This window comes from Leptospira terpstrae serovar Hualin str. LT 11-33 = ATCC 700639 (genome assembly GCF_000332495.1).
GTDB classification, from domain to species: domain Bacteria; phylum Spirochaetota; class Leptospiria; order Leptospirales; family Leptospiraceae; genus Leptospira_A; species Leptospira_A terpstrae.
The window spans coordinates 2,501-233,186 of the sequence record NZ_AOGW02000018.1; the positions used below are offsets into that span (position 1 = coordinate 2,501).

The 230,686-nt window shown below is 37.4% G+C and carries 195 protein-coding genes, 1 tRNA gene and 2 pseudogenes (2 of these 198 cut by a window edge); 113 read left to right on the forward strand and 85 right to left on the reverse strand.

Translation table 11 applies throughout. The annotated features are described in order from the left end of the window. The 10 genes from LEP1GSC203_RS16285 to LEP1GSC203_RS16325 form a co-directional block, all read right to left on the reverse strand. Positions 1-351: the 5' portion of a DoxX family protein gene (locus LEP1GSC203_RS16285; RefSeq protein WP_002975452.1), read on the reverse strand. 12 nt of this gene lie to the left of the window's left edge; the window shows 351 of its 363 coding nt (coding positions 1-351); the start codon lies at positions 349-351; its stop codon lies off the left edge, out of view. Between the two features lie 328 nt (positions 352-679). After that, positions 680-1,204: a hypothetical protein gene (locus tag LEP1GSC203_RS16290; RefSeq protein ID WP_002975384.1), complete on the reverse strand. Its 525-nt coding sequence runs from the start codon at positions 1,202-1,204 to the stop codon at positions 680-682. A 244-nt stretch (positions 1,205-1,448) separates the two neighbouring features. Continuing rightward, the gene (locus LEP1GSC203_RS20105; RefSeq protein WP_332248534.1) at positions 1,449-1,787 is read right to left on the reverse strand and encodes an adenylate/guanylate cyclase domain-containing protein; all 339 of its coding nucleotides are present in this window, start codon (positions 1,785-1,787) and stop codon (positions 1,449-1,451) included. A 58-nt stretch (positions 1,788-1,845) separates the two neighbouring features. After that, entirely contained in the window at positions 1,846-2,079 is a 234-nt protein-coding gene (locus LEP1GSC203_RS20125) for an adenylate/guanylate cyclase domain-containing protein (RefSeq protein WP_332248535.1), read from the reverse strand. Positions 2,080-2,115: 36 nt separating this feature from the next. Beyond that, complete coding sequence (locus LEP1GSC203_RS16300; protein WP_039938276.1) at positions 2,116-2,304, reverse strand: hypothetical protein; 189 nt, start codon at positions 2,302-2,304, stop codon at positions 2,116-2,118. A gap of 109 nt (positions 2,305-2,413) precedes the next feature. Continuing rightward, positions 2,414-4,957: an ATP-binding protein gene (locus tag LEP1GSC203_RS16305; RefSeq protein ID WP_002975238.1), complete on the reverse strand. Its 2,544-nt coding sequence runs from the start codon at positions 4,955-4,957 to the stop codon at positions 2,414-2,416. 187 nt (positions 4,958-5,144) lie between these two features. Further along, positions 5,145-5,849 (reverse strand): hypothetical protein, encoded by a 705-nt coding sequence (locus LEP1GSC203_RS16310; RefSeq protein WP_002975210.1) that lies wholly within the window; start codon positions 5,847-5,849, stop codon positions 5,145-5,147. Positions 5,850-6,092: 243 nt separating this feature from the next. Continuing rightward, positions 6,093-6,818, reverse strand: coding sequence for a siderophore-interacting protein (locus LEP1GSC203_RS16315; protein WP_002975404.1), 726 nt, complete (start codon positions 6,816-6,818; stop codon positions 6,093-6,095). A 149-nt stretch (positions 6,819-6,967) separates the two neighbouring features. Further along, entirely contained in the window at positions 6,968-7,303 is a 336-nt protein-coding gene (locus LEP1GSC203_RS16320) for a hypothetical protein (protein WP_002975426.1), read from the reverse strand. Positions 7,304-7,434: 131 nt separating this feature from the next. Beyond that, complete coding sequence (locus tag LEP1GSC203_RS16325) at positions 7,435-7,998, reverse strand: LA_0442/LA_0875 N-terminal domain-containing protein (protein WP_039938365.1); 564 nt, start codon at positions 7,996-7,998, stop codon at positions 7,435-7,437. 3 nt (positions 7,999-8,001) lie between these two features. Here LEP1GSC203_RS16325 and LEP1GSC203_RS19805 point away from each other — a divergent pair, with 3 nt between their 5' ends. Further along, entirely contained in the window at positions 8,002-8,160 is a 159-nt protein-coding gene (locus tag LEP1GSC203_RS19805) for a hypothetical protein (RefSeq protein WP_156808608.1), read from the forward strand. A gap of 112 nt (positions 8,161-8,272) precedes the next feature. Continuing rightward, a complete protein-coding gene (locus LEP1GSC203_RS16330; protein ID WP_156808609.1) occupies positions 8,273-8,974 on the forward strand; it encodes an Lcl C-terminal domain-containing protein in 702 nt (233 codons plus the stop codon). Positions 8,975-9,089: 115 nt separating this feature from the next. Here LEP1GSC203_RS16330 and LEP1GSC203_RS16335 read toward each other — a convergent pair whose 3' ends face one another. Beyond that, positions 9,090-9,353, reverse strand: coding sequence for an RNA recognition motif domain-containing protein (locus tag LEP1GSC203_RS16335; protein WP_039938281.1), 264 nt, complete (start codon positions 9,351-9,353; stop codon positions 9,090-9,092). 537 nt (positions 9,354-9,890) lie between these two features. Here LEP1GSC203_RS16335 and LEP1GSC203_RS16340 point away from each other — a divergent pair. The 3 genes from LEP1GSC203_RS16340 to LEP1GSC203_RS19465 all read left to right on the forward strand — a co-directional run bounded on the left by LEP1GSC203_RS16340 (position 9,891) and on the right by LEP1GSC203_RS19465 (position 12,726). Further along, positions 9,891-10,436, forward strand: a complete 546-nt coding sequence (locus LEP1GSC203_RS16340; RefSeq protein WP_039938283.1) for a hypothetical protein — start codon at positions 9,891-9,893, stop codon at positions 10,434-10,436. Between the two features lie 239 nt (positions 10,437-10,675). Continuing rightward, positions 10,676-11,662 carry a DUF5692 family protein gene (locus LEP1GSC203_RS16345; protein ID WP_002975391.1) on the forward strand — a complete coding sequence of 329 codons (987 nt, stop codon included), beginning with the start codon at positions 10,676-10,678 and terminating at the stop codon, positions 11,660-11,662. Positions 11,663-12,000: 338 nt separating this feature from the next. After that, a complete protein-coding gene (locus tag LEP1GSC203_RS19465; protein WP_002975479.1) occupies positions 12,001-12,726 on the forward strand; it encodes a DUF1554 domain-containing protein in 726 nt (241 codons plus the stop codon). Positions 12,727-12,855: 129 nt separating this feature from the next. On the opposite strand, the gene LEP1GSC203_RS16355 is transcribed toward LEP1GSC203_RS19465, so the two are convergent. Next, the gene (locus LEP1GSC203_RS16355; protein ID WP_002975521.1) at positions 12,856-13,431 is read right to left on the reverse strand and encodes an LIC12231 family lipoprotein; all 576 of its coding nucleotides are present in this window, start codon (positions 13,429-13,431) and stop codon (positions 12,856-12,858) included. A gap of 287 nt (positions 13,432-13,718) precedes the next feature. Here LEP1GSC203_RS16355 and LEP1GSC203_RS16360 point away from each other — a divergent pair, with 287 nt between their 5' ends. The 5 genes from LEP1GSC203_RS16360 (at position 13,719) to LEP1GSC203_RS16380 (ending at position 19,687) form a co-directional block, all read left to right on the forward strand. Continuing rightward, positions 13,719-14,522, forward strand: a complete 804-nt coding sequence (locus LEP1GSC203_RS16360) for a hypothetical protein (RefSeq protein ID WP_002975226.1) — start codon at positions 13,719-13,721, stop codon at positions 14,520-14,522. 175 nt (positions 14,523-14,697) lie between these two features. Beyond that, a complete protein-coding gene (locus LEP1GSC203_RS16365; RefSeq protein WP_002975317.1) occupies positions 14,698-15,936 on the forward strand; it encodes a cytochrome-c peroxidase in 1,239 nt (412 codons plus the stop codon). Then, positions 15,936-17,456 (forward strand): parallel beta-helix domain-containing protein, encoded by a 1,521-nt coding sequence (locus LEP1GSC203_RS16370; protein ID WP_002975217.1) that lies wholly within the window; start codon positions 15,936-15,938, stop codon positions 17,454-17,456. The genes LEP1GSC203_RS16365 and LEP1GSC203_RS16370 overlap by 1 nt, the downstream gene beginning before the upstream one ends. A gap of 1 nt (position 17,457) precedes the next feature. After that, a complete protein-coding gene (locus tag LEP1GSC203_RS16375; RefSeq protein WP_002975486.1) occupies positions 17,458-18,738 on the forward strand; it encodes an ankyrin repeat domain-containing protein in 1,281 nt (426 codons plus the stop codon). Between the two features lie 70 nt (positions 18,739-18,808). Beyond that, positions 18,809-19,687: a tyrosine-type recombinase/integrase gene (locus LEP1GSC203_RS16380; protein WP_002975390.1), complete on the forward strand. Its 879-nt coding sequence runs from the start codon at positions 18,809-18,811 to the stop codon at positions 19,685-19,687. 33 nt (positions 19,688-19,720) lie between these two features. Here LEP1GSC203_RS16380 and LEP1GSC203_RS16385 read toward each other — a convergent pair whose 3' ends face one another. The 4 genes from LEP1GSC203_RS16385 to LEP1GSC203_RS19470 form a co-directional block, all read right to left on the reverse strand. Continuing rightward, positions 19,721-20,068: a hypothetical protein gene (locus LEP1GSC203_RS16385; protein WP_002975283.1), complete on the reverse strand. Its 348-nt coding sequence runs from the start codon at positions 20,066-20,068 to the stop codon at positions 19,721-19,723. 5 nt (positions 20,069-20,073) lie between these two features. Next, complete coding sequence (locus tag LEP1GSC203_RS16390) at positions 20,074-20,874, reverse strand: alpha/beta fold hydrolase (protein WP_002975496.1); 801 nt, start codon at positions 20,872-20,874, stop codon at positions 20,074-20,076. Between the two features lie 159 nt (positions 20,875-21,033). Beyond that, a complete protein-coding gene (locus LEP1GSC203_RS16395; RefSeq protein ID WP_039938286.1) occupies positions 21,034-24,750 on the reverse strand; it encodes a LamG-like jellyroll fold domain-containing protein in 3,717 nt (1,238 codons plus the stop codon). Between the two features lie 135 nt (positions 24,751-24,885). Continuing rightward, a complete protein-coding gene (locus LEP1GSC203_RS19470) occupies positions 24,886-25,395 on the reverse strand; it encodes a DUF1554 domain-containing protein (protein WP_051064189.1) in 510 nt (169 codons plus the stop codon). A 560-nt stretch (positions 25,396-25,955) separates the two neighbouring features. On the opposite strand from LEP1GSC203_RS19470, the gene LEP1GSC203_RS19665 reads away from it, so the two are divergent. Beyond that, a complete protein-coding gene (locus LEP1GSC203_RS19665; RefSeq protein ID WP_084765017.1) occupies positions 25,956-26,831 on the forward strand; it encodes a LamG domain-containing protein in 876 nt (291 codons plus the stop codon). Positions 26,832-26,947: 116 nt separating this feature from the next. Then, on the forward strand, positions 26,948-28,045 hold the full coding sequence (locus LEP1GSC203_RS16415) for a LamG-like jellyroll fold domain-containing protein (protein ID WP_002975337.1): 1,098 nt from the start codon (positions 26,948-26,950) through the stop codon (positions 28,043-28,045). Positions 28,046-28,051: 6 nt separating this feature from the next. On the opposite strand, the gene LEP1GSC203_RS16420 is transcribed toward LEP1GSC203_RS16415, so the two are convergent. The 4 genes from LEP1GSC203_RS16420 to LEP1GSC203_RS16440 form a co-directional block, all read right to left on the reverse strand. Next, positions 28,052-29,635, reverse strand: a complete 1,584-nt coding sequence (locus LEP1GSC203_RS16420) for a 7TM diverse intracellular signaling domain-containing protein (protein WP_002975236.1) — start codon at positions 29,633-29,635, stop codon at positions 28,052-28,054. A 183-nt stretch (positions 29,636-29,818) separates the two neighbouring features. Next, positions 29,819-31,876 (reverse strand): sensor histidine kinase, encoded by a 2,058-nt coding sequence (locus LEP1GSC203_RS16425; RefSeq protein WP_232225924.1) that lies wholly within the window; start codon positions 31,874-31,876, stop codon positions 29,819-29,821. Between the two features lie 500 nt (positions 31,877-32,376). Further along, complete coding sequence (locus LEP1GSC203_RS16435) at positions 32,377-33,954, reverse strand: C1 family peptidase (RefSeq protein ID WP_002975247.1); 1,578 nt, start codon at positions 33,952-33,954, stop codon at positions 32,377-32,379. Positions 33,955-33,962: 8 nt separating this feature from the next. Beyond that, entirely contained in the window at positions 33,963-34,538 is a 576-nt protein-coding gene (locus tag LEP1GSC203_RS16440) for a WG repeat-containing protein (protein WP_002975358.1), read from the reverse strand. A 162-nt stretch (positions 34,539-34,700) separates the two neighbouring features. Between LEP1GSC203_RS16440 and LEP1GSC203_RS16445 the strand changes: the two genes are divergently transcribed. The 3 genes and pseudogenes from LEP1GSC203_RS16445 to LEP1GSC203_RS20155 form a co-directional block, all read left to right on the forward strand. Further along, positions 34,701-36,575: an AMP-binding protein gene (locus LEP1GSC203_RS16445; RefSeq protein ID WP_002975269.1), complete on the forward strand. Its 1,875-nt coding sequence runs from the start codon at positions 34,701-34,703 to the stop codon at positions 36,573-36,575. 60 nt (positions 36,576-36,635) lie between these two features. Continuing rightward, positions 36,636-38,072: a RecQ family ATP-dependent DNA helicase gene (locus tag LEP1GSC203_RS16450; RefSeq protein WP_002975333.1), complete on the forward strand. Its 1,437-nt coding sequence runs from the start codon at positions 36,636-36,638 to the stop codon at positions 38,070-38,072. A 367-nt stretch (positions 38,073-38,439) separates the two neighbouring features. Beyond that, positions 38,440-38,655 (forward strand): annotated as a pseudogene (locus LEP1GSC203_RS20155) (LIC11213 family lipoprotein); the annotation flags it as partial. A gap of 545 nt (positions 38,656-39,200) precedes the next feature. Here LEP1GSC203_RS20155 and LEP1GSC203_RS16460 read toward each other — a convergent pair. Next, a complete protein-coding gene (locus LEP1GSC203_RS16460) occupies positions 39,201-39,959 on the reverse strand; it encodes a response regulator transcription factor (RefSeq protein ID WP_002975431.1) in 759 nt (252 codons plus the stop codon). 1 nt (position 39,960) lies between these two features. Next, positions 39,961-41,760, reverse strand: coding sequence for a sensor histidine kinase (locus LEP1GSC203_RS16465; protein ID WP_002975371.1), 1,800 nt, complete (start codon positions 41,758-41,760; stop codon positions 39,961-39,963). Between the two features lie 223 nt (positions 41,761-41,983). Between LEP1GSC203_RS16465 and LEP1GSC203_RS16470 the strand changes: the two genes are divergently transcribed. The 4 genes and pseudogenes from LEP1GSC203_RS16470 to LEP1GSC203_RS16485 all read left to right on the forward strand — a co-directional run bounded on the left by LEP1GSC203_RS16470 (position 41,984) and on the right by LEP1GSC203_RS16485 (position 45,071). Beyond that, positions 41,984-43,435: a lactonase family protein gene (locus tag LEP1GSC203_RS16470; protein ID WP_002975250.1), complete on the forward strand. Its 1,452-nt coding sequence runs from the start codon at positions 41,984-41,986 to the stop codon at positions 43,433-43,435. Between the two features lie 50 nt (positions 43,436-43,485). Continuing rightward, complete coding sequence (locus tag LEP1GSC203_RS16475) at positions 43,486-44,331, forward strand: helix-turn-helix domain-containing protein (protein ID WP_002975493.1); 846 nt, start codon at positions 43,486-43,488, stop codon at positions 44,329-44,331. A gap of 15 nt (positions 44,332-44,346) precedes the next feature. Next, positions 44,347-44,769 (forward strand): annotated as a pseudogene (locus LEP1GSC203_RS20030) (DUF6157 family protein). After that, complete coding sequence (locus tag LEP1GSC203_RS16485; RefSeq protein WP_002975392.1) at positions 44,766-45,071, forward strand: DUF1761 domain-containing protein; 306 nt, start codon at positions 44,766-44,768, stop codon at positions 45,069-45,071. Before LEP1GSC203_RS20030 ends, LEP1GSC203_RS16485 begins: the two are co-directional and overlap by 4 nt. Here the strand turns inward: LEP1GSC203_RS16485 and LEP1GSC203_RS16490 are convergent. Then, positions 45,034-45,567: a DUF4442 domain-containing protein gene (locus LEP1GSC203_RS16490; RefSeq protein WP_002975309.1), complete on the reverse strand. Its 534-nt coding sequence runs from the start codon at positions 45,565-45,567 to the stop codon at positions 45,034-45,036. The genes LEP1GSC203_RS16485 and LEP1GSC203_RS16490 overlap by 38 nt on opposite strands. Before the next feature lie 190 nt (positions 45,568-45,757). Between LEP1GSC203_RS16490 and LEP1GSC203_RS16495 the strand changes: the two genes are divergently transcribed. Next, the gene (locus LEP1GSC203_RS16495; RefSeq protein WP_002975473.1) at positions 45,758-46,330 is read left to right on the forward strand and encodes a TetR/AcrR family transcriptional regulator; all 573 of its coding nucleotides are present in this window, start codon (positions 45,758-45,760) and stop codon (positions 46,328-46,330) included. 37 nt (positions 46,331-46,367) lie between these two features. Here the strand turns inward: LEP1GSC203_RS16495 and LEP1GSC203_RS16500 are convergent, their stop codons facing one another. After that, the gene (locus LEP1GSC203_RS16500; RefSeq protein ID WP_002975209.1) at positions 46,368-47,765 is read right to left on the reverse strand and encodes an Lcl domain-containing protein; all 1,398 of its coding nucleotides are present in this window, start codon (positions 47,763-47,765) and stop codon (positions 46,368-46,370) included. 231 nt (positions 47,766-47,996) lie between these two features. Between LEP1GSC203_RS16500 and LEP1GSC203_RS19890 the strand changes: the two genes are divergently transcribed. Next, positions 47,997-48,503: a hypothetical protein gene (locus LEP1GSC203_RS19890; RefSeq protein WP_002975329.1), complete on the forward strand. Its 507-nt coding sequence runs from the start codon at positions 47,997-47,999 to the stop codon at positions 48,501-48,503. Between the two features lie 118 nt (positions 48,504-48,621). On the opposite strand, the gene LEP1GSC203_RS16510 is transcribed toward LEP1GSC203_RS19890, so the two are convergent. The 3 genes from LEP1GSC203_RS16510 to LEP1GSC203_RS19810 form a co-directional block, all read right to left on the reverse strand. After that, a complete protein-coding gene (locus LEP1GSC203_RS16510; RefSeq protein ID WP_002975524.1) occupies positions 48,622-48,996 on the reverse strand; it encodes a high-potential iron-sulfur protein in 375 nt (124 codons plus the stop codon). Between the two features lie 10 nt (positions 48,997-49,006). Further along, entirely contained in the window at positions 49,007-51,238 is a 2,232-nt protein-coding gene (gene katG / locus LEP1GSC203_RS16515; protein ID WP_002975339.1) for a catalase/peroxidase HPI, read from the reverse strand. A 400-nt stretch (positions 51,239-51,638) separates the two neighbouring features. Next, positions 51,639-51,794, reverse strand: coding sequence for a hypothetical protein (locus LEP1GSC203_RS19810; protein ID WP_156808610.1), 156 nt, complete (start codon positions 51,792-51,794; stop codon positions 51,639-51,641). 273 nt (positions 51,795-52,067) lie between these two features. Here LEP1GSC203_RS19810 and LEP1GSC203_RS16520 point away from each other — a divergent pair, with 273 nt between their 5' ends. The 5 genes from LEP1GSC203_RS16520 (at position 52,068) to LEP1GSC203_RS16540 (ending at position 57,034) form a co-directional block, all read left to right on the forward strand. Next, complete coding sequence (locus LEP1GSC203_RS16520) at positions 52,068-53,453, forward strand: ethanolamine ammonia-lyase subunit EutB (protein ID WP_002975435.1); 1,386 nt, start codon at positions 52,068-52,070, stop codon at positions 53,451-53,453. A 5-nt stretch (positions 53,454-53,458) separates the two neighbouring features. Continuing rightward, positions 53,459-54,235, forward strand: coding sequence for an ethanolamine ammonia-lyase subunit EutC (eutC, locus tag LEP1GSC203_RS16525; protein ID WP_002975189.1), 777 nt, complete (start codon positions 53,459-53,461; stop codon positions 54,233-54,235). A gap of 329 nt (positions 54,236-54,564) precedes the next feature. Next, a complete protein-coding gene (locus LEP1GSC203_RS16530) occupies positions 54,565-54,840 on the forward strand; it encodes a cysteine-rich CWC family protein (RefSeq protein ID WP_039938296.1) in 276 nt (91 codons plus the stop codon). Positions 54,841-54,876: 36 nt separating this feature from the next. After that, positions 54,877-55,815 (forward strand): proline dehydrogenase family protein, encoded by a 939-nt coding sequence (locus LEP1GSC203_RS16535; RefSeq protein WP_002975411.1) that lies wholly within the window; start codon positions 54,877-54,879, stop codon positions 55,813-55,815. A 115-nt stretch (positions 55,816-55,930) separates the two neighbouring features. Continuing rightward, a complete protein-coding gene (locus LEP1GSC203_RS16540) occupies positions 55,931-57,034 on the forward strand; it encodes a helix-turn-helix transcriptional regulator (protein ID WP_039938298.1) in 1,104 nt (367 codons plus the stop codon). Between the two features lie 28 nt (positions 57,035-57,062). Here LEP1GSC203_RS16540 and LEP1GSC203_RS16545 read toward each other — a convergent pair whose 3' ends face one another. Beyond that, complete coding sequence (locus LEP1GSC203_RS16545) at positions 57,063-58,028, reverse strand: DUF1554 domain-containing protein (RefSeq protein ID WP_002975508.1); 966 nt, start codon at positions 58,026-58,028, stop codon at positions 57,063-57,065. Between the two features lie 110 nt (positions 58,029-58,138). Further along, the gene (locus tag LEP1GSC203_RS16550) at positions 58,139-59,101 is read right to left on the reverse strand and encodes a hypothetical protein (RefSeq protein WP_002975444.1); all 963 of its coding nucleotides are present in this window, start codon (positions 59,099-59,101) and stop codon (positions 58,139-58,141) included. A 248-nt stretch (positions 59,102-59,349) separates the two neighbouring features. On the opposite strand from LEP1GSC203_RS16550, the gene LEP1GSC203_RS16555 reads away from it, so the two are divergent. The 3 genes from LEP1GSC203_RS16555 to LEP1GSC203_RS16565 are packed head-to-tail and all read left to right on the forward strand — an operon-like array spanning position 59,350 to position 60,930. Continuing rightward, positions 59,350-60,057: a glutathione S-transferase family protein gene (locus tag LEP1GSC203_RS16555; protein WP_039938300.1), complete on the forward strand. Its 708-nt coding sequence runs from the start codon at positions 59,350-59,352 to the stop codon at positions 60,055-60,057. A gap of 40 nt (positions 60,058-60,097) precedes the next feature. Further along, positions 60,098-60,445 (forward strand): ArsR/SmtB family transcription factor, encoded by a 348-nt coding sequence (locus tag LEP1GSC203_RS16560; protein WP_039938302.1) that lies wholly within the window; start codon positions 60,098-60,100, stop codon positions 60,443-60,445. Positions 60,446-60,447: 2 nt separating this feature from the next. Beyond that, positions 60,448-60,930, forward strand: a complete 483-nt coding sequence (locus LEP1GSC203_RS16565; RefSeq protein WP_002975227.1) for an SRPBCC family protein — start codon at positions 60,448-60,450, stop codon at positions 60,928-60,930. A gap of 61 nt (positions 60,931-60,991) precedes the next feature. Here the strand turns inward: LEP1GSC203_RS16565 and LEP1GSC203_RS16570 are convergent, their stop codons facing one another. Beyond that, positions 60,992-61,366 (reverse strand): hypothetical protein, encoded by a 375-nt coding sequence (locus LEP1GSC203_RS16570; RefSeq protein WP_002975321.1) that lies wholly within the window; start codon positions 61,364-61,366, stop codon positions 60,992-60,994. A 333-nt stretch (positions 61,367-61,699) separates the two neighbouring features. Here LEP1GSC203_RS16570 and LEP1GSC203_RS16575 point away from each other — a divergent pair, with 333 nt between their 5' ends. Then, positions 61,700-63,490, forward strand: a complete 1,791-nt coding sequence (locus tag LEP1GSC203_RS16575) for a methyl-accepting chemotaxis protein (RefSeq protein WP_002975315.1) — start codon at positions 61,700-61,702, stop codon at positions 63,488-63,490. A gap of 40 nt (positions 63,491-63,530) precedes the next feature. Here LEP1GSC203_RS16575 and LEP1GSC203_RS16580 read toward each other — a convergent pair whose 3' ends face one another. Both LEP1GSC203_RS16580 and LEP1GSC203_RS16585 read right to left on the reverse strand, forming a co-directional pair. After that, positions 63,531-64,532 carry an NADP-dependent oxidoreductase gene (locus LEP1GSC203_RS16580; protein WP_002975386.1) on the reverse strand — a complete coding sequence of 334 codons (1,002 nt, stop codon included), beginning with the start codon at positions 64,530-64,532 and terminating at the stop codon, positions 63,531-63,533. Between the two features lie 26 nt (positions 64,533-64,558). Beyond that, positions 64,559-65,362, reverse strand: a complete 804-nt coding sequence (locus LEP1GSC203_RS16585) for an SDR family NAD(P)-dependent oxidoreductase (protein WP_002975478.1) — start codon at positions 65,360-65,362, stop codon at positions 64,559-64,561. A 180-nt stretch (positions 65,363-65,542) separates the two neighbouring features. Between LEP1GSC203_RS16585 and LEP1GSC203_RS16590 the strand changes: the two genes are divergently transcribed. Further along, positions 65,543-65,962 carry a winged helix-turn-helix transcriptional regulator gene (locus LEP1GSC203_RS16590; RefSeq protein ID WP_002975414.1) on the forward strand — a complete coding sequence of 140 codons (420 nt, stop codon included), beginning with the start codon at positions 65,543-65,545 and terminating at the stop codon, positions 65,960-65,962. Positions 65,963-66,032: 70 nt separating this feature from the next. Here LEP1GSC203_RS16590 and LEP1GSC203_RS16595 read toward each other — a convergent pair whose 3' ends face one another. The 6 genes from LEP1GSC203_RS16595 to LEP1GSC203_RS16620 form a co-directional block, all read right to left on the reverse strand. After that, complete coding sequence (locus LEP1GSC203_RS16595) at positions 66,033-66,713, reverse strand: nucleoside 2-deoxyribosyltransferase (protein ID WP_039938304.1); 681 nt, start codon at positions 66,711-66,713, stop codon at positions 66,033-66,035. A 124-nt stretch (positions 66,714-66,837) separates the two neighbouring features. Then, entirely contained in the window at positions 66,838-70,011 is a 3,174-nt protein-coding gene (locus LEP1GSC203_RS16600) for a chemotaxis protein CheB (protein WP_002975379.1), read from the reverse strand. Positions 70,012-70,111: 100 nt separating this feature from the next. Continuing rightward, positions 70,112-71,578 (reverse strand): glycoside hydrolase family 130 protein, encoded by a 1,467-nt coding sequence (locus LEP1GSC203_RS16605; RefSeq protein WP_002975470.1) that lies wholly within the window; start codon positions 71,576-71,578, stop codon positions 70,112-70,114. Beyond that, the gene (locus LEP1GSC203_RS16610) at positions 71,579-72,517 is read right to left on the reverse strand and encodes a glycoside hydrolase family 130 protein (RefSeq protein WP_002975310.1); all 939 of its coding nucleotides are present in this window, start codon (positions 72,515-72,517) and stop codon (positions 71,579-71,581) included. It abuts the gene before it with no gap. Next, positions 72,514-74,766, reverse strand: coding sequence for a glycosyltransferase family 4 protein (locus LEP1GSC203_RS16615; protein WP_002975407.1), 2,253 nt, complete (start codon positions 74,764-74,766; stop codon positions 72,514-72,516). The genes LEP1GSC203_RS16610 and LEP1GSC203_RS16615 overlap by 4 nt, the downstream gene beginning before the upstream one ends. A 348-nt stretch (positions 74,767-75,114) precedes the next feature. Continuing rightward, a complete protein-coding gene (locus LEP1GSC203_RS16620; protein ID WP_002975430.1) occupies positions 75,115-78,336 on the reverse strand; it encodes a SpoIIE family protein phosphatase in 3,222 nt (1,073 codons plus the stop codon). 240 nt (positions 78,337-78,576) lie between these two features. Here LEP1GSC203_RS16620 and LEP1GSC203_RS16630 point away from each other — a divergent pair, with 240 nt between their 5' ends. After that, positions 78,577-79,863, forward strand: coding sequence for an alanine racemase (locus LEP1GSC203_RS16630; protein WP_039938311.1), 1,287 nt, complete (start codon positions 78,577-78,579; stop codon positions 79,861-79,863). A gap of 35 nt (positions 79,864-79,898) precedes the next feature. On the opposite strand, the gene LEP1GSC203_RS16635 is transcribed toward LEP1GSC203_RS16630, so the two are convergent. Continuing rightward, positions 79,899-80,927: an extracellular catalytic domain type 1 short-chain-length polyhydroxyalkanoate depolymerase gene (locus LEP1GSC203_RS16635; protein ID WP_002975402.1), complete on the reverse strand. Its 1,029-nt coding sequence runs from the start codon at positions 80,925-80,927 to the stop codon at positions 79,899-79,901. Between the two features lie 120 nt (positions 80,928-81,047). Further along, on the reverse strand, positions 81,048-82,034 hold the full coding sequence (locus tag LEP1GSC203_RS16640; protein WP_002975192.1) for an LLM class flavin-dependent oxidoreductase: 987 nt from the start codon (positions 82,032-82,034) through the stop codon (positions 81,048-81,050). Between the two features lie 228 nt (positions 82,035-82,262). Here LEP1GSC203_RS16640 and LEP1GSC203_RS16645 point away from each other — a divergent pair, with 228 nt between their 5' ends. Both LEP1GSC203_RS16645 and LEP1GSC203_RS16650 read left to right on the forward strand, forming a co-directional pair. Then, positions 82,263-83,036, forward strand: a complete 774-nt coding sequence (locus LEP1GSC203_RS16645; RefSeq protein WP_002975281.1) for a helix-turn-helix domain-containing protein — start codon at positions 82,263-82,265, stop codon at positions 83,034-83,036. Positions 83,037-83,090: 54 nt separating this feature from the next. Continuing rightward, complete coding sequence (locus LEP1GSC203_RS16650) at positions 83,091-83,927, forward strand: SDR family oxidoreductase (protein ID WP_002975354.1); 837 nt, start codon at positions 83,091-83,093, stop codon at positions 83,925-83,927. Here LEP1GSC203_RS16650 and LEP1GSC203_RS16655 read toward each other — a convergent pair whose 3' ends face one another. After that, a complete protein-coding gene (locus LEP1GSC203_RS16655) occupies positions 83,928-86,033 on the reverse strand; it encodes a glycoside hydrolase family 5 protein (RefSeq protein WP_039938392.1) in 2,106 nt (701 codons plus the stop codon). 413 nt (positions 86,034-86,446) lie between these two features. Here LEP1GSC203_RS16655 and LEP1GSC203_RS16665 point away from each other — a divergent pair, with 413 nt between their 5' ends. Both LEP1GSC203_RS16665 and LEP1GSC203_RS16670 read left to right on the forward strand, forming a co-directional pair. Next, positions 86,447-88,600, forward strand: coding sequence for a neutral/alkaline ceramidase (locus LEP1GSC203_RS16665; RefSeq protein ID WP_039938314.1), 2,154 nt, complete (start codon positions 86,447-86,449; stop codon positions 88,598-88,600). Positions 88,601-88,695: 95 nt separating this feature from the next. Next, complete coding sequence (locus LEP1GSC203_RS16670; RefSeq protein ID WP_002975397.1) at positions 88,696-89,355, forward strand: TetR/AcrR family transcriptional regulator; 660 nt, start codon at positions 88,696-88,698, stop codon at positions 89,353-89,355. A 3-nt stretch (positions 89,356-89,358) separates the two neighbouring features. On the opposite strand, the gene LEP1GSC203_RS16675 is transcribed toward LEP1GSC203_RS16670, so the two are convergent. Both LEP1GSC203_RS16675 and LEP1GSC203_RS16680 read right to left on the reverse strand, forming a co-directional pair. Next, complete coding sequence (locus tag LEP1GSC203_RS16675; protein WP_002975509.1) at positions 89,359-90,843, reverse strand: hypothetical protein; 1,485 nt, start codon at positions 90,841-90,843, stop codon at positions 89,359-89,361. A gap of 130 nt (positions 90,844-90,973) precedes the next feature. After that, on the reverse strand, positions 90,974-91,621 hold the full coding sequence (locus LEP1GSC203_RS16680; RefSeq protein ID WP_002975259.1) for a TetR/AcrR family transcriptional regulator: 648 nt from the start codon (positions 91,619-91,621) through the stop codon (positions 90,974-90,976). Positions 91,622-91,746: 125 nt separating this feature from the next. Between LEP1GSC203_RS16680 and LEP1GSC203_RS16685 the strand changes: the two genes are divergently transcribed. Both LEP1GSC203_RS16685 and LEP1GSC203_RS16690 read left to right on the forward strand, forming a co-directional pair. After that, positions 91,747-93,744: an oxidoreductase gene (locus tag LEP1GSC203_RS16685; protein ID WP_002975340.1), complete on the forward strand. Its 1,998-nt coding sequence runs from the start codon at positions 91,747-91,749 to the stop codon at positions 93,742-93,744. An 11-nt stretch (positions 93,745-93,755) separates the two neighbouring features. Beyond that, a complete protein-coding gene (locus LEP1GSC203_RS16690; RefSeq protein ID WP_002975415.1) occupies positions 93,756-95,504 on the forward strand; it encodes an acyl-CoA dehydrogenase family protein in 1,749 nt (582 codons plus the stop codon). An 83-nt stretch (positions 95,505-95,587) separates the two neighbouring features. On the opposite strand, the gene LEP1GSC203_RS16695 is transcribed toward LEP1GSC203_RS16690, so the two are convergent. Continuing rightward, positions 95,588-96,769 (reverse strand): serine hydrolase domain-containing protein, encoded by a 1,182-nt coding sequence (locus LEP1GSC203_RS16695; protein WP_002975282.1) that lies wholly within the window; start codon positions 96,767-96,769, stop codon positions 95,588-95,590. Between the two features lie 228 nt (positions 96,770-96,997). On the opposite strand from LEP1GSC203_RS16695, the gene LEP1GSC203_RS16700 reads away from it, so the two are divergent. Then, the gene (locus tag LEP1GSC203_RS16700) at positions 96,998-97,336 is read left to right on the forward strand and encodes an EF-hand domain-containing protein (RefSeq protein WP_002975523.1); all 339 of its coding nucleotides are present in this window, start codon (positions 96,998-97,000) and stop codon (positions 97,334-97,336) included. 130 nt (positions 97,337-97,466) lie between these two features. Here LEP1GSC203_RS16700 and mgtA read toward each other — a convergent pair whose 3' ends face one another. After that, positions 97,467-100,013, reverse strand: a complete 2,547-nt coding sequence (gene mgtA / locus LEP1GSC203_RS16705; RefSeq protein WP_002975410.1) for a magnesium-translocating P-type ATPase — start codon at positions 100,011-100,013, stop codon at positions 97,467-97,469. A 135-nt stretch (positions 100,014-100,148) separates the two neighbouring features. On the opposite strand from mgtA, the gene trhA reads away from it, so the two are divergent. Both trhA and LEP1GSC203_RS16715 read left to right on the forward strand, forming a co-directional pair. Further along, entirely contained in the window at positions 100,149-100,976 is an 828-nt protein-coding gene (gene trhA / locus LEP1GSC203_RS16710; protein ID WP_002975351.1) for a PAQR family membrane homeostasis protein TrhA, read from the forward strand. A gap of 80 nt (positions 100,977-101,056) precedes the next feature. Continuing rightward, the gene (locus LEP1GSC203_RS16715; protein WP_002975375.1) at positions 101,057-101,344 is read left to right on the forward strand and encodes a hypothetical protein; all 288 of its coding nucleotides are present in this window, start codon (positions 101,057-101,059) and stop codon (positions 101,342-101,344) included. Positions 101,345-101,409: 65 nt separating this feature from the next. Here LEP1GSC203_RS16715 and LEP1GSC203_RS16720 read toward each other — a convergent pair whose 3' ends face one another. After that, entirely contained in the window at positions 101,410-102,369 is a 960-nt protein-coding gene (locus LEP1GSC203_RS16720) for an NAD(P)-dependent alcohol dehydrogenase (RefSeq protein ID WP_002975446.1), read from the reverse strand. Positions 102,370-102,498: 129 nt separating this feature from the next. Here LEP1GSC203_RS16720 and LEP1GSC203_RS16725 point away from each other — a divergent pair, with 129 nt between their 5' ends. Further along, positions 102,499-103,197 (forward strand): TetR/AcrR family transcriptional regulator, encoded by a 699-nt coding sequence (locus tag LEP1GSC203_RS16725; RefSeq protein WP_039938317.1) that lies wholly within the window; start codon positions 102,499-102,501, stop codon positions 103,195-103,197. Between the two features lies 1 nt (position 103,198). Here the strand turns inward: LEP1GSC203_RS16725 and LEP1GSC203_RS16730 are convergent, their stop codons facing one another. Further along, positions 103,199-105,037 (reverse strand): alginate export family protein, encoded by a 1,839-nt coding sequence (locus tag LEP1GSC203_RS16730; protein WP_002975512.1) that lies wholly within the window; start codon positions 105,035-105,037, stop codon positions 103,199-103,201. 112 nt (positions 105,038-105,149) lie between these two features. After that, positions 105,150-105,728: a DUF1415 domain-containing protein gene (locus tag LEP1GSC203_RS16735; RefSeq protein ID WP_002975204.1), complete on the reverse strand. Its 579-nt coding sequence runs from the start codon at positions 105,726-105,728 to the stop codon at positions 105,150-105,152. A 203-nt stretch (positions 105,729-105,931) separates the two neighbouring features. On the opposite strand from LEP1GSC203_RS16735, the gene LEP1GSC203_RS16740 reads away from it, so the two are divergent. The 9 genes from LEP1GSC203_RS16740 to LEP1GSC203_RS16780 all read left to right on the forward strand — a co-directional run bounded on the left by LEP1GSC203_RS16740 (position 105,932) and on the right by LEP1GSC203_RS16780 (position 114,681). Then, the gene (locus LEP1GSC203_RS16740; protein WP_039938397.1) at positions 105,932-106,786 is read left to right on the forward strand and encodes an EboA domain-containing protein; all 855 of its coding nucleotides are present in this window, start codon (positions 105,932-105,934) and stop codon (positions 106,784-106,786) included. 7 nt (positions 106,787-106,793) lie between these two features. Further along, positions 106,794-107,819 (forward strand): TatD family hydrolase, encoded by a 1,026-nt coding sequence (locus LEP1GSC203_RS16745; RefSeq protein WP_002975348.1) that lies wholly within the window; start codon positions 106,794-106,796, stop codon positions 107,817-107,819. Further along, a complete protein-coding gene (eboC, locus tag LEP1GSC203_RS16750) occupies positions 107,820-108,686 on the forward strand; it encodes a UbiA-like protein EboC (protein WP_002975474.1) in 867 nt (288 codons plus the stop codon). Positions 108,687-108,695: 9 nt separating this feature from the next. Continuing rightward, complete coding sequence (locus tag LEP1GSC203_RS16755) at positions 108,696-109,859, forward strand: 3-dehydroquinate synthase (RefSeq protein WP_002975266.1); 1,164 nt, start codon at positions 108,696-108,698, stop codon at positions 109,857-109,859. Next, positions 109,856-111,055 (forward strand): metabolite traffic protein EboE, encoded by a 1,200-nt coding sequence (eboE, locus tag LEP1GSC203_RS16760; RefSeq protein WP_002975341.1) that lies wholly within the window; start codon positions 109,856-109,858, stop codon positions 111,053-111,055. Before LEP1GSC203_RS16755 ends, eboE begins: the two co-directional genes overlap by 4 nt. A 20-nt stretch (positions 111,056-111,075) precedes the next feature. Then, complete coding sequence (locus LEP1GSC203_RS16765) at positions 111,076-112,473, forward strand: alkaline phosphatase family protein (protein WP_002975377.1); 1,398 nt, start codon at positions 111,076-111,078, stop codon at positions 112,471-112,473. A 41-nt stretch (positions 112,474-112,514) separates the two neighbouring features. Beyond that, entirely contained in the window at positions 112,515-113,723 is a 1,209-nt protein-coding gene (locus tag LEP1GSC203_RS16770; protein WP_002975513.1) for a Crp/Fnr family transcriptional regulator, read from the forward strand. A gap of 112 nt (positions 113,724-113,835) precedes the next feature. Next, on the forward strand, positions 113,836-114,219 hold the full coding sequence (locus tag LEP1GSC203_RS16775; RefSeq protein WP_002975408.1) for a DoxX family protein: 384 nt from the start codon (positions 113,836-113,838) through the stop codon (positions 114,217-114,219). Between the two features lie 147 nt (positions 114,220-114,366). After that, entirely contained in the window at positions 114,367-114,681 is a 315-nt protein-coding gene (locus LEP1GSC203_RS16780; RefSeq protein ID WP_002975516.1) for a winged helix-turn-helix transcriptional regulator, read from the forward strand. A gap of 14 nt (positions 114,682-114,695) precedes the next feature. Here LEP1GSC203_RS16780 and LEP1GSC203_RS16785 read toward each other — a convergent pair whose 3' ends face one another. Both LEP1GSC203_RS16785 and perRA read right to left on the reverse strand, forming a co-directional pair. Then, a complete protein-coding gene (locus LEP1GSC203_RS16785) occupies positions 114,696-115,679 on the reverse strand; it encodes a ketopantoate reductase family protein (RefSeq protein ID WP_002975491.1) in 984 nt (327 codons plus the stop codon). 44 nt (positions 115,680-115,723) lie between these two features. Next, positions 115,724-116,152 (reverse strand): peroxide-responsive transcriptional repressor PerRA, encoded by a 429-nt coding sequence (gene perRA, locus LEP1GSC203_RS16790; RefSeq protein ID WP_002975423.1) that lies wholly within the window; start codon positions 116,150-116,152, stop codon positions 115,724-115,726. 677 nt (positions 116,153-116,829) lie between these two features. Here perRA and LEP1GSC203_RS16795 point away from each other — a divergent pair. The 4 genes from LEP1GSC203_RS16795 to LEP1GSC203_RS16810 are packed head-to-tail and all read left to right on the forward strand — an operon-like array spanning position 116,830 to position 123,511. Next, entirely contained in the window at positions 116,830-118,716 is a 1,887-nt protein-coding gene (locus LEP1GSC203_RS16795; RefSeq protein WP_002975249.1) for a PP2C family protein-serine/threonine phosphatase, read from the forward strand. Next, complete coding sequence (locus tag LEP1GSC203_RS16800; protein WP_002975290.1) at positions 118,713-120,017, forward strand: sensor histidine kinase; 1,305 nt, start codon at positions 118,713-118,715, stop codon at positions 120,015-120,017. Before LEP1GSC203_RS16795 ends, LEP1GSC203_RS16800 begins: the two co-directional genes overlap by 4 nt. 41 nt (positions 120,018-120,058) lie before the next feature. Then, a complete protein-coding gene (locus tag LEP1GSC203_RS16805) occupies positions 120,059-122,320 on the forward strand; it encodes an NAD(P)-binding domain-containing protein (protein ID WP_002975231.1) in 2,262 nt (753 codons plus the stop codon). A 3-nt stretch (positions 122,321-122,323) separates the two neighbouring features. After that, positions 122,324-123,511, forward strand: coding sequence for a glycerate kinase type-2 family protein (locus tag LEP1GSC203_RS16810; RefSeq protein ID WP_002975439.1), 1,188 nt, complete (start codon positions 122,324-122,326; stop codon positions 123,509-123,511). Here the strand turns inward: LEP1GSC203_RS16810 and LEP1GSC203_RS16815 are convergent. Further along, entirely contained in the window at positions 123,491-124,837 is a 1,347-nt protein-coding gene (locus tag LEP1GSC203_RS16815; protein WP_002975394.1) for a C69 family dipeptidase, read from the reverse strand. The genes LEP1GSC203_RS16810 and LEP1GSC203_RS16815 overlap by 21 nt on opposite strands. A gap of 54 nt (positions 124,838-124,891) precedes the next feature. Here LEP1GSC203_RS16815 and LEP1GSC203_RS16820 point away from each other — a divergent pair, with 54 nt between their 5' ends. The 4 genes from LEP1GSC203_RS16820 to LEP1GSC203_RS16835 all read left to right on the forward strand — a co-directional run bounded on the left by LEP1GSC203_RS16820 (position 124,892) and on the right by LEP1GSC203_RS16835 (position 132,459). Continuing rightward, positions 124,892-127,402 (forward strand): cation-translocating P-type ATPase, encoded by a 2,511-nt coding sequence (locus LEP1GSC203_RS16820; protein WP_002975381.1) that lies wholly within the window; start codon positions 124,892-124,894, stop codon positions 127,400-127,402. 37 nt (positions 127,403-127,439) lie between these two features. Beyond that, positions 127,440-128,306, forward strand: a complete 867-nt coding sequence (locus LEP1GSC203_RS16825) for a patatin-like phospholipase family protein (protein WP_039938320.1) — start codon at positions 127,440-127,442, stop codon at positions 128,304-128,306. Between the two features lie 8 nt (positions 128,307-128,314). After that, positions 128,315-130,240 (forward strand): hybrid sensor histidine kinase/response regulator, encoded by a 1,926-nt coding sequence (locus LEP1GSC203_RS16830; RefSeq protein WP_002975500.1) that lies wholly within the window; start codon positions 128,315-128,317, stop codon positions 130,238-130,240. 161 nt (positions 130,241-130,401) lie between these two features. Beyond that, positions 130,402-132,459, forward strand: a complete 2,058-nt coding sequence (locus tag LEP1GSC203_RS16835; protein WP_232225927.1) for an ATP-binding protein — start codon at positions 130,402-130,404, stop codon at positions 132,457-132,459. Here the strand turns inward: LEP1GSC203_RS16835 and LEP1GSC203_RS16840 are convergent. Next, positions 132,456-134,489, reverse strand: coding sequence for a SpoIIE family protein phosphatase (locus tag LEP1GSC203_RS16840; protein ID WP_002975242.1), 2,034 nt, complete (start codon positions 134,487-134,489; stop codon positions 132,456-132,458). The two genes, LEP1GSC203_RS16835 and LEP1GSC203_RS16840, sit on opposite strands and share 4 nt — an antisense overlap. 115 nt (positions 134,490-134,604) lie before the next feature. Here LEP1GSC203_RS16840 and LEP1GSC203_RS16845 point away from each other — a divergent pair, with 115 nt between their 5' ends. Further along, positions 134,605-136,992, forward strand: a complete 2,388-nt coding sequence (locus LEP1GSC203_RS16845; RefSeq protein WP_002975276.1) for an ATP-dependent Clp protease ATP-binding subunit — start codon at positions 134,605-134,607, stop codon at positions 136,990-136,992. A 76-nt stretch (positions 136,993-137,068) separates the two neighbouring features. Continuing rightward, the gene (locus LEP1GSC203_RS16850; RefSeq protein WP_002975378.1) at positions 137,069-137,896 is read left to right on the forward strand and encodes an aldo/keto reductase; all 828 of its coding nucleotides are present in this window, start codon (positions 137,069-137,071) and stop codon (positions 137,894-137,896) included. 20 nt (positions 137,897-137,916) lie between these two features. On the opposite strand, the gene LEP1GSC203_RS16855 is transcribed toward LEP1GSC203_RS16850, so the two are convergent. After that, positions 137,917-138,960: a hypothetical protein gene (locus LEP1GSC203_RS16855; protein WP_002975467.1), complete on the reverse strand. Its 1,044-nt coding sequence runs from the start codon at positions 138,958-138,960 to the stop codon at positions 137,917-137,919. A 156-nt stretch (positions 138,961-139,116) separates the two neighbouring features. Continuing rightward, entirely contained in the window at positions 139,117-140,280 is a 1,164-nt protein-coding gene (gene recA / locus LEP1GSC203_RS16860) for a recombinase RecA (protein WP_002975489.1), read from the reverse strand. Positions 140,281-140,581: 301 nt separating this feature from the next. Between recA and xerA the strand changes: the two genes are divergently transcribed. The 5 genes from xerA to LEP1GSC203_RS16885 all read left to right on the forward strand — a co-directional run bounded on the left by xerA (position 140,582) and on the right by LEP1GSC203_RS16885 (position 147,077). Next, positions 140,582-141,517: a site-specific tyrosine recombinase/integron integrase gene (gene xerA, locus LEP1GSC203_RS16865; RefSeq protein WP_002975241.1), complete on the forward strand. Its 936-nt coding sequence runs from the start codon at positions 140,582-140,584 to the stop codon at positions 141,515-141,517. 214 nt (positions 141,518-141,731) lie between these two features. Beyond that, positions 141,732-142,421, forward strand: coding sequence for a TetR/AcrR family transcriptional regulator (locus tag LEP1GSC203_RS16870; RefSeq protein WP_002975362.1), 690 nt, complete (start codon positions 141,732-141,734; stop codon positions 142,419-142,421). A 43-nt stretch (positions 142,422-142,464) separates the two neighbouring features. After that, positions 142,465-143,901 (forward strand): nitrilase-related carbon-nitrogen hydrolase, encoded by a 1,437-nt coding sequence (locus LEP1GSC203_RS16875; protein ID WP_002975451.1) that lies wholly within the window; start codon positions 142,465-142,467, stop codon positions 143,899-143,901. Between the two features lie 146 nt (positions 143,902-144,047). Further along, positions 144,048-146,204, forward strand: a complete 2,157-nt coding sequence (locus LEP1GSC203_RS16880) for a PAS domain S-box protein (protein ID WP_002975211.1) — start codon at positions 144,048-144,050, stop codon at positions 146,202-146,204. Positions 146,205-146,297: 93 nt separating this feature from the next. Beyond that, positions 146,298-147,077 (forward strand): lysophospholipid acyltransferase family protein, encoded by a 780-nt coding sequence (locus tag LEP1GSC203_RS16885; protein ID WP_002975271.1) that lies wholly within the window; start codon positions 146,298-146,300, stop codon positions 147,075-147,077. 24 nt (positions 147,078-147,101) lie between these two features. Here the strand turns inward: LEP1GSC203_RS16885 and LEP1GSC203_RS16890 are convergent, their stop codons facing one another. Further along, positions 147,102-147,590, reverse strand: a complete 489-nt coding sequence (locus LEP1GSC203_RS16890; protein WP_002975198.1) for an SRPBCC family protein — start codon at positions 147,588-147,590, stop codon at positions 147,102-147,104. Next, entirely contained in the window at positions 147,587-147,925 is a 339-nt protein-coding gene (locus tag LEP1GSC203_RS16895) for an ArsR/SmtB family transcription factor (protein ID WP_039938321.1), read from the reverse strand. Before LEP1GSC203_RS16895 ends, LEP1GSC203_RS16890 begins: the two co-directional genes overlap by 4 nt. A 116-nt stretch (positions 147,926-148,041) precedes the next feature. On the opposite strand from LEP1GSC203_RS16895, the gene LEP1GSC203_RS16900 reads away from it, so the two are divergent. The 3 genes from LEP1GSC203_RS16900 (at position 148,042) to LEP1GSC203_RS16910 (ending at position 153,204) form a co-directional block, all read left to right on the forward strand. Next, positions 148,042-149,337, forward strand: coding sequence for a chloride channel protein (locus LEP1GSC203_RS16900; RefSeq protein ID WP_002975316.1), 1,296 nt, complete (start codon positions 148,042-148,044; stop codon positions 149,335-149,337). A 275-nt stretch (positions 149,338-149,612) separates the two neighbouring features. Beyond that, on the forward strand, positions 149,613-150,746 hold the full coding sequence (locus LEP1GSC203_RS16905) for a FecR family protein (RefSeq protein WP_039938400.1): 1,134 nt from the start codon (positions 149,613-149,615) through the stop codon (positions 150,744-150,746). A 385-nt stretch (positions 150,747-151,131) separates the two neighbouring features. Beyond that, positions 151,132-153,204 (forward strand): methyl-accepting chemotaxis protein, encoded by a 2,073-nt coding sequence (locus LEP1GSC203_RS16910; protein WP_002975338.1) that lies wholly within the window; start codon positions 151,132-151,134, stop codon positions 153,202-153,204. A gap of 62 nt (positions 153,205-153,266) precedes the next feature. On the opposite strand, the gene LEP1GSC203_RS16915 is transcribed toward LEP1GSC203_RS16910, so the two are convergent. Then, positions 153,267-155,081: an alginate export family protein gene (locus tag LEP1GSC203_RS16915; RefSeq protein ID WP_002975284.1), complete on the reverse strand. Its 1,815-nt coding sequence runs from the start codon at positions 155,079-155,081 to the stop codon at positions 153,267-153,269. 305 nt (positions 155,082-155,386) lie between these two features. Then, the gene (locus LEP1GSC203_RS16920; RefSeq protein WP_002975205.1) at positions 155,387-156,379 is read right to left on the reverse strand and encodes an HpcH/HpaI aldolase/citrate lyase family protein; all 993 of its coding nucleotides are present in this window, start codon (positions 156,377-156,379) and stop codon (positions 155,387-155,389) included. 262 nt (positions 156,380-156,641) lie between these two features. Between LEP1GSC203_RS16920 and LEP1GSC203_RS16925 the strand changes: the two genes are divergently transcribed. Both LEP1GSC203_RS16925 and LEP1GSC203_RS16930 read left to right on the forward strand, forming a co-directional pair. Beyond that, the gene (locus LEP1GSC203_RS16925; RefSeq protein ID WP_002975233.1) at positions 156,642-157,085 is read left to right on the forward strand and encodes a globin domain-containing protein; all 444 of its coding nucleotides are present in this window, start codon (positions 156,642-156,644) and stop codon (positions 157,083-157,085) included. A 123-nt stretch (positions 157,086-157,208) separates the two neighbouring features. Beyond that, a complete protein-coding gene (locus LEP1GSC203_RS16930) occupies positions 157,209-157,934 on the forward strand; it encodes a hypothetical protein (protein WP_002975347.1) in 726 nt (241 codons plus the stop codon). 54 nt (positions 157,935-157,988) lie between these two features. On the opposite strand, the gene LEP1GSC203_RS16935 is transcribed toward LEP1GSC203_RS16930, so the two are convergent. Together LEP1GSC203_RS16935 and LEP1GSC203_RS16940 are read right to left on the reverse strand one after the other, a co-directional pair. Next, positions 157,989-158,921 (reverse strand): ornithine carbamoyltransferase, encoded by a 933-nt coding sequence (locus LEP1GSC203_RS16935; RefSeq protein WP_002975373.1) that lies wholly within the window; start codon positions 158,919-158,921, stop codon positions 157,989-157,991. 87 nt (positions 158,922-159,008) lie between these two features. Beyond that, a complete protein-coding gene (locus LEP1GSC203_RS16940; RefSeq protein ID WP_002975447.1) occupies positions 159,009-159,356 on the reverse strand; it encodes an LEPBI_I2431 family sigma-54 regulated protein in 348 nt (115 codons plus the stop codon). Between the two features lie 280 nt (positions 159,357-159,636). Between LEP1GSC203_RS16940 and LEP1GSC203_RS16945 the strand changes: the two genes are divergently transcribed. After that, a complete protein-coding gene (locus tag LEP1GSC203_RS16945; RefSeq protein ID WP_002975492.1) occupies positions 159,637-160,623 on the forward strand; it encodes a cytochrome-c peroxidase in 987 nt (328 codons plus the stop codon). Position 160,624: 1 nt separating this feature from the next. Here LEP1GSC203_RS16945 and LEP1GSC203_RS16950 read toward each other — a convergent pair whose 3' ends face one another. After that, positions 160,625-161,203 carry a TetR/AcrR family transcriptional regulator gene (locus LEP1GSC203_RS16950; protein WP_002975482.1) on the reverse strand — a complete coding sequence of 193 codons (579 nt, stop codon included), beginning with the start codon at positions 161,201-161,203 and terminating at the stop codon, positions 160,625-160,627. A gap of 324 nt (positions 161,204-161,527) precedes the next feature. Here LEP1GSC203_RS16950 and pyrE point away from each other — a divergent pair, with 324 nt between their 5' ends. Both pyrE and LEP1GSC203_RS16960 read left to right on the forward strand, forming a co-directional pair. Further along, positions 161,528-162,085 (forward strand): orotate phosphoribosyltransferase, encoded by a 558-nt coding sequence (gene pyrE / locus LEP1GSC203_RS16955; protein WP_002975253.1) that lies wholly within the window; start codon positions 161,528-161,530, stop codon positions 162,083-162,085. Next, a complete protein-coding gene (locus LEP1GSC203_RS16960) occupies positions 162,085-162,837 on the forward strand; it encodes a hypothetical protein (protein ID WP_039938325.1) in 753 nt (250 codons plus the stop codon). The genes pyrE and LEP1GSC203_RS16960 overlap by 1 nt, the downstream gene beginning before the upstream one ends. 2 nt (positions 162,838-162,839) lie before the next feature. On the opposite strand, the gene LEP1GSC203_RS16965 is transcribed toward LEP1GSC203_RS16960, so the two are convergent. Genes LEP1GSC203_RS16965 through LEP1GSC203_RS16975 form a run of 3 tightly spaced genes read right to left on the reverse strand, consistent with a single transcriptional unit; the run spans position 162,840 to position 166,946 of the window. Next, a complete protein-coding gene (locus LEP1GSC203_RS16965; protein WP_002975359.1) occupies positions 162,840-163,748 on the reverse strand; it encodes a hypothetical protein in 909 nt (302 codons plus the stop codon). A 37-nt stretch (positions 163,749-163,785) separates the two neighbouring features. After that, positions 163,786-166,245, reverse strand: coding sequence for an ABC transporter permease (locus tag LEP1GSC203_RS16970; protein ID WP_002975436.1), 2,460 nt, complete (start codon positions 166,243-166,245; stop codon positions 163,786-163,788). Continuing rightward, complete coding sequence (locus LEP1GSC203_RS16975; protein ID WP_002975265.1) at positions 166,242-166,946, reverse strand: ABC transporter ATP-binding protein; 705 nt, start codon at positions 166,944-166,946, stop codon at positions 166,242-166,244. The genes LEP1GSC203_RS16970 and LEP1GSC203_RS16975 overlap by 4 nt, the downstream gene beginning before the upstream one ends. A gap of 381 nt (positions 166,947-167,327) precedes the next feature. On the opposite strand from LEP1GSC203_RS16975, the gene LEP1GSC203_RS20035 reads away from it, so the two are divergent. The 8 genes from LEP1GSC203_RS20035 to LEP1GSC203_RS17015 are packed head-to-tail and all read left to right on the forward strand — an operon-like array spanning position 167,328 to position 175,257. After that, complete coding sequence (locus LEP1GSC203_RS20035) at positions 167,328-167,717, forward strand: hypothetical protein (RefSeq protein ID WP_232225930.1); 390 nt, start codon at positions 167,328-167,330, stop codon at positions 167,715-167,717. A gap of 21 nt (positions 167,718-167,738) precedes the next feature. Beyond that, positions 167,739-169,073, forward strand: coding sequence for a proton-conducting transporter transmembrane domain-containing protein (locus LEP1GSC203_RS16985; RefSeq protein ID WP_002975480.1), 1,335 nt, complete (start codon positions 167,739-167,741; stop codon positions 169,071-169,073). Continuing rightward, positions 169,074-169,952: an NADH-quinone oxidoreductase subunit H gene (locus LEP1GSC203_RS16990; protein WP_002975406.1), complete on the forward strand. Its 879-nt coding sequence runs from the start codon at positions 169,074-169,076 to the stop codon at positions 169,950-169,952. Positions 169,953-169,960: 8 nt separating this feature from the next. Beyond that, entirely contained in the window at positions 169,961-170,572 is a 612-nt protein-coding gene (locus LEP1GSC203_RS16995; protein ID WP_002975507.1) for a hypothetical protein, read from the forward strand. Next, positions 170,569-171,786 carry a proton-conducting transporter transmembrane domain-containing protein gene (locus LEP1GSC203_RS17000; RefSeq protein ID WP_002975256.1) on the forward strand — a complete coding sequence of 406 codons (1,218 nt, stop codon included), beginning with the start codon at positions 170,569-170,571 and terminating at the stop codon, positions 171,784-171,786. Before LEP1GSC203_RS16995 ends, LEP1GSC203_RS17000 begins: the two co-directional genes overlap by 4 nt. Beyond that, positions 171,774-173,204: a hydrogenase large subunit gene (locus LEP1GSC203_RS17005; RefSeq protein ID WP_002975440.1), complete on the forward strand. Its 1,431-nt coding sequence runs from the start codon at positions 171,774-171,776 to the stop codon at positions 173,202-173,204. The genes LEP1GSC203_RS17000 and LEP1GSC203_RS17005 overlap by 13 nt, the downstream gene beginning before the upstream one ends. After that, positions 173,201-174,019 carry an NADH-quinone oxidoreductase subunit B family protein gene (locus LEP1GSC203_RS17010; RefSeq protein WP_002975387.1) on the forward strand — a complete coding sequence of 273 codons (819 nt, stop codon included), beginning with the start codon at positions 173,201-173,203 and terminating at the stop codon, positions 174,017-174,019. The genes LEP1GSC203_RS17005 and LEP1GSC203_RS17010 overlap by 4 nt, the downstream gene beginning before the upstream one ends. 5 nt (positions 174,020-174,024) lie before the next feature. Next, positions 174,025-175,257, forward strand: a complete 1,233-nt coding sequence (locus LEP1GSC203_RS17015) for an adenylate/guanylate cyclase domain-containing response regulator (protein WP_002975305.1) — start codon at positions 174,025-174,027, stop codon at positions 175,255-175,257. Between the two features lie 19 nt (positions 175,258-175,276). Here the strand turns inward: LEP1GSC203_RS17015 and LEP1GSC203_RS17020 are convergent, their stop codons facing one another. The 3 genes from LEP1GSC203_RS17020 to LEP1GSC203_RS17030 all read right to left on the reverse strand — a co-directional run bounded on the left by LEP1GSC203_RS17020 (position 175,277) and on the right by LEP1GSC203_RS17030 (position 178,678). Further along, the gene (locus tag LEP1GSC203_RS17020; protein WP_002975398.1) at positions 175,277-176,119 is read right to left on the reverse strand and encodes an HDOD domain-containing protein; all 843 of its coding nucleotides are present in this window, start codon (positions 176,117-176,119) and stop codon (positions 175,277-175,279) included. A 62-nt stretch (positions 176,120-176,181) separates the two neighbouring features. Continuing rightward, on the reverse strand, positions 176,182-177,309 hold the full coding sequence (locus tag LEP1GSC203_RS17025; RefSeq protein ID WP_002975296.1) for a SpoIID/LytB domain-containing protein: 1,128 nt from the start codon (positions 177,307-177,309) through the stop codon (positions 176,182-176,184). Positions 177,310-177,358: 49 nt separating this feature from the next. Continuing rightward, a complete protein-coding gene (locus tag LEP1GSC203_RS17030; RefSeq protein ID WP_002975367.1) occupies positions 177,359-178,678 on the reverse strand; it encodes a class I SAM-dependent RNA methyltransferase in 1,320 nt (439 codons plus the stop codon). 46 nt (positions 178,679-178,724) lie between these two features. Here LEP1GSC203_RS17030 and LEP1GSC203_RS17035 point away from each other — a divergent pair, with 46 nt between their 5' ends. Further along, positions 178,725-180,785 (forward strand): adenylate/guanylate cyclase domain-containing protein, encoded by a 2,061-nt coding sequence (locus LEP1GSC203_RS17035; RefSeq protein ID WP_002975262.1) that lies wholly within the window; start codon positions 178,725-178,727, stop codon positions 180,783-180,785. On the opposite strand, the gene LEP1GSC203_RS17040 is transcribed toward LEP1GSC203_RS17035, so the two are convergent. From LEP1GSC203_RS17040 to LEP1GSC203_RS17050, 3 genes are read right to left on the reverse strand one after another with little or no spacing between them, the layout of a single operon-like run. Then, positions 180,782-181,507 carry a DNA alkylation repair protein gene (locus tag LEP1GSC203_RS17040; protein WP_002975469.1) on the reverse strand — a complete coding sequence of 242 codons (726 nt, stop codon included), beginning with the start codon at positions 181,505-181,507 and terminating at the stop codon, positions 180,782-180,784. The genes LEP1GSC203_RS17035 and LEP1GSC203_RS17040 overlap by 4 nt on opposite strands. Then, the gene (locus LEP1GSC203_RS17045) at positions 181,504-181,788 is read right to left on the reverse strand and encodes an ATP-dependent Clp protease adaptor ClpS (protein WP_002975352.1); all 285 of its coding nucleotides are present in this window, start codon (positions 181,786-181,788) and stop codon (positions 181,504-181,506) included. Before LEP1GSC203_RS17045 ends, LEP1GSC203_RS17040 begins: the two co-directional genes overlap by 4 nt. Next, positions 181,785-183,203: a deoxyribodipyrimidine photo-lyase gene (locus LEP1GSC203_RS17050; RefSeq protein WP_039938405.1), complete on the reverse strand. Its 1,419-nt coding sequence runs from the start codon at positions 183,201-183,203 to the stop codon at positions 181,785-181,787. Before LEP1GSC203_RS17050 ends, LEP1GSC203_RS17045 begins: the two co-directional genes overlap by 4 nt. A 367-nt stretch (positions 183,204-183,570) precedes the next feature. Here LEP1GSC203_RS17050 and LEP1GSC203_RS17055 point away from each other — a divergent pair, with 367 nt between their 5' ends. Both LEP1GSC203_RS17055 and LEP1GSC203_RS17060 read left to right on the forward strand, forming a co-directional pair. Continuing rightward, positions 183,571-184,959, forward strand: a complete 1,389-nt coding sequence (locus LEP1GSC203_RS17055) for an ammonium transporter (protein WP_002975287.1) — start codon at positions 183,571-183,573, stop codon at positions 184,957-184,959. 20 nt (positions 184,960-184,979) lie between these two features. Beyond that, positions 184,980-185,324, forward strand: a complete 345-nt coding sequence (locus LEP1GSC203_RS17060; RefSeq protein ID WP_002975525.1) for a P-II family nitrogen regulator — start codon at positions 184,980-184,982, stop codon at positions 185,322-185,324. Positions 185,325-185,388: 64 nt separating this feature from the next. Here the strand turns inward: LEP1GSC203_RS17060 and LEP1GSC203_RS17065 are convergent, their stop codons facing one another. The 3 genes from LEP1GSC203_RS17065 to LEP1GSC203_RS17075 are packed head-to-tail and all read right to left on the reverse strand — an operon-like array spanning position 185,389 to position 191,800. Further along, positions 185,389-188,688 carry a GH36-type glycosyl hydrolase domain-containing protein gene (locus LEP1GSC203_RS17065; protein ID WP_002975357.1) on the reverse strand — a complete coding sequence of 1,100 codons (3,300 nt, stop codon included), beginning with the start codon at positions 188,686-188,688 and terminating at the stop codon, positions 185,389-185,391. After that, positions 188,685-190,391, reverse strand: coding sequence for an ABC transporter ATP-binding protein/permease (locus LEP1GSC203_RS17070; protein ID WP_002975443.1), 1,707 nt, complete (start codon positions 190,389-190,391; stop codon positions 188,685-188,687). Before LEP1GSC203_RS17070 ends, LEP1GSC203_RS17065 begins: the two co-directional genes overlap by 4 nt. Before the next feature lie 50 nt (positions 190,392-190,441). Beyond that, positions 190,442-191,800 carry an adenylate/guanylate cyclase domain-containing protein gene (locus LEP1GSC203_RS17075; protein WP_002975203.1) on the reverse strand — a complete coding sequence of 453 codons (1,359 nt, stop codon included), beginning with the start codon at positions 191,798-191,800 and terminating at the stop codon, positions 190,442-190,444. A gap of 153 nt (positions 191,801-191,953) precedes the next feature. On the opposite strand from LEP1GSC203_RS17075, the gene LEP1GSC203_RS17080 reads away from it, so the two are divergent. The 20 genes from LEP1GSC203_RS17080 to LEP1GSC203_RS17175 all read left to right on the forward strand — a co-directional run bounded on the left by LEP1GSC203_RS17080 (position 191,954) and on the right by LEP1GSC203_RS17175 (position 209,490). Continuing rightward, positions 191,954-192,844 carry an alpha/beta fold hydrolase gene (locus LEP1GSC203_RS17080; protein WP_002975274.1) on the forward strand — a complete coding sequence of 297 codons (891 nt, stop codon included), beginning with the start codon at positions 191,954-191,956 and terminating at the stop codon, positions 192,842-192,844. Then, positions 192,829-193,422: a TetR/AcrR family transcriptional regulator gene (locus tag LEP1GSC203_RS17085; RefSeq protein WP_002975389.1), complete on the forward strand. Its 594-nt coding sequence runs from the start codon at positions 192,829-192,831 to the stop codon at positions 193,420-193,422. The genes LEP1GSC203_RS17080 and LEP1GSC203_RS17085 overlap by 16 nt, the downstream gene beginning before the upstream one ends. A 49-nt stretch (positions 193,423-193,471) precedes the next feature. Beyond that, the gene (gene thrS, locus LEP1GSC203_RS17090; RefSeq protein WP_002975433.1) at positions 193,472-195,385 is read left to right on the forward strand and encodes a threonine--tRNA ligase; all 1,914 of its coding nucleotides are present in this window, start codon (positions 193,472-193,474) and stop codon (positions 195,383-195,385) included. Positions 195,386-195,434: 49 nt separating this feature from the next. After that, positions 195,435-196,316: a hypothetical protein gene (locus LEP1GSC203_RS17095; RefSeq protein ID WP_039938330.1), complete on the forward strand. Its 882-nt coding sequence runs from the start codon at positions 195,435-195,437 to the stop codon at positions 196,314-196,316. Between the two features lie 90 nt (positions 196,317-196,406). Then, complete coding sequence (gene infC / locus LEP1GSC203_RS17100) at positions 196,407-196,970, forward strand: translation initiation factor IF-3 (protein WP_002975194.1); 564 nt, start codon at positions 196,407-196,409, stop codon at positions 196,968-196,970. An 8-nt stretch (positions 196,971-196,978) separates the two neighbouring features. Continuing rightward, complete coding sequence (rpmI, locus tag LEP1GSC203_RS17105) at positions 196,979-197,179, forward strand: 50S ribosomal protein L35 (protein WP_002975302.1); 201 nt, start codon at positions 196,979-196,981, stop codon at positions 197,177-197,179. A 3-nt stretch (positions 197,180-197,182) separates the two neighbouring features. After that, positions 197,183-197,536: a 50S ribosomal protein L20 gene (rplT, locus tag LEP1GSC203_RS17110; RefSeq protein WP_002975326.1), complete on the forward strand. Its 354-nt coding sequence runs from the start codon at positions 197,183-197,185 to the stop codon at positions 197,534-197,536. 57 nt (positions 197,537-197,593) lie between these two features. Beyond that, complete coding sequence (locus LEP1GSC203_RS17115) at positions 197,594-198,232, forward strand: hypothetical protein (RefSeq protein ID WP_002975441.1); 639 nt, start codon at positions 197,594-197,596, stop codon at positions 198,230-198,232. A 5-nt stretch (positions 198,233-198,237) separates the two neighbouring features. After that, positions 198,238-198,555: a cell division protein ZapA gene (locus LEP1GSC203_RS17120; RefSeq protein WP_002975200.1), complete on the forward strand. Its 318-nt coding sequence runs from the start codon at positions 198,238-198,240 to the stop codon at positions 198,553-198,555. After that, entirely contained in the window at positions 198,552-199,136 is a 585-nt protein-coding gene (locus LEP1GSC203_RS17125; RefSeq protein ID WP_002975345.1) for a 5-formyltetrahydrofolate cyclo-ligase, read from the forward strand. Before LEP1GSC203_RS17120 ends, LEP1GSC203_RS17125 begins: the two co-directional genes overlap by 4 nt. A 36-nt stretch (positions 199,137-199,172) precedes the next feature. After that, complete coding sequence (locus LEP1GSC203_RS17130; protein ID WP_002975301.1) at positions 199,173-199,676, forward strand: chemotaxis protein CheW; 504 nt, start codon at positions 199,173-199,175, stop codon at positions 199,674-199,676. An 18-nt stretch (positions 199,677-199,694) separates the two neighbouring features. Then, entirely contained in the window at positions 199,695-202,898 is a 3,204-nt protein-coding gene (locus LEP1GSC203_RS17135; protein ID WP_002975506.1) for a chemotaxis protein CheW, read from the forward strand. Beyond that, a complete protein-coding gene (locus LEP1GSC203_RS17140; protein WP_002975246.1) occupies positions 202,895-203,962 on the forward strand; it encodes a protein-glutamate methylesterase/protein-glutamine glutaminase in 1,068 nt (355 codons plus the stop codon). Before LEP1GSC203_RS17135 ends, LEP1GSC203_RS17140 begins: the two co-directional genes overlap by 4 nt. Before the next feature lies 1 nt (position 203,963). Then, on the forward strand, positions 203,964-204,326 hold the full coding sequence (locus LEP1GSC203_RS17145; protein ID WP_002975323.1) for a response regulator: 363 nt from the start codon (positions 203,964-203,966) through the stop codon (positions 204,324-204,326). Between the two features lie 3 nt (positions 204,327-204,329). Further along, the gene (locus LEP1GSC203_RS17150; protein ID WP_039938334.1) at positions 204,330-205,073 is read left to right on the forward strand and encodes a segregation and condensation protein A; all 744 of its coding nucleotides are present in this window, start codon (positions 204,330-204,332) and stop codon (positions 205,071-205,073) included. Between the two features lie 6 nt (positions 205,074-205,079). Beyond that, a complete protein-coding gene (gene scpB, locus LEP1GSC203_RS17155; protein ID WP_002975366.1) occupies positions 205,080-205,709 on the forward strand; it encodes an SMC-Scp complex subunit ScpB in 630 nt (209 codons plus the stop codon). Further along, positions 205,710-206,801: a prephenate dehydratase gene (gene pheA, locus LEP1GSC203_RS17160; protein ID WP_002975260.1), complete on the forward strand. Its 1,092-nt coding sequence runs from the start codon at positions 205,710-205,712 to the stop codon at positions 206,799-206,801. Beyond that, the gene (locus LEP1GSC203_RS17165) at positions 206,798-207,691 is read left to right on the forward strand and encodes a prephenate dehydrogenase (RefSeq protein ID WP_002975219.1); all 894 of its coding nucleotides are present in this window, start codon (positions 206,798-206,800) and stop codon (positions 207,689-207,691) included. The genes pheA and LEP1GSC203_RS17165 overlap by 4 nt, the downstream gene beginning before the upstream one ends. Then, complete coding sequence (locus tag LEP1GSC203_RS17170; RefSeq protein ID WP_002975471.1) at positions 207,688-208,845, forward strand: DUF1343 domain-containing protein; 1,158 nt, start codon at positions 207,688-207,690, stop codon at positions 208,843-208,845. The genes LEP1GSC203_RS17165 and LEP1GSC203_RS17170 overlap by 4 nt, the downstream gene beginning before the upstream one ends. 54 nt (positions 208,846-208,899) lie before the next feature. Continuing rightward, entirely contained in the window at positions 208,900-209,490 is a 591-nt protein-coding gene (locus LEP1GSC203_RS17175; RefSeq protein ID WP_002975372.1) for a LemA family protein, read from the forward strand. Positions 209,491-209,623: 133 nt separating this feature from the next. On the opposite strand, the gene LEP1GSC203_RS17180 is transcribed toward LEP1GSC203_RS17175, so the two are convergent. From LEP1GSC203_RS17180 to LEP1GSC203_RS17210, 7 genes are all read right to left on the reverse strand, one after another. Continuing rightward, positions 209,624-211,054 (reverse strand): MBOAT family O-acyltransferase, encoded by a 1,431-nt coding sequence (locus LEP1GSC203_RS17180; RefSeq protein ID WP_002975420.1) that lies wholly within the window; start codon positions 211,052-211,054, stop codon positions 209,624-209,626. A 1-nt stretch (position 211,055) separates the two neighbouring features. Continuing rightward, entirely contained in the window at positions 211,056-212,294 is a 1,239-nt protein-coding gene (locus tag LEP1GSC203_RS17185; protein ID WP_002975258.1) for an LA_2490 family SGNH/GDSL-type esterase, read from the reverse strand. Positions 212,295-212,336: 42 nt separating this feature from the next. Then, entirely contained in the window at positions 212,337-213,287 is a 951-nt protein-coding gene (locus tag LEP1GSC203_RS17190; protein ID WP_002975526.1) for an LA_2486 family SGNH/GDSL-type esterase, read from the reverse strand. Further along, entirely contained in the window at positions 213,271-213,951 is a 681-nt protein-coding gene (locus LEP1GSC203_RS17195; protein ID WP_002975363.1) for a DUF6989 domain-containing protein, read from the reverse strand. The genes LEP1GSC203_RS17190 and LEP1GSC203_RS17195 overlap by 17 nt, the downstream gene beginning before the upstream one ends. Positions 213,952-214,042: 91 nt before the next feature. Further along, positions 214,043-214,116: transfer RNA gene (locus LEP1GSC203_RS17200), tRNA-Val, on the reverse strand. A 14-nt stretch (positions 214,117-214,130) separates the two neighbouring features. After that, positions 214,131-215,414, reverse strand: coding sequence for a UvrD-helicase domain-containing protein (locus LEP1GSC203_RS17205; RefSeq protein WP_002975288.1), 1,284 nt, complete (start codon positions 215,412-215,414; stop codon positions 214,131-214,133). Between the two features lie 46 nt (positions 215,415-215,460). After that, on the reverse strand, positions 215,461-216,120 hold the full coding sequence (locus tag LEP1GSC203_RS17210) for a class I SAM-dependent methyltransferase (RefSeq protein ID WP_002975395.1): 660 nt from the start codon (positions 216,118-216,120) through the stop codon (positions 215,461-215,463). 80 nt (positions 216,121-216,200) lie between these two features. Here LEP1GSC203_RS17210 and LEP1GSC203_RS17215 point away from each other — a divergent pair, with 80 nt between their 5' ends. After that, positions 216,201-217,886, forward strand: a complete 1,686-nt coding sequence (locus tag LEP1GSC203_RS17215; RefSeq protein WP_051064192.1) for a hypothetical protein — start codon at positions 216,201-216,203, stop codon at positions 217,884-217,886. Then, positions 217,883-219,052: a tetratricopeptide repeat protein gene (locus tag LEP1GSC203_RS17220; protein ID WP_002975232.1), complete on the forward strand. Its 1,170-nt coding sequence runs from the start codon at positions 217,883-217,885 to the stop codon at positions 219,050-219,052. Before LEP1GSC203_RS17215 ends, LEP1GSC203_RS17220 begins: the two co-directional genes overlap by 4 nt. On the opposite strand, the gene LEP1GSC203_RS17225 is transcribed toward LEP1GSC203_RS17220, so the two are convergent. Beyond that, positions 219,049-220,023 (reverse strand): alkaline phosphatase family protein, encoded by a 975-nt coding sequence (locus LEP1GSC203_RS17225; RefSeq protein WP_002975501.1) that lies wholly within the window; start codon positions 220,021-220,023, stop codon positions 219,049-219,051. The genes LEP1GSC203_RS17220 and LEP1GSC203_RS17225 overlap by 4 nt on opposite strands. Positions 220,024-220,073: 50 nt before the next feature. On the opposite strand from LEP1GSC203_RS17225, the gene LEP1GSC203_RS17230 reads away from it, so the two are divergent. The 4 genes from LEP1GSC203_RS17230 to LEP1GSC203_RS17245 are packed head-to-tail and all read left to right on the forward strand — an operon-like array spanning position 220,074 to position 223,999. Next, the gene (locus LEP1GSC203_RS17230; protein ID WP_002975438.1) at positions 220,074-222,842 is read left to right on the forward strand and encodes a hypothetical protein; all 2,769 of its coding nucleotides are present in this window, start codon (positions 220,074-220,076) and stop codon (positions 222,840-222,842) included. Beyond that, entirely contained in the window at positions 222,814-223,422 is a 609-nt protein-coding gene (locus LEP1GSC203_RS17235) for a tetratricopeptide repeat protein (protein ID WP_002975188.1), read from the forward strand. Before LEP1GSC203_RS17230 ends, LEP1GSC203_RS17235 begins: the two co-directional genes overlap by 29 nt. Next, positions 223,422-223,613 carry a CopG family transcriptional regulator gene (locus LEP1GSC203_RS17240; RefSeq protein WP_002975230.1) on the forward strand — a complete coding sequence of 64 codons (192 nt, stop codon included), beginning with the start codon at positions 223,422-223,424 and terminating at the stop codon, positions 223,611-223,613. The genes LEP1GSC203_RS17235 and LEP1GSC203_RS17240 overlap by 1 nt, the downstream gene beginning before the upstream one ends. Further along, positions 223,610-223,999: a hypothetical protein gene (locus LEP1GSC203_RS17245; protein WP_002975419.1), complete on the forward strand. Its 390-nt coding sequence runs from the start codon at positions 223,610-223,612 to the stop codon at positions 223,997-223,999. The genes LEP1GSC203_RS17240 and LEP1GSC203_RS17245 overlap by 4 nt, the downstream gene beginning before the upstream one ends. On the opposite strand, the gene LEP1GSC203_RS17250 is transcribed toward LEP1GSC203_RS17245, so the two are convergent. From LEP1GSC203_RS17250 to serC, 4 genes are read right to left on the reverse strand one after another with little or no spacing between them, the layout of a single operon-like run. Then, positions 223,967-225,691, reverse strand: a complete 1,725-nt coding sequence (locus LEP1GSC203_RS17250) for a concanavalin A-like lectin/glucanase (RefSeq protein ID WP_232225932.1) — start codon at positions 225,689-225,691, stop codon at positions 223,967-223,969. The two genes, LEP1GSC203_RS17245 and LEP1GSC203_RS17250, sit on opposite strands and share 33 nt — an antisense overlap. Beyond that, entirely contained in the window at positions 225,622-226,059 is a 438-nt protein-coding gene (gene rpiB, locus LEP1GSC203_RS17255) for a ribose 5-phosphate isomerase B (RefSeq protein WP_002975248.1), read from the reverse strand. Before rpiB ends, LEP1GSC203_RS17250 begins: the two co-directional genes overlap by 70 nt. Further along, positions 226,056-226,712, reverse strand: coding sequence for a hypothetical protein (locus tag LEP1GSC203_RS17260; RefSeq protein WP_002975518.1), 657 nt, complete (start codon positions 226,710-226,712; stop codon positions 226,056-226,058). Before LEP1GSC203_RS17260 ends, rpiB begins: the two co-directional genes overlap by 4 nt. Further along, positions 226,705-227,802, reverse strand: coding sequence for a 3-phosphoserine/phosphohydroxythreonine transaminase (gene serC, locus LEP1GSC203_RS17265; RefSeq protein ID WP_084765019.1), 1,098 nt, complete (start codon positions 227,800-227,802; stop codon positions 226,705-226,707). Before serC ends, LEP1GSC203_RS17260 begins: the two co-directional genes overlap by 8 nt. Before the next feature lie 124 nt (positions 227,803-227,926). Here serC and LEP1GSC203_RS17270 point away from each other — a divergent pair, with 124 nt between their 5' ends. Both LEP1GSC203_RS17270 and LEP1GSC203_RS17275 read left to right on the forward strand, forming a co-directional pair. Next, the gene (locus LEP1GSC203_RS17270; RefSeq protein WP_002975295.1) at positions 227,927-229,594 is read left to right on the forward strand and encodes a P83/100 family protein; all 1,668 of its coding nucleotides are present in this window, start codon (positions 227,927-227,929) and stop codon (positions 229,592-229,594) included. Positions 229,595-229,614: 20 nt separating this feature from the next. Then, positions 229,615-230,686: the 5' portion of an MFS transporter gene (locus LEP1GSC203_RS17275; RefSeq protein WP_002975490.1), read on the forward strand. It continues 116 nt past the right edge of the window; only the first 1,072 of its 1,188 coding nucleotides appear in the window; the start codon lies at positions 229,615-229,617; the stop codon falls past the right edge of the window.

Consider the following 230,686-nt stretch of genomic DNA (forward strand, 5'->3'; position numbering starts at 1 on the left):
TTTATGCCATAAAAAATAGGAGGCAAAAATTGCAGAAAGGGGGAAGATCATGAATAGAAGTCTCGGATCGAGAGGACCTACCATGAGTGCTGAATAAATGGCACCGATGATATCGAAAACAAGACCAGCATAGGCCCATTCCTTCAGCCGTCTCAGATTGGGCATCGCGATAACAATACATCCAGATATCTTTGCGACACCCAAAAAAGGTAATAAATAAGAAGGGTAACCAAGTTGTTTGAATACTTCAAGCCAATCCTCGGTCTGCATTATATTCATAACTGATCCTGGTAATAAAAAAAATAAGACAAGGCCAGTAGCGATCCAATAATAAACATTTACTTTTCTCATGTATTCTACTCTATTATTAAAGTTACAAACTAACAAAAATCAATTGCTTTTTCGCTTCATCTTTTTGCTTGGTCCAGTTGAATTACAAAATTTTTATTCGCACTTACAATTGTCCTGCTTTAGATTCGTTCTTATGCTTTTCACCTATTTTTGCAATGTAGAAGGGTTTGGTCCTAAGGATGAAAACGATAACACAATCCAAAGTAGAAAGGACTTGAATCAATAATTCGATTCAACTGATCCACTTCGGAATTCAGTTACTGAATTAAATAAAATGCCAGACTGAACAAGTGGTTCAGCTGGCAATAGTAAGGAAAGGGTATTATTTTTACTCTACGGGATAACCTAATTGCTGTAAGGTCAATTGAGTGATTTTTTCATAAAAATGTTCCGCTCTTGTCTCATTTGGCCCACCTACAAATCCACCTAATCCATAGGCTACCGTGATATTGTGTTGATCGATAATATTTCCTTTTGCATCTTTGATGGTTAAAACTAAATCCATAGAATCTGCACCCGCAATGGATCCAATCCATATTGCAACACCTTCTGATCTAAATCGAACATCATTGATCTTTATCTCGATCGTTTCCTTTGCTTTATCAGAAAAAACACCTTTTTCCTTTAGCTTTGTTTTATAAACACGTAAAAAGTTTTCTTCTTTGAAGACTTCGCTGTCTTTAACTTCTGCGTTAGCTTCAGGTGTATACGTTAATACAACCTTTTCGTTGAGTTTCGTAGTAGAATAGTTAGGTGCCTTATAGTCACCTAAACGTTTTGCAGACGAGCTGCAATTCACTGCAAAAACCAATACCAACGCCAATACAGCATATACGCTTTTTTTAAAGTTCATCAAATAAACTCCTTTGTAATCTAATATTAAAAAATTAATAGCATTTGAATGAAATCAGGTGTTTACAACAAGACCCAAAAAAAATAGAACGAAAAATTCTTTGAAGTCAAAACTACGCCAAATCTAACTTAAGAGCATCGACTAAGGGTTGTAATTCTAGATTTCGATAAAATGCCATCAATAGTTCTGACTAGATTTAAGATCCGAAAATATTTTTGCAATATTTTATTGTAAAATCCAAAATTTATAAACAAACAATTTCATAAATGGTGATGGGTTTTAATTTTCCTTCGACAATGACTTGGTCCATCTCAAGTAAGAGGAAGCTGGCCTGAACCGAATAATTACCTTCTAATTGTTTAAATGTAGCCAAAGAAACAAAAATTGGGCAATGATAATGTTGGGTTAGACCTTCGATTCTGGAAGCAAAGTTCACATTGTCTCCGATGACATTATATTCCAACCTTCGGTCGGAACCTATTTTGCCAACTATGGCTTCGCCAGTATGAATCCCAATTCTTACCTGTAGTTTGACATAACTTGGATTATTAATTCTATTCCACGAATCATGATAAATGCTGATTGAACGACACGAAGAGCATCGTCATCTCATTTGAAAGGGGCGCCAAATATGATCATAATTACATTACTGATAAATTTATCAATGTCCCATATAATTTAAACCTATCATTAGTTAAACGAGACAAATAATGGTTTAAGAATTCTACAACTTCTTGGGTTGAACTTTGCTCTGAAAATTTTGTAAACGATCGAATATCAGAAAAAAGGATGGTGGCTTCCTTGTTTTCGCCACCTGGTTCTAGTTGTGCTTTATTTTGGTAAAACTTAATAGCAAATTGTGAGGGAAATGTAATACAAAAATCAAAACAAAGCGACTATTTTTTCGTTTTTCATATCCCTTTCGATAAAATATTATCAACAAACGATATATTATTTTTTAATCCATTTTTAAAAGTAAGAGTTAAGGTTCCGATATCAAATGGAAAAATGAGGATATGGTTTTGATTTGATTTGGAATGAGTTGGGATTGAATTAGTTTGGTTTGCGTAAGGGATACGAAGGGCTTGGTCACCTGCCATCGTTAGATGGCGGGGGACGGAAGCGAATGCGCACCCCGGAGTAGCCCGACCCGTAAACTTTCAATCAATGATATACAAATCCCATCGGGAACGCCCAAAACTGTAACTTTTATAGCCTTGTTTTTCTCTCAATCAGCCATTCATATAATGCTTGTTCTATTTCTCTTTTTTGGAACGGTTTCGGCAAAAACGAAGACATTCCTGCGCGAATGCATTTGTCTTGATCATCCTGGAAGGCATCCGCAGTAACTGCAATGATGATTGGTTTGGGAAAAATCCGTTCGTCTTTCAAAATCTCTTCCGATGCCCCGATACCATCCAGATTGGGCATATTGATGTCCATAAAAATCAAATGGAATTCGTTTGTTTGGGCCTTTGTTACCGCTTCCCTGCCGTCTTTCGCCATATCATGGCGGATTTTTAATTTTTTCAAAAAACTGGAAAGTAGAAACAGGTTGGTAGGATCATCTTCCGCAATCAGCACATTTGTATTAGACGGTAATTTAGAGAGATCCACCGAATCAACGGATCGCAAAACTCTGGACATTTGGTTGGGAAGAAGTCTGAGTTCAATTTCAAAACAGGAACCGTTGGGAAAATTGCTTTTAACTTTCAATTCTCCTCCCATCACATCCATTAGTTTTTTAGAGATGGCGAGACCGAGTCCCGTTCCTCCGTACTTACGGGAAATGCTTGAATCCAACTGTGTGAATCTTTGAAACAAGGAACCCATTTTCTCTTCCGGGATTCCTATTCCTGTATCCGTTATCGATACTTTGTATTGAATCCAGTTTCCTACTTCTTCCTTTTTGGAAGAGAGAAGGATTTTGATTTCTCCAGATTCCGTAAATTTGACCGCATTGGAGATTAGATTAAATAACACTTGTTTGATTCTATTTTCGTCGCCATGTGCTAAAAATATAAAATCTGGATCAAAGCTGACTTCAAATCGAACTTGTTTCTGTTCCGCTTGGTGCTTAAAAATTCCTTCCGCAAGTTCGAGCAGAATTTTCCAGGAAAAATCGGATTCTAATAATTCTATTTTTCCCGCTTCCAGTTTGGAATAATCCAAAATGTCGTTCAATATAGTCAAAAGAGATTGTCCGCTGTCCTGAATCATTTTCAGATATTGTGCTTGATCCTCCGAAACCTTTGTCATTTTCAAAAGTTCCGTGATTCCCAAAATTCCATTCATGGGAGTTCTGATTTCGTGACTCATTGTTGCTAAAAATTGAGACTTTGCTTTGTTCGCGGTTTCTGCTAGTTGTTTGGCGATCTCGTATTCTTCCGTGCGGAGTTTTACCTGCAATTCCAATTCGTATTTTTGGTATTCTTTCAGATTCAAGAGTTCCGTATGGGTTCTGTTTTTTTCTTCCAAAGTTTCACCGAGTTTTTGAACTAATTTTTCTTCCTCTTGCAATGCCTTTGTTATTTTTTTTGATAATAGAATCGCTTGGATGAAGATAAATAACAAAACCCCCAAATGGGAGAGATAACCTGTATGAATCAATCCGAAATTGAATAATATATCGTTAAGTAGGGTAACCGCTGTAATGGAGTAGGCAATGAGCATAAGTCCCGCACCTTCCCTTTTTCTAAAATAAGCTCTGATGAATAAAGGTACATACAGTATGAGTGCAATCATTGCAGAACCGAAGAGATACGATGCGTAATGTGTGAAAATGGAAACCGGCAAAAACAAAGTTAGTAAAAAACTAAAGAAAACCAACCTGAGAACTTTTGTGATTAATTTGGGGATGTCCTTCGGAAATAAAAGATCGTAGAGTGTTACCATGGAAACCCCGATCATATAAATCACTCCGAACAAAAGCCGGATATATGAATCAAAATCCAGATTGGGAAATAGATAATAAAACGTATGCGTTTCAAAATTCAATTGGCGAATTCCCATAATCATACAGAAAATACCGAACATCAGATATTCTTTGGAACGGAATCTTGACAGATAAATAATCAGATGGTATAAGCCGATGATGATGATTGCAGAAGAACTCGCAATGTCCCGTATAATAAGATTGAGGTGCTGTCTTTCTATGGATTTCCAATCTCCGAAATAAAGAGGTTCCCAAAATCCGTGATTTTCATGATTGAAGTTGGATACCCAAACGACGATTGTTACTTCATCGGAAAGATTACCCAGATAGGACGTGCCTGGTTTCAGGTCAGGCTTCATTGTTTCAAAACTGTCTCCCGTTTGTCCCACTTTTACCACAGAACGGGCGTTAACGAAAATTTCGAAAGCGGACATGATTTCAGTCCAAAACAATCCGTAGTTTATTTCCCGTTTTGGAAGTTTGAGTTTGAGTCTGTAAGTACCTTTTCCGAAAATCGGTAGGTTTTTTCCGTTTATTTTGTAGAATTTCCAAAAAGATGGAACCGGAAAATAACCATGGCATTTTTTTTTCCATACGGACTCATCCGATTCGGGAGGAATCAATTCATCCCAACAAAATTCCCAATCTCCTTTCAAATTTATCACAGTTTGTTTCGGTTCCCATGCGGAAAGATCCAATAATCCGGAATTTATATCGGGGAGGGGAGAGGTTGCGACTTTACAGAAAGAAAAAGATATAAAAACTACAAGTAGAGGTAAAAAAAAAATTTTTTTAAAAAAAGAAAGCGAAATTTCCATAAAACTACCCTTAGGCGAGAAAGAAATAGAACATTTGACTCAGATGAGAAAATTCGCTTGAACTGAAGCCTCGTATATCTGATTCCGAGAGCAATCTATTTATTTTATACTCTAAAAAGCAAACGAAACGGACAAACGCCTACCGCAAATTGAAATTAATTTTGTTTGTTACAAAAGCGAAGGCATTCTATGCGGAGCAACGGTCGTGTGAATCCTGAAATTGATAGTCAAAGCCGTCGATTTCGAGGATGTTTTGGTTCCAACGGGCCTGCCTTTTTTTTGTTTGGTTGGGAAGTGAGGAAGGGACTTTTTGAAATTCTAATTGAATGACTTTTTCGGAAATCCATTGATACTTTCCACTATACTTAGGTTTTTCCAATGTGCCGTCACTTTCCCGAAATGCAACTAAAGAGAGTTCAAAGGAACCATCTGAATCAAACTTGATTTCCGCGATTGGCCCATAAGCACCTGGACTTGGACCATACCAAATCACATTTGTAAAGATCTCTTTTGGGCTTAAACCTGCAATTTCATTCAATCGGTATGTATTCCGAAGTAAGGAAAGATCCTTGTCTTTCAGCATCAAACGTTTGTAAGTTTTTTTATAGGTGGCTGCCTTATTTAATAACTGAAAAACATCTTGTTCCTCAGTCAATTCCTCGCATTGACTCAATTGAATGGTGTAAACGCAGGCCAAGTTATAGTTTGCATATGGGTCATTCGGATTTTTCTTTAAACTTTCTTTGAACCACATTTCAGCCTGAGACCAGTTTTTCTTGTAAAAGGCATCAATGGCTTTTTGGTTAGTCTCCGATAAAGGTTCTGAATTTAACGGAATTTCCAATCCAATCAAAAGAAATAGAGTGAGTAAATAAATTCTAATTGGCGTCATTTGATTTCGTACATAATACATTGCACGATTTAGATCGAATCTTTTTGATATGCAAGAGGAAAATTTGTTGGAAATGCGAGTGGGACGAAGGTATAGTAGGTGTAGCGCTTAAACTTACGATCTAAAAATTGAAAACCTTCTTGGTAGTACTGTCACCATTACAATCCATAAAGAGGGCCTCGTCTAAGGGTCAACGTTACATGATTTGTAATGGTGAAAATAAGCGGAAAATAAATCCCCCTCTCAGTCCAAGCCCTTTTTCCCATCCGCCCAGTAAGAGCGAACCTTTAGCCTGTTAGTGGGAATTCCAGAATCTTTCAAATAAGCTCTGACTTGTTGGATGGAACTGGCCCGCCCAGTAAGAAAAATCTTTGGGTCGGGAATTTCTGAAATCAGATCAAACATTTCCTTTGCCATTGTTTGGAGATGCGATCCATCAAGAGATCGTTCCATCATTCTATGATCAGTAAGTCCCAGATGACCTAGAACTTCTTTCCCTACTTCTGCCGAATTCAATTCGAGGAAGGTATAAGATTTCTTTTTCACATTGTTTTGCAGAACCTTCGCGATTCCAAAGGAAGTTTCATCGCCGAATAGGATAGCATCTCCTTCTAGATTCGAAAAATCCAAAGACTCGCGAGGGCCGAAAACTTCGCAAGGGTCGCCTACTTTTAAGGAATGGATCCAAGTGGAAGCAGGGCCTTCTTTTCGATTGTAACAGAGAAAGGAAAGTTTGCCTTCCTCTTTGTCCACACTAATGGGTGTGTAAGTGCGGTAGGTAAGATTTCCCACATCGACTTGCACCTTACATCCTGGGATCCACTTTGCCTCTTTTAATTTAGTTCCCGCCATTTCGATAAGAACGAAATTTTCTGCAAGCCGTACTATTTTGGAAACTTTGGTCTGTGTGAGAAAAATACTAAAGATTGATTTGATACTACGTTTGAAAAATGAATTTGTTTCCGACATAAAAATTCTCCGTTTGAAATGTGTGTGCATTGTTTGCAAAATGAATCGCTATCCTCAGATTTAAATGGAATTCAGAAACTTACTTCCCATGAGAAACACCTGCATGGACACAAATTTTCCATAAGATTCGATCGATTCGAGATATCACTTTATACCACCTTTATCCCAAACTTTCGAAACACTTCAACCATTTCCAAAAATACTCCAGTCGATTGTTGTTTGAGAATTTTGATGAGTAACAATAAAGCTCGTTCATGGTTTGTCACTTCTTTGTAGGCGATAAAAAAGGCTATGAGGTCAAGTGGGTTCAACTTGTTTGCATTGGATTGCCATTTCGCATTCCATTCCTTGCCAAAGTTGGATCGATTTATATTAAATCGTTCCTTTATAAATCGGAATAAAAATGGGATGACTTCTTTTGCTGTTAGGGAACTCCAAATTGTTTTGAATGTTTGCCAATAGATACTAAATTTAAAAGATGTCAATTTAGTATGTACCTTCACTTTGATGCAATTAGTTTGCTTCCAAGATGCGGCCACATAAGAAATGAAATTTTATGAATATAATAAAAGTTATCATAGATTTTCTATCGTAATGAAAATTGTATTGAATTGATTCAAAATTCACAGATTTCGATGATCTTTGTCTTTCGGCTAATGCTAGTAAGTGATCCTAGAAGAATTGTCACTGTTGTGTCGAGCCAATTGGATTGATAACTGATTCTGATGGGTCGGTCATCTTCTGGTAATAATTCAATCCACGAATTTTGATTTGTGATAGGGAAATTTCCATATAACCAGAACCATTCTGATTTTGAAGCGTAAAATTCACAAAGATCACCATCAGGAGATAGAACAATTTGTTTGATTGGAATAGGTTTTGCTGTTTTTGTGTCTAATTGGTTTTTTTGGCTTTGCGACTGTTTGCCTTGAGTAGCTAAAATAAGTTTACGTTCTTCTTCTTTTCTAATGGCAGCTAACTCTTGTTCGGAATGTTCTTTGTAAACAACTTTTAATACATTGGTTTTTGGAACGGTGACACGTTTTCCATTTTCATCAAGTATTTCGATTTGATTCCCATCTTGGTTCATCACCTTTCCTTTTAATATTCCTCCCGATCTAAGAAGAATATTCGTAGCCGAAACAGAGGACACAAAAAGAAAGAAGATAGAAAGTATCATTTTTTGATTCAAAGAAAACGCCTACAATTGCCAAACTCATTGGTGAGTTATGATTTTCGTTATCGACTCATGGATTGGGAAGTTTTGAAAGAAAAAAATAAAGTAAAACTTGCTTTTTTTGTTATGCGAATCTGGCACCAATTCATTGCTAGGTTCAAATAAATCTTGCTTATTTAGAACTTTAAGATTAATTTTGGTTATGATTTTCATGAATTCCAAATCGAATCAAAAATTGATACATCATATTCGGTTGCTTTATTTTGGGATTTTTGTAATGATTTACATTGTATTTTCTACAAGTTGTTCACCGTTGTACTATTATCTATTCCAATCGCAGGAACCAAAAAAAGAATCTACGGCCACTCGTGACCTTTTTAGTTTACTCCTTTTGTCACCAAATTCAGTAACCTATCCATGGGCTACGTTTACAGATAATCGAGATGGTACCATTTCATTCCAAGGAAGGGCAGGAAGTTTTGGTGGACAATCTTATTCGGAATCAACTCTAAGCTATGCGAAATGTAGTTCAGGGCAAACTTGGATCAGTAGTTCCAATTCTTGTTCTCCCGAGATTCCTACAACTTTGTTATATTGTCCTACCAATGATAATGCTTGTAATGATGCAGTGACCTTTCTTCTAAACAATGGGACAAGTGCGGCATATTCCTATTGCGACGGTTTAGTGTTAGCTGAAAAATCGAATTGGCGAGTTGCCACAAAAAATGAGTTAAAATTAACCGTAGAATGTTCTGAAAATCCTGTAGACTTTCCTGCGGACAATGCGGGAGGGTGTGGCGTAAATAAAAAATATTACCTCAATACCTCAATTTTCCAATTGGGTGGCAATCTTTGTTCTTTTTGGTCTGCAACTGCTGCGAACTTTAACTCATCTTGGTTTATCGATTTTTGCTCTGGTGAAACTTCTGCGTCTGGTAAAGGGATTGCTCGACACGTGCGATGTGTGACGGATCCATAATTCAGGTGATGCTTTCCGTTTCGTATTTTGATTTTAAAACAATTGTACTTCCATGTTTGATTTCAGCCCAACAGGTATTAATCTACAAAGCTGAAATCAAAAAGTTGTTAGGAACCTAGTTCCAGTTGTTTGTTTTTGGTTTTGCGATGTTTACTTTCATCTCGCGGTTTAGAATGTTTTTTCCATTCAAATCGCTGATTGCTTTATCTGCATCACCACGTTCTTTCATTTCGATAAAACCGAAACCTTTAGAATTACCAGAATACTGGTCCATAATGATCTTTGCAGAAGTTACTGCGCCGTGTGCGGAAAAAAGTTCATTTAACTTTCCTTCCGTCATTTCATAAGAAAGGTTGCCTACGTATATGTTTACTGACATGTGATGTCCTCAAAATTTTATTTTTGATTCTTCAGTATTGAAAATTTAAATACAACTAACCCATACGGGAGATCGGGTAAAAACTCAACGAAAATGCAGGGGAAAACTTAAGAAAGAGATCAGAATGCAAGAAAGTGGGGACTACTCTAGTGGTTAAATCAGCGATAATGTTATGAATCAGTTACCAATATTCACTAAATCTCTTTTCTTAGCAAGAGAAAAGTTAAAAATATCGATTAACATATGTTTTTTGTGACAAAAAAGGAGAATGTATCGGTAAATAACAGTTTCACTAAGGCTGTGACTGCAATTTTGCAAAATAGGTTTCATGCAAAATGAACCCTATGAACCTAAGGTTTGCCCAGTCTGACCAATATTGCGACCGAAACTTGGATGAATCAGTTCAATTCGCTTATTGGATTGATGAAAATGATGATAATTTATACAAATTGTATCGGTTCTAATTCTATTAAAAGATCAACTAACAGGCATTAAAAAAAATTGACAGAGAGTAAGGATGGGAGTGTGCTAGTTTTTATGAAAAATTTTAAATTAGTAACCATACTACTTCCGTTATATTTAGTGATCAATTGTGCAACGCCAATTGTATTAAAACAAAATATTAAATCCAAATCGAAAAATTTGGAAATTGAATTACTTAAATTAACCGACGGACCAGACAGTTTCGCTTCAGGTGGAGCAAACTTTTATCCAAAATCAAGTGATGTAAGGTTAGTGCATGCTACTCTTTCTTTTAAGAATCTGAAGAATACGGATCATGAAATTGTTTTTGGCAAAATTGCATTAGAACCTACTTATATTACTATTTTGGATGATAAAGGCAAAGAGACAAAAAAGTTGAATTCACCTGCATTTGTAAGGCATTTTGAGGTAAGTGTATGGAACGATGTGAAAGAGGATACTACTGGAAATAATTTTGCTACTGGTAAAACTGAAAATTCAATCACATTGAAACCGAATGAAACAGCGACTAGAACTTTGATTTACTTTTTGCCTAAAGCAAAATCACCTGAAAAGTTGATTTTTTTAGATGAGAATTCAGTTGTCATTTCTTTGAAATAACGCTAATCAAATAATTTGTACGTTGTTCCTTGCCTCCGTTAGTTGGCAGGGAACAAAATCATTGATTACCTTGTAAAAAATTCTCATATCCTTAAACCACTTCCTTACTTATTTAGAATCCTTCTAAATAAACCATCTAATACTAAAAAAATATTATAGATAAGTTTCCTTGACTGATTGGTCAAAATAAAGGTGATATTATTGAAATAGTAAATCTGAATCGATAGGGGTCACTGATTATGTGGACTTTTAATTCTGCCGCCGGCACAACTACTGCTTTAGGATTAGGAATATGGCTGATTGTATTTGCAGCTCTCTTTATTTTTAATGAATTTGCCAGAAGATGGAAATGGGCTGGTTTTTTTAGTTTTATGATTTTACCCACTTTTTTATCCATTCTCTGGTTTTTCTTTATGAAGGAACAAACATATACTGACTGGTTTCATCTGGTCAAAGTGTATTCTGCAACAGCGGGTTGTATAATTTTTTGGTCCATTAGGCACATTCAGAAAAAAGATATCAAAGGGAATATAAATTGGCGATTAGCGGATGTTAAGTTAGCTCTAGTTTTTCCTGCATTAATTTTAGCTGTCAATATCATCGAAGCAGTGACACGTGATTTCCAAGTTGGTAAAATATACTGGAATCATTTTTCGGGTCCGATTGAAGGAGAGGTGACTGGAGTGTTTGGAGGGCCCTGGAATTATATGAATGCCATGGCAGGAATTCTCAATACAGTTACCATTACTGGTTGGTTTGGAATTGTCATCCGAAAAGAAACAGATTCAGATAAGAGTCGCGATATGCTTTGGCCGGATATGTTATGGTTTTGGATCATAGCTTACGATCTTTGGAATTTATCTTATACATACAATTGTATACCAACACATTCTTGGTATGCAGGACTTGCACTTTTAATTGCTCCTACCCTTTGTGCATTCACAATTGGTAAAGGAGCTTGGTTACAACATAGAGCACAAACTCTTGCGATTTGGTGTATGTTTGCTCAGACTTTTCCTGCGTTTTTGGATTCCGGGGCCTATGTAGTTCGTTCTACTTATCAACCATGGATCTATAGCTCTGTATCAGCGATCGCCTTAGGAACCAATGTGGCAGTCTTTTGTTATATGGTATACAAGTGGGTGAAAACAAAAAGAAATCCTTACTCAGCTGAAATATTCACTGACTTAAGTGAGTATAAAACAATAAAGTCTCTAGCAGAATAGTTAGAGCAAATTCTACCTTGCGTTAGGAATCTGTAGGGCTTGGTCACCTGCCATTGTTAAATGGCGGGGGACGGGAGCGAATGCGCACCCCGGAAGAGTCCGACCTTTCTTGTTACTTTCTACTATATTTCGTTTGATTGGGAACGCCCAATTAGGATTCTTTTGGAATTTATTTACTTTATAGGCGAATCACTAAGAGTGATCAAAAGCCGAACATTGTCGGGAGTTAGTTATGAGAAATAACAGACTTACTTCCTGAGAGTTAGATTATATAAAATCTGGAATCATACTGAATTTTATTGACTCATTTTGAATCTCGAGTAAAAAGTCTTACCAATATGTTTAAAAAGGGTTCAATCGCTATAAGAAACTTTATTTTTTCAAAACCAATTCAGTTATTCTTGTTGTCATTTTCTCTTTTTGATTGTGCAAATTCAATTTTCAATAACCCTTGTGATCCTTTGTCTAAGAATTATGCAACTGGTGTTATCTTGAAAATGGCAACGAACGATAGAAAAGCATATTGCGGTATTAGTTTAACGAGTGATAGTGGCACTAAATCTTTACCTTGTAATACTTGTCGAATTTTTACAACTGCGGTACCTTATTCTGGTGCCTTGGGTGGCGTATTAGGGGCTGATAATAAATGTTCCATTGATACAAATAAACCAAGCACTGGTAGTTATAAAGCCTTTCTTTCGGACGCAATTGCAAGAAGAGCCTGCACAACGGCAAATTGCAGTGGTGGTACTTCGGAGCACCTTGATTGGGTAATGCAACCTAATAAAGATTATGTTCGAGTAACTGGCGCTGTTCCCATAGGCACAACCAACAGTAACGGATTATTGATAACCCAATCAAATTCAATTTTAATTGTAAGTGTTACAACATGGCTTGGATTCAATGCCAATTGGACAACGGAACCAGGTCTTCATTGTGACAATTGGATCGACGGATCAAACACATTTGTTGGAACTCTGAATGACCAGAGTACAAACCCAATTATCGGTGCTGCTTCCAATCTTTGTAATAATACCCACTCAATCATTTGTGTTGAGCAATAAAAACCGAAAGGAAAGGATCGAATTAAACTAAGAACTGTTAGCTAACTGATTCTTTCCTTCAAACCATGTTTACAATTTTTGAATTGCGAATCTAAAATTGTATCAACAAATAATCAAGCCTTTGAGATCCTATAGTTCGTTTAAATAAGGCTTTACATCTTGTAAAAATTGATAAGAAGTAGCTTTAAAAATCTCTTCTTCTGTCGATGTAAATAAATTAATCCAGACTACCGGTAATGTAAAAATCCATAAGAAAATGGACCTTCTTGGTGAATAGCTAAAGTCTTTTAATTTTTGCCCATCTTTGTATAAGGAATAGGTAACATCAAATCCGTCGTTTGAACTCCAAGCAGGAAGAATGGTTGCAGTAGCTAAGGAAAGATATCCGAAAATTAATGCTTGGGCAGATATGGGAGCCCATTGGGTAGAAACTTTGCAGTAAACACCTTTATTGGGAATGTTCTTTTCATCTAATATTTCTTCTGTATCACTAAATTGGGATTTCAATTTAGTTTTAAAAAAGGATTTTAATGCCGTATAACCACCAAATTCTAAAATTGGGAATGGTTCAATATGGTAGTATAACTTTACTTTCGAGGGATTAGATGTTTTTGATGAGGCATCAACGATCGGATAATCTCTGTAATATGTAATACAGGAAGAAAAAGTCAGAATTAGCAAAAACATAAAACGAATAAATTTCATTTTCAAACCTCTGTTATAGTATGAGCCAAATATAGGATTTTATAAATAGATTGCAACTTTTTTAAGTAAATTGAAATTGTCGGGTTCGTTAATCAAATAAGATCAATTTCCCTTCTAATGAAGTGTATTAGAATAAAGGTTAATTGCTTAAGGCCTTTCATTCGGTAGTCTGAACAAAGTTAATTTTTACGCCAAAATTGATTTCGAAATTATCAAATCTAAATTTTGTTTGCAAATTACATAAAACCAAGACAAAACTATTTATCTTCAAAGGGAAGTTGGATTGTATGGAAAAACGTTTTCAAACCTGGGCCGAATTTCTTGATATCGCTATTTTAATTGGTTCTACTATAGTCATAATCGCTTGGATGATTGGTGAGCCGCTACTTTACCGTATCGATGGTCCAGTATTGTCCATTTTCTCAGCCATTTCCCTTCTTGTCATTGCAGGTTTACGTTTGGCGACAAGACATTTTCATCTCTGGCCATTTACTGCAAATCTTGCTTTTTTGATGATCGTGGGTGGTGGAAATATTTCTTCACTATTGATGTTGTTATCTGCACCAAGTGTACATATCAACCCCAAATCTACTTTAGTTATGACATCTATTTTCACATCGATCGGATTTATATTTTTTAGTATGTATGAAATCCTTTTGTATCTTAGAAAAACACCGAAAAGTCCATGGATATTAGATGATATTCTGATTCACCTAGCATTGGTTCCTGGAGGACTTAGTTTGATTGGACATATTTTCCAAAATCCTACATATCTTAGTATGTCGAGAGATCCTCGAGTCGGTATTTCAATACTCGAGATGGTTTTTATGGCAACGCTAGCTCTTTCAACAATTTTAGCGAATCCGAATTTGTTTCTTTGGCGATTTCTAAAAGGTAGCCTTACCAACCAATTCACATTTGCTGCTCTATTTACTAATCAATACATTGCACCTGTCGTTTACCTGTTATTAGTTGGTTCCAATTGGCAATCAGAAGGATTTGGACCAGAGTTGTTTATATTTTTTGGTGGGGTGATCGCCACGTTAGGTTTTCTTTTGTTTCAAGCAAAGTTGGAGGAAAATTCCCCCTAAATTTGTTTTTCTTTTTTAAAACGATACACGCAAAAGAGAACCTATCAGCGGATCTTGATATATATCAATGAGTTGATAAACAGGAAATTTTTTCTATGGTAAAACTGATAGTATTCTTTTTATCGTGAATGATTAAAATGATTTCTATCTTTTCTCTCTATGTTTCTTTAGTCATGTGAAGTATCAGTTTTATTTTGGATTCTTTGCTACTATTATTTTTGTTTGTTATTGTTCTAAAGTGGAATCTAGAATCATTCAAGAGTTGTCAGAGTTTGAAGTAGTAGATCCTCCTTCTGATTTCCGTCTTTCCTCTTTTTGTCCTTCTGGTTGGAAGGAAGAGAAAGAAGAATGTGTAATTGACTATCAGTTCGTAAATTCGGTAGAAAAAAATGGGGGTCTTGGGCAATCTCTACCACAAATCAAACTGAACCCAAAAGTAATTGATTTGGGGAGATATTTATTTTTTGATCCGATTCTTTCTGGCGATAAACGACTGTCATGTGCCCATTGTCACCACCCCGCTTATAGTTTATCCGACGGACGAAGCCAAAGTATGGGAAAAGATGGAACAGGATATGGACCTACCAGGGAAGGTGGCGTGAATTTGAAACGATCCGCTCCTAGTTTATGGAATGTTGTTTATATGGACCATCTATTTTGGGACGGGAGAGCTTCAAATTTAGAAGACCAAGCAGAAGGTCCTTTGTATTCGCCTGAGGAAATGGGAAGTTCACAGGAAATCATTGAATCTAGGTTAAACGAAATACCTTTTTATCAAAAAATGTTTTTAGAAGCTTTTGGCAAAAGAGGAAAAAAAATCACATCTTCTTTGGTGATTGATGCCATTTCTACCTTTGAAAGATCGCTAGTTTCTTTTAGTAGTCGATTTGATAAATGGTCTACCGGTGATAAAGATGCATTGAGTTCGGAAGAACTTTTTGGTTATAATGTTTTTCGTTCTTTTGTGGCAAGGTGTGCCGAATGCCATCCACCACCAATGTTTACAAACAATGTTTTTGCAACGATTGGTGTATTGGATTCTGGCGAAAAGGATTTTGGAAGAGAAACCATTACAGGTCAGAATTTACTGAGAGGATCATTTCGCGTTCCTACATTACGAAATATCGCAAAAACTGCCCCTTATATGCATTCAGGAAATTTAGAAACTTTGGAAGAAGTAGTGAATTTTTATAATGAAGGCGGAGGAAGAGGGAATGGAGCTCCGAGTGATCTCAGAATCCATTGGCATGTTCGAAAGATGGGCCTTAGTAAAATTGAAATTAGTTCCCTTGTTTCCTTTTTGAAAACATTAAATGATGAAACAAACATGCCCAAATTTCCAAAGTCAGTTCCATCCGGTTTACCAGTGGCACTTGAATTTCAATCCTATCACCATCGGAGTTCCAAAAAATAATGAGTTTTAAAAAGTTATTCAAAAATTTTTACTTTTTCCTAAATCGAAAGAATACGTACCAACAAATCATAGTTATTTGTTTTCTTTTTTTCTTATCTTCTCAGATTTTTTCCCGTACGGTAGAAGTTCATGAAGGAGAATCCATTCAAAACGCAATCGACTCACTCGAAAAGGGAGATATAGTTAAAGTTTTCCCTGGTGTTTATCATGAATTTTTGTTTGTAGACAAAACACATTTTACCTTATCAGGAGTGATTGTGAATGGCAAGTGGCCCATTTTGGATGGAGAAGGTATACTTAATGATGGTGTGATTGGATCCGGTGCCAATTTCATAATCGAAAATTTCCATATTAAAAATTATAAAGCTAATGGTGTGATGACCCAAGGAGCAGGGAACATCATCATGCGAAAGCTCATAGTAGACAACACGGGTATCTATGGTATTTATCCAACTATGGGTACCAATATATTGATTGAAGATACAGTTAGTTTGGGAATCGCTGACGCTGCAATTTATATTGGAATGTGCCACAATGTTGATGTTAGGCGAAATGAAGTATATGGTAGTGTTATAGGAATTGAGATAGAAAATTCAACTAATGTTTTGATTGAAGGAAATACGGTTTACGATAATTCGGCTGGGATTGTAGCCTTTGCTTTGCCCGGACTTCCCTTAAAAAAAGTGGAAAATGTAATCATCCGAAGAAATTTCATATTTGATAATAATCATAGAAATTTCGCAGAACCTGGGGCTTTGGTTGCTGGGGTTCCACCAGGAATTGGAATAGGAGTCATGGCCGGCGATGAAGTGACCATTGAGGGAAATATTATCCGCAGAAATAGTTTTGCTGGAATTGGAATTGGTGATAATAACTTACTTCCTAACTCAAAATCACCGGATCCCGATGTGGAACCAAATCCAGATCGTAATAAAGTTTTAGAAAATGTTTTTATCGATAACGGAATTCGCAAATGGGATGATATTGTATCTTGGCTTTTTTATGTGATTAGAATTATTTTTTCCGGAAACCCCATTCCTGAGTCACCAAATGGTGGGAAGGTGGGAATTTTTCCTGATGGATTTGATATTGTAGCTTCAGGTAAAGGAAAAGACAATTGTTTAAGTTCTCCTGATTCGGTCACAAAAATTGGAACCAGTAGTTACGGAATCTGCAGTAAAACAGAAAACACAGAAAAAGTAAAAACGATGATAGGTGATCCAAAACAAGGAGAAGCCAAATCAGATGTTAGAGAATTGGGGAAACAAGTGTTTGGTGCTGTTTGTTCAGGTTGCCATTCCATGACTCTCCGAACGGTTGGTCCTCCTATCAAAGAAATTCAGGAAAAATATAAAAAAGATGTATATGGTGTCGTTACTTTTGCCTCCATGCCAAAGAAAGTAAGAGAAGGTTTTATTGAAATGCCTTCCCAAAAGTATTTAGGAAATGAAAAGTTAACAGCTGTTTCCAATTATATTTTGAATTTGAAAGATGAAGGTGCCAAAGGGGTAGTGAAATAATATGAATGCAGAAAAAATCCTTCCTCAAATGAATCCATTCCGCGGGGGATTGATTTCGATTATACGTTTACTTACCCCTGCACTTTTAACAATCTTTTTGATAGTTTTTGTTCGCTACATTTCAAGCGATGTATCTTGGAAACGGAATATTTTAGGAGTATCGTTTTTTTGTTTTTATATTGCAGTTTCCGTCTTTGGAATGTTACGTGTGGCTTCTTCAGTAGAAGATATCCTGGGGGAAGAAGATGTAGAAGAGGATAAATCCTCTCGAATGAGAAGAGCAAGGCATTCGATTCGTGTTTTCTTTTCGCTTTGGTTTGTCGGTGGAGTTGCCATACTTGCTGGATTATATGTTGGAATGAGTAAAAATCGTTGGGATATGCCCATTCCTCTCTCTTCGGTTCAAATCCTTAGTTCCATAATTTGGGCAATCCTTTCTTCACTTTTTTTACAATTGATGAGTTTCCACCGGGGGCTTCTTCTCACAAAAGGTGGGTCTACGAAAGGTTATATAGCTCAGAGTATTAACATATATACTTTTCTGATTGTTCTATTTCCTATTTACTTTGTTTTATATGCAGGCAACGGAAAAATAGTGAATATTCCCTACTTGGTTGCATTTACACTACCAACAAATTTTGTATTATTATATTTGATTATTAAAAAATACAAATCCGTCCTCATTCTTTTGGGAGATAATTCAGATTTTTTCTTTCATCCTGACACAAAATTGGCAGCCAGGAGAGCTTTTGGTGCGTTTCTATTATTATTTCTTTTGATTAGTTTGTTCTTTCTAGATTATTCACGAAGGAAAAAAATACTTTGGATTTATGCTGCCAGAGAAAACCACATTTTCCTTTTCGAAGCACTTCGTCTCACGGGAGTCGGTATTAATGAAGTAGATGAACATAAATATACACCTCTCTTTTGGGCCATTCATGGTAACTCACTTGAGTTTGTTAAATCCATTGTAAAGGAAGGGGCTAGTTTAGAAGCGATTAATGAATTTGGCCAAACTCCATTGATTGTAGCTGTTTTATTAAAAAATGAAGTAATGGTTAAAGAGTTGGTATCTCTTGGATGTAATATCAACCAAGCTGATGCCATCGAAGGTCAAACCCCTTTGATTTTAGCTGCAAGAGATGGAAGTTTTGAAATTGTAAAATTCCTTTTAGAAAATAATGCTATTCCATCACTTAAAAATAAAAAAGGCCAAACTGCTTTGAGTTTAGCTTTGGAAAATGGGCACCAAAGAATTGTAGATTTACTGAAACATCCTTAATCCAATTTGTAAAGTTTGAAAATATTTTCTTTTTCTTCCTCTGTACATTCTGTGCCATGTACAAATGGGTATGTTAAAAGATAAAATGATTTTAGATATGACGGTGCATGGGTATGCAAAAAAGACAATTCGAAGTTATACGATGTGTATGTATATATTAGTTAGGTACTTCCAAAAGTCTCCTTTGGATTTGGAACCCTTTGATATTTATACTTTTTTTCTGAATATGAGGCAGGCTAATAAATCAGATTCTACATTAGTTATTTTTTATAGCGCATTTTTGTTTTTTTACAATCTTCTTGGTCGTAAGGATATGTTGGAGTTGGTTCCTTTCCCCAAAAGGAAACGAACTGTTGTTGCTGTTTTTAGCCAAACAGAAGTTACAGCATTTCTTACGAATTGTAGTTCTGTCTGTGAGAAAACCATTTTTACCTTACTTTATTCTTCGGGGATTCGTATTGGAGAAGTGCTTAACCTTCAGGTAAAAGATATAGATTTTGAAAGAAAAGCAATTTTCATTAGCTCTGGAAAAGGAGGCCATAGTAGGTATGCAATCTTAGCAGACAAAACAGCATCCCTTCTCAAACAGTATATGGAAATTTATAATCCAAAGACATATTTGTTCTTTTCGCAAAAAGGAAAGAATATACCAATCAGCCCTCGCACTGTCCAAGCAGCATTTCAGAAGATTCGAAATTTATCGGGAATTCAAAAATATGCCACAGTACATACACTAAGACATTCCTTTGCCACTCATCTTTTGGAAGATGGATACAGTTTAGTTTACATCCAAAAACTACTGGGTCATGCCGATATCAAAAGCACATTAATTTATCTACATGTGAGTCCCAATTCTCTTTTGAAAATTACAAGCCCACTGGAAAAGATTGGAAATATACGATTGGGAATTTTTGAAAACCAAAACCAGTATGGATTTCAATTTCGTTGAGATTGGTTTGAGTTGTAAAAGTATGAGGTAATGTCAAAACTTTGCCTGTTTCATTCGACATAGCGCCGCAATTTTTTCTATATTAGGTTCTGGAATTTTAGTCGCTTCAGGCAAGTTCCCCATGTGGCTTAGACCCACATGGATGTACCCTTTTTTCTCCCTGTTTAAAACCACCAAACAATCGGAAGCTGGAAGATTTAATTTTTTTCGAATGTTTTTCTCTTCTTTTTCTGCGGACGCAAAACCAACTTCGGTATTTTCAAACTGATACTGTTCGATTCCGACACTGGTTTTATTTACTAAATTTACCTTTTCCATTGTCAAAATGATCTTGTCCTGTGAAAGAACGATCATAGTAAAAATCAAAAGAAACTCAGACATAGAAATTACTCCTTCGCGATTTCATTCAGTATATCACATAATTCCTTTGGTTTGCTAAAAAAGGGAGAATGACTGGAATCAATTTGAAAAACTCTATCGCAAGGTGTATCCTTTTGCATTTTCCTTTGAATCATTAGCGTAACAGCTTTGTCTTGTAAACATTCTATGTATATTTTTGGAATTTTGCCAAACCGTTCGGGAGTTAATCGCAATTTTTCAAATCCACCTAAATTCGGTTCAGGTGTAAGTAGTTTATTGGCTAATTCAGTGATCTCTGGAGCACAATCATGGTAAAGTGCTTCATGAAAGATATGTTGACTCAAACGATGGGTTCTGAATTTCTTCGGCAAAAAAATATCGATCAATGTTTTTTTATAACCGCTATAATTTTGAATTAGTAAGCTAGTTAGTTTTAAGGAAACTTTGGGAACTGTATTTTGAATCACTAGCGACTTGCGATCGAGGAGTGCATATTCCATCATAGATTTTCCGTTAGGAATTAAATAGGAGGCAAGGTAAATTAATTTCTCAATTTTTTCCGGAATTTTCTCTGCCACTTTTGAAATTACAATTCCATTGCGGCTGTGGGCAAGTAAGATTACTTTTCCTTCTATTCTTCGGATAACATCGATAGTTTTATTTGTATAGTCATCGAGTGTTGCTGAATGTATATTGGTTCTGTCAATTCCATGTCCTGGCATATCAAGGCTTATTGTTTGGTGTCCAAGTTTTTGCAGTAATGGAACTACTTTGTGCCAATTCCATGCCCCATGGTAGGAACCATGTAGTAAAATAAAAGTTTTCATCTCATCTCCTAATAACGAATGCTAATAGTGTAGATTGATTTTTGAGATTCGAAAACCCGATACTTGCTATTTTGATATTTTTTGAAATGATGCTTTCAGGATACGGAAGGTTTGTTCACCTACCATCGTTAAGTTCTGCTACGGTAACCTGCTGTTTGTTTAACGACAAGTATGGCCCACTGGAAGATTGTATTTATTGGATAAATAACATTCCACAATTTCTCTATCACTGGTGCTAAGAACTTGGTCAAAATAAATGAAATCTCCGATAAAACCATCAAAATAATCCCCATCTGATGGAGCTATTCCTCCAAAATAATACCTACCAATATCAAGGTTTCCACCTCCGCAATTGTACGTAGGTGCCCCGAAACTAGAGGAAGCTTCAACGGCTCCTCCTTTATAAATATTTCCTGAAGTGCCATTATAATCAAGAGACATTAAAATGAATTCGTTGACACTACTGTAATTGGCGTTAGAGATTAAGCGTATTGTGTTTCCTATTTGGTCAAATAAGCTGAGTCGGTTCCCAGGGCCATCTGGTAAATACAATAACTTACCTGTGCCAATGGCACCATTTTGAAAAAGTCCGTCGCTCCCAGTTCCATCTAAATCGTTGAATACTGCAAAAATAGTATTGGCGACGGTGTTTAATTCAGGAACACAAGCTCTTGATAAAAATGTTGCTGCCGTATTAGAAAAACGTAAACCCTTTGATCCATTGATACCAGTAGCGCTAAAAATTGGCTGTTGGGATCCCGTGCCTTGGCTAACATGAAATCCACTTCCACTCCTGTCGTCCCAAATACCCACACAATTGGAACCTCCACTACAAGCTCCCGGTCCAAAGGAAGCAGCTTCCGGCATTAGAAAAAATTTCAAACTGCTGCTAGCAGGCGTTTGGTTCCAGCTACTGACTTGCGTGGGATAAGCACCAGAGAGAGTTCGAATTTCAGCTAAAGAAAGTACGCGGTTATAAATTCGAATCTCATCAAGATCGCCAGTAAAGTTTCCAACACCATCAAGCCGTCTTCCTACTTCTAGGCTAGGTCCAGCGACTGTAGACCAAGTCGGCATTGCAGCTGAAACGCGTAAAACTCCATTCTCATAAACTTCAACATTCGGGGAATTATAGGTCCCGCAGAGATGCATCCATTGGTTGCGAAAACCTTCGTGAAAGATTGTAACATCATCAGACACACCAAACATACCAGTGACAGTATCAGAAACCACAAGCCCATTCCCTTGTGAAGTAGTGAAGGATCCATATCCTACAATATATTCGCCAATAGAACTTGCTTTATTAAACCATCCACAAATAGTTCTTGGGGTAGTCCCCATTGGCAATCCACTGGGACTTAATTTTTGCATAAAGGAGGCACCGTTAAAGTAGTAAGCTCCGTTGGGATGTCCATTGCGGTCCGTTGTTGCCACCGCTCCAGTGATGTTCAGATCATTGCGAAAATTTCCGTAATCTCTGGCATTCCCATTGAAGGGGAAATAGGAGATAAGGCCAAGAGGAACTTGCACTGCAAGTTTTTGAATGGAATCGTTGTCGAGTGCCCCATTAAAAAAACGAACATCAGAGATTTTCCCTTTAAAAAACACACCTCCACCTGAATCTCCTACTTTGAAAGTGTTCGCTGGTGCAATGGGGTTCGTAGAAAAAACCATTGCATCTGGTTTTCCGTTAATATAAATTTGCCAGTTGGGAAAGGATCGCCTGAGAACCACATGCGACCATTGGTTTAGAGGTAACCGCATGGTTGTAAAGCCACTTGGTCCAACAGCACCAAGTGAGATATACAATCTTCGTGAGGTCCCTTCGCCTTCAAAGACGAGTCCGTATCCATTGGCACCACCTTGTCCATTATAGAATATAAATTGAGTAGAAGGTGAAGCAGTTCCTGCTGGATACACCCATGCTGAGATTGTTAGGTTATCGGAGATTTGAGGTGTAATATTTGCTGAGGATTGGATCATGTCCCCACTTCCATCGAACTCATAAGCTCCATTAGCTAGAGCATTCTCGTCTATAGTTGGAGTTGGCCCACCTACAATGGTTCCATGATTAGTGCCAATCGAATCGTTTGTATTTCCGTCAAAAGTAAAACGTAATAATTCTGAGGGTTCTAAATAACGTAACGAGTGGTTTCCTGTATCTGCTATATATACGTTTATTCCGTCTGACAATAAATAACCGGGAAAGTTCAATAGGCCGCTCCCACCAGTATTATCTTCATAGCCAGAGGCACTTCCTACAAGAGTTGTAACTTGTCCTGTTGATAGATTGAGATGTCTGATTTTATGCCCTGACCACTCTGAAATAAAAAGGTTTGTGCCGTCAGTGGTAAGGCCATGCGGGTCATTGAACTGGGCTGCGGTTCCGATTCCATCAGTGGAAGCTTGTACACCATCCCCGGCTAACGTGTCTACTGCGTTCGTTCCACTTAAGGAAAGCCTGCGAATTTTATGTCCACCACCCACGCCAATATCCGTAATATAGAGGTATCCACCTAGGCCAACGACACCAAGTGGCGACACAAAACGAGCGTTAGTCCCTATTGGGTCATTCGCAAAACTACAGAGAGTTGGACCACCTGCAATCGTGCTTACGGCTGTTGTTGTAGGGTTCACAACACGAATGGTACAATTGCCTCGATCGACAACATAGAGATTGCCATTGAACATGGTGATCCAAGAAGGGTTATTGAAAGAGGCTAGAATTCCTGAAACATTATCTGCAAAAGCGGCATTCCCAGTTCCAGCAAAAGTGGAAACCACAGAAGTGGCAAGGTTTACCTTTCTAATCCTTCTGCCAGATGATTCTAATACAAATAAATTATTTCCATTGGTTGTGAGGCCAATGATTCCATTGAACTCGGCCGCTGTTCCCACACCATCTTTGCAGTTGGTAGTGAGAGTTCCCGGACAAACTGTACCACCTCCAGCATTTCCACCAGCAAGGATCGTTGTGGTTCCATTTGATTTGTCGATCTTTCGAATGACTGCGTTCATAGAGTCCGCTAAGTATATGAAATTACCATCAGTAGCAATCATACCTGGTGCATTGAATCGAGCAGTAGTAGGTGTAGCACTCACTACGGCTCCTCCTGTCACAGCTCCGGCTCCGCCAGCATTGATCGGATAAGAACCTACCCTTGTTTTTAGAAATGATTTTCTAGCGATAAGACTGGTCCCTAGATCTGTACTGGGGGTTGAATGAATGTTCCCACCAACTATATATCCACTTACACATGTTAGGAATATGGTTACATTGGCAGTTGCTATAGTACCTATTGTCAATGTTGGATCATCAAAGGAACAAATCGTACCGGCAGGTTGTGCGGTGATGGTCACCGCATAATTGGAACCTGAGGGAATCAGGGTAGTGAATTTTGTTAGACCCGTTGTGGATATATTAAGTGTTTCAGTTGCGTTGTTTTCGACAGTGATAGTTCCGCTGAGGTTTGTTACATTCACTCCTACTTCGTAGAAGCCACTGGCCAACCCACAAGTAATACTAACATTAGTTACGTTGCTACTTTGGACTGTTCCTTGTGCATTTGCGATCGAACAGGTAATGCCAACCCCATTTGTGACAAAACTTACGTTATAACTTGCACCTGAACTTAATTTTGTGGGGAAGGTAAAATTCCCATCGCTTGCGATTGTAATGGATTCTTGGTTGTTGGTTAGAGTCACCGAAGTTCCAGACGCAAGCCCAGATACAGCTCCACCAATACTATGTCCTGTAAACTGGGGACTTGAGAAAAAACGCAGGAATGCCAAGAACTCCAACGGGTCCCTCACTAGGGAAGGAAGCCCGCAGGAAGAGAGGAAAAAAAATACCAGCGGTAATGTAAATCTCTTCATTGGAAAATCTCGTGGCCTAGTGGAACAATGGAATATTCACGATATTAATCAAGAGATTTCGGATTAAAAATCCTTCGATCCGAAATAATTACTGCTGGTCTAAATTTGGTTTGAATGGCCTTTTCCGGATTATTTTTATTGTTCGATACAAAGCAAAGTGAATGAGAGTGTGCAGGAAGAAGAAGTACCAGAAAGTGATACGCTCCCTGTTTGTTGGTATTGGGTGGTGGTCACTGAGCCGGAATTTACGCTATAGTTAATACAAGTGAGTCCTGCAAAGGTTACCCAAGTTCCAGACATTCCACTGATGCCAGTTAAAGCTGCACTTGTCCAACTGTTAGTTAATGTCCCAAAGATGAATAAAGCATTTGCATTGGTAGTCATGATGGGAGTGACTCCATCAGATCTCACATAATTTGTGTTTGGTTTTAATGCCCAGTCAATTTGTCCATCACCTATATTTGCCGTTATAGAAGCTCTTCTGCAAGGGGTACTTCCAATACAACCTGCTGCATCTACAAGTAAGGCTTTGTAAAAAGATCCTCCGACTGGTTTGCCTGAATCGTTATTGCAAATGGTATCAGCACCGGCAATACTTCCGATACTCGGGATGGAATAGGTTACGGCCGTAACATAAGTTTTCATCGCTGGAGTAAAAAACACTTCCTCTGAAATTACGCCTTCTTTGTGGTTTAGTGAATTTTCCGCAGCAATAGCATAGTAATAAGTGATTCCATTGATAAGGCCGGTATGTGTAAGTTTTGTGCTTTGAGCGATTATTTTATTCGCAGTCAGTACATTGATATTTTTGGAGGGCGGTAAAGAGGTTAAACTACAATGTGGTTTGCACCAACATATGGTTCAAACCACATTGTGAATCGGAGTCGTTTATATTACAAACTTCTGTCGGTTTACAATCCTGAAAAAGAAACAATATAAATAATGAAAAACATAAAAATTTCTTAATCATAAGTTGTTTCATAAATTTATTTACTAAATTTATCTTTGTCAATGGCAGTAACAAAAATTCGAAAATTTAAGGGTCTGATTCACTCGAATCATTGAGTCTTTGGTATTTGCAAAAAGTAACCACGGCAGAAATCTATTCGGAACCTCTTTTGTATCCTCACTAATCCTTTTATTAAATTCGTTCCGATATATATATTAGAACGACTAATTGACACTGATCTGTTATTCTATTTACAATGATGAAAATACAAAGAAATCGCCATAATCGTATTTTTTCTCATGATGTGCAATCTGGCTTATTTTTCATCTCGATTGTTTTATCTATTTTATTTTGTAAACCCACTGATATGGAGAATGCAAATGATGCATACAGTCGGGAATATACAGAAACTCAGGTACTAAGTTGTTTGCTCCAAGGTCCTTATTGTCCTCGTAGTTTGTCCAGTGCGCCAATCCAACCATTAGTGCAATTGGATTTTACTAACGGCTCCTTAGTGAATTCGGGACCAGTGGTATTTAATTTTTCTTCTCAGGAATGGGCGCCAAATTTAACAACAGGCAAAGACGGCGATGCCAATGGAGGATTAAATTTCGATACGAATAATCGATATTATTCCTCAGCAGCAGGCCAAGATGCCAGTTTACCATTGGGATCAAGTCCAAGGACATTATGTGCTTGGATCAAACCTTCGCAACTTCCTGCAAATAATTCACACCAATTGGTTTTTCGTTATGGTAATACTACTACTGCAAATGCATCTGTACTTGCTTTATCAACGTCTTCTGGAAATAAAGTTTCATTTTTAGGATTCGGATATGATGCCCTTGCTGATTATACAATCCCGTTGAACACTTGGTCGCACATTTGTTCCTCATATAGCGGAGGGAATACGGTAAGTATCTATGTGAATGGGAACTTTATCGCAAGCCCTGCTTTTGCTGGTTCTGGTCCACTCAATACTACTTCTGGAGCATTTGTCATTGGGACTTGGACTGGAAGTGGTGGGTTGGCATATTACTGGTGGGGTGATTCCGATGATATGCGGGTCTATGATATTGCCTTAAACTCAGTCCAAATCGCCCAGATTTATCGATTGGGAGCTGCCTTTTAAGAACTGTGAAGTTTGGATGGTAATGATCCTTCTCAAAGTATAAACTTTAGAAAAATGGTTCGGAAATATATATCGGAACGACTAAGTCGCAACGATCTGTTATCTTATGAACCATGATGAAAATTAGACCAATAAATAATTTACAATTAAATTTCCAAACTTGTCATTTCCGATTCATTTTTCTATTCTTACTTTTCCCGGTATTTACTTGTAATCCTTCCGATTTTAATAATGCAGGGGATGTTTATAGTCGTGAGTATAATGAAACCCAAATTCTTGCTTGCCTCTTAAAAGGTAAGGACTGTTTTCCTTGCACCAGTGGAAATTCTTTTTCTTACCCTAAGAGTGAATACCTTTTGGGACAAAACTTCCCAGTTTCTATAAAAACAAATTTTTGCAATCAGGTTACTAAATGTACGGTTTCTCCGGCGTTACCAGCAGGTCTTACAATAAATAACGAAACTTGTGAAATCAGCGGAGCTCCATCAATTTTGGCAAATTACATTGATTATACGGTGACTTTGAATACGAGTTCAGGTGAATTGAGTACAACTTTAAGAATCGCTATTGAAATTGGATCCTTCGTTCATTTAAAATTTACGGATGGATCTTTGGAGAATTCAGGCATCCAACCATTAATTCTAACAGCTGGACCTACTCTTTCCACAACCACTGGATATGAAGGAGACACAAATGGGGCAATACATCTCAATAATACAGATATTACTTCCCAAATTGGCGGGGATAGTATGTTGCCAAGCGGAACATTGCCAAGAACCATTTGTATTTGGCTCAAGCCAAACGCACTCCTCGGATCTGGAGTGCAGGAATTGATATTGACTTACGGAACACTTTTTAGTAATGCTTGCGGCTTTGGACTGCAAAACACTGCGGGAGTGACTGGGTTATATTTTACTCGAGCAAACTTTAGTGCGAAACAAACCTTTGCTCCACCTGCAAATGTCTGGACACATATTTGTATTGTTTTTGACGGAACAAATTCTTCCTTTTATACCAATGGTACCTTTTTGGGTACTCCAGCTACGACTGGTTCCGGTTTAGTAGACACGATTTTACAAAAAATTACTTTTGGAAGTTGGGGAGGCGGATATTATTACCACGGTGCCATTGATGGATTTCGTGTATTTGGCTCGGCACTCAGTGCCACAGCAGTAAATCAAGTGTATCAAGGATTACCTGTAGTTGGCCCTTAACAGTTGTTATTGATTCTTGGCAACATGGGACTGCTTGAATTGCAAAGGACTGAGACCCGTGGCTTTTTTAAATTCTACATTAAAAGCAGTTTTGGAACCAAAACCGGTCGCATAAGCAATGGAAAGGATGGACATTTCTGGATTGTCAATAAGGAAGTTTTTGGCTTCTGTGATGCGAAAGGAATTTAAATAACTGCGAAAACTAATCCCCAATTTGGAATTGAGTAATTCAGAAGTTTGTTGGACAGTGAGACCTATTGCTCTCGAGGCAATTTCTAAATCCAACTTTTCATCTAAATAAGGTTTTGATTGTCTCATCCATGATTCTAATTTTGAAAGAGACTCTTCAGTGTTTACCGCGTTTAACTTTGACTTCACATAACGAGTCGTTGGCGCATTATTCAAGGTGACAATTCGGTGTAGGATTTCATTTCGTTCGCCTTCTAATTTTTCATATTTTTGTAATAGATTAAACAACAAGAAAAATAGATCGATGGGAAAAATAAACACCGCTGAATAGAGTAGAGGAATAGAATATGGTAAAATTCCTAAAAGATAAAACATTGTATTATAACTAATGATAAAATAGGATCCCCAACTAATAAGAAAGAAAAGGATACGTCTTTCTCCTTTGAAAAAAATTTGTAAGGCAGTTCCAAGAATTAAAGGAATGGAGATAAGATAAATATAAGTTGCGATTCTAGAAAAAATTTTAGTTGTATCAGATATAAGAATCGCAGGTACGCAAAAGAGAGCCACAATCCCCATGATCAGTAGAATTTTGTCAATCCGTGGGTTGTGCAATTTTGTATTTAAAAACATTCGGACAAATTGGAATGAAAAAGGAATTCCAAGAGTGGAAAATGTTAAAATGGCTTTGTTCTGCCACCAAGGAAATTCTGGCCATAGGACATCGTAAGCATTTCCATACTGGCCATTGTACCAGAGAACAGTACAAACTACATAACCCGCATAAAAGAAAAATTCACTTAATCCAAAAGCAAAAAAATAAAAAAGAGCAAATACAAACATTACAGCACAGACACCCAAAATCAGCCAAGTCACTGCGGTTTCTAAAATCATACGTTTGTTAAACGATTTTTCATCTAAAGAAAGAATGGGAAAAGAGATTAAGGATTTTGATTGGATTCGAATATAAAAATATTCATCTTTTTTTTTGTTTGGAATTTGGAAGCTGGGGTAGAGAGCTTCTGGCAATGTCCATTGTGATTTCGGGATTGTGTCTCCTGTTTTATATAATTGGAATTCTTTGGATTTTTCTGGATAAAATAAAATCGCTTCGTCAAGAGCTTTCCATTCCAAAGAAAGAATCTTACCTTTTGAAAATTTCCCATCGGAAGTTTTTCCTCGAAGCCAAATGACATCATTAGTAAAATTAAACGAGAGTTGGTGTTCGTAAATTGGTTTCCAAAGTTCTAATTTTTGAATTTGGTTCAATGGAATTTCTGTAGAAGGATCTCTCAAAAATTCGAATTGATTGGTTACGTTTTGGTTGCCTGAACCATCGGGTGCGCATGAGGTTCCTACCAAAAGTAGGAACAAGAGAATGACCCGCAAAATATGTTTCATCGAAGCCAATAGTTGTATCGAATAATAGAGTTTGACAAGCCTTTTTGTAAAAATGTGTTCAAATGGAAATTTAGGCGAAGAATCATTCTGCCTAGTTCTTCTACACTTTTGTTTGGAATTAGATTGAAGCTGGGAAAAAAATTGAGTGATTAGAGTGATTCGTTTTTATAGAGTCTTGTGAAGTTAGGTTTCTTTAGGAAACTCTAAAGTGAAGAGACTCCCTTTTCTTTCTTGTGACTCAGCACGGATGTTCCCTTGGTGGAGACGGATGAGTTCGAAACATAGTTTCAGTCCAATTCCAAATCCCTTTTCTCCCAAGCTACCCGGTGAAGTCATTTGTTTGTAGAACAAATCTTTTTGACGTTCAATAGGAATTCCTCGTCCATTGTCTTCGATTGTAATCTCAGTAGACTGTTCATTGTCACGAATACCTACTTTGATCCAACCATTTGGGTTACTGAATTTTATTGCATTGGCAATTACATTCCGCATAATTTCAATGAGTATTGATTTATCTGCATAGATTGTTGCTGTTTCTGAAATTGAATAATCTAATCGTATTGATTTTTTCTGTAATTCCAGAGCAAAAGAATCGATTAACGGTCGTAAAACGTTCAAAAAATTGTTTTTTGATAAGTTTAAATGTATTTTCCCTTTATTAAATCTGTTTAAATTCAGTAAATGTTCCACGGTGGACATTGCATTTTCTAATATTACGAACAATTGTTTGAATATATGTGTTTTTTCTTCTTCCGTGGAATCTTTGTCAGTTACAATTGTAAGTGCAGAATATACAGTGCTTAATGGAGATCGTAAGTCATGGGCCACTAAGGATATGAATTTATCTTTCCATTCATTTGCTTCTTCTGCAATATGTTTTGCTTCTTTGTATTCTTGTGTGCGAAGGATGACAGTTTTTTCTAAAGATTCATTCAGTTTAATCAGTTCTTTTCCTAATACTTCCGTTTTGATTACGGACTTTGTAAAATAGGAAGCTAAAATAAGAGACTGGAATAAAACAGTGGTTAAATAAGAATACTTAAGAATTAGAAAATAGTTTAGGATTCCGTATAAATACAATGTATCATTGATAGCACATAGGAATAAAAAAACTTGAATCAAAAGGAGAGGTAAGGACATTTCTCTTTTCTGGAAACTCGCATAAACAAGACATATGATGGAATAGAATAAGCCAAGGATCGTAAGAAAAATTCCAAGTAGTGTAGTTTTAGAACCTAAGTCAGAAGGTGCGATCAAAACAAAAAGAAATAGAAAAGAACATGTTATTATAAAGAAGTTTACTGTTTTTTTGGAAAAATTTTCTGGAAACTTTTCTTTAAGAAATGATAAGTAAAAAGGCATTGCTAAGTAAAAAATCAGCGAAAGAGCAAAAGCGATCTTATATACTACCTCTGGAAATAAATAGTATAAGGAATCTCCATTTAAAGAAATAGAATGGAGGGCGATTACAAAACAATACATTCCAAAATAGAGAATGATGAACCTATTCCTTCTAAATAAAAATACAACAAAATGATAGAAGGCCATAAATAAAAGTGCACCAGTAAGTAAAGAATCTTTAATTACTTCGCTAACCGTCTGTTTTTGTATGTGATCAAATAATCCTAAGATTGGTGGATACCAAAACGCCCCATCATCATGATGAAAATTAGAAATATTTATCAGAATGTTTGTTTCTTTGTTTGGATAAGGTATAACAACCAATCCAGAGCTACGAGTGGGAACCATAGTATCTTTGGAGATACCCACTTTCCCCAACTCTAATTGCAATATTCCATCCACATAGATGGACATGGCAGCTCCTCCCGTCTGAAAAAATCGGAGAGCATAAATATTCCTTTTTGCTGTATCAGGAAATCTAACTGTTAGTTGGTAGGTGGCATAACCAATTCCATCCAATTTATTTTTCCATCTTTCTCCAATGGTTTGGAAATGATTAATGGACGTTGGTTCCTTAAATATTTTTTTTTCATCGGATCGATTTTCTGAAAGAGGTATTTGCGGTTGGATCCATTGTTTCCAATAAAATACCCATTCACCTGATAGAGGTAGGTTTTGATTAAAATCCCAGGATTGTAAATCCAGTTGGCCTTGGATGGCCATGGGAGTTTCGATAAAAGAAGTTACAGGTGCACAACAACAAAGAAAGGCCAACCAAATAGTAAGTTTCCATTTCATTACAAACAAAACTAATGTACCGATTCCATTCTTCACTGCCATCTTGGAATCAAGGAAGATACTGTCACAGATTTATTTTCGAATTAGCTAAGATGTTTTACTTGAGTGGTATGTCGTAATTTGAGTGGAAATCCTATAATTCCTTGCATTGCATTCAATCAAACTTAATTTGTACAGACTGATGAAGAATTGATACAAGCATATTCAGGTTCCACTATGCAAATGTTGCAGCATGCCACTACATTTGTTATATCAGAAGAAATCATTTTCCTGGTTGTAAAATTCGTAATTCCGCAGGTAACTCCATTCGTCTTTGGCAGTAATGAAACCTTAAAAAAAATGTTTGCTCCATTGAGCTCTAAACTACAGTTCCTGCGTTTAGCTGACCAGTTTAAGTTCGACCGACAGCGTGGAAGGTGTCAGGAAATTAATTAGTATTTGATTGAGAAACTAACAAGCAGTATTATGGTGATCCATATTTTTTTGTTATGTGGTATTTAAATCGATTCATTCTTAAGGTAATGTCAGTGCATTTTTTTAGCTTACTTTTTTTCAAATTCAATCTTAACTAATTCAATTGTATCTGGATTATGATCCTTGGAGACTAATTCTATGGTATCACCACCTTCTCCAAAGGAAGATGATTTTGAAATTTGAGATTGAAGTAGCATTTGAAATTTTTCAAAATAAGGTTTGGTCATAGATTGATTGACGGATCGATTCATAACTTTGTAATCTAATTGTTTTTTACTCAATACAATGATCATATTATCTTTTTTACCTATCGGATCCACTTCTAGGCTTTGTTTTTTTGGGAAAACTCTCGTTCCCTTTGTTCCACAATATGGACTATGTTTGTCTGTATATGGAAATAAAACATAGGAGCTACCATCAGTATCTAGTCCAAAAATATAAAGATAAATTGGTTTATCGTTTTTAACACTTACTTTAAAACGTGTTCCAATCGGTATCGGTTGCACCGTTTGGTATAAATTATTTTTTAGTTTCTTAAGTGGGATAAACTCTTTGGTTGCATTGTTGATGAGACCTAGTTGGAAAGAATAGGTTTCATTCGGATCAAATTTTTTTGGAGGATAGAAAGCGTAAACTTCTCTAACAAATATATTGAAATCTTCATACCGAAGCCAAAAAATTCCTTGGTTGGCAAATCCTTCCCCCCAAGAATTCATAATCTGGAAGGCACCCCCTTCACGATTGTCATCGTATCCGATGGCAGTCATCGCATGTCCTCCCCATTCTCCAGTTGCAGTTTTCTTTTTTTTATAGTGGTTCACTGCTTGGTAATCTGAATCACTTGGAAGCCAAATCGATTTCTTTAAATTTAAAAATGTCCCTCCAACTTCCATTGAGATTACAATAGGTGAACCTTGCGATAAATATTGTTTTACAGATTCAATGTTAGTTTGATAATCTTCGCCATCTTCTGTTAAACGTTGGTATCCTTCGATTCGAAACTCTTTGGCTTTTAATTTTTGTTCTTTTGATGGTTTGTTACGACATGAACTTTCGCTATAGGGAAATTCAGTAATTTGTAAGTTCCCTTGTTTTTTTAAATCATCAAGTAAATCAACAGGGTAGGCGCCGTCACAATTTTTATCAGTGTTTTGATTGAAAAGATAAGCTGGGCTAAAACTAATTTTATTTGGATCCTCTCCAGTTGCTTGTGCATGCAGGATAGTGCGAGCGGCATAAGATACCGCCCAACCTGTGCAGGAACCTTGGTCTCCTTGGTTTAATCTTCTTGGCGCATACTTTAGAAGAGAAACTTTAGAAGGCAGTTTGGTTCCAAATTCTTGGGAGAGTGGTTCATAAACTGGTGCCTTGTCATACCGTTTTGTATCAAATTTTGCGCCTAGCTTTCTTGTACCATCTAACAGAGTTTCGGTGGAATTTTCCTTGCCAAAATCAAAAAAGTTGTTAGAATTATTGTCGATACAAAGAAAACCGATTAGGCCAACTGCTAGAATTGGTATGATGAGTTTGGGATATTTAAATAAAAATCCTCCTAGGAAAACAAAAATTGTTATAAGGAAAAAAGTTTTTTTGTTTAATTTGGATTTTTCTGGATCTTTCTCATCATCTGTCATTCGGATTGGCATCGGAGTTCCTACTTAAAGTGAATTGTATTTTTTATTTCATTTTTTGAAACAATTGCGATTTTCTTTTTATAATCAATAGAGTCAATGGAATCGTACTCAATTGGAATTACAATTTTTCCTTTTTTGTCAATCATACCATTTTTCCCGCCAAAGATTGTGTAATGCTCTCCATCTAACTTTGATTCGCAACCGTTACATACTTTCGCGTAACCATTTTCAAAGGGATATGCAAAATCAAATAAAGCAGAAATCCTTTTTTTACAATAAGAATCAAAGTAGCCGATCTTTTTGTTTTCTATATAACGAGCAAAATTTTCAGAATAATAATCGGGGCCATTATCATATACAAAAGCTTCTAGTAGTACATTGTTTTTTATATCGATACAAACCCATCGGTTATTGTGTACCACAAAACTAACCTTTTCTTTGGTAAAGTCCATTGCCTGTTGGTATTGGGGTTTGATGATTACTTTTCCTGATTTGTTTTTATAACCAAAAAATCCTTTTTCTTCAAAAGAAACAGGAGTATTCGACTCAGCTAGCAGTGGCATTGTGATCAATAAAAAAATAAGAAGTTGTTTCATTCGTTCTCCTAAGATTAAATTACAATACTTCTAAAATACTCGCTGTCAAGTTCTTTGGATTCATTCTAAAATCAATTTGGTAATGTTTTCGTAAGTTTGTAGAATTTTATAGTTGGGATTTTTGGAGAATTTGAATCTTATAAACAATTAGGATGTGATAAAATGGAACAACCGGTTCACAGCGAAGATATAATGAAATTTTGGATGTCTCAGGCAGATCGAATTTCATGGCAGAAAAAACCAAGTGTAGCTTACGGGCAATGTGAAGATGGACTCAATCACTGGTTTCCTGATGGAATATTAAATACTTCTTATTTAGCTCTGGACCAACATGTTGAATCAGGAAAAGGAGAAGAAATTGCCATCTATTACGATTCTCCAGTAACTAAAACAAAAGCTAAATTTACTTACAGCGAACTATTGGATTCAGTAGAGAAAATGGCATTCACTTTAGATTCCTTAGGTGTAAAAAAGGGAGATGCAGTGGTCATCTACATGCCAATGATCCCGGAAGCCTTAATTTCCATGTTAGCTTGTGCAAGGATTGGGGCAGTGCATTCTGTCGTATTTGGTGGATTTGCTCCCCATGAACTTGCAGTTAGGTTAGATGATTGCCGGCCTAAAATTGTTATTACAGCATCTTATGGAGTAGAAATAACAAAAATAATTCCATATAAACCATTGTTAGATGAAGCTATGCATTTATCTAAGCACAAACCTACTTATGTGATTCTCAAGTCGCGCCCTAATTTAGAAGTGATCATGCATACGGGAAGAGATTTGAATTGGGATGAACTAATGGAATCTGCAGGTAATAAAAAATTTGTCCCTGTTTCTTCCGCAGATCCCTTGTATATCCTTTATACTTCGGGAACAACTGGAAAACCAAAAGGAGTTGTTCGTGATAACGGGGGTCATGCGATTGCAATGCATTACTCAATGAAAGCCATATATGATATGAAACCTGGTGAGGTATTTTTTGCGGCCTCAGATGTGGGATGGGTTGTTGGCCATTCCTATATTGTTTATGCACCTCTCATTTATGGTTGTACAACTGTCTTATACGAAGGAAAACCAGTTAGAACACCTGATGCAGGTGCTTTTTATCGAATCATTGAAGAATACAAAGTAAAAACATTGTTTTGTGCGCCAACTGCATTTCGGGCCATTCGCAAAGAAGATCCAGAAGGAAAAGAGTTAGCCAAATACAACATATCATCACTTAAGTATTTATTTTTAGCTGGAGAAAGAACGGATCCTGTCACCTATGATTGGGCACGCGAACTATTGAATGTTCCTGTGGTGGATCACTGGTGGCAAACAGAAACTGGTTGGGCAATTGCGGCCAATATGATGGGAGATTTACCTCTTCCTGCTAAGGCTGGTTCTGCGACGAAACCGGTAAAAGGTTTTGATGTTCGGATTCTTGATGAAGAAGGACATGAGCTAAAACAAGGAGAAAAAGGAAATATTGTAATCAAACTTCCATTGCCACCGGGATGTTTGCCTACACTTTGGAATGATCATTCTAATTTTGAATCTTCTTATCTTTCACATTATCCTGGATATTATTTGACTGGTGATGGAGGTTACTTTGATGATGATGGATATCTATTCATATTGGGTCGAATTGATGATGTGATCAATGTGGCAGGTCACAGGTTGTCAACTGGCGAGATGGAAGAAATTGTTGCCGAAAATCCATCCATTGCAGAATCAGCAGTGATTGGGATAGACGATGAGATCAAAGGGCAAGTTCCTTTAGCGATTGTGGTCTGTAAGGATGGAATCGTTATTGATCCTAAAGCTATTGAATCTGATTTAACACATAGAATCAGAGAAAAGATTGGAGCAATCGCTTCGTTAAAAACTGTTGTTTTTGTAAAAAGGTTACCAAAAACTCGTTCTGGAAAAATCCTTCGTAAAACTATGCGAAAAATGATTGATGGAGAAAATTACTCGATTCCATCAACGATTGATGATCCTTCGATTTTGGATGAGGTAATGGAGGCAGTTCGATTAAAAATTCAAAAATAAAAACTTTGATACCTACTAAGAAGATACTAATATTAGATAAAGTGAATATCGGCCACGTTGATGGAGTTTTCTTTGGATCTTAGTACAACCAAAAATATATTTGGTGTTTCCGATTTTCGTGGGAAACAAGAAACCATTATCAAACATATCATCTCTGGTGAAAATGCTTTGGTTCTTATGCCCACAGGAATGGGGAAATCTTTATGTTACCAGATCCCTGCCATACACTTACCTGGAATTTGTATTGTGATTTCACCTCTCATTGCACTTATGAAAGACCAAGTTACCGCATTACAGAAAAAAGGTGTTTCTGCCGATTTTATCAATTCTAGTTTAGGAAAATCGGAGCGAATACAGCGTTATGCAAAACTAAAATCCGGAGAGTATAAGATAGTTTATGTTTCACCGGAACGATTTCAAAAAAAAGAATTTTTAGATGCATTAAGTTACCAAACGGTATCCTTACTTGCGATTGATGAAGCACATTGTATTAGCCAATGGGGACATGATTTCCGACCAGATTATACAAAAATAAAACTTTTTCGAGAGTTACTTAAGTTCCCAACTACCATAGCTCTAACAGCAACAGCTTCCCATCGAGTGAGAGAGGATATAGTTTCTCAGTTAGGAATCGAAAAAGACCAGATCCAAATCTTTGATGATGGATTATTTCGGCCAAACTTAAGACTTTCAGTTGTTGATAGTTTTGATACAGAATCAAAATACAATTCGATATTAGAAGATTTAGGAAATACAAAAGGTGCTACGATTATCTATTTTAGTTTGATTAATGAGTTAGAAAAATTTAGCCATTGGTTAGATACAAAAAAGAAGAGACACCTTGTGTATCATGGAAAACTTTCACCCGACCAAAGAAATAAAATTCAATCTGTTTTTCTCAAATCAGAAGAAGGTATCCTGCTTGCAACCAATGCATTTGGAATGGGGATTGATAAACCTAATATTCGTAATATCTATCATGCTCAAATTCCGGGTAGTATTGAATCCTATTACCAAGAAATAGGTCGTGCAGGTAGGGATGGAAATCCATCTGATTGTAAACTCTATTATTGCCAAGATGACCTTGCAGTTCAAATGGAATTTATAGAATGGCAAAATCCAGATCGAACTTATTTAAAAAAACTTTTTGGTATATTATCGCAAAAACAAAATGAATTATCGGGTTTGGACTATGGAACCTTACAGTCATTTATGACTTATAAAAATAAAGGCGACCACCGAATTCAGACTGCTCTAAATTTACTGGCAAACAAAGGTTTAATTTCCGGAGAGTTAGAGAGGGGAACATTGCAGATTGAATCTGAATGGGAAGATTCTATGTTTTCGGAGTCGGAATTATTAGATAAAAAAAAGGAAAATCAGAAGCAGTTGTATCAAACCTTAATGTATACAAAAACACTTGATTGCCGAAGAAAGTTTATCCATGAATATTTTGATTCTGATTTTAATGGATGCGGGAATTGTGATTTATGTTAGAGAGTCGTTTTTTGTCTAATATTCGGAAAATAATTTTATATTTGTATTTTAATTCTGACTCCGCTCTCAGGAAATTTGCTTTGAAAAAATAGAGTAATATCCTTTCTTGATAAATAACTTTCTTTCTAATTGAGGATAACTTGAAGAAAAATAAAGTATGGGAACATATAACAATTACAAAATAGTTTTTAATTTTGTTCCTATTTATATTTGCCTTAGTTTTTTCTTCACAAAGTTGATTTTAGTAAAACGAGCGATCTTTCGTTAACTGCTGCGGGAAATTTCATATTGAATGAAGATATGCCAGGTGGTGTAGGTTATGATCCGGTTGTATCTTGTCCTATCAAAATCATGGAAAATTCAAATCACAGACGCGGACTACACAGATCCTGCCCCAACATTTGCAACTTGTTCCAATTGCCATAATGCAGACAATGCGAATGCTGGTTTTGACATCACATCCTTGAACAGCACGAAAAATCAAGCCACTGTTGGAAATCCAAGGGGAAGTCTACTCTTTAATAAGATCAATAAAGGATCGATGAAAATCTATAATAACAATTCGAGCAATAAAGCTATCTAGTATTGGACTCTCAAAGTCGGAAACCTCTGATTTCCTTCCAAATGAAATTGTTTTTTTCTTTTGGTGATCTAAACATCCTGCTTACTTGCAAAAAGAAAAGCAAAAGAGTTAGTTGTTAAAGAAGTAAAGGTGCAGTTTTAAAGCGAGGCTCCTCATGAATCCATTCGTGGTTTTGTTTCGGAAGTTATTAGCACTGCGAATCTAGATACGAACGAAGTATCCTTTCGTCCAATTTTTTGTGACAAAAAGCAAAACAATATAATCGACTGCAAAAATATCTACTTAAGTAAGATTTTGTTTTCCATTGAATAATATAATATTTGAAATACTTTTCTATAATCATTAAAGATTCTCTTGGTTCAACCGAATAAATTACATGTTAAATAATAAATATTCTAATTTACTTATATTTTTTTCGTCAAGAATCGGGAGTCCAGAGTGATCTGAATCTTTTTTTACCTGATAAAAGAGGAATTTTATCAAGTTAACAAGTTGGTTAACTGAATTTGCTACAAAATCAATTTTTTGATTTTATGATTAAACTTTTAGGAGGATAAAGTCTTTTGTCTAAACTCTGAAGCAGTAATTTTAAGTTCTTTTTTGAAAGCATCATAAAAACTGGAAAGTGACTTGTATCCCACTTCAAAACCAATATCACTTACATTTTTTTCCGGATATTTGATCAGTAGATCCTTTGCTTCTTTGATTCGGTAACTATGTAAGAAAGAATTAAAGCTAGTTTGTTTTTTTCCATTTAAAAATTCGGAAAGTTGTCGGGGATGTAACTCTAATTCTTCGGCTAGAATTTCTAAGGATAAATCTTCATTTAGATAGATTTTTTCAACTTCCATAAGATGAAATAATCGCATTTGTAACCTTTCTAGATCTACTTGTAATAATCGTGACTTGCTGTTGTTTTGGTTTTCTGCACCTCTCTTATAAGTGTTTGTAAATAAAGAGTGCCTCTCCAAAGCCAATCGTAATCTATCTTCCGACACAGGTTTTGCGATAAAATCTATTACACCATACTCAAAAGCGCGAATTGCGTTGTCTATATTTGCTGAGACAACTATTGTATTAATTGTTGTTGTAGGAATTTTATCCAAAATGTTGAATCCATCCGATCCGAAAATATTAAGATCTAAAAAAAATATATCCACAGATGATTGGTTTAATTGCTCATCTGCTTCATCGATTGTGGAAACATGTTTAATTTCATCAATTGTTGAACCTGAAATGTCGATTAACATCTTTGTTAAATACTTTGCGTGAACTGGTTCGTCTTCTAAAATCAATACTTTCATTTTAATTTTCTTGAATTTGGATCAATACTCTGTATCCGTGTTTAGATTTCCCGTGAGTTAATGACCATTTTCCTGAATACGACTCTTCCAAACGTAGCCTAACATACTCTAATCCTGTTCCGGATCCGCTCTTCGGAGGTATATCCTCTCTTTCTATTTGATGGTTATACACAATAAAACAATAGGAGGAAAATAATTTCTCATGATTTGTATATTTTTTTTTAAAGATACCAAAATAGAGTTTAGCCTGTGGGGAATCTTCATGGGTAAAGGCATTTTCAATCAATGTATGAAAAATAAGAGGCGGGAAGAGCTCTGATCCATCGATACCAGAAGTTTTAAATTTATATTCTTTTTCCATCCTCATCTTCATTACACCAATATGATACCTACATAGATCAATTTCATCGCCAATAGGGATTAGTTGTTTTGATGCAACTTTTAATATGATACGAAGTTCGCCGACAAGGGAATCTAATATAGAAACTGATTTTTCAGGACTTTCGGAAACCCAATAACGAATTGCAGACAGTGAGTTCATTAAAAAGTGAGGTTGGATGGATTTTTTATACAGTTCTAATTCCATTCTTTTAGAATGAATGTTTGTATGGTAGATTTTATCTTTGAGAACTACTGATTGTTCCAATTCTTCTTTTTGTTTTTCAATTGTTAGGTATAGTTTTGAATGTTTTTTTGATAAGAAAAATGATTGAGAAAAGAATAAAACAAAATTACCTAGAGGTCCATATATTTCTGTTTTGATAATATTTTTCTCAAACAATATATCGTTTACTATAGTTAAGAATAAAAAAAGGAATCCGAAGATAAAACCAGCAGCACTTTCTCTTCTATTGATTACTGCTTTGGTTAAAATCCAAAAAATATAAATACAACAAAATAACATTGCAATTTCTGCTGGCAATAGTGTTTCTTCAATCCAAGTAGATTCTGATAATAATACAAAAAAAGTAAGAGAAAAAAATAGACTTTGGAATGTGTAATATAGTTTTTTATCGATTTCCTTTGGAAATAAATTTCCGATAAAACTTAATAGAAATGGGAATGTCAAATAGACAGAAACAAAGAATGTTTTAATCAGCCATCGCCATTCAAAATCGGGATAAAGAATCAATAAAAAAAATTCTCCACTCGTAAATTTATAAATCATGCTTACGAATGAATACATTGAAAAATAAAGAAGACTTAGATCATTTTTTCTTAAAAGGAAAAGAGTGAAATGGTAAAGCGATATTACAAATAAACTAGCTATCAAAAAAATATCCAAAGCCAATCGAACCTGTTTCGTTTGAACCATTGATTCTTGTGTACCAATTTCTATGCTTTGCCGAAAACCTGCATTTAAAGATTTATAATTAGCCACATGGATAATAATTTCTAAATTTTCGTTAGTAGGTGTAAAAAATACAATCTTTGGTAACCAGTATTCCTTGGTTTCTTTTGCAGTTGTACCGACAATTCCGTTTTCGGAAATTAATGAGCCGTCTAAAAACATGCGATAGGTGGTAAATGCGTGTGGGATATAGAAGGAAAATTGGTTTTTGATGGATGTTTTTGGTAGAGTTAGGTGCAAACGAAAGGTGCTGTAACTTTGTGGTGAGTAGGTTTTTCCTTCCCGTTTGATATCATTCCAAAATCCAGGAAGTAATATTGTATCTTTTCCTTGAATAGAATTGAGTGTTTTAAAATCTTCTGAAGTTAATAGTTTTTGATAATAAAATTCCCATTCTCCATCCAATTTAATGGAAGTTTGGTGGTTAAACATTGATTCAGTGAGAACCATCTTCCCACCATTTGCTTTCGGTAAATGATTGTCCGTCGTATTATTTTGGCAAGTTACGAGTAGAAAAGCTACAATGAAGATTTGTATGTGGTTTATTGTACTACGGGAAATCCTTAGGCTGAATTTATAATGAATCATTGTTCTAAAAAGTGGAGATTCCATTCTTACTCCGGATTCCAGTCCCAGGACGACAGATCCCATCATTTGAATTAGAATACATACTATGTTATTCTTCGTAAAGAATCAATTCAATATTGTAAATATATTATTTAGTCTTTCTTTGGTTCTCATAAATCTGCAATGTGCCCCAGCAAAATTAAACGGAACTTGTGATCCCGAAAGCGAAAGTTTTGTGTTATCCGCATTATTGGAGTTTGGTTCTACAGACGGTTCTTATTTGTGTCCGATATTCTCAGGCTTGAATCCTTTACGATTGGATTACGGGACCGATTTTCTTGTGATCAAGCAAGGTGAACCTATCGTTACCTTGAAGCCGTTTGTATCTGAACCTATTGATCGCTGTGAGTCTTCTCCTAGCATGCCTTTTGGTCTGGTTCTAGATGAGTCAAATTGTTCGATCTCAGGAACTCCTCTAACAGGATTAAACTCAACCAAATTTATGATCACCGCAAGCAATCGAACGAAACAAACAACATTTCCTTTGGTGATTAAGTCTTTGTTTATTCCGAAATTTGCTTTCGTAGCAAACGTTGGTTCGGGACTCATTAACTCTTATACGATTAACGCTACAACTGGTGCCTTAAATGCAGGCGGTTTTGTTGCTGCTGGCGGTGGTCCAGAATCAATGGCGATTAGTTCCGATCAAAAATACCTAACAGTTGCTAATCGTAACACTAACAATCTTAGCCATTTTTCTATCAATCCGATAAATGGGAACCTAACTATTATAGGAACAGTACCGAGTGGAGGTAACACGCCAGTCTCAGTCGTTTACCATCCTTCAAAGAATCTATTTTATGTAAGTAATGCTGATAATTTCGCAACTTTTTCTGTAAATCCTCTAACTGGAAATTTAACATTGGAAAATACAATTCCAAAAATACATGCTAGTGGATCTGCCATAGTGAATCCCTTGGGAAATTTTCTGTATGATACTTTTTATAGTGGGAATATGATAGAGTCCTATCGGATCGATTCGACTACAGGGATTCTTAGTCCTAATCTCACACAGGTTATCCCTTCTGATATCCGGCCAAAAAAATTGGCATTTCATGCGAATGGTAAAACATTATATGTGATATATGATACTAATAGTAATATTACTACGTATCAAGTTGATACTAACACTGGTTTCATGAGCCCAGTTTTTCCGCTAACCCCATCCACTGGAGTCGTTTCAGGTTCTATAGCTTCCGACCCTTTAGGAAGATTTTTGTATATTACAAATAGGGATACTAATACAATTTCTATGTACGGAAATATGCCCTTGAGTGGTGAGTTGATACCTCTCTCTCCTAATTCTGTAGCGACCGCGACTGAGCCATTGGGGATTACTGTTGATCCGTCTGGAAAGTTTTTGTATAATACGAATATAGCGGATTCTACTGTAGGGATATTTATTATCAACCAAACAAACGGTAGCTTAACTTCAAACGGAACAGTCGGAACAAGTACTAGTCCAGCCGTCATCGTGACAGCAGGAACCAATCCATAGTTAGATAATTTTAATTTTACCATCAATACATTTTACATACAAAAATTAATATGAGAAGATCAATCAATCGGTTCCATAGAAATGAAAAAGATATGGAATGGAAATTTTACCTTTCCCGATTAGAGGAATTTCCAACAAGTTATAAAAATTTTTATAGCAATCAAAATCAATCTTACTTTGCTATTTTCTATTTTCTAGAGGGAACGGGGACTCATTGGATAGATTTTCAAGCGCATTCTATTGAACCGAATTCGTTATTTTTCCTAAACCCAAAACAAGTTCATTCTTGGAAATTTGAATCACCGGTCAAAGGATATGTTCTTAAAATTTATCCAGAAGATTTACTGAAGCAAGGTACGACAATATCACTTTTGGAAAATTTTCGTTTTTTTCAAAACATTAATAGGATAGCGAAAATTAGAATAGAAAATGCTTTTCAGATAAAGTTTGATTTTGAACGGATATTGAGAGAACGAGAGGCGGTTGTTGATAAGAAAATGCTTTATCTTTTGGTTCAGCTGTTACTTTATCAAATTCTAATTGAATATAATGAAAATTATTCAAATGTTTATCAATTTAGTTCATTTAGCTCTCAAATTATTTATCTCATCGATAAAAATTATCAAAAGGAAAAAACTATCGGATTCTATTCGCGAAAATTAAAGCTCACCAAAGATCAAGTAGAAACTTTTTGTATGAAATACTTTGGAAAGAATTTAGAAAGTATACTTTTTGACAGAACTATATTGCAAATCAAAAGGTTACTCGTACATTCGGATATGAACCCAATGGAGATTGCCCTTTACACTGGTTTTGAAGATATTTCTGCTTTTCGAACATTTTTCAAACTTTACACAAAAACTTCTATCGATGAATTCAAAATAACCAAACGCTAGATTTTAATATAAATGATGAAAGTCCATTGCACAAATTATTCAAACACATTTATTGAAATTGCTGACGATTGTCCAGCGGAAAAGGGAGAAATTCCACCTGTGAAAAGAGATGCTAAATCCGTAGCTAATATGCAATTTGATATGATAAGCAAAAACCCTTATAAATATACTTATGATGATGTATTCTTTCAAGTATTTGCCGATCGCGAAGACTTAATGAAAAGCGAATATTTGGAAGCAAGAAAATAATTTTTCTCAAAAGGACAACCTTGTTTCAGAGTTTCTCCACTTACAAAACGCTATGGTTTGGGTGTACACAGTAATAAAGATGGTGAAATAGCAATTTATGGGTATGGAACCGAAGAATACAAAAGAATTGTGAATGACCAAACATTTGCTAAAGTTAAAGATATGAAATCAAGTAAATATAGAATATGATTATACCATTTACAGAATTAGATTGGATGTCAATACTAGGAGCGACGATAGCCTATTCAGCATTCAGTGGAATTTGGCACAGGCAATTCGCTTTTGGAAAAAAATGGGAAGAAGCGATGGGCTTTAAAAGGCCGGAAAATTGGAAAGAAACTGCAATTTATTATATTGTACCTTCGATTTCTTGTTTGATCACTACAATTGCAACTGCTAGTTTAATTAAAATAGTAAGTCTCTCGACGCTAATAGATGCATTTTCTTTTGGGATTAATTTAGCCTATTCGCAATTTTTGATTTTTCATTAGTTGCCAATTTTCTTATGTATATAATTTTTTTAACTGTGGCAATTGTGTTACCTTGTATGTCTGTTACGTTTATCATAAAAGTATAATTGATTTTTTTTTGGACTGTTAGAAGGGCTTTGATTTTCTCGATATCAATGTCTGTTACTTCGAATTTAGCTGTCACTGATTGGCTGTTTTGTTTGATATAATCAATTTCTGCACGTTTATCCCAAACCATATATTGGTTTCCCAACCTTTTTATTAATAAATAAACATAAAATGGATCACACATGGAATATAGGGAGCCACCGAAATGAGTCCCCATGTAACCTTTATTGAAAAAATTTAATTTTAGTAAAACAGTGATTTGGTGTTTTTCTTTTTCATGTTTTATGACTTTGATTCCAGATCCAATGAACGGACAATAAAGGTTGATGCTTTTTTTAAATCCCAACAAAAATTCAAACCATTTCCATTTGGGATCTGGTTGAAATGATTCGATTAAATTTTTCTTCATTTGTTTTTTTAAAAGTACAGATCCCTGGTAAACTTTCTAAAATATATCTAACGTAAATATTTTGTCACAAATAGTTTTAGCCAAACATCTAGATAAGTTTTTGAGACAAGTGAAGGTAGACGCAATGAAAAATTTTAGTTAAATTGGAATTGTGTTTACTAAATAGTAAATTGTTTACTATTTAGTAAACATGGCAAAGTCTGTTACGGAAAAAAGTGATTTGGTTCTTCCATTGTTGGAGTTATTCTGTAATTATGGGATCGATGGTGTGTCAATCGCTATGGTAATAAAGAAAACCGGATTAGGGAAAGGAAGTATCTATTATTTTTTTCCTTATGGAAAGCCCGACATGGTTGAGTATGTTGTTATGAATGCAGAAGATTATCTTTCTGAAAAAATGTATATATTGACTGAAGATAAAATGAAAGGGAAAAGAGGGATTGAAGAGTTTTTAAATGGTTTTTTCAATGATAAGCTTTTTTTGACATATATTCATTTTATGAGTTCACTTGTTCTCTGTAATCAGAAGGATAACTATATAGAGCAAATTAATTTATTTTATGAAGATATGACTTCGAAATTAGCTAAAGTAATTTCGAAAGAAGGTTATTCTAATAGTAAGGCATGGAATATCGCAGAAAACGTTACTATATCTATTTATGGTAGTTATCTTTTTTCTTGTTCCTTGCAGAATCAAAGTTATTTTACGAATCGAATCAAAAAACTAAATAAAATTGTATTAGAAAATCTAAAGTCAAAGTAGGTGGATCAAATGAAGTTTTAAATACTATTTTTGATTTTTATTCAGAAACACACCGAACATTGAGTGTGTTTGCTTTTGGATAAACATCATAGATACTATTGAATGTTGTCGTAAAATTGACATACCATGCACTTGTGGTTCCGGGTGCATTTGTTGTTGATGTCCAGTAATATCCATTTGCTGTAGATACTGTATTCGGAAACACTATTTGGTTGATGGTCGGTCCTGCCGCTTTTGTGAAATCATACAAACTAACAAGTTCATTGCGGTTGGGTAGTCTCCATGACTTAGAACCTAATGTTAAACTACTGCAATAAGTAAGTGCTGTAGCCCAGTTGGTTGGAGTCGCTGCTGACGAACAAGTGGAATCATTATTTTGACCAAAGGAACATTTTTGCCAAATGAGTCCAGTGGCGTTGTCTCTCACTGTCCCATCTCCAAAATCAGAAAAGGATGGATTTTCTATCGGTGGCATTGAGGCAACACAACGACCATGGTAACCATTGGAGTTAGTGGTTGCATACGAATTTGAATTACTATAGTCCAAATACCACGCATCAGATGCATTGGGAGGATAGGGTGTTGAGGCCCAATAAGCAAAGTTTACTGTTGCTGGGAGTGCGATTGGATCTAAGATCGTTAGTGAATTTTTACTCGCATCGTTAGTACTTAACAACTCTTTCATTGTTGGCAATCGCCATGTTTTGTATCCAGCATAGCCGTTTCCTGAATTTGCTGAATTAAGTGCATTGCAAGAGGTTGTTAAAGTCGCTATACCTGCTGTAGTTACGCTGGGACTGTTAATGGTACAGGTTGCACCTTCTAATCCTTGTGAACAGGTTTTCCACAATATTCCTGTAGTATTGTCCAATGTTGTAAAATCATTTGGGTACACTGTGTCCGATTTTGGTGCAGAATAATTAATCGGAAGCCCGGAGCCAATGGAAGCATCATCACTTGCGGCGTACGATATGGTTTGACCAGTTTTTACTGGAATGATTGAATAGATACCTTCTGCAATTGGACTGTCATCCATTCCTGGTTTGATTGCAATGGCCCGAATGCTTTTGCCCGCAAGTAGCCAAATTGATGTTGGCGATAGATACGGGGTAGATTGGTTTGTTGGAAGTGAACCATCTGTAGTGACGTAAATGGTAGCTCCCGGAGTAAGGGTCGTAATCGATACGAAGCGCGGAACTGTGTAATGTCCTGGAGTTGGAGAAAAGATAGGTGCAAATACCTGGTTTAAATATAGTCCACAATGATTTGATGTATTTCCAGAAAGGACTTTGAATAAAATGGTTTCAAAATAGGCATTTTCGTTTGGATCGCAAAGGTTTTCTAAATCTGGATTTTTGCAATTCACAAAAAAGATTAGAAATAATATACAAAAGAATGATCGGTTTCTGTAAGAGAGGCCGAATCTATGTTTCATACCTATTTCCTTCCTCCAAAATTCCGAAGTCAAACCGCGAATTTCTGTTGATTGGTTTAAGCAAAAATCTATTGCTATGATGAATTGAGAAACTTTAAATTTGCCTTAAAATGAAGAAAACTGAAATTTTTTGACAATAATTCTTTTAAAAAATTGCTGGAAGAAAACAAAATTCATACATACAGTGAATCAAATCTAAATCGATTTACATTAAATTTTGGGAAAATGGTAATGGTTATTAATTATTTAAAAAAGAATATTCTAATTTTATTATGTACATTGGTGATGTTTTATTCCTGTGCGACGGAGACGGTCAAGGAACCTTCGCTTATAACGACTGAAAAAAATAGTTCTATCAAAAGAGCTTGGAGCCCAGTACCTCAGTGTTGTGACTTACATTCCGAGTTTTTGGGTGTTGTTGTGCTAAGTAAAGTCTGTGTTTCTGAATCTGAAACAAAATTAGAATTATATACGAAAGAATCCAAAAAAGTTTGTGTATTAAAGGAAGGGATGGTGTTTCGAGATGATTTGGGAACTTCCTATTCCTTTTTGAAATCTGAAGGTGCGGGGATTTGTCCTAAACGAATCCAAATGAAGAATACTCCTTTTACTTTACAATTTGAAAGTATCTCTTCTGAAGCAAAATCCTTTGATCTAATAGAAGATAAAAATGCAAAACATGCCCATAAACCTTGGATTTTTGAGAAAGTTGATTTAACTCAATGTGTTTGGAAATAAAGACTCAAAGATTTTTTTTGGAAATTTGATTCACAATAAAAACCTCTGCCAATATTGATTCACAGAGGTTTTTGGTATTTATACATTAAAAAGAAGGTAGATACACGTTATCTACCTATTACATTTTCTGTGACCAAGCGGAACACCATCCAAGAGAAGAGACAACTCCTGCACTGATGATATTACACTTTCCCCAGGCATCGTTCAATTTTGTATACTGTGCACAATGTTTACAAAATTGATTTTTGGCAGAGGGTTCTTTTCTTTCTGGATTTAGAGTAAAGTCTGTATGTTTTGCGTCCTGGTGGAAACCTAATGCCTTGGCAGTCGGATCTGACTCGGAGACGGGACTAAGTCCCTCTGGAATGGTTCCAGAGGGTTTGTTTTCTGCCGTAACTTCCGAGGAAAAACCCAAACCTCTCTCAATAAAAATAAGAGAGGTTACCAAATACAATGACTTGGTTAAAAAAGTTTTACGCGAAGATTTGGACATCTTTACTTCTTTATTTTTTTACATCAAATCGATCTAACATCATTACTTTGTTCCAAGCGGTAACAAAGTCTTTAACGAACTTGTCTTTACCATCATCGGCCGCATAAACTTCCGCAACAGCACGGAGTTCCGAATGAGAACCAAAGATAAGGTCAACAGAAGTTGCCGTCCATTTTTTAGCGCCTGTTTTGCGGTCTACACCTTCATAAAGACCTTCTGTTTGGGTAGACTTTTGCCATTTAGTCGACATATCGAGTAAATTGACAAAAAATTCGTTTGTAAGCACTCCTGGACGATTCGTTAAAATCCCGTGTTTCAATTTTCCAGAATTCGCATCAAGAGATCGTAATCCACCTAAAAGCACTGTCATTTCCGGAATGGTTAATGACAACATGTTGGATCTATCAACTAACATCTCTGTAGGCGAAAGTGAGTTTCCAGGACCATAGTAGTTGCGAAATGCATCAGCTTTTGGTTCTAAAACGGAAAAGGAATAAACATCGGTTTGTTCTGCAGTGGCATCGGCTCTTCCTGGAGTAAACGGTACTTTTACTTCAACTCCCGCTTTTTTAGCAGCTTCTTCAATCGCAGCGTTACCACCTAATACGATTAAGTCGGCAAGAGAGATTTTGTTTCCAGATTCATTAAAATCGGATTGAATTTCTTCCAATTTTTTTAGTGTTTTTGATAACTCATCTGGATCATTTACGGGCCAATTTTTTTGAGGTGCCAAACGAATTCTTGCACCATTCGCTCCGCCTCTCATATCTGTGCTTCGGAATGTTGCAGCAGACGCCCAAGCAGTTTTTACGAGTTCAGGTATTGAAAGACCTGATTTTAGGATTTTGCTTTTTAAACTATCAATCTCTTTTGGACCAACTAACTTATGATCTACTTTGGTAAGTGGGTCTTGCCAAATGAGCGGTTCTTTAGGAAGATCATTTGAGATATAACGGGAAAGTGGACCCATATCCCTGTGAGTGAGTTTAAACCAAGCCTTAGCAAAAGCGAGTTCGAATTCTTTTGGGTTCTCTTGGAATTTTTTGGCAATGACTTTATAACTTGGGTCAAATTTTAAAGCTAAGTCAGTCGTAAACATGATCGGTGCATGTCTCAGTGTTTTGTCATGGGCATCGGGAACCATATTGGCACCGGCCCCATCTTTTGGAATCCACTGGATGGCACCTGCAGGGCTTTTTGTTTGCACCCATTCAAAGCTAAATAGATTGTTTAGATACTGAGTAGTCCATTTTGTAGGATTGGCAGTCCATGCACCTTCGAGTCCACTTGTAATGGTATCTTCCGCATTTCCTTTTTTGTAATTATTTTTCCAACCAAACCCTTGTTCTTCGATACCTGCTGCAGCTGGTTCTTTGCCAACATGTTTGGATGGATCTGCTTTTCCATGTGCTTTACCGAATGTATGTCCACCAGCAATGAGAGCCACTGTTTCTTCATCATTCATAGCCATTCGACCGAATGTTTCTCGAATATCTTTAGCGGCTGCTAGTGGGTCTGGGTTTCCGTTAGGTCCTTCTGGATTTACGTAAATTAGTCCCATTTGTACGGCACCAAGAGGATTCTTTAGTTTTCTATCTCCTTCATACCTTTCGTCAGCTAACCATTTTTTTTCTGGACCCCAATAGACTAGGTCTGCTTCCCAATCATCTGTCCTTCCTCCAGCAAAACCATAGGTTTTAAATCCCATAGATTCGAGAGCCACGTTTCCAGTGAGGACCATAAGGTCTGCCCAAGAGATTTTTTTTCCATATTTCTTTTTGATCGGCCAGAGAAGGCGGCGTGCTTTGTCCAGGTTGGCATTGTCTGGCCAACTATTGAGAGGCTCAAATCTTTGTTGTCCCCCTCCCGCTCCACCACGTCCGTCACTTATGCGGTAAGTCCCGGCACTATGCCAAGCCATCCGGATGAAAAAAGGCCCGTAGTGACCATAATCGGAAGGCCACCATTCTTGGGAGGTTTTCATTAGAGTTTTGATTTCTTCTTTGAGTGTTTGGATGTCCAAGTCTTTGAATTCTTTGGAATAGTTGTATTGTCTTCCCATGGGGTTGGATTCCGCTGCGTGTTGGCGGAGTGGTGCCAAATCAAGCCTTTCGGGCCACCAAAACTGATTCGAAATGTTTTGGCGCTCCATTGAACTGGCAGATTCTTTGGTGTCCGCCGCTCCCAGAGGGCTTAGAGCAAGCACCAAAACGGCAATGGCAGAAATGTTTGTTGTTCTCATATTGACCTTCACTTTCTAGATTTAGTTTAAATTTAGAATAAATCCAGGTAATTAAATCAAGTCATTTTTTAGATTTAGTCTAAATTTAAACTGTTGGGGAGGGAAAATAAGGAATTTGTCAATGAGAACGAAAAAATATTCTGAATCGGATTCTTTTAAGGAAGTGGGGGAAAAGTTCCTTTTTACCCAGGGGTTTTGGTATGCCAACAGTAAACTTTGCTCAGGAAAGGTCATCGGATGAATTGCTGTTGGAATTGTAGTATATATAACCAATTAATTTTTTTAGTTTCAGCTTATACCTGATTTATATTTTATAGCAAAACAAACGTTTTGTTGGAAGTTTAAAAAAACTTTGCAATAAAACTGAGACAATATGGAATATATTTAATATTCAGGAAGGTTAATATTTGTTTTTCATTAAATTTACTACGTCTTTGCCTTTAGGATTTTTTTCAAAAATTAGAATCATTTGTTTAATTTCATTCACTGCATTCTGTTTCAGCTGCGACTCTTCTTTAGGTAAGGATTGTTCCAAAGCAAAAGAAGAAGCTGCCATTTGCGAATTATCTGTTTATGTTGCCTATCCAAATTGTAACCAAACAGAGACTCGAACTTACTATAATAATCCATCCACCTCATCAACGGTTAACATTACATCGCGAAATTCAATTTGTGAATTTTCGCGATTCATGCTTTTGGAAGCCTGCCGAGATCAAAAGAAAAAGAAATGTGGTGAATGATTTTATTTAGCAAATTGATTCGTTAATTTCTTTTTTTACCCATAAGAAAAATTCTGTCCTGAATTTTCTTATGGGGGTATCTTTGGCGAATGGGATATAGAATTACTCTTGGCGCAAAAACCTACAATTTCCCTGAATTAAAAGATCTTTTAGCAAAGGCCAGTCCCCATAGATCTGGGGATGTATTAGCAGGTCTTTCCGCAACAAGTCAGGAAGAACGAGTGGCAGCCCAAATGGTTCTTTCTGATGTATATCTTTCTGAGTTTTTAAATATAGAATTAATTCCAGCAAACAAAGATGAGGTGACAAAACTCATTTTAGATTCGCATAATAAGGAAGCTTTTGCCTTAGTTTCGCATCTAACAGTAGGTGGTTTTCGTGATTTTCTGTTAGCTGAAACAACAGATGCAGAAGTCATCACTTCGATCCAATGGGGACTTACACCAGAGATGGTTGCTGCCGTATCCAAATTAATGTCCAATCAGGATTTGATATTAGTTGGAAATAAAATAAAAGTAATCACTAAATTTAGAAATACCTTAGGGTTGCCGGGTCGACTATCTGTAAGATTACAGCCAAATCATCCTACCGATGATCCAAAAGGGATCGCTGCTAGTTTACTCGATGGACTTCTTTTAGGGAGTGGTGATGCTGTGATTGGAATCAATCCTGCAACCGATAACATTCCAACTTGCATTGCGCTACTCGAGATGTTAGACAATCTCATCCAAAAATATTCCATCCCCACACAGTCATGTATCTTAACTCATGTGACCACTTCAATGGAAGTGATGAAACGAGGCGCCCCATTGGATTTGGTATTTCAATCCATAGGAGGGACAGAAGATTTAAATAAAAGTTTTGGTGTGAATCTTTCTATTTTGAAAGAGGCAAGGCAAATGGCACTTTCTTTAGGCCGAGGAACAGTGGGTGATAACGTGATGTATTTTGAAACCGGGCAAGGCAGTGCTTTGTCGGCAGGTGCACACCATGGAATCGACCAACAAACATTAGAAGTGAGAGCTTATGCAGTGGCTAGAGAGTTTTCACCACTTCTTGTGAATACTGTTGTTGGATTTATTGGTCCTGAATATTTGTACAATGGAAAACAAATCATTCGAGCAGGTCTTGAAGATCATTTTTGTGGAAAGTTACTTGGTCTTCCCATGGGAGTGGATGTTTGTTATACGAATCATGCAGAAGCAGACCAAGACGATATGGATACGCTATTGACATTGTTAGGTGTCGCGGGATGCACCTATATTATGGGAGTCCCTGGCGCAGATGATGTCATGTTGTCATATCAAAGTACTTCCTTTCATGACGCTTTGTATCTTAGGCAAGTGTTAGGATTAAAACCTGCTCCTGAGTTTGAAAGATGGTTACTCGAAAAAGGTATTTTTTCAAACAAAAATGGCTTTTTGCCAAAAGAAAACAAAGAGCTTCGCTTACTCGAAGAGTTGTTGGAAAATTAAATCTTATGACTTTTTCAGAGGAATGGAAACAGTTTAGTACGGCAAGAATTGGTCTGCATCGGTTTGGTGGTTCAATCTCCACAAAAGAAGTGTTAAAATTCCGTTTAGATCATGCAAGAGCCAGAGATGCAGTTTTACTGAGTCCCAATTTTTCCAAATTATTGGAGCAGTTGGGAGTTTTGGGTAAACCGAAAAAACTTCCAACTTTGTTTATGGAGAGTAAGGTTCATTCAAAAGAAGAGTATTTGCTCCGACCTGATTTGGGAAGAAGGTTGTCTCTCGAGTCAATTGCCAACTTACAGACATTTGCTGGTGAATGTGATTTGGTTCTTATCGGAGTTGATGGGCTATCAGCAAAAGCAATTGACGAAAATTTAATTCCTTTTTTAAAAATTCTGATAGATGCTATAAGTAAAACAGGTTTACGCCTTGGGCCTTTGGTTCTTTCGAAATGGGGAAGGGTTGCCATAGGTGATGAAATAGGTGAGGTTTTGAATTCTAAAATTTCGATTGTAATCATTGGGGAGAGGCCAGGATTGTCATCGGCAGATAGTTTGGGTGTTTATATCACCTACAGTCCGCAAGTTGGGAAAACAGATGAATGTCGCAATTGTATTTCTAATGTCCGTCCAGGTGGATTTGGATTTGAAGCTGCTGTAGCAAAAACTATGTATTTAATAGAAGAATCCATTCGTAGAAAACTATCCGGAGTAGAATTAAAAGATGAGATGCCTCCAGAATTTTTATTAAAATCGAAAGAAAATCCGAACCTAAGCGCTTAAGGATAGGAAAAGCCTCATCATACTATGATTGCGAATTAGTTTAGATTTAAAAATATAAATCCATAGAAAACAGAAGATTGACAGAATCTGTCTATATCATTTGCATAGAATACATTCCGGGAGGAATGGGGTGAAATTCCTCAGCTGACGGTGCAACCGTGAATTCCGTTATTTTTAATGGAAAAGTCGGATCTTCCCACAAATGAATCGCCCGTAAACGATCATTCGTTCCTAGATTTTTCGAAAGGGTCCCGGACAAATTACACCGGAATGACCAAAACCTCCACCAAACAGAGATTTTGTGATTTCGGATTTTAAGGAGATACACCTTGGAAAAATCCCAAACACCCAACCTAAACAATTCCGACGTTATTCAAGATTTACCGAAACATGAAGAGAAAATTTGTCCCAATTGTTCTCGAATATTTGAATGTAAAGTTGGGTCCATAAGTCTTTGCCAATGTACAAAAGTTACACTTTCTTTAGAAGAACGTGAGTATTTAGCCCTACAATTTGCTGATTGTCTTTGTTATCAATGTATGGAAAAGTTAGCCTTTGAATACAGAATTGCAAAATCTTATAAGACTCTCACATGGAGTTTTTGAATCGTAAAAATAAATAGGTAATAAAAATAGAATCAGATGGATGAACTATTGGAATTAGGGTCGAAAGCCTTAAGAAAAGCGGCATTGAATATTGATGCAAAAGAATATATTTTAAAAAACGAAATACTTTTTAAAACATTGAAGAAAGCAGCCGATCGATATAGCGGTGGTGAAACTTTAGAAGAAACTATTCCAATGGTTATTTCAGAAAACCAAATAGGGAATAAGTGCTCTATTGAGTTTATGGGTGAAAGTACAAAAACCATTCAGGAAGTAACCGAAGTTACTGATGAGTTTCTTCGTATTGTTAAAGAAATTAAACTACAGAAACTACATTCTACAATTTCATTGGACCTTTCTCATATAGGGCTAAACCTTTCAAAAGAATTCTGTCGGGAAAATTTAGAAAAAATTTGTATAGATGCAAAAAATGCAGAAATAGAAGTGATAGTTAGTGCAGAGGATATCGAAAAAACGGATGCGATCCTTGATGTTTATAAACAATCCCATAAGGTTTTCGATAATATTGCCATCACTCTACAGGCATACTTGTATAGGACAAAAGAAGACTTTCAAGAACTCATCCGAGAGAAAGGAAGAATTCGTATCGTAAAAGGTGCCTTTGAAACTCCCGTCGGACATTCTATCTCGCGGGGCGAATTATTGGATTCTGTCTATTTAGATTACGTAGAACAATTGATTTCGCAAAACCATAAATGTTCCATTGCCACACACCATCATAAAATACAACAGGAAGCAAAAGCTCTAATTGAAAAATACAAACCAAATCCAAATTCGTATGAATTTGAAAGTTTATATGGTATTCAAACAGAGCAGTTGGCCGCCCTTCGGGAGGAGGGTCACCCTACAAAACTTTATTTTGTTTATGGAAAAGAATGGTATCTCTATCTTTGTAATCGAATAGCCGAACACCCATTAAATATATTTAGAGCTTTAGATGATATTGTGGCTTAATAAAATTAAGCCAAACAATCGTAGTATTTTCGATAAATCTTATATTGAATTTTTAAATTTGATTGGAAATTAAACTTAGGTAGTTGTTCTATTTGTATAGTAGGATGAATTACTTTTGACGAATATATTCTTTTTGGTGCCTCTCTTTGCTTCTTTGGCAAACGTTAGCTGTTTTATAGAAAATATAACGCGGGACCACCGTTTTCATCGGCTACTCAGTGTGTTTTATTTCGCTATTGGGATTCAAAATGCGGCTACTGCTGCCCTTTGCCTTGCACCGAATGAAACTACTGGCATAGCTATTTGGATTTTCCAATGCCATTCATTTTTTCTTTTAGCTCCTGTCCTTGTTGCTTTGTGTTCATTTTGTACAGGCAGGAAATTGTTGAATCAGGCTACAATTGGCATTGCTATTTATGCTCTGGCGATAGATTTACTTTGTTCTTCCATTCCAAAAACCTTTGTTTATGGATTTTCCCCACTTTCTTTTGGAATGGCACCTTTACTTACTGTTTTCGGTGGGTTTCTTGGTGGTTCTGTCCACTTTTTTGCTATTTCTGTGTCTTTGTATTTTGTTCTTTTCCCATTAGAATGGATTACATTTTTGAATCGTAAGAAGTTTATCATTTCGTTATGTGTTTGGTGGTTTGGGCTTTTTTCCAATTTTTTACCGATGTATGGATTTAACTTTCCTCCATTACATCCCGTAGTGGATGCCACACTTTCTGTGTTACTTTCCATCTATTTGAATCGCTATAATACAGCAAGGCCAAGTATATACAGTCTCATTGCTTCTATTTTGATTTCTTTAGCAGTCGGATTACTTATTGGGATTATAGTTTTAGGAATTCTTCCTACTTTTCCTTTCAAAGAATTTGCCACTTCTGTGATTACAACAGTAACCAGTCTTTTGTTTTTTGCCTATTTGTTGAAAACGTCTTTGAAAGAAAATAAGCCAAACCTTTCTTTTTCATTGTCACTTGAAACATTCTCTTTATCAAAACAAGAACTCAGAATCTGTGAGTTGGTAGCTGAAGGGCATAGTCGTTCGTTCATTCGTCTGATTCTTAATGTATCGGATGGAACTTTAAGGAACCATTTGAAAAGTATATATTCCAAAGTATTACCTGAATCCAATTCCACATCGAAAGACCAACTACAAAGATTGACAGTATTTTTATCTAAACAAAAGTTATTGGAAGGAAAATCTGATAAATAAATATTAGTGCTTAATATTTTAATTTCTTTTACTGCTCAACACAAACTAACTCGCGATTGACAGAACACTGCTGAAGTCCTTTCCCGGCAGTGAGTGTTAAAATATCTTGAGTATAGGCATCTCCTGCGATTCCCAATTCCCAAGCGGTATTGGTAGTCCACTTCAAACAAGCTCCATCTAAATTTGTTGTCCATTCTGCATTGAGTCCCGTCCAATGGTCAGAGGTAGTTGTTGTAATTGGTGTAGAAATTGTAGAGGTAAATAATCCATTGGCATTCGATGTTTCTATATTGATTCCGTTTGGTCGTATGTAAGCCTGGTTTGCTTTGAAAACCCAATCGATCTGACCATCGCCCAAATTTGATGTGATACTTGCTCTTCGTGATATTCCGTCGACGACCATTGCTTTGAAATTACCAGAGCCTGGGTAGTTTGGATCTGACTGACAGCTTGCATCAAAGTGAGAAGCTTTGCCAATATTGGCAGGGTATGTATTCTGAGTAATAAATATAATACAGTTTATACAAGAAGATTGACAATTGATTTCAATATCCTGTATGTTTTTGTTGGTAACCTTTCCTGTGGAATTTACCAGCTCACAGAAGTTACCGTCTGCTTGCTTCGCAAAATTAACTTCGTAGTTAGAGCCAATCGGAATTTGATTTGGAAAAGTAAACTCTGTGCTACCAGAGGCAATCACTAGCGTTTCTTTATGATTTAAAATCAATGTCAATCCAGCACCCGTAAGCCCAGAGATTTTTCCACCAACAGTAAAACTTGAGACACTCATCAGGAAACAATGTGGGCTTGTATCACCTAATATTGATTTTGCTGCAATTGTTTTTGAAAAGGATGTTGAATCTGAATCACATATGTTTTCCAGAGAGGAGGAATCACAGTGAGTTAGAATTCCCAAAGAAAAAATAAGAATAAAAAAAGAATGAATGAAAGGAAAAATAAAAATATTTTTCTTCTTAAATATAAGCGAGTGCATTTGTATTTTCATTATGTTACAAAATATGATATTTCTTTGTTTGAAAAATCCCTGATCTGAAAATTAGTGTTTGTATCAAATAATCAGATCGGATATTTTTAAGAACCATATCAATCATTTGGGATATTTAGATATCCTTGTAAGATGGCAGATCTTAATGGTTGGTCGATAATGAGGAAAGATACAACCTTCGTGCACAAAAATTCTTTATCATGAATGTTGAAGCTTGTTTTAGTTGAATGAAGGCCAGCATTGGGGATGGGTATATCTAAGTCGACTGCGGGGGCAATAGTTTCCGGAAAACTTCTTGGGCTTACTCCGACCAAATCTAAGTGTAGAGAAGTGCCCTGGCTTGGAAGGTTGTAGTTTGCTGTAAGTTCTACAGTCTCTCCTACCTTTGTGGCCGTAATACAATGGTCATCACAGTTACCCCATGTTGCAGGAATTTTCATTGCATCCGCACAATTTCTTGGGTGTCCTATGGTTAATTGTTTTGTAGACAATCCAAATTGATTTTTTGCAACAACGAATACTTTGTATTTTTTATCAGCATCGGCCAAATATGAATAACCACTAAAGTTAGCAGCAGTTCGTTTAATGGAAGTTAATGAGTTGATTACAGTTCCGTCAGCTTGGAGTTCCATATTTTTTTTCCCAAAGTAAAGAGAGACTTCCGTATTTTCGGGTACTGGTTTTTGAAAACTAACGCTAGTTTTCTGGAATTGTAAGAGGCCTTTCGTTGCATAGGGATCATCTGCAGGATTTGCATGATTCGTGAAGTAAGTAATTTCATTAAGAATGGGAATCCCATTTGTCTGATCTTCTATAGCAATCGGAGCATCTGTGCCCAAGGAACCGCCTTGGCCATTTCCTTGTTGTGAAGCTGTGTTAGCATCAGTAGCAAGTAAGATGGGAACCAAATGAGTTTCTGCCTCAGGGTTTTTACTTTCACATTGAATGAGGAAGATCGATAGTCCCGTAGTGAGTAGAACTAGGAAGTTCCAACGAACAAACTGAATGGTTCTATTACGGAGCCGTTTCAAAAAACGCAAAAATAAATTGGGTGTTTTCATGCACTTAAGGTAACATGAGTAAAGTTATTTTACCATGTCCTGGATGTCATGACTGGGGGAAAGGGACTATCCCAAATGTCATGTTTGGAATTTTCGTCAGATTTATTATTTCAGGTAACTTTCATTTGCAACTCGTTAGATTTCGAAACTCAGTTACTTTTTCTACCGAATTGATTTTCAACAATAGTTACCCAAATAGATAACTATTGTTCTTGCCAAAAAACTGGGTCCAATCAATAGTTTCCCATATGGATAACTATTATTCAGCCGACCTTCTACTTTACATCCATCCCCTGGCCTCCTTTTGCCATAAGGTACTAATCGCCTTATATGAAAATGGGACAGAATTTGAACCTCGAATCGTGGATTTCTTAAAGGAAGATTCCAGTGCTGCCGAACTCTTCGCTTACTGGCCTGTAGGAAAGATTCCACTTCTGCGTGATCGAAAACGAAAAAAGACAATTCCCGAAACTTCCATTATTATTGAGTATCTGGATGTACATTATCCTGGCCCAATCAAATTAATCCCAATGGACGAGGAACTTGCATTCGAAACTAGGCTTTGGGACAGGTTCTTTGATTTGTATATCAGCGTTCCCATCCAAAAAATTGTAGTCGATCGGTTGCGACCCAATGGTCAAAACGATCTCTTGGGAGTAGAAGAGGCATACAATACATTGAAAACTTCTTATGATATGGTGGAGAACCAGTTGAGTTCCCAAGGTTTAATTACAGGGGATCACTTTACAATGGCTGACTGTTCGGCGGTTCCTGCTTTATTTTATGCAGATACGATTGTTAGTTTTCGAAACACTCACCCAAAGACCACAGCTTATTTTGAACGGTTATTGGAAAGACCTTCCGTTAAACGCACGATAGACGAAGCAGAACCATATTTTCATATGTATCCGTTGAGTGATAAAATTTCAAAACGATTCCGAAAAATTGGATCTTGAAGAGACTAACTCCAAATGATACTAAAAATAATAGCGAATGATGAAATCTAAAATATTCGGATTGGAAACGATCTTTCATGCCCTTGCAGATCGGAGTCGTTTGGGAATGGTAGAACGTTTGAGTTCTGGTCCTGCTTCTGTTAAAGAATTGGCAGAACCACTTGAAATGGCCCTACCATCAGTTTTAAAACATTTGAAAGTTTTGGAAGAAGGTGGGATTGTCATTTCAGAAAAGTTAGGTAGAGTTCGTACTTATCGATTAGATCCTACAAAACTTTCTAGTATTGATTCTTGGGTGGAAGAAAGAAAAGCCGCATGGAATCAAAGTTTTGATCGGTTAGGAAATTTTTTAATAGAGTCTTCGGATGAGAATTCCGACGGAGAGTAAAAATGAATCAAGGACAAGTAAAACACTCTACATTTACCATTGAAAGGATCCTTCCTGCTTCTAAAGAAAGATCTTTTGCTGCTTGGGCCAATAGTGAATCCAAACGAAGGTGGTTTGCCTGTCATGATGATTGGAAAACCGTAGAATATTCGTTAGACTTTCGTGTGGGTGGATCGGAATCTAATCTTGTGTTAACCCCAGCCGGTGGCCGTCATGTCTTTGAAGGACGTTATTATGATATAGTTACGAATGAAAGAATTGTTTATGCTTTCGGAATGTATGTCAATGACATTCGAATTTCTGTGTCTCTAGTGACAGTTGAATTTGAGTCGATAGTTCCAGGTCGAACAAAGATGTTGTTTACCGAACAGATTGTACTATTGCAAGATCCTAGCAAAAAAGAGTTTTCTCTCGAAAATGAAGTTCGTGGCAGGGTGGAAGGAACAAATGCCGGATTTGATCGGCTTGAAAAAGAACTGAGTTGAAGGCTACTTTTTGTTTCGGAGCCTCCATTCAGTCATTCTATTTTATTGTTTTATAGAAGTATCATACAGGATAAAGAAATTCATAAAATGTTCCATTCACAATAGGTACTCTTATGTTTTTTATATCTCTGGATTCTTCATCAGTTTCTAAGTATTGGAAAAAAGATTTCTCTGGTTTATATTGGTATTGGGTTCTGGCTCGTCCTAAGGTTTGGAGTGAATTTTGGATATTCGTTTTCATTGATTCTTTAGGATTGAAAAATTGAAAGAGTTGTCTATTTTTTGCAGAAGCCGGTAAAGAACATTCCCAACAAATCTCTTCTTCAATAGACAAAATTTCATCATATAGATTGCCATCTTGGCCTGGGCCACCGAGAGCCATTAATTTTAGGGAAAGTTCATAGTATTCTTCGAGCAGGGATTCAATGTATTCCATCTTGTGGTAACCTCTAGAATCCACTATACCAGGGGGTTCGGACAAAATAAGTGAGGTCAGGGAAATCTTTTAGAAAATAAATAAAAATTCTCTGATTCTAAAACTCAATAGAATCTAGAGATTTCCATCGATTCCCTCGGTCCTTTACTAAGAAATTCCCAATAGATGTCGATGATTCAAATCTTTGTATGGATTTGGGCTATTTTTTTTGTGGTTAGTACGAAATGTCCGAAAACAATGAGTTTGATTAGAAAACTTCCGAAAATACACTCTTTGTTAAAAATATGAGTGATCACCTGCAGACTTTCAAATACAAATAGATATAAACTTTATATGACAAATTCTATTTCCATATCTCAATCCTCTCTAAAAGAAAAAATTAACAAAAGTAAGGTGATCGGAATCAAAGGTCAACTTATGTTATTTATATTTTTGATTCTATCCAGTGTACTTTCTTGTATTTTCTATATTTCTTACACAACTGCTAAAGAACAGGTTTTAAATGTGGGAGAAGAGATGTTTACCAATGTCCTTAAAGATGCTGTCGGACTTGTAGATGCCTTAAATGAAAGGGTAAAGGCAGGTGATATGACATTGGAAGAAGCTCAGGAAATGGCAAAAACCTATATAGTTGGTCCAAAGATGCCAGATGGAAATCGAGATATTTCCAAAACAAAAATGTCTACAAACGATTATATGTATCTTTGGGGAATTACACCGGAAGGGATTGCAACAATGCATCCTTTTAACATTGAAGGAGCTAATATTTGGGACTACCAGATCCAAGGTAAGTATACGGTTCGAGACACTTGGGGAAATCCAAAAGCTACTGGATATCCATTGCGTGAGATTTGGCAAAACCCTGGTGAACCAATTTATACTTTTATGGCTTATCAAGCTTATTACAAACCATGGAATTGGGTAATTGGTGCTGGTGGTAGAGAAGAAATTATTTATGAAAGAAGATTACTTGGAATGCAAACTATCTTTCTATTAAGTGCAGTCATAAGCTTAACCTTATCAATGTTATTTTCTTATATACTTGCCTCTTTCATCGCGAAAAGAATTCAGAAAATTAAATTTGTCGTAGAAAAGGCAAGTCAGGGAGACCTAAGAGAGAAGGTAGATCTTGCCTTTAAAGACGAGTTTGGAATTCTTGGTGATGATTTTAATACTATGTCAACTAATTTACGTGAGATGATGAAACATGTTTCTAAATCCTCTGTAAAAGTTGCGGAATCAGCAAAGGATATGTATACAAGTGCCGAACATTCCTCGGCAGTCACCGGGAATATAGCTAAATCAATCCAACAAGTAGCTGTTAATACTGAATCACAATTAGTTGCGTTTACAGAAAACAAAAGAGCTATGTTGGAAAATTCTCAGGCAGTTGCAAAGATTGCTGAGTCCACTGCCACAGTTTCAGATCTAGCAAATGAAGTACTCGAAAAAGTGCAAGAGGGACGGGATGTGATCGGAACTACCATTAAACAAATGTCAGTTGTTAATTCTTCTGTAAGTGGGATTTCTAATAGTATCCATGTATTAGGTGAAAATTCAAAAGCAATTGGTCAAATCGTTGAAACGATAAATCAAATCGCGAGCCAAACCAATTTGTTAGCGCTAAATGCTGCCATTGAAGCTGCAAGAGCCGGAGAACAAGGCCGAGGATTTGCCGTTGTGGCCGATGAAGTGAGAAAGTTGGCAGAAAGATCTGAAGACGCTACCAAACAAATTAGTGTTTTGATTGGAGAAATCCAAAAAAACACCACATCGGCAGTAACAATGATGGAGAATGGAACCAGAGAAGTGGACCAAGGTGTTTCCATGGTAAACGAAGTAGGTCAAACCTTTGAAAGGATTGCCGGTTCTATCGAAAAAGTGACAGATGAAATGCAAGGAGTTTCTGCTACAACCGAAGAAATATCAGCCAGCACAGAAGAGTTAAACGCGTCTACCGAACAACTAGCTCAAATTTCCAATGGGATTTCTGATAGCACACAAGCTATCGCTGCTTCTTCCGAAGAGCAGCTTGCTTCCTCTGAAGAGGTTACAGCAGCTGCTAACAATTTAGGTGTCCTTGCTGATGAACTTAAATCTGAGATAGATAAATTCAAGATCTAAGAATGTAATTGTTAGGTCTGCAATTTGGAATTTTCGTTGTTTACTGAACCTTAACAACAACTTTCCCTTTTGCACGACCACTTTCTACATAAGCCATCGCATCGTTTACTTTTTCAAAAGGAAACACTTTGTCCACAACTGGACGAATCACTCCTGAGTTGATCAAATTTGTTATTTCGTTCAACTGGTTCCCTTGAGCTTTCATAAAAAGAAAAACAAAGTTTACCTTCAACTGTTTTGCTTTTTTTCTTACCCCGAAACTTATTAACATAAGTATTGTTTTTAAAAACCAGGAAGATGTAATTTCTGCTGCAAAATCTGGATCAGGTGGACCCGAAATGGAAATTAGTTTCCCACCTGGTTTTAATATTCGTAATGATTTTTCAAGTGTTTTGGCATCTTGACTATGTAAGACAAGATCGTAATCTTTAAGAATCGTTTCGAAGTCTTCGTTTTTGTAATCAATTAAAAAATCAGCACCGAGACTTTTCACTAATTGGAAGTTAGATGTACTGGTTGTCGTGGCTACTGTGGCACCTAAATGTTTAGCCAATTGAATTGCAAAAGTTCCAACTCCACCGGAACCAGCTTGAATAAAAACTTTTTGTCCTTTTTTGAGATTCCCTTTTTCAATTAATGCTTGATAGGCTGTGAGTCCAACCAAAGGAATAGATGCGGCTTCTTCCATTGTCAAACCTGTTGGTTTGATTGCTACGTCATTTTCGTTAATTGCTATCAGTTCGGCAAAAGTTCCAATCCGGAAATCTGCGGGCCTTGCATATACTTCATCTCCAACTTTAAATTTTTTAACCTCTGCGCCAACTTTCACTACTAGTCCAGCGACATCGTGACCTAGGATGAATGGAAATTTATAGGGCAAAATTAGTTTAAATTCACCACTCTTAATTTTAGAATCCAATAAGTTAACGCCTGCAGCATGGACTTGAACCAAAACTTCGTTCTCTTTCATGGATGGTTCTGGCATTTCCGCTGACATTAGATCTTTGTTTTTGTTATATTTTTGAATTATATAAGCTTTCATTTTTTTCTCCCAAGAAATAGAGGAAACTATTTAGAATTCCTAATATCTTTCAAAATAGAATTCTCAAAAGCCTTATATGCATAATGTTGCATAGTAAGGATAAAGGAAGCTTTTTTGCCTACAGGAAAATTGAATTTTGGATCTTTTTGTTGAATAATATCGATTACTGTATTTACAACTGGCTCAGGAGAAGGGGCTTTATCGAATAAGTTTTTAGAGAATGTTTCTGATTGTTTTCGAAACAGATCATAATCATTAATTTTAATTTTTGAGGGAACTGCGTTATTACCAATATTGGTTTTAAAAGCTAGTGGTTCCACCATACTCACTTTAATATTGAATTCATTTAACTCGAACCTTAATACTTTGAAATAACCTTCTAACGAATGTTTTGAAGCAGAATAGTAAGCAACATTAGGAAGTCCAATAAGTCCTAAAAAAGATCCAACAGTGATAATTTTACCATACCTTTGTTTTCTGAAAAATGGCAATAGTTGATTGGTTAGTTTTACCGTTCCCCAAAAATTAGTTTCGAATTGTTCTCGTCCTAACTCGATAGGAGTTTCTTCTGCAAGCCCACGAACTAAATATCCTGCATTATTGATTAGAACATCAAGTGTGTCTATTTGGCTGAATAATCGTTCACTGAATGATTCTATCGAACTTTCGGATGAAATGTCCAATTCTAGCAGTTTAAAAGGTAAGTTTGCTTTATGTTTCTCTGGATCCCTGCTTGTTCCTATGACAGTAAATCCGTTTTTGTGTAGTTGATTGGCGATTAAGAGCCCGATCCCTGAGGAAGCGCCGGTGATTAATATAGTTTGTTTCATTTTTTTGATCCATTCTTCTTTGAAATTTTTGTTTTAGATTTTGGAATGTACCGATCGTAAACAGAGCTACTTTCAGGATTTCCTATCTCTGATTAGTTTGACTCATATTACTTGCAAAATGCAAGTAATATGCTAATAAAATTACTTGTTTTTTGCAAGTATTTTTAAAAAAATCAAATTATGTTACCGAATCCAAAAAAAAGATCGGATTGTCCAATCAGCTGCTCTCTTGATATCTGGGGTGATAAATGGTCGCTTCTCATTATTAGGGATATTCTTTTCTTTAAAAAACGCACTTATGGAGAATTCCTGAAATCGGCGGAAGGGATTGCTACGAATATTTTAGCTTCAAGACTCCAATCATTAGAAGAAAACGGCCTGATTGAAAAATTGGAGCATCCAGATAACAAAGTAAAAAGTTTATACAAATTAACGCAGAAAGGAATCGATTTGGTTCCTATCTTTTTAGAAATTTATATCTGGGCTGAAAAGTATTTTGAGATTCCAAAGGACTTAAAAACAAAGTTACGTGAAGTGAAGAAGGATAAGGAAGCCTTTAAACGATTCTTAACAAAAGAAATGCGTGAAGAACAAATCTAAAAGGTGCATTTAAACGAAAGGTATCTATTCTTAGGATAAGGAATATAGGATACCTTTCGCATTTCAAAATTTAAGCTTCTAAATACTTCATAAAACTAGCGGAAGCTTTTAGTTTTTCCATAAGAACCTTTAAGATGGCAACCAAGTCTTTTTCTTTATGATCAAAGAACCGAATGATCTGTAAAATTTCCCAAACTTCTTTTCCGACTTCCATAGTTTTTTTGACCATTGGAGGTGGGTTTTTCAGATAAAGATTTTCACCTGCTGCATTTACTTTTACGATTATTTCTGCAAGTTTAGATGGAATTTGAGTAATATCGGTAACATACTTCCAGTTATAACTAAGTCCCGTTAGGAGGGGATTGTCCAAACCGTTAAATTCAGTCCTTGGATCATTTTTATAAATGACGATTGGTTTACCTGTCGCAAAAGAAATTCCAGTTTCAGAAATAGAACCGTCGTCAGCTGGTCTTCCGTTCATATTGAACACAGTTGCATTACAACGTTCTACCACTTGATAGACATCCATCGCAAAAACTGCTTTTTGTACAAAGATCATAATGTCGCGAAAAATTTCCCCTGAAATGATTGGGGTGTTGATCATTGCCATCACTTTGGCAACTTCAATCCCATCCCTCTGGGGGAGGTAGGTTTTATATCCTGCACTTTCTAAAGTCGCAGCAATGCTTGCCATTGTGTTTAATTCTTCTGGGCTAAACATGGGGCCCGAACAGTAAATGTATTCGCTCATAATATCCTCAATTTTATAAGAAATGAATCAGGGAGATCGTATTCTAACCTCGCACAGAAATCATCCCAAATTTTCCTCTAAATAAAAAAAGTTAGCTGTTTGGTGGGTAACTCGGATCTTGAATCTATGTTTTTCGTTGGTTTTTTAAAGGAAAACGAATCGTATATTTGGTCCCATGGGTTCTATCTAATTGAATCGTTCCTCGGAGTTGTTTGACAAGAATTCGTAATAATTCGAGGCCAAATCCAGTAGACGATTCTAAATGAATACTCTCAGGAATTCCAATTCCATTATCACTATAAATACAAGTGATTTGATTTTCTAATTCATGAATCTCTAGAGAAATTTCCCCTTTACCAAAATTTTTAAATGCATATTTCATGGAATTGGTTACCAGTTCATTTAAAATAATCCCTAAAGTAGAAATCATACCAGCAGGGACTGAAATTTTTCCCAATTGAATGGTTTTAGATACTAAATGGCCTTGTGGAAAAATGCTAATAATTTCACCAATCAAATCAGGAAGGTATTCTGAAATATCAATTTCCGTTGCATTTCTCGATCGATATAACTTATCATACAAAGTCATCATACTTTGAACTCGACAAGAAGCATCTACTAATATGTTTTTCATAGCTTCATCGGATTGTGCATCTGCCTGTAAATTTAAGATCCCAAATATAGTTCCCATGTTATTTTTTATACGGTGGTGTACTTCTTTGAGAATGATCTCTTTTTCGGATAACAAATTTTGGACTTCTAATAGATGGATATCTAATGCTTCATTTATATTCCTTAATGCAAATTCCAAATCTTTTGTTTTGGTTATGTTCGTAAATGTGATCACGAGACCAAGAATTCGATCATCTACTGTTCGATATGGCATTATCTTCACTAAATACCAAATTTTTAATAAGGATAGAATTTCGACTTCTTTATAAATTAAGGTATCTAAGACTTCCTGTGCATCATTAAAAAATTCTGGATAGTCCAGTTTACTGCCTAAGTCCATAATGGGTCTTCCTACATCCGTAGGTATCATGTTGAAAACTCTAGATACGTGTTTTGTGAACCTTCGAATTTTGAGTTCCTTATCTAAAAATACGGTAGCTATGTCTGTCCCATCTAATAAGTTTTTAAAGTCATTTGTAATCGAAATATATTCATCGATTTTGTTTTGTAATTCAGCGTTTACAGTTTGTAATTCTTCATTCAAACTTTGCATTTCTTCTTTGGAAGAAGTTAACTCTTCGTTTGTGGACTGCATTTCTTCGTTCGTTGATTGCAGTTCTTCATTTGTTGATTTTAGTTCTTCTTGCGATGTTTGCATCTCTTCAATTGTCAGTTGCAATTCTTCCTTGGTTCTTTGGAGATCGGCTTCTAGAACAAGCATTTGCGTTTGGTATTTGTTTTTTATCTCTTTTTGACTTTCTTTACCTTGCGGAAGGAGGGTAGGAGCATCAAGAAACACTAGTAAAAATAGGCCAGACAGTGCTTCTGGTTTTTCAATTTTGCGAATGATGACATCTACTAAAACTATATTTGAATTGTAGGTTATTTTTAGGTTCTTTAGTGAGATAGGATCTGTTGATTTTGCGGCCTTCCTGAAGGCAATGATGATTTCGTGACGCAAACCTTCTCTTGCCATAACAAAAACATTGAGAATTGCTTTGCCTGCAGCTGGTTCTAAATACTTTCCAGTTTTCCCGGTAATGTATAAGATATCTCCTTTGTCATTGGTGAGAACACTGGCGGGGCTATATTCTTGCAGTAGAATTGAATTGGTTAATGTTTGAATGTTTGGTTCGGTGTTTTTTATTTTTGACAAATCAAAGTTTATTATCTTTTCTGATTTGAATGAAGTTGGAAAATCAATAGCATCATTCTTTATTGATACTTGATTCTTTTCGAATATTCGAAGTTTAGAGTCTATTGCTTTAAAAAATAAATTCTGGTTTCCCAATGTTTCTGCTGTCCCGAGAATTAAGTATCCATTGGGTTTTAAACAGAATCTAAATAATCCTAATATTTTCCTTTGTAGGTTTGGTTCCATATATATTAACATGTTGCGACAAGATATGAAATTTAGTTTTGTGAAAGGAGGATCCTTGATTATATCGTGATTTGCAAATACAACTAATTCTCTCACTGATGGATTGATGCGGTAACCACTTTCTACTTTTGAAAAAAATGAGGAAAGACGATCGGGAGAAACATCCTTTTCTATGTTAGTTGGATAAATTCCTTGTCTAGCTTTAACAATTGAATCTTCGTCTAGGTCGGTGGCAAAAATTTGAAAAATGATACTTCCGAATTTTTCATTTTTTTGTTTTGCTTCTAAGAATGTAATCGCAAGACTATATGCTTCCTCTCCTGTCGAACAACCTGGAATCCAAATCCTAATGATTTCATCAGGAGTTTTTTCAAAAACTTCTTCCACTAAAAGAATTTCGATTTTTTCCCATACCTCTTTGTCTCTAAAGAAATGTGTAACTCCAATTAAGATTTCTTTGAATAAAAACAATAATTCGTCTGGGTTTTCGATTACGAATCTTTCATAGGACTGAATGTTCGGTAGATTTAAGAAAATTAACCTTCTTTCAATTCTTCTAAAAAGAGTATTGTTTTTGTAATTTGTAAAGTCATGTCCCGATTTTTGTTTTAAAAGTGATTGGATGACTCTTAATGATTTGATTGAATCTTCTGAAGTTTGATCGGTTTGATTTTTGCCAGCTAAAGAGTCTATAAATGATACAAGTTGGGTAGCTAAGTCTTCCGGTGAAGCTATTAAATCGACATTGACTGAGTCGATTGCATTGAGCGGCATTCCATCAAATTTTGCTGTTGCTGGGTCCTGGACAAATGCATATCCATTTTCTTTTTTAATTGATTGTAATCCAATTCCACCATCTGTTCCCATTCCCGATAGAATGATACCTACACTTTCGTTTTTGAAATCTTTTGCCAGTGAACTTAGAAATAAGTCAATGGGTAAGCGTAAACCCCTTGCTTCTAAAGGTTTCGAAAGAGATAAAACTCGGTTGGTTATAGAGATTGCTTTATTTGCAGGTAGTACATAGACCGTGTTTGGCTTTACCTTTACACCATCAATAGCAGCATACACTGGTAATGCGGTATAACGTTGTAAGATTTCAGGAATCATCCCTTTATGGTTGGGATCTAAATGGAGAATCACAACAAAACAATACCCGGTATCTTTAGGCAAATGTTTGAAAAACAGTTCTAAAGCATCTAAACCACCCGCAGAGGCACCAATTCCAATTACGGGAAATGTCATTGGTATCTGCCTGATTTATTCTTTGAAAAATAAGGCATATGGATTTGGAAAATAAAATATTGATTGGATTTGAGTTTTTTATACATTTTAAATTTTCCTTTTAGTTTGAATTGAGTTTACTTACTAGTTGTTTGAGGTTGATTTTAGCAAAACCTACAGAGCGATCGGACATTGCGTACGGTAGCAATAAATCATCACCATTGATTGCGCTACCACAACTGTACACTACGTTTGGCACATATCCTTCTCTTTCCTTTTCATTTGGAACAAGCAAAGGTTCTAAGAGTCTTCCGATTACGATACGTGGGTCTAATTTTTCTAAGAGAAATGCACCTATGGAATACTTTCTCATCGGGCCTACTCCATGACTAATGACCAACCAACCTTCTTCTATTTCGATAGGTGATCCACAATTTCCGAGTTGGATGAATTCCCAGGGGTAGGTTGGTTTTAGAATTAGTTCCTTATTATACCAAAAATGGAGGTCCTCTGAATACATTAGGAATATGTTCTCATTGTCCTGTCTTGATAACATCGCATATAGGTTGTTAATTTTTCTAGGGAATAATGCCATTCCTTTGTTTTTCACTTCGGGCCCATTAAGTGTGCTAATTTTAAAGTGTAAAAAATCTCTGGTTTCTAAAAGTTGTGGGAATGTGATTTTCCCATCATAGGCTGTATAAGTAGCATAATAAATATGGTTACCATCTTCTTCGATAAAATCAACAAACCGAGCATCTTCAATTCCGTTACTTTCAGAAGGTGAGTGTGGGAAAATAATCCTCTCTGAGAGTCGTTGTTCACTTTCATATTGAATTTCATAATTTGATAATGCTAAGGAAAGAATTCCGTTTGCGATCAACTTGTTTTCTGCTGATTTAGTTTTTATGTTTTTTGTGTATTTGTCTAAAATTGATTTTAATTCTTCTATCGTAAAATGTGAATCTAACAAGGAGAGTATAGTGTTCGAAAAATCGGTTAGTAATTCTAACTCTGACAATTTTCTTTCAAATGTTTTTTTTTCATAGATAGGATTTGAAATATTTTCTGAGGTCGATACATATTTTGTCGGATTGTTAATTGTAATTTGGTTATCAGAATCTACCATTCCTGATCGAAAGGTGATGGAAGATATATGTCCTTCTCCCGTAGCACGAAGGCTCATGATGAATCGTTTGGAACCTGAAGGAAGATTTGATTGATCTCTATCCCAAATGATGGAAGGGTTAAATAATGCTGCTGATTCCAGGGAATATTCCTGGGTGAAATAGGCACCGATTAATAATTTTCTTTCTTCTGAAAGGATGTGGTCGGTGAGTAAATATTTTTTTATTTGTTGGTATCTTTGTAAAAAGAATTTTTTTAATCGTTTGTGCCTTTCTTCAAAAGCTGTAAGTAAAGCATTGATTTCATTTGTTACCTCTATTTCAGAAAGTGTTTGGATTCTTCCAAGGATTTTGATGATCCTTTCCTCTGGTTCAATATTCAGGGGACGATACAATACTCTTCGATAATCAGGTGTTAGTTCTACTCCAGTTCGGATGAGTTCTAAATTTTGTGAATCCATTTATTGATTCCTTAACCAGTTTAGCATGCTCCGAATACTACCGATAGCTACACCAATACTTGTATCGGCGCATCCATAATATAAATGGACTGTATCCTTGTCGGCTAACACGGTAATACCGCATGGAAATACGACATTGTTAACATCTCCAAATCTTTCGTATTCCGTTTCAGGTGCAAAGATCCAGTCGTTACATCTTTTGATACATTTTTCTGGGTATTCTAAATCTAATAAAGCGAGTCCTATTCTATATAAATATCCAGATGCATTTTTTTTAACTCCATGATAGATGATGAGCCAACCTTCTTTTGTTTCGATTGGTGGCGTAGCTAAACCTATTTTTTCAGCATCCCACCAGCTCCCGTTTCTTGCTCCAAATACAAGTTTCCTATTCTCCCAATGGATTAAGTCTTCTGAATTTGAAATCCAAATATTGGCACTGTCCTTTTCGATTGGTCTATGAAGCATCAGCCACTTGTTTTGAATTTTTCTTGGAAATAAAGCCGCATCTTTATCGTTAGGTTCTAATGCTAATCCCTGTTTTGTATAGTCTTCAAAATTTTTTGTATTTGCCAGTGATACGGAAGGCCCCTTTTCCCCATAAGAAACATAAGCTATATAAAAACGATTTAGCTCGTTTATATAGGTAATCCTTGGATCTTCAATCCCCCAACATTCAGAAGGATAGATCTCTGGTTCTGCAGTCATAAAAGGAGTAGGATCGATTGACCAATCGTCTAAACCATTCTTTGACCTAACAATTCCTAGTTGCGATAATCCTCTGCGATCTTCTAAGCGGCATAAAAGGAGAGTACTTCCATCTTTTAATAGTGTAGCGCCAGGATTGAATACTGTATGAATTGGATATGGCCACATACTAGCTGTTAAGATCGGATTATTTTCAAATCTTTTAAGTAATTCAGGGTAGTTTGGGTTCATACAGAACCTTTGGAGCTGAGAATACTTTCTTCCAATCTCATCTCTAACATACTTTGCAAAAATGCAAGTGTTGATTCTGCACCCTGGTTTTCATTCATGCGATCGGAATGTAATCCGTCGCGACAACCACCAGTAGTTGGATCATATAAAGAAACTTTTAAATCATTTCTTCCCAAAAACCATTCGAATGCTCGTATAGATTCATTTTTCCATAATTGGTCTTTGGTAATATGAAATGCTTCAATTGAAGCAGATACCATTGTTTGTGCTTCTACTGGCTGTTGGTCAAATCTTGCATTTGGACCTCCACGTGTGTAAAATCCATTTGTTCCAATTGGTATAAAATGTCCACCGTCAGCTTCTTTCTGTAAATCTGCTAACCAATTTAAGCTTTTTAATCCAATGTCGATCATCTCTTGGTTTTGCATTGATTTACCAGAGACAAGAAGTGCATGGGGAAGAATTGCATTACAATAACTTAGGGATTGTTCAAACCATAACCAATCAGGTTTATAGTTTTCCTGGTATAGTTTTAGTATCCTTTTTGCAAGTTCGTCTTGAACACTTTTAGCTCGCCTATCGCCCGTAAAACGTTTAAAATATTCGTTTAGTCCCAAAAGAGAGAAGGCCCATGCCCTTGGACTTTTCATCATTAGAATAGAAGGAAGTGCTTCTTCGAATAATCGGCCGGCTATGGTTGGTAATTTTGGAAGGGACCCAATTCCCAAAATGGTTCCTAATGCCATAAGGGATCTACCGTGGCTATCTTCAGATCCTGATTCTTCTAACCAATTTCTCTGATAGTCCATAAAGTTTCTGAACCTTTTTGTTTTTGCATTATATGCGTACCATAAAAAAGCTAAGTAACGATAACTTAATTTGTAGGTAGTATCAGAATCTAAATCCTCAATCAACTTACAGACAATCAGTGCACGAGCATTGTCATCAGTAGTATAACCTTCACCGTAGTTGGGTAATGTAAAAAATGCATGTTGAAGAATGCCTGTATCATCAGTCATATGTTCTAGATGTGTTAATTTAAGAATCGGAAATTCAATAGGAGGAGTATTTCTTAATTTTATATTGAATCCTAGAGAAGAAAAGTATCGTTTTTCTTCTCTAGCTCGGCGAAACGAATCCATGTAACGCCTGGAAACTTGAGACCAAATCATACTACGTGCATATAGATAAGCTCTTTTGCGCATAGAATGACGGACAGTCTCATTTACTAATAAATTAATTACTTCATTTCCCAATTTTTCATAATCATGAAATGGAACTAAGATGCCTCTTTCTTCTGCTAACATTTCTTCTGCATACCAATAAGGAGTGGAAATGATGGCTTTGCCCGCTCCTAATGTATAGGCAAGAGTTCCCGAAACAATTTGGTTGGGTTCCAAATAAGGTGTGATATAAATATCTGTAGCACCAATAAATTCAGTTAATTCTCTTTGGCTAACAAACTTATTATAAAAAAGAACATTTTCTTCAACTTTGTTTTCTCTAGCAAGTAATTGTAAGGAAATTCGATATGCTTCCCCTTCGTTCCGAAGTACCTGCGGATGCGTTGCTCCAAGAATTATATAAACTATATTTGGAAATTTTTCGATGATTTTAGGTAAAGCAAGGATAACATTTTCCAATCCTTTGTTAGCCGAGATGAGTCCGAAACTCATCAAAACTATTTTTCCCTCAACGCCAAATAAATCTTTATGAAAACTTGGATCCACGAAAGGAACATCTGGAATTCCGTGCGCAATGATATCGATTTTATCGGATTGAATGTTATAAACGGTTTTTAGTATTTCTGCTCCAGTTTTACTCATCACGACAATTCTATCAGATAATGAAATGAGTTGTTCTAATACTGTGCGTTGGTCTGGATCAGGATCTTTTAATATCGTATGCAAAGTAGTGACGATGGGCATATGTAGATCACGAAGAAGGGAAAGAATATGGCTTCCGGCCCTTCCACCGAAGATACCGTATTCGAATTGAAGTGAAACTAAATCAACATTGTTGATGTTTAAAAAATCTGCAGCCCTATGATAAGAATTGATGTCTTTTTCTTTGAGTTCAAATCGTACTCGAGTAGGGTAAGCATAACCTGAGTCGATATCGTTTACAGGAAGTGCAATACATGCAGTTTCCGGGAATTGTTCGGAAATAGATTCACATAGGTCTGTTGTGAAAGTGGCGATACCACATTGTCTGGGAGAGTAGTTACCAATAAAGGCAACTCTCTTCACGAATTGCCGGCTTTGGTAACGATTCTATATTGATTCAGTGAGGTTTGTTTGGTGTAAGGTTTCATTTTTTGGTTTCATTTGCGGTTAGGATTTGTGTTAAATAACATGCTAACCTAACAATTGATAAGGAGACGATTTAATCAAAATGCAAGAGAATTCCCTGTTATTTCGTTTTTTAACGAGAAAATATATCGTATTTCCTGAAAATACTTTAAATCGATTGGTTTTGTACAAAAAGTACTAGGATTTATAAGTGATTGGAAAGCGATTTGAATAGAAAAGAATGGATTCTGGTTTTATTCATTGAAGTGATTTATAAAAAATCAATGTTCGATGTTATATGGTTTATTATAGATCCACAACAACTAGAGTTATATCATCATCGGGAATTGGTTTTCCACAAAACTCTTTGACTTGTTCTAATAGACCATCGGCAAATAAGTCAGCAGAACGGTTGGCAGAATTTTCTACTATATAATGGCTCAAACGTTCATCTCCAAACATTTCTCCAGAAGGATTACGTGCTTCCGAAATTCCATCCGTGTATAATATGACTCTGTCGCCTACAGCAAATGGTAGATCTAAGATTTCATCTGGTATTTCTGGAAAACATCCTAAAATTCTTCCTCTAGGACGGACAAGCTCCACTTTGTTAGTTTTTCGTCTGTAAAAAGCAACAGGAGGATGGCCAGCACTGGCATAAAGAATTCTTTGTTTTTCTAAATCAAAGAACAAATAACAAGCAGTTACAAATTGTTTGTGGATTGAATCGAGTAGTAGTTTGTTGATTCTTTTTAATACTTCATTTGGTTTTTTGGAAACGTGTTTTTGTAAGTTGAAAGCCATCTTGAACATCGCAGCAACAATGGCTGCAGGAATTCCATGCCCAGAGACATCTGCAATCACAACACCTAAACTAAATTCGTCGGGAGTATGAAAATCGTAATAATCTCCTCCAATGGCAGTCATTGGGTTATAACGAGTCACTATAGTGGCTCTACCACCTGTTGGTGGATGTAAAGGAAGAGATGAGTCTTGTATTTTTTTAGCTAGTGTGAGTTCTGCTTTAATACTTATATAATCTTCTTTGTCTTCTACTGCAGATTTTAAAAGAATGAGAGTATTGACTCTTGCGAGAAGTTCTCTTTTATCAAATGGTTTTCCTAGATAGTCATTGGCACCGGCTTCCAATCCAGAAAGAACATCTTCAATTCTATTTTTTGCTGTAAGCATTAAAATAGGCATTTCATACATAGAATAAGTTTCTCTTAAGATTTTACAAACTTGATACCCACTCATCTTCGGCATCATAATGTCCAAAAGAATCAAATCCGGTTTCACTTCATTGGCAACAGAAATAGCGGTTGGCCCATCCAAAACTGGAATTACATTGAATCCCGATCCACTGAGTTGAACCTTTAATACCTCTAAATTGATCGGATCATCATCAACGGCAAGGATTGTTAAGTTGCGGTTTAAGTCTTTCGAGAGATTTGATGTAACTTCGACTCTTTCGATATACGCTTGTTCGACGATGAAATTTCCACGAAGATCATCAAGGAGCCAGCTATTGGATGGTGTTACTTCTTCCAATTGGTTCTGTTGGAAGTTGGTTTGTCCACTAGCAATTGGTAAGGTAAATCGAAAGATTGACCCTCTCCCAAGTTCTGATTCAACAGATAGGATTCCTGTATGAAGTTCTACTAAGTTCTTTGTGATGGATAGTCCAAGACCAACTCCACCGAAGTTTCGTGAAATACTAGAATCTGCCTGTGCAAAAGGAGCAAAAATTTTGCCTTGGTCTTCTTTGGAAAGACCTATTCCTGTGTCGGTAACTGATATTTCTAAAAAATCCAAATAACCATTGTTCACCGGTTTTGCATTAATTCGAATACTGCCTGATTCAGTGAATTTGAGTGCATTCCCAATCAAATTAAAAAGGATTTGTTGTATTTTGTTTTCATCACCAAAGACTAAAGGGGTATCATCGGGGATTTCGCTTTCGAGTGTGATTCCTTTTTGTTTGGCCGCGTGTGCCAATAAGGTAATCACTATTTCCACCGAAGGTTGGATAGCTAGTGTCATTGGAGTAAGTTTGAATTTACGATTTTTCATCAGAGAAAAATCAAGTATGTCATTCACTAAATTTGAAAGTCGTTTCGCAGAGGAAATAATGAAACCAAGATTTTTTGAAACACCTTGTGTCAATGTACCCATGGAACCTTCGATCAAAGATTCTGTGATTCCTATAATACCGTTCAAAGGTGTTCGAAGTTCATGAGAGGTATTAGATAAAAACTCATCTTTCATTTTATCCAATATTATTAATTCTTGATTCTTTTGTTCTAGTTCACTTTTTAATCGGTTTGTGATTTCATAAAGTTTGGCAAACCGTATTGATAATGCAAAAGATAAACTCAACGTATATATTAAAAATCCTTCGGACAAGGATCTATCCATTATAGAAACGTAAATTTGTAGGTAACTCAAAATGGAAAAGAGGGCAGTGATTCCCAAGGCAATTTGACCAATTAAAATAATGTATGCCCCAGGTTGCTTATTTTTGACTGCTTTAAAGTTGAGACCAAAAGCATATACAAGTTCGAATACCGATAATACACTGCTAATATTTAAAGTATATTTTGAATAGATACTCATTACAAAAGGATGGAATGTGAAAAAAGGAACTAGTGCAATTGTAAAATGAAACAATAGAATTCCTTTTACGGCTAAGGAAGGTTTGTGTTCAGAAAAATCTAAAAAGAAAATAGTTCCAAAGATACCGATTAAGTTTAGCGCAGGGTGGAAAATAAAATGATTGAACCAAAAGTTATTCCAAACGAAGTAGGGAAGTGAAAGGTTCCCAAAAGTTGCAAGCCCTGCAAGAGACGCAAAAAAGAAATAAAATAAATATGCACGTTCTCTTCTACTTCGTAACCAAAGAATAAAACAATACAATGCAGAATATAAAAAAGCAAAACAAGTTGCAGAATTCCACATAATGTATTGATAAAATTTTCCTTGGATGAGGTTTGATTCTCCAATGTAAAATTCAGAATTTACAAATCCACCCCAACCAACATCATCTCCAACTCTCACCGCAATTGTATTTTCTGTTTCAAAATCAATTAGGTTTGGCGGAATTTGATACACATTAATGCGACTACTTTTCTTTAGGATCTCTCCTTTATCTGTTAAGAGTCCTGTTCTGCCAACAAGGACTCCATTGATATAAATTTCGTTAGCATCCGCTATGATGGGTGTGAGAATACTAATATTCTGATTTTTGAATGTTTTAGAAACTCTAAAGGAATGTCTATACCAACCAATTTTAAATCCAGACAATCCGGAATTATTCCATTGCGCAGGGATAGAAAGCTGACGCCACTTTTGGTCCGAGTATTGCCGTTGAGCTTGGTTTAGGTCATCCTTGGGATTGAATTTCCAGGATCCTGATAATTTGACTAATTGACTTGGGTCTTCTAGTTGGAAGATAACAAGGTCTGGACTGGCATTTAATGGTGATAAATAAAAAGAAAATAAGAGTGCCAGTTGGTAACGTATTTTCATTTCAAATCCAAAGATAAAGTGCCGTCATTTACATAACTAACAGGAATGGCATATTTTAACCAAGAACAAATATTGATTTGGTGGAGGGAAAACGGAATTCTCTTTTCCGTTCCTAGATAGGCTTTATGCTTAAAAAACATCCAATGAGCAATAAAACCAAAGAGAAAAATCGGTTTACTTTTCCTATGATTCAATTAACTTTTTTGCAATTCTCGTATCTTAATTGAGTGTCAATGGCCTATGTTCAAAAATCGCAAATTTCGTTACAGTAGCATTCTTCTAACTTTCATTATATTGTTTTTTTTGATCAAACCGCAGGACGAAGGATCGGCTTACAACGAATATTTTTCCAAAATTAACAAGGAACTAAAAGAGAACGGCTTCGGTAAACCTGTTGTTTTATTGGATTTGGACAGGTTGGATTCAAATTTAAATACTCTCTCCAAAAACATTCCACCTCCACTCCATTATCGAATTGTTGTGAAGTCTCTTCCTTCTCTAGATCTTCTTCGCCACATCACCAAATCTACCAAAACCAACCGGCTTATGGTCTTTCATTCCGGTGACCTTGTGATGTTACTTTCTGATCCAGATTTTTCTTCCTTTGATATACTTTTGGGAAAACCAATGCCTGTGAGAGCATTAGAGGAAATCTACAAGAAAACAAAGTCCGAAAAGTTTCAAAAGATCCATTGGTTGGTGGATACAGAAACTCGACTTACCCAATACCTAGGGTTTGCCAAAACAAAGAATATAAAGTTACATATAGTTTTAGAAATAGATGTAGGGCTCCACCGCGGCGGATTCACTCAAACTAAAGAGACTAACCTTGCATTGGAAATGATAACAAACTATCCAAACCATTTGGAGTTTGATGGGTTTATGGGTTATGAACCTCATGTGGCATCCGTACCTAATTTGTTAGGTGATAAAAACTATGCTATTGAAAAAGCGATAGGATCTTCTTTGTCTTTGTATGAAGAGTTTGTTACTTCTGGAAAAGAGTTCTATCCTTCTTTATTTAAAAAAGAATTAATTCTCAATGGAGGTGGCAGTAAAACTTATCGCTTCTATCAGAAAAATAACAAAATTGTAAATGATGTCTCTGTAGGTTCCGCTCTTGTGATGCCTACTGATTTTGACGTAAGTACTCTTACCGAACACAAACCTGCGTTTTTTATCGCCGCACCCATACTGAAACGATTAGAAGGAACCACCATTCCCTTTTTAGAATTTATTTCCTTTTTATTTCCTTTATGGAATCCCAATTTACAAGTGACTTATTTTACATATGGCGGAGCCTATCTTGCAAAGAAAGAATCACCTACAGGACTCTTTGACAATAGTCTCTATGGGGCTAGCACAAACCAAGGTATTCTAAACGGAAGCCGTAAGACAAACTTACAACCCGATGATTATGTTTTTTATCGCCCAACACAAAGTGAAAAGGTGATGGCAGAGATGGGAGAGGTAGTGCTTTTAAGGAATGGGAAAATTATTGGAACTTGGAAGTGTTTTATCAATTAGTGTGCTATAGTCAGCACACTAATTTTTTTCTCTTATTACTTTCCTGTAAAAAAATCCCACATCATATCGTTGGCCTTAATTGCTTTTGAAGGAGAAGAACCTCCAAAGAATAGGGAGGGTTTTTTGCCACCTGGCCAGGAATGTCCTCCAGATTCTGTGACACAAAGTTTTACCTTCACACCTGCTTTACATTCACTATATTCATCGCATGTGACACCTTCTGCTTCTAACACTCGTTTGGGAGTCTGGTTACACTCATTGAATTTTACCCATTGAGAAATGGACTTGGGAACGGATACAAAATCAGTGACGAGTGACTTGTCTTTAAAACTGTCGCCTGATCCCCCGTAGAATAAAACTTTATCATCGTCTTTTGCGTGAATATGTAATACGGAGATTGGTTTTGTGGGATTACAGGTAACCGTGTTATCGGTTCCTGCAACAGCTGTGATTCCAGAGAGTTGGTCTGTTATTTCACAAGCTAAGCGATAGGACATCATCGCCCCATTGGACATACCTGTTGCGTATACTTTTGATTTGTCGATTTGCAGTTGTTTGGTTGCATGATTTAAAATTTCTTTCACAAAACCCACATCATCTATCTTTTTGTTACGGGCATCCGCACAACAGTTACCCGCATTCCATGTTGCAATTTTACCTGATTTGTATTTGCTATAACCATTGGGAAAGATTGTGATATGTCCGTTCTCTTCTGATTTAGAAATTTGATGGTAATATTCTTCATTGGATTGGATTTCCATATCACCACCACCTCCATGGAATACCAAAAGTAGAGGGACAGGTTTGTTCTCAGAATATGATTTTGGAACATGGACTTTGTAATAACGCGGAATGTCTCCATGAGAGAAAGTAAATGTATAATCTCCCGGTGCATCGATTTTTTTTGTTAGGTCAGAAGAAGCAATCGGAGCCGGTTTCTCTTCCATCTTTTTTTGGAAACGTTCTTTGATTTTAGTGCGTAACCAACCTCGTGAGCAGGACTCTGTACTAAAGCAAATTAGGAGAAAAGGAAATACAAAAAGAAATAGGGATCTAAATTTCATAGGATCCTCCACGAGATTCTAGGCATACGACCCGTTTCATCCGGAAAAAGTTCCATCGTATTTGACTATTTATATAAAAACGCTATCTCCCGAAAAGGAATTCTATGCCATTTCGGAATCCTAAGTTTCGTCTTTTAAGTTCGCCAAAATTTCCAAAGAGCGAATTTTTGCATCGATATCATAAACAGAAGTCACAGTCATGAGTTCGTCCGCTTTTGTTTCTTCCAAAACCTTAGCGATCCCTTGTTTTACCGTATCTACAGAGCCTACAACTGAATAGGATAACATTTGTGAGGCGATTACTTTTTCTTGTTCTGACCAAAAACTTTCTATATCTTTGATGGGAGGAGGAAAAGTTCCTCGCGTATTTCTTAAAATTCGAGCGAAAGATTGTTGGGAACTGGTAAATAGATATTTTGCGTCTTCGTCTGTTTCGGCGGCAATTACATTCAAACCTACCATCACATAAGGTTTGTCCAAATACTTTGATGGTCTAAATTGTTTTCTGTAAATGGATATAGCTTCAAGTAAGGCAGCTGGTGCAAAATGAGAAGCAAAGGCATAAGGAAGGCCAAGCATGGCAGCAAGTTGAGCTCCAAATAAACTAGACCCTAAAATCCAAACAGGAACATGAGTTCCCATACCCGGAATGGCACGGACTTGTAATTGGTTGTGATCCTCTTCAAAGTAGGTGAGTAGTTCCTTGACATCTTCCGGAAAGTGTTGGGAACTCATCTGGTCTCGACGTAACGCACGTAAGGTGAGTTGATCTGTTCCAGGAGCCCTTCCTAATCCCAAATCAATTCTTCCTGGATACAATGTTTCTAAGGTTCCGAATTGTTCTGCTATGACCAAGGGAGAGTGGTTCGGTAACATGATTCCACCTGCTCCAATTCGAATGGACTTAGTATGTGCTGCCAAATGGCCAATCACAACAGAAGTCGCGGCACTAGCGATGGAAGGAAAGTTATGATGTTCTGCAACCCAAATGCGGTGGTAATCTAAGCTCTCTGCTGCTTTGGCCACTCGGACAGAATTGGATAATGCTGTACTTGGATTGTCTCCTTCATTGATAAATACAAGATCGAGAATTGATAATGGCACCATAAAGATCACATTCCCTTTTTCACCTCTCCAGTGTAAATTTGTAAAAAATAAATATCACGAATTAAATTTTAAAAATTACATACATCTGTTATGTTGGTCGTAACTTAAATGAATTTTCTTTTTGAAAAATTCTCCAAAAAATCGGAAAGTAGAGTCTAAGGACTCTAGTGGATCTTGCTATTTTTCTGGAGAAACTTCGAGAATCAAATCACAATCCCTTAGGATGATATGAAAGTATCCCAACTGAATTTAAACTCTCAGGCAAAAAAACTCATCCAATCGGTTTTTGTTTTTGAATCAGATAGTCATGAAACAGAAATCCTTCCCTTTTATGCAGATGGATTTCCTGGGATTGTATTCTTTCACTCAGAACATCCGGTAACTGTTTTTGTTGGTTCTGAATCCAAAGTGATGGATCCAGTTTTTGTCTATGGACAAACCATCGAACCCATCCGCATACAGATCGAAGGCCCGTTTTTCTTTGTAATGGCACAACTTTTCCCTGCCGTTGTGGAAGAGACCTTAGGAATTCCGGTGACGGAACTTACTAATTCTTGTTGGACTTTACCAACTTCAGAATGGGAAACAGAACCTAACTTTACATTGGCGGTAGAAAATCACTCTTCCTTACTCGCAAAAGAGGCTCTCCTTGATTTTATTTTAAAAAAAGGAGAAAAGTTTCGGCCTGATCCAATTTTACATGTATGTTTAGAAGAAATATTAGAACTTAAGGGAAATTGTGAAATAGGAAAGTTATCCAAAAAACATGGACTTTCCGAACGAACCTTACAGAGAAGATTTCAAAATTACGTAGGGCTTACTCCTAAACAATTTTCCTCTATCATTCGGTTTCAAACCAGCTTAAGTCAGTTAAACGGTGAAAAAAATCCTACTCTTACAGATGTTGCTTACGCAAGTGGGTATTCTGACCAGTCTCATTTTATACGCCAATTCAAATCCTTTACCAAACAAAAACCATTTCGATTTCGTGAAAAAATTTAGACTCTGTCGGGTTTGTTCAATTTTTAAATCTCTTTATCTTGTATTCTGAATGGTATGAAACCATTCACACTCATACTAGGATCCAGTGGAAAAACTGGGTCAAGAATTCTATCCAGATTGAAACAATCCGAATATCCTGTCCGATTGGGATCAAGAAACGCGAGTCCTACCTTTGACTGGGAAAAACCAGAAGGTTGGGATTTTGTCATCCAAGGGGTAAACCAAGTTTATATCAGTTTCCAACCTGACTTAGCCGTTCCTTCTTCACTTGCATCCATAAAACAGTTGGTGGATGTTTGTAAAAAAAACCAAGTGAAACGATTGGTTTTATTATCGGGAAGAGGGGAACCCGAAGCGAGAGCCTGTGAACAAGTGGTGCAAAACTCTGGTTTAGAATGGACCATTCTAAGAGCGAGTTGGTTCTGCCAAAATTTTAGTGAAGGGATGTTTTTAGATCAAATTTTAGGGGGAAGTATTTTATTTCCACAAGTTACCACCAAAGAGCCGTTTGTGGATCTAGATGATTTGGCAGATCTTGCTTTTGAGTCACTTACAACTGACAAACACTGCAACCAGTTGTATGAGCTCACAGGTCCCGAACTTTGGAACTTTCGAGATGCCTTTCAAACCATTGCAGAAGAGACTCACCAAACCATTCCTTTTGAAGAATTACCTTTAGATGTTTACATTCAAACCTTAAAAGAATGGGGACTTCCCGAAGATACCACTTGGCTCATAAACTATCTTTTTCGCACTGTTCTTGACGGTCGAAATGAATCGGTTGTGAGTGATCTGGAATTGGCACTGGGTAGAAAACCAAAAGACTTTCGGACTTACGTGAAAGAAACAGCCAAAACTGGCATTTGGAAACTACCCGAAAAAGCTATCTAATCACTGTTCGGTGGGATACCCACTATAAGTCATTTTACCGGTAAAATAAATCGGACTTTTTTCTTCCAAGAGAATCCTTGTATTTAGTTTGGATTGGATCTCTTGGAGGCTTTGTAACGAATAGGATACACCTGCCGTATCTACTGCCAAAACATAATGGTAAGAGGAGTTTGGATTTTCATCCAGTTCCAAATCATCCCAAATATGTAAAAGATTACCAGAGCCTAACTCACGATTTCGATCAGGGATAAGGATTGCTTCGTTTAACGTTTGATTTGGTGAAGTCGGTAGACCTTGGTGGTAAATTCGTTTTTCAGAAATGATGATGGTCTTTGTTGGATCAAAGTGAGAAGGAAGATACACTTCCGTGGGGGCATCGGAAAATCTACCTTTCCAAATGAGGAGTTGGAATCTTTTGTCACCAAAGTATTTCGGTTCCGTACTTCCTGGTTTGATGGCTGCCCAAGAAAACATTTTATTCCATGTATCAGATCCCACTGTATTGTAATGGCTACTCATCACTCTGCCTTGCGCCTTTCGGAAGTAAGCACGCCCCACCACACGTTCATCTAAGTTAAAACTTGTTCCGTAATTTCCTACAACAGAGAAGTCTTCATCATTCCAGGCATCTTTGGTTGTAATGAGTTTGGAAGGATTCCCATTCATATACTCAGAATGGTTGTTGTAATAATAATCCCAATGCCACTGGGTTCCAGATACAATCGGATTGTAAAAATCGGCAAATCTAGATTTAGAAGTTTGGTTTCCATCCGAAATTTCCATCGCTTGGTAAACCGCACTGATCATTCTCGCAGTGTCTTTGGCACCAGTTCCTTTTAACCACATTCCAAATTCACTGAGGAATACTGGGATTTTTAAAAACCTAGATTCTTTTCTAATTTCATCTAAGTATTTGAAGTAAGTAGCATTATCGATTCCTGTGAGGTCTGTTCCCATGCGGCCTGCATCATAGAAGTGAGAGTTAAATACAAACCCAGGACCTGGGGGAGAAAGTAAATGGCCTCCTCCCGTGGCAGGAGCGATCGCAGATCCAATGTTTGTATTCCAAAACACTAATGGTTCTGCAAACACCCATTTAGATTCCCATCCATTTTGATTGAGAATGGTGCGTATCCTTTTATACATTGGCCAAAGTTTTTGGTTGTCCCACTGAGCAGGTGTTAATCCTTCCATTCCTCCATCTACCGGTTCATTGAAAGGATCAAGTCCCAAAACATAAGAGAATTCTTCCGCAGTTAGTTTCTCTTTGATGTAGGAAGTGGCTTTATCAATTTGCCAAAGGAATTCTGTTTGCATATTCCTTGTTCCTTGGGATGTCGAAAGAGGTGCATTGTTCCAGAAATTACGAAATGCCCTACGAACAGCTTCATTGGTTAAATTGTTTTGGCTCCAACTGGCACAAATGAAACCGCAGTATTCGGTTGGATAACTTCCTCCTTTTGTGATCCAAGCAGGTGCGCCATTTCCTGTATGCCAAGAGTTTTTATTAAAAAGATGGCGAGAAAATAAATCTTGGTGGTAATCAAGAAGGATAAACATCCGTTTGGCGGTTGCTTTTTTCATCTGACTGATGACAGCATCTAAATAGTAATAATCAATGGTATCCACTCCAGGATGTACACCTTCCCATGCGATGGTAAAACGGATGAGATTTGATCCGGTGGTTTTCCCAAGCCTAGTAAAAGCAATCTCAGCATCGGAATCATTGGCAAAGGGTTTGAATCCGTGTTGTGCCAGTTTCATATTTCCCGAAATATTAAATCCGCGGAAACTTACTTCGCGCCCAAGCCCATCCACAAAGATCTGGTCTGTGAATTGTTGGTTTGTTTTTTCCGAAATCAAAATCTCCCTTTCCCCTGGTGAGGAACTATAATCCAAACTATGAAAAGAACTGGCACTAGTAGCAATAGACCTTGTGGGAAGACCTGTGTCCGTTGCATTTGCAGTGGAAACTAAGTTTGCACCTGGTTGGAGTAGGGCCAGTGTTTGTGCCTGCGAATCCTTGGTAGGAGCACAGCCAAAACTAGATATAAGAACTAGCGTTGTGGCCCACCATAAGGGTAAATTTTTCCAGTTTGTTTTCATAGATCCTCTCCAGGTTCCTTCTTTGTGGAAAGGAACTTTGGCCACTTGAGTCATACTAACCGACATGTGTCGACTAAAAAATTGCCATCAAATTACCATAAGTATGGAGTTTAGAATTCTCCTCGCTGAAAAAGGAACTCCACTTGAAAAAGTAAGCGGCTTACCTTTTTCCCCATGGGAAAAAATCCCAACGATTTCCTTTCCTTTTGTCAGATTCCTTAGGGAGATTACTCCTCTTTGTAGCGAATCTCTGAACGCTGGTCTAAAAAAACCGACAGTTGTCGATTAAATTTCTTGCCATATTTTTAACACTGTTTAGACTTATAAACCGAATTTGGTCCTAAAGTAACATTTAGGTCCAAACCCAAGCGAAAAAGATTTCATTTAGAAATTTAGATTCGGAGAGAGAGTATATGAATTCCAAAAGAGATTCCCGAGTGCACTTGGGTTTAACCATTGTTTGTTGTTTTTTGGTTTTGACTTGTTCAGACCAAAAATCGTCCCCTTCCCCCATCCTCGGTTTGGTGAGCGCAAGTACATCGGACTCTGTTAGTTCTGATTTAGTGGGCACAACTGGTGTCAGTCGTGCTGTAGCCCCGTCGCTCGGTTCCTCTCCTTATCTAGTCGGTGCAGGGATTTATGACATCACAGGTCCTGCTGCTGAAGTAGGGATGATGGGTTTTGCCGAATCTGCGCAAAAAACAGAAGGGATTTATATGCGCCTTTGGTCCAGGGCCTATATCGTTGGAGATGCATCCAAACGAGTTGTATTTGTCAGTGCCGACCTAGGTATGATTTTTCAATCCATCAAACAAGCGGTAAGTCGCAAAATTGCATTGGATTCTGAACTTTCACCTTATTACAATCAGGCGAATGTTCTACTTTCGGCAACTCATACTCATAGTGGTCCTGGTGGATACTCCCATTATTTTTTATACAACGCAACAACGGCTGGTTTTATTAAAGAAAACTTTGATGTCATAGTAGATGGAATTTATCGTTCCATTAAATTGGCTCATCAAAATTTAGTTCCCGGAAATGTATACATCAACCAAGGGACTTTGACTGATGCGAGCAAAAACCGTTCTGCAGTTGCTTATGATAAAAACCCAGCTTCAGAAAGAAGTTACTACGGTTCAAACGTAGACCAAACCATGACTCTATTGAAACTAGTGGCTGCTGATGGTAGAGAAATTGGAATGGTCAACTGGTTTGCAGTCCATCCAACAAACGTAGGTCCATCCAATAAATTAATTGGTGGCGATAACAAAGGGTATGCTTCTTATCTATTTGAAAAGTCAAAAGGAGCCAATTATTCTGCTAATTCAACTTTTGTTGCTGCTTTTGCACAATCCAATGCCGGAGATGTGACACCTAACCTTTGGGGTCCAGCGGATGGTGTGAACGACTATGCTCGTCAAAACATCATCGGAGAAAAACAATTCAACAAAGCACAATCTCTTTACACAAGTGCCAATACACAATTGTCAGGTTCTGTGGATTTCCGTCATACGTATGTTAACTTCTCTAATCTTTATGTGAGTAGTGTAGGAACCACCACTTGCCCTGCGGGAATGGGTGCTTCCTTTTCTGCTGGTAGTGTGGAAGACAATGCAGTCTCTGTGGATTTTTTTGATGAAGGAACTACAATCGATTCATTGGATTGGAATACAAACACTGCTGATGCCTTTAAGTCTAGTTTTCTTGGAGGAGCTCTTGGTGTTTTATGGCCGGCATCTACAAGTGAAGCTTACAAACTTTGCCATGCAGAAAAACCTGTCCTCATTCCGACAGGAGTTGCTAGTTTCGATGGCAATCCTTGGACACCTCCAGTGATTCCTATGCAGATCATTAAAATTGGAAGTTTAGCAATCCTTGCCATTCCGGCAGAAGTGTCTACTATGGCTGGTCGAAGACTACGTTCTCTTGTGAAGAATGTTTTGGAAAATGAATACACAGTGGTCGCAGGTCTTTCCAATTCCTATACTTCGTATTTAACAACTAGAGAAGAATACTCTTCTCAACAGTATGAAGGAGCTTCCACTCAATTTGGTCCCAACACACTGTTTGGATATGAACAAGAATTTGGAAAACTAGCAAGTGCTTTGCGAAATGGAACTGCCTCTCCTGCAGGCCCTACACCTGCGGACCTAACAAACAACCAAGCTACCTTCCAAACTGGAGTGGTGTTTGATGATGTTCCCCTCTTTAAAAGTTTCGGTAGTCTTGTCACTCAACCTTCTGCGTCTTATAGTAGCGGTGCTACAGTCAGTGCGGTATTCTGGGGCGGGCATCCCAAAAACAATATGCTCATCGGAAGTAGCTTCGTGGACGTAGAAAAACAAAATGGATCCACTTGGGCAGTCGTGGCAAGGGATTATGATCCGTCCACGACGTACCGCTGGCAAAGAGATGGGGTAGCCAATTCCAAAATTACCGTTTCTTGGAAAACAACTTCTTTTCCATCGGGAACCTACCGCATCCGTCACCGTGGCCATTGGAAATCGGGATGGACGGGCGCAATCAGTGCCTACCAAGGAGTCACAAACAATTTCACAGTGCAGTAATATCTGAACAATCACTCACCTGGCCCCTAAAAAGGTCAGGTATTTTTCTTTTGCAACGGGATTGACTGGGTGAGATTCTAAAGAAGGCTCGTACTATGGATAAATTGGTAGACGCATCTTTATCTCCTGACCTTGCCTCTCGGCCTTTTAAATTTACGAGTAAACAAGGGAGAAACAGACGTACACAATTGTTAACTATCGCTTTGGAATTCCTCAGAGAAAAATCTCCCGAAGAGATTAGTTTTGCCGACATTTGCAAAGAGGCAAATATTCCTAGACCCTCTGCCTACCATTTTTTTCCCAATGTGGAAGCCATCTTTCACGGAATTCGTTTATTACACTCAGAAAGTTTGATCGAAAAATCCCTTTTGTTAAAAAGAGAAACCTTTGTTAGCTGGGAAAAATACATTGAACGTTCGATTGATGTAGCCGTGGAGGTAACGAATAAAGAAATTGCATTCCCACGTTTGATTTATGGATACAGAATGAGTCATCCTGAGATGCGCCAAGTAGGGCAGGAGCTCGATGCAAAACTTGCCAACTTAGCGAAACTAGGTCTTATGGACCGATTTGTTTTGCCTGAATTAGAACAGGCAGACCAAATCTTTGGCGTTGCCTTTTCTATTGCAGATTCTTTATTAAAACTATCTTACAGAACCTATGGAGATTTCACTCCTTGGATGGTAGGAGAGGCTAAAAAAGCGACTATCTCTTATTTAAAAAACTACCTACCGGAAGTTTGTAAACCTAAGTAGACGTTATTCGTAATTGCCTGAATAGGTAGCCCCTCCGAGGGTTCCACCATTGACAGTTCCAATATCATTGATTGCGTTTGAGGCATTATCGTAGTAGAGAGCTGTCGGACAACTGAAGAGTCTGTTTCCATTAAAAGTAATGGGACTTGATCCTCCATTTTCAAATAAACAATACCGAATGTTTCCGCCGGAAGTAAAAAGTGTATTGAATTGATAATTGCCGACATCTCCGGCTCCTGCACCTTGGTATATCGCATAACTTGTGTTTCCTGACCCTGCATTCAAAATATTATTTGTTACTATCGAATTTGATGGATGGCTAGTATTAAATGCATAGGAAAAACTTCCCGTACCTCCATCAATTGAATTAAAAATAATCGTTGGCGTATTAGCATGAGGAGAATTATAAATTCCATGAGAAGAATCATTTGCAATCCCACCATAAATCGTATTGTAAGCCACTGTCGGTGAGGAACTATCTTGGACAAATACTCCAAAAGTACCTGTGGCCGTAGAAGTCCCTCCTTGAATCGTATTGTTCGAAATGATTGCCGAAGATGTGGAAAGAAAAATAGCAACGGAAATAGCGTTACTGACAGTACCTCCTTCCAATCGGTTGTTTGTGATCGTGGGAGAACCGGAGAAACAATTGAAAGCAATTGATGCTGTCGGTGCATTTGCATTTGATGCACCACGAATCGTAAATCCATCCACCACTGTTGAAGTTGTGATCGTTGCCCCAGCACTGACCGTTATGCTGTCGGCGCTTGCCGTCGCTGTATCCACAATCCTTGCGATGTAAACACTGGAATTACGATTTAAAAAATCTGTACTAAACCCACCATATAAAGAAACGAGATTTACCAAATTAATCTGAGTTCCGAGTCCACTATTCACTAAATAAGTCCCTTCAGAGACAAAAATGGCGGCCGGTGGAGTTGCTGCAGAAACTGCTGAGGAAATGGAGAGTTTTGTATTTCCAGGGCTTGTTCCTGAATTTCCATCATTCCCTGAAGGACTTACATAATATAAATTGGTATTGGAAGAAAGAACAGTGTAATTTCCAATCACAGGAGTGATATGGATTCCAAGAGAATCTGTTGCCTCTAAAATAAAGGAATAGGTTCCGACAGGAATGGGACCCGAAAGAACCACCGTGTCATTGGCAGAATAAGAATCGGACCAAACTGGTGTTAGTTTTGAACCGAGCGTTGCCGAAAACGAATCTGGAACCATACTACGACTGAAGACAATCCGAATGTTTGTATTAGCGAGAATGACATTTCCGAGAGAGGGAGTGATGGTTGCTGTTGGACTCCCGTAAAACCCCAAAAGTAAACTAAGCTGTTTTAGTTTGTCATTTTTTTGGGTTGGGTCCAGATCCAAAAGTTCTCTAACAATTGGGTTTAATAAACAATGGAATTGGAGAAATAAAAGAACGAAAATAAATAGAAAAGAGACCTTGGGGATTTTTCTGTATTTTCGCATAACATATCCAGAGTTGGGTAGGTTATCATATTTTGTCAATCAGGCAATTCATATATCAATTTAGTCTGAACCAGTGATTCAGGGTTCAAGCCGGATTTTGGTTCTGAAAGTCCAAAATTTTGTTTAAAGATTATTTCATTCCATTGTAAGCATATTCCGTAACGGTTTGGATGAATCTTTCCATCTCACTCAAGTCATTTTTCATCTGCAAACGACCTTCCAAAAATAACATCGCAATTCCATGAATCATGGCCCAAGAGGCTAAGGTTTTTTCTCTAGTATTTCCTTTTTCTAGGTATCCCAAATTTTGGCCCATTCGAATGATTTCGTGTAACTGCCGATAGGTTCTACGTGAGACGGCAAGTAAAGTAGGATGGGTTTTCACATCTACCCCTGTTCCACCAAACATAATCCTTGCGAACTGCCTGTTAGTCATAATGAATTGGAAGTAGGTCCAACCAAGGGCACGGTATCTGCCTTTGAAGTCATTATCTGTTTTTTCTAATTCTTTTTGGTAAGTTTCAAAATACTTTTGGAATCCTATTTCTGCAATAGCAGCAAAGAGGGAATGTTTATTTTCAAAATGATGGTAACTGGCAACATGACTCACTCCAGCTTTTGCTGCTACTTTGCGAAGGGAGATGTCTTCCAATGATGTGTTTTCTAAAAGGTCCACACCCGCTTGGATGAGAGCTTCTCTGACATTCATCCCACTTTCTTTGGAGGGGCGACCCACTCCCATATGCTTTTGTGAGGATATTTTTTTCGAAGCAGCCATTTCCCCATTTTTCTCTGTTATGCTTTCCTATGCCAGCAGTTATTTACCGGTGGTAATTTATGGCTTGCCCCATTATTCAGAAATATTACCAATGGTAAATTAATTCAATTTAGGAATAAATCAGAATGAACACAGCTTTTTCACCCATTTCTCTCGGTAATTTTACACTTCCCAACCGTTTCATTATGGGATCCATGCATCTTGGTGTGGAAGGAGAGACAGGCACTGCGGAACGAATGGCCGCTTTTTACGGCAAACGTTTTGAAGGAGGAGTGGGCCTTATTGTCACCGGTGGGATCAGCGTAAATGAAGAAGGTAAGGGTTCTCGTAGTTTTTTTAACATCCAAAACAATGAACATGCTCATGAATTAAGGAAAATGAATGGACTCCTAAAAGGAAAAGGAACCATGTGCGCCCAGTTGTTCCATGCCGGAAGGTATGCTGCAGATCGTGGATGTGTGGCACCTTCTGCCATACGAGCACCAATCAATCGTTATGTGCCAAAAGCACTTACGGAAGAGGAATGTTGGAAGACGGTAGAAGACTTTGGAAAAGCGGCAAAACTAGCAGAAGAAGTCGGATTCGGAGCTGTGGAAATTATGGGTAGCGAAGGTTATCTTTTAAACCAATTCTTTTCTGCCGTCACAAACAAACGTGATGATTATTTTGGCGGAGACAACAAACGAAGAATGAATCTTTCTATCGAAGTCCTACGTGCCGTCAAAAAACAACTCCCCGAAGGTTTTCCTGTGATCTTTCGGATGTCCGGGATTGATCTGATTCCTGGAAATCCAAGTTTTGAAGAAGTAGTCCAGTTAGCAAATGTTTTGCGAGAAGAAAAAGTTTCTGCTCTCAATATAGGGATTGGTTGGCATGAATCAAGAATTCCAACCATTAGCCAACTTGTTCCCCGAGGTGCCTGGGTTTCCATTGCCAGTCGCATCAAAGAAAATACACCGGGTGTTCCCATCATTGCCTCCAACCGAGTGAATGATCCCATTACTATGCAACAAGTTTTTGATGAAAATAGAGCCGATATCATTTCGATGGCAAGGCCCTTCCTTGCAGATCCATTCATTGTAAAAAAATTCCAATTGGGTATGTCGAATCGAATCAATACCTGTGTGGCTTGTAACCAAGCTTGTCTTGACCATGCTTTCCAAGAAAAATCTGTATCCTGTATAGTAAATCCAGAAGCCGTAAATGAATTAGAATATACGAAACCCAAAGTAAAAGACCCTAAAAAAGTTTTAATCATTGGAACAGGTCCCGCAGGCCTTGAAGCGGCCCGTGTCAGTGCAAACCTTGGTCACAAAGTCATTTTAGTCGAAAAAGCAAATGTACTTGGGGGGCAATTTCAATTGGCATCGCATATCCCTGGTAAGTCGGAGTTTAAAGAAACCATTCGTTATTTTTCCAATGAACTTCCTGCTTTAGGTGTCGACATACGATTGAATACAACTGCAACTCTAACGTTGTTAGAAACAGAAAATCCTGATGTCACTATTTTCGCAAGTGGTGTGAAACCCAGAGAGTTTTCCTTAAAAGGACTAGAAAACCTACCCTCAGGAAATTATTCTGAGTATCTCACTGGAAAATTCCAACCTGGCAAACGAGTGGCAGTGATTGGTGGAGGAGGGATTGGTGTGGATGTGGCACATAGATTGACGGAAGAAGAGGATCCAACTCTTACCTCTTATGATAAAAAATACAATATCAGTTCCTTTACTGAAACTGGTGTGCAAAAAGAAAAAGCTCACAGGGATGTGGCAGTGTTTCGCCGGAATGGAAAACATGGAGCAGGACTTGGACCGACAACATTTTGGGCACTCAAACAAGAGTTAGAATCAGTGGGTGTAGAGTTCTATCATGGACTTACTTACAAAGAAGTGACGAAGGAAGGACTCAAAGTCGAATTAAAAAATGGAGAGGAATTTTTGTATCCTTGTGATTCACTTATTTTATGTGTGGGCCAAGAAAAAGAAACATCCCTCTTAGAGGAATTCCAAAACAAATATCCGGATAAACAAACCATAGTCATTGGTGGAGCAAAGGATCCAAGAAACATCGATGCAAAACGAGCCTTTTTCGAAGGTTTAGAAGCAGCATATAGCATTAATTAGGAGATAAAAACATGATCGCAAATAATTATTTTTCAGAGGATGCCGATTTACAGGTAATCTTTAACCAACTTCTGGATTGGGACTCTATCATTCGCGAAACCGAAGGGGAAGGTTTTTTTGACCACCAAACGTTCGTTAAAACAAAAAACCAAAGGTTTGAAATGGCACCTTCCACAAAAGAAGAAGCTTTGGAGTTATACACTTCGAGTTTGGATGCAATGGGAGATTTTTTTGGAAAAGAAGTTTCTCAAAAATCCCAAACCATGGACCGCAATGAACTAAAGTATTCTAATGGGAAGGTGATTTTTCCCAAAGAAACAATCGAGATTTATGAAAAATTCAGAAACACCGGGCTTATGCCTTATTCCATTTCGAGAGAAGCTGGCGGCCTTGCATTTCCTGCAACTGTAGGTGCCTTGTATGCAATGCTAATGGCAAGAGCCGATGTTGCTTTTTGTATGACAACTACCTTACTCAACTTAGCGCAAATTGTCGCAAGGTTTGGAACACCGGAACAAATAGAAACCTACGCAACGAAAGCGGCCACGGGTGAGTGTTTGTTTGCCATGTCTCTGACAGAACCCGATTACGGATCCGACTTAAACAATGTAAGGACAGTTGCTGTAAAACAGGAAGACGGAAGCTACCGACTAACAGGAACAAAACGATTTATATCTCAAGGATGTGGCTTGGGAGAAAATCCTGCACTCCTTCTCACCTTAGCACGCACAGGAAAGTCTGAGGGTGGTGCCAGAGGATTGTCCGTATTCATTGTAAAGAGCCAAGACGTATTTGTAGCAGGTATCGAAAAGAAGATGGGGATTCACGCCTCACCTACTTGCGAAATTGTCTATGAAAACACTTATGGAGAAATTCTAGGTGAGGAAGGACTTGGACTCACTCGTTATACAGCGGGGATGACAAACTTTATGCGTCTTGTGAGTGCTTCCGGAGGTTGTGGTGGGGGAGCTGCCGCCTATTATGAATGTGTGAAGTATGGAAATGAAAGAAAACAATTCGGAAAACCCATAGGTGAAATTCCTGCAGTTGCAGAAATGATTCATAAAATCAAACGAGAAACAAATGCAATGCGACTTTTGACTCTCGAAACTGCTCGTGTCATTGATATGTACCAACACCATCAAATCCGAATGGAAAAAGCAAATTTAGAGGATAGAGAAATTAGAAAAGATGAAAAAGTAAAATACTGGTCTACTTTGGCTTCCACTCTCACTCCTATGGCAAAATACTATAGTTCGGAAGAAGGTCATAAATGTACAAATCTCGCTGTGCAAGTGTTTGGTGGCGCAGGATACACTGAAGATTATGATATCTCTCGTATGTTCAGAGATTCACGGATCAATACCATTTACGAAGGTACAAGCCAAATCCATGTGCGCATTGCTACGGGAGCTATTCTTGCAGGTATGGCGGGAGACGGAAATTTCAGAAAGTATTTAAACTCGCTAAAAGCGGAGATTCCCACTCCATCAACTTTTTTGTTAGAACAAGAAAGGGTTTTAGAAGAATCCATTCGTGAGATGCGAGGAATCCAAGAGGATACAAGAAAGGAAACCGTTGCCGAAAATTTAATGATCCAAATGTGTCGGTATATCAGCAGTTTATTATACGAAAAATCGATTCCGAAAATTACCGATTTGAATACAAAGGAAGTTTGGCTAAAGGATTGTCGTGCCTATGTTATAGATAGTACTGCTATTGCTCAGTCTTGTTTGTATCGAATTCAGAATTTTGGTTAGAAAGTATCTTTAAGCTTCCAGTAGAATTTTGATTTTAGAAAATGGTCAAGCTCCCCAATGGGCTTGACCATACAGTCATCAATTCACTTAACTGTAGTTAGTATAGTTTCTACTGTATCAATCATTTTTTGGATCGTTGTTGGATCTCCATAACCGCCTGCTGTTGTGACTATGGTCATATCAAGAGTGGGAATGACAAAAATGAGTTGCCCACCGTTTCCGAGGGCCAAAGACCAAGGAATTTTCCTTTCGCCAATACTTGTTTCTCCAAGCCACCACTGGTATCCATAACCAAACGATTTTTGGTCCTTTCGAAAAATACTAACTTCAGAATCGATCTGCTTTGTGAATGATTCATCTAACCACCGCTTGGATACAATTTGTTTGCCTTTCCAAACTCCCTTATTTAAAACCAAACGGCCTATCTTTAGCATGTCTCTAGGTTTGAGTCGAAGACCTGCATGGGCAAGGGCCCTCCCATTTTTGTCTTCGACCCATTCAAAGTTTTGGATTTCTAATGGATCAAATAACCATTCTTTTGCTAATACTGTTAGAGGTTTTTCTGTTTTTTTGATGAGTATATCGGAAAGGAGAGAAGTTCCTCCGCCATTGTATTTGAATTTGGTTCCAGGTTTAGTGATTAGGTCTCGGTCCAAAACAAAACTAGGGAAGTCTTTTTTCCAAAGAAGCCTTGTTTCATCACTGAATAAAAATCCATACCTCCATTCTTCCCAATTTAGTCCACTACTCATTGTTAGGAGGTGTCTCCAGGTGATTTCCTGTCGTGGGTCGTCTTTGGGAAATGATAATTCTGGATAATATGACAAAACAGAATAATCCACACCTTCTAATATTTTTTTATCAATAGCAATTCCAAAAAGTAAAGATGTTACCGATTTACTGACAGAACGAACATCATGTAAAGTATTTAAGTCAAATTGAGTTTCTCCATCGAAAGGAAGCCTTAGTCCATAGCGTTTGTTAAATGGTTTGTCTTTTCTTGTATTATAAACTTCAGCGATTAGTTTTCCATGGCGTTCGATAAGAAGAGAGTGAAATTCACTTTCCTGTGAACCCACTTCTTTGATTAGGTTACAAAATTTACTTTGATCAAATTCAGAATCGGTAGGTTCGCTAACTTGCCAATCTCTACTTGCAATGGGTATGTGACAAATTTCTGCACTAGGCGGATTTGCTTCTAAATTCGAGAAGATCCAAAAGAAAAAAAATACAATACCATTGGTCAAAGTTTTTGTTTGTCTCATTCATTTCCTTCCGCAAAGCGAATGGGGAGATTCTATATCCTCTGTTATCACTGCGGATACCATAATCTATAGTACGCAAAAAAAAAGCAGAGAATCTGACATATGCCTGTCAATAAAGTTCCCTTTATACGATCCAGTAAAAGTTTCCCTGACCATTTGTCAGAAAATTTCTTACTTAGGTGTTGACGCTTTTAAAAATCTGGCCTAAACTAACGCAGAGGTTTTTCTATGAAAAAAATTCTAACTATCTTTACAAGTGTTGCCTTCCTTCTTTCGGCATCCGTTTTTGCTCATGACCATGATGGTCATGGAAAGAATGCGATGGCAGGGGACCATTTCAAAAAAATGGATACTAACAGCGATAATAAGGTCTCAAAGGAAGAATGGCAAAAATTCCATGAAGGTTTTTTTACCGAACTTGACAAAGATGCCGATGGATCGGTGACATTGGAAGAGATGAAAGCCGCTCGTATGGAAAAACGAGAAGAGAAAAAAGAAGCGATGAAAGAGAAGGTCAAAGAGGCCAAACAGAAAAAAGACGAAAAGAAGAAAAAAACTTCCGAATAACAAGCGTTTGTATTGGGGCGCCTCGCATTGGATCGTTTTTCCTATTGGATACAACGATCCGACCGGGCTCTCCGCTTCCATCTTTCGCAAAACGCGAAAGGATTTCCGCTTCGATCCCTGGCGCAGGGATTTACTTCCTACTATGAAAACGGTAAAAAATCCTTTTTGCTGTTTCCACAACGAAAAGATAAATGACAACCATAGACGCTAAAATCGCATAAAACTCCATCGGTGGAGGAACGAGTCCAAAGTAAGTTCCTAATTGTGTGAATGGTAAAATAGCACCAATCGCTGCAATGCTTATAGAAACAATGGCGAGCAATCGGTGTGGCCTACTTTTGATTGGATTTCCACGGGTTCTAATGATGAAGATGACTAATACTTGTGTGCAAAGGGATTCTACAAACCAACCAGTTTGGAATAAGGTTTCGTTTGTCTTTAATACAACTAACATCACATAAAAGGTTAAAAAATCAAATACAGAACTTATTGGTCCTATCGTTAACATAAAGTTTCTGATAAAAGTGATATCCATAACTCGTGGAATTTTTAGTTCTTCTTTGTCTACTTCATCAAGAGGAATTGGAATTTCTGAGATATCATATAAGAAGTTATTAAGAAGTATTTGTGTGGGTAACATTGGAAGGAATGGTAAAAACAAAGCTGCTCCAGCCATACTAAACATATTCCCAAAATTCGAACTAGTTCCCATCATAATATATTTCATTATATTACCAAAAGTCCTTCTGCCTTCCATAACCCCTTCATACAATACAGACAAATCATGATCTAATAATATCATGCCTGCTGCTTCTTTGGCTACGTCCACACCTGAGTCCACTGAGAGTCCAACATCAGCTGAATGCAATGAAGGAGCATCGTTGACTCCATCTCCTAAATACCCGACCACATGACCTCTATGTTTGAGAGCCAATATAATTCTGTTTTTTTGGGAAGGATTCATTCGACAAAAAAGATTTGTAGATTCCACTTTAAAACTGAGTGCCGAGTCGTCTATACTGTCGATCTCCTTACCTGTAAGGACTCCAAGGACTGGCATTTTTAATTCAGAACAAACATGTTGTGTAACAAGTTCACTATCACCGGTAATAATTTTTACGGTAATACCAATTTCATTCAGTGAAGATAAGGCCAGCCTTGCACTTTCTTTGGGAGGATCCAAAAATGCTGCGAAACCAGATAGAATTAATTCTGATTCATCACCTTTGACAGCATGTGTAAGTTCCTTTGTTTCTTCTCGCCATGCAATTCCAAGTACGCGGAAACCCTGCTTTTCTAAGGAAGTATAAACTGAATGGATTTTTTCCTTAGCTTCTAAGTCTATGAGTTGAATGGTTCCTTTTTCAGTTTCGAAATGTGTGCAGAGCTTTATAATTTCTTCTGGTGCACCTTTTACCACTAGGATTCGTTTTTTCTTTTCTGAATGGTCTAATAAAACTGATACTCTCCTTCGTTCAAAGTCAAAGGGCACTTCATCTATCTTATTCCAAAGGCTTACATCAATCTCTTCGTGTTCCAAAATAGCTTCATCTAAAGGACTTTTTAATCCTGTTTCAAAAAAACTATTTAAGTATGCTAATTCTAATACCCGATCACTTGGCTCACCAGTAAGATCGATATGTCTTTCTAATTTGATTTTTGCTTCTGTAAGAGTCCCTGTTTTATCCGTGCAGAGTGTATCCATGGAGCCAAGGTTTTGGATTGAAGATAGTTGTTTTACAATCACTCTTTTTTTTGCCATCATGAGTGCGCCGCGAGACAATGTTACAGAAATCACCATCGGTAAAAGTTCTGGAGTTAATCCCACCGCTAATGCAACTGCAAATAAAAATGAATCAAGCCATGGTTTATGTAAAATCGCATTGACCAAAAGAACAAACAATACAAGTAAAACGGTCATACGCAAAATAAGAATACCGAACTTTTGAGTTCCCAATTCGAAAGAATTCTGCGGTGGTTTTATGGCTAGACTGTCTGAAATAGCCCCCATTGCTGTATTGGCACCAGTATTTACAATGAGAACTTTCGCACTACCACTGATGACTGTGGTTCCCATAAAAACTGCATTGGATGCATCTGTAATATCGTTAGAAAGTTCTTTGAGTTCTCCTGGATGTTTTTCGACAGGATAGGTCTCTCCTGTGAGCAGAGATTGTTTGACAAAAAAATCATTTGTTTCTAATACTCTGCCATCTGCAGGAACCAAATCTCCTGCAGAAAGTAAAACGAGATCACCCGGAACAACTTGCGAAACAGGAATGTTGATTATGTTTCCATCTCGAACAACGGTTGCCTGCACAGAAACAGAATGTCGCAAACTGTCTGCTGCTTTTCCCGCTTTGTGTTCTTGGATAAAGTCCAAAAGAACACTAAATAAAACTAAAATGGAAATGATGATGAAATTTGATATTTCTCCCATAAAGGCAGAGATAACACTCGCAAACAGTAGGAGTAGAATTAGAGGATTTCTAAATCTTACTAAGAGTTGTTTCCATATTGGTTTCTCTTTGTGATCTACAAATTGATTGGCGCCGAATTGTTTGCGGCGTTTTTCCACTTCTTCTGAATCTAGTCCTGAAGTTTTTACATCTAAGGATTCTAAAGTTTCCTTCAAAGATTTTAGCCACCAAGCGGACTGGTTGAGAATGGTTTGCATGATCGGCCTCAAATAAGAACAGAAAGTCTTCTCTTCATTCTTTTAAACTCTTATTCCTATTCACTTCAAGCCTTATTATTTCTTTCGATTGACGGGTTAAAAAAATACTATCTTGATTGGTGTATCTATCATCTTATGAAAGCGAAAAAGTCAAAAGCCAAACCCGCAAAGAAGTCCATCCGCACTATAAAACCGTCGAACAAACAAAAGACAAAATCCGAACCAAAAAAGTTAATCAAACAAAATCCTTCTGATTCAAACTTTTCTTCACTTCTGGAACCTAACCATACAGTTACCGAACTGATTGATACCATTCATGAATATTCTATCGGTCATGAAATTGCCAATGCGGTTACACACGGGATTGGTGGGGGTTTGAGCATTGCAGGACTTTCTCTTTTATTAACCATGGCTGTTTTATATGGTAATATTTGGCATATTGTCAGTTCTGCTATTTACGGAGCCACTCTCATTCTTTTGTATCTTGCCTCCACTCTTTATCATGGAATTTACCATACTGCTACAAAACGAATCTTTAAAGTGATAGACCATGCATCAATTTATCTTTTGATCGCGGGGACATACACTCCTTTTACGCTCGTTAGTTTAAGGGAACATTCCGAGTGGGGATGGACTTTGTTTCTCGTTGTTTGGATCCTTGCATTTGCGGGAGTTCTTTTGTTATTATTATTTCCCGGGAAATATAGTGGAGCTCGTGTTGTAGTTTATATCCTTATGGGTTGGCTCGCCATTTTTGTTGTGAAAGACATTCGAACCGCTATTGGTGTGGGAGGAATTTCTTGGTTGGTGGCGGGTGGACTGAGTTATACAGTGGGCGTCATTTTTTATCTATGGGACCGGCTACCATTCAATCATGCCATTTGGCATTTATTTGTTCTTTCTGGAAGTCTTTGTCATTTTTTTGCGATTCTATTTTATGTATTACCTCCAATTCCGAAGTAAAAAATTAGTTTGTCAATTTTTTGCCTTTCGATAGAATTCACACTCTTTCTGTTTTATAAAACAGTAAAGAAGGAGAGAATATGAGAACATTAGTCACGATTAGTTTTATGCTGATGACGATCCTTTCTTCTACTGCACTTGTTGCAGAAGATTGTTTTCTTTGTGGAAACGGAAGTTCGAATGGTTGCGAACAGTGCCGAGGAAAGGATAGAAAGGCATGCGAAGCTAAAGGTTGCAAAATTTCTGGTACTGCTTCTTGTTCCACGGCAGCCAATGTCAAGGTATGTAAAGTAGATCGTTCTTATAATGATCTCACCTTTATGGAAGCTGTTAAACAAAACCAAATGGTTCAAGTAAAAACAAATTAATTAACTGGGATCACCTGCCGCAAATAGTTGTGGTAGGTGATTTAATATAAATTTTCTAATTATTGTTAGGTCGCGCAATGAATCACTACATTTCCTTTTTTGTGTCCCGCTTCCACGTAACGATGAGCTTCCACCATTTTTTCTAAAGGATAAGACCTATCAATGATGACTTTAAAGTTCCCCTTTTTGGTTAACTCTGCCAGGAATTTCAAATTATCTATTGTCTCAGCAATGGGTCCAAATTTGATATTGATTTTTCGAGTGAAAGATATCCATGCTGCTTTAAACATATCTTTGAAAGGGGCTGCCACTAAAACTAAATTGCCACCTTTAGTAAGATGTTTGAGGTTGGAAGGAATGGAAGATTTACCTACACATTCAAATACAACATCATAAGTTTTGTTATGTGAATCTGAATGGAACTCTTCGTAATCCATAACCAAATCCGCACCAATTGATTTTACCAATTCAAAATTTCCTTTACTACAAACTGCGGTGATTTTTGCTCCAAAGTGTTTTGCTAGTTGGATGGCGGCAGTACCTACTGAACTGGAAGCCCCGTAAATGACCATGGTTTGGTTCTTTTGTATTTTACATCTTTGGATAAAGTCGAGAGCAGTTAAACTTCCAAAGGGTAAGGCAGCACCTTCTGGAAAGGAAATTTCTTTGGGAAGGATTGTGATTACTGCTGATTCAGGTAAACAAATGGATTCGGCATATGCACCCATCCCTAGTCCCGTTGATCCAAAAATTTTGTCACCTATCTTAAACTTGGTTATGTTTTCTCCTACAGAATCAATCACACCGGAGATGGATCCTCCCAAAATGGGTTGTTTTAGTTTTGTGATTCCAAAAAATAATCTAGCTAGATTCGGGTCTGGTTTGCGAATGCGCCAATCAGCAGAATTTACTGAGGTATTATAAATTTTTACTCTGATTTCATTTTTTTTGGGAGAGGGTGTTTCCCATTCTTCCAATTGGAGTACTTCGGGGGGACCATACTTTCTTGCAGTAATTACTTTCAATCATTTTGCTCCTGACTGGATATTTATACTTACACTGTAAGTATGTCAATGAAATTTATTTCTGATCCGTTTGGTTTTTTTGGAATGGATTGAAAACAAAATTTATGATACAAGAGAGAGACAAGTTTTATGGAAAAAAAGAAGAGCACCAAAACAAACAAAAATCATAAAAAAACAAATGATAAGAAAAGAAAAACTCTCTCGAAAGAACTTGTTTTGAAAGTAGCGATCCAACTTGCCGACAACTCTGGGTTAGAAGAGTTGTCTATGAGAAATTTAGCCTTACATTTGGGTGTAGAAGCCATGTCTTTGTACAACCATGTAAAAAACAAAGACGAACTTTTAGATGAAATGGTAGATTCTGTGGTTTCAAAGGTCACCTTGCCAAAGATAGGTGGTGATTGGAAAAAAGAAATGAAAAAAAGGGCAAGATCTGCCAGGCAAATATTGATTCAGCACCCTTGGGTGACTATGTTGGTAGTATCGCGAATGAATGTGGGGCAATCCATGTTAACTTATTTTGATGCTACACTCGGATGTCTCCATTCGGCAGGTTTTTCCTTACAAGCGGCTGATCATATCATCAATGCAATTGATAGTCATATCTATGGTTTTATTTTACAGGAATTAAATTTTCCAATCCAACCAAAAGAATATGCAGAAACAGCCGAAAGTTTTTTACCCAATCTAAAATCGAGCCCTTATATTTATTTAACCAAATTAACCGAAGAAGTGATTTCTGGAAAATACAATGGGCTTCATCAGTTCGAGTTTGGTTTGGATTTGATTTTAGATGGACTTGAGATTCCTCGTCATCATTCCAAGTGAATTAAATGGCAAACACACTTTGAATAGTAAAGTAACTAGAGTTAGGTTTGAAATCATATCTGTGGAATGGATCCGTTTCATAAGGATTGTTTTTTTGGTTTCGAATTGCTTCCCCTGCATAAAGAGAACTTGCTCCAAACCAGAACGAAACATTATCAAAAGGAGTGACTATATATATAAAGTTAATTTCTGTAGCAACATGTCTTCCTAATTTAGGCCGGTTAGGATTATAAGCTTCTGTATTATAAAAATCTTCGGTCGAAGCAGTTTCTCCTGTAGCTTTACTTCCTGCCACATAATTGTTGTTATCATAATATCCATCTTGAAGTTTTACTTTGTAATACCAATGAGGGTTTAAAATGAATGTGCCCCATTTAGAAGATTCATATTTGATATGAACGGAATAGTCCTTTATATTTTGCCAGAATACCATTCCGGAGTTACCATTTCCAGAGAAAGGCATTCCGCCACCAGCCATCCTTCTCGTTGCAAAAAGCGGATTGTAAGTGGCAACACTTCCGTCATTTCGGTTAGGATCTCCTGAAGCTTGGACATATTGAACACCAATACGAAATTCTTTGACTGGGCAGTAACCCAACTGGACTGCTACTATATTTGCCTTATAACGTACAGGTGAAGAAAGAGGAGGAGCTTCGCCTGTTTTTTTATCTGTTGTATACGTTCCTGTTTGATTCAGCCAATCGGGAGAAACTCTTTCCCCGTTAAAACCTGTTTGCCAAGCAGCTTCCACCATCCAGTCAATCCCGGTCTCACTTGTGATCATATTGTTTTTTGTCCGGTTTGTTAGGCGAAATCCAGAGGTATTGAGTTGGTCTGGTCCTCTATAGTAGATGTCGGATCCGTAATTTGCAGTTGTATTGGTTGCCTTTAATTTTTGTTTATAAAGAGTGAAGTTGTAGATTTCTATTCCCAACCATTCCCAAGGTTTGAATCCATAATGGGCACCATAATAAGAAGCATTTCCAGTTCCCCCAAGCCTTGTCGAATTATTCGAAATCATGCTGTTAGAATTGTTTTCCGATCCAATAATGGCTCCAAAAAAATCTAAACTTTGTTTTTGTATGGTGATAGTAGTTCGAATTGCATCAAAAGAGTTACCATTCAAACTATCATTTCTAGAACCTAAAATTCTTCCATCTCCATAATCCAAAATTTGTCGTCCTGTTCGAACTCGAAACATTTGGTTTGTGGTTTTTAAATCCAAAAAAGCTTCTCGAAATCCAGTATAATTATTTAAAGGAACTTCTCTCTGTTTGGTGGTATCTATTAAATTTCCCGAGTTTGGAATCACACCTAATTTTTGGTCAGAGGAACCATTTACTATTTCCCCACCCCATAACCTTACATCTTGAAAAGAAAGTTTGAAAGCAATGTTAGGAGATATATCCCCGATGAGGTAAAACTGAGTCTGGTTGCTTACTGTATTTCGATTATCAGGTGTGGACCTATCAAAGTCAGTGTTATAAAGTGAATCTGCCTTGGGTCGAATACCAAAACCTACGCGAAACCTATCTGCAAACCAAAGGTTTGTATTTTCTTGTAGCGCCTTTCTTTGTTTGGTGGTGACCTGAAGGTTTTTTAAATACTCGCCAGATAAATTGCCCTTTAGCGGACTTAAATACTCTTTTGGTTCTTCTGGAGGGGGAACATCTTGTACTTGTGGAGGCGGCGGTGGGGGAGGAGTGACCGTAGTTTCAGGAGGAGGAACTTCTTTTTTCGCAGGAACAATAAACTGTGCATCCAACGGAGCTGCCAATGGTGATAGGAAAATCCCTAGCGAAACAAGCCCTATGATGATTCGATGATTGCATACGTACATTTGATACCACCTATGTTTCGGCCAGTGGATATAGAATGTGGCAACATTCAAATCTTATATTTCATTATTGGTAGGAATCCTAGTCTTTTCTCATTAGAAATAGATTGTTAAATCAATTTCTTTCTGAAAATTTGAGGCCTAATTTTTGCCATCCTTCGTGCCCCAATTTTTGTAATGTTTTCCGATTGTTTTCGTAAATGCTGTCAATATTTGGATGAGAGTCAACAATTCGGCTAATACTATCTTCACGTAACAGATGTAATATTGGATAGGGAGATCGGCCTACAAAATTGGTTATGTCGTTTATACTTTTGTCGGCAAATTGAAATTGGGGATGAAAATTTGCAATTTGGATTGTTCCTTCCAAATCTAGGCGATCAAGTAAAACATCTGTATCATCTAAAAAATCATTTTGATCCAGAAAATCGGTCAAAACAAATGGATGAATGAGAAGGGTGGTTTCGGTAGTTAGTGGATCTGTTGAGACTAATTGTTTTAATTCAGTTTCTAGTTCTGATAACAGACTTTTTTTGTTTTTTGCCGAACTGATCACATAACGAATTGTATTGGATTGGAAAGTAGGTTTTGCAAAAGGACAGAGATTGAGTCCAATCACAGATTTACGAATCCATTCTTTTGTTTTGGATATAATTTCATCTCTAAGTTCTGAAGAGTCAGGTAAGGTATTCAAAGGGTTTCCTTTTGTGATTCCAAATATTTCGATTTGCCAACATCCATCTAAAAAACATGGAAAGAACCATTGTCATTATACCTTGTTAATTCTAAAATACCAACTTTAAAAATATTCTATTTGGTTAGGTTTCAGAGTGAGAAGCAGAATATTTGATTTACGATGGAAAGCATACTACAGAAGATTTCCAATATCAGTTTCTTATGGAAAACATTTTAACAAATTTGACTCAATTCCTTTTTGAAGAGACTTCCGTTGCGGAAAGGGCTTGGTTAGAAGTTCAGGCCCAATCAAATGCTTTGGAACTAATGACAGCCTTTGTAGCAGCTCCACGATTTATATCCAAAAAAAATGTTACTTATGATTCTCAAGTTCGTGAAAATTTAATTTCTCATTTGCCTGGATTTCAGGCAGACGGATGGAATTTAGTTCGATTATCACGTGTTTGGTTGTTATTACATTTGGAATCCGAACCTAAAGAACAATTTATAAAAAATATCGAAACATTATTCGATACGGCGGAGTTAAATGAACTCGTGGCATTGTATTCTGCATTGCCACTTCTACCTTATCCCTGGGAATGGTTGGCTCGAGCTACTGATGCCGTTCGTTCCAATATGGGATTTGTATTTGATGCCATTTCGCTAAAAAATCCTTATCCAGAACTTTATTTTCCTGAAGCTGCATGGAATCAACTTGTGTTAAAAACAATTTTTAATGGAAAACCCATTCATTGGATTTACGGTCTCGAAAGACGTAAAAACAAAGAGTTATCCATTTCAATTTTCGATTTTATTAGCGAAAGATATGCTGCTGGAAGAAAGGTGCCAGCGCAAGTATGGAGGCTTGTAGGTTCCTTTGTAGAGGAAAGCACATATCCGAAACTAGTTCAGTTGTTTGCCTCTAAAGAAAAGGAAGAAAGAGAAGCAGCAGCACTTGTATGTTTTGAATCTAAAAATCCACAATTTCGTTCTCTCTTATCAAAATACCCAGAATTAGAATTATCAATACAAAATGGAGATCTGGATTGGTCTAAATTAGAATCCATTTCTGAATAAACTTTATATGTGCCAAAATCCAAACGAACCTTCTAAAAACCCTTCGCATTTTGAATCCAGCAATACAACCGAAGAGCCCACTCACCGTGACTTGTTATGGGAGGAATACCAAAACCTAATTGAAGGAATGCGATTTTTTGACCCACATATCCATATGGTATCAAGAACTACAGACGATTACCAAATGATGGCAAAGGCAGGGATTGTTGCAATCATTGAACCTGCTTTTTGGGTAGGACAACCTAGAACTGGACTTGCCAGTTTTAAAGATTATTATAGTAGTCTTGTGGGATGGGAAAGGTTCAGGTCTTCACAATTTGGAATTAAACATTATTGTACCATGGGGTTAAATTCAAGAGAAGCAAATAACGAGCGTCTTGCGGAAGAGGTGATGGAAATTTTACCTTTATTTGCTTACAAAGAGGGTGTTGTGGGTATTGGTGAGATTGGATTTGATGACCAAACTGTTTTAGAAGAAAAATACTACCGTCTACAATTGGAACTTGCAAAAAAAGCTAAATTACCTGTACAAATTCATACACCTCATCGGGACAAAAAAAGAGGAACCGAAAGAAGTATGTCGATTGCCTTAGAACATGGGTTAGATCCTTCTTGGGTCGTTGTAGATCATAATAACGAAGAAACCGTCAAATCGGTGTTAGACCAAGGTTTTTGGGCAGCCTTCACCATTTATCCGTTTACGAAAATGGGGAATGAAAGGATGGTTGCTGTTGTCGAAAAGTATGGATCGGAAAGGATCATGATTAACTCAAGTGCCGATTGGGGAATCTCTGATCCTCTTGCCATTCCTAAAACGGCGGCACTCATGAAACAAAGAGGGATTCCATCAGACGTAATACGTATGGTTACTTATCAAAATGCCATAGATGCATTTTCGAAAAGTGGACAGATAGATGTAGCAGACTTTGAAATAGAATTCCAGCCGGATCCCAATGCAAAGTTTCATGGCAATTCAATCCTTCGTGGTGGCCAACAACCAGTGATAAGTAAAAATTCCTTACTGATCCAATAGATGAAGATTAAAGCTTATCTGACTCTCCTTAGGCCTGCAAATCTTGTGACCGCCATTGCTGACATTCTTGCCGGTATGGCAATCGTGGGTTTTCTATGGAATGATTGCAGTCCTATCTTACTTTTTCTCTCCACCATTTGTTTGTATGGCGGTGGGGTTGTTTTAAACGATTATTTTGATGCATCCATAGACCGATTCGAAAGACCCGAACGCCCCATTCCAAGTGGTAAGGTATCCGAAGTATCTGTGTTAGTTTTTGGAAGTTTTCTTTTAGGATTTGGTTTAATTTTTGCATTTTTGTTTCAAATACAAAGTGGATTCATTGCCACAGCGATTGTAATTTTAGTGCTTACATATAACCGTTTTGCAAAACATAATTCCATCATTGGTCCGATTGTCATGGGAATGTGTCGAGGTGGTAACCTTATCCTTGGAATGAGTCTTGTGGCTGAAGTAAAAACAAACCAACTCGCTCTTGCGATTCTTCCTATTTTATATATAGCTGCCATTACAATGATTAGTCGAGATGAAGTCCACGGAGGAAAAAAAACACCTTTAGTTTTCGCTGGTTTTTTATATTTTACAGTTCTCATTTTACAATTAAGTATTTCTTTTCATATGGGAAATTTTTTCTTCAGTTTTCCTTTTGTCATTTTACATTCTGGAATGATCTTTCCTCCTCTTTATTTTGCCTTCCAAAAACCGATTGGCCCTTTGATAGGTAAAGCAGTAAAAATGGGTGTAATTTCACTAATCGTTTTAAATGCATCCTTTGCCGCAAGTTTTGGATTTATATTTATTGCTATTTTTATCTTATGTTTACTACCTCTTTCTTTGGTTTTAGCAAAATACTTTTCTGTTACTTAACATTATATTATGAATGAAAATTTCTTATCTCCTCTCACTTCCCAGTTCCAAGTCCAATACCGTTATTCGGTTCAGTTTACAAAAGGAATCTTCGATCTAAAAAATCCCAGTTTACGTGATTTTCTGATTTCCGAAAAGAAAGATGGAGATACGAAAAAAGCTTTGGTTGTTCTTGACCAAGGATTAATCTCTCATTACCCGAATTTAGTTTCAGAAATTAAAGAATACTTTAATGGACTAACTTTAGTTGTTCAGCTAACGGGTGATATAATGGTAATTCCTGGCGGTGAAGTATGTAAAAACGATCCGCAACATTGGGATTCCTTAGTGAAAGCAGTGGATCTGTATGGAATCGATCGTCATTCCTATATGATTGCCATTGGGGGAGGGGCCATCCTAGATTTGGTTGGTTATGTAGCCGCAGTATCTCACCGAGGCATCCGACTCATTCGAATTCCTACCACAGTTCTTTCTCAGAATGATTCGGGTGTAGGAGTCAAAAATAGCATCAATTACCACGGCAAAAAAAACTTTCTCGGAACTTTTGCACCACCTATCGCAGTGTTTAACGATCTTTTATTTTTGGAAAGTTTGGACGTAAGAGACTGGCGATCGGGAATGGCGGAGGCTATTAAAGTTTCTCTTATCAAAGACAAAGATTTTTTTCTTTGGATCGAATCCAATACCCATTCTTTAAAGAATAGAGATTTAGAGGCAATGGCATATTTAGTTCACCGCTGTGCTGAGTTACATATGGAACATATTGCCAATGGTGATCCATTTGAATTTGGATCTTCTCGCCCCTTGGACTTTGGGCATTGGGCTGCACATAAATTAGAATACCTATCTGAGTTTTCAATACGTCATGGGGAAGCAGTTGCCATTGGGATGGCTTTAGATACTGTCTATTCTAATCAAAAAAACTTTTTATCGAAAGTAGAGTTGGATCGTATCTTGGATCTTTTGAAAAACCTTGGCTTTGTCATTTTTCATACAAAATTAGCAGAAAATGAAAAACAGATTTTATATTCTGGGTTACAAGAATTTAGAGAACACCTGGGTGGAAAACTCACCATTATGTTGTTAGCAGGTATTGGTATACCTCGAGAAGTTCACGAAATTGATGAAAAATCTTTAGCAAACTCAGTGGATTATTTAGAACAGGTTGTATGAAAACAAAATATGGTTACTTAACCTATTGTTCCAATATTCATCCCGGGGAATCTTGGACAGACCATTTTTTTCACCTCAAAGATAACTTACCTATTATAAAACAATCCATCTCTCCAGAGGCACCAATGGGTTTGGGTCTTCGTTTAGCAAATGAAGCATCGATAGAGCTTTTAGATCCTAAGAGGATGCAAGAATTTAAAATCTGGTTAGAAAAAGAATGTCTCTTTGTTTTTTTAATCAATGGTTTTCCTTATGGTGGATTTCATGAAACTACGGTTAAAGAAAATGTTTATAAACCTGATTGGGTGACCAAAGAAAGATACGACTATACCCTTCGTCTGTTCTCAATTCTATCAGAACTTTTACCGCAGGGAATAGAGGGAGGAGTTTCTACTCCTCCTTTGTCATATCAGTTTTTTGATGATAATGATTCTGAACGCAAACTAAGGATAGAAAAAGCAACCAAACAAATAGTAGCCGTGTTACACCATTTGGTCCAAATCCAAAAAAAAACAGGGCACTCTTTGCATTTAGATATTGAACCGGAGCCAGATGGAATTTTAGGAAATGTTAGTTTATGGGTTCATTGGTTTTTGAATGTACTTTTGCCTTTGGCAATTCCGGAATTGCAAACTCAATGGGGATTCACAAAGGAAGTGGCAGAAGAGACCATCAGGAATCATATCAGAATTTGTCTGGATGTTTGTCATTCTGCTGTCAGTTTTGAGGACAACCAAACCATAGTTCGATTGCTAAAAGAAAATTCCATACAAGTCGGTAGAATCCAAATCAGTTCCGCCTTGAAAGCTGAGTTTTTGAAACAACCAGAAGAAACTTTGCTTTTACTTTCTAGTTTTGAGGAACCCACCTACCTCCACCAAGTGGTCATTCAATCCGAAGGATCTCCATTGGAATCCTATCCGGATTTAAATTATGCAATACAAAGGGGGGCAAAACTTTCTGAAGAATGGAGAGTCCACTTCCATGTTCCCGTGTTTTTAGATTCTTATGGCCTGGTTTCCTCAACACAAAAGGAACTAGTCGAACTATTAGATTTACAAAAGGAATTTCTTTTTACCAATGCTTTAGAAGTTGAGACCTATACTTGGGGAGTGTTACCAAAAGATCTACAGATCCCGATGGCGGATTCTATCATTCGCGAATTAGAATGGGTAAAGTCAGTATTAGATAAATAAACAAATGAGAGAGAAAAAATATGAAACAGGCAAAATCCAATAGATTTCAGAAAACAGTAGTCATTGATGTTGTCGGACTTAGTACTCATTTGGTTTGTGAGTTTACCCCTTTTTTAAAACAATATTTAAAAGATAAAAATACGATTCTTATAGAGCCCATGCTTCCTTCAGTCACAACTAGCGTACAATCCACTTTCCTAACTGGGAAATGGCCCAACGAACATGGAATTGTTGGGAATGGTTGGTATGATCAGGAAGATGCAGAAATTAAGTTTTGGAAACAATCCAACCATTTAGTAAATGCAGAAAAGATTTGGGAACGAGCTAAAAAAATAGATCCCGACTTTACCTGTTCCAAAATGTTTTGGTGGTACAATATGTACTCTACCGCTGACTATTCAGTGACTCCAAGGCCACAATACCATGCCGATGGTGTTAAAGCTCCTGATTGTTATACTCATCCACCAGACCTTCGTGAGGATTTACAAACAAACTTAGGTAAGTTTCCATTGTTTAACTTTTGGGGACCGAATGCCAATATTAAGTCCACACAATGGATTGCAGATGCAACGGTTTTTGTTGATAAAAAATATAATCCCACTTTAACTTTAGTTTATCTACCACATTTAGATTATTGCCTCCAAAAATTTGGACCCAATCTTTCTCATATAAAAAAAGAACTTTCAGAAATTGATTTGGTCCTCAAACATCTGATCGAATATTATGAGCAACAGAATACAAAGATCATTTTACTTTCAGAATATGGAATTACTCCCGTTCATCGTCCAATCCATATCAATCGAATCCTTCGCGAAAATAATCTTATATCTGTTCGTAAAGAAAGATGGTATGAACTTTTAGATCCGGGGGCATCCAAAGCCTTTGCTGTTTCTGATCATCAAATTTCTCATATCTATTGTAATGATCCCAGTGTCAAAAACCAAGTGCTGGAGCTTTTAAAAAAAGTTCCGGGCATTAATCTTGTTTTAGATAAAAAAAGTCAAAAAAAATACAATCTAGAACATAAAAGATCGGGTGATATTGTAGCAGTAGCGGATCCAGATTCTTGGTTCACGTATTACTATTGGTTAGATGATAAAAATGCACCAGATTATGCCCGTTTGGTGGATATTCACAGAAAACCTGGATATGACCCTTGTGAGATGTTTTTGGATCCAAAGAAACCTGGAATCAAATTCAGGGCTGGACTTAAACTTATCCGCAAAAAACTTGGATTTCGGTATCTAATGGATGTAATTCCCTTGGATGCAAATTTGGTAAAAGGTTCTCATGGGGCTATTCATAAAAAAAAGGAATTTTATCCTATTTTTTCCTCAAAAATTACATATTCCAGAAAAGAAATTTCTGCTAATAAAGTGTACGATTTGATTTGGGATCAAATGACTTCTAAGATTTAAATGTTTGACTAGTTACCTTTGGAGACAATATTTTAAACTCAGTGTCCGCAGAAGAAATCAAAGTTGTTAATTATTCCAAAGGTGCTGCCATTGTTGTGCAGAACTCCATCAATACGGGGAACTTTTTTATTGTAAGGTCCGGTCGTGTATCGGTCGATTCCGAACACATCGTAGTTGACCATGAGCTTGCTTATTATGAAGCAGGGGATAGTTTTGGACTGGTTTCAGCCCTAACCGAACATAGATTTTTAGTGACTTTGTTTGCCGATACCGATGTGGAATTAGTTCAAATTCCTATCCGACTTTTGGGATCTTATCTCAAAGAACGCAAAGAGTTAGCTATGAAGATTTTGGGTTTGTATTCTAGGGAACTCAGAACTTTACAAAAACACCTTTCTCGTGCCAACAAACCAGCTGATCGTGAATACCATCCTGAAAGATTATTACTCAATGCGCGGACTTATTTGTCTTGGCAGAAACCAAACTTAGCAGCTTACTCTTTACAAACTTTTCTTAAATGGTCGAAGGAAAATAACTCTACTGAAAACCTAACAGAAGCTTCCGAATTACTCAAATCCATAGGTTCTAATTACAAACCTTTTGTTTGGGATAGTATGCAATCCAGTTTAGAAGCTGGAGAAATTCTTTTTGTCGAAAGTGAAAAGAACAACGAGATCTACGTTGTGTTAGAGGGGAATGTTAAATTATTTGGGATTGTTCGTGGTTATGAGTATGTGATCGATGTTTTAGGTCCTGGAGAAATTTTCGGAGAAATGTCGCTCATCGACAATGCACCGAGAATGGCATCTGCAATCACGGAAACAAAAAGTAAAATTCTTCGTGTCACCGCTGAAAACTTATTCGAATCTGTAGGTCCTTCCTTATTACAAAAAATCTTCGAAAGTATTGCCAGACGGATTTGGTTTTCTCACCAAAGGTTGGTCATTCTGAGATTAAAAACACCTGTGATTCGACTTTATGCCTATTTATACAATTCGATCCGAGACCAAGACATCCGATTGGGCCGGACTTTAGACGAAAGCCTTGCTAACGCACATACCATTTATATCCAAATGGAAGAACTCTGCAATATGTGCGGAATCATCAAAGTCAAACAGGATACGATCCAAGAGTTTTTGACAGACACGAACTTGGTAATTGAACCAAACCGTATTACAATCAAAAGTCGCAAACGTTTGGAAGAAAAGTTAGGCCATTACAAATCAAAAGAAGGGCAAATTGTCGCTTAATTCTTCCTTGAGTTTTTAATCTAGGGGAGGGGAGGTGAAGAAATGGGTCGCCATTTTTCTAACGAACTAAAATTTGTAATGATTTTTTTTTCCACTATGTTCTATTTCGGTGATGAAAAAATTTCTCGTGTACTCTCTCGGGGCATTCTACATAATTGCAGGAACCAACCACTTTTTTTCTCCTGAATTTTATCTGGAAATGATGCCAGATTACCTCCCTTTTCATGAACTTTTAAATGTGACAAGTGGACTTGCAGAAATTACATTGGGTTCACTCGTGTTGTACGAACGGATGCGAAAGATGGCATGTTACGGAATCATTCTGCTTTTACTCGCAATTTATCCAGCTAACATTAATATGTTGCTAACTGCATTGGAAGGTAAAGACTATGGGGTTCCTATTTGGGCTTTATATGCAAGATTACCATTCCAGTTTTTATTTATTTATTGGGCTTGGCTTGTGAGAGATTTCAAATGGTCCGAAGAAACAACCTAACAAAGGTGATTTTGACTGTTTCTCTTCAATTATAGTTTTTCTAACTGCATTTTTTTATTGTGGATTGAAAGAGCCGAAGGATTAAGTTGGAATATTAGGAATTCAAATTTTTTGAATGTTTACCTGGTTTAATTTTATATATGAAGTATGATAAAAGATCCGAAACAAAAACCACAAGATTTTGCTAAAAAAGGAGGTCAGTGGACCTTTCTTTCGAACCATGCACATGTTTTGATTTGTTTGAGTAAAGATCCGGAAATGCGTCTGAAGGATGTTGCTTTACTTGTTGGCATCACGGAAAGGGCGGTTCAGGCCATTGTTAAGGATTTGGTAGAAGCTCAAATTTTAGAGAAGAGTAAGGATGGACGAAGAAACCAATACATCATACAAACTGAACAAAAATTAAGACATCCTTTAGAATCTAGCCATTCCATTTCAGAGCTGCTTCGGTTAGGGAAATAAGTTTAAATTCCCGTTTAGTTTTTTTTGTTCTCTTCCCTCTTTTTTATCGTGGAAACAATCCATTCATTTTTTGGCACAGGAATCCCTAATCTATTTGCCATTTTGATTACTTCCCCATTGATATAATCTATTTCTGTCTTTCTACCATGATCTAAGTCTTGCACCATAGAAGTTCGGATTCGATAGTATTTCAAACCCAGAAAAATAAGGATCAAATGTCGAATCCAAGTCGGAAGTGAACCCAGACCACTACCTAGTTTTTGAATGGGAAAAGATCCTGGAACCACTTGTTCGGTAATTTTCTTTTGGCTCATTACAGTTTTAATTTCTGTTAATGTCTCTAACGCTTCCTCTCTAAATTTTTTATTTAGAAATAATTCACCTAAACTTAGTTGTTTAGAAGCCGCTAGTCCATTAATGATCGAATTGATTGCCAATTTATGCCAACGGTATCCTTCCAATTGGTCTGTTAAAACCACCGGTATGTGGGGTGGTAGGAGTTGGTACCAAATGGGATCTGGTTTTGTTTTAGTAACATTTCCCAAAATTAAGCTACCTACATTCGATTGAAAATAGGTTCCGTCTGGAAGTGTTTGAGTATTCCATCCAACCACTCCTCCGAGGATTTTATCTTTATAGGAATCAAAGTTTGATTCAGGAATTCCGTTTTGTATTAATATCCATTTCCCGTTTGCATTTAGAAATGGTTTTGTGTCTTTTAAGTAATCTTCTAGATTTTGATTTTTACATCCAACAAAAATATAATCGTAACTTTCTTTATTATCATGAATCATTGTTAGGTGATTTTTGAGGTCAATTGTTACAATTTGTCCTGTCGGTCCTTGGAACCTTATGGGATGGGAATACAAAGTTTGAAATCGATTTTGATTTTGGCAAAGTATTCGAAAGGGAATTTTATTTTGGTATAAGGCGTGAATGATGGTCACCGTTACGGAGCCAATCCCTATGATCGCAATTGAGGGATAAGATGTTGTCATATCTTCGAAAACTCTAAAGTCCTTTGTGGAAACCCGATGGGAATTTATTTCCCTCTCAGTGTAATGACAAGTTTCACTTCATCTAATTTTTTACCTGTCTTTATAAAATAACTTTCTTTGAGTTCCTCTAATACTTTTGTTTCTAGTTCCTGGTTCATTTCCACGTCAGTGATTTCCCCTGTTTCTTCATTGAGAGCGTGGTGATGAGGTCCGATATTGGAATCAAAATGAGTAACTCCACTTTTTAATTCCAATGTTCCTAACATTCCCTTCTCAGCAAAGAGTTTCAGGTTATTAAAAATCGTCGCCCGTGAAGCATGAGGAAAGTGGGAATTGACCAAATGGAAAACTTCTTCCGCAAAGAGATGTTGGTGGCGTTCCAAAAGTAAGTGCGCCATTTCCAATCTTTGTGAAGTCGGTCGAATTCCGTGGGATTCGAGAAGTTCCTTGGTTTTTTGGTAACTTAAATCCATTTCAGTTTCACCTTCTCTCTATGCCTTTTTTTGTCAATAATTAGACTAAGTCTAAAAAATCATTTGCTTAGAATCGGTATGAATTCAGATAAAATCTAATTGATCAATCCGAAAGAATGTTCCATTGAGAAAGTCTTGAGGGTAAAGACAGTGGGGTCTGGACCAAACAAAGAGAAACCCTAGTCTCGGAGCACCAAAGGGTGGATCCAATGAGGAAGAGCTTAAAAAAGGGAACTGACTTTCTTTTGATCGGAATGGGAGAATTCACTTTGATTTCTAATGAAATGGTCTTTCCATCTAGTGGAACAAAATCCGCTATCCTCATTCAAAACAAGGGATAAAAAATCTCTCATTTATATTAAAGTAAACTAACGATTATCATTCGATTGAATGAGTTTGGTTTCAAAATTTTAGCCTGAGGAGGGACTCGGGGCCATTAAAGGGAAAGGTCGGAAATAGGGTTTTCTTCTTTGCAACAAGGAACAGGGTCAATCCGCCGAGTCGATAACCCTTACATCCGAATGCAAAGGAAATCGAGTAAACGACTATCTTTAAAAAATTCTTGCACTTCTAAAAGTTTTCTATTCAATCCTTCCGGTGTTCTCTGAAGATATTATGAAACATCTAGATTACTCATTTTTTCTCCAACGAAGTTGTCGTTTCTTTGAGATGAGACAATGAAACTCTTTTTACTTTCCCTATTTCTTTTTACCATATCACTCAATGCTGAGGTGGTTTCTCTAGAATCAGGATGGACATTTCAATTAGATGGCGAAATCGAACCCAGACCTGTGTTAGTGGGAGTTTCTTTGGTAAGCCAAGGATACCAGGTTCCCATACGAGGAAGATACCGATTAAAAATTCCTATACCAGTTTTTCCAGAATACTCGCAGGCCATCTATATGGACAGAATCCATTCTGCCGATCAAACCTTTTGGAATGGAAAAGCCATTGGATCAACAGGAAGTTTTACACCAGACTACTATCCCTATTGGCATAAGGTTCGTTACTATGAGATTCCTATATCTCTGCTGAGACAAGGCGAAAATGAATTAGTTGTAGAAATAGAATGCCGTGAAACACAGTTTAGGTGTGGTTTGTTTCGTTCCATTCCTCTATTTGGTTCTCAAGATGAAATCAAAGACAAAATGGTCTTTGAAGATGTGAACCAAATTCTTATTGCCGCTTTATTTTTTGGAATTTTTCTCCAACAAGCTATTGGTTATGCTTTAAATCGATCTTCTAAATCAGGGTTGTATCTGGCAGGAACTGCTATCTTTTTTGTGGGTTGGCGACTTCCTGTTTTGAATAAAATCCATTTTCTAATGATCCACCCAGAAGTTTTGGTAAGATTGTTATTTTTTTGTCAGTTTATTTTTCCCGTCTTTATCATGTTATTTGTCCATACTCTTTTTGATAGACGTATAACAAAACTAGCTGTGATTACTTTTTTTCTAGATACAGTTCTTGCATTCGTTCAATTATTTCCAATGGATCCAGATAGCAGATTTTATTTGGTGTATATCTGGTATGTCCTACTGGCAATTAAGGTTCCTATCCTTATCCAACTTTTGGCAAGAAACTATAAAAAGACATCCGAAGCCATTGTGGTATCTTTAGGAGCTCTAGTAGCAACTTTCTTTGGAATTGCCGATGTCATTACCGATGTGATGACAGGAAAAAATGCATATTTAACTCAATACGGAATTTTAACATTTTTATTTACGGGAGTTCTTGCCATTGCCTTACAAAGTGCCCGGACTCGAAGAGAGTTACGAAATCTAAACGAATCTCTGGAAATGCTTGTTACTCTGCGTACTCAGGAGTTACACAAACAATATAAACTATTGCATGATGATTTAGTAATGGCTGCCGGATTGCAGTCAAAATTAAATCCCCCTATGGAGTTCAAACACAAAACATTGAGTGTTGCTTCTGTATTTATGCCTATGGAAAAAATAGGAGGTGACTACTTCGATTATTATATCCATGAGGATGGCTCCATTAGTTTTTTGTTATGTGATGTTCTCGGTCATGGAATTGCTGCAGCCCTCATCGCAAGTATGTTGAAGGTAAATTTTTTAGAGATTGCACCCAAAGAAAAAGATCCTGCCAAATTTTTATCTGAATTAAATCTAAAGATGTTACCGGTCGTAGAAAAAAACTACATCACTGCTGTAGCAAGTCATTTTGATTTAGAAAGATCGGTGATGAAGTATTCCGTGATGGGACACCCAAGTCCTTATTCAATGAATGTTGTTTCTAATTCCTTGGCACCACTTGGTGGACGAGGACCCATTATGGGTTGGAAAAAAGATATTTTGGTCGAATCCTTTTCACGGGATTTGAAATCAGGTGACCGTTTCTTTTTTTATACGGACGGAATTACGGAGAGCCAGAGTAAAAATAGGGAATTGTACGGAGAATTAAGATTGAGAGAACAGTTATCAGCAGGCCTGATTCTTTCTCCTTTTGAATTAAATGAAAAAATCAAAAAGGATATTCGAAATTTTGCATTTCGTTTGTCAGATGACGTGACATACTTTACGATCGATATCAAATGAAAGCCTTCCTTGGTCGATTGGGGATTCGGTGGTTGCTTAATTTAGGTGTAACGGATCATTTGGGTTTGGAATCCTCTGTTCGCGTACAACTTTCTAACTTAATTTCTATATTGGGAATTTTTTCTAACATTCAGTATTCCTTTTTCTTTGCCATTGCTGGTGCCCCTCATTACCAACTCATGAATGTAATTCATTGTTTTGTGATTTTAGTTTTAGTGTTAGTTTTGTATTTAAACTGGAAAGAAAGGTATTCACTTTCAAGAATCATATTGGTATTTACAATTTCGGTTCCATTGTTTTTTGTTTCTACCATTAGCTTTGGAACATCTGGTGGATTCTATTATTACTTTTTAATGTTCGCAATTGTACCTTTTGTAATTTTTTCTTATGAAGAAAAGTGGTGGATTCTTTTTGTGTTTTTGATGAACACCAGCTTTTATATTTGGTTCGAATTTTTTGGGCATCCTGGAAAGTTTATAGAAGGAACACTGTTGTATCAAAAAGAAGTTCAGGAAATGTTCCGGATCAATTCTGTTGTTTCTTGTTTGTCTTTTGTTGCTTTATTTATGTTTTATTTTTTAAGAAACATAAATCGAATCCAAAAAGAAATGATTCGAACCAACGACCATAAAGATCGGATTTTTTCAATTTTAGCTCATGATTTAAAAGGACCTATCGGAACCATGAGTACCTATTTAGGGTATTTAACAAATTCCTTACCGGAAAGAGAGGAGTTGATTTTTGGTTTAAAAGAACTTAAAAAAAGCACAAACCAAACTTATTTAATTTTAGAGAATTTGTTAGATTGGGTTCGAAATGAAACAAAAAAAACTCAATACAATCCTGCGAATTTGAATCTCACTGCCATTTTAAAAAATGCGATGGATATACTCAGTATGCAAGCCACAGATAAGGGAATTTGTTGGGAAACAAATATTTCAGAAGATCACTGCATCTATTGTGATGAAAGAATGACCGCTACTGTTCTGCGTAATATATTGTCTAATGCTGTAAAATATTCACATCCTAAAGGTAAGGTGTTTATTGAAGCTGAACCAATTTCTCAGTTTTTGGAAATCCGTTTTCAAGACCAAGGAGTGGGTATGTCAGTAGATCTTTTGGAAAAAATCATGGAAGGAAAACGATTTGCCTCTGGATTTGGAACTATCGGCGAAAAGGGAACAGGTCTTGGGTTACTAGTCTGTATAGATTTATTAAGAGAACAAGGAGGCTCCCTGCAAGCAATTAGTAAACTCGAAGAAGGAACAAAAATTATCATTCGTATTCCTTTAGCCCGTTAAAATCATTTCTTTTTTTTAAAGTTCTAGTCCAATTTTTAAGTATGTGGCCTTCCTCTTATTTTCGTTGGTTAACCAAGTCCGTTCCGGCAGGTCCGGTAGAAATTTACCCAGAGCTATCAGATTCCTATGAAACGAATCTTCCCAATGTATTCATCATTGGTGACCTAACGGGTGTTCCTTTGCTGAAATTGGCGGCTGAAAGTGGAGTGAATGTTTGGAAACACATTCGTGAAAAAAAGACCGATTGTTTGGATGCTGTGATTATTGGTTCTGGCCCGGCTGGATTGTCTTGTGCCTATGAAGCGAGTCGATTGGGAAAAAAATATGTTTTACTTGAAGCAAACCTTCCCTTCCAAACCTTACAAAGTTATCCCAAACAGAAGCCAATATTTGCCGAACCCAAAAACATAGAGACACGTTCTAAAATTAAAATTTTGGACACGACGAAAGAGGAGCTGTTAGAATCTCTCAATGAGTTAATTAAAAAAGAGCCAATAGAAATTCAGACAGGAAAGCGAGTCTCTTCCATTCGGTATAATGGTTTTGTATATACAGTAAGTACCGAAACAGGAGATTCATTTTTAACCAATTCTGTAGTCATTGCCATTGGGAAATCAGGTGATCCAAAACGTTTGGGTGTGAAAGGGGAATCTAACCCTTCTGTTTTTTACCGTTTGTTTGATCCTTATGATGCCAAAGATAAATCGATTGTGATTGTTGGCGGAGGTGATAGTGCAGTCGAAGCAGCCATCGCCTGCTCTCATTATGCGAAAGAAGTAAACCTGGTCCACCGCGGAAAGGAATTCCAAAGACCCAAAGAAGAAAATGTAATAAGTTTGGAGAAAAAAGTTCAGGAAGGAAAAATTAAACTTCTTTTAGAAACAGAAGTCACGGAGATTTCAGAACAGAATGTTTTTGTAAAAACTCAGCAATCATCAGTCAAACTCAAATCAGATTTAGTCTATGTTTTGATCGGAACAACTCCACCGATTTCTTTTTTAAAGAAAATAGGAATCAAAATTCAAAATGAAAAATCAATTTTGGATTGGGTGGGTTTCTCTGCTCTTTTTTCATTTGCTGGCCTTGCTTATTTCGGAAAGGCATCTTTTTATGGCCCGGGATGGTTTTCGCCACTAGCAACGGCTTTTCTTTCTGTATCAGTTCTTTCATTGTTTTTGTTTGGTTATTTGAAATGGAATCAAGGGATAGGGACATTACGGCCATGGGTTTTAATCAGAAATACTTATCTTCTTCTGGCATTCAGCTATTTTCTGTTTGTTTATTTGGGAGCAACATACTTTGGTTATACGATTTTCAGTAAATATCCTTCCTTCCACTATACACTGTTATACTCGTTAACTATTTTGGTATTTGGTATCCGAAGGATTATGGTTCGGAAAACGGATTACATTTTTTACCAAACTCTTAGTTTGATTTTTATACAAATTTTCTTTTTGTTTTTGTTGCCCGAGTTGGTTTTGCCTGCACTTGGAGATTTGGGTTATTTAGGAAATCCTGATGGCTACATCCGAACAGAAATTTTTCCTAACGATGCTTATTGGAAAGCATATGGATTTATTTTGGCTTGGCCCCTCAGTATGGGTGTATTATATGATGGTGGAATCACCAACTTTTGGTTAGGTTATGGGCTATTTTTTAGTTTTGGATTTATCCCTTTTTTAGTTTATCGATATGGAAAGGGCGCATATTGTGGTTGGATTTGTTCTTGCGGTGGCCTTGCGGAAACATTAGGGGATGAACATAGACAAAAGATGCCACATGGAAAATGGGCCTATCGGTTAGAACATTCTGGGCAATACATTCTATTTGCCGCTTTTTTACTTACGGCTCTAAAACTCATTGGAGTGTATGGTAAATTAATTGATCCTAGTTTGGAGATTAGTGAATCCATTGCTGATTCAGTAAAATGGATTTATGACATAGTTGTCGACATTGGACTTGCTGGTGTAGTGGGGGTTGGATTTTACTTTCTTTTTTCTGGAAGGATCTGGTGCCGTATGTTCTGTCCTCTGGCTTCACTAATGCATATTTATGCGAAGTTCAGTAGATTCAGAATCTTCTCTGAGAAAAAAAGATGTATCTCTTGTAATATTTGTACAAAAAATTGCCACCAAGGAATCGATGTTATGGGATATGCCAGCCGGGGAATTCCTATGGATAGCGTACAATGTGTTCGATGTTCGGCTTGTGTTTCACTTTGTCCCACTGATGTATTAGAATTTGGACAGTTAACTTCCTCTGGTGTATTTTATGATACTCTCCAAGCGAAGTTACGGAAATAGGTTTTGAATTCACTAAGGGAAGATATTGAAACTCTGTTTTGGGAAGGGGTCCGTATGGCAAGTCCTGACTACCTTTCTTTGGAGTTTTGGAACCAACATTCTGACCTTCGTAACGCACTAAACAATCCTGATAAAAAGAATTATGTTTTTGCCTTGGGGAAAGCAGCTTACTCCATGGCAGTATCTTTTCAGAAATTCATTTCCGTGGACCAAGGCTTTATTCTCACAAAATACAAACACCTTCCTGAAAAGATTCTGACCCAAGGTGAAATGGGAGTTTGGAAATGTAGAGAGGCTTCTCATCCTATTCTAGACCAAAATTCCGAGTTGTATTCACACGAAGTTTTGCAAGATCTATTGGGATTGGATGAAAACTACCGATTGATTGTTTTATTATCGGGAGGTGGATCCAGTTTATTCGAAATTCCAGAAGAAGGATTTACTTTGAATGATCTGATCCACCTAAATCAAAATTTACTCAAACAAGGTCTTCCTATTCAGGAAATCAATGCGGAGAGAAAAAAATACTCTGCAGTGAAAGCGGGAAAGTTACTAAAACTACTAAATCCTAATTTAAAAACATATACTTTTGCCATATCAGATGTATTAGGTGATGATCCAAACATGATTGCTTCCGCACCAACGTATCCTGGTAGTCAATACTATATCATGGGAAATTTATCTGCATCCCTTGCCGGTATGTTAAAAAAGGCAAATTCTTTAGGTTATGAGGCAACGATTCTTTCTGATTCTTGGGACCAGTCTACAGAAACTACCGCAAAACTAATGTTTGATGAATTGTTGAAAGCAAAAAAAAATGAAAATAAACAAGCAATACTATTAGGTGGAGAATTGGTTTGTTTTGTCCATGGGGATGGACTCGGAGGACGTAATCAAGAGACCGCACTGCGTATGGTCATCCAAAGTCAATCTTTAGAAAAGGATAGGCAATGGCTTTTTTTATCTAGCGGAACGGATGGGACAGACGGGCCCACTGATGCCGCAGGTGGGATTGTTGGCCCAGAAACTTGGGAAAAAATGAGGGCCAAAGGTTGGGATGCAGAGAAAGAACTTAAGAATTCTAATTCTTATCCCATCTTAAAAGATACAAATTCCCTTCTTTTTACAGGGGCTACTGGAACCAATGTAAATGATCTTTTGGTTCTTTTGTTAGCGAAAAGGAATTCCTAAGTTCCGATTTTGTCCAGACCAGTAGATTTGAAACAGTGGATTTTGCCATCGACTCTTTCCAATTTTGGACTGAATCAACTCTCCATCTATCTTCTTTAGAATGTTTACATGGTCTTTTAAAAATCTCCATTGGATTTCTTCTTTTTTCTGAGGAGGAAGAGACTCTTTTGTGAGATTAAAAACGGATTCTTGTAGTCCAATCAATGCCGGAACTAACATCGATCTTACGGCTTGGTAATCAAAATTGGATTTCCTTGCAATAGATTCGTGTAACCACCATAAGGTTTCAGAATATGTATTATTCGATAACAAGCTGGAGGAACCTACAAAGTTTTTGGTTCCAAAAAAGAATGGTTTGAATAAACTCAAACAAGGAGTGGACGTTCCCGTATAAAATACTCTTAAGGGATCCTGGTTGGTTTCAGATGTGTCCCATTCAACTATTAGACTCCCGTTAGTTTGGTTGGGAGTGGTTGGCCCTGTTGCATGCAAACATAAAGACTTCATTGACGAAGAAGAGGGTTCGAATTCATCAATCTCAATGGAATGTGTTTTTAAGGTTTCCATTGCTAGTTTTGTAGTATAACTGGAGTTTTCTTTTTCGAAATCTTCTGCAGTAACTTCGTGTAATTTTCTTCTGTCTTTGCAATGACTCATATAAGTATAAAACTGATCACTGAAATGGTCTTTGAATGAAAACTCACTGTGAGTATTTTTTCTTAATTTATCAATTAGGTTAGGTGAAGAGTATTCAAAGTCAGAACCTATAGTCAGACCATTGGAAATCGCGTAAAATGAATCTATCTTTTTTGCTACCCAATAACGATCTGCCGTTTCTAAAACATATCCTTCTGTGCGATCTGCTATAATAAAACTGTTATGATAGAAAAATGACTTATTCTCATACCCACCACATGCATCTTGTCCATAGGTCTCTAATAATTCAGTGATGAGAAACAATCCATCTCGGGCAGATTTACATCGTTCCAAAGCTAAACGAATTAAGTCCATCCCTGTTAAACCATCATTTTTTTTTGATTTTTTCAAATGAGTAAAAACAGCCTCATTCCCTATACAAAGGCCAAATTCATTCACACCCATTTCTGCACCCCACATATGAAAGGGTTTGCTTAAAAAAACTTCATAAGTAACGGGAGTTTGTGGAATCTCAATATAGGTAGTACGTAATTGGGTACCTTTTTCATATTCCAATCGAGGAATATGAAGAATGGATTGTGCTTCGTTTGGTTCTCGGTCCGAGTTTTTGGCAAAGATTCTTTTTTGTGTCTTGGTAAATTTTTCAGTGGCAAGGGAGGTATCGCACATTCTAGAATGTTAAACAGATTTCTTCTAAAAAACAAGACCAAATCATTTAAGAATATGTCATCGATTCCAAAACAAATTTCAGAATACATCCTCATGGGATTAACCCAAGAACAAGTCAGGAAAAACCGTACGAAGTATGGAGCCAATGAAATCAGCTCTTCCCAAAAGAAAGGAATCTTTCAGATGTTATTGGGAGTGGTCACAGAGCCAATGATTTTGCTTCTCATTTCCATAAGCATCGTATATTTGCTTTTAGGTGACCGGAATGAAGCACTATTATTACTTTTTTCTGTTGTGGGGATCATAACGATTACTTTTTACCAAGAGAAAAAAACGGAAACCGCGATCTCTGCTTTACGTTCCCTTGCAAGTCCAAGAACCAATGTCATCCGAGACCAACAAATCATTCGTATCGAAGGGAAAGATGTAGTTTTTGATGATTTATTAATTTTGAATGAAGGGGATAGAGTCCCTGCTGACTGTGAGCTTGTTTCCGATAGAATGTTTTCTTGTGATGAATCTCTCCTTACGGGAGAATCTGTACCTGTAACCAAATCACAATCGAATCCAGTATTTTGTGGCTCGTTAGTTGTTAGTGGAGAGGGAGTTTGTCGAGTATCTGCTGTGGGTAATCTCACCGAGATAGGTAAAATAGGTCGTAAAATTGCAGACGAAGCTATTGGCAGAACTTTACTAGAAGTTGAGGTTGCAAGGTTAGTAAGGAATCTGTTTATTGTTGCAGCTTCACTTTGTGTGATACTGGCATTATACTTTGGAATTGCTAAAAGCCAATGGTTACAAGGATTACTTTCGGGCCTTACTCTGGCCATAGGACTCATGCCAGAGGAACTTCCTTTAGTTATGACAATTTTCTTTGCGTTAGGTGCATTTCGTTTGAGTACTAAAAATGTTTTAGTCAGACGATCCTCTATCATTGAAACTTTAGGTGCTGCTACAGTACTCTGTTCAGATAAAACAGGTACGATCACTCAAAATAAAATGAAAATAGGAATTGTTGTAACAAAGTCGGAAACGGTAACATTAAATCCTACTTCCATTCTTTCAGAGGAAACCAAAAGTTTACTTCATATTGCCTATTGTGCTTCCAAACATCCTAGTTTTGATCCAATGGATATTGCAATTTCTGATTGTTTGGCTTTGTTTCATGAAAGAGCAGATTCTGCCTTGTTGTCAGTTCAAGATTTTCCTTTAACTCCAGACCATTTAACAATGGTTCGTGTTCTAAGAGAAGAGGGAAATTATGTGAGTTATGCAAAAGGATCACCTGAAGCAATTTTTGATTTGTGTAAATTTAATTCTTCTGAATTAGAATTCTGGACAAACAAAACCAATGAATTAGCAAAACAAGGATTCCGAGTCCTTGGTGTTGCAAAATCCAAATCTCCTTTAAATGTGATTCCAGCTGAAAGAAAACAAGTCGATTATTTGTTTTATGGCCTTTTAGCATTTTTAGATCCAATCAGAGAGATCGTTCCTTTCGCTGTAAAAACTGCTTATGATTCAGGAATTCGAGTGATTATGATCACCGGAGATTATCCAGAAACTGCAAAGAACATTGCTGATCAAATTGGATTAAAAGAATCGCACTTGGTATACACAGGAAAAGAATTTTCTAATCTAAGTGAAGAGGATATGCAGAAAGTCATTCGGAAATGTAATGTTTTTTCGAGAGTGAGTCCTGAAGATAAATGGCGGATAGTCCGTATGTTAAAAGCGGATGGCGAAATTGTTGCTATGACTGGTGATGGAGTGAACGATGCACCTGCTTTGCGTACAGCAAACATTGGTGTTGCGATGGGGGAGAGGGGAACAGATGTGGCTCGGGAAGCTGCCGATATTGTTTTGTTAGACGATTCCTTTTCTTCCATATTGGAATCTGTTCGGATTGGTCGACAAATTTTTGATAACTTAAAAAAAGCTTTGGGTTATCTTATTGGGGTTCACATTCCTATTGTGGGGATTACTTTTTTTCCCATTCTTTTTGATTGGCCCATCATTGTATTGTCTGCAATTCATATTGTGTTTATGGAAATGGTTATCGACCCCACTTGTACCATAGTTTTTGAAAGAGAATCTGCCGAATCAGATTTGATGAAAAGAAAACCAAGAGAAACATCCGAACCTCTTTTGGATCGGGAACTATTTATCAATTCCTTAATTCAGGGAGCATTTTCCCTAATTTCTGTTGTTTCTTCCTATTGGATCACGGAAATCTTCCTCAAGGGAACATCTTCTCCAAAAGTAGTGAGTACAGCAAGTTTTGTTACATTAGTATTTTCTAATTTGTTTTTAATCCTGGCGAATAGATCCCTACATGAGTCCATGTGGAGTCGGATGCGAATTTCCAATCCTATCATTCCTTATGTCTTTGCCGGGACTATTGGTGTCCTGATTTTATCTATGTATTTACCCGGTATGAATACTATGTTTCGATTTGTGCCACTTAATTTTCTACAATTTTCCTCAGCGATACTGGTTGCATTTGTGGGAGTTTTGTTCTACGATATGACAAAAGTTTTAGTTTCAAAATTACTTCGTGGCTGACATGGACGGAGTCTATTTCTAAACTTAGCAAAAGCTTATGATAGAACTCTTCTTTCCTAAAAAGTATTCTGCTCTATGTTTAAAATCTGCGTTTTTTGGTTTTTTTGCCCATACAGGTTTTGTGCGGGGTTTACAAGAAATTGGTTTTAAACCCTCTGTGGTCACAGGTTCCAGTTCAGGAGCAATGATTGGTGCCCTGTATGCAACGGGTCGAGAGATGGTCGAATTTGAATCTCTGATTTTGGGACTAAGAAAAAAAGATTTTTGGGAAGGGAATTCTCTGACAATGCTTGGTCGGTTATTGCGAAAGGGACTCAATGGATACAGTGGAGTTTTGACTGGTAAGGCAACCCGTAAGATTTTGTATCCATACCTTGGTAATAAAAAGTTTTCCGACCTGCCTATCAAACTCGGAATTGCAGTTTCTAATCTTTCCAAAAACAAACGTGAACTAATTACTGATGGTAACGTACTTGATGCAGTAATGGCATCGATTGCTTTTCCATTTTTATATGAAGTCCAAGAGTTCCAAGGCCAAGAATTTTTGGATGGTGGCATTGGTGATGGGGAACCTATCAAAGAACTCATTTTGGATTCAAGTATAGACCGCATTGTCATCCACCAAGTAAATAATAATAGACCAGTAAGTCGTAATACCATGAAGCGTGCGTTAGATGCTTCTGTGCAAATTATTGAATCCGAAACAGAAGACTTAAAGTCATTACTGGCAAAAGAAAAAGGGAAAAAACTAATTCGTTTGGAAACAAATACTCCTTATTTATCTCCGAATGATTTTTCAAAAGGAAAGTTTGCCCTTGCGGAAGGTAGAGGAACTGCCTACCGAAACAAGGCAGAAATATTAGGTGATTTGGAATTACCTGTATTTAATTTTTTTAATCAGTAATAAATACAATGGACATTCAAAAGAAACTCAATGTTTTGATTGTTGAAGATTCGTTAGCTTCTTACAAAGCTATTGTATCTGTGCTTCAAAATTTTGGGTTCTCTATTTTTGCAGAAAGGGCCGAATGGAAATCGGAATTTGAACAAAGAATCAAAGACGAAACTTGGGACATTGTTATATCTGATTTTTACCTTCCTGATTTTGATGGTCGATATGTCATCTCTAGAGTCAAAGAAATCTATCCAGATTTGCCAGTGATTTTAATTACAGAATTTCTTCCCGAAGACTCCGCTTCTGAATTTCTGAAATTGGGTGCAGCCGAATTTTTACCAAAGTCTTCTATCATAAAACTACCGTTTGTTGTGAACCGAGAATTAGAAGCCTACCGATTGAAGGTGTCTCAAAAAAAAGCATGGGATATGTTAGTTCACGGTGAAGAGCTTTTAACCCGTTCTCAAAAAATATCACATCTTGGTCATTTCGAAGTAATTTTTCCTGAAAAAAATACTTTATGGTCTCTGGAGTTATATCGAATTTTAGGATTTGATTTTGGTGAAATTCCGCTCATGGAAAAGGTATGGTCACTTTTAGATGAACCAGAACATGATCATATCAAAGTAGTATGGGAAGACCTTTTAAAAGACAATCATTCTAAAGAAATGATAGTTACTTTGAATACGAAAGTGGGAAGAAAAAAAGTAAATCTTTGGTTGGAAGCAGAGAAGTTTGAAGATTCAAGATTTCGTATCTTTGGAACCATTCATGATATATCTGATTTATCCGAATTAGAACATTCTATACAACTCAACGAACAGTTGTTTAAGGGTATTTTTAATAATTCTTCACAGGCGATTTTTCTTTTGGATTTACAAGGCCATGTGATCCGTATGAATCGTAATGCTGTATTATCTTTTGAACGAGAGGAAGCTGATGTCCAAGGTTTGGAATTAATCCGTTCTATTTTTTCAAACTCCGACCAGGAATCGATAAAAAAATTGACCTATGGTATGAAGCTTGCTTTAAAAAATCAAAGTTTCGAAGTTTTTGTTAGTTATAGTCTATCAGATGGAAGAGAAAAATATTTTGATTGTGACTTCTATTCTCTTACTGATCCTTCTGGAAAAATATTATATATTGTATTAGAAGCAAAAGACATAACTGAAAAAATTATATTAGAGCGTGCTTATGCGCAGTCGCAAAAATTGGAAGCACTCGGTACCTTTGCCGGTGGAATTGCTCACGACTTTAACAATCTTCTAACGCCTATGTTGGCCTATGTTTCTTATTTGAATGCAGAGTGGTCTAAGAATGAAACAAACGAAGCAATTCAAAAGTCTTTACCGGCTATTGAAGGTATTTCAAAATCATTAGATAGAGCAAAAAATTTAATCCAACAGATATTAACCTATTCGAAAATTGATAATTCTATAGCGAAACAATTAGACCTTAGAGAACAACTATTGCAAGTTTTAAAAGAAGTAAGAGTTGTATCGTCCAACCAAATCGTTTTGTTTACTGATTTAGGTAACGAACCTGCCTATGTGAATGCTGATCCAATTCAAATTTTTCAAATTCTTTCTAATCTATATGAAAATGCTGTTTTTGCTCTGCAAGACACTCCCAATCCAAAAATTACGATATCTCTTTCTCGAATTTTGTATGAAAAGTCAGAATTGCTTCATGTGGGATTTATGAAGAACACTGAGTATTGGAAATTAAGTTTTTCTGATAATGGTTCTGGAATTTCACCAGAGATTATCGAAAAAATCTTTGATCCTTTTTTTACTACGAAAGGTGGCAAAGGAACAGGGCTGGGATTACCAATCATTTATGGAATTATGGTAAAGATGGGTGGGACAATTCTAGTGAATTCGAGTATTGAGAAAGGAACTGAGTTCGATTTATATTTTCCTGCTTGGAGAACAATGCTTTAATCAATTGACAAACAGATTCACATAGATTATTTAATGATGTTTCCATGGGTTATTTCCTGAGAAAACATTTTGAATCTCTATATATAGGTTTTCTTTGGGGACTTCTCGTCTTACTTTTCTTTTCTTCCTTTTTTTTCTTCTACCAAGTATATGAAAGTCGAATGGATCGAATTTCTTTTGAAGATAAGAGCCGTTGGAATGCACTTTTAAATACATATTCCTCCTATCTTAAGGATGCAGAAACCGGGGTAAGGGGATACATTCTCACTGGTGATCCAGAATTTTTGGAGCCATACCAAGTCGCTTTATTGGATATACCAGCGGCCGAGACATTGCTTCGTGCTGAATGTGAACCAGCTTATGAAATAGAACTAGAATCGATCATTCGTGCGAGCAAGTTAAAGATAGATTACATTCAGAATTTCGTAAAACACTTTCCAATCAAAAAACCTCAAAAATCTGAATTTATAGAAAGTAAAAGGCGGATGGATGTTTTTCGTTCCGAATTAAAGTCACTCCTAGATCGTAAATTAGAAAGAGAAAATATTGAAAAAGAAAAAAACAGAAAATTTACAACTCGATTAATTTCCGTATCAGGAGGTTTGTTTTTTGTTCTATCTCTTTTTATATTATGGATGATTCTTATTTTAAAAAGAAACGCAAAAATCTTATTAGAGAAGGAATTGATCGAAGATCGTTTATTTGAAATAGATGATTTATATCAAAACTCACCTGTAGGTTTTCATAGTTTAGATGCGAGTGGTTATTTTGTAAAAGTCAATCGGACCGAATTGGATTGGTTGGGTTATGCCGAAGAAGAATTAGTCGGGAAAGTAAAATGGTCTGATTTACTCACTGAAGAAAGTAAACAAACATTTCAAAATAATTTTCCAGTTTTTAAAAGTACTGGGCATATCGAAAATTTAAGATTTGAAGCCATACGTAAAAATGGAAGCTCCATATTTATAAATCTTTCGGCAACTGCCACTTATTCAAAAACGGGAGAGATGATACGATCACGATCCGTTTTGCTTGACATCTCTCGGATGGTTTTATACGAAAAGGAACTCATAGAAGCACGAGTTCGTGCAGAGGATGCCAATCGAGCAAAGTCAGAATTTCTTTCTAGTATGAGTCATGAATTGAGAACACCTCTAAATGCAGTGATCGGACTTTCTATGTGGCTTATGGAAGACAATCCAAAACCTGAACAAGTGGAATACTTAAAAAACTTACGGTTTTCTAGTGAAACACTATTAACCTTAATCAACGATATTTTGGATTTTAATAAAATTGAAGAACGGATGATCATCATAGAGGAAATTGATTTTAGCCTAAAAGAGTTCATTAGTTCAGTTTCCTCTTCTTTTACAGTCAAAGCAAAAGAACAACTATTATCTTTTCGAGAAGAGATTGATAAAAATTTACCTGAGTATATTTGTTTTGATCCCACACGTATGTTACAAGTGCTTAATAATTTATTATCAAATGCAGTTAAATTCACAACTGAAGGAACAATCACTCTTCGTGTTTTGTTAGTCTCAAAATTTGAAAATCAGGTTGTGATTCGATTTGAAGTGGAAGATACAGGAATTGGAATTTCTTCAGATAAACTTAAATATGTATTTGAAAAGTTCACTCAAGCAAATCAAGACACTACAAGAAAGTTCGGAGGATCCGGTCTTGGTCTTGCGATTTCAAAAGGACTTGTTGAACTTATGCATGGAAATTTGGAATTGGAATCAAAGTTAGGGAAAGGCTCGAAGTTTTCTTTTACCTTTCCGTGTAAAATTGGTAAGTCAATCTCATCTAGTTCTTTACGCCATGCGAAAGCAAACTCTTTGGATTTATTAGGAAAACGTATTCTCGTCGCAGACGACATTGATATCAATCGCTCTGTTGTGATTCGATTTTTGCAACGTTGGGGCATTGAATCTGAAGAAGCTTCCGATGGAGAAGTGGTTCTTGCTAAGTTAGCAAAATATAAAATTGATTTGATACTTATGGATTTACATATGCCGAACGTTGATGGTTATATGGCGACAAAAAGAATTCGCGAGAATCCTAGTTGGCAGAATATTCCCATTATTGCTTTAACCGCTTCTGCTCAATTGGAAACTAAAGAAAAAATACATGCAGTAGGAATGAATGATTTCATTTCTAAACCTTTTTATCCAAATGATTTATATCAGAAGCTGGTATATTGGATTTCTTCCTAAAATTCTTTCTCTAATGAAATTGCTAAGATTGTAATATCGTCGTCAGAGCGTTTTGATTTTTGAAATTTTTCTACTTCTGTAATTAACCGATCACAAATAGTCTGTGGATCATTTTTTGCTAAAGTTTGCAATAAATTAAAAAATCGTTCTTCACCATATAACTCACCAGAGGTGGAATTTCGAGCTTCGATGACGCCATCTGTAAATAATACCAATGTTCCAGAATTAGGAAGGGGCAGTGTTTTTTCAATCATCTGTGATTCGATAAATTCATTGATCGCTCTTCCGTAACTCGAAATATGTTCTAGATTCCCATTTCTATCTAAATAGACCATTGGATGGTGTCCCGCATTGGCTATTTTCATAATTTGTTTTTCGGGATTTAAATAAACGAAAAATGCACTTAAAAAATGTCCTGAAAGTGAACTGAGTAGAGACAATCGAATTCTTTCTGCAGCATAAGCCGGCCTATCTAGTGAATCATCCCAAATTTGTAATGAAACTTTTGTCATGGAGGCAATCATCGCAGCGGGAATTCCATGTCCTGATACATCACATAAAAATAAACCGATCTCTTTATCTTTTACAATGATTTGGACAAAATCTCCTCCGATATCGGAGGCAGGTGAATAACGAAATCCTAATGCATGTCCATTGGCATGGGTTCGTTTTTGAGGCAATAGGCCATTTTGTAATTTCTGTGCAATTTTTAATTGTAAATCAATTTCTTGTTTTTCTTCTGTTGCCTTTCTATAATCCGATACTTTTAAAACTAAAGCCATTGATAAAAAGAAAACTTCAATTGCAGAACCTAATGGCAGTGAGTAGGAAGATAAATGAATTGGTCGGATCAAACCTTGGACCGTTAGTGAATTTAAAGCACCTCCGATAAGAATAGATCCAAAGGCAAATAAGAAAAGAATGACTTCTAATTTTTTCTTACTTTTAAAAAATGCCATCGTAGAAATTGATAACGCTAAGATTATGGGAATAATAACGAGCGTTACTCCAAGTTGAATAAAGTTTCTGAGTTCTAAGAAAAATATAGAAAAGATTAAAGAAATAAATAATAATATAAATCCTTTTGTTAACTTTGTAGTTTTAGGAAAATTTTTCTCTGTCTCTAGAAATTCAATGGTGAATAACAATCCAAATACAGAAGTCAAATAAATCGTGATTGGGAAAAGATAATTTTTCCATGTATGGGAATTTCCAATTTCTACGTATTGCATAAACCCAGTCGAAAACGAATTGATTAATAGCACTGTCGCCAAATAAAAGAAGTAATAGAAGAACTTTCTGTAACGTAAAGTATGTGCTAAAAATAAACTAAACAAAAACATCATAAAACCTGCACCAAAGTATGCGGCAAAAAAGATATCCTGTCGTTTTGAAAAAGTGATAAAACTTCGAGAGTTATAAATCGAAACAAAATTAAAAATTGGATTCGCTGAGTTTATCTTTACATAGATTGTCCTTGTCTCATCTGGCGATAGTGTAATCGGGAAAGCTGGGATATGTGAATAAATTGGTTTGTTTCTTTGGAGAACTTGTTCACCCGACACCTGCGTAATCCAATTTCCTTTCACTTGTGCATGTAGTTCAAAAACATCGACAACCGGACTTGAGAAATGTAAAAAGAAGGTATGGGGCAAGTCTCCATAGTGGATCAGTGTGATTCTTATCCATAATGGATCTTTTAAGCGAGGAAACGAGATCGTTGCTTTCGGATTGGGCCTCCAAATGGTATCTTCTCTCAAAATTCGATCCAAACTCGATTCTCTTTCGGGTAAAATGGTATATTCGAAATACTTTCCAATATCGCGATAGTTTTTGGATTCTTCTATCGATAAGGGATAGGATTGGAGGGACTCGTTATTGAATAAGATGATCGTTAGAAAAAACAAAAGAAGGGAACTTTGCCCTAGAAACAGTGTTTTCTTTTCTAACTGACTCTTTTCCCGATTGGCAGTTCTCCCGAGGGAAAAATCAGCAAAAAACAGGAAAAAAGAAAGGCAGTTTCGAACCATTCGCACTATCATAGGACGAGGATGGGAAAGAGAAAGTGATTTTCCTTAAAAAACTTGTAAGAAGAACGTAAGATTGGCAGTCTAACCTACAGAGTGCCAATAGAGGGGAAAACCTATGAAACAGTATGATTCCAACGTCCAGGGAGCTTTGGACATCGCGCAAACAGAAGCTATGAGGAGACAAAATACAGAAATCACTCCTTACCATTTGGTTTGGGGGTTTATGACTCTGCCAACCTCTGTTTCCGGAAAATCATTAATCAAATATAAATCTACAGTAGATGAATTCTTAAAGAAACAGGCTCGGGCTTCCGGTGAGATTCCTTTTGAGTCTCTACGAACTTCGCCAAAACTTGCCCAGTGGTTCACCATGGCATCCTCTAGGGCTGCTGAAAATGGCCGGGAGGAATTGAAAGAAGCAGATTTTTTGAAATTTTTACCGCAAGTATTACCTGAATTAAAAATCAATTACGAAGATTTGCAAGTGAAGGAAACGGATGAAGAGGTTCCTAATTTTCTTGTGAACTTGAATGATCTGGCACGCGAGGGTAAACTCGATCCAGTCATTGGAAGGAGTAAAGAAATTCGTTCGGTGATGGAAATTTTAGGACGAAGGTCAAAAAATAATCCCGTTTTAGTGGGTAGTGCTGGAGTAGGAAAAACAGCCATTGTGGAAGGACTTGCAGAACAAATTGTTAAGGGACGTGTTCCCGATGTATTAAAAGGAAAAACAATTTATTCTTTGGATATGGGCCAACTGATGGCTGGGACAAAATACCGGGGTGAGTTTGAAGAAAAGTTAACTGCCATGCTTCGTTATATCAAAGGCCAATCAGGAGAAGCCGTACTTTTCATTGATGAAATTCACCAATTGGTTGGTGCTGGAAAAACTGATGGAGCCATGGATGCAGCTAATCTTTTGAAGCCAGCTCTTGCTCGTGGAGAATTACATTGTATTGGAGCCACTACTCAAGATGAATTTCAAAAATACATTCTAGGTGACCAAGCATTAGAAAGAAGATTTCGCGCGGTTCCCGTGAATGAACCAAGTAAGGAAGACGCGATCGAAATTCTTATGGGAATTCGTGATAAACATGAAATCCATCATGGAATTAAAATTTCCGATGAAGCGATTTATGCCTCTGTACTTTTGTCAGACCAGTACATAACTGATAAATTTTTACCAGACAAGGCCATAGATTTAGTAGATGAGGCTGCTTCTGCATTAAAACTTTCTGCAGAAGCAATGCCAACAGAACTTGTGGAATTAGAAAGTGAAATTCGGTCTAAAAAAATCTTTGCCCAAGTGGAAAAGAAAAACGAAGACATCTTAAAGGAAATTGAAACTTTAGAAAAAAAATTCCAAGAAGGTAAAGTTGTTTGGGAGAAAGAAGTTAATTCTTTAAAACAAATTGCATCGATCAAAAATAAAATTGATCGAGTGAAATTTGATTTGGATGCAGCACAACAAAGAGCAGATTATACGGAAGCCTCTCGGTTGAAGTATGCTGTGCTTCCTGAATTAGAAAAGGAACTGGGTAATTTTCAAAATAGTTGGATTTTGGAAAGAGGTCATATAGCAGCTGTCATTGCTCGACAAACTGGAATTCCAGCGGAAAAGATATTAAAAACAAAACAAGACCATCTCCTTCATTTGGAAGATGACTTAAATACTGTAGTGTATGGGCAAAAAGAATCTATCCGAGAAATTGCAGATACACTCCTAACATCTTACGCAGGAATTTCTTCTGAGTCACGCCCCTTAGGATCTTTTCTATTAAAAGGACCTACAGGAGTGGGAAAAACAGAAACGGCCAAAGCGATTGCTAAATTTTTATTCGATCAAGAAACTAATTTAGTTCGTTTGGATCTGAGTGAATATTCAGAAAAACATTCCGTGGCAAAGTTGATTGGTGCTCCTGCAGGTTATGTCGGTTACGAGGAAGGTGGAATCCTAACAGAAGCGATTCGAAGAAAACCATATTCCGTAGTTCTTTTTGATGAAGTGGAAAAGGCACATCCTGATTTTTCCGATATCCTACTCCAGATTTTGGATGAAGGTCGATTGACAGATAACAAAGGTAGAACCATTAACTTTAAAAATACCATTGTAATTTTGACCACGAATTCAAAAAATATTGAAGCGGATTTCAAACCAGAAGTTTTAGGACGATTGGATGCAATTTTAACCTATCATTCGTTAGATTCTTCGATTATGGAAAAGTTAATCGAAAAACAACTTAGACAATTGAATGAAAGATTAAAAGTAAAAGGAATCGTTATTGAACTCTCCGAAAGTACGGAACACATTCTCAGGGAACAAGGATTTGATCCAAAATTTGGGGCAAGACCTTTGGGAAGTGTTTTCAATCGAATCGTAAACCGACCTTTGGCTAAAGAAATTCTTTCGGGAACCATTGGTGAGGGAAGGTTTCGAGCAGATTGGAACGGAGAACAATTACAATTTGCTGCCATTCCGGAAACTGTCGGTTCGAAACGATAATTTTTAGGAAATTCCAAAGGAGACACCCAACGATAGACATACGATCGTTGGGTTTTTTTAGTCTAAGGTTTACTTTATGGCAAACCTAGAAATTACATCCACTTTACCATCCAATCAATCCATCTCTGTGCCTCAACTAGGCCTCGGAGTTTGGAAGTCCCGGCCGAAAGAATGTTTGGAAGCGGTTAAATCTGCGCTTTCTTTAGGATACCGGCATATTGATACTGCAGCGATTTATGGAAACGAAGCAGATGTAGGAACTGCCATAAAAGAATCAGGTGTGAACCGCAGTGATATTTTTTTAGTCACAAAACTTTGGAACGCTGACCAAGGGTACGATACCGCCTTACGAGCGATAGATGTGTCACTTAAAAAATTAGGAACAGATTATGTGGATATGTATCTGATACACTTTCCAGTTTCTGGAAAACGAAATGAATCTTGGAAAGCTTTGGAGAAAATTAAATCAGAAGGCAAAGCAAAATCCATTGGTGTTAGTAATTTTATGGTCCCTCACTTGGAAGAACTATTAAAAGAAACGGGAACGGTACCTGCAATGAACCAAGTGGAATACCATCCTTTCTTGCAAGATACAAAACTAAAAGACTATTGCATTCAAAAAGGAATCCTACTAGAAGCCTATAGCCCTTTGGCTCATGGACAAAAGTTAGAGGACCCTCGCATTACTCAATTGGCCAAAAAATACAATAAATCCAATGCCCAAATCTTAATTCGGTGGTCATTGCAAGCGGGGCATGTGGTCATTCCTAAATCCAAAAATCCAGACCGCATTCGGGAGAATGCTGATGTCTATGATTTTGGTTTATCCGATTCCGATATGAAGGAAATTTTTAGTTGGAATGAAGATTTTCGAACTTGTTGGGATCCCACCACCGTGGAGTAGCCGTAGCGAAATCCTAAATTTTATTTTTTGTCAAAGACAAGGACTGCCGATTGTCGGTTGTCCTTAGTTCCCAAATACCCATAACCAAAAGGAAAAGGTAAGGGTGTATCATTTGTTTTCTCACTCAATTGTTTCAATTCCAGTTGGACTTCGGGGATAACGGCACCCGATAAATTCCAGGATCTTTCATACCGGCCAAATACTTGGCGTCTCCAAAGTTCTTCAGGAAAAAAACGAATCGGAAAACCTGACTCGTCTTGAACCACAAAGTCTGCATTTTTTAAAAGCAAGTCTCGGACTAACTTTCGTTTTTCCCCATGAAACAAATATTCCGCTGACTTTGTAAAAATTCCCACATTCTTTAATTCAGAGAAGTATTCATACAACCCGTCACCAGGAACACCTTCATTGCCAATTAAGAATATTTTAAAATAAGTAAGAGTTTCCTCTTTTTTTAGTTTTGTATCGTAAAGCGATATTGTGAATCCTTTGTAAGTAATTCCTTTCCCAACAATTACTTCTTCTTTTGAATCCAGGATTTCTTTACCCATTCTGCGAAGAAATGCAACAAACACAGGATAGGCGCCGTTTAGTTCTTTTTTCTTGGTTTCTTCTTTCATTTTCCGGTAAGTAAAATAATTTCTTCCCGCTAAATGATCCGATAAGTTCCGGATTCCTTGTTTTACAATTAGTTTTTCTTTATCAGTTAAGGAACTGTATTGATTGGGATAACCTGGATCTTCCAAGCCAAATAAGATAAAACGTTCACAATGGGGGTAAAAGGAAAACAAATTCAAAACATCTATCCCGCTAAAAGGATAAATGACTGTTTTTACTTTAGGGTTATAATCTTTCTTTTTTAAATACTCGGTAATGGTATCTCTAGTGTTTGTTAGTTTATTCCAACTAAGATCCATTTCTTTTTTATGGAGTGGATCAGAATCGATAAGACCTGCCCATTCATCATAAAGAGAAGTTTCTTGAAAGGCAGTTTCTGTTTTCTTTTCTTGGATTTGGCATTGGAGAGAGAAAATCAATAAGAGGAGGATCGTTTTTTTTGTCATAAAATTAGAAAGGTATCAGGGACAATCTGTAAGAAGACAGTTTCCAGACATCCATTTTCATAGGACGAATTTGCATTTTCTTGGAATGGCAAAAAAAAACCGGCCCGGGGAAACCCCGAACCGGTCAATGGTTCCTAAAAAGAAAGCCGTGTTTATTTATTCTCCGACAGCAACGTCTCCGTCTGCTTCGGTGGAGAAACTAACTGGTTGTTTTGATTTTGTTTCTTTAGTTTCTTTTGGATCCCTTTCAATGGATTTTACTTCTCTTGTTTGGATTTTTGCTTGGTCCACCAAAGGAAGTCCATTGAGATCTCTTACTTGGTTCTCAATTTTGAAGGCAATGTCTGGGTTTTCGAGAAAGAATAGCCTGACCTGTTCTTTTCCTTGTCCGATTTTTTCTCCACCATAGGAATACCACGAACCTGCTTTGGCAACGAGGTCATGACGAACCGCAAGATCAATCAACGAACTTTCTTTGTTGATCCCGGTAGCATACATGATATCAAACTCTGCTTGGCGGAAAGGTGGGGCACATTTGTTTTTCACTACTTTCACTCGCACGCGGTTTCCCACAGGTTCTTCCTTTTCTTTCAGAGTTTCAATACGACGGATGTCCAATCGGATGGACGCATAGAATTTCAAAGCATTTCCACCCGTAGTAGTTTCCGGACTTCCAAACATCACACCGATCTTCATACGGATCTGGTTGATGAAGATCACAGTGGTATTGGATTTAGAAATAGTTCCTGTGAGTTTACGAAGTGCCTGGGACATGAGACGGGCTTGTAAACCCATATGAGAGTCTCCCATGTCACCTTCGATTTCTGCTTTCGGGACGAGAGCTGCCACCGAATCGATCACGATAAGATCTATCGCATTGGAGCGAACCAAAGATTCACAAATTTCCAACGCTTCTTCCCCGTTGTCAGGTTGTGCCACCAGTAGGTCATCCACGTTCACTCCCAATTTTTTTGCATAGGAAGGATCAAGGGCATGTTCCGCATCGATAAAGGCGGCAATGCCTCCTTTTTTTTGCGTTTCTGCAATGGCAGAAAGAGTGAGAGTTGTTTTACCAGAAGATTCTGGTCCATAAATTTCTAGGATTCTTCCAGAAGGAAACCCGCCTATCCCCAAGGCGATGTCTAGATCCAAAGAACCTGTAGATACTACGTTCATTTCTGACATACGTGTATCGGCGCCAAGGCGCATAATAGAACCCTTTCCAAATTGTTTTTCGATTTGGCCTAGGGCAGCGTCAATGGCCTGCTTTCTTTGGTCGGTTTCTTTTTCTTGAGCCTTGTCAGCTTTCTCTTTTTTCATGAATCAAACGTTCTCCTAAAATCGGTGTTCCGAAAGACTAGGTAGGGGACTTCGCCGGTTGGTCTTAAAAAAACTTACCTAACCGACTCTTTCAAGGATGAACCCATCCCTTCCGAATTCCACTCTTTTTCTCTTCCAGATGGGTCTCATTATGGATGAGACCTGGGACAAATTAGAGGAGGGAGGGAATTTTTCCGGATTATGTCTTTTTTTTCCGTTTTCAACACTAAACAAAATGTAAGTACTTGTATAGTATTTTTTTGCCGTAGGAGAAAGAAAACTTTGCCGATAGTCTTTCTGTATGACCCTGCCAGTTCTTGAAGTCCAAATCCCCGACCATTTCCCCCAAGCTATGGCTGAACTCTTTCGCAGTTACCGAACTTATTTAAAAATAGAAAAAAACTATTCGGAACATACACTATTTGCCTATCTACGTGATTTAAAATTCTTCTTTGAGTTTTGTTTGAAAGAGGAAATTGATATTTTAACGGTCGATGTATTGGATGTCCGGGCTTATTTTGCAGACCTGAAAGCCACTAAAAAACAAGACAAACGTACTCAGAGTCGTAAACTATCATCCTTACGCACCTTTTATAAATTTTTATTCCGCGAAGAGAAAATAGGAGCCAATCCCATTCTACAGGTAAGTTTCCCTAAAACCAAAAAGAAGTTACCTAAAAATTTCACACAAATCGAAACAGAAGATATTTTGGACTACGAAGATGGAGAAAAAGCGGAAGTACTTGGGAAAAGAGACAAAGCCATCGTAGAAGTTTTGTATAGTACGGGACTTCGGGTATTTGAGTTAGTCAATGCAAAGTTAAGCGATCTTAACCATGAATTAACTTCGCTGAAAGTGATGGGAAAACGTCGCAAAGAACGATTTGTTTTTATAGGTGATGAAGCACAAGCGGCTCTAAGAGATTATTTGGAAGAAAGAGGAACAGCAGGTCCTGAAGAAATCTTTTTAAACCAACGCGGTGGAAAATTAACAACACGCGGGATTCGTTATATTTTATCCGAACGTCGCGTAGTAATGGGAATGGAGAAAGCAATCACTCCTCATAAATTTAGACATACCTTTGCTACTGATTTATTGAATGCTGGTGCCGACATTCGCGCCGTACAAGAGTTACTCGGTCATTCTTCCTTATCATCTACGCAGGTTTATTTGAGTGTATCGAGAGATCGGCTTAAGGAAGTTTATCGAAATGCACATCCTCATGCGAAGAAGTGAATTGGGTTGAGTTTCCGCGCGGATATAATCTCCCCGCCCTGAACTAGGGTGGGGAACTAGACCCGCCGCCCAATGACTTTCCTTTACCACAAAGGCAATATTTACGAAATCACATTCCCTATTTTCATTAAAAATCTTTAATTAAGTTCATCTTTTTGTATTTTTATCTAAAATATATAGTTGACTATAAAAATAATGTTGGCTATATTTATTTGTGTCTCTACTTTCCGATAAACATTCTGGTTTATTTAATTCCTTTCCTCTTAAGGAAACGAAGTTTGCAAAAACTCGACTCAATTTAACCTTTGCCTTTTTATCTGAACTTGAGTCAAAATCATTTGAAGAAATCAAAATTAAAGATCTTTGTAAAATAGCCGAGGTTTCGGAACCAACTTTCTATAATTATTTTCCTGAGAAGGGCGATCTAATCTTACATTACATTCAAATTTGGAGTTTGCAGGTTTCTGTGTTTGCCAATGAGAAAAAATTGTCTGGATCTGGTTTTGGAATGCTTTCCGCTTTATTCCGTTATACGGCCAAAGAATCAAAAAAAAATCCTAGAATCCTGTTAGAAATCATTTCCTTTCAAGCTAGGACTCTCAAATCCTTAAAACAACAGAAACTCACAAATGCAGAGCGAATGTTACTTTTCCCGAAGATTGTTGGAATAGAAAACTTGGATGCAGATGGGGTCGAAGGAATCATTCGCAAAGCAATTTCTGTTGCAGCTAAGAATGGTGAACTTCCCGAATCAACTGATTGGAAATCGTTTTCATTGGCTATTGCCTCTTGTTTTTTCGGAGTTCCCATCCTCTCATTTCAACTGAATCAAAACTTAGAAAAACTCTGGCTTGAATCCTTGAATTATTTGTGGATAGGAGCCGGTGGAAAAGTGAATGAATGAGATATTGTGTCAATTTTAAATATAAGTATATAAGGAATAATGAATGAAATATTTTAACCAAAAGTGGTTACTTTTGTTTGTCGGTGGACTATTCCTTGGCTTTACCGGAATGAATTGGAACATTCCTATTTTTGCTTGGATCTCCCTCATCCCTTTTTTACGATATGTCCGCCTTGGATATTCCATTCGAACTCTTCTTATGGCGCTCATCATCATCCAAACTGCGTCTACTATGCGGATTATATCCGAGCCGTTCCACATTTGGATTGCTATCTTCTCCGGAGTCCAAGCAGGGATTGTATTTACAATCTTACTTTGGATTTGGAACCAAGTTAGAATAAAATTCTCCAAACAAATATCTCCAACCTTAGGTTTTGCCTTTTTATTCACAATTGTAGAGTGGATCGGTGCTTACTGTTCTAAGTTAGGTGTTTGGGGGATGTTAGCCAATAGTCAAATTAACAATTTGATTTTGATTCAATCCGCCTCATTATTTGGTGCCACGGGGATTAGTTTTCTCATTTACTTAGTGAATGGAAGTCTTGAACAATCCCTATCGGAATTTATAACTCATTCTAAAATTTCTAAACCTTCCCAATACGCGTTAATAAGCTGCTTTCTTTTATTAGTGGGCTTATCGTTTTATGGTTCAGTTCGTCTCACCCTTCCCATAGAAGGAAATAGTATCAAAGTAGGAACCGTAACTTCCAAAATGGAAATTCAAACCATTTGGGAAGATTCTATCCAAAATCAAAAGAATACCGATCTAATATTTGCTCGCACCAAACAGGCAGCGGATGAGGGTGCAAAAGTTGTAGTTTGGAATGAAGGAGCCATTCTTATCCAAAGAAAAGAAGAGGATTCTTTTTTAAAAAAAATAGCAACCTTGGCAAAAGAAAAAGAAATCGAAATCGTCGCAGCTTATATTGTTCCACTGAAAGAACATGAATTCTTTTTAGAGAATCAGTTGCATTGGATTGGCAAAGATGGTTCTACCCGCCAGGTTTATTTTAAACAATTCATTCCTCCTGGAGAGCCAATATCTCATAACCCTTCCGAAATACGGGTCATTGCAACCGAATGGGGAAAAATGTCTGCAGCCATTTGTTATGATTTCGATAGCCTCCAATTAACAAAAACACATTCTGAATTAGGAACAGGAGTCACTTTTATTCCTGCTTCTGATTGGAAGGGAATCAATCCTTTCCACACGGAAATGGCGGCCTTACGTGGAATCGAAAATGGAACATCGATTGTTCGCTCAGCTCGTGGGGCAATTTCAGGAGTTTATGATGCCTATGGTCGTGTCAAAGGCACCTTAGATTATTATGAGGAAAATGATGGCGTTTTGGTCGTATCGGTTCCCACGGTAGCAGTCAAAACTCTTTATAGTAAATTAGGGAATTGGGTAGTAGGTTTGGGATATCTCTATTTGGGCTTCGGAAGTCTTTTTGTGTTTGTACTAAAGAATAAAAACTAACAACAATTTGTGTATGAGTAGCAAAATGCTAGATTTTAATATTAGAAAATTTCTAAATATTTGATTGAATTAAATATCGATTTTGTCATGATTTGTAGTCTGTGAATTCCTGAAGCCCATTTGTTGGAGTTCTCAAAGGATGTTTGATGACTTTAGTCGCTGATAAATCCATTTTGTTAGTTGAAGATGAAGCACTTCTCGCCATGTTTGAGAAAAACCAATTGGAGCAGGGTGGTTATGTTGTGACCCATGTTACCAATGGGGAAAATGCTATCCAACTCATTATCCTTGAAGGTAAACCTTTTGATCTCATTCTTATGGACATAGATCTAGGTCGTGGCCTAGATGGAACTCAAACCGCTACAGAAATATTGAATCATAAAGAAATCCCGGTAGTATTTCTTTCTTCCCATACAGAAAGAGATATAGTTAAAAAAACAGAAACCATCACATCGTACGGATATGTAGTAAAAAACTCTGGGTTTACTGTCCTCGATGCTTCTATCAAGATGGCCTTCAAACTTTTTGAAGCAAACGAACTGACTAAAAGTAAAAAAGAACATCTCGAAACAGTATTGCAGTCGATAGGCGATGGAGTCATCGCAACTGATAGCGATGGAAAAGTCATTCGTATGAATCCAATTGCCGAAAAATTAACAGGCTGGGCACATGATGAAGCAGTTGGACTTACCATAAGCGATGTATTCAAAATTGTGAATGTCAAAACCCGTAGTTTGGTAGAAAATCCAGTTGATATTGTTTTACGAACCAACTCTATTGTTGGACTTGCCAATCATACAGTTTTACTTTCTAAAGATGGATGTGAATATCAGATCTCTGATTCAGGATCACCCATCAAAGACCTTAATGGTGATACTAGAGGAGTAGTGTTAGTCTTTCGAGATATCACTGCAGAATACAATGTTCAAAGTCAAATCGCAAAACAAGCCAATATGTTAAATAATGTTTTGGATGCCGTCATTGGTACAGATTTTAATCATAAAATCAATTATTGGAACAAAGCTGCCGAAAAAATTTATATTTGGAAAGCAGAAGAAGTGATAGGAAAATCCGTTTTAGAGGTTTTAAAAACAGATTATCTACAACTGACTAGCGATCAAGTGATCGAAAAAGTCAACTTAGAAGGCAGTTTCATTGGTGAAGTCATTCAATTTGCAAAGGATGGAAGTATCCGCAATATCGAAGTCAACCAAGTACTTTTGAATGATGAAAGTGATTTGCCAATCGGTTATATTGCAGTTGGAAGAGATATCTCTGACAGATTAAATGCTATGAAACAAGTCCGGGAATCGGAAGCTAAACTCACACAAATCATTGAATCTGCGATGGATGCAATCATTAGTATTGATCAATCCAAAAGAATCATTCTCTTCAATGGAGCTGCCGAAAAAATGTTTGGATACCAGTCTACGGATATTATTGGCCAAGGATTGGATCGTTTGATTCCGATGGATTTTCGTAGTCAACATGACAGCCACATTGATTCCTTTTCTAAAACAGGAGTGAGCCGTAGAGCCATGGGTGCTCTTGGCCAGATACGTGGTCTTCGTGCAAACGGGGAAGAATTCCCAATTGAAGCATCTATTTCTCAAATTTCTGTTAAGGGAGAAAAATTATATACTGTAATCCTAAGAGATGTAAGTGTTCGTAATCTTTCTGAATCTAAAATTCAAAAGTTATTACATGAAAAAGAAAACATTCTCAAAGAGATTCACCATCGTGTAAAAAATAATATGAGTTCCATCTTTACCTTGTTAACTCTTCAGGCAAGGTCTCAAACAGAAACGTCCATTCAGACGATACTCTATGAGGCAGCCGGCCGAGTGAAAAGTATGATTGTTCTATATGATAAACTATATCATTCCGAAACTGACAATACAGTATCCTTACAAGATTATTTCCCCGCTATTTTTAACGAAATTGTAAGTATCTTTCCCAAAAACGTAGAATTGAAAATGGAAATCCTCGAAGAACCAATAGAATTAAGTGCAAAACTCCTTTCTTCTTTAGGTATCATTCTGAACGAACTCATTACCAATTCAATGAAACATGCATTCAATGATATAACAAATGCAGAAATTAGTTTAAAAATATTCCGTGAAGGTAAAAAACTATATTTAGAATACGCTGACAATGGAGTGGGAATTCCTGATTCCATTTCATTTGAACACTCGCCTGGGTTTGGCCTTCAATTGATTGGTATGTTAGTAGATCAAATCGAAGGTAAAATTAGCATCGTTAGAAATCCATTGTCAAAGTTTCTTTTAGAGCTGTCTATTTGATCTATTCTAAGTTAAAATTAAAAATATTTAGATTTTAAGACTGTTCAGTCGAATTCTTGTTTACCAGACTCAGGTGTCGGTTCCTATTCTCACATGGGCCAACTCCAATTCTATGTTGTATTATGTTATGCAATCCCAATCCTTGTGATTCTATTTCCTATCGGACTTTCTTTCTCCTATATTTTTAAAATTACTGGTCTAGATCAATGGTCTAATCGGATTAATAATTACCTCGGTTATTTTTGGTATCGTTCTTTTTTCCTACTCACTGGTAGAACGTTACATTTTGAACAGGGAGATTGGGATCCCAATGGGAATAATCGTTTTTTAATTTGTAATCATACCAATGCAATGGAAGTACCACTGATTGTTGCATTACCTTATTTGTCGCAATCGAAAGATGTAAAATTGTCTTATTTGGGTGGAGATATCATTCAAAGATATAAAATCATTCCTCTGATGATGCACAAAACCATAGTAGAAGCAGTTATTTATTCTGAAAGAAAACCCAATTTCAGAAACTTCAAAACAGATGTTCTGAAAGTATTAAAAACAAGGTCAATATTTCTATATCCTGAAGGTGAAAGAACTTTTACTGAAGAAATTAAACCATTCCAAACCGGGGTTATGAAAATTGCTTATAAATTTAATGTGGATTTAGATGTTTTTGTTGTGAGTGGGATGATGGGTTATTCTGATTTAAAAGAATATTCTCATTTAAAAAAATCTAAAACAGTATATTTCCATTTTTGCGGATCTATCAAAGCTAAAGATTATTCTACTTTTGAATCTTATTTGGCAGCAGCAGAAACTCTTATGAAAGATAAAAAAAAGGAAATAGAAGCAATTGAAAAGTCAGCCGTTACTGTGTAACGGCCTCATTCGTTTCTATCATTTTTATTTTGGTAAGGTTTTTGTATAGGCTACAAGTTGATCGAGAGCTGTACCCCATCCATCCATAAATCCCATTTCCTCATGTTGTTTTTTTGTTTCCGGGTCTTTATGTATTGCCACGGCCTTATACTTTGTAGCAGTACCTAAACTTTCCATTGTGACAAAGGCAGTCATAAAACTATTGCCCGATGGTCTATAACCAGAAATTAAACTATCAGTAAAAACTAATTTTTTTAATGGAACCACTTCCAAAAAACATCCGTTATTTGGAAAATCCTTCCCTTCTGGAGACTGCATTAAAGTGTAAAACTCTCCGCCAGGTTTTAGATCAATCCTACAATCAATGGTTTTCCATGGAGCTGGAGTAAACCAATGCATTAGCTGTTCTGGCTTTGTCCAAGCATCCCATACCAATTCCACTGGAACTTCTACTATTCTTTCCAACACCAAGTCCAATTCGGGATTGAATGTTTCTTTCGATTCTTTGCTCATATTTTTTTCCCCTTTGTTTTTAATAAGAATGAGTCCAGTTGGTTTAGCCTTGTTTCCCACAACGACTTTTGCGCCTGTAGCCAAGAATCCATAACTGAAAATGGATTTTGGTTCAAATAACAGATTCGCACCCTACCTACTTTTTCGGTATAGATCAGTTGTGAAGATTCCAAAATCTCTAAATGTTGCATAAAGGAAGGCATTGCCATAGAGAAAGGGGAAGCTAAATCGCTAACACTGGCAGGACCAATGCCTAGCCGTTCAATGACCTGTCGCCTTGTCGGATCAGACAGGGCTTGCAAAATCACATCTATACTGTAGGTTCTTTTGACCATATGGGCATTGTATCAGATTTTATTACTTAGGTCAACACCTAAGTAATGGCATTTTTTGGTTTTGAAAAGATAGTTTTCTTGGTGAATTGATTCCATATGATGGGAAAGGAAAGATGATGGAAAATTCCTATCCCAAACGCAAGAAAGTTAGTTTAGAATTACTCAACCTTTCCAACCCCTTCTTTCGTATTTTAAAATGGTCAGTCATTCTGGGCTTTATTTCTCTCGTAGTGGGTTCTGCATCTGCTTTCTTTTTACTGGCACTGGAAAAAGTAACTCAGTTTCGAGACTCGAATTTTTGGATCGTGTATTTTCTTCCACTGGCAGGAATTTTTATAGGATGGTTATATTTTTATTACGGGAAAAACGTTACTAAGGGAAACAATCTACTTTTAGAAGAAATTCATTCTCCCACTTCCATCATCCCAATTCGTATGGCTCCTTTTGTTTTTTTCGGAACTATAGTGACCCATCTGTTTGGTGGATCTGCCGGGAGAGAAGGGACGGCTGTCCAAATGGGAGGATCTATTGCTCACCAATTGGTTCGGTTTGTACCATTAACTTCGAAAGAACAACAAACGTTGATTATACTGGGGATGAGTGCTGGATTTGCATCCGTATTCGGAACTCCCATTGCTGCCGCAATTTTTTCAAACGAAGTGATTCGGATTGGAACATATCGTTGGAAACTAATTTTCCCTTCCTTAGTTACTGCATACCTAGCACATTTAGTATGTCTTGAATGGGGAGTGAGTCATTCGCATTATCCAAATATTCCATTGGAAATTACAAATACAGCTATCTGTTGTTTGGTTGTGATTTCTATATTTTCTGGATGGGTTGCTAAGTTATTTACTTTGTTTATTCATAAAGTTACAGAATTACATTCTGCCTTCATCCATTATCCACCGTTTCGGCCTTTGTTTGGTGGTATCATCCTTGTTGTTTTATTTGGATTCGGATTCAGCCCAGTGTATTTTGGTTTGGGACTACCTACCATCCAAGCAGCCTTCGTAGAGCTTTTGCCATGGGAGACTTTTCTTTTAAAGTTAATCCTGACGACCATAACTATTGGCTCCGGTTTTAAAGGAGGAGAAGTGACTCCTTTGTTTTTTATTGGTGCTAGTTTGGGAAATGTTTTTGGTTATTTTGATCCAGGTCACCTTATGTTGTTTGTTGGAGTTGGATTTATTTCGGTCTTTGCAGGAGCCAGTAATACACCTATTGCTTCTGCCATAATGGGAATGGAATTGTTCGGCTGGGAATCGGGAATCATATTCTTTCTCACTTCACAAATTGCCTATATCAGTTCTGGACATAGCAGTATTTACTCCTCTCAAATAATAGGAAGTGCGAAATTTTTTAGTCCGACTGCCCACGTTGGGAAAAAAATTTCAGAACTTAAGAAATAGTTTTATCGTTTTTACTTGTCATTTCTAGTGTTTCAGTTTTCTTTTCCTACAGATTGAGATTTGGTTAGCTTTCTTTTTTTCGTTATAGTTTTGTCGAAGAACTCTTGTTTATTGGCAAAATTTTGTCTGACTTGGTTACATTTTTGTATCAATTTTCAGCGGAACTAGGCAAAATCCAATTTAATTCTCTAAAAAAAAGATTTTGTTTTTACAAATTTGAAAATGGAGTTACTCTGAATTGTTTCTTCTATTACGGGGATCAATTGGAAAAAAATATGAAAACTAAAATTACACTACTTACCATCTTCCTATTATCATTACAATGCAATTGGTTCCAGTTTGGTTCCAATCAAACAAAAGACCAGACTGCAGGTGCCGTTGTCACTTTTCTACAGGGGAATATCACAATTACTTCTCAAGGAAAGGAATCCAAAGCAAAAATAGGAGACGTGGTTCGTCCTGGCGACCGAGTTCTTACCAAATTGGGTAGGGTGGATTTACAAACTTTCCGAGGGGAAGTGATCCGTATCAAAGACAATTCCGATGTTTTGTTTCGAGACCTTTCTGGGGAAAACCATCCGAATACAGACATCCATTTGTGGGCAGGTAACCTCCTCGTAAAATCTGTAAAATTAAAATCTGGACAAAATCTATCAGTATCTTCTCCGACCATGGTCGCTGGGGTTCGTGGAACGGTTTTTTCTTTTGAATTAGAAAAAGGATCAGTACCAAAAGTAAAAGTCTATGAAGGAGCTGTGGCCGTTGCTTTTAAAACCTCTCCCAAGTTACTCGAAATCAATGAAGGACTTTCTGTAGAAAATTACAATCGTTTGGTGAAGACATTGGAAGAAAACGAAGTAGTTTTAGAACCAGGGGAACGATTAGAAGTAAATCCAAATTTAAACGAACTCGTATATTTGATTAATGCAAAAGTGGCTGCCAATGCTCTCACAAACGAACAATTAGCTGGATTTAGAGATTTTGATAGTGGTCTATCCAAATCAGAAAGTGTTATTTCTCCTCAAGAAAAAGCGGAAGCAGACACCCTTGTTTCCATCGCTCCAGAAACTGTCCAAAAACAAATTGAATTTCAAAATTCAAATGGATCAACATCTGCCGTTGCCACGATTGAAAAACAACATGAAGAAAAACGATCAGAAGCTTTGAATCAAATTGCCTCTGATGCAGAAAAAATTGGTTTAGACAATGAAGAAGAAATTCACAACCATTATAGCGTTTTAGAAACCATCCACAAATCAAATGGGGATGTACTTTCTGGTGCTGTGGTGGCTCAATTGGGTGATGTTTTTATTGTTCACTCGACAAAAGGTGTGTTTCAGTTGTCTGTCGATGATATCGAATACGTAGAGTATAAGAATTTCAAAGTGAATACAAAGGCTAAGAAATAATTAGGCTAAACCTAAGATATCCTAAAGAAAATTTCATTTTGTTTGAACATAGGTTTCGAATTTTCCAGGGGGATTTGCACGGGCAAATCCCTTAAGGTTTTGTTAAGTTTTTTTCAAAAGATAACAGCGATCATGTTACAAGGTTTCTACTAGATTCGAGATTGATCCTTTTATCTCTGGAGTTTTTAGCAGGAAGTAATTATGTGACAAATGCTTTTTTTCATCTCTTTCAAACATGAATCCTTAGGTCTTCATTAGTAAATCTACCCAAAACATTACTTTATACGCTCGTATCCAAGAATCGATTGTATCTTAAATTCGGATTTCAACCTTTAGAATCGGGAATATATTTACAAAAATTTTCAAGAGCCTAAGATCGATCCTTATGAGTATACGACAAAGGGTCTCTTTATCCATCGCTGGGATTTTATTTATTGGATTTGTTGTTTTAACTACCTTTCAAATCTATCGCACCGCTTCAGACCTTAATGCGGAAATCAAAGAAAATTCAAAAATTACTTCTGAAAAATGGTCCTTTGAAATCCAAGAACACTTAAATGCGATGATGGGTGTGATTCGTGGATTTCGTTTTGCTCTGTTTTATACTTCACCTCCTCGCGAATCAATGATTAGTAGCATGAGAGAAATCTTGGAACGTAACGATGATATTTTCGCCATTTGGCTTTGTTATGAACCAAATGCCTATGAAGGGCGAGATTCTGCTTTCATTGGAAAACCAGGCCATGACAAAACAGGCAGATTCATACCGTATTTACACCATACGGATGATGGAAAAATTAATTTAGAGCCACTAGTGGATTACGATAATCCCAATGGAGCAGGGGATTACTATCTCCAAGTAAAAAAAACCAACAAAGCAAAAGTTTTTGGACCTTATGAATATTTAGCGGGCGGTAAAAAAATCCAAATGATCTCCCTTGTGGTTCCCATTTACCCAAAGGGTAAATTTATGGGAGCTGCTGGAATTGATTTGGATGTAAATACATTACAGGAAAAAATCGGTGACACAAGGCCATTCCGTGGACAAGGTCATATTGCTTTTTTGTCATCTAATGGAACTTATGTGATGTATGGGCAAGACCAAACTAAGTTAGGAAAAAAAATTGAAAACCCTGATCACCTTAAAGTATATTTAGAAAAATTAAAATTGGGTAAAATGTTTACTATCCAACATGGAGGATACACTCATTATTTTTCACCGTTTCACATTGGAAAGGATCCACAATTTTGGGCTTTACAAGTAAGTATTCCTGACTCGATTTTCAGTGATCAAATATCGAAAGTAATCCTAAGTTCCACATTAATTTCTATTACCATTTTGATTGTAGTTTTGTTTTTCTTAAATTTCGTTTTTAAAAAACAAATCAGTTTACGTTTGGAAAAAGCCGTGGAGTTTTCTTCTCAAATTGCTAACGGAAACTTAGCAACGGATGCAGAAGAAATCAACCAAGATGAAATTGGAAGTTTGTTACATTCAATGAACCGTATGAAAAATAGTTTAGTTTCCATTATCGGTGATATCAAACAAACAGTCGATAAGTTGGGTCATCAATCCAACAAAATGGCTTCCACTTCACAAAATTTATCGGATACTTCTCAAACCCAAGCATCAGCAGCAGAAGAATCATCTGCAGCTGTTGAAGAATTGTCTGCTTCTGCGGATAATGTTGGTCAGTCGATGGAAGAAGCCGTTGTAAAAATGAAAGAAATTGACAAATCTGTATTAACTCTTCGAGAAGAAGTTCAGAATATTAATAAAGAAATGGAATACCTTGCAAAGTTTGCTTCCGAATCTAGAGAACACGCAGTTGTTGGTGAAACTGCAATGAATGAGTCCACACGTGCGATGGAAGATATTGGTGAAAAGGCTGAACGAATCAGCGAAGTATTGGATATCATTACTGAGATTTCTGAAAAAACTAATTTATTGGCTTTGAATGCAGCTATTGAAGCCGCTCGAGCGGGAGATGCAGGGCGTGGGTTCGCTGTCGTTGCTGAAGAAATCGGTAAACTAGCATTGCAAACGGGAGCCTCTGTAAAGGAAATTGGGGATCTTGTGATTTCCACAAACTCTGCAGTAGAAAATGGAAACAAAAAAGTTACTGAAGCTGCACAAGTATTAAATTTACTCAATAGCCGTGTGAAAGAATTTGAAACTTCTGCGACTAGAGTACTTGGTTCTGTATTGTTGCAGGAAAATAATGCAAAAGACATTGCAGAGAATTCAAATTTACTTACCAATCTAAATTTACAAATTGAAGATGCAGTCTTTGAGCAGAAAAGAGCAACAGAAGAGATTTCCAAAACAATCATCAGTATTTCCAATGGAACTCAAGATGTAGCTACAGGTTCTGACCAATTAACCATTGTGGCTGCAGAAATTGCTTCACAAGCTTCCTACCTTTCCACTCAAGTGGAAAGGTTTAAGTTAAAATAAAAAAACGAATATAGAATCAAGGCATATTTCTTTTGCCTTGATTCTATCAAAAACCAATAACTCTAAATTGCAAATACTGTTTGGAATGTTGCCATCGTTGCGGTAGGACTCAAGTCATACCTATGTAGAGGGTCAATTTCGTTAGGGTTATTTTTTTGGTTTCTAATTGCATCTCCTGCTCGAATGACAGTGGCCCCAAACCAAAAGGAAACATTTTCAAATGGAGTGATTATATAAATGAAATTCACTTCAGTTGCAACAAGTTTCCCTAGTGTTGGTCTGGTTGGGTTGTAGGCTTCTGTATTAAAATAATCTTCAGTGGATGCTGTTTCACCTGTTGCCTTACTTCCAGCTACATAGTTATTGTTATCATAGTATCCATCTTGTAGTTTCACTTTATAATACCAATGGGGGTTGATAATAAAAGTTCCATAATTTGAAGATTCATATTTCAAATGTAATGAGTAGTCTTTAATATTTTGCCAGAAAACCAGACCTGAGTTTCCGTTTCCTGCAAACGGTAATGATCCACCGGCCATACGTCTAGTGGCAAATAGGGGATTATATGTTGCTACGCTGGAATCATTACGATTAGGATCACCAGATGCTTGCACATATTGAACTCCAATACGAAACTCTTTTACAGGAGTGTAACCCAGTTGTACCGCTACAATATTTGCTTTGTAACGTACGGCTTCAGAAAGGGGAGGAGATTCTCCGGTTTTCTGATTAGTTGCATAAGCACCGTTTTGGTTTAACCAATCGGGTGTGACTCGTTCTCCGTTGAATCCGGTTTGCCATGCAGCTTCCACCATCCAATCTATTCCGGTTGTGTCGGGGAGTGCATTATTTTTTGTTCGGTTAGTCAATCGAAAACCAGATGTATTCAATTGGTCGTCCCCGCGGTAGTTTCTAGTTTCAGATAAAGGTGGAGGGCTTGAAGCTTTTCTTTGTTGTTTGAATAAACTATAGTTGTATAAATCAATTCCTAACCAATCGGCAGCCTTCCAGTTGTAATGAACACCTCCATAGTAAGCATCTCCAATTCCACCTAACTTAGATGAATTGTTTGAAACAATTCCGTTTGAATTGTTTTCTGCACCAATGACAGAACCGAATGCATCAAAGGTATGATTACTAATTTTTCCTGTAAATCTTAAGGCATCAAATGAGTTACCATTCAAACTGTCGTTTCGCGCTCCCAAAATTCGGCCATCACCAAACTCAAGGATTTGTCTTCCTGTTCTTAAACGAAATGCTTGGTTTGTTGTTTTTAAATCCAAAAATGCTTCTCGAAGGCCTGTGAAATTATTGAGAGCAATTTCTCGCTGTTTGGTGGTATCGACAGTATTTCCAGCATTAGATATGGCGGCATACTTTTGTTCAGCATTTCCGCTGGAAAGAACTTCACCTCCCCAAAGCCGAACATCTTGTAATGTTATTTTAAAAAGAACATTTTCGTTAATATCACCTAAGATAAAAAATTGAGTTTGGTTCAATGCATTGTTTCGATTGTCAGGGGTTGATTTGTCAAAGTCTGTATTATTGAACGAGTCCACTTTTGGTCGTATTCCAAAACCTACACGAAACTTATCAGCAAACCAAAGTCCCTTGTTTTCTTGGATGGCTTTTCTTTGTTTGCTAGTCACTTGCAAACTTCGCAAGTAGTCCGTGGAAAGATTTCCAATCTGAGGACTAATATATCCTTCTTTTTTTTCTTCTTTGGGTGGTGGAGGTGGTGGTTCGGTCACCACTTCTGTTTTAGGACCAGCAGTAGGTTCTGCTTGTCCATAGACTGCTGCCATTCCACTCAAAAGGAGAATTAAGAGGACAAAAAGGGAAAGGAAGGGTTTGGTTTTTGTAATTCGCTTATTCATAATTTAGGACAGTAACTAATCATGATTCCAGTATTGCAAACATAAAATCAATATATTGGATTATTGATCTGCAAAAACAGAAAAATTCTGCAAAAATGCGAATTTTGAAAAAAATAGAGGCTAGATTTGCAATAAAAAAGGCTCCCTGGGGAGCCTTTAGAAATCGGTGTCTGTAAAAAAGAAAGGAATTAGAAAAGGTAAGTCACTTTCTAAGTATAGCGACTTACCTTTTTTAGTGGATTACTAAGGTAAGAAGGTAACCAAAGTAACCCAGGCACTAAATTCAGTCTCTTACGAACAATGTTTTAGTTAGAAAAGAATCTTTTCTCTACTTCGTCAGGAAGTTTTTGTCCTGTGAGTTTTGCTCTTTGGACTAGTTCCCAGAAATAACGGTAAGTAGCGCGGTCATGTAAGTCCCCATCATGTTGGATTGGTCCCCATTCAGCGTCTTGTGCTTTGATGAGAATGTCACAAGCAGTTTGTGTTTCCGCGAAGTTTGGAGCCATTGCATCCAAAATGGATTGGATTTGTGCAGGGTAAATTGACCACATACGTAAAAAACCGAATTCATCATGCGCACGTTTTGCATCCGCATATGTTTGGTAGATATTTTTAAGGTCGAGTGTTACGTTATGAGCTGGAATCACTCCATTCATAAGTGCTGCAGCGACTAAGTTCGCTTTACCGCGTCGAAGAAGTTCGTGATCAAATTGACCTGGAGATTTCATACAAGATGCAGGAATTGCCCCGTGGTGACCGGAAATAAAATCCATAAGTCCAAAATCCAAAACTTGCAACCAAGGAAGTGCAGCAATTTCAAATACATCATTCAATGCACCGTGAGTTTCAATTAATACGTGGATTGGAATTTCTCGTTTGATCCCAGCTTTTTTGCAAGCGTCTTGGATGTAAGTGATTTGCTCTTTTACCTGACTTGCTTTTGTCGGTTTCGGAATTGTGATGTAAGCAATTACATTTCCTGCACCTGGAACAAGAATGTCCACATCTCCACGCCAATGTTCGTTCGTATAGTCATGAATCCTAACACCGCTCATTTTGTGTTTATTGAGTTCAGAGTTTTGGATACGAACAATCATCTCTGCATGTTCTTTTTCCTTTCCCGTTTGGGCACCGTCTTCGCAGTCCATCGTGATGTCGAAAAGTCCACCGAGTTTATTTTGTAACTCGAGAGCTTTAGTGATGAGTTTTTCAGATCCAGCGAAGTGTTCACAAGCAGGGATGATAGGGAAAGGTTTTTCTCCTGCAAAGAGTGCAGATTGCGGGTGAGTCAGTGCCATTTAAGTATACCTTTTTCGGATTTTTTTACCAAGTTTTGTGAATTTTGCCTATCGTCCAGGAAATAATAGCGAAATCTGAAGGGGAGTTAGTCCCTTTCGAAACTCGCTTACTTTTTACATTCCGTTTCGAAAGCAAAAGAATTTCTTTTTTGGGGGCAAACCCACTCGTTCCTCGGGGCCGGGCCAATCCGGGCTTCGCCTTCGGCTCCGGTCGAAAATTCGACTTCCCCTTCTTGTCCCTTTCGCGATACTGACTATCGATTTGGATCCGAACGATATTTACACACCACCTGGAGGACCTCCTCCCCCAAGTCCGAATGTAAAATTTCTTTTTGAAAAATGGGGAGAAGTTGCCATTCGAAAGTTAGTCTCCGATTTTTATGACTTAGTCGCTGATTCGGAAATCCAATGGATGTTCAAAGGAGACTGGGACCTTGCCAAAGAGAAACAAGCGGATTTTATGATACAAGTATTAGGTGGCCCAAGTTATTACATCGAAAAATGGGGTCCAGCTCGGATGCGTATGCGTCATTTTGTTTTTCCTATTTCCGAAAAAGAAAGGACTGTTTGGTTTCGTTGTTACGATGAAGCCTTACAAGGGTTTGATTTTGAGCACGATGATAAAATCGATTTTTTGTATTTTTTAGATGGATTTAGTGGATGGATGGTCAATCGTAAAGACACTTCAAATGATTCTTCAGTTTAACGAACTAAGTTGAATGAAAATTTTGAGAAGGTTTTTGATTAGATTTGAATTGAGAAAATAAGTTCTTGTCTAAAATAAAGTAGTAACCATTGTATGGTGCAACTTCTAAAGTAGCGGAATATTATGTTTAAAAAATTTTTCAGTTCCATTCTTTTCTTCACACTTCTTTCATGTTCGAGCCGAGGAATTCCCTTAGAAACACGCTCTCATATTAAATCAAATCCTAACCTAGAATGCAAAACTACTGAATTTGAAATTCGCACATATCGGATTTTATTTCTTTTACCATTCTACCGCTCTAATTCCCTTGAAATAACAAACAACGATTATGTGATCGAAACAAAGTCGTATGCAAAACCTTGGGATATTATCTTTACAACTCTAGGTTTTCTAGTTTCCTTAAACTCTTCTACTGATTACATTCTAACTTGTCCTTGGGAACAAGTGGAAAGATCTGTGAAATTAGTTGGAGAAGGGGATGGTAACTTAGAAAAAACAAAATTTTCATTTTGGAAGCCAGTAGGGAGTTCTGAACCAATAGAATCGATTTCTTTTGAGCCAGATGACCATCGATTGACTGAGGAATCTCAAACTAAACTGGCTGCCCTTGGTCAGAAGGTATTAAAATCAGAAGAAAAAATTCAGATCATACTATACGGTAAAGTCAACACCACAGGCGACGTAGGTTTCCAAATTCGGCTTCTTAAACGTCGTTATGATGAAATTAAATTAATTTTAGCGAAAGAATCAATAGATTCGAACTCTGTAATTCCTGTCATTGGTGAGAGAGAAAGTTCTATTGACTCTAAATCCAATGCTTCGATTCAAATCTATTTTATAAAAAACTAAAACAAATTCAAATCGGTTTTCACGTTGATTGGTTTTCAGTTAGAAAACCAATGTTTAATGATGGTTTTCTAACAGTTTGAGTATGACTGCTTTTTGTGCATCCAGGCGGTTTTCTGCCTGAGTAAAAATAATAGAACGATCACTTTCTACCATCTCTCTTGTGATTTCATAACCTGCATGAATTGGCATATCATGCATTACTTTTGCTTTTGTGTTTTTAAGTAGTTCTGCGTTCACCTGATAAGGCATCATCAATTCGATTCTTTCTTCTTTTTCCTTTTGGAATTTTGGATCATTGAAATATTCCATATCAACCCAAGTGTCTGTATAAACATAATCAGAATCAGAAACAGCTTTTTTGACATCGGTTTCCCAAGAAACGGTTCCTTTTTTCTTTGCTCTTTCTATGGATTGTTTAACAATAGAATCTTCAGAAGCAATAGGTGTTACTAAGGTTAAATGAATTCCAAGTGCTGCTGTGATTTCAATTAGAGAATTTGCAACATTATTGTGAACGCCTATATAACATAATTTTTTCTTTTGCCAATCGTTCGGCGAATCCATAACGATAGTTAGTATGTCAGCAAGGGACTGGCAGGGATGAAATAAATTACAACAACCATTGATTACCGGCACAGTAGAGCCAGATTTTAATACAAGAAGATCCTCATGTTTTTTGAGTCTTGCCATGAGGATGGCTACGTTACTAGAAAGATACTTTCCTTCAAAATCTATATCAGAGAGCAGAAAGTTGGAAGCCATCCAATCGAGAAAAATAGCGTGTCCGCCGAGTTCGGTCATTCCAGCTTCGAAAGATACTCTTGTTCTTGTGGATGTTTTCTGAAATAACATCGCAAGAGATCTCCCTGCCATATGTCCGGAAAAATAAACGCGATTTTTCTTTACATAGACAGCAAATTCAAGGAGTTCCCGGATTTCTCCATCGCTCCAATCTTGCCAAGATATCAGATGTTTGACTTGGGACATAGCTTCCCCAATAATATCGGATCAGATGGGAATCAAATCGAGAGATTCTCGGTAGAATCTAGGCTTAGATCCCGATTTTTTTGCATTTTAAGCCGCAGATTCCGCCATCGATCTAGCAATAATAAAATTCGGCAAGATTAACTCTTCTGCAAACTTAATCCCGAATAGGAGACCTTGGTCAGTTTCCTTCATCCAAGCAATTTTTCCTTTGAAAGCAATTCGAGATCTAGTTAAGTCACTTTCAATGATTCCGGTAATCAAGTCTCGGTCTTTCAACTGAATTTCTTTATCCAAACTTCCGCTCACACCGAGTTCGGAAATATTTCCTATCTTTGCAAGAAGGAACTCGGGTTTGTCATTGATTGAAAAAAGTTTCAATACCAAATCATCCCAATCCAAAGATTCAATTCGATCGGTTCTTCTTGTATTCAACATATACAGCTCCTAACGGTCTACAGGAACTATAAGCATAAATCGTGCCAATATGGTTTGAGAGTTACTTTTTCCAGTTTGTCACCGGGTCGTAACTACTAAGACATCCATTTGCCTAAAATTGTCCTTTATCGAACCTATGTGAAGAAAAGGTTAGTAGAAACATGTTCAATCTGCTTAGTTTTGATACAGATTAAAATAATTCCAGATTTAGACTCAATGTATAATAATTCCAACTTGCCGATTCTATAGGAATCTCAGCATTATCCGTTAGAGGATCGATATGCTCAAACAAATATTTACACCTTTTCTTCTCTCTCTTCTACTAGTATCGCTCGCAAATTGTGGGCCTTCCCCTGAAACCAAAGATTTGCAAGTGAAAGCCAAACAAATCATTGGTGCACTCCCAGCAAAAATGCCTGGTTCAGAAAATGATACTGAGGCACTTATTTCCCTCGGTAAAAAACTCTACTTTGAGAAAAAACTTTCACTGAATGAAACTCAATCTTGTAACTCCTGCCACAATGTGGAAGGAAAAGGCGCCGGAGTGGACAACCTTCCTACTTCGCCAGGTGCTTTTGGTAAAAATGGAGATAGGAATTCCCCTACAGTTCTCAATGCTGGATTTCATTTTGTTCAGTTTTGGGACGGACGTGCCGCAGATTTAAAAGCACAAGCAAAAGGTCCAATTCTCAATCCTGTGGAGATGGCAATGCCTTCAGAAAAGGAAGTTTTAAAGCGATTGAATGAAGACGCTGAATATCCAGGTCTATTTGCAAAAGCTTATCCCAATGAAAAAGAGGCAGTTACATACGAGAATTTAGCTGGAGCCATTGCTGCATTTGAGAGAACTCTCATTACTTCTTCAAGATTTGATGATTTTATCAATGGTGACCACAAAGCAATTTCAAAAGACGAACAAGAAGGTTTCAAAAGTTTCCTATCTGCTGGATGTACTTCTTGCCATTCAGGCAATTTACTTGGTGGTAATTCCTACAGAAAGATTGGTCAGGTAAATGAATATAAAACTGCAGATTTGGGTTTATATAATGTTACTAAAAAGACAGAAGATAAGTATTTCTTTAAGGTGCCAAGTCTTAGAAACATTGCTTTGACTGGACCATACTTTCATGACGGTCAAGTGAAGACTTTGGATGAGGCAGTACAAAAGATGGCTTATCACCAATTAGGTATGAATTTGTCTGAAGAAGAAACAAAGAAAATTGTCACTTTCCTTGGCACAGTATCGGATAAAACTCGCGCAAACTAATTCATTGTATTGATTTAGAATATCCTTGGATTCCTGAAACCATTTCCAGTGATCCAAGGAGCCACTTCTCTAAAGCGCGGTGTCTAAGTGCAATAGGGATTGGCTTTAAATATTCTTTAAATGCTTTTGAACCTAATATCCGAATTACAGATATCATCTGTCCAGAGATAACCCGCAAAATTGGATCAAACTCATGATTCTTTCTTTCTAATTGCAAAGCATCTGCCAACCTAACTTCGTAATGTTCCCAAAGTAAAAGATATCTTTGTTCTAATTCCGGACTGTCCATCCAAGGATGAAATCCAGGGAGTGATTCAATTAATATTTCTGGATCGATTGATTGAATTAATTTCCAAAGGAATTGTTGGAAAGCATCAAATAGGGATTCTTCCTCTCGTCTTGCTAAAATGGAGCGGATGAGTTCATCACAAAATATAATTTCATCTTGAAAGGCTAGGTCTTCCTTAGAGCGGAAGTAGGTAAATAGTGTTTTAACCGAAATATCCGCATGATCTGCGATTTCGGAAACAGTCACCGCAGAATACCCTTTTGCCTGGAAAAGTTCTTTGGCAGACTGCAAAACTGAGGATCGGATCCCTTGCTTTTTTCGCTCTCTTAAAGGCAATTTCAGTATCATCTGCTTCACTAGGTTAGTCTTCCCTTCTTTGGTTCCTATTTTTCAAGTTCGTTCATCGTAAGACTTGGGTCCAAATTGATTGAATTTAGTTTCCTAATCGAAATATAATGCAAGTCAGTAAAAAAATAAAGTAAATAACTTTATAAACTCACTTACTTTCGAAAGTGACTGTAAAAAGTAAGTCACTTACCTTTTTATGTATTTTCGATTAATCCACGCAAGAGAAAAATATACTTTCCGGGTGTGAATTGGAAAAATAATTGGACTATGTCCCAAACACTCCGTGACCAACTTTTCTTATGGATGAAAACCTACGTCTATCGCTATTCAGAAGCACCTTTTCGGTTGGCCAGTGGACTGGAATCCCACCACTATTTCAATTGTAAGGAAATCACCCTCCATCCAGAAAGACTAGCCGTTCTTGCCGAATGTTTTGTGGAAGAGATTATTCCCAAACTGGGGATTGAATTTCAAGCAGTCGGGGGATTGACTCTTGGAGCAGACCCATTGGCTTATTCCATTGCTTTATCCTACCAGAGAAAAGGGAAACTCGTTTACCCATTAGTTGTGAGAAAGGAAGCCAAAGGCCATGGAACTGGCCAACAAATTGAGGGCTTTTGGAGGGAAATAAAATCCTGTTTGGTAGTGGATGATGTAATTACTACTGGTGGTTCCACATTAAAAGCAGTCCAAGCTTTAAGAGAAGCTGGAATTTCTGTTACAAAGGGGATCTGTATTTTGAATCAAGAAGAAGGTGGCGCAGAAAACTTAGAAAAATCCGGTATTCAAATGGAATCAATCTTTCGTAAAAGTGAGTTTTTTTAATGAGTACACAAAAAACATTCCTATATGACGTAGCTTTATTTAGAAATAAATTATTAAAAAGAACTTGGGCAGTAATCTCACTGTTTGTGGTTTTTGTTTCATATAACAGCTTGCAAGTGCCACAAGCCGGTAGAATGCAATTTTTTACAATTTTTATTCCATTATTAGCATTATTCTTTTGGTTTTTAAGAAAAAATTATTTAAAACAAATAGAAATTTTATCATCGGGAAAAATTGAAATTGATGGTGGTTCACTCAAACAATTTGATTCCAACGGAAATTGTGCAACAATCCGGATTAAAGATTTAGAGCAGATTGTGACAGATAAGTTCCGTGGATATAACCGTATAGTTTTGGAAACCAAAGAAAAAATTCACCCAATAGTGAATATTGGAAACCAGGATGAGTTGGTAACTTTTCTTGAGAAAGAAACAGGTCTAAAACGAATCACTGATCTCACTGAAGATAGGTTATGGAATATCAAAACTCCAATCTACTTTTTGCCAAGTATTTTGGTATTGATTGTTACCTACATCCCTGCTGTAAAAGAAAAATTTCCAATCCTTTCCAATGAGTTTTTAGGTTTGTTTTTTAACGTAAATTTGATCATTTACCTATTGTATTTGCCGGAAAAACAAAACCATACCATTAGCCAGTTTTCGTTAAAAAGACGGATGATTTTTATTAGTTTAGTCGTATTTTTCTTTCAGGTTTATATTCAGTTGGACAAGTCAGGTTGGCTTAAAAATTAAATTTAGTTTTCTTGTTTTGAACCAACACTTTGCCTGAGCATATTTAATTTTGCTTGGGCATATCTTCTTAGTTCTATCATTTCTGTAGAATATCTTTTTAAAAGATTGTCCTGTTCCATTCTATTCTCCATTAGTTGGAGAGTATCGCGAACATACTTTATATCTTTTTCTTCTTTTAATTTGCCCGACTGAATTAATTTTTTTACTACATCAAATTCGTATTTTCTAAAGTGGACACGTAACAAAAACTCTGTAGAAAAATTTTCTTTTGCTTTGACCCAGTTTTGATCAATCTTTTCTTTGGGACCTTGTTCTTTTAGTTGATCTACGGCACGTTTTGTTGGATCTAAGTCACGAACCGAAGCCGCATTTGCTAACTCCTCCGCAGCATTGACTTCATCTTTAAAAATTTCTTGGAGTCTGTTTCTACGCCATTGGTCAGTGTATTCATAACTTTGAGCAGTTAACATTCTCTGAAATTCTTCGAGCATGACTGAAACATTGATTGAACGGCCAAGAGGAGTATTGTTGAATTCCTTTATTTTAGGGAATAGTTCTCTAGTGATTTGAAATGCAGATTTTCTTTTATAATTACTGGCTTCGTATAGTTTTTCTAGGGAGTCTTCGGAGTGTTTTTTTAGCTCGTTCAAAATGAACGGTTCTGCGAACACATAAGCATCCTCGCCATAGACAAATAAATTTGGATCAGGAGCTACTACAGAAACTATAAAAATATAATGACTATCCCTGAGGGCAGTCAGTAACTTTCTTAGATCTTCTTCTGTTCTAGATAATTGAGATGACCAAACTCGTAAATGAGTATCAGAAGTAGGAATTTTCTCTCTAGATTCGAGATTTTCTTTTCGAATCATATCTGCGAGTTCCAAACAAACCTTGATACTGCCAGCCATGAATAGAAGTTACTAGTAGTGGTTTTTCGGTAAAGAATTATTCATACTTCAATTCTTTCGAAATTTGCATCTGTTTTAGAAAATAGAATGGTAATAAACAAATGGCAAATGTGATCACTGGGATCAATATCGGTAGTTTTACTACAAATGAGAGTGGGTATTGGAAATCAAGAATCCATCCGAAGGCATTTCGATTGATTCCAAAAATGACAATTGGAGATAAGATTAGGCTGTTCAGGATTCCAGAAAATATTCCAAATGAAACTAGAAACAATGCTTGGCAATAAATCATTTTGAAAAGTTGGAATGAATCCATGCCAATTGCTTTTAATCCAGCTAACAGTTGTGACTTTTCTCTTATGAAATAGACCAGAGAGGTTGTGAGCGCAAGAATCGAAATGATCAGGGCAGATATCTTTAAAGTGTCTAAAATTGAAAACACTTTATTCATTCCTTCTAAGTACAATTTTTTTAAATCCGCTTGATCTATAAATTTTAAGTCATATGTATTTGCTATAGTTTGGAGTAGGGATCTGGTTTCTGTTTTCGATAGTTTCTCATTTTTTGTAATTCGAATTGAATTTAAGAACTTTATTTTGAAATTTTTATGGAAGTAACTATAATCCATCATAATGGTACCCCGTTCAGAAAAAAAGTGATCTTTTTCATCTTGGATTTTCATGGGTACACTTGAATTCAATTCTGTATTAATAAAGATGGTGTCACCTTTGCAGATCTGATCTAAAAAACATAAGTTTTTAGAGACAATTAATTCGTTTTTATCATAATGATTTGAAAAGTTCAATACATGTAAGGTGTAATATTTTTTATTCACAATAAATTTTGAATCAATGTAAAAAGGTTCTATTGTAGAGAAGTTAGAGTCCTTAGTCAGAGTCTCAAATAGGGAAACGGGCACACCAGGTTCCCCCGAGTTTAATTTCTTATCGTTTATCAAGGAATAGTCGGATTTGTTTTCTTCATCCACCCAGCGAACAAGGGATTGTTCATAACTTTCTGTTAAACTAGTGAGTGTGAGAACAAGAGAGGTTGATAACATGATAGTGGATGCGGTGAGTCCATGTTTCCATGGTTCGGCTTCGATTTCTTTTAACCCAATTTTAATACTTGGTAAAAATTGGAATTTTGAAAGGAATCTATCTAATTGGAAAATTAAGTAGGGTAAAGAGAGAAAGTTTAATAAAACAAATCCTATAATTACTAATCCAACACCTAACATGCCCGGAATCACCTGTTTTGCTATGCTAACTAAACCGATTGCGATTCCAAGAAAAATGAAAATTATGGATAGGGCCATTGTATTTCGGTTGGAAAGTCCAAATAAAAAAATAGGTTTTTTTTCTTCCCTTTCGCGAATTAAATCTATAGGAAGAATTTTGAAAGTTTTATATGAATTATATGCAGAAGCCAATATGGACCCTATAACAGAAATAAAAAATCCAAGAAAAATAATGAAAGCTGGGATATTCTGATAAGAATGGATTTGATTGGCATCGGTTATTGTATTAACGGTTGTTATAATATGTGTGTTCGCAATAAAAATCCCGAAAAGGATTCCTAGAAATCCACCTAGAGCTCCTATAGTAATGGCTTGTGTCAAAAACAATAAAAAATTGTGGGTTTTGTTTGACCCTATTGATAACAGAATTCCAAATTCGCGTTTTCTAGATAAATAGAGCCCTGTAAACATATTGGAGACCATAAAAAAAGAAATTAAGACAGATACCAAGGAAACAATCGTTAGGTTGATTTTTAAAGAACCTAATACGATTCCTGCCCGATCCAATATTTCTTCCTTTGATTCATACGTCCAATCTTCGGTGTGAAGCTTGGGAATATTTGTAAAGTCAACACCATCTTTCTCTTGGACTAACCATATAGAAGTGATTTGTTTCTTTTGATTGCATAAAGATTGTAGTCTAGAAATATCCATCACCAAAAAGATACCTTCTATAGGTAAAATATTGTAATGATCCTCTTTTAATGGAATTTCGTTATCGCAAATTGAGAGAAAAACTTCATTTTTATTGTTGCTTAGTCGATTAGCAAAAGCTTGGCTCAAAAAGTATTTAGGGATTTTTTTAGGTTTTTGTTTCGATGCGTCCAGTGAAGATGAAATTAAGATATCTTTTCCAATAACTGGGATACTTTGTATTTGATCTTTAGATACGGTGAGAGTGCCTTTAACTTGTAGTTCTGGTACCAAACGTATTTGATCATTTGTAATTAGTTCCAGTTTTTGTAGAATGTCTTCGTTTGCTCCTTGGTTTTGATTGTTTGCAACAAACCTTCCTATAAATTTTTCTGAAGAATATCCAATCATTTGGTCAAGAACACTTTGTTCTGCCCTGGATGCATTGATTTGCGTACTTACAAATAAAGCAATTCCTAAGCTAATTCCCGTAATGGACAATAAGGTTTTAGTGAGATTATCTTTGAAATATCCGAATATAAAGGAATAATAAACAATTTTCATTTGGTTATTATTTTGCCATCTAACATTCGCAAGTTAATGTCGCCAGACTCTCCGATCATCTCGTTGTGCGTAACAAGAAATACAGAAATATCCAATTCTCTGACACAACGATTGAATAATTGCATTACCATTTCGGAAGATCCAGAATCTAAATTTCCCGTTGGTTCATCTGCAAGGATTAGTTTAGGTTGGTGGATAATTGCCCTTGCAATTGATACCCTTTGTTTTTCACCGCCAGACATTTCTTTGGGAGTGAAATCTTTTCTGTGACTTAAGCCGACAAGTGAGAGTGCTTCCTTGGCCTTGGCTACTGCAATAGTTTTAGAAGTACCAGATAGATATAAAGGTAAAGAAACATTGTCAATTGCTGAAAGATAAGGAAATAAATGGAAAAATTGAAATACGATCCCAATAGTTTTTCTTCGATAATGGGTAAGTTCGTTTTCACTGGCTCCAGAGAGTTTGTTTCCAAACACATTGATTTGCCCTGAATCTGCCGACTCTATCGCTGAGAGAATGTTAAGCAACGTTGATTTTCCGCTACCTGAGGGACCCATCAAAGTTACGAGTTTTTTCTCTGCAATTTCGAATGAAATGTCATTTAAGACGGGAAAGGCAACATCACCTTGATAAAAGGTTTTGTTTACATGTTGGATTTGAATGGCCGATTTTGAGACTGATTCTTTTTTTTCATGGTTCACGAAAAATAACTTCCCATATATATGACAGTAGAGAATATCAAGATTAAGGTAAAACTGATTGATAGCACGAATATTTTTCATCCTACTTCTTTCAGTTTTAGTCATAGGAAAGTCACAATCATGGACTTCGATTGCGGAGTTTACCGAGTCTGGAGAAATTTTTTCATGTGAAAAAAATTTCGAAGAACCTCCAGGAGAAGAAGAGAATTTTCTTTATATTCCTTCACTTCCGGTATACATCTCAGTCTTTCAATCCTATTCTTTTCTTATCTCTGCCTCTTTTGCTCCAAATACAATCTCCATTAAATTCCCGGATCGACGGGGACCTCCCAACTTTACATAAAACACTTATTTCTTTAAAATTTAATTTTTGAGGTAGTTATGTTAGAAGATGAAAGAATTTCAATCTTCAGATCGATTCTAGTAGGAATATCTGCGCTTTCGCCACTTGGCATATTCTTATTTTCTAATTATGATATTTTGTCTGTGGATTTTCCTATTTTGGTGGGACTAGTAATTCAAGCTTATATCGGTTTTTCATCGTTTATGTTGGTTCAGTCATATGAGCCAAAGGAAAAAAACAAAGTTACCGTTGGCTATATCATCTTTTGGTCAGCACTTGGTGTTTGTTATTTGTCGGGCAAGTCACTCATCCTTCCTATTGCTTTGGAAGTGACTTCTTTTTCTACCATACTGATTTACTCAGGAACAGAGTTTGGGAAAAAACAAATTGAAAGTTTGGGTTCCTTACTTTTGGCTTCGGGAATTTAAGCACTCTTTCTTTCCGCCTGGGTGATTTTACCTGATGGGGATAACGTTGGTATCATTTTACTTCTTGTTGGTTTGTTGATTAAATCTGGCTTTTCTGGATTTCATTTGTGGATCCCTAAAGTGAATGAGGGTGGTCCTTCCCATGCCCTTGGTGCTTTTGCCGGTGTATTAGAAGTATTTCCGCTTTTACTTTTTTATCGTTATGTCCTTCCTAATCAATTGGATCCTATCATTTATCAAGTGTTATTTCCACTTGCGGCACTTGGAATCTTTTTTGGTGGTATTACCAGTTTCTTTCATAAAGATCCAAAAATTTCATTGGCTTATAGTTCTGTGGAATCCATTAACTTTCTATGGTTGTGTTTGATCATAGCAGGTATGTTTCAATTCTCTGTTGATTCTGAACTTATGAATCTCAGTAATTCTTTTCGAATATTGTTTTTCTTAAGTTTATTTCACCATTCCTTCTCTAAAACATTTCAATTGTTCTCAATCGGTATGGTGGCAAGACTAAAAAATTCAAGTTCTAGTGATGAGTTAAAGGGCATTGGTAGATTACTAGGAATCTCACCTTTGTTACTAGGAGCAGGTACTTTTAGTTATGCGGTCCTTCCTGGAACTCTAGGTTTTGTTTCTGAAGCTACATACTTTTATTTGAATGCTCGCATTTTGGATATGCCTATTGGTCGTTCCGTTTTCCTTTTGCCTTCCATGATATTTATCTTCTTTGGAATTGTACTTGGTGGATTCACTCATATCAAATTGTTTATGAGTTTGTTCTTGTCTACTCCTGGAAAGGATATTAATATACAACCATTTGGAGCTCAAAAGAGAAGATGGGTTTCCATTTCATTGTTTAGTTTGGCATTAGTGATTTTTATCTTTCCTTTGGTTTTGCCATACTTTGTTCGTTTACCTATGTTAAGTCCTTTTGTTGATCCGCAACTAGTAGATTGGTTTTGGACATTATCAATAGTTTCTTATATTACCATTGGTGCTGTATTTATTTTCCGTTTGTATGATCATTATCAATTGAAACGTTACGGAATTCCGAAAACAAAAAACTGGGATTGCGGAGGAGGTTACAGTGGTCATGAACTTTCTATACCATCCTCTGTTTTCTCTGAGCCGTTAAGGAATTCCCTCGGCCGGTATTTTTTAAATAAAACCGGTGAATCTAAAGTGGATTCATTTCTCATTAAAGGAATCACTTTGTTTTTTCGATTGGGTACGGGATTAATTTCAAAAACCAACCATCCTAAGGATGAAGATGTGAGTAAATACCTGGCGATTTCCTCAATGTTTCTGATTTTTATTTTTTCACTGCTTATTTTGGGTGACTTTGGAGGTTTATAGATGAATTCGTTTTTATATTATTTTTATTTAGTTGTTCTTTTTGTAGTCATGCCTTTTCTATTAACGGGGATTATACGAAAAGTCCGTGCTTATGCGCAAGGAAGGCGTGGTCCAAAACTACTTCAGTTTTTTTGGGAAGTTGATAAATCGCTAAGAAAAAACCCGATTTCACACACAAACATTTCTGATTTTACACATTTGGCACCTAGGGTGGCTTTGTTTTCTGCTTTGATGATATGGAGTGTTGTTTTGTTTGAATGGGCACCATTCATACTCATTCCATTTTTCCTTGCTCTATACCGGTTCGCATACGTAAGTTTTGCGATGGAAGGAGCTTCTTCTTTTGGAGGGATGGCATCAGGAAGAGAGATCTTACTTTCCGTAATGGTCGAACCCACTTTTATTTTGATGATACTTGCAGCCCAGTCCCATATCGAAATTTCAGTGAGTCCTCAAGGGGCGCTAATTGGATTACTTTTTCTCTCCTTAGCCTTTATTGCAATCCTTGCAGAACTAGCCAAGCCTCCGTTTGATGATCCAAGAACTCATTTAGAGTTAACTATGGTTCATGAAGCTATGATTTTAGAAGCTTCAGGAAAACAGTTGGGAATCTTTGATTTAGCAAGTTCAATCAAACTTTCAACTCTACTAGTTTTTCTTGTAAAGTTGGCTCTCGAACATTCCAAGTTATTTAAAAATGAAGTTTTAGATAGTTTTGCAAGAGAGCTGATGATTGCACCGATGGTCATATTACTTGCAATTATTCTTGGGTTTTGGGAATCAAATAGTGTCCGAAGAAAATGGACTTGGATTCCTGAGTTTATGGGTTTGACGTTCATTGCGATTTTAATTTTAGGCACTTTGGTTAAATTGTCTTAAGGGTTATTATGATATACGATTTTATCTATTTATTATTATTACTCACCGGTGTTGTTGTTTTGGTAGAAAACCGGTTGAGTCGGATTATCTTTTTCCTCAGCGCACAGGGGTTCCTTTTGGTATTCCCTGTTTTGCAAACACACGAAGGAGATTGGAAACACGCCATTTCCTTGATTGTAATGGTCGTTTTGTTCAAAGGAATTCTCACTCCTTGGGTATTGAATTGGACAGCTAACAAATCTAAGATGAATGAAAGTACAGCACCCCGTTTTGGTTACCTCGCGACCTTATTGTTTATGGTGCTTGGGTTAGTACTTGCGGTTAAAATTACAGAAGGAGTGTCGGTTCTTTCCATACCAGTCCATAAAATTGGGCTTATTTATGTAATATTACTCGTGTATGTCGGTATCCTCTGCTTTGTTGTTAGGCGAAACTGGCTTGCGCTCATTGCTGGATTTTGTGTTTTTGAAAATGGAATTTTTGTTTTAACTATGGTATTGGACAAAGGCCTTCCTGTAGGACTTGAATTTGGATCCTTTCTGGATGCTATCCTTGTTATTGTTTCAGGAGGAATTTTACAACTCTCTCCTCATATGCATACAAAGGAGAGAAAACTATGATGGCAGAGCTGTTTTATTTTTCGGGAGTTTTGGCATTTGTCGTTATCTTTTTGGTTTCCGTTTTGGCTCCAACAAAAGGACAAACTCGCATTTGGTTGTGGAGTATATTGAAGATTGGATTTTTTGGTTCTTTATTTTACTCCTGGTTTACTGATAATATCGTTCTTAAGTGGATTTTAATTGAAGCATCAACGCTTTTTGGTGCTTTGTTAATTTCATCTAGTGGAACCGAACGTTCATTTCATGTGGGTTGGAAATTTTTATTAATCAACTCCTATGCACTTGGACTTGCATTTTTAGGAATTGTAATTCTTTTATTTGCTTCCACACCGTTGGAAAATTTAGATTTTAATTCCCTAAAGCAAGGGTTAGTGGGTCAAAGTGGACTTTTGATTGAAACAGGAATCCTTCTTACTGTTTACGGTTATAGTGGAAAGTTAGGTCTTGTTCCCAATCACTTTTGGGTGGGAGATACTTATGCCGAGAGTCCGAGTCAAATTTCTTCGCTCATAGCCTCTTTTGTGCCGGTAAGTGTAGTTCTTGCTTTACGTCCCTTAATTCAACTCGAACGGGAAATCAATCCGCACATGATCAATGCTGCCAATGGAATTCTTTTTATTGGTGTACTTACTATCCTGTATTCTACCTTAATTCTTTTTTCACGAGAAGACATTCGAAGAATATCGGCGAAGGTTGCTCTCTTTCATACAGGTATGTTGACCTTGTTTTTGTGGTTAGATGTATCCGATGATGTATTCTACTTTCTTTTAACAACAACGGTTCTCGTGAAACTTTTGATTTTTTTATCAATGGGAATTTTACGAATGGATGCCGGAAAAAGAAATATCTCTCAAATACTAGAAAGAACCTCACTAAGTCATAAAGCATTGTATATGTATTTATTAGCACTACTTGTCGCATTTGTATTTCCTTTATCCCCCGTTTTTGTTTTAGATTTAAAAGTCATTGAGATTGCTATCAAACAAAAAATGTTTCTACTGTTTTTGTTTCCCATTGCGGGTGCGATATTTTTCTTTATTGCACTAAACAAAGTATTACCTCTGGTTCGATTGCCTAATAGGAATTTTGAACCAGGCGTATACGGAATATTACAAACAAGATTAGTATTCTTTTGGTTTAGTTTTTTATTCACCGTATTCGTTGGAACTTACGGTTTAACTTATCTGATGGCAGAACATATATGGAAAAGATAACAGGCATTACTAATTTCGATGGTGTCTACCACCAGTATGTGATCCGTGATCAAAAAATGATTCGGGAAGAAGTAGTTACAAAAAAAAGTAATATTGATTTTCTTTTAGATCCTCAGTATCCGGTTTGGCTTGTTCGTCATGCCTTTGGACAGGATATGGGAGTTGAAGATTATTCTGAATTAAAAGAAGAGGATTACCTGTCTGAGAATCGAGGGAAAATCCTATCGTTACACCAGAAAACGGGTATTGTCAGAGACTTGGCATATCATGGATTGCATGTTCCTTTTCATGAAGGCACTTATTCTCATGCAGTGGGTCCGATTCACGCTGGTATCATTGAACCAGGTCATTTCCGCTTTATAGTGGAAGGTGAGGTGATTCGCCACCTAACCATTCGTTTGGGTTTCCAACATCGAGGGATTCGTGAAAAAATCCTAGGAAAGGCGATGTCAGAAGTGATGAGTTTTTCTGAAACTATTTCAGGTGATACGAGCGTAGGTTATGCTGTATCCTTTAGCAAAATCTATGAAGATATGTATGGGATTAAAGTTTCCCAAAATATAGCGTTATTTCGCTCCTTTTTAGTTGAGTTGGAACGAATTGCCGTTCATATCGGGGATTTAGGTGGGATTTCGGAAGACATCGGGTATTACCCTTTGTATGGGGTTTGTGTAACGGATCGCGGAGCAGCCCTTGGTCTTATGGAAACATGGACCGGAAATCGGTTTGGGAAGGCTGCTGTTCGTCCAGGTCGAGCGCGAGTCAACAAACGTATCACCGCAAAACAAGCGAAAGATGCTTTTTTTAACCTTAAAAAAGTTTATTTCAAACGGGTTCGTCCGCAAATTCTTAGAGCACTTTCTGTATCAACGTTGAAAGAAAGGATGCAAGGTTGTGGTTTTATTTCAGAACTGGATGTACAGAAAAATGGATTTTTAGGGATGGTTGCGCGAATGGCTGGAGTTGCAGATGATTTGCGAATGGGTAATCCAGATTATCCAGGTTGGACAACATTGCCACTGACAGAAGAACATCATCATTATAATGGAGATGTTTGGGCTCGTATGTACATTCGTTATACGGAAATTGAACAATCATTAAAATGGATGGAATCACATTTAGAAGATTTAGATTGGGAATCCTTATGGTCAGAAAATGAGAAAGTAAATGGAACCCAAATCGAGAACGTGTGGAAACCGAAAGCTGGAATTTATACGGCAGCAGTGGAAGCTTGGAGAGGACCTCTACTTGTATCATTAGATATTGATAACGAAGGATTAGTAAAAAATTCTTATATTCGCGATCCGTCTGTGTTGAATTGGCATGCTTTAGAATTAGCGGTTCGTGGAGAACAAGTTGGTGATTTTCCATTGAATAATAAGTCGTTTAATCTTAGTTATGTTGGGTTTGATCTATGAATTTCCTTTATGAGTTAAAAAGTTTTTTTTTCCCGAAGAATGTATTGAATTTTAATACAGCAACTCCTGTTCATCCTACGAGTCGGGGAATCCCGATTCCTACGGAAAAGATGCGAGAAGGTTCTGGTTCCATAAGTAAATCAGCGGCAGTCTGTCCTACCAAGGCGATCCGAATTGTATCGGAATCCGAAGTTCAGTTTGATTATGGCAAATGCCTGCAATGCGGACTTTGTACAGAAGCATCCGATGGCAATCTCCGTGATTCGGGTTTTATTTATACCTTTGCCTTAAGTCGCGAGGAATTGAAAGTCACTTACGTTTCTGGGCAAATGAAAAAAGTAACTGGCTTACCTTTTCCATTAACTGAAAATCAAAAGCGGTTTCAGGAATTAACTAAAAAACGTGGTTTTCTTTATAGAGAAGTGGCTGCCGCTGGAAACAATACTGTGGAATCGGAACTAAATGCTTCCTTTAATTCAGTCTTTGACTCGGAAAGAGAAGGGGTTCGCTGTGTTGCCAGTCCCAAACATGCAGATGCTGTTGTATTTTCGGGTCCCGTGGGTGAGAGAATGGCAGGTCCATTAGAAACTGCTTGGGATGTGATGAGTGAGCCCAAAGCTCTCATCGCCTGCGGAACTGAGGCTGTGAGCGGAGGATTGTATCCTATGGGCAAACTTCCGAAGGAACCAGATCTTTATATTTCAGGAGATCCCCCTAGACCCGACGTCATTCTGCAAGGATTTCGTCTTTTAATGGGAAGATTTTCCTTCCAGTTTCAAGAGGCGCTTCACAAAATTTTAGAGAATGAAAAATAAGGTGCGTGGATTTAGAAAAAGAAGAAATCGTTCGTGTCCTGGTCTTAGAACCCCAAAAGAAATCGTATGATACCATGTCCCAACTGCTCAGTGAGTGGTTTGGGGATTACATCGAACTAACTTGGCGCTCCGTTTTCGAAAACGGAGCTGAGGAAATAAAAAAAGCTCAATATGATCTTTTAATTACTGAAATCCAATTCCCTGATCTCGAAGATTCACCTGAATCTGTTTTAGAAACCATTATGGATTTAGCAGGTCCATCAGAACTTCCTGTGGTTGTGTTTACAAAAGCCGAAGGGAAACAACTACCAATCCATGCTTTTCAATTAGGAATCAACGAATACTTCGGCAAACGAAGGTTAAAGAAAAATGTATTGGAACATAGGTTTAGGAATTTATTCCGGGAAATTTATCGCAAAAAAGTAGTCTCCATCCAAATGGACGACAGCTTAAAAAGATTCCAAGATCTTTATGGGATGAACCAATCAGAGATTCAAGATTTGAATACGATGGTGAAAAAATTCAAAAAGGAATTGGAGAAAGAATACGAAGAAAAACTAAATCTCGAAACCGAAAAAAAGAAAATGCAGAATGTTTTCGGTATGTATGTAGATCCCATTATCGTTGAAAGTTTAATGAACAATACACTTTCCCTTGATCAAAAAGGAAAGGAACAAGAAGTATCTGTTTTGTTTTCGGATATTCGAGGTTATACGACCTTATCGGAAAAAATGAAACCAGAACAAGTGATTTCATTTCTCAATGAATACTTTACTGCAATGACTGAGGTGATTTTGGGTTATGGTGGAATGATAGATAAATACATTGGTGATTCCATCATGTGTTTGTTTGGTGCCCCTGTTTTCCAAGAGGATCATAGACAAAATGCATTAGATTGTGCTGTAGAAATGGTGCAAGTGTTTGAACTTTGGCAACCTAAATGGCAACAAATCTATGGATTCACGCCACAAATTGGGATTGGTTTGGCTTCCGGAAAGGCCATTGTAGGAAACGTCGGATCATTTCAAAAACTTTCTTATACAGCTGTGGGGGATACGGTCAATATGGCGAGCCGATTGGAATCAATTGCAAAGCCAATGGAAGTGTATGTATCAGAAGGTTTGTATAATTTTCTTCCTGAAGAGTATGCCAATAAATACAAATATGAAGAATTGGAACCAGTGAAGATCAAGGGTAAAGAAGGGTTACACCGAATTCTCAGTGTAAAACCCATCTAATCAAGGTTTGATTTTATCTCTAAAGAGTGCTGCAAAACTGATACAATTCGTTTGATTTCAGTTTTTCATCTTTTATTGCCAAAAATGTTTTTCGGTCTTCTATCTCAAGGCCTAGAGTTGATTTGTATTCTTCAAATTTTTCCTCTATGCCTGGTTCTTGTTTCCCATGTCCTGTAAACTTAGCAATCACGCCGGCAAATCCAATGATTTGTCCGAGAGCCGATTGTTCGTTAACTGGTTTGGAAAGGTCTTCAATGGACGTGATGATAATGTTTGGCATCTTCCAAAGTTTTGCTGCGGCACTTCCAATTTCATAAGAATCCACACCAAAAGATTTTTTCTCGAGGGAAATCAAAGTAACATCAGAGGTTTGGAATTCTGTAAGCACTTCTACATATTTTGTTCTGTCAATGGTATTGAGCACAATTCGTCCGAGGTCTTGCATAAGTCCGCAAGTGATAGCAAGTTCTGCTTCTTTTTTGAATTTCTTTTCTTCACAGAGGATTTGAGCAAAAATTCCCTTGGCAACAGAATGGTCCCAAACTTCATCTCGAAATTTTTTATAATTACCTTGGCTAAAAAGCGAGTCGGTCATAGACATCGCTACCATACTTCGCACCGTTTTGAATCCCAAACGAGTGATGACCTGTTTCATATTGGCTACAGGATTTCCTCTTGAGAAAAATGGGGAGTTCGCAAGTTTCAGAAGCCTTGCCACAAGCACTTGGTCAGACTGGACTTTTTTTTCTAACTCACCGAAGGAGAGTTCGTTATCGTCATCTAGGGAAAGTACGGAGAGTAAGACTGGCGGTACAATCGTCAGGTCTTTGATTTTGGAAAGGTATTCTTCTACAGTTGCCATTCGGATAGGGACCTAAAGTCAGAATCTAGAATGATGAGACTAAGGAAACCAAAATCTCCCCACTATCTGGCAACTATTCTTGCGAATTCGATTCCTTTGAAATAGTGTTGTAGGATCTCTTTGTGGTTGAATTGGCTTTTTGCCATAGCAAAACTTCCCCATTGGGACATTCCTACCCCATGACCAGAACCCAAACCCTTAACAAAATAATCCCCTGACTCTTCCTTACGGATTCCAAAACGAGTGGACCTAAGTTTCGTTGCACCGATTTTTTTACGAAACTCGGTAGCTTTGATTTTTTTGGATCCAGAACTTCCAATGATTTCCATTTCATTGACTCGAGAAGAAGGAAATCGACTGGATACAATGATATCCTGGATTTCACCAACACCTAAGTATTGCAAGTTGGTGTTCACGTAATCAGGTTTCCATTTTTCTTCCCAGGAATACTGGTCTCCATCTTTGTCATACTCGGAGGGAACTGGTTTTAAGTATTCTACAGGACTTCCCCAAACATTAATTGGGTCTTCTGTGTACCCACCAGCATTGGAATGGAAAAAACTTTGGATAGGTTGTCCTTTGTGAATGAGGATAAGACCTTCTGTTTCAAAAACTGCTTCTGTAGTATTTCTATGTTCTTTGTTTTTTCCTTTGTATACTTGGGTGTTTGTGGATGTATCAACATCAAACTCTTGTTTTTTGCGATTTAACATCTCTCGCACCACGTAAGTTCTTGCACAAACTGCTTGTGCTTTGAGCGCTTCTTTGGGCCAAGAGGCACTGACTTCTGAAGGAACCACAGATAACAGATATTCTTCGATGGGAACTAAATTGATGATATATACTTTTCCATCCACCGGTTTGAGTAATACGGATCCACGGTAACTCACACCTTTATATTCTAAAAAATGCGAACCACTTTGGATCGAAATCGGAGCTTTGAGTGCGGTTGCGTTTAAGGAAAGAAAGTCATATGCTTTTTTTATGATAAGGTCATTGGCATCACGTACAATGATTTCCCCTGTCGATTTAAAAGTTTCTTCATCGGTGGCATAACCAAGAAAAACTCTGACAGGTTTGGATTTGAAGTTGGATTCTTCCGGCGCCCAATTGGTCACCATCACACTCGCACAACCGATTTGCCCTAAAATAACAAGACAGATAAATAAAATCGATTTTTGAATCTTCATAGTACCCTCGTTTCTATTTTCGGTGGAATTCCAAAAATGGTGAAGGGAATTATGAAGACTTTCTCTGAAAGAAAAGCACTGATTCCGTATGAGGAGTGTGAGGGTAGGGATCGATGAGGATTCCGTCAACAAAGTCATATTGAGTAAGAAAGACCGATACATCTTCTTTTTGGGAATATGGATTACAGGAGACATAGAAAACGTATTCTGGCCCAAAATCTCGAATCCATTGGGTTACCAATTTACCAGCACCAGCCCTTGGTGGATCCAAAATCAAAGTAGCATTTTCATTATGTTTTAAAAGTTCGGTGGACATAAACAAATTGGCTATTTGGAAAGAATGAGATTTATCCGGGTAATTTTCCTGAAAAGTTTTGGTAGCAATTTCAATAGAAGATTCTGTAAGTTCGTATCCATCCACATTTTGAAACGAATCCCCGTATAACAAAGAAAAGAAACCATTCCCACAAAACAAATCGATAAGATTTTCGCAAGATTTTGGCAATCTATCTTTGATAAAAGTTAAAATCGGTAAAAAACCATTCGGATTAGGTTGGAAAAAAGAATCAAAAGGTATTTGAAAGTTTTGTCCTAGAACATTTTCCGTAAAAGTAGATTTTCCTCGTAAAACTTCCGGCCGTCCAAAAGCAGATACTTCCGATTTAGGCCTGTTATAACAAAAGAGTAATGATTCTTGTGACAATGAATCTAAACAGAGTTTACGAAAACTTTCCATTGAAGGATGTGATTCATATCCTTCAGTAAAAGTAAAAATCAAAATTCCATCGTTTGTGTTTTGTGCTTTTCTGATGGTGAGATATTTTAAGCCACCTTCTTCTGACCTTCTGTCCCAAATGACTTCAGGCATTTTGTTGAGTACAATTTGTACGTCTTTTAATGCAGTATTGGCCCAGTTAGACTGGATGGAACAAGTAGTGATGGGAACTACTTTGCGAAAATTTCCCCTTTGTCTTTGTCCAATGACCGGTCCAGGAAATACAGAAAAATCCATACGAGACCTGTACTCGTAAATTTGTTCCGAAGGAATGGGTTTGATCGTGATTCCTAAATTTTTTTGAAAGGCAGCGAGTATGGGTGTAAATTTTAGTTCTAATTGTTCAGTGTAGTTTATGTGTTGGCCCGTACATCCACCACATTCACCAAATACATTACATTTTACTAATTTCCAATCATGATTACGAATGGTTTCCTGGATCCGTAAAGACCTTTGTCTTGGCCTTCGTTTGACATATTCCACGTGCAGTTCATCGCCAGGATAAACAAAGAAAATATTCACCTTTTTTCCGTTAGGTGCAGTGACGATTCCAGAAAAATCGGAATCTAAACTTTCCACAATGACTTTGTCCAATGTTTTCTACTTGCCAGTTCCTTTTGATTTTTATAGGATTTCCGACATGGTTTTTTCGAAAAGACTCTTTTCTTTCCTTCTCAGCTTCCTTACCTTTACGGGATTTCTCTCAAGTTTATCCGCCCAAGTCCTCCTCACCAACCAAATTTTGGACTTAAGGTCCGAGACTTCATTTGGGCAATCCGTACATAAATGGAGTTTCAAACCAGGAGACTCTCCACTTGTCACTGAAGATAAGGAAGACGACCTCTATTTAGATGAAGAAAACGGACAAACCAAAGCCTTACGTTTTGCCCATGCCCAACCAGTTTTGGAAGAATCTGTTCGAAATGGTTGGATTTCCGGATTTCAAGTGCAAACTGCTTGGGATAAAGTGCGCGATGGGGATGGGGAATTTTATTTTCCTGACTTCAAACAATTCCAAGAATCGTACAAAGGATATGCTTGGTATAGAACCGAAATCCAAATTACCGAAGAAGACATTCGTTCAAAATTCAAATCTAGAAATCTAACGGTTCGGCTGGGTCAAATTAGCCAAGCCGATGCAGTTTATTGGAATGGAAAATTCATTGGGGGAACTGGTCTTCATTTGGATACAGAAGAAAATACTGTTTTGGATGATAAATCACTCTATAGCGATAAAATTCGATTTTACGATATCCCGATAGACCAACTCAAAACAGACGAACCCAATGTGCTTGCTGTAAGAGTTTATGCAAAGTATCCTTTGAGTCCAGGATTGAGCCATGATAAATTTTATGTATCCTCCGTGAAATATTCAGAACGAGCGGAATACTGGAACGATTTTAAAAAAATTTTCGTGATCGTACTTACATTGTTACTTGGTAGTTTTTATCTATACTGGCAATTTCTTTTCCGAAACGAAGATGATGCAACCATATACTTTGCATTAGGTTCTATTTTCATGGCATTGAATACTTTATTTCAAAGTCAAATTATCTATTCAATTCTTGGTGATGGATTCTGGATTAAAAAAATAGAATACTTGGCTTGGATTGGGCTTGTTCATTTACTTTTCAATTTTATCGTTCGATTTGCTCATGTGAGACAAGGTTGGATCAAAATCACGAATAGATACATTGATTTTGCGGGCCTAGGTTCTGTTCTTGTAGTTCTTTTCTCGCCAAATTTCTTTTTTCTATCTAAGTTTTTTTTCAGTTGGAGTTTTGTAACCATCGTACTTGGTGGTGCTTTGTTTTACATTATTTTTCTGGGAAGAAAGATTCCATCTATGGGAACCGTATCGCTCGGATTTTTTGCCTTCACTACTCTCATTCTCAATGATATCTTTGTGGAAATGCAATGGGAATGGTATCCAAGCCATACCTATTTAAAGGATTATGCCTTTGCTGCGTTTTCTGTTTCCGTTGCTCTATCGATTGTTAAAAATATGATCGATTCGAGGCGACTTGTAGAAAAACAAAGAGAAGAAAAAGATAGGCTCTCGAGATATTTTTCCCCCGCAGTGATGGAAACCATTGTTGCTGATAGTATTAAGTTAGGTGGAGAAGAAAAAAACATTGCTACATTATTCTCTGATATCGTTGGATTTACAACTTTTGCTGAAAAAAATCCACCAGGGGTTGTCCTTCAAAGTTTAAACACAATTTTTGAATCCTTATCGGAATTGATTTTTCATTATTCTGCCACCTTAGATAAGTTTATCGGAGATGCCATTATGGCGTTTTGGGGTGCTCCTAAACAAACAGAACTAGATGCTTACCATGCCATTGCTTGTGCTGTTGATATGCAGAAAAAAATGGAAGAGATCAATGAGGAATTAGGAGTCCCACCTGGTACGTTTCGTCTGAGAATTGGTGTGAATTTTGGAGAAGCCATTGTAGGTAATATAGGATCTGTCAAACGTATGGACTATACTGTCATTGGGGATGCAGTGAACACGGCAGCTCGGTTAGAAAGCCATGGAATTCCAGGAAAGGTGGCTGTATCGGAGGCAGCATTTCTTGCCGCGGGTGGTAGTGAATACATTGAATATGAAGACACTAAAGAACTCACTCTTAAAGGGAAAGCAGAACCGGTCAAAGTGTACTTTGTGACCAAAGTGAAACCAAGGCCAGTTGTTTAAACAAATGATTTTTGAGACAACCAAAACTTTCTTTCCGATTCCGGAAGTTTTTCTATGGAATAACGAAGCATAGTTCTTGGCATTTTAGAAACATGAGACGTTAAGAAATTTTTTAATATCTTAGGGTCTCTATTCCCAATTTCACGTAACATCCATCCTGTGGCTTTGTGGATTAGATCGTGTTTATGCGTTAAATAAACTTCACAGTAACGTAAAGTATCTTTAAAGTCACCTTTCCTAATAAAATAAAAAGTGCTGAGAATCGCAATTCGGTTCTTCCATAGATTTTTCGATTTTTGAAATTGATATAGTAACTTCCGATTGCGTTTAAACAAATAAGCTCCAAGAATTTTGTCTGCACTAGAATCTACCAAATCCCAATTGTTGATGAATTTTATATAGCGAAGATAAAAGTCTACAATTGCTTTTTGTTCTAATTCTGACGTTGTTTTTGAGCCGAATTTTAAAACCAAAATGAAAATAGTGGTGAGCCGAACTTCATGGAAAGTAGATGTTATGAGTGATTCTAATGATTTTAAATCTATATCTTTATAGTATTTTTTAGCAATTTGTCTTTGAATGGGGACAGTGACTCCTAAGAACTTGTCACCTTCACCATATTCTCCTGGTCCAACTTTAAAGAATTTGGGAAAGAATTCCGCCTTTTCTTTGTTACCTGCTTTTTTTAAATCAGAAAGTATGTTCTCTTGTATTGATTTCATACACCTAAAATGACTGTTAAATTAGCATTTGTCATATTTTCAGCAACGGTTTCACATTCTTCCATACTGCCTTGGAAACATACAGCTTTACCATTGGTATGGGCTTCCATGGCAATTTTTTTGGCATCCTTTTTGGTTTTAAAACAAAGTTTCATCAAACAATCTTCTACATAAGAAAATTCATGAATTGAGTCATTGAATAAGATAACAAAATAGAAATATACAGAATCAAAATGGGTTTTTGTTTCTTCAAATGTAGAAGGTTGGTTCTGTTCTGTCATGGAAACAATGAGTCGGAGTTCCCGCTCAGTTCACCAATATACTCCAAATAGGATTTCATTTTAAACTTCTTTTTTGTGGAATCGGAGGACATAAACCGCACATTTCCGAATACATTTCGTTCAGGAAACCAAGGCCTATCAAAAAGTCCAAAACACCATAAAATTCCAGTGTAGGAATTGGGATTTCGTCCATCGTAAGCATATTTATGATTGAGATGTTCTAAAATTTGAAAAGCTTCTTCGTATGATTTTGTCCATTCGATTACTTTTTTGCCCCATAACATTCGCATATAGTTATGCAACCTACCCGTTTTCACAAGTTCTGTTTGGGCTGCATTCCATAGTTCATCATGAGTGTTTGCGGATTCAAATTGTTCTAGAGTGTAAAGATACTCTCTTGTATCTGATTTATGTTTTTCGAAATTGGCTTTTACCCAATCTGGAAGATCCTCTAAATTGATACGATTTGGTTTGTTTTTCCAAAAGAAAAGATAACCGATATCTCGCCAGGTAATGAGTTCATCTAAGAAGTGATTGGCGGAAGAGGATTCAGAATAAAATTGTTCCCTGTCTCCGGGCTTTTGGTGGCTCATTCGTTCTGGATTCCATTTTCCTTGGGAAGTGACTTCCATTACCGAAAGAAAAATTTCTTCTATTCCAATATGCCCAAAGTGGAGGTAAGGGGAGAGTCCGCTTGTAGCTGTCATTTCTGGCCGATTCGGTTGCGAGCGATCCGTCATATAATTGTCTAATTTTTTTGTGACAAAGGTCTTTAGAATTTTTAAGGCTTCGTTACGACCACCTTTCACACCTTTGGCGGGAAGAACTAAGTTTTTAAAATCGATAGTCTGTAAAAATGTGTTTAAGTCTTTTGGGAGTCCAAATCCAGGAGGGGGATTTGTATGATGATTGAGCCCATCCAGATCTTTTTTTGTCCATTTTTGTTTTGTGAACTTTGGCATTCCTTTTGAAAATTCTTTATGAATCCAAATCCTAAGAATTCTTGCAGCACTTGCACTTCTCTCGAAAAGAGAGAAAGGAAGGAGAGAATTGCTATCCACAGCAATGAGTCGACAATCGATTTTTTGAGATAATTTACTGATTTGTTCGGGGATAATGAAACAGGGAAAGTCATCTGTAACAATGGCAGCCGCATCCTTGGCAATTTTTTTTAAAATTCCTCGTGCAGGGTTTGTTTTAGATTCTAGAAATGGCCAATAATTGATCCCGAGTTCGTCTGCCCTTGTTTGGTTGTCTTCCATCCCTTCTAAGATGAATTTATGAATCCGTTCCGAATTCCAAGGATAATCGGAACGTAAACCTTCATACACAATGAGTTCTTTGTTTAGTTCTTTGGCAAGCGAGACTGCGTAGGCAAAGGCATGATTGGAATCGAACCGGCGATAAGCCTGCATCCAATAGAGAATGTATTTTCCGGTAGATACTATTGGCTTTTCATTACAAAGGCGGATTCGTTCCTGGATCACCTCTATTAGAGGGGCAAATGCGAGTTTCGTTCGACGTTTTTTCTTTCCAAGTTCGATAGAAACAAAAGGAAGGGTGCTTAAAATATGTACCATATGGAGTTATATGAAGCATAATGTTTTAGATTTACAAAGGCCTACAGCGAAGGGATTGCTTCATTTACCAAAAAATCTAAACAAAATGGAGGGTTTCTAGGCATTAATTCATTTTTTTCAATGCCTTTCTCACCCAGATTCAATTCGGGTACCAATCTTGCACTGTTACTAAGCAAATAACATGGAAAGGAAACATGGCAATATGAAACAGTATTTCAAATCAATCGCCTTCCTGCTCCTGGTTGTTCCGATGTTCCTTTTTGCAGATGATGCTGCAACCGTCGCGAACCCGGCGCAAGAAACCGCAAATGCAATCCAAACTTTAACCGTTGGTTTAGACACCTTATGGGTGCTAGTCGCTGGTATGTTGGTATTCTTTATGAATGCCGGATTTGCTCTCGTTGAATCGGGATTCGCTCAATCGAAGAACACCGTGAACATCCTTGCTAAAAACTTTATTGTTTTTGCAGCAGCAACTTTCTCCTACTGGGCAATTGGTTGGGGTTTGATGTTTGGTGACGGATCTCCTTATTTGGCAACCGAAGGTCTTTTTTTCTTAGGTGGAGCAGATAACTCTCCTGCAATCGGTGATGCATACCAAGGTGTGTATTCTTCAATGAATTGGACTGGTGTTCCTCTTCTTGCAAAATTTTTCTTCCAATTAGTTTTTGCAGCAACAGCAGCAACTATCGTGTCTGGAGCTGTGGCAGAACGAATTAAATTTCATTCCTTCCTTATCTTCTCCTTTATTCTTGTCGCATTTCTCTATCCTTTCACAGGTCACTGGGTTTGGGGTGGTGGATGGATTGCAGGTCTTGGTTTCCATGACTTTGCTGGATCTACCGTAGTACACTCCGTAGGTGGTTGGGCAGCTCTTGCAGGTGCTATCGTTCTTGGTGCTAGAAAGGGAAAATTTTTACCAGATGGTCGTATCAAACCAATCCTTGGTCACAACATGACTTCTGCTGCACTTGGAACATTGATTCTTTGGCTCGGTTGGTTTGGTTTTAACCCTGGTTCTACTATGGGTGTAGGTGATGGAAGTGTAATGGCACATGTGATAGTGACAACAAACATTTCAGCCGCTCTTGGAGCCCTTGCTTCTACTGTAACCGCATGGATCATTTTGAAAAAACCTGATCTTGGTATGATTCTTAACGGAACTCTAGCTGGACTTGTAGGGATCACTGCTCCATGTGCGATTGTTAGCCCAACTTCTGCTGCCATCATTGGTGCTGTGTCTGGTGCTCTCGTTGTATTGTCTGTTCTTTTCTTTGACAAAATCAAAATTGATGACCCGGTAGGTGCAACTTCTGTTCACTTAGTATGTGGTATTTGGGGAACATTAGCAGTCGCAATCTTCGGTTACGAAGGTTCTCCTGCTGGAGTAGAAGTTCCTTCCATTTTAACCCAAATCTACGGTATCCTTGCTATCGGTGGTTTTACATTCGCAATTTCTTTAGTATTGTGGTTCGTGTTGAAACTGGCTGGTGGAATCCGAGTGGGTGAAGAAGAAGAACTTAGTGGTTTGGATCTTGGGGAACATGGAGCAGAAGCTTACCCTGATTTCAATATCCGAGCTCGTGGTTAAGGGAATAGGAGTATAACATTATGAAAATGATCATTGCAATCATCCAACCACATAAGTTGGAAGAAGTTAAAGCTGAGCTAACTAAAAACGAAATCTATCGTCTAACAGTTTCAGACGTTCAAGGTTACGGACAACAAAAAGGAAAAACAGAAGTATTTCGTGGTCACGAATACACTGTTAACTTACTTAGAAAAGTTCGTTTAGAAATCGCGGTAAATGATGAATTCGTTAAACCAACTGTTGATGCTATTTTGAAAGCAGCAAAAAGTGGAGACGGAAAAATCGGAGACGGAAAGATTTTTATCACTCCTCTTGAAGACGTGATTCGAATCAGAACCGGCGAGAAAGGAAAAAGCGCAATCTAACTTCCTTTAGGTAAAGGAAAAATCGGAAAACGTGCGGGGAGTGGATTCACTACCCCACGTTTTTTTATCTCAAACAAAGTCTTAACTGATTTTTGCCTTCTTTAAGAAACGACACCAAATCAGAAAATTTGATTCTAACACCACCTCTTCGGTAACGATTTTCTTTCCTAAAAAAAGGAATGGGATTTTGGTTTAAGTCTACTGATTCGACAGTTGCATTTTTGGATTCCACTGCGTATTGAATGGTTAGATTTCGATCCCATAGTTGCAGATTCCATTTTAATCCATCCAATCCTTGGGTTAGAATCGGATCGAATTCGATTCCATCGGAAAAAACTTTGATTCCAAGTAAACATTCGTAAACCAGTTTGATATAAATTCCCGGTCCGCTAGAATACACTCTCCAACCCCCCTCAAGAGGAATATTTCCTAGTAATAATTCTTTATAGTTTTTACTTGCTTCGTATCGATCCATAAACACAGCATCTGAGCTCGAATAATAACAGTTAGATTGTCTTTTTTTGGCTTGAGGGATTTTGTTTTGTATCCTAATGGGATTTACTAAATTCAAATGATAAAAGAATTCTTCTGACTTACCGAGATGGGCTAGTGCTTCACAGAAACGCAAATGTGCGTGTGTGTACATGAGTCCAATTTCTCTTCCAAAGTAACTTGCGGTTTCTGCTCGTTTGAATTCTTTGTTTTCCCCATCGGAATAGGGGACTGGTGCATCAAATAGGCGGACTCCATCGGGTCCCATAAGAGATTTCCTAATGATCGAAAGGTGGGTTTCTACTTCCCTTTCATTTAAAACTTCTGATAAAATTCCATAAATCATAGGTAGGACACTGTAATGGATTCCCGTTTTAGTATCCGATGGATGTAAGTAGAATTTTTGCGAACCATCGTCTGAAAAATATCGTAATCCAGTAAGAATACCATCTTCCATACAGTATTCTTTGATATTTTCTTCCAATTGGATTTGTTCGGTTTCGAAGTTTTTTTTACTTATTGAATTTTCTGTTAGGTGGTAAATTTGACAAAGTGCTTTGTAAGTGATGGATTGTAATTCAGCAGTCCAAGTGCTCACAGCATGAGTTCGAAACTCATCGCGTACCGGTTGTAATGAATCATTCCAGTCTCCATTTCCATAGAGAGGAAGTTTGGTTGAGGGATACAAACGATCATTCATGAGGGCAATGGTTTGATCTATGGCCTGAAGGATAGTTCTAGATTTTTGGCGGTGGGGACCACTCGTGATTTCTTTTAGAAAATCCAAATCTTTGGTTCGTTCTAAATAAGAGGATAACGCAAGGATGGGCCAATAAATGATATCCCCATGGGAATCACTGGCTCTAATCATTTGGTCACGGGGGTAAAGCATAAACCACTGTGGCCAATCTCCATCTTCATTTTGTTCTTGGAATACATGATATAGTAAACTGCGGCAGGAATCAAATTCTCCCTTTGCGAGTAAAAATTCGAAGGCCCCTTGGCATACATCTCTTGTACCCCAGCCTCCTCCTGAATATTGTTCGAGTCCTCTCGGGTTTAAATAGTGGATGCGTGCATTTTGTTCAAACCAAGGAAGAATTTCCTGAATTTGTAGTAAGGAATGAAATTCTTTATTCGGAATTTTCTGATCAGTAGAAAACGAAGGTAAGGCAAGTGTTGAACTTTTGGGAATCTCTGTTGTTTTGATAGAGGATTGAAAATTACCTTGGATAGTGAATTGTAATTGAGAGTCCACTTGCACTCTTACGGTAAGATAGGACTGGTTTCTTGAAAGTCCATCGGGAAACAACATTCGATCATCAGAGATTTCCCAAGTGTTTAGACTTTCGGATTCAATAGAAAATCCCTTTCCATCTAATCTTTGATAAATGGATGATTCGTGGTTCGGTTGGATGTGAATTTTCGAATCATTTTTATCAAAAATCGGAGGTTTTTTTAAGGCACCGTTATCACCATCAAGTGCGATATGAAAAGAAAGAATATAGTTTCTCGGCTTAGATTCATTCGTTGTAAGTTGAAAATTAATTTTATGATCAACTGTTGTTTCGACTTGAATTCGTAAAATTTCCTTTTCCCATTGGTAAATCCATTCCATCCGATAGGGTTCCATGATTAGAAGTGATGGGGAACCGAGGAGTGCAAATCTATTCTCTTCTTCTCTAAAAATACGAAACCCATAGGATTGAAATAATCCAATATAACTATGGTTTCGTGAAAGGTACTGATTGATACTGGTATGACCTTCTGTAAGTTGGGATAAAAAAATTCCCTTGTAATAACAGGTTGTGGTAAGGGAGGGTTCGTTTGGTCCCACCGGGTATCCTGTGCGTAGGATTTGTCCATGGGGACGTAAGCAAAGGGAATCTTTTTCTTTTAACACAACATGCTTGAATTTCTCTGTAAAAAAAGATAGGATTGAACCCGTTTCACTTCGTTCGACCTCTCTCCAAGGATTGGGGAAAAATGATTTTAGATTCAATTCGGTTGCTTCGTCACCTTCTTTTTGTTTGGCGAAAGTAAATAAACTCGGGATTGGTTTGGAAAAAACTGTCTCTGTAATTTCGGCTAGATTCCAGTCTATGATGGTTTTTTGAATGAAGCCTTCTTTGTCTGTAAAAGAATTAAGGGTATCTAGATTCGGGAATAGAGAACCATAAAAAGAAGTAACTTGAAACTCTTTAGGTTTTAGGGTCATAACCTCCCTTTCTAATCCAATGATAGAATGTTCGCCTTGTCTTCGTTTGCCGAGAAAAGGTTGGTATAGTCCATCTGGAAATAGATCCAGTCCATCAGTAACATAAGAGCGAATAGGTGAAGAGCTAAATATGAAACTAGCAGGATGGTTTCCAGATACTAATTCATTTTGTCTGGATAAAATTCCATAACCATAATCTTTTGTAAAAACAGGTTCGTGGTGGATGTAGTGGCAGACAAAATATTCATTGAGTCGGGAAGAAGAATATTCGCAAATTCCTATATCCTGCACATAAACCAAATCACAGAGTATTGGTTGTTCCTTTTGGTTTGTGAGTTCGACTCGGTATCTCCATATGGGTTTGTCTGGATGGATTTCTAAATACAAATTGTAATCAATCTCCTGACAAGTTCCTTTCGAAAGATAAACAGATTTAGAAATTTGGAACTGGGATTTTGATTTCGGTCCCAGTAAAGGGAAAACCAAAAATTTTTTTTTTGTGTGAATCCTTAAATAAATATTACTCACACTGGGTTCCATTTCATTGCCAAGATACAGGTTGACTAGTAGGTCCTGGAAACGAAGGGAATGTATATTCCCGTTGGATAAAAAATGAATTTTTAGACCGGAATGGTTTTGAATGGTTTGGATCATAAGTTAGTGTGCGTAATGTGAAGTGGGGAAAGAGTCCATTTTCCAAAGTGAGAAATGTTTAGATGGTAGTCGTATTCCAAAACAGTTTCTTCGTCTTTTGCTATGACAACTGTCGAGACTCCCAGTCTGTGAAATAACTTTAAGAGTTTAGAGATTTCAAACTTACCCAAACTGGAGCCTGGTCTGTCGAGGACCAGAAACTTTGGTTTCACAAAAAGAATACGAATCACTGCAATTTTATATTTTTCAGCTAACGAGAGTTCTTCGTCCCATTCTTTTAATGCCCTGATTCCACCAAACCTACGCACCAAAGACTCAAGGCCCATATTTTTGAGTTCTTTGAGAATTTCTGCATCTGATACTTCTAAGTTCATATAAGCAGGTACAATGACATTGCGAAGTCTGCCAGGAGGAAGATAGGGTTGTTCAGGAAGAAAAAGGATCTCCTCCCAGTTGGGTTTTAATATCTTTCCTTCGGTGTGATTGCTAATATTGGCAATGGAACGAAATAAACTAAGTTTCACTGTTTCATCAAGAGATGTGATAAGCCACCGTTCATTTCGATGGATGGTTAGTTGAAGATTGTCTACCAGAAGTTTCGATTTATCATTCGAATACAATGTGAAATTTTCAAAAACAATGGCTTCTTCATTGAAATTTGATTCTCTTGCAGTTTTGGATTCTGTTTCTGCAAGTAACATGGCGGTATCAAGAGAATGCAATCGTTTGACAACGGCGGAAAATGCAGAGATGGATTGGAATTGTGTGACGATCAAGGAAAAGGCATTGAGTAAAGTAGTAAAGGCAAGAGCTGCTTGTGTAATCACTCCAAATTCAATTTCTCCTCTCATATAACTTGGTGCAATGATAAACATCGGTATAATTTGAATGAAGTAATTATAGTTATTTGTGAATAAGCTGAGTCGAAGGTTTACTGAAATAAGTTTTCTAAAGTTATTCACTAACTTTCGAAGTCTTGATTTTAATCTTACGGACATCCGTGCTTCTCTGTGGGTGACGGCAATGGATTCTGCATGTTGGCGAATATGGAGTAAGTCCGCCCTGTAACTTGCTTCCATATCCAATTGATCATAGTTGATACGAATGAGAGATTTTCCAAGAAAGATTGTAGATATAGTTCCTGCCAAAGCATAAGCAACCGCTACGAGAAAGAGAGCTGGATTTATACTCCAAAGAACTCCTGAAAATGAAATGGCCGAAAAAACTCCACCTATAAAGAGTAAGGTGAAAGAGATAGTGGTAGTTGTGAATGATTTGACATCATCTGTAATCCTTTGGTCTGGATTTTCGATGCCAGTTATACCAATGATTTGATGGTAGGTTCTTTCTGTTAAATAATTTTCTGTCAATCTCCATGTGAGTTGTTCGCGCCAAAGGATACCAAGTCTTTCTTCCGCATACCGATAAACAGACCCAATGGCAGAAGAAATTAAAAATACAAAGGCATATAGTAACGCATTTGTGTAAAAGGCGTTTGGATTTTTTTGTTCTATAGAAGAGATAAAATCTCTTCCCACATAACTATTGATCACATTAAAAAAATTAAACAAAATCACAAGGATTACCAGTGTGATCCCATAACGAATCGCAGTTGGACCTTGTTTTGATTGTATGAGTTGTTTTGTGATACTGGATAGACGTAGCCAGTTTTGGGATATATTGGATTTTGATTTTGAAAACATGGATACTTATCTAATGAAACGATTTAGTCCCTAACAAAAGCAAGATCCTTTTATGATTCAATGGTTTCTATGGTTAGATCCGTGATGGCTTGGGTCCAAATGGATTCTAAACTAGGATTCCACTCCGAAGGAAGATTTTCACGTAAAGAAGAAAGAAGGATGGGAAGTAGTTTCGGAAATTCTTTTTTTGTTATGCCTAGGGATTCATAAATGTTTGCGAGTTTTGAAACTTCTTTTTTTACCGAGATGGGATTCCCTAATTTTTCTATGATAGATTCGATCGAGTTTAAAAACTCCTCCGAGGAAATGGGAGATTCATTGTCTCCTTCACGTTGGTTCTCTGTCACGTTTTCCATGGAAAAGTTTTTTAATTTATCAATATAACTATCAATCCAATGAGGATTGTATTCTAATACATGATCAAATGATTTTTGAATTTCTAAGATAGGATCCGGTTTTTTAAATCCAAGGACAGAGTAGGCTGTCATTTTATCTGTTTTTCCGCGAAGCCTTGTGATCACTTTTTTGTTCACAGAAAGGGAGGATCCAACTAAATTATAGATTTCATCCGAGACCAAAAATTGAGTATTGGTTTTTTTATTCAATGCCTCCAAGCGGCTAGCCACATTGACTGTGTCTCCAAGAACCGTTTGGCTTTTGTATTCCGAATGACCAATGTCCCCATAAATCACATTCCCGGCATGAAGGCCAATGCGAATCTCAAAACTAAAATTAAACCGATCTTTCATTTCTAAATTGAATTTTTTTAACTGATCAAACATACGTAGACAAGCTCGGATGGCCGAATGAATGGTCTCACGTTTTGTTTCTTTCAGACCTTCTTCGTTTGTAGTTTTTAGTTGGTCTTTGTTTTGGATTTGGAAAAAAGCCAATATTCCATCTCCAATAAATTTATCGATTCCTCCTCCATTGTTTAGGATGGGTTCACTCATTTCTTGAAAAAAGCGGTTGAGAACAAAGACTACATCATAGGGAAGACTTGCCTCGGTGAAGGAAGTAAAACCTTTGATATCAAGAAAGAGAATTACCGCATAACACTCTTCTCCCGTTTTTGAAGATTTGGATTCACTCGTCACTGTTTTTAAATCTTTATTGTCTTTAATGATCCTTCGCAGTGTAACATCCCCAAAAACTTCGGTTTGGCAAGCGAGTCGAATTTCAGAAGGCCAACCTTTCCTGTCTGCAAGAGTTTGTTCTCTTTCATTTCGTGAACTCAGATGGTCTAGACCATCGGTGATAAAAACCCGACATGTTGTACATTTTGCATTTCCTCCGCAGAGGTGGTAGAGTGGGTAATCGTGTTTTAGTGCTGTTTCAAGGATGGTGGCTCCTCGTTTGTTCGTTTCTAGGGGAAAATTTTCTTTGTCTTCGAAGGTAACAATGGACATGAATCACCACGCTTTTAAGTAATTTAAGAATCCCTCCTTTCACAAGTGAGGGCAAGTCGGAAAATTTAAGGATTAGGGAAATTTGAACTGATTTTTGTCAAAACCGATAAAAAACTAATTGCATTAGTTAAATAAACTAATATCATTAGTTTTATGAAAGAACGCTACTACAAACTCAGCATTTTATTTCCCATTTTGTTTCCCTTCCTTTTTTGGATGGATGGTTCTTTGATGGGATCTCCAATTTCCACATCTTACTTTCAGACTAAGGAAGGCAAAATTGCCTATACACAAACCGGGGTTGGAAAACGAAACTTGATCCTACTCCCTGGAATTGGAGACCGAAAAGAAAGTTACTCCGAAGTGGCAGAACTTTTAGCAAAAGAGAATTCTGTTTATAGTTTTGACTTACGAGGACTTGGGGAATCCGACGTTAGTTTTTCTTCCTATGGTCCGAAAGAAACAGCGGAAGATATTCTAAGTTTTATCCGAGAGAAAGATCTACAAAATGTATACATTGTTGCCAATTCTATGACTGCGGCCTCTGCCGTATACATTCGTTCTATGGAAAATAGGAGAGTTCTTGGCCTTGTATTGTCTGGTCCTTTTGTTCGAGACAAAGCACCTTTATCTTTTGGTATGAAGATGCTTGTCCAACTGGCGTTTCGTGGCCCCTGGGGGCCCAGTGCTTGGGTATCATTTTATGAATCACTTTTTCCATTACATCCACCCAAGGATTTAAAAGAAAGGTCTGAAAAACTAAAGAACAATTTGTCGGAAGATGGTCGTATGGCGGCTGTTAGATCCATGTTATTGGCATCAAAAACAGAATGTGAGCCGGCATTAAATTTGGTTACGGGAAATGTGATCGTGGTGATGGGAACAAAAGATCCTGATTTTGAATCACCAGAAGAAGAGGCCCATTGGATTGGGACTAAATTAAGTGGAGAGGTGCGTATGTATGAAGGAGTAGGTCACTATCCTTTTGCGGAAAATCCAATTCGCTTTTCTTCCGACGTACAGCAGTTATGGCAAAAAAAGTAAAACACAAACCGGGCCGACCCAAAAAAGGCCAATCGTTTGCCACAAGAGAACAGATTTTCGATTCCGCATGGGAATTGATTGGGGAAGTGGGTTGGACTGAATTTCGATTGTCCCAACTCGCCGAGAATTTAGGAATTCGCACTCCTTCTCTTTACAACCACATCCAAGACCTAGAGGAGGTGCGTTGGGAAATGAAGAGGCGTTCCTTGCAGATGTTAGGAGACAGGCTCTCTCTTAAGTTAAAAACTTCGGCCACGGGTTCAGAGCGAATCTTTGAGTTTTTAAATGCTTACAGAAGTTTTGCGAAGTCTCATCCACAGTTTTATCCGCTGACCATTGAATCGACTGAATTTGATCTCGAACTCAAACCTCTTGGGGACAGAATTTTGGCAGTTTGTTTGGAGGTCTTTCGGTTTCCGACTTTGGACGAAGCTTCTGTCCACAGGATTCGGATCCTACGTTCCCTTTTGCATGGGTTTATTGTCCTGGAGGAGGCGGGTGGTTTTGGTCGTAAAGAATCGATCGAGGAAAGTTTTAAGAAAATAACAGAATCATTAGAATCCGGCAGACTCTGGTAAAACTTTACTTTTCGGGAGAATGCGCGTGCGAAAACTTGGGTATAGAATTATGGCAGCAATTACAATCACACTACCTGATGGAAGTTCCAAAGAACTAGAATTGGGTAAATCCTTTTCTGATTTCATCCAAGCCCAACTGCCTTTCTTGAAAGAGAAAGCTCTTGCCGTTGTTTTGTCCGATGGTCGCACCGTTGACCTTTCCTTTGTTCCGGAGACAAACACCACGGTAAAGTTTCTCACCTTTGATGATAAAGAAGGAAAAGACGTTTTTCACCATTCCTCTGCCCACTTACTTGGTATGGCTGTGCAACGCCTTTGGTCAGAAGCTCGCCTAACGGTAGGCCCTGTGATCGAAAACGGTCCCGGTTTTTTCTTTTATGATATTGATTTTGGTGATACCGTATTAACCCAAGAAGACCTTCCTAAAATTGAAGTCGAAATGGCAAAGATTGTAAAGGAAGATCTCGTTGTCAAAAGATGGGAACTATCTAAAGAAGAAGCGATTGAAAAATTCAAAAAAGAAAACGAACCTTACAAAGTAGAGCTCATCCAAGGATTCGATTCCGCATCAGTTTCGTTATATGGTCAAGGCGAGTGGTATGATTTATGCCGCGGACCTCACGTGGCTCGTACGGGCCAACTGAAAGCCTTCAAACTCACCGCCATCTCTGGTGCCTACTGGAAGGGTGATTCTAAAAACAAACAACTCACTCGTATCTATGGAGTTTCTTTCCCCACCAAAAAGCAGTTAGACGAATATATCTTTCTCATTGAAGAAGCAAAAAAAAGAGACCATAGAAAACTTGGGAAAGAACTTGATCTTTTTAGTTTCCAAGAGGAAGCTCCAGGATTTCCTTTTTGGCATCCGAAAGGAACTGTACTTTGGAACACTCTTGCTTCTTACATTCGAGAAGAATGTTTCAGACGTGGGTACCAAGAAATCAAAACTCCAGCCATTTTAAATTCCACACTTTGGAAAAAATCGGGGCATTGGGATAATTTTAAAGAAAACATGTATTTCACTGACATTGACGAAAGTGAATTCGCAGTGAAACCTATGAACTGTCCAGGCTGTTGTTTGATTTATAAATACCATATGCATTCTTATAGAGAACTTCCACTTCGTTTTATGGAACTGGGGAATGTACATAGACATGAAATGTCGGGAGTTCTTCATGGACTATTCCGAGTCCGTGCATTCACTCAAGACGATGCCCATATCTATGCACCACTTGAAAAAGTAGAATCAGAAGTAGAAGACATCATCGACTTTACTTTTGATGTGTATAAAAAATTTGGTTTTACGGAATTCAAAACTTTCATTGCGACAAGACCTGAAAAATCGCAAGGAAGCGATGAAGATTGGAACCTCGCCACACAGGCCTTACACGATGCCCTTAAGAAAAAAGGAATCGAATATGGAATCAAAGAAGGGGATGGAGCATTCTATGGACCAAAAATTGAATTCAATATCAAAGATTCTCTTGGAAGGTTATGGCAATGCGGAACCGTTCAAATTGACTTTTCTATGCCGAATCGTTTTGAACTCGACTTCACAGCGTCCGATGGAAAAAAACATGCCCCTGTGATGATCCACCGAGCCATCTATGGATCATTAGAAAGATTCATTGGAATTCTTATCGAACACTTCGAAGGAAAATTCCCACTTTGGTTGAATCCGACACAAATTCGTGTCTTAACTGTGGCAGAAACTCATAGTGATTACGCGAAAGAAGTATATCAGGATTTGGTAATGCAGGGCTTTCGCGTAGAACTTGATGTTCGTAACGAAAAGATCGGCAGTAAAATTAGGGATTCCATCTTAAAACGAAGCAGTTACACTTTGATTTTAGGAGATAAAGAAAAAGAAGCAGGATCCATTTCTTTTCGAAGGATGGGTGAAGAGAAAACAGAAACCGTTTCACGTGATGGATTTTTGTCTCTTTTGAAGGGCGATCTTTAGATAAAGAAATTTCTTGACTAACACTTGGGGGAGAGTTACGCTCCCTCCAGTGTCTCCAAACCTGATCTTAGCCAAACAGATTGATCCGGTCGCATACTATCTGGATCTTCCTATCCACCCACCGTATGATGCGCGTGATGCGTTCGATGCCATACCTATGCAACTTTTACCTTTTGCAGAAGGATTGACTGTAGGTTGGAAAGTAAGTCCTATGCAGTTTGTCGATGGGCTTGGTCGGGACCTGAAGTTTGATTGTCCCAATATCGTTATCACTGGGGGACAAAATTTAGGGGGAACACCGGTTGTCCTCTACGTAGTCGCTGCTTTTTTTGATTCTAACAATCGCCTTTTGTCCAGCCAAACCTGCGAACACATCATCCAACCTTGGGAGAGTTATGATGTTCCTGGGCTTTGGAGTCGTTTCCCTTTTCCTATTGCAGAAATTGCGAGAGTCTCTGTCGGAATCACTGCTTACGGTTGGGAAGATCCGAGTCCCAAAGAAGCAATGGTACTTTCCAAACAAAAACGGAAAAACGAAACCAAATTCGAATGGAAACGGGAAGGGGGAGTGGTTGGATCCTATAGTTTCCAAAAATGGAACCCGGGAAAGGGTGACCTCCTATTGGCCACAGAGCCTCTTACCAAAGAAAACCGAGTTCGGATTCGGTTGGAACGTAGACAAAGTGAAGGATTGACCTATCTGGCCTTAGTCCAGTCGCAATCCCCCAGACAAAGTACAAAAGCCTTCGATCATTTGATCCAATACGCCGTGTATGACAGGGAGGGACAACTTTGTCATGGAGGTTCTTGTATGGGAATGGGAAATCACGGGGATTTAGTCTCACTGGCTCCCATATTACCCGAAATTTTAGATTCCGACTCCTTGTATTTAGAACTTGTTGTTTGGGAAGGTCCTTCCGGATTGCTTTAACCTCCAATACCCAGCATTTCGCAAAGAAATGTACTTGCTCGCCTGGATTTTGCACCGAAATTGGAAATTGAAAGAAATTTCGGAGACTGAATGCAGAAACGGCCCAACCCTAGAGGGAACCCAAACCAAGATAAATTCGCCCACATCAGAATTAACGAACAAATTACCAATGTAGCATCGATTCGACTCGTCTCTGACGAAGGATCTGACATCGTTACTCTGGAAGAAGCTCTGAAGAGAGCTAAAGAAGCTAACCTTGATTTGGTGGAAGTCTCGGGTGACCAAGATGTTCACGTCTGTAAGTTGATCGACTTTGGAAAATACAAATTCGAACTTCTTAAAAAAACGAAAGAAGCGAAAAAGAAACAACACGTTGTCACGGTGAAAGAAATTAAAATCCGCCCGCGGATTGATAACCATGACTTCGAGATTAAGAAGCGTCATGCTTTAGAATTCTTGCAAAAGGGTGATAAGGTAAAAGTGACTCTTCGATTCCGAGGCAGAGAGATGGTTCACTCTGAAATTGGAATGAATATTGTTAACCGGTTTGTCGAGGACCTAAAAGAGCATGCCTCTCCCGAAAAAATGCCGGTACACGACGGAAAGACGATAGTGGTCGTGATGAACCCAATTGGTGAAAAACCTAAAGGATAAAAACAACTATGTATAAGCTGAAGACAAATAGGGCAGCAGCCAAACGTTTCAAGTTTACCAAGTCTGGTAAAATTAAACGTGGTTGTGCGTTCCGAAGACATATCTTAGAGAAAAAATCTCCTAAGATGAAACACCAAAGCCGTGGAATGCACGTCATCCATGAAACCGATTATAACCGTGTAGAAAAACTTCTACCTTACGGAGGTTAAACGATGCCACGCGCAGTCAACGGAACCATTCATAAAAATCGTAGAAAGAAAGTACTCGCTAAAGCTAAAGGTTTTAGGGGCGGACGTTCTAAACTTTTCAGAACAGCAAAATCTGCTGTAATGAAAGCAGGTCAATGGGCATACCGTGACCGTAGAAAGAAAAAGTCCGAATTCCGCAAACTTTGGATTACGCGAATTAATGCCGCAGTGAGAGAAAATGGAATGTCTTATTCAAAATTCATCCATGCACTCAAAACACACGGAATCAACTTAGATCGTAAAACTTTGGCTGACCTTGCTTACAACCACAAAGAAGTATTCAACGCCATCGTTGAAAAAACCAAAGTCGCTAAGTAAATTAGTGCTTGATTGGAATGGAATAGCTCGTCTATTCTATTCCATCGGATTGTTATCATGTTAAAAATCGAAACCATTGAAGAGCTAGAAAGTAAAGTTGTTAAGGCATTGGAGTTAATCCAAGACCTAAGAACAGAAAACGCACGCCTGGAGACGGAAAACGAATCCCTCCGCGCGGAAAATGACCAAATGAAGCTCGCAATGGAGGAGAAAGAGCGCGAACTAAAAACACTCCGCTCTCAACTCCAAGAAGCAAACGACGAGTTAAACCAACTTCGCGAAAGAGAAGGACTTTTGGAATCCAAGGTCCACCAACTCCTCGGTCGTTTGGATGGACTTCCTACCACAGGTAGTTCTGCTTCCAAAACACAACCAAGTTCTGATTCCTCTCCGGTAGAACCAGTCGCAGCAGCTGCCGCTGTTGCAGTTCCTAGTTTGGCAACTGATGAAGATGATGAAATCATCTTACTCGATGAAGATGAATCAGAATTTCAAACTGAAGATATTTTAGAAAAGTCACCAGCACAAGCTTCCTTTGAAAAAGAAGAACTAGTGGTAGAACAGGAAGAAGATGTTCCTACCGTTGACATTGACGAAGATGATGACATCATCATTGACGATGACGACGAAGCAATCAGTGTCTTTGATGCTGACGACGACGATGATTTTTTAATTATCGAAGACGATCCTAAGTAATTTTTATGGCAGAGTCTGCCCCACAACCGCAAAAAATAACCAAACAAATCTTTGGTGAGACCTATACCATTGTTGGTGAAGCTAGCTCAGGGTATATCTCTGAGGTGGCTGATTTTGTAGAACAGCGCCTTCTCGATCTAACCAAGGCACTTCCTACGGCATCCAAAACTAAATTAGCAGTTTTATGTGCTTTAAACTTAGCGGACGAACTGTTCCAAATGAAGGAAGTTTCTGCCAAAGCCAATGAAATTCCTGAACTAGAAGAACGAACAAAGAAGATCATTTCTCTATTAGAAGAGGGGATCATTGGGGACAATTTTTGAATCTAATTTCAAAAAAAGACGCTAGAGAAATTCTAAAAAAAAATCTTCCGAATTTACCAGAAAGGGAAGATCATGAAGCGGCCATTTTACGCAGGTTGTTTTCACTTTTACAAGGAAAAACAAAAATCATCACCTATTCTCCCGATCTAATGTACGAGGTGGACGTCCTTCCTATCATTGAATCTTGTCCATTGCCTAGACCTACAAGTTTTATTGAAGCTAGGCATTCTGCGGAGTGGTACTTCCCTCGTATGGAAGAAGGAAAGAGGTTACGGTTTCTACGTCCTCGTTCCTTTGAAAAAAATGCGATGGGTCTTTTTGAGCCGATTGGAGATGAGGAGATCTCCGTAGAGGATGCAGAATTGATCCTTGTACCAGCTTTGGGCTTTCATGAAAAAGGCTTCCGATTGGGTCGCGGTGGCGGTTATTATGATCGCATATTAAATTCAGAATCTCTCCAAAAGAAAACAGTGGGACTCAGTTTTTCTAAACTTTTTCCCGTCCCATTCCTTCCAGAAAGCCACGATATAAAAATAGGAAAAATGATTACGGAAATCCAGATTCATTCGTTTTTAGATTGAATCCATGTAGGATTCTGACAGGATTCCAGGTAGCATATGGACCAAGAAACATTACTCACATCCCTGGCGGAAAAAACCAAAATGGAACAAGAGTCCGATCTGGGAGACTTGGAACAGTTCCTCACATTTACCATTGATAAAGAATTCTTTGGGATTCGATTACTTTTGGTTCATGAAATTTTAAAACCAGTTTTAATCACTCGGATTCCCAACGTAGATGATTACATTTTAGGTGTGATCAACCTTAGAGGAGAGATCATCCCCATCGTGGATTTGAAAAAAAGATTCCATGGAACTGATTCAGAAATTTTTCCAATATCACGTATCATCGTTATTATGTTAGATGAAAAACGAATTGGGGTTCTTGTTGATGAAGTCAAACAAGTTGTTAAAATCCAAAAAGATTTTATTAGTTATACAACTGATGACTTGTCGTTAAACTATAGTAAGATGGTTGAATCAGTATCAAGATACGAAGACCATTTGATTTTGAATTTGGATTTGGAACAAATTGTTGATTTTGTTTCATCCGCAAAGTAAAGAGAAAGGGATACGACATTGGCTGGAATTTTAGGCGAATACACAGAAGTTTTCCTGGAAGAATCTGAGGATCAAATTGAGGAATTAAATTCCAATTTGGTGAAACTCGAGAAAGACCATGAAAACCCGGAAATCATCAATGATATCTTTCGTGCGGCACACTCTTTAAAAAGTTCTTCTGCTTTTGTTGGATTGTATAATTTATCCGATTTGTCTCACACGATGGAAAACCTTCTCCAGAAAATTCGAGAAGGAAGTTTGGAAATCAACGTTAAGTTGGTGAATTTATTATTTGAATGTTTTGATCTCATTAAACAGGTAATCGAAGGTGTTGCCAATGGGGTAAAGGTTGAAACACCATTTACGGATATGATTAAAAAACTCCAGGACTATGAGGCAGCTCCGACGCAAACTGGTGTTAGTTCTAGCACTCCAAAGTCCAATACACAAGGAAAGTCTACCGAAAATTCTACTTCGTCCATCACTCTTACAGAGGAAGAAATTTCCGAAATTCGCCAGTCTTTAAAAGAAGATAGCGATCTTACTGCCTTTGTCGTAAATTTGAAGTTAAAAGACGATACTCCGATGCAGAACTTACGGTTACTCCTCATTTTGCAATCGGTCAAACAATCTGGTGGAATCATCAAATGTAATCCTTCCGAAGATGCCTTAGACAATGGCCAAGGAAGTTTTGCACTTTCCTTTGTAACTGTCACAAAGCTTAACAAACACGAGTTGCATGTTCAGTGTAATATTGACATGGTGGATTCACTTTCTGTAGAAGAAATCAAACTTCCAGAAACAGAAATGGAAGCCCTTGAAAAAAGGTCTGAATCTTCTTCTGCACAAACGGCAAACCATCCTTTAGGCCAATCAGACTTAGAAGATAAACATTTATCTAAAGGTTCAGCTAACTTTGATAAAGCGGTTACTGATTCTAAGGTGGTGATGAGAACCATCAAAGTTTCTTCGGATAAACTTGACCAACTGATGAATAACGTTGGAGAACTTGTGATTACCAACTCTGGATTCCAAAAGATCTACGATGATTTGGTGGCACAGTTTGGTGAAGATTCACTTTTTAATGAACTCAAAGGCAAAATCGATCAAATCAATCGAATTTCCAAAGACTTACAAACTGGAATTATGAATATTCGAATGGTTCCGATTGGATCTGTATTCAACAGGTTCACAAGACTCATTCGTGATCTTTCTTTAGAAACGGGAAAACAAGTAAATCTTGTTTTACGTGGTGAAAACACAGAACTAGATAAAAAAGTAATCGATGCAATTGGGGAACCACTCATCCATCTCATTCGGAATTCGGTAGATCATGGAATTGAATCTCCTTCGGAAAGAAGGGCAGCAGGCAAACCGGAAGAAGGAACTGTTGAACTCAATGCTTACCAAGGTGGATCGAATATCCTGGTAGAAATTCGTGACGATGGTAAGGGTTTAAACAAAGACAAAATTCTGAAAAAAGCAATCGAACGTGGGCTTGTGAATGAATCCGATGCACAAAACCTTTCGGAGTCCGATATCTTCCAATTTATCTTTGCTCCTGGTTTTTCCACTGCCGATAAAATTTCTGATATTTCTGGACGTGGTGTGGGGATGAACGTAGTCAATAAACTCATAGAAGAGTTTAAGGGCAAAATCCTCATCCATTCCGAAGAAGGAAAGGGCTCTTCCTTTACTCTTTCTTTCCCACAAGCACTTGCGATCATTCCATCTATCCTTGTAATTATGGAAGAGGAAGTGTATGCTTTCCCTCTATCAGAAGTTTCTGAAACGATCAAAGTCAATTTGGACCAAATCACAACTCTCGAAGGACACGAGATCATCAATTTACGCGGAGAAGTATTGCCGATCTACCGTTTGAACCGTATCCTTGGGCTTGCCGACAAACAAGAGATGGTGGAAGTCCCTGTTGTCATCGTGAATTACAAAACGAGAAAACTAGGATTCATGGTAGATGATCTGATCGGAAAACATGAAACCGTAATCAAATCTTTAGGTAAAAACTTCAAAGACATCCAAGGGCTAACAGGTGCCACCATCATGGGTGATGGAACCATCATTCTTGTTTTGGACATTCCAGGCCTTGTGGAAATTGCGGCGGACAAAGTAGATTGGACGGATCAGTTAGTTGCCGGTGAGATGATGAAACGGGCCTCAACCATTCGTTCTCTTGAGATGTCTGATTCTGAATTTATGTTCAAATCCAATCATCCTACCAACCGTTATAATGCGAAGTTGATAGAATTACGTGCAAAAGACAAATCACGTGTTAAAAAAGATAAACATAAAATAGAAAAACATATCATTGTTCCAAAAGAAGAGGTGTATGCAGAAGAACCTGCAACCAACCTCAAAATCACAACGGAAGTAATCAAAACAGAAACTGTTGTCAATGGTGACTCAAACGAGTCTTCTAATGCCTCTACAGCAACCCTAGTCATTGATCACAAAACAGATGAAATCCATCGTCTGGCAGATGTGGCAAAAATTGAAAATGTCAAGCTGACTGAAAGGGAACAAGCCGCAGAAATCATTAAAGGTTTTGTGGAACAAAAAGAAGAAAGATTAAATCAAGTGGCTGCATTGAATTCTGATGCAATCAACGAGATCATGTCTTCTAAAGATATCAAAAAATTGGAAAACATTGTGAACACGGGTATGATGAATGCTGGTGTTGTTCTATCTCAGTTAGTTGGAAAAGATGTAGAACTTTTTATTCCTGAAATCAAACTTACCGATCGTGAAGGATTAGCTAAAGAATTTCGATATTCAATGGATCAGTTTTTTGGAATGAAGATTCGAATGACTGGAGATCTCAACGGAAATCTACTTATGATGTTTTCTGAAGAAAACGGATCTGAAATTGCAAAAGAACTTCTTGGATCTGAAGATGCAAAGTATGCTGAAGGTAGCCATCACAAACTATCTGAAGATATGGTTTCTGTATTATCGGAAATTTCCAATATTGTTTGTTCGAGTGTGATGAACTCTCTTTCTAATAAATTAAAAAAAGAAATTTTGCCTTCGGTTCCAGAAATGATTACCGGAAGTTTTATGGATGTGATCGACATTGTAAAACCGGAACGGACAAAGTTTTTATCCATGCATACAGAATTTAATCACCAAGGTAGTAACCTAATTGGTGTTTTGGTATTCTTACCTGATTTTGACGAACTGGTAGATTTAATTCATAAATCATGAATAAAAAACCAACTGTTGCCATTATAGACGACTCACTTCTCGTGAGGAATATATTAAGTGATGCCCTCACCAAAAAGGATGAAGTGCAGGTGATTGCTACCGGTAAAACCGGAATGGATTGTATTGATTTAGCGGGTAAATTAAAACCAGACTTTATTGTTTTAGATATAGAGATGCCAATCATGGATGGTCTCACCGCATTGGCAGAAATTAAAAAATTAAAACTGCCAAGCCATGTGATCATGCTTTCTGTACTGACCCAACATGGTGCTGATGCAACGTTCAAAGCATTGGAACTAGGTGCAGTGGACTTCATTCCCAAGCCATCCAGTGGAAACCAGTTCTCACCGGAAGATATAGCTGCGGTTTTGTCCGCAAAAATCAAAGGATTTTCAGATTCTAAACTGCCTAGTATCGAAACTTTGGTTCGACCAGAGCGTACGGAACGCCAATTAAATAAAAGTTTTCAAAAACCAATCAAAGTAGAGGCTATCGGAATTGGGACCTCCACTGGAGGACCTAAAGCTTTGCAGACTGTTTTTGCAAGTATTCCCGAGGACTTTGCAAAACCAATCTTTGTGGTACAACATATGCCTGCAGGATTTACGAAGGCATTTGCAGACAGATTGAATACCTTGTCTAAAATACAGGTGAAAGAAGCGGAAGATGGCGATCTTGTCCAATCGGGAACCGCTTACATTGCTCCCGGCGATTACCAAATGAAGGTGGTCACAAAGGGAAAGGATCATGTCATTGAACTCACCCACACAGGTCAGGTCAATGGGCACAGGCCTTCCATAGAAGTATTGTTTGATAGTCTGGTAGATGCTTACGGTGGAGACCACCTTTTATCCATGATCATGACTGGTATGGGAAAAGATGGGTCGCAAGCAATTGCCAACATTCACGCCAAGGGAGGTATTACTCTGGCGCAGAATGAAGCAACATCGGTAGTTTACGGAATGAACCGTGTTGCAGTGGAATTGGGAGGAATTGATTTTGTTCTTCCGGTGGATGAATTAGTACCAAAGATGATTGAATTATTAAAGTCGAGAGGGAATTAACATGGCAAGAATTTTGGTTGTAGATGATGCAAAATTCATGAGAACGCTCGTAAAAGATGCGTTAGTTGGAGCAGGTCACGAGATCGTTGGTGAAGCAGAGAATGGTAATATTGCGGTGGAACAATACAAAAACCTCAAACCAGATCTCGTCACAATGGACATTACCATGCGTGAAAAAGATGGGATTGAAGCAACAAAGGAAATTATCAAATTTGATGCTTCTGCCAAAATCATTATGGTAACTGCTCTTGGGCAAGAAGACTTACTGGCCAAAGCAATTAAGATGGGTGTAAAGGATTTTGTAGTAAAACCTTTCCCTCCAGAAAGATTGCAACAAGCAGCAGCAAAAGCACTGGGTCTATAAACCGTGTCCCAAACCCCGGAGTTTATCGTCCGGTGGCAGAACCAGGACGGAGGATTGACAGAAGGACCGCTAACGGTTCTATGGTCTCTGATTGATAGTTATAAGGTGGATATTTTTGAAGTCTCCCTTTCGCGTATCACATCCGATTTCATTCAATTTTTGAGAACGAGTCAGTCTTTGTCGATTGAACTTACATCTGAGTTTGCCGTGATGGCAGCTCATTTGGTATATTTAAAATCAAAAGCATTATTGCCTGACCCTGGTTTTGAGGAAGAGGATTATGATCCTCCACTCCCGAAAGAACTAGTCGATAAACTATTAGAACACAAAAAATTCCAAATAGCCGGACAACGTTTGGCGGAACTGGACCGGTTGACCGCAGGTATGTTTACCCGGGAAACCAACCAAGTGTTGGATGAAACGGAAGTTTGGTTGGACGTAAGTCTTGTGGATCTTATCTCTGCGTTTAATTCCATTTTGGAACAGGAAAGTTCCAATGAGGTAGAAGATCTTTTACCCATCTACGAGGGTGTGGCCCAATACTCCGTAGAAGACAAAATGGCATATTTGCAAAATCTCTTAGAAAAAACCGGAGAAATCCATTTTATGGATTTGTTTGAAACAGAAAAACCGGAAAAAAAAGAAATCGTCGCTGCCTTCCTTGCCGTATTAGAAGTTGTTAAAATCCGAGTTTGCAAAGTTCTCCAACATGCAGTTTTCGGTGAAATCAAAATAGTCAAGGTTTAGATCAATTTGGAAGAAAGAACTTATACTAAGGGCCTTCTTGAGGCGCTTCTCTTTTTGTCTTCGGATCCGATCAAATTGTCTGCACTTGCCAAGTCCGCCGGGATCGAAAAAACAGAAGCCCGAGAACTCCTAGACGAACTCATTCTCGATTACCAAGAAAAAGAAGGTGGTTTTTTACTTAGAGAAATCGCTGGTGGATACCAATTCATTACCAACCAAAAATACAGCGAAATACTCGCCCATATCTTTAAAGATAAAAAAAGAGAAACCCTCTCTCGGGGAACTTTGGACACTCTGGCAATCATTGCCTACAAACAACCCATCACTTTAACAGAACTAGATGAAATTCGCGGTGTGTCTTCCAGGGCTATGGTGGCAAGCCTTATGTCTAAAAAACTAGTGAAAGCTGTGGGACAAAAAGAAGTTCCAGGAAGACCCACGTTGTATGGCACTACTAACGAATTTTTGTTACACTTTGGCCTAAGTAAACTCACAGACCTTCCAACTCCTGTGGAAGTAAAGGAACTGAAGTTCGAAGAATTTTCTCCCGAATCCATTATTGTTACCGATGAAACGGAAATGAATCCTGATTTTGATTTGAGCACACTGCCAGACGAATTACAAGAAGAGGCCTAAATGAGTAGTGCAGAAGAAGAATTAAAAAAACTCCGTGCCGGCATTGATTCATTAGATATAGAAATTATTGGGCTGATTCAAAAACGTGCAGGTTTTGCACAAGAAATTGGTCGTGTCAAAAAAGAATCTGGTGGTCCGATCTACCGACCCGATCGTGAAAAAGATGTATATGAAAAGGTAACTAAGTTATCTGGTGGGCCACTCCCGGCTTCTGTGATCCGTGCGATTTACCGGGAGATGATGTCTGGAACCATTGCCTTAGAACACCCGTTAAAGATTGGATTTTTGGGTCCTGAGGGAAGTTTTTCTCATTCTGCTATGCGTTCAAAATTTGGAACCTCCATTGATGCTGCCCCACAAACATCCATCCCGGATGTTTTCCGAATGGTAGAAGAGGGGAAGTTAGATTATGGAGTGGTTCCTGTTGAGAATTCTACTGAAGGACAAGTAAGTTCTACTCTAGATATGTTTTTAGAAACAGATCTTATCGTTTATTCAGAGTTATACCAAAGGATTTCATTTTCATTGTTAGGATTTGAAACTGATCTTGCTGCCGTTAAAAAAATCTATGGAATTCGGATCGGGAATGAACAATGCCGTAATTGGATTTCCGCAAACCTTCCCAATGCAGAAGTAGTCGATACATCTTCCACGGCCATGGCGGCAAAGTTAGTTTCTGAAAGAAAAGACGGGCTTGCGATTGCTTCAAAAATCGCTGGTGAAATTTATAATTTAAATGTGATTGCAGAAGGGATCGAAGATTATTCGGGTAACACCACAAGGTTTTTGGTCATTGGAAAAACGGAATCTGCAAAAACCAAAGAAGATAAAACATCCATTGTATTTTCTATTCCAAACCAAACGGGTTCATTATTTGCGATTTTAAAAACATTCAATGATGTATCGGTCAACCTTACCAAAATTGAATCTAGACCTTTGAAACGGAACTTATGGGAATACCATTTTTTCGTAGATTTTATAGGCCATAAAGAAGATCCAAAAATTGCAGAACTTCTCCAAAAAGTAAAATCACAATGTACATTATTTAAACTTCTCGGTTCGTATCCAACAGCTGGATCCTTTCCCACATGAACCTCTCAAAAGTTTTGATTTATGGCATGGGGCTTATGGGTGGCTCGCTTGCTCTTTCATTACGTAAAAAATTTCCAAACGTTGCCATTTCTGCTGTAGTTCGTTCCGAAAAAAGTAAAACAATAATTAGGTCCAAAGGATTAACAAACGAAGTTTATTTACAATCCGAGTTTTTGTCACCCAATTGGTCTAGCTATGATTTGGTGGTATTTAGTACACCTGTAGAATCAATACTAAAAATCATTCCTAGTTTGCCTAAGTCAGGGGATACCATTTTTATAGATTTGGGATCTACTAAGGAGACCATAGTTTCTGCGGTTGAGAACTTTTACGGTGATAAAACCCACAATTATATTTCAACACACCCTATGTGCGGATCGGAACAAGCAGGCCCTGAGGCAGCGGTCGCAGATCTTTATGTAGATAAACTTTGTATTCTAACAAAACCCAAATCTGCATCTAACGCAAGTTTGGAGTGGGTACGTTTGTTTTGGGAATCCATTGGTTCTTGGACAATGGAGATGGATTCGAAATCTCATGATGAAACTTTGGCAAATTTATCCCATCTTCCTCATGTGATCTCAACGATTCTTGTGAATGTGGCGGGTTCCAATGCCACAACCATGAAAGAGGTAATGGGAATTTCAAGACCGATCACTGGTGGAGGGTTTCGAGATATGTCTAGGATTGCTGGATCCAATCCCGATATGTGGATTTCCATTTTCAAAGAGAATCAAAGTTTTTTACGTAAATCGATCGATGATTTCATCCAACAGCTAACTGCCTTTCGAGATTTGTTCAGTTCTGGTCTTCCCATTGACGAAGACAAAATGCGGAAAATTTGGGAATTGGCTGAGGAAACTAAAGAACAGATTCGAAAGTCAAAATGAAATTTTTAAAAAATATATTTAAGTTAAGCGGATGTAAGGCGGCAATTCTTACAAACCAAAGTGCTTTTGGTTTTCACGGAAAATACCACTTCCAAACCTATGCGGAAATTTTTGATCTAAAAACTATATTTTTACCGGAACATGGACTCTTTGCTGAGTTACAAGACCAGGTTAGCGGAGATGAACTGCAATACCTATTCGGGGGTATGCAGATTGTAAATCTCTATGGAAAAGAAGAAAAAAGTCTAGTTCCACCCCGAAGTTCATTAACCAACGTTGATGTAGTGATTATTGATATTAAAGATGTAGGCTCTCGATATTATACTTTTCTAACTACCGCTTATTATATCTTAGGTGAGCTCTCTCGGCTAAAAAAAGAAACGGGTAAGGCCCCTCTTTTTTTGGTGGTGGATTCCCCAAATCCTATTGGTAAAAAAATTGAAGGCACTCCTTTACAAAAAGAATTTGAGTCTTTTGTTGGAGTCACATCCGTCTTACATAGACATGGACTCACTCCTGGGGGACTATTATCATATTATAATGAAACGTTTGAGTTGAAAGTGGATGTCGTGGTAGTTCCTGTGGGCGTGATTCATCCAAAATCATTTTCTAATTTGGAATGGGTTCCACCTTCTCCTAACATTCCGACACAAAACACCTGCTTGGTGTATCCAGGGATGTGTTTATTAGAAGGAACAAACCTATCCGAAGGACGTGGAACTACCAAACCTTTTGAAACCTTCGGAGCACCGTATCTTGTAGGGAAACCAAAAGAAGAATTGGACAAACGAATGTTGTCTCACCAACTGGAAACCTTCCGATTGCGAAACTTACGTTTTTTACCCACCTTTCATAAATATGCAAATAAGATTTGTGAAGGATACCAGTTGATGGTATTAAAACCAAAACAATTCCATTCCCTGTATTTTGTTTTATTTTTTTTGAAACAACTGGCGGATTTATTTCCCAATGAATTCGAATATTTGAAAGGAGTGTATGAGTTCCGTTCTGACAGGCCGGCCATAGAACTTCTCGCGGGAGATGCTACACTATTAGACTATTTGAACGGAAAACTCACTGATTCTGACCTGGAAATCTATTTGAAAGAATCAGAAAATCGTTGGGCAAAAGCCATAAAACCGTTTCGTTACTAATTTTTTTAACAAAATGGTGTTGCAGACCGACTAAAGCGTAGGTATACAATCACCATGACAAGAATGTTTCGAACCGTTTTTCTAGTTTCCCTTATGGCAACACTGCTTACCAACTGTGGTTACAACCGTATCCAAGAGTTGGATGAAGAAGTCACTGCTTCTTGGGCGGAAGTTCTCAACCAATACAAACGAAGAGCAGATTTAGTTCCCAATTTGGTCTCTGCAGTCAAAGGATTTGCAAACCAAGAAAAAGATATTATGAAAGGGATTGCCGATGCGAGAGCCAGAATTGGTTCTATCCAAGCAACTCCGGAGCTGGTAAACAATCCAGAAAGTTTAAAACAATTTGACCAAGCGCAAGGTCAGTTGGGATCCGCATTGTCTAGACTCCTTATGATCCAAGAAAACTATCCGCAATTAAAATCAGACCAACACTTTTCTGATTTGATGGCACAGTTAGAAGGAACAGAAAATAGAATCACTGTTGCTAGAAATCGATTTATCAAATCAACAAAAGAGTATAATGTTTATATTCGTCAGTTCCCTGCGGTTCTTACTGCCAAAGCCTTTGGTTATGATGCTAAAGCAACTTTTACAGTAGAAGATCAAAAAACGATAGAGAATGCTCCAAAAGTAGAATTCTAAATAGAAAACAATTTGAGTATTTTTTTATTTAGAATGCAATACAAACTTGATTCCATTTGTTAATCAAATTTAGAATTGCGATCGATCGTTTCTGAATCTGGAACCAAAGCCGGCAAATTGCCGGCTTTTTTGTTTAGAATTGAAAGTAGAGAAATGGACTCGAAACTGTAACACTATAAATGATAAAGGAAGTGATGTACAGTAAAATGCAGGTGGGAATGAGAAAGTAGAGATTGTCTGTGATAAAGGCAAACCTGTCTTCCTTTCTGTCTTGGAGGATATCTACTAAAAACAAAAATCCAACGAGAACCACCAAACTAACACTCATTTGTGGAAAAATTCCACTCGCTCCCGTGAAGGCACGTTCTAACATAATTTTGGTGATGCCCATTCCTGTCGGAACTTCTGGTGTGGCCTTGGCACGAAAGAAAAAACAAGACAAAACAAAAACACCCACAGGATAGACTGGTTGGATAGAGCGCGGAACTCGGTTCCAGGCCTTACGCATGGTTTCAAATTTGAATACAAATTTTTCTACTACCATCATCGTCGAGTGAAGGGTTCCCCAAAAAACAAAAGTCCAATCGGCACCATGCCAAATTCCGGAAACAAAGGTAGTGAGAAAGAGATTCACATAGGCCATAATTTCTCCTCTTCTGTTCCCACCAAGAGTGATGTATACATAGTCTCGTAACCAAGAACTAAAAGAAATATGCCAACGCCTCCAAAGTTCACTGAGAGTTCCTGATAAAAACGGCCTGTCAAAGTTTTTCGGAATGTGGAAACCAAGGATTCTTGCAGTTCCAATGGCAATGTCAGAATACCCAGAAAAATCACAATAAATCTGCACTGCAAAGAGAAAGGCTGCTATCCACATGGCAATCCAATTGTATTCGGTAGGGTTCGCATACATAGGATCGATGACGTAAGATACGGGATCGGCAATGAAGGTCTTTTTAAAGATTCCCCAAAATAACTGTTTTAACCCTTGTTTGAGGTTTTCTTTTGTGAAGTCTTTAGAATCTAAAAATTGGTGGAGGACGTCACTGGCACGTAAAATGGGACCTGCAACCAGTTGGGGAAAAAAAGCAAGGAAGAGTCCGAAATGGAATATGGATTTGGCTCTTTCCACCACACCTTTATAAACATCCACAGCATAGGATACTGCTTGTAAGGTGAAAAAACTAATCCCCATGGGTAGTAGGATTCCCGACTTTTGTACAAATTCTGGATCACAAGGAGTGAGGGAAAAAGTTTGGTTCCAAACTGTAATGGAAAAATCCAAATACTTAAAAACAAAAAGTAAACTTAAATTGCTCCAAACGGCAACATTCAACCAAAAGAGTTTTTTTGCTTTTGAAGAAGTAAACTCCATATAGTCAACGGATAGTTTTGTGATCACAAAAGAAAAAACTAAAAGGATGAGAAATGGAATCCTGAAAATTGCATAAAAATACAAACTAACAATGAATAACCAGAGTCCCTGGAATCGTTTGGGGATTAGGAAATAAACAAGGATGACAACAGGTGCAAATAACAAATAGTGAACGGAATTAAAAAGCATTTTATTTTATTTCCTTTAAGGCATGACGAATTGATTCAGCAGCCCATAAATTTCCTAATTGTGTTAGGTGGCCATCACCAGGAATGTAATAATCTTGGATTCCTGCCTTTTTTGTTTTTCCATGATAAGTAAATTCACGTCCGCACATTTTGTCCGTGTAAGGCAGGATATCGAGTGTTTTGACACCTTTTTTTTCCAGATACAATTTGGCCCTGAGGGCATAGGTTCCGAGAGCATTGAATTTTCCCATTTGTCTACAATACACTTCTTCGATTTGCATGGGAAGGATGACAGGAACAAACCGGTAACCTTTCTCTTGGGAAAGCTGAATCATCAAATCATAAGCTCTTGTTGTTGTTTCTGGTAATGGTTCGAGGGCACTCGGGTCAATCGGTGTATCCGAACAAACTACGTTTAAATTTTGTAAAGGTGTCGGGCAAACGAATGTTACAGAGTCTTCACATTTTTGTTGTTTGACGGGAAGAAAAAAAGTTTCTCTTAAATAAACTAAAGGAGAAGTTGTAAGTTGTTCTGTATCTGCAGAAACTAAATATTTGGATTGTGCAACTTTCACTTTCGTTTGCTCAAAAGCGAGCTTCAACGCTTGTAAAAGATAAGAGATTCGAGTGAGCTCAAATTGAATGCGGAAGTTTTGTTTCCAAACAGGATCATTTTCGTGAAGTGCATCGTTTTCATCATCAGGAAGGATCCCTTGAGCGCGAAGTTCTTCGGGCATTGTAAAGTCATTAGGAGAGATAAAAAATAGAACCGTTTGGATGTTGTCAATTTTAGTAGACATGTCTTTCAGGCGTTTGAATGACCCAAGAGATCCATAGGCATCCACTCCTAAATTGAGACTTTGGTAAACCATTCCATTTTCTTCGAACCCACCGAGCCTAGAACAAAATGTATCTTCATCAGAAACTCCAAATCCCATAACCAAACTATCACCGAGACAAAGGAGTTTTGGTTTACCTGGCACAGGTTCTTCAAGACCCCGAAGGCCGAGTGAATTGGTCGTGAATTGGCCCTGCCATAAGTCTGCATAATGACGAACAAAACGGCTTTCATTCGGTTCTAAGGCCACTCCGTATTCAGGATGGTAAGCGTGCAGGAGTTTGACATCGCGGTAGTAACGTAAAGCAGGTGGATTGGAAAGACGTAAAATCAATTCCAAAGACAGCAACACGAACGGGAAAAATAGGACAATGGCTCCCCATCGTTTCCAGTTTTGAATCATATCCCTCTAAACTTTAGAATTCAAGCTGGGAATCAAGCATTTCTAAGGCAAATTTAGAAAGTGCATAGCAATGGCATCGGCAAAAAGTTCTGCTAAGGCTGGGCCTGGATGGCCATCGTTCGGAATATAAACTTGTTTTTGTTCTTTATACAAACCTTCTGTCTTATTCCGGAGGTCGATCACTTTCACGCCATGTTCCAAAAAGAAATCTTTTGCCATTTCGTAATTAGGATCCCTAGTATCAGGGGTTCCCATTCTAGACATCCCCCAACTAAAAAGGACAGAAATTTTACCATGAGGAATCGACGGATCAGCAAAAAAATTTTTTAGGTTCTTATAGGTTACGTGATTTTTAGAATAGAGGATTGGATCACCGTACGAAGTGTACACATTTGTGGGAGGAGAGGGAAGAAGTCTACGGTAAAGAAAGGAATATCTTGAGAGAAGGTAATGGATTGGATAAACAAAACGTTTTAGGCCAGTTTTTTCTACTGTATCATCGATGAAATCGGAAGGATTCCAAATCCAATAGATTTGTTTGGGTTGGTCTTCATTTTTTGTCGATGCGAGTGTCTCTTTTAAAAGTTTTAATATTCCATTGGTTCCAATGGCATCTACTGCAATGACTCGGGTCTCTAACTTGTATTTTGCTTCCAGATAATGAGCAGGTGTTTCCTTCGATGGCAAACCATAACCCATGGCCATAGAATCACCGAGTAACCAAAGATCGGTGGTTAATTCTTTGTTAGAAAGGATTCTTTCTCCTAACGCATTGGTTTGGATATCCCAAGTTTTTCCATCTTTACGGGTAAACCTGTCGTTTACATTCGGACACAGACGAATTTCAGAAAGTCCAGACAAACAATGGATTTTTTTATAACGAATTTCTTCAGCGTCAGTTTTAGATTGAAACCTGAATGCCACCTCTCCCAGTAATAAAACTAGGAGAGAGGGGAGAAAAATCGAAAGAGAAATTTTATAGAATTTTTTCAATGAGAAGGTAAAAGAAAGATAGATTTCCAATATAGAGAATCATCACTAAAAATCCAATTGCCATTTGGAAAACGTAGGCCGAATAAGAAAAACCTTGGTAGGCTAGATAGGCAGTAATGCCTAAAATCATCTCAGGGACTAACACATAATATGCGACTTTTCCCCACATCTTAACATCCTGTGCATACCAAGATCCTAAAACCCACATTGTAGCTTCAGAAGTTCCAAAGATAACTAAGGAAGTGATACCTACCCAAAGGCAGGTCCCCACAATGGAAACAGACATTTCTTCCAATTTGATTCCAGTATAAACGCAGATAAAAAGGGGAATGGCCCAAAGACCTGCCATATAACCAGAAACAGTTCCTATCTTAAAAAATCCATCTTCTGGAAATACTAATATTTGTAAGACGGCAGAAAGAAACCAATCGGGAAATACCATTAGAATGGATAAAGGAACCAGAAATTTCCAAATACGGAAAGGAGTGTGCCATCGTAATGCCAAACAGATACCAGCAAAACTGATATGGAATAAAAGAGTGAGGGAGGCGAGTTTGACGCCGGCAGTGGCTTGTCCAAAATACAGAACAAGTCCGGATATAATGCTAAATACTATAAAATACAAAGCCAAAAGGAATTCTTCTGCAAGGAACTTAGGTTTCATCGGTTCGAACTTTAATGATTCACGAATAGGATGCAAGTCGAAACTGAAAGAGAATGAGATTAAAAATGAAAAGAGGAGAAAGTTAAATACTTGGGAGATACTGGGTTCGAACCAGTGACCTCTACCATGTCAAGGTAGCGCTCTAACCAACTGAGCTAATCCCCCAAGGTAAAACCACTTCACCAGAGCCGAGCCCACCGTAAAGTACGATTTCTCCATCGGTTCCTGATTGAAAAATCCTCACTCAATCTGTCTGCCAGTCGTTTGGTTTTGGAGGAATCCGCGATTAAGAGAACCAAATTGTCTTTTGCTCTCGAAAGGCCAACGTAGAGAATCCTTCTTTCTTCTGCTTCGTTGATTTCCTTTTCGCCTTCACTCCAACCAAAAACTAAGTCAAGGAGGACGGTTCTGAATTCAAGACCTTTGGCGCTGTGGATCGTCATTACTTGGTTTTGCGGAACACCACTTTCGATCCATTCTCGTTTCCTGAAATTACTTCGAGTGAGAAGGATCAATTCCGGATCTTTTTTATACCATGTTTGCCATATGGTTATGGGAGTTGTTTTTGAATCTTTGATTCGTTCTACATGGAAGATCCCTTTTTCTTTGCGGAAAGTTTGGACTTGTTTTTCGATTTTGTCTTTGTTGTGTTTTAGAGGAAGTAAAGAAGTGCGAATGATAGAATCCTTGGAACGATAGTTAGTGGATAGAAAATACTGGACTACTCCTGGAAAATGATTTGGAAATTCTAAAAATGGTTTGGGAGTGGCACCGCGAAATCCGTAGATAGCCTGCCAATCATCTCCCACAACCGTAATGGAATGGAAATTCATTTTTTGAATGATCTGAAGTTGAACCTCATCTGTGTCTTGGAATTCATCAATGATGAGTGTTCTCCATTTTTCTTTCACTCTATCAGCAGAAATTGTATCTAAAAAATGGAGGAAACCGAAGATCAAATCATCAAACTCGAAGTAATGATTTTTTTCTTTCCAGGTTTGGAAGAAAGATTGGTAAACTTCATATCCTTCTATAGATAGTTCACGAAAGATTTTTCCATTATTTTTGAATAAGATGGGAAAAGGAAGCCCACCAATCTCAAATTGCAGAGGACGCAGAAATTCTTTTGTAATTTCCCATTTTTTTCTATCACTTAGAAGTTTGTAGTGAGACCAATTTTTGGAAGTATCATAATGTTTGAGAGCAAAATAACAAAACGCATGAAATGTGGAGATATGATATTTTGAAGAGAGGGCTTTTTTATGGCATCGTTCTTTAAATTCTTTTGTGGCTTTTTTGGTAAATGTAACTATGAGAGTATTTTCAGGGAGGAAGGAATTCTTTTTTTCCCTTTCTTCCAAAAGTCCTACCATTGTAGCTGTTTTGCCAGAGCCTGCACCGGCGATCACTTGTTTGATGGGATGGTCTGAAAGGATGATGGCTTTTTGTTCTTCACTCCACATACAATATGAGTGGAAAGAAAAACGGGGATGGTTCTAATTTTTAAAATTATTGTTTGAATACAGCTGTATCTTCGTCTTCTTCTTCTTTGAGATCATAGTAACCATAAATAAAGTTGGAACTAGCTTTCACTTCCATTCCATAAAAATGTTCAGAGATTCTACCAGATTTAGTGACTTCCAATTTATATTCCTCAGCAAGGAATTTCATTTTGTCCATAGATATCTTTTCATTGATTTTGGGGCCAAAACCTGATTCAGTTTTCGACCAATCAATAATAAACAACCGTCCTCCTGATTTCATAGAACGGATGAGTCCATCCATCGCAAGGCCTGGGTTTGGAAAAGTGGAAAGTGTGAGTGAGGCAAAGATAATTTCAGGAACAGGAACCCATTCTGGAAGGAGGGGGTGGTCAGATTGGTCCATATGGAAAGGAGTGAGTTGTTCGATTCCTTCTATTAGTTTGCGGCGAAGGACCATATCAATGATCTCTTGTTGGCATTCTGCAGCCCAGATCCAAACATGGGGAAACCATTTTCTAAACTCTTGGAAATAGAACCCAAGCCCACTCCCGAAGTCCACTAGGTTGTTTAGGCCTTTCCAATTGAAAAATGCATACACATCTTCCGGAGGACAGACCTCTCTTCTATGGCTAGAGAGCAGATATTCCTGGTAACTTTGGGAACGGTAGTATTCCGTTTCGGACATAATGACAATTCTCAGAGAAAAGCTAGGAAAGTACAAACGAAAAATTCAATTAGAGGACCTTTGCCACCGAAAATCTAAGTATGAAGTTCTCGATTCAACTCTGGACAGCTGTACTGCTATTGTCTCTCGTTCCGGTTTCGGCAGACTCTGGATTTGAGGAAAGTCGTTATCCAACCATAGCGAAGGCAATTCATGTTAGCCTCCTACCTGATAAAAAATCGATTCGTTTAGATTGGGATCCACCCAAAGAAGATGGAGAAATCATTGTGGCTCGGTCCACGGTAATGATTGATAGTCCCGAAAAATTATATATTGCTGATTCCCTTGGTAGGTACAAAGCATCGGGTTCCAATGCAACCCGCGTATATTTTGATTACAATTTAAAACCTGGAACTTATTATTATGCGGTAGTTATGGTAACGGACGTTCGTCGCCGTGAAGTGAAACTATTTTCAAACCAAAACTATACTGTGACTCCCGTTCACATTGCAGAAGAAAATGGCACACCAGTTGTGGGACAAAATCCTGACTTTCCAGCGTTTCCTGCAGATGCGGGAATCCAATCCATGGTGGGTGGGGTGTCTGGAATTTCTGCAAATATCGAAAGAAAGTATGTTCGTCTGAATTGGACGCCACCAAACGGTGCTACTGCGGGAAGAACCCTTTATACTGTTTACCGTTCTAATTCTCCTCTCACAAGTTTGCCTTTGATGCAAAAAGCAGAAAAGTTGGCAGAACTCACTCATCCCGTGAATTCTTTTTTAGATCAAGATTTGGATAAATCCCAAACACTCTATTACGGCGTTTCCGTAAAACAAGCGGGTGGCGAAGAAACCTTACCTTTGGAAGATAAAAAGTCCACCTTGCGAGTGTTTTATATCAAACAAACAGAAAAAAACAATGCAGAAGTCATTGTAGAAGAGTCGCCTAAAAAACCAAAACAAGAAGTAGCATCAAACGATACACGAACTGATTTTGGTGGTGCCATGCATGTAAGAGGGCTTGGTTATGAAAGAGTCGGAAAAGGGGCAGTCATTAGTTGGATAAGCCCAGAAGCTGCCGACGAAACGACTGTATACAGTTTATATGCTTCTGTAAAACCTCTAAACCAAGGGACATCATCCTTTGGCCAAGGATCGGTTGTGAAAGTCGCAACTGTCCTTCATCCCAAAACAAATTTTTTCATTAAAGAGTTAAAAGAAATTGATGAACTCTATTTTGGTGTGACTGCCAAATCCAATGGAATTCCAGAAGATTATAATTTAAAAGAAAATGTATCTTATTTCAAATATGATTTTTCAAAAGACATTGCTCCCCCAGAAGAACCCAATGTAGTTGCGGAGTCTCATCCAAAAAGAGAACCTGAAAAATCCGAACTTTATAAAAACGAACATGCTGTAACTCCTGCGGATAGTTATCCTCCTAGAGAAAATTCGGAACCAGTGAACGATTTTAAGGAAGAAACATCGGCTACGGTAAATTATGATTTGGGTCAAACGGATCTAAACCAAATCATCAAAGAAACAGTCATAAGAAAAAAATATGAAACTGCCGTTTATCGGTTGGAAGAATATTTGAAGAATGAAACGAACGCATACTTAAAAGGAAAAGCTATGTTTTTCCTTGGAGTGAGTGCATTGAAAACTGGTGATACAAAAAAAGCACTTAAATGTTTTTTGAAACGGGAAACTAAATCCTATTCACCATCGCGAGTGGAATTTTGGACGAATCAAACCCTAAGTCAAGCGGGTAGAGGGAATTTATGAATCGAATTATTGTAACTTTAGCAGGATTTTTATTTATCGTTGCAGGTCTTTCTACTGCATACTACCAAACCAATATTTCTGCAAAGGAAGACCAATCTCAAGTGATTTTGGAAAAAATTGCCGAAGGGGAAGAATACTTAAAACAATCTAATCCACAAAGTAAAGAAAAGGCAATTGCCATCTTTTCTGAGTTAGCTGGGAAACGTGGTGTAGAAAAATATGAATTCCAAATCAAATACAATCAGGCAAGGGCTCTAGAAAAAAATTCTGATTTTTATCCAGCGCTTGATATTTACAAAGATCTAAAAAAGAATCCGAATGTAAAACCGGAGGAAAAGGAAAAATTAAGTTACTCTCTCGGGAACATACTTTTAAAGATTGGTAATGAATCAGAAGGAAAGGCTCATTTAGAATCTGTTTTGCAATCCAGTTCTGATAATAAATTAAGATCCAAATCCTTTTTATCTCTCGGTGATTATTTTTACCGCACGGGGAATTTTGAAACTGCTCGTAAAAATTATACTTTGGCCTTACAAGAAGATCCTAACAATACAGAGTCACGGATTGGTTGGGGAAGGTCTCTTCGTAAACTTGGGAAAGACTGGGCTTCTTTTGATGTTTTTGATGAATACATTGAAACAGCTGACCAGTTAGCTGGGGCAGATGAAAAAGTAGTAGGGGAATACAAAGATTCTGTTTTAAAAGATGCAAAAGATAATTATACAAAAAAACAATACACCAAAGCTGTAGAACTTTTCCAAAAAGTAATTTCTGTGAATCCAACTCCTAAAAAGGAAGAGGAAGCTTTGTATTACATTGCGTTGTCTTACGATGCCATGGGTAAACAAGTAGAGTCACTGACTTATATTAATAAAGCCTTGAATAACAGTGATTATTCTTTAGACCAAGCAGCTTTATACAAAAAAGGAACTATATATTTCAGACAAGGTAAGTTTGAAAAAGCGGCCGGCATATTTCAAACGATTGTAGATAAATACCCTAAAAACCAGATTACCGACAAGGCGATTGCATGGAAAAAAGAATCACTCGATCAGTTTACCGACCACAACGATCTTGATGGTTCAGATGTATCGTCTGATTCTCTTTCACCTAAACCAAATTCGGTTTCCACAAAACCAGAATCAGGAAGTGATTTAGAATTTTAGTCGGACTTAATTAGAAATTCATTCGTTTTTGTATTCTGGAGGGCTTCCTCCATTCCGAAAGTTTTATAAATTTCCGGAACAATGTCTGCAAGCGAATGTATATTTTCTGCGAAGCGGTCAGCATTCTTACCATAAAGGATGGTGGCCGCCGGGTTTTCCGTATGATTTTTTTGACTTAAGTCTTCCATATTTCCATGATCACTCGAAACGATCAGTAAATCTTTTTCTGGATCGAGTGTCTCAAGGATCCCACGGAAAAAATCTTCCAAGTTTTGGATCACACGTTCCGCCTTTTCCCAATCCATCGCATGGCCTACCTTGTCTGTGAGAAAGTATTCATACAAAGCTAGTTGGTAGTGAGCAAATCGAGTTATGGATTGTTTTCCAAGTTCATAAGGATCTCGCCTTTCTAAGAGGGGGTCGCCTTGTTTTAACATATCGATTCCCAAGGTTCCCATAATTTCATGAGTTAAATCCATATACAGGCCACGATCATTTCGAAGATCTTCGAAATTCTTTAAGGGACGTCCACTTGCTAACTGGACTAAGGTGGAGGCAGAAACTAGTTTTGGTTTTTCTTCCACATGTTTTAGATACGGTGGGGAAAAACAATTGAGAAAATCACTGAGATGTCCGTTTTCGTTTAGGACTTTGATGAGGGAATATTTGGCGATGATTTTACGAAGGGTAATGGTAGGAAACCCACTGACATGGCGATCGAGAACCTTTGGGCCAGGAATCCCCGTCCAAAGAGCTGTTTGGCCGGTGGCTGACTGGGGGAGGCCAGGCACTCCCATATGGGCATCAGTTTTGATATAATGTAACCTGGATAGCAAAACCGGAAGGTCCGCATCTGATTTCGGAATCCCTCCGACGGGTGCTAAAAATCCTTTGGCAAAACGGCTAAATGGATTGGATTTTGGGTCGTAATTTGCGATCCCGACTCCGTCCAAAAATACATAAAAAATCATTCCTTTCCTTGGACTGATTGGTTTTTGCCAATGACAACCCGATAATTAGAATGATGAAACGAAATTTCGGAAACCTGTCTATTCTTTTTGGATACTTGCTAGTTTCCCTTCTCGTTACCTCTCTACTCTTTGGATATTTCGAATGGATTCGGCCCCTTCGTATGAAATCCAATTTGATTTCGGCTCTAAAACGTTTTGATGAGGACAGAACAAAAGAGTATTTGAATACACTCGAGTTCTTTTTTCGAGAATCAGCGTTGCCTTACCGTGCCTCTCAAGTAACCTCTCGAATCAAACAAACCCTGGGATTAAACTATGTAAGGTTGTATGATGATTCCCTTCGCCTTATTCATAGTACAGACGAAACTAACGAAATCTTTCAAGAAGAACTAAGGCAAGACCCCACAGGGCTTTTAGAGGGAAAACTCCGAACTCTTGCTAACGGTGATTATGTGTATAGGGACCTTTCAGGAAAATTTTTTGTAGTTTTTCCTCTGGGTCCAGCCTTACCCAAACAAATTCAAAATGCCAACTTAGAGTATGGATATCTTTACTGGGCATTTGAACCCAAGTCACAGAAAATATTATATACGAATGATGAATCTATTTTGACTGGGGATCGAGAAAGTAACCAACTTCTGGGACTTTTTTCTGGGAAAGAAGGTCAGACCATTACATGGCAGTTAGATGGTGAAAATTCAAAACTGATTTTAGAAACCACAGATCATTTTTCTATTTATTTACTCAGACAGTCAGATTCCGAAACCGATGAAATCAGGTTTGGTTGTTTTATCCTTTTTCTTATTACTTTTACCGGTCTTTTTTATATCCGTTTTATTTGGATGGTCATCCATACTCATGGATATCAATTCAAACGTAGAATTCTTGTCCCAGTTGTTGTATATTTGATTTTACTTTTGTTTTATCAAAAAAGCTTCGAACTTTTCCCTGACTATCGTTATTATAAACCATGGACAAAACATAGGTTAGTCCAGTTTGAAGAGACACTTTCCGTGCTTGAAAAAAATTTACTTCGAGAAGGCCTTGGAGAAGGCGGCGGTCTCGGCGAAACAGAAAGAATTGTTTCTGAACTTTATCTATGGAAAGAAGGATCTACAGATAGTAAAACAATTCAAAATCGATTTGGTACTGAAATTTTTGGATTGTTTGAAAGAATCCAAAGCCATCCGATCACTATGTTACTTGAATCCGAGATGAATTTAGTTTATCTGATTCCAAAACGAAATACAAGGAATGGATCGATCGATATCCTTGTCGCTGTACTCGATTCTAGTTTTTTACAAGCAAAAAAAGAAAAAGACCGTGATGAATTTTATTTTCCTTTGGTGTCGGCAAAACTATCGGATAACAAAAGTAAGGAACAGGTTCTATTCAATCCAAGGGCTTGGAAAGGTGAAGATACATCCAAGTTTGTCCATTTGGATTCCAAAAAACAATCGGTAGGATTTTTACATCATAAATTCCATTCTTATTATACTTCTAAAGACCAAGGGAAACCAGGGTTTTTATCAGGGTTATCTGTATATCGTTATTCTTCCTTTCCTCCTTATCTATTTAGTTTTGGTTATTTATTTATAGGGCCGTGGATCTTCTTTGTATTGTGGGCATCCATCAAACGAAAATGGGAACATAGCGGCATGTTAGGGGAATCCCCTCGGGTGAGTGAAGATTCAGTTGTAGTAGAAGTAGAGATAAAAAAAACGCCAATTCACAAAGAAGGAATTGAAACAAAAGTGGAACCCATTACAAACAATACAAATCCTGTGAAAAAAACGAGTTTTAAAATACTTCCACCTGCCACTTGGAAACGAATTGCGATCTTAGATGCAGTACAAAAAAAACGAGAAACTATTTTTAATCCTGAGTTAGAAAAACTTGTTCACTCCGTTACCAAAAGAGAAGAATCACAAGATTCAAAATCTACCCAAGAAAATTTTCTTACCTTGGTCCCAGAAGAAAAACGAGTGGAGTATGCTTTACTTGATAAAATCTATCGTGAGAATGAAATTTCATATGATGGGATTGTAGGTTATACAAAAAACTTTATCTCGAGACTTGGTTCGCCTAGGTTTTCTTATTTATTCTTAAATGATTCACTTGGTTCCTTTCATAACCAAATTTCATCTGGATTAGACTATAATACTCGTTCTAATCTAATTTTTTTACACCATGATCCTTATTTACCTTTTGATGAAACTGGTTTTGCTCTGCTTGATGTGGATGATGTTGTTCGACTTGATCGGTTTATTGCTAAGAAGTTTTCTTGGGAAATTCTTTTGCAAACAGAAGCCATCATCGCATTTCACATGGAATCCTTGGGATTCCCTGGAATCTTTTTAGTCCTTTTAAATAAAGAAGAAAGAAGTAAATTTCTCGATTCTCATAAACGGATGATTCAGGACAAACTTCGACAAGTGATTCCCGCCCTGCATGTCCTTGTAGAAAAAGAAGAAAGAAAACCTGAGTTTTTGAAGGATAGTTTGTCATGGATGATTCGTTCCTTTATGCAAGCTACCTTTGGTGGAAAGAGGGCCACTTCGGTTCTTCGCATCCAATGGCCAGAATACCATCCTTCTCCTGAATGGGAACGTTCCAAAAAACATTTTGTAGATTCTATACAAACTTATCTGGAAAGCAAAGATCGATTGATTGAAACCTCACCTAATTCTATGTTGATTGTAACGGCAAAAGATTTATACCTTTCTGTGATTCAAAAATTACAGGAATTACCATTTCGCCATGATATCAAATCGATGAAATTCCCTGACGATGGACAAAACTTCTACCTTTACTTTTAAATTTGTTTGTATTTTTCTCTTATCCATCCAAACTCTCTGGGCCGGTGGTAGCAAAAAAAAAGAAGAAACAACGGCTCTAAAAAAACAAATTTACAATCTTCATAAAGTAGATGAAGAAACTTCATCCATACCGTATTTGGAACGTTATCTTGAACTAAGCCAGAACGAACTTTATTTTAAACTACTTTATGCAAAATCCCTTCTGTATAGAACTGATTTGTCTGTACCAAGGCCAGAAGAACCCGCAGAGGATAGAATTAATAAAGCAAAACTAATTCAAAAAAATTATAATCTATCCTCCAAACTCTTTCAGGAAAATGTTTTGCATTTGGAAAAGGTAAGGCCAAGGGATCCCAATTTAGGCCGTTGGTATTACCTTTGGGCGTTTAGTGAGTGGTTCTCGGATAACAAAGAGAAGGCGATTAAACTCTTTCAAAAAGCAGTCAAATTGGATTATCGTTTGACCGAATCTTATTATAATATAGCTTCCCTTTATGAATCCCTAGGGCAGTGGCAGGATGCAAATTTGTATTGGCGTAAATTTGAAAAGGCTGAAAAAGAATTGGAAGAAGAAGACTAATGGCAAAAATTGATAAACGGTTTCAAATCTTACTTTCGGAAGAGGAACAAATTTTATTAAAAAATGAAGCATCAAGAAGGGGAGTTTCGCAAGGGGAACTCATTCGAATGGCTCTCAAAAATGAAATCATTCAAAAATCAGAACTTTTACGAAGACAAGCCCTTGTCGCTCTTACGGAGTTACTTGATTGAAACTCTATTTAACTTCATCATTTCTCTATGCTTTGCTTAGGTCTTCGCGTAAAACAAAAATCCAAAAGTTATTGTTGGATTCCTTAGATGCTCATGAGAGATTTTTTACATCCTCACTTTCCCTATTTTTATTATTCCAACTTTTAGATCCCCTCGATGGTGAGAAAAAAAAACAAATCCTACGTTATCTAGAAGATCTCACAGATTCGATATTTGATTTGGATACGGAAGCTGTCAGAACACAAATTTTTATGTCAGAAACTTGCGATATGGAAATGGCGATCGCTTTAAAGGAAGGAATGGATGTATTGGTTGTCGACTCGGAAAAGGAGGTAACCTCCCTTCCTTTGCTGTTAGTTCGAAACTTCTTTTGGGAAACTAAATGAAATAGGGGGAGAAAGTGGACTTCGTTGGTCCTTGGAATCCCATTCATTCAAATAGCGGTTGTAAGCTGAAATTCTAAAATAATATGTCAAACCGGGTTGAAAGAGAAGCCCTCTCTTTTCCTTTCTAGAATGATCAACTTGGTCAGCAAGAGGTCGGTATTCTTCGGAAGTAAGTTCCCCTTCAGGGATATATATATTATTCACCAATGTTTCTTCCGTAATACAAAAACGTTTATTTTGAAACCCACTGTCCTCCTCATTACCATCGATTTTGGTTAGGTTTCCGTTTTTATCTTTTTTTACAAATACAGAACCTAACATTCGATTAGGGAGTAATCCATAGTGAATGATATAACCCCCACCATTTTGGACTTCTTTTTCATGGTTGGAATTCCATAAAAAACAAAGGGGTTTTCCAACCAGCAAATTTGATTCCAAACGAAATCGAGTGGGAAGATCTGGAGGTGTTTGTTCCGTATATTCGAAGGCTAACGATTGTACGTTGGGAACTGATTTACCCATGGGGTCTGGTCGAAACCATAATTTCCATTGGTAGAATTTAAATTTGTTTTTTGGAAGTTCTTTATCAAGAGACTTAATTCTTGTCCAGGGAAGACTTGTATTTGTATCTAAAAACTTTTGATTCATACCTCTAAAGTAAAGTTCTAACATCGTGTCTTTTGGTTGTTCTACATTCCAATGAATGCGAAGTAGTGAAGAATTACTGTATTTGGTTTCTAAAACGGGAGATAGGGCAGTACTTCCCTCCATATATCCAATTTTAGTTTCATCATCGTAACGAACCGATTCAAATTTTGTATATTCAAATTCTGGATCACCTTTATGGATATGGAATCCATCTAAGTTTCCATAAAAAGATTTTCCGAGAACAAGAGGAGTAGAATCATTTTCAGGAAAACCAAAACCCAAAGTATCCGCTTGTTTATTTTCATATTCTGCGGTTTCGATTCCATTTTGATACAATACAAACTTATGATTGATAGTATCAAAATAGATAGAGATAACTTCCCAAGTTTTGCGTTTGATTTTTACCGGTGATTCTAACGTAAAACTTGTGGTTCTACCATCAGATTTTTGGAGTAGGTTATTAACAGAAACGGTGGGTTTACTTTCGTTTAACTCGAGTGAGATGCCATATTTTTTTCCCTTCACAAATACGGTTCTGTCTAAAATTACAGAACCTGCCCCTTGTTCGCCCAATCGAATGGGGATGGTAATCGTAAACGGGTCGGGATGGGTTCCAAAAAGTGAATTTCCAGATACAGATAAGTGGATTTGATTCCTTCGTCCGGAAAAATAAGCAGATTTTCTGCCAAAAAAATAAGTTTGGTCATCCACCAAATAAGAAGAAGAAACTACGGAAATGGATTTTGATTTAAATGGAATTCCGGTTTCAGTGGTTTGTGGGTCTGCCACCTCTCCTTCAAAGTCGAAGAAGAGTTCGCCTTGTTTTGGGGTATTTTCTTTGGGTTTGAGAAAGTTCTTTTTGCCAGGTTCGGAATTTTGAACTACGCCGGTTTTTTTCCAGAGGCTAAGGTTAAGAATTTCTTTTTTGGGGACTTCCCATCCAAATACGGGCAGACCCCAAATTAAGAATAGGATTACGACTGTTCTTCGATCAGTCCCAATCGTTTTTGGTGCCTTCCACCTTCGAATTCTGTTTCTATCCATTTTTTTACGATTCTCTGTGCTAAATCCGTTCCGAGAACCCTTCCCCCTAAAACCAATACATTGGCATTGTTATGGCGTTTGGACATTTCCGCCGTAAACTCGTCATGGCAAAGGGCCGCTCGAATGCCTTTGAAACGGTTGGCAGCAATGGATGCTCCAATGCCTGTTCCGCAAAGGGCGATGAGCCTCGGAACTTCACCGGAAAGAACCTTTCGGCAGGCATCTCCAATGATGGTGGGGTAGTCGACGGACTCTTCGCTCTTAGTACCGTAATCGACAATTTCGTAGGTTTCCTCGAGACTTTTCCTGAGGAATTCTTTGAGAGCAAATCCTCCATGGTCAGACGCAATTCCAATTTTTTCTTTCATTCGGCTTTCTCCTTTCTATGTTTTAGGGCTTCGGTGTAGGATTGGTATGATTCCACAGAGAGTGAGAGTAAAAACTTATCTCGTTCTCGGAGTAGGCTCCCGTAGTAACCAGTAAATAGATCTAAATAACGGGATTCTTTTCCCTTGGGATCCTTTTCGGAAAGGAATTCCATTGTTAGATTTGTGATTTCAGTTTTGATTTCCAATCGGGATTCAAACCATTGTTTGGCGAGATTAACTTCTCCCGGTGTGAGTGGATAAGGACGATTGTCAGAAAGTAATATCCTCCATTCATAGGAAAAATACATATCTTCCTTTTCTTTTTCAGCAAGGATAGAGGCTTTAAAATACTCTCCCAAATCCTCAGAGACTGCGTCTTCGGGTAGATCCTTGGCTACATTCTCACGAAAACAATTTAAGGAGGAAATCCGTAGTTCCGCTGATTCCTTTGCATATTCTCCCATTTTGGCTCGGTCTAAATTGAGGAGATTGGGGCTAATCGCCCCTTGCTGAATTTCTTTTTTTAAAGGCAAATAACAATCTTTAGCTTTCTCCCATCCAAGATAACCTTCGGGAATCCAAAGGGAATGTGCAGAAACGGATCCAATAAAAAAAAGAAAAAAACTAAAAGTGGATTTTGGAAAATTAACCATGGGTTCGTTCAAATTCTTTGATAAAAGAAATGAGGGAATCCACTCCTTCTTCTGGCATTGCATTGTAAATGCTAGCCCGAAAACCACCTACGTCACGATATCCTTTCAGACCAGCAAACCCTTGTTCTTCGGCAAGTGCCAGAAATTTTGAATCTAAACTATCGTTATGGCTTCGAAAGACTACATTCATAGCCGAACGAAAGTTTTCCGGAACTGTCGCATAAAATAAAGAAGAAGCATCTAATGCATCATACAATTTTTTTGCCTTTCTTTCATTTACAGCTTCCATGGCCGCAAGCCCACCTTTTCGTTTCAAATATTTGAAAACAAGACTGGCTATGTAGATAGAATAGGTGGGAGGTGTATTATAGTTGGAACCATTTTTTTCCATAAGCGAATAATTCATCAGATTGGGGATGGGGTGTGTTTGTTCTGGCAATTTTTCTTTGTCGTAAATCACGAGAGTGAGCCCAGAAGGGCCAATGTTTTTTTGAGCTCCTGCAAAAATTACAGAGAAGTCTTCAATGGGAAGTTTACGACTTAAAAGTTCGCTTGTCATGTCGGCAAATAGAGGTGCCTTTTTTAATTTAGGAAAGGTTTTATAACGAGTTCCGTAAATGGTATTGTTGGAAGTGATGTAAACATACTTAGCTCCCTCATTTACGAGATCATCGGTAATGGTGGGTAATTCCGTATATTTAGAATCTGCTCCATTAAAAATAGATTTTACATTGGGGTAAAATTTCTTTGCTTCTTCAAAAGCTTTTTTAGCCCAAACACCAGTGACCGCAAAATCCGCAGATTCTCCTGTTGCTAAATAATTATAAGGAATGGCGGAAAATTGTAAAGTAGCTCCACCGGGAAAGTAAACGACCGCATAACGCGAAGGTAGTTCTAGAAGGTCTCGCAGATCGGCAAGAGATTCGTTCAAAATATTTAGGAAATGTTTCTCTCTGTGGCTCATTTCCATCACGGACATTCCTGTTCCTTTGTAGTTTAGGAACTCAGAATTTGCTTCTTCCATGACTTCAGTGGGTAACATGGCAGGACCGGCATTAAAATTGAAGATTCTATGTGTAAACGTTGGCATCCACCCACAGAATTTTGAATATCCACCCGCCGGTAAATAGATTTTTATTCTAAAACTTGCTTTGCAGAATCGGAAAGGTTGTTATTCTTGTGGGCATCTTTACCCCAATTTTCGTGAGGAAACAATGAGAATTTCTCGTTCCATCATCATTTGCCTATTCTTAGGCGGTCTTTCCCTGACCGCTCAGTCCAAAGCCCCTCTCGGTGAGTCCGAAATCAAGGGTTCCAAAAAAATTGAATTCATCAACCGCTCCTTACGTAAGGCATCTGATGACATTATCCAAGAAAATACCGAAATTGGTCGTAAACTCGCAGAAACCTTGGCCAAAGAAAATACGGCTACCGTCGATGGAGTCAAAATCCAAAGAATTCTTCCTGGTGAGGATGGAAAACTCGGAGCCGACATCCTTTTTCTGTCAGAGTCGCAAAGTTTTGATCATGTCAATTCGATTGCAAGGATCATCGCTTCCTATGTGGAAAAATCCTTTCAATACAAAGTAGGGAATGCAGAGACTCTAGCTCAGTACATCCTTTACTATAATGCCACTCACAGAAAAGATTCAAAGTTTTTTACTAAAAAATACACAGAGGGTGTGATTGCCGCAACATCCAGTGATAAATTAGGAATCGATACCGTTTATAAAAATTGGCCAGGTAAAACGCAAATCATCATTCCTATTGAAGGAAATATTTTAAAAGATAGTGGGAAAGATCTCACAACAGATGAGTTAGAAAAAGACGTCAACAAAACGGTAAAGGATAAAGAAAAAGATCCAGCCACCAAACAGAAGATGGAAGACGAAGCCAAAAAAATGGATAAGTTGCAAACCGATAAACTTAAAGATGAAAAAAAGGTTTTGCAAGATAAAAAACAAGAAGTGGCTAACGAACAAAAACAACTTCAAGACAAAAAAGATGCTCTGAAAAAACAAGAGGCAGAAACAGTTGCGAGCATCAATGAATTAAAAAAAGATCCAGTGAAAAACAAAGCTGAGATTGAAAAGAAAACGGAAGACATCAAAAAAATAGAACAAGAGAAAAAAGACACTGATAAAAAATCAGAAGCTGTCGAAGCCAAAAAAGAAGAGCTCAGTAAAAAAGAAGAACAAATCGCTAAAAAAGAAGAAGCTCGCACTGGTGGTGACACAGCGAAAAAAGATGACACTGTCCAAAAGGTGGAAGCTAAAGTTGAGGAATTAAAATCTGAGCTTGCACAAACTAAAGAAGAACTGAAGAAAAAAGAAGAACAAAGTGACAATGTTGTGAACAACAAAATTCTTTTTATGAAGTTTATCAAATACGATACAGATGGACATTATTCTAACGAACTTTGGGCCATTGATCCTGCCAAAGACGATGCACTTTATAAAAGTTCCTATAACAACATTTGTTCCAAGGAATTTAAAGAAATCGCAAACCAAGGAGTTCTCGTTCTTGGGTATGACGGCGAAAAAGTAGAAACTCGTAAACACAAACTGGTATTACTTGATCCAGACAAATTAAGTGTTAAAAAAACAAGTGAATCTGCAGATATTTTCTGGAGAACACCTATGATCAATCGTGAAGACAAAATCTACGTGATTGAAAAGGTAAAAGACAAATACCATGTCTCAAGATTTAAATCAGACCTAACCTTTGAAAAAAGGACAGAAGAACCTGTTGAAGAAAATTCGGAACTCACATTCTTTGGTGATAAAATCTATGTGACAGGGAAACCGAAAGAAGGTGACAAAACTACCATCAAAGTCTTTAAAAAAGAAGATTTAAGCCTACTCAAAACCATCGCTCCTTAAGGTGCGGTGGGTTCTCCTCTTTGAAATACATTTCTAAAACCGTCTTGGTTTTATCGCTTGTGAGTCTGTTTACAGACATCGCAAGCGAAATGTTATACCCTGTTCTGCCTATTTACCTCAAATCGATTGGATATTCTATCCTGTTTATTGGGATACTAGAAGGGATCACTGAAGTGGTTTCCGGTTACGGAAAAGGATACTTTGGTCACCTATCGGATGTTACTGGAAAACGTGTTCCTTTCGTCAGATTTGGATATGCATTGAGTGCCATTTCAAAACCATTATTAAGTATAAGCCAAGTCCCTTTCGTTGTTTTAGTTTCACGTATTTTGGATCGAATTGGAAAAGGGGTTCGAACAGGTGCACGGGATGCTATTTTATCCTCCGAAGCCACAAATAAAACTAAAGCCAGAGTTTTTGGATTTCATCGAGCAATGGATACATTGGGTGCAGTAATTGGCCCCAGTTTCGCTTTAGTTTACTTGTATTCCCATCCTAACGATTATATTTTTCTATTTTATTTGGCTTTTTTGCCAGGTTTGATCGCCATTGGTTTTACTTTCCTATTAAAGGAGAAAAAGGACCAACCCATTCAAAGAAATCTAACTAAACAAAATAATTCTTTATTTAATTTTCTTTCCTATTGGAAAAAATCAAATCCCAACTATAGGAAGTTAGTTGTTGGTCTGTTGGTGTTTGCTTTTTGGAACAGTTCGGATGTGTTTTTGATATTAAAATCAAAGGAAGCTGGATTGGATGATCATTTAGTCATCGGGATTTATATTTTCTACAATTTGGTATATGCAGTTTTTGCTTATCCACTAGGAGTGATAGCTGATAAAATTGGATTAAAAACAATGTTTTTACTTGGTCTCGGGATTTATGCTATTGTTTATTTACTGATGGGTTTTGTTCAAAGTTCTGTTCTGATTTTACTGGCATTTTTTTTGTATGGTCTGTACGCGGCTGCAACAGAAGGGATTTCCAAAGCCTGGGTTAGCAATTCCATCCCTAGAAGTGAAACTGCAACTGCCATTGGTATGTATACGGGATTACAAAGCATTTGTGCATTTTTTGCAAGTATAGTGGCAG

Coding starts and splice junctions, on each gene's coding strand:
- infC (WP_002975194.1), top strand. CDS start 196,407: ATGCAGAAACGGCCCAACCCTAGAGGGAACCCAAACCAAGATAAATTC.
- LEP1GSC203_RS17115 (WP_002975441.1), top strand. CDS start 197,594: ATGTTAAAAATCGAAACCATTGAAGAGCTAGAAAGTAAAGTTGTTAAG.
- LEP1GSC203_RS16610 (WP_002975310.1), bottom strand. CDS start 72,517: ATGAACCCAAACTACCCTGAATTACTTAAAAGATTTGAAAATAATCCG.
- LEP1GSC203_RS16425 (WP_232225924.1), bottom strand. CDS start 31,876: ATGGCAGTGAAGAATGGAATCGGTACATTAGTTTTGTTTGTAATGAAA.
- LEP1GSC203_RS16445 (WP_002975269.1), top strand. CDS start 34,701: ATGGAACAACCGGTTCACAGCGAAGATATAATGAAATTTTGGATGTCT.
- serC (WP_084765019.1), bottom strand. CDS start 227,802: ATGCCAACGTTTACACATAGAATCTTCAATTTTAATGCCGGTCCTGCC.
- LEP1GSC203_RS16855 (WP_002975467.1), bottom strand. CDS start 138,960: ATGACAAAAAAAACGATCCTCCTCTTATTGATTTTCTCTCTCCAATGC.
- LEP1GSC203_RS16640 (WP_002975192.1), bottom strand. CDS start 82,034: ATGGTGCCATTATCAATTCTCGATCTTGTATTTATCAATGAAGGAGAC.
- LEP1GSC203_RS16785 (WP_002975491.1), bottom strand. CDS start 115,679: ATGACAACATCTTATCCCTCAATTGCGATCATAGGGATTGGCTCCGTA.
- LEP1GSC203_RS16995 (WP_002975507.1), top strand. CDS start 169,961: ATGATATACGATTTTATCTATTTATTATTATTACTCACCGGTGTTGTT.
- xerA (WP_002975241.1), top strand. CDS start 140,582: ATGACCCTGCCAGTTCTTGAAGTCCAAATCCCCGACCATTTCCCCCAA.
- LEP1GSC203_RS16390 (WP_002975496.1), bottom strand. CDS start 20,874: ATGAAAACTTTTATTTTACTACATGGTTCCTACCATGGGGCATGGAAT.
- LEP1GSC203_RS16490 (WP_002975309.1), bottom strand. CDS start 45,567: ATGAAGAAAAATTTAATCGAATCATTTCAACCAGATCCCAAATGGAAA.
- LEP1GSC203_RS16725 (WP_039938317.1), top strand. CDS start 102,499: ATGGAAAAAAAGAAGAGCACCAAAACAAACAAAAATCATAAAAAAACA.
- LEP1GSC203_RS17235 (WP_002975188.1), top strand. CDS start 222,814: ATGGACAAAACTTCTACCTTTACTTTTAAATTTGTTTGTATTTTTCTC.
- LEP1GSC203_RS16325 (WP_039938365.1), bottom strand. CDS start 7,998: ATGATACTTTCTATCTTCTTTCTTTTTGTGTCCTCTGTTTCGGCTACG.
- LEP1GSC203_RS16680 (WP_002975259.1), bottom strand. CDS start 91,621: ATGGCTGCTTCGAAAAAAATATCCTCACAAAAGCATATGGGAGTGGGT.
- LEP1GSC203_RS17140 (WP_002975246.1), top strand. CDS start 202,895: ATGAATAAAAAACCAACTGTTGCCATTATAGACGACTCACTTCTCGTG.
- LEP1GSC203_RS20035 (WP_232225930.1), top strand. CDS start 167,328: ATGTTAGAAGATGAAAGAATTTCAATCTTCAGATCGATTCTAGTAGGA.
- LEP1GSC203_RS16670 (WP_002975397.1), top strand. CDS start 88,696: ATGGATAAATTGGTAGACGCATCTTTATCTCCTGACCTTGCCTCTCGG.
- LEP1GSC203_RS16875 (WP_002975451.1), top strand. CDS start 142,465: ATGAAATATTTTAACCAAAAGTGGTTACTTTTGTTTGTCGGTGGACTA.
- LEP1GSC203_RS16300 (WP_039938276.1), bottom strand. CDS start 2,304: ATGGCAGGTGACCAAGCCCTTCGTATCCCTTACGCAAACCAAACTAAT.
- eutC (WP_002975189.1), top strand. CDS start 53,459: ATGACTTTTTCAGAGGAATGGAAACAGTTTAGTACGGCAAGAATTGGT.
- LEP1GSC203_RS17220 (WP_002975232.1), top strand. CDS start 217,883: ATGAATCGAATTATTGTAACTTTAGCAGGATTTTTATTTATCGTTGCA.
- LEP1GSC203_RS16900 (WP_002975316.1), top strand. CDS start 148,042: ATGGAAAATTCCTATCCCAAACGCAAGAAAGTTAGTTTAGAATTACTC.
- LEP1GSC203_RS16755 (WP_002975266.1), top strand. CDS start 108,696: ATGAATGAAAATTTCTTATCTCCTCTCACTTCCCAGTTCCAAGTCCAA.
- LEP1GSC203_RS16690 (WP_002975415.1), top strand. CDS start 93,756: ATGATCGCAAATAATTATTTTTCAGAGGATGCCGATTTACAGGTAATC.
- LEP1GSC203_RS17180 (WP_002975420.1), bottom strand. CDS start 211,054: ATGCTTTTTAATTCCGTTCACTATTTGTTATTTGCACCTGTTGTCATC.
- LEP1GSC203_RS16340 (WP_039938283.1), top strand. CDS start 9,891: ATGAAAAATTTTAAATTAGTAACCATACTACTTCCGTTATATTTAGTG.
- LEP1GSC203_RS17040 (WP_002975469.1), bottom strand. CDS start 181,507: ATGAAATCAATACAAGAGAACATACTTTCTGATTTAAAAAAAGCAGGT.
- LEP1GSC203_RS16360 (WP_002975226.1), top strand. CDS start 13,719: ATGGAAAAACGTTTTCAAACCTGGGCCGAATTTCTTGATATCGCTATT.
- LEP1GSC203_RS17050 (WP_039938405.1), bottom strand. CDS start 183,203: ATGCAGGCTTATCGCCGGTTCGATTCCAATCATGCCTTTGCCTACGCA.
- LEP1GSC203_RS16345 (WP_002975391.1), top strand. CDS start 10,676: ATGTGGACTTTTAATTCTGCCGCCGGCACAACTACTGCTTTAGGATTA.
- LEP1GSC203_RS16885 (WP_002975271.1), top strand. CDS start 146,298: ATGGGCCAACTCCAATTCTATGTTGTATTATGTTATGCAATCCCAATC.
- LEP1GSC203_RS16745 (WP_002975348.1), top strand. CDS start 106,794: ATGTGCCAAAATCCAAACGAACCTTCTAAAAACCCTTCGCATTTTGAA.
- LEP1GSC203_RS17025 (WP_002975296.1), bottom strand. CDS start 177,309: ATGAAGATTCAAAAATCGATTTTATTTATCTGTCTTGTTATTTTAGGG.
- LEP1GSC203_RS16830 (WP_002975500.1), top strand. CDS start 128,315: ATGGACATTCAAAAGAAACTCAATGTTTTGATTGTTGAAGATTCGTTA.
- LEP1GSC203_RS17225 (WP_002975501.1), bottom strand. CDS start 220,023: ATGATTTTTTATGTATTTTTGGACGGAGTCGGGATCGCAAATTACGAC.
- LEP1GSC203_RS16905 (WP_039938400.1), top strand. CDS start 149,613: ATGAAAACTAAAATTACACTACTTACCATCTTCCTATTATCATTACAA.
- LEP1GSC203_RS16560 (WP_039938302.1), top strand. CDS start 60,098: ATGAAATCTAAAATATTCGGATTGGAAACGATCTTTCATGCCCTTGCA.
- LEP1GSC203_RS16765 (WP_002975377.1), top strand. CDS start 111,076: ATGAAACAGGCAAAATCCAATAGATTTCAGAAAACAGTAGTCATTGAT.
- LEP1GSC203_RS16795 (WP_002975249.1), top strand. CDS start 116,830: ATGAAACTCTTTTTACTTTCCCTATTTCTTTTTACCATATCACTCAAT.
- LEP1GSC203_RS16475 (WP_002975493.1), top strand. CDS start 43,486: ATGAGAAGATCAATCAATCGGTTCCATAGAAATGAAAAAGATATGGAA.
- katG (WP_002975339.1), bottom strand. CDS start 51,238: ATGAGAACAACAAACATTTCTGCCATTGCCGTTTTGGTGCTTGCTCTA.
- LEP1GSC203_RS16775 (WP_002975408.1), top strand. CDS start 113,836: ATGAAAAAATTTCTCGTGTACTCTCTCGGGGCATTCTACATAATTGCA.
- LEP1GSC203_RS16960 (WP_039938325.1), top strand. CDS start 162,085: ATGAGTACACAAAAAACATTCCTATATGACGTAGCTTTATTTAGAAAT.
- pyrE (WP_002975253.1), top strand. CDS start 161,528: ATGTCCCAAACACTCCGTGACCAACTTTTCTTATGGATGAAAACCTAC.
- LEP1GSC203_RS16990 (WP_002975406.1), top strand. CDS start 169,074: ATGAATTCGTTTTTATATTATTTTTATTTAGTTGTTCTTTTTGTAGTC.
- LEP1GSC203_RS16665 (WP_039938314.1), top strand. CDS start 86,447: ATGAATTCCAAAAGAGATTCCCGAGTGCACTTGGGTTTAACCATTGTT.
- LEP1GSC203_RS16565 (WP_002975227.1), top strand. CDS start 60,448: ATGAATCAAGGACAAGTAAAACACTCTACATTTACCATTGAAAGGATC.
- LEP1GSC203_RS16555 (WP_039938300.1), top strand. CDS start 59,350: ATGGATAACTATTATTCAGCCGACCTTCTACTTTACATCCATCCCCTG.
- LEP1GSC203_RS16590 (WP_002975414.1), top strand. CDS start 65,543: ATGTTACCGAATCCAAAAAAAAGATCGGATTGTCCAATCAGCTGCTCT.
- LEP1GSC203_RS16585 (WP_002975478.1), bottom strand. CDS start 65,362: ATGAAACAAACTATATTAATCACCGGCGCTTCCTCAGGGATCGGGCTC.
- LEP1GSC203_RS19465 (WP_002975479.1), top strand. CDS start 12,001: ATGTTTAAAAAGGGTTCAATCGCTATAAGAAACTTTATTTTTTCAAAA.
- LEP1GSC203_RS16895 (WP_039938321.1), bottom strand. CDS start 147,925: ATGGTCAAAAGAACCTACAGTATAGATGTGATTTTGCAAGCCCTGTCT.
- LEP1GSC203_RS16420 (WP_002975236.1), bottom strand. CDS start 29,635: ATGAAACATATTTTGCGGGTCATTCTCTTGTTCCTACTTTTGGTAGGA.
- LEP1GSC203_RS17045 (WP_002975352.1), bottom strand. CDS start 181,788: ATGACAGAACAGAACCAACCTTCTACATTTGAAGAAACAAAAACCCAT.
- LEP1GSC203_RS17060 (WP_002975525.1), top strand. CDS start 184,980: ATGAAAATGATCATTGCAATCATCCAACCACATAAGTTGGAAGAAGTT.
- LEP1GSC203_RS17250 (WP_232225932.1), bottom strand. CDS start 225,691: ATGGATAGAAACAGAATTCGAAGGTGGAAGGCACCAAAAACGATTGGG.
- LEP1GSC203_RS17205 (WP_002975288.1), bottom strand. CDS start 215,414: ATGTGGAGTGAAGAACAAAAAGCCATCATCCTTTCAGACCATCCCATC.
- LEP1GSC203_RS16630 (WP_039938311.1), top strand. CDS start 78,577: ATGTTCAAAAATCGCAAATTTCGTTACAGTAGCATTCTTCTAACTTTC.
- LEP1GSC203_RS16470 (WP_002975250.1), top strand. CDS start 41,984: ATGTTATTCTTCGTAAAGAATCAATTCAATATTGTAAATATATTATTT.
- trhA (WP_002975351.1), top strand. CDS start 100,149: ATGAAAGCGAAAAAGTCAAAAGCCAAACCCGCAAAGAAGTCCATCCGC.
- LEP1GSC203_RS16575 (WP_002975315.1), top strand. CDS start 61,700: ATGACAAATTCTATTTCCATATCTCAATCCTCTCTAAAAGAAAAAATT.
- LEP1GSC203_RS16500 (WP_002975209.1), bottom strand. CDS start 47,765: ATGAAACATAGATTCGGCCTCTCTTACAGAAACCGATCATTCTTTTGT.
- LEP1GSC203_RS16850 (WP_002975378.1), top strand. CDS start 137,069: ATGGCAAACCTAGAAATTACATCCACTTTACCATCCAATCAATCCATC.
- LEP1GSC203_RS17035 (WP_002975262.1), top strand. CDS start 178,725: ATGGTTTTTTCGAAAAGACTCTTTTCTTTCCTTCTCAGCTTCCTTACC.
- LEP1GSC203_RS16380 (WP_002975390.1), top strand. CDS start 18,809: ATGTTAAAAGATAAAATGATTTTAGATATGACGGTGCATGGGTATGCA.
- LEP1GSC203_RS19470 (WP_051064189.1), bottom strand. CDS start 25,395: ATGAAAACTTATGTTACGGCCGTAACCTATTCCATCCCGAGTATCGGA.
- LEP1GSC203_RS16880 (WP_002975211.1), top strand. CDS start 144,048: ATGACTTTAGTCGCTGATAAATCCATTTTGTTAGTTGAAGATGAAGCA.
- LEP1GSC203_RS16970 (WP_002975436.1), bottom strand. CDS start 166,245: ATGAAAATTGTTTATTATTCCTTTATATTCGGATATTTCAAAGATAAT.
- LEP1GSC203_RS16730 (WP_002975512.1), bottom strand. CDS start 105,037: ATGTACGTATGCAATCATCGAATCATCATAGGGCTTGTTTCGCTAGGG.
- LEP1GSC203_RS16385 (WP_002975283.1), bottom strand. CDS start 20,068: ATGTCTGAGTTTCTTTTGATTTTTACTATGATCGTTCTTTCACAGGAC.
- LEP1GSC203_RS16675 (WP_002975509.1), bottom strand. CDS start 90,843: ATGCGAAAATACAGAAAAATCCCCAAGGTCTCTTTTCTATTTATTTTC.
- LEP1GSC203_RS16395 (WP_039938286.1), bottom strand. CDS start 24,750: ATGAAGAGATTTACATTACCGCTGGTATTTTTTTTCCTCTCTTCCTGC.
- LEP1GSC203_RS16305 (WP_002975238.1), bottom strand. CDS start 4,957: ATGGAAATTTCGCTTTCTTTTTTTAAAAAAATTTTTTTTTTACCTCTA.
- LEP1GSC203_RS16290 (WP_002975384.1), bottom strand. CDS start 1,204: ATGAACTTTAAAAAAAGCGTATATGCTGTATTGGCGTTGGTATTGGTT.
- LEP1GSC203_RS16570 (WP_002975321.1), bottom strand. CDS start 61,366: ATGGAATACATTGAATCCCTGCTCGAAGAATACTATGAACTTTCCCTA.
- LEP1GSC203_RS16740 (WP_039938397.1), top strand. CDS start 105,932: ATGGAAAACATTTTAACAAATTTGACTCAATTCCTTTTTGAAGAGACT.
- LEP1GSC203_RS17185 (WP_002975258.1), bottom strand. CDS start 212,294: ATGATTCAAAACTGGAAACGATGGGGAGCCATTGTCCTATTTTTCCCG.
- LEP1GSC203_RS17215 (WP_051064192.1), top strand. CDS start 216,201: ATGAAGTTCTCGATTCAACTCTGGACAGCTGTACTGCTATTGTCTCTC.
- LEP1GSC203_RS16330 (WP_156808609.1), top strand. CDS start 8,273: ATGATTTACATTGTATTTTCTACAAGTTGTTCACCGTTGTACTATTAT.
- LEP1GSC203_RS17020 (WP_002975398.1), bottom strand. CDS start 176,119: ATGGCAACTGTAGAAGAATACCTTTCCAAAATCAAAGACCTGACGATT.
- LEP1GSC203_RS16435 (WP_002975247.1), bottom strand. CDS start 33,954: ATGCCAATCCGAATGACAGATGATGAGAAAGATCCAGAAAAATCCAAA.
- LEP1GSC203_RS16685 (WP_002975340.1), top strand. CDS start 91,747: ATGAACACAGCTTTTTCACCCATTTCTCTCGGTAATTTTACACTTCCC.
- LEP1GSC203_RS17080 (WP_002975274.1), top strand. CDS start 191,954: ATGAAAGAACGCTACTACAAACTCAGCATTTTATTTCCCATTTTGTTT.
- LEP1GSC203_RS16920 (WP_002975205.1), bottom strand. CDS start 156,379: ATGGCACTGACTCACCCGCAATCTGCACTCTTTGCAGGAGAAAAACCT.
- eboC (WP_002975474.1), top strand. CDS start 107,820: ATGAAGATTAAAGCTTATCTGACTCTCCTTAGGCCTGCAAATCTTGTG.
- LEP1GSC203_RS16620 (WP_002975430.1), bottom strand. CDS start 78,336: ATGAAAATACGTTACCAACTGGCACTCTTATTTTCTTTTTATTTATCA.
- LEP1GSC203_RS17055 (WP_002975287.1), top strand. CDS start 183,571: ATGAAACAGTATTTCAAATCAATCGCCTTCCTGCTCCTGGTTGTTCCG.
- LEP1GSC203_RS16580 (WP_002975386.1), bottom strand. CDS start 64,532: ATGAAAGCTTATATAATTCAAAAATATAACAAAAACAAAGATCTAATG.
- LEP1GSC203_RS16550 (WP_002975444.1), bottom strand. CDS start 59,101: ATGAAAACACCCAATTTATTTTTGCGTTTTTTGAAACGGCTCCGTAAT.
- LEP1GSC203_RS17270 (WP_002975295.1), top strand. CDS start 227,927: ATGAGAATTTCTCGTTCCATCATCATTTGCCTATTCTTAGGCGGTCTT.
- LEP1GSC203_RS16495 (WP_002975473.1), top strand. CDS start 45,758: ATGGCAAAGTCTGTTACGGAAAAAAGTGATTTGGTTCTTCCATTGTTG.
- LEP1GSC203_RS16695 (WP_002975282.1), bottom strand. CDS start 96,769: ATGAGACAAACAAAAACTTTGACCAATGGTATTGTATTTTTTTTCTTT.
- LEP1GSC203_RS16965 (WP_002975359.1), bottom strand. CDS start 163,748: ATGGCTGGCAGTATCAAGGTTTGTTTGGAACTCGCAGATATGATTCGA.
- LEP1GSC203_RS16315 (WP_002975404.1), bottom strand. CDS start 6,818: ATGTCGGAAACAAATTCATTTTTCAAACGTAGTATCAAATCAATCTTT.
- LEP1GSC203_RS16370 (WP_002975217.1), top strand. CDS start 15,936: ATGAGTTTTAAAAAGTTATTCAAAAATTTTTACTTTTTCCTAAATCGA.
- LEP1GSC203_RS16440 (WP_002975358.1), bottom strand. CDS start 34,538: ATGAAACAACTTCTTATTTTTTTATTGATCACAATGCCACTGCTAGCT.
- LEP1GSC203_RS16520 (WP_002975435.1), top strand. CDS start 52,068: ATGGGATATAGAATTACTCTTGGCGCAAAAACCTACAATTTCCCTGAA.
- eboE (WP_002975341.1), top strand. CDS start 109,856: ATGAAAACAAAATATGGTTACTTAACCTATTGTTCCAATATTCATCCC.
- LEP1GSC203_RS16715 (WP_002975375.1), top strand. CDS start 101,057: ATGAGAACATTAGTCACGATTAGTTTTATGCTGATGACGATCCTTTCT.
- LEP1GSC203_RS16915 (WP_002975284.1), bottom strand. CDS start 155,081: ATGAATAAGCGAATTACAAAAACCAAACCCTTCCTTTCCCTTTTTGTC.
- rpiB (WP_002975248.1), bottom strand. CDS start 226,059: ATGAAAGAAAAAATTGGAATTGCGTCTGACCATGGAGGATTTGCTCTC.
- recA (WP_002975489.1), bottom strand. CDS start 140,280: ATGAAAAAAGAGAAAGCTGACAAGGCTCAAGAAAAAGAAACCGACCAA.
- LEP1GSC203_RS16910 (WP_002975338.1), top strand. CDS start 151,132: ATGAGTATACGACAAAGGGTCTCTTTATCCATCGCTGGGATTTTATTT.
- LEP1GSC203_RS17010 (WP_002975387.1), top strand. CDS start 173,201: ATGAATTTCCTTTATGAGTTAAAAAGTTTTTTTTTCCCGAAGAATGTA.
- LEP1GSC203_RS16545 (WP_002975508.1), bottom strand. CDS start 58,028: ATGCACTCGCTTATATTTAAGAAGAAAAATATTTTTATTTTTCCTTTC.
- rpmI (WP_002975302.1), top strand. CDS start 196,979: ATGTATAAGCTGAAGACAAATAGGGCAGCAGCCAAACGTTTCAAGTTT.
- LEP1GSC203_RS16635 (WP_002975402.1), bottom strand. CDS start 80,927: ATGAAATTTAGATCCCTATTTCTTTTTGTATTTCCTTTTCTCCTAATT.
- LEP1GSC203_RS17195 (WP_002975363.1), bottom strand. CDS start 213,951: ATGAAACCTAAGTTCCTTGCAGAAGAATTCCTTTTGGCTTTGTATTTT.
- LEP1GSC203_RS19665 (WP_084765017.1), top strand. CDS start 25,956: ATGATGAAAATACAAAGAAATCGCCATAATCGTATTTTTTCTCATGAT.
- mgtA (WP_002975410.1), bottom strand. CDS start 100,013: ATGCAAACCATTCTCAACCAGTCCGCTTGGTGGCTAAAATCTTTGAAG.
- LEP1GSC203_RS16650 (WP_002975354.1), top strand. CDS start 83,091: ATGAAACCATTCACACTCATACTAGGATCCAGTGGAAAAACTGGGTCA.
- LEP1GSC203_RS17240 (WP_002975230.1), top strand. CDS start 223,422: ATGGCAAAAATTGATAAACGGTTTCAAATCTTACTTTCGGAAGAGGAA.
- LEP1GSC203_RS17260 (WP_002975518.1), bottom strand. CDS start 226,712: ATGGTTAATTTTCCAAAATCCACTTTTAGTTTTTTTCTTTTTTTTATT.
- LEP1GSC203_RS16465 (WP_002975371.1), bottom strand. CDS start 41,760: ATGGTTCTCACTGAATCAATGTTTAACCACCAAACTTCCATTAAATTG.
- LEP1GSC203_RS17120 (WP_002975200.1), top strand. CDS start 198,238: ATGGCAGAGTCTGCCCCACAACCGCAAAAAATAACCAAACAAATCTTT.
- LEP1GSC203_RS16940 (WP_002975447.1), bottom strand. CDS start 159,356: ATGTTGAATACAAGAAGAACCGATCGAATTGAATCTTTGGATTGGGAT.
- LEP1GSC203_RS16945 (WP_002975492.1), top strand. CDS start 159,637: ATGCTCAAACAAATATTTACACCTTTTCTTCTCTCTCTTCTACTAGTA.
- LEP1GSC203_RS16840 (WP_002975242.1), bottom strand. CDS start 134,489: ATGGTTCGAAACTGCCTTTCTTTTTTCCTGTTTTTTGCTGATTTTTCC.
- LEP1GSC203_RS16805 (WP_002975231.1), top strand. CDS start 120,059: ATGTGGCCTTCCTCTTATTTTCGTTGGTTAACCAAGTCCGTTCCGGCA.
- LEP1GSC203_RS16600 (WP_002975379.1), bottom strand. CDS start 70,011: ATGACATTTCCCGTAATTGGAATTGGTGCCTCTGCGGGTGGTTTAGAT.
- LEP1GSC203_RS16605 (WP_002975470.1), bottom strand. CDS start 71,578: ATGGATTCACAAAATTTAGAACTCATCCGAACTGGAGTAGAACTAACA.
- LEP1GSC203_RS16820 (WP_002975381.1), top strand. CDS start 124,892: ATGTCATCGATTCCAAAACAAATTTCAGAATACATCCTCATGGGATTA.
- LEP1GSC203_RS16510 (WP_002975524.1), bottom strand. CDS start 48,996: ATGTCCAAATCTTCGCGTAAAACTTTTTTAACCAAGTCATTGTATTTG.
- LEP1GSC203_RS16335 (WP_039938281.1), bottom strand. CDS start 9,353: ATGTCAGTAAACATATACGTAGGCAACCTTTCTTATGAAATGACGGAA.
- LEP1GSC203_RS19890 (WP_002975329.1), top strand. CDS start 47,997: ATGGTTATTAATTATTTAAAAAAGAATATTCTAATTTTATTATGTACA.
- rplT (WP_002975326.1), top strand. CDS start 197,183: ATGCCACGCGCAGTCAACGGAACCATTCATAAAAATCGTAGAAAGAAA.
- LEP1GSC203_RS16375 (WP_002975486.1), top strand. CDS start 17,458: ATGAATGCAGAAAAAATCCTTCCTCAAATGAATCCATTCCGCGGGGGA.
- LEP1GSC203_RS17170 (WP_002975471.1), top strand. CDS start 207,688: ATGAAATTTTTAAAAAATATATTTAAGTTAAGCGGATGTAAGGCGGCA.
- LEP1GSC203_RS17065 (WP_002975357.1), bottom strand. CDS start 188,688: ATGATCCAAACCATTCAAAACCATTCCGGTCTAAAAATTCATTTTTTA.
- LEP1GSC203_RS16310 (WP_002975210.1), bottom strand. CDS start 5,849: ATGACGCCAATTAGAATTTATTTACTCACTCTATTTCTTTTGATTGGA.
- LEP1GSC203_RS17085 (WP_002975389.1), top strand. CDS start 192,829: ATGGCAAAAAAAGTAAAACACAAACCGGGCCGACCCAAAAAAGGCCAA.
- LEP1GSC203_RS17145 (WP_002975323.1), top strand. CDS start 203,964: ATGGCAAGAATTTTGGTTGTAGATGATGCAAAATTCATGAGAACGCTC.
- LEP1GSC203_RS19810 (WP_156808610.1), bottom strand. CDS start 51,794: ATGGCAGCTTCTTCTTTTGCTTTGGAACAATCCTTACCTAAAGAAGAG.
- LEP1GSC203_RS16935 (WP_002975373.1), bottom strand. CDS start 158,921: ATGTCCCAAGTCAAACATCTGATATCTTGGCAAGATTGGAGCGATGGA.
- LEP1GSC203_RS16415 (WP_002975337.1), top strand. CDS start 26,948: ATGAAAATTAGACCAATAAATAATTTACAATTAAATTTCCAAACTTGT.
- LEP1GSC203_RS16355 (WP_002975521.1), bottom strand. CDS start 13,431: ATGAAATTTATTCGTTTTATGTTTTTGCTAATTCTGACTTTTTCTTCC.
- perRA (WP_002975423.1), bottom strand. CDS start 116,152: ATGGATTTAAGTTACCAAAAAACCAAGGAACTTCTCGAATCCCACGGA.
- LEP1GSC203_RS16800 (WP_002975290.1), top strand. CDS start 118,713: ATGAAAGCCTTCCTTGGTCGATTGGGGATTCGGTGGTTGCTTAATTTA.
- LEP1GSC203_RS16485 (WP_002975392.1), top strand. CDS start 44,766: ATGATTATACCATTTACAGAATTAGATTGGATGTCAATACTAGGAGCG.
- LEP1GSC203_RS17075 (WP_002975203.1), bottom strand. CDS start 191,800: ATGTCCATTGTTACCTTCGAAGACAAAGAAAATTTTCCCCTAGAAACG.
- LEP1GSC203_RS17230 (WP_002975438.1), top strand. CDS start 220,074: ATGATGAAACGAAATTTCGGAAACCTGTCTATTCTTTTTGGATACTTG.
- LEP1GSC203_RS16845 (WP_002975276.1), top strand. CDS start 134,605: ATGAAACAGTATGATTCCAACGTCCAGGGAGCTTTGGACATCGCGCAA.
- thrS (WP_002975433.1), top strand. CDS start 193,472: ATGGCAGCAATTACAATCACACTACCTGATGGAAGTTCCAAAGAACTA.
- LEP1GSC203_RS16655 (WP_039938392.1), bottom strand. CDS start 86,033: ATGAAAACAAACTGGAAAAATTTACCCTTATGGTGGGCCACAACGCTA.
- LEP1GSC203_RS16815 (WP_002975394.1), bottom strand. CDS start 124,837: ATGTGCGATACCTCCCTTGCCACTGAAAAATTTACCAAGACACAAAAA.
- LEP1GSC203_RS17165 (WP_002975219.1), top strand. CDS start 206,798: ATGAACCTCTCAAAAGTTTTGATTTATGGCATGGGGCTTATGGGTGGC.
- LEP1GSC203_RS17130 (WP_002975301.1), top strand. CDS start 199,173: ATGGACCAAGAAACATTACTCACATCCCTGGCGGAAAAAACCAAAATG.
- LEP1GSC203_RS16930 (WP_002975347.1), top strand. CDS start 157,209: ATGTTTAAAAAATTTTTCAGTTCCATTCTTTTCTTCACACTTCTTTCA.
- LEP1GSC203_RS17000 (WP_002975256.1), top strand. CDS start 170,569: ATGATGGCAGAGCTGTTTTATTTTTCGGGAGTTTTGGCATTTGTCGTT.
- LEP1GSC203_RS16595 (WP_039938304.1), bottom strand. CDS start 66,713: ATGAGCGAATACATTTACTGTTCGGGCCCCATGTTTAGCCCAGAAGAA.
- LEP1GSC203_RS16450 (WP_002975333.1), top strand. CDS start 36,636: ATGGAGTTTTCTTTGGATCTTAGTACAACCAAAAATATATTTGGTGTT.
- LEP1GSC203_RS16890 (WP_002975198.1), bottom strand. CDS start 147,590: ATGAGCAAAGAATCGAAAGAAACATTCAATCCCGAATTGGACTTGGTG.
- LEP1GSC203_RS16835 (WP_232225927.1), top strand. CDS start 130,402: ATGGATCGAATTTCTTTTGAAGATAAGAGCCGTTGGAATGCACTTTTA.
- LEP1GSC203_RS16535 (WP_002975411.1), top strand. CDS start 54,877: ATGGATGAACTATTGGAATTAGGGTCGAAAGCCTTAAGAAAAGCGGCA.
- LEP1GSC203_RS16460 (WP_002975431.1), bottom strand. CDS start 39,959: ATGAAAGTATTGATTTTAGAAGACGAACCAGTTCACGCAAAGTATTTA.
- LEP1GSC203_RS17005 (WP_002975440.1), top strand. CDS start 171,774: ATGGAAAAGATAACAGGCATTACTAATTTCGATGGTGTCTACCACCAG.
- pheA (WP_002975260.1), top strand. CDS start 205,710: ATGAGTAGTGCAGAAGAAGAATTAAAAAAACTCCGTGCCGGCATTGAT.
- LEP1GSC203_RS17175 (WP_002975372.1), top strand. CDS start 208,900: ATGACAAGAATGTTTCGAACCGTTTTTCTAGTTTCCCTTATGGCAACA.
- LEP1GSC203_RS17210 (WP_002975395.1), bottom strand. CDS start 216,120: ATGTCCGAAACGGAATACTACCGTTCCCAAAGTTACCAGGAATATCTG.
- LEP1GSC203_RS17070 (WP_002975443.1), bottom strand. CDS start 190,391: ATGTTTTCAAAATCAAAATCCAATATATCCCAAAACTGGCTACGTCTA.
- LEP1GSC203_RS16780 (WP_002975516.1), top strand. CDS start 114,367: ATGATAAAAGATCCGAAACAAAAACCACAAGATTTTGCTAAAAAAGGA.
- LEP1GSC203_RS16700 (WP_002975523.1), top strand. CDS start 96,998: ATGAAAAAAATTCTAACTATCTTTACAAGTGTTGCCTTCCTTCTTTCG.
- LEP1GSC203_RS16825 (WP_039938320.1), top strand. CDS start 127,440: ATGATAGAACTCTTCTTTCCTAAAAAGTATTCTGCTCTATGTTTAAAA.
- LEP1GSC203_RS16645 (WP_002975281.1), top strand. CDS start 82,263: ATGAAAGTATCCCAACTGAATTTAAACTCTCAGGCAAAAAAACTCATC.